We start from the raw sequence: 230,686 nt of genomic DNA on the forward strand, positions 1-230,686 counted from the left end.
CAGATGACATCAACATCCAACAATTAGACGACAGAGACGCCAGTATTATGGCATTTGCCTCTTATAAATATGGCCCGGTAACAACAAAATTGGCGCAAGACATCAGCGGCGAACACGACGGTTACTACGCCCAAATATCGGCAGGCTACCCTATTCCCATGGGTCATTGGAAAATCATACCCACCATTTCTTATCGCTACATGAACAGTAAGATGAGCAATCATCTTTTTGGCATTTCACCGGCAGAGTCAAACCGAACCGGTGGCAGCATTACAGCCCATGACGCTGACGCTATCTCTTTTGTGCGCTATGGCGTAAGAGGCATGTATTCGCTCTCACAAAATATTAGCCTAATGCTGGGTGTCGTCCATACAAAATACGACGATGACGTACTCAAAAGCGCTATAGTCGAAGACAATGCAAGCACTTCTGTTTTAGCGGGTGTATTCGTTTCCTTTTAGCGGATTCAAAGTAGAGCAAAGCCCCCAATAAAAACATCGTATTAGAACTTGCGGAACCCACATCATGAGCAAATTTTCCAACAATACCCAAGCCATGCTATTTGGACTTGGGGCCGTGTTACTTTGGTCAACGGTTGCCACCGCGTTTTCACTGTCTTTGAAGCATTTTTCGCCTACGCAATTATTGCTTGTGGCCAACATAGTGTCGTTACTGTTTTTAATCACCTTGATTGCCGTTAAGGGTGAAACAAAGCCATTAATAAGTCTGGCAAAACAAACCTGGAAATCGTCTTTGTTTTTTGGCGCCATCAACCCTTTTCTGTATTACCTGATCTTACTGCAAGCCTATAACACGCTCCCAGCCCAAGAAGCACAAGCCATTAACTACACATGGGCCATCATGCTGAGCTTTATGGCCGTGCCCATTTTGAAACAACGCTTAACCCCCGCCGACTACCTTGCGGCGGCGGCCTGCTATTTTGGCGTCTTGTACATTTCCACTCGCGGGCAAATTGGCTCATTAGAGTTTTCCAATGTGTCTGGTGTCGCGTTCGCCCTACTCAGCACCATTATCTGGGCGCTTTATTGGCTACTGAACACCAAAGACAAACGCCCCAGCCTAATTGGCCTAACGCTAAACTTTGCCTTTGCCTTGCCTCTTATTGTTATTTTCGCGGGCGTAACAGGAGAGTTAAATCACTTTAACTACGAGGGGTTATGGGGAGCGGTTTACATTGGCTTGTTTGAAATGGGGTTGAGCTTCGTGCTATGGAATAAAGCCATGAAACTGACGACTAACGCCAGCCAAGTCGCCAACCTCATCTTTTTATCGCCATTGCTGTCTATCATTTGGCTGTCTCAGTTTGCCGGAGAAACCATTCTGGATTCCACCCTGATAGGCTTAGCTTGCATTCTTACCGGACTGTTTGTACAAAACGTGTCGAAGAAAACCAAATCATCAAAATAGGACTTGTCATGCCAGCGTTTGTTTATTTACTCTTGCCGATTCTTTTCTGGTCAGGCAATTATATTTTAGGCCGCATAACCGTTTCAAGCGGCATAGACCCTTTCTCTATCTCGTTTTTACGCTGGAGTCTTGCCTGCCTGATCATTCTGCCTTTTGCCTACAAAAAACTCTGGTTAGAGCGAAAAATCATCGCTAAAAACTGGCCCTTACTGACGCTTTTTGGTTGGCTTGGTATCTGTAACTACAACTTATTCTTATACATAGGCCTCACGTCAACCACAGTAACCAATGCCGTACTACTCAACTCCATCATGCCGGTGATGATTCTGATTACTGCTCGCTTGTTATTGGGCAGTAAAACCTCTTGGTTGCAAAACACCGGCATCTTAATTTCCACGCTGGGCGCGATCACCATTGTCAGTCGTGGTAGCTTAGACACTTTTTTACACCTCAGCTTTTCCCAAGGCGACTTATGGATTATCACCGCCGCCATTAGCTGGGCAATTTATTCGGTGCTCATTATTAAACGCCCAAAAGGCATGTCCTTGATTGGCTTCTTCGCTTGCACCGCACTGATCGGCACCCTCTTTCAAGCGCCGCTTTTTTTCCTCTTTGGACACAGCTCACTCGCTGATTTCAGCGCAAGTAATTGGGGAGCCATTCTTTATATGGGAGTATTTGCTTCTATTGGGGCTTTTTTGTGTTGGAATACTGGCGTACAAAAACTCGGTGCCGCCACCGCAGGGCACTTCATCCACCTCTTACCAGTGTTCAGCATCGGCTTATCGGTTCTCTTCTTAGGCGAGCAATTACTGAACTTCCACTATGTCGGTATTGCCTTAATTTTTTCAGGCATTTTTGTGGCAACGGTTTTAAATAAAAAAACGGCCAAATAAAAAACGGCCAGACAAAAAACGACAATCTGCCACCTAACCTCTATTTCGCGCCATACGGGTACTCATCAAGATGCTCAAGAAAATAAACAGCATCCCCAAAATGGCGTAAATACCCGGCACATGCCCCCAAATAACCCAACCCCAAAAACCACTAAACACCACCCCGACGTAACTCACAGGGGAAACGATACTGGCTGGCGCATAGGTGTAAGCCAAATTATAAAGCGTCATACCAACATACAAGGTGATGGTGACCGCCGCCACGAAGGGCCAAACACCCAAAGGCAAAGTAAAGGACTCTCCCTGCACAAAAACCAATGGGAGAGACAATAAAGTCGACACGAGAAAATACACAAATAAGGTTTCTTCACCCGAAACCTGTTGTGACAACATCCGCGTTGTCACCATAGATAAAGCCAACCCCACCGCCGATACAAGACCAACAAGATGCCATGGGTTCAAATGACTTGGCATGGGTTGAATAATGAAGGCGACACCAACAAAACCGATAATAAGCGGCAACCAGCGCGCCTTTGGAATACGAATTCGATGCAGTACCAGCACCACAAATGGCACGCACAGCGGTGCACAGGTTCTTAGTAAAGACGCCTCAACCAAGGGAATATGATTCAACGACCAATAATAAAAAAGAAAACCAATAAAACCGCCAAAGCTGCGTAAAAAATGAATTTTCCACACAGATAAAGGTCGCTTTTGCCAGCGCCCGCGCATTTGTGGCAATAATATCAAAGCACAAAATAAGCTCTGCCAAAATACCAAAGTAGACACCGCAATCATGGTTTGAGCTTGCTTAGCAGCCAGTGCCGTCAGCGACATCACAAACGCATACGCGATGGTCATGACAACGCCTTTCTTTAACAATTCATTACTGTCCAAGGTGCATCACTCTTTGAATGGGTAAAAACAACGGTAACTGATATCTAAATATAGGCTGACTGTTTAACCTAATTAACTTAGATTGTCGAGTGACGAGAAGCACCAAGATACTGAGAAAAAAGCGGATGGGGTTCTGGTTGCGACAACACAGACACAGGTTCATGAGCGACTACCCGCCCCTGCTCAATCAATATTACCTGCCCACCCACCAAGCTAGCCTCTTGCGGCAAATGCGACACCAATAAGGTTGTTAACCCCAACTCAAGCGTCACTTCATTAACCAGATGCAGCATTTCTTCACGTAAAGCAGGATCCAAGGCGCTAAAAGGCTCATCGAGTAATAATATGGGCTTTTTCCGCACCAGCGCCCGCGCAATAGCCACTCGTTGAGCCTGACCACCCGATAACGCCTGTGGAAAACGCTGCGCCTTGTCAGCAAGCTGTGTTTTTTCAAGCGCCCAATGAATTTTCGCCTTTTGCTCATTATCCAAAGACAACGAAGGCGATAAGCCAATGGCCACATTTTGCCAAACCGTTAATTGCGGAAACAAATTATCACTTTGAAATAAGGTCGACATGGGCCTTTCGTAAGCGGGCAAAAACAGCAGTGACTCATCATTGAAAAAAAGCGTGCCACGAGCCGCTAAAAAGCCACCGAGCAAGTGCAAAAGTGTGCTTTTCCCTTCACCGCTACCACCGAGCAAGGTGGTAACACCGGGGGGAATATCCACACAATAATTCGCATGAAAGTTTTCCCAGTCGTATTGAAGATTAATGCTTAACAAGCGATCTTCCTCCGATAAAACGCGTTGAACCGTAAAACAGTAGCAAGCAAAGTAATATTAATACCACCGCCACACAGGCCCCTTCTTCTAATCGATAAGCACCAATCAACTGAAACAGGTACAAAGGCAAAGACACTAAGCCTTGACTGCCAAATAGCGCAATCACGCCCATATCGCCCAAAGAAAGCAACAGGGCATAACCCAACGCTTGCGCCACACTGAGGCGAATCAACGGCCATTCCAGACACCATCGTGACCAAGACCGAACCCCTAAGCTCAAGTAGACCGCCCTAAAACGCCGTTCTTGCTGATACATCACCGGCATCAGAGCACGTAACACAAAAGGCAAAGCCATTACCGCATTCACCCACACCACAATCCAATAACTCGATTGAAATCCCCAACCAAGATCACGCAAAAACAAAAACAGCCCCGTAGCAATGACCAAGCCCGGCACCATTAAAATCAAATTACCCAGATGCTCAATCTTATTGGGTAACAAGGCTAAATACCGGCGAGCCATACAAAAACGCGCCAACACACAAAAAGACACGCCAAGTAAAAGGCTCACCAGTGCCGCAGGAAACGCGATTTGCAATGACACTAACACCGCTTTCCACAGCGCAGCAGACTGCAATGTTAGCAAAAAAATAGGTGAAAAAACCGGATCAAAAATAGCCAAAAAAGGCGGAATCACCAAAATGAACGCCACCAATAACGCCAAAGCATCCGCCGATTTTGCCCAAAAAGAATCTTTGAGCGAGTAACGTTTAACCGCTAACAAACTCACGTCCTGACGATTAACCGGGGCGATACGATAAACAACGACGGCAAACAAGGTGCATATCGACACCTGCAACAAAGCCAAAAAACTCGCCTTGTTAAGGTCAAAGTCGAACCTAAGCGCCTGATAAATCGCCACTTCCAAGGTGCTAAACTTTGGCCCACCGCCTAAGCTTAACACCACAGCAAAGCTAGAAAAGCACAACATAAAAATCAGCACAAAAGCACCAGGCAGCACTTTTTTTAGGTAATGCCATTCAATCCAACGAAACGCCGTCCATCGGGAAAAGCCCAGCTGCGAAGCCTGACGCCACTGCCCTGAAGGAATCAAATCATAGCCTTGCAACAAAAGACGCACCGCCAAGGGCATATTGAAAAAAACATGCGCCAATAAAATTCCCACGAGACCATACAAAGGAATGTGGATATCAAACAGCTGGTAAAGCCAACCGCTACGACCATACACCACAACCAACCCTAAAATCGCCACAATGGTCGGCACCACCATGGACACCGAAAACAATTGCAGCAACGCAGCTCGCCCATAAAATGACCGATGAATAAGACAAGAGGCGACCGGAATAGCAATCAACAAACTAATCCCGCTGCTAAGCAGCGCTTGCCATAAGGAAAAACGCACTACTCGCCAAAGATAAGGCTGCTGCATGTAGCCAAGCCAAGAGTGCCAGTCACTATAACGCAAAAGCGCCACCAGACTGGCAGCGCCCATTAACAGAAAAAAGCCAACACCCAATAATGCTGGCAATAAGCCTTTAACCGTTCGCAAAGAAAACAACGTAGCGCCTATTATCTATTATCGTGTTGTAGCATTTAGCCACTCATCCACCCAAGCACCGCGGTGCTTAGCCACCTCTGCTGCGGGCAAGACTAAATTCTTACTGGGTTTGAAAGCGTCATCAAAAGCAGCAGGCAATGCCTCATCCAACTCAATCACTGGCAACATCCAATTCCCCGTCGCCACTGTCGATTGAAAACCTGGCTGCAAAATAAACTGCATAAACTGCTTCGCCAACGCCGGATGAGGCGCATCCTTCATCATAGCCGCCACTTCAATTTGCGGATAAAGCCCTTCACTGGCCATGGCGGCTTGGTATTTAGTCTCGTCCTCCGCCACAATATGATAAGCAGGTGATGTGGTATAACTTAAAACCACATCGGCTTCACCTTTCAAAAATAAACCGTAGGCATCGGACCAGCTTTTGGTCACCGTCACCGTATGAGAAGCCAAGCGCGCCCAAGCATTCGCTGCATCATTCCCGTAAACCGACTTCATCCACAACAGCAAACCTAGTCCCGGTGTACTCGTTCTTGGGTCTTGATAAATCACCCGTAAAGCTTGATTATCCACCACTTCTTTTAAGCTGGTTGGGGGCGTTTGAAGCGTCTCAGCGTTGTAAATAAAGGCAAAATGGCCTTGGTCAAAGGGCACAAAAAACCGATCCGACCAACCACCAGAAATCGTAACGTTCGACGTATCAACCGAATGCTCTGCCAATAGTCCGGTTTTTTTGGCGGCTTCCATCAAATTAAGATCCAGCCCCAATAGCACATCCGCCTGCGACGACTTACCTTCTAATTGCGCTCTGGATAAAATGCCCACCGAAGAGTCCAGCGCGACAAAATTTAGTTCACAGCCGCATTCTTGCTCAAAACTGGCTTTAATCTTTGGCCCAGGCCCCCAATCCGACGCAAACGAATCGTAGGTGTACACATTAAGGGTTTCTTTGGCGAACGTCAGTGGCGAGAAAGCAACGCCAATACTAACGACGGCAGTCGAAAAAAGAGTAGTTAACAAAAATGGTTTCAAGGTGTCGCTCCTAAATAAGTGAGCGGCGTACAGGGGAAATGGCAAGGAGGGATGTGAGCGACGCTATGTCGGCAGTTCAACTTGCTATCTCGATTCCTACGCCAGCATGATCTGGATCAGGTTCGGTGGGTTAGCGGTTAATCCGCTTCTCAGCTCTAGTCTTAAAAAACTAAAGCACCCCATGAGATAATGAGCTGTTATTGTAAAGAGTCACTCAGCGGAAGTCTATTTCCGCAAGCACCCGTGTCACCGCACCTTGGTTTTTTTCAGCAAAACGCAAGGCCGTTTGACCCAATCTATAACGCTGAGACGCTTGTCCAGCAAGATCCAGCACAACACTTTCCAGTTGTGTTTCATCTTGGCAACGCACTGCACCATTCACTTGCAAAAGCTGATCGGTAATCTCGGCAAAATTAAAAGTATAGGGTCCAACCAAAATGGTTTTCCCCAGCAGAGCAGGCTCAATAGGATTATGGCCTCCTCGCTTAATCAAACTACCGCCGACAAACACCATGTCCGATGCCTGATAATAATGCATCAGCTCTCCCATCGAATCGCCGATCACCACATCAAAATCCGACCATTGCTCCAGCGGCGTTTGGCTACGAAGCGCCACTCGATCAAATGACTGTTTAGCCAACGCATAAACAGCCTCAAAACGCTCTGGATGGCGAGGTACCAAGAGTAATAAAGCATTAGGTTGCTTCTGCAAAAGCGCTTGATGGGTGCGTAACAAGATTTCGTCTTCGCCTTGATGCGTGCTGCCGCCCACCCAAACAAAACGCGAGCCAAGCTGGCGTCGCCAATTAGCTTGAAAAACCTCTGGTGGTACAACAAGGTCAAATTTAATACTGCCAGTCACCAACACCTTTTTTGCCCCTAGCGCTTCAAAACGCACGGCATCTGCCTGTGCATGCGCTAAAAAACAATCTGGCAAAGCAAACAAAGTACGAGAAATAAGAGAGAATTTTTGATAACGCTGAAAAGATCGTTCGCTCAAGCGGGCATTCACCACGTCAATGCGCATGCCCTGACGTTTCGCTTGGTGTAACAAATTAGGCCAAAGTTCGGTTTCAACAATCAACAAGCGCTTACAGGTTATTTTCTTTAGCGCCCTCTTCACACTGCAACGCCAATCCATCGGCAAATAACGATGCTCGGCAAAAGGGAAGGCCTTCTCCACCTGTTCCGCCCCAGTGGGCGTCATGGTGGTCATCAGCAAACGGTGCGTTGGAAACCTTTCTCGCCATTGCAGGACCAAAGGACGCACAGCAAGCACTTCTCCCACAGACGCACAATGAATCCATAGATCCACTTCAACAGAAGGCCAAAAACCAAACGCTTCTTTCGCGCGATAGTGCTGGTAGGTTTTCTTAAAACGTCGAATTTTTAATAAAATGACCGGTGTTAATAACGCCAATAACGAATGGTACAGCCACATAATTAATCTGCTGCGTCACTGAATTGCTGGTTATGAAGTTGCGCATAAGCGCCGTTCATCGCTAGCAACTCACTGTGAGAGCCTTGCTCAATAATTTCACCATGATCCACCACAGCAATAATGTCGGCGTTTTCAATAGTGGATAAGCGATGGGCAATAGCAATGGTGGTGCGATTTTCCATGAGCCCATCCAGAGCGGTTTGAATCGCTCGCTCAGACTCGGTATCCAGTGCTGAGGTGGCTTCATCTAAAATCAAAATAGGCGCATTTTTCAAAATCGCCCGAGCAATGGCAATACGCTGGCGCTGGCCACCGGACAAAAGCACACCGTTTTCACCGACCATGGTGTCTACCCCCTGATCAAGCTCTTGAATAAAGTCCCAAGCATTGGCGGCTTTGGCCGCCTCGATCACGTCTTCTAGGCTAGTATCTTGCAAGCAACCGTAGGCGATATTTTCTCGAATCGTGCCATTAAAAAGCACCACTTGCTGATTGACCAAGGCGATATTAGAACGCAATTCCGTCAGCTTATAATCATTGATAGCCACGCCATCAATGCTTATTTGACCTTCATCAATATCGTAAAAACGCGGAATCAAATTCGCCATAGTCGATTTACCACTGCCAGAACGCCCCACTAACGCCAAGGTTTTTCCTGCCGGCAAAGACAAATTGATATTTTTTAACGTCTGTTTTTCGGCCCCTGAGTATTTAAATGACATGGTTTCCCATTCAATATTCCCCTTAAAACGGGTCGCCGTGGTTTGCCCTTTGTCGACCTCTTCTGGCAAATCCAAAAAGTCAAAAATACTGTAAGACGCGGCAATGCCCTTTTGCAAAATACTGTTTACATCGGTTAATTGGCGAATCGGTTTACCTAGCATACCCGCCGCCGTCAAGAAGGCGATAAAATCTCCCGGAGACATATGCGAACTGATCGATGGACTCAAAGCGAACCAAATCAAAATGGCCATCATGACCGCCAAAATAAACTGCACCAGCGGAATATTGAGAGATTTGGTCATTTCCATTTTTAACTGGGAACGGCGGTTTTCATGGGCAGCTTTGTGAAAACGTTTAATTTCGTATTCACTGCCACCAAAGATCTTCACCACCTCGTGTCCTTTAATCGCTTCTGACGCCACATCCGTCACACCGCCCATGGCATTTTGAATGCGTGTACTCAGCTTACGAAAACGCTTAGAAGCATAAGAAACGACAAGGCCAATCAAAGGCACGACCAATAAAAATAGTAAGGAAAGGCGCCAGTTCATGTAGATCATATAGCCAAGCAAACCCACGACAGTTAAACCTTCACGCAACACCACCCTAATGGCTTGAGTAATCGAACCAATTACCTGCTCTGTATCGTAGGTTAATTTTGCCAGCAAACGTCCAGTGGGTATTGAGTGGAAATAGCTTGAAGGCAAGCGCACGAGCTTATTAAACATATGAGTACGCAAATCGAAAACCACATTGTTGGCGACTTTCGCCATAAAATAGTTGCCCAAAAAGGTACCAATACCACGGGCAATAAACACCCCTAGAATAGCCATAGGAATGACAAGGCGACTCTCGGAAATATTCCCCTCAGAGACGACATCGACTATGTGCTTTAACAAGGCCGCTAGCGCGGGCTCCATCGCCGCATAAATGACATAGCCAATCACACTAAGTAGTAAATACAACCAGGACGAACGCACATAACCTAATAGGCGAAAATAGATTTGTGTACCAGAAACAGGCACTTTTTGAACAGGCACTTCCGTCTCAATATTCTCTTTATCTTGCATTTACAGGTTCGCTTTTTCAATAATAGCCGTGGTTGAATAGCCATCGACAAAGGTCAATACTTTTACCTCGCCGCCATGGGCCAAGACATGATGAGCACCAACAATCGTCTCTATGGTGTAATCACCACCTTTTACCAAGACATCGGGCGTTAAAAATTCAATAATTTCCTTCGGTGTATCCTCGTCAAACCAAGTAACCCAATCAATCGCCCCCACTCCTTCCAACACTGACATACGGTGAATCAGGTTATTAATCGGACGTTTTTCGCCTTTGAGTCGTTTAACCGATGCGTCGGTATTGACCGCTACAATCAGACGATCTCCGAGAGCCTTAGCCTGCTTCATATAAGCAATGTGCCCTGGATGAAGAATATCAAAGCAACCATTGGTAAAGACAATTTTTTCACCGTTCATTTGCGCCAATTTTATTTGCGCAAGTAAATCTTGTGGAGAAAGCACGCCAAAATTTGTACTGTGTGAACGCTGAAACATAATCGCATCTAAACGTTCAGCACTAATGGAAGCGGTCCCTAGCTTGCCAACAACGTAACCCGCTGCTTGGTTAGCGTATTCGACCGCATCAATAAAACGTTTACTGGTCACATAAACCGCAGTCAAAACCGCAATCACCGTATCACCGGCGCCGGTCACATCAAACACCTCTTTAGCGGCTGTAGCCAATGAAAACGGCGGCTTACCTTCACTGAATAAAATCAACCCTTCTTCACCACGGGTAACCAACAAGGCCTTCCAACCAAACTGTTCACGTAATGCTTTGGCTTTTTCTTCTAGTTCTTTGCTTGAATGGCATTTACCAACAATCATTTCAAATTCAAGCAGGTTTGGTTTCACCAAGGTGGCGCCTTGATAAATCGAGAAATCATTGCCTTTCGGGTCAACAAAACTCGGGACGTCCGCTGCATTGGAAAGTGTTATCAATGACTGAACATCCGCCAAGCAGCCTTTGGCGTAATCCGAAAAAATAACCGCGTCCGAGTCAGGCAAGCATTCTTCGACTACTTTGGCTAAGGCGTCATTCTGAGAAAGACTGTCTTCGCGCTCTTCAAAGTCCAGTCGAATAAGCTGTTGATGGCGACTCATCACCCGTAACTTGGTGATAGTGGGGAGGGTTTCTGAACGAACAAATCGACACGTAACGCCAACGTCCTCTAGACAACGGGTCAAAACATCAGCATTTTCATCGTTTCCGACCACACCGACCAGTGTTACTGACACACCCAATTTGGCTAAGCCAAGCGCCACGTTGGCAGCGCCACCTGGACGATCTTCAATATTGGAAACCTTAACGACTTGTACCGGCGCTTCTGGTGAAATACGCGACGTACCGCCATGCCAATAGCGATCCAACATGACATCCCCAACAACGAGAATGTGTTTATCTTTAAAATTTAGATACGAAGAGTTCATAGCCACATAATAATCGATTTTTAGAGGCAGTCATCTTATCATACTCCCACACCAAGTTGGACACACCTAAAACACACGGCTTAAAATAAACATAACGGGGCTTTTATTCCATGCTGAATTCCACTCTATTATCCAGCCAATCCTTTTTATTTGATGGGCTACTGAAAAATTGGTCTCTTCATGGTATTGATACAGAACAAGGTTTTAGCTATGAAAGCATGACGCACGATTGGAAAAACAACGCCGTTGGCCGCGTGCGTTTATTAACGCAATGCCGTCAGTTATATACCTTTAGCCACGCTTGCCAAATAAAGAATGCACCTGAGTGGCAAGCCATGCTCACCCCGCTTTTCAACTTTATCACCTCGCGCTACTTCATCAATGAACGCTGGATTTTTTCGTTAAACGACGATCTTTCGATAAAAGATCAGCAGTCTGACGCCTACGCCCTTGCCTTTGTGCTGCTGTCTTTTAGTCATTATTACCAGTTAACAAAAGATGATCGCGCCCTTGTTTTTATGAAAAAGACACACCTTTTTCTGTTGGATAACATGCAAGCGCAATCGGGTGGCTTTTATGAGTCCTACCCTGTCGATGAAAACCAAATCCGCCGTCAAAACCCACATATGCACTTACTAGAAGGCTATGTGGCGGCCTTTGAAGCAACACAAGATGATGACTATAAAGAAGCTATTCAATCCCTACTGTCACTAGCACTCGAACACTTTTATCATCAAGAAACTAAAACCTTACGTGAATTTTTCAGCGCCGACTGGCAGCTTGATCCTAAAATAGGCCATCAAGTAGAACCCGGGCACCACTTCGAATGGGTATGGTTGCTTTACCGCGCCAATAAAATAGTGCCCAACGCCGACCATACTGACTTAGCCCAACAACTTTGGCTAACGGCAACACGGCATGGACTGGCAGAGAATGGTGGTATCTACAACCAAATTGATGGCAATAGTTATCAAGCCATTGATAAAGAAAAGCGTATCTGGCCCATTACCGAATATTTAAAAGCCATCACTGTCATGCAGATAGGCAAAGAGGAAAAAATCGACCGTATCGAGAAAGCGCTCGACTTTATTCAGCAGCACTATTTGCTGCCAAATGGTCGTTGGAATGAATATCTTAACGAAGACAACACAGCAAAAGACTTCCCGCTTCCCGGCACCAGCAGCTATCATATTTTTCTCGGCCTAACAGAAGTGATAGCATGGGCGAAAGTAAACACCGATTTTTAGGTTTGAACCGTTTTTTAGATTTGAACAGTTAGCAGAGACGAAACCTCAGTCTGAGTAAAAACGCTACATTAGGATAAATGTATTATGTATATAGTTACTGGCGGTGCCGGATTTATTGGCAGCAATATCATCAAAGCCTTAAACAACAAAGGCATTAAAAACATTCTTCTAGTGGATGATTTGACGGACGGCAAAAAATGCCTCAATTTATCCGATCTTGATATTGCCGATTACATGGATATGTACGATTTCTTAGACGCTATCAAGCAGGATACATTGGGCATTAATCCCATTGCGGTGTTCCATGAAGGCGCGTGCTCAGCGACCACAGAATGGAACGGCAAATATGTCATGGATGTGAATTATCAATATTCAAAAGCGGTATTGGATTTCTGCCTAAAGCATGGCGCCCCCTTCTCTTATGCATCTTCCGCCTCTGTGTATGGTTCTGGCCCTGTTTTCCAAGAGTCCCGTGAAAACGAAAAGCCACTTAACATGTACGCCTATTCCAAGTTTCAGTTCGACCAATACATTCGCGCGATCTTACCAAACGCAAAAAGCCAAATTGTGGGGTTTCGCTACTTCAACGTCTATGGACCTCGTGAACAACACAAAGGCAGCATGGCCAGTGTCGCCTTTCATCTTCGTAATCAAGTGCTTGCAGATGAGAACCCCAAATTATTTGGTGCCTATGATGGCTATGAAGCAGGCGGACAAAGCCGAGATTTCATTTACGTTGAAGATTTGGTGAATACCAAACTTTGGTTCCTCGAGAACCCTGAACAATCTGGCATTTTCAATCTAGGCACAGGCAAAGCCGAGCCTTTTCGCACCATAGCCGAAACCGTCATTGCGCATTACGAAAAAGGCGAGATCGAATACATTCCCTTCCCAGAACAGCTAAAAGGAGCGTATCAAAGCTTCACGCAAGCGGACATCAGCAAACTACGCAATGCGGGTTATAACGGCAGCTTCCGTGGCTTGGCGCAAGGCGTTCAAGATTACTTAGGTTGGCTCGATACACATGGCTAAATATTTAATAGTTGGCCCATCTTGGGTGGGCGACATGGTCATGGCGCAGAGCCTCTTTATTACGCTAAAACAGCAAGATAAAGAGGCGATTATTGATGTTATCGGCCCCAAATGGTCGTCGCCTATTTTGGCTCGCATGCCTGAAGTGAGAAATGCTATCACCTTGCCAACAGGCCATGGTGAATGGGGAATCAGCACGCGACGTAAACTAGGATATTCGCTTCGTTCAGAACAATATGATCAGGCTATCATTATGCCTCGTTCATGGAAGTCGGCCTTAGTGCCCTTCTTTGCCAAGATCCCGCATCGAGTCGGCTTTACGGGTGAACAACGTTATATTTTGCTCAATGAACGTCGCAAACTAGATAAAAGCGTTTTAAATCAAACCGTAAAACGCTTTACCTCGTTGGGATTGCCTAATGAACTGGCTTATCCACCTATCGATATTCCGTCTCCAGCGCTACAGGTCGACCCAGATAATCAGCAAAGCCTTTATCAAAAACATACTTTATCGGATAGACCAGCCATCGCCCTCATGGCTGGCGCAGAATTTGGTCCTTCTAAACAATGGCCAATTGCGTATTTTCATCAACTCGCGAAAAGTGCCGTTGCCGCGGGTTACCAAATCTGGGTATTGGGTGGCCCAAAAGATCAAGACGATGGCGATAAAATCGTTGCAGACTTGGGTGAATTTGCGATAAACCTATGCGGTAAAACACAACTTGTTGATGCGATAGACCTACTCGCTGCCGCCGAAAAAGCCATCAGCAATGATTCAGGGTTAATGCACATTGCCGCAGCCGTTGGTACCGAAGTTCATGGCATATATGGTTCAACCAGTGAAGAATTCACCCCGCCGCTTACCGACAATAAGACCATTCACAATCTTCACCTTGAATGCTCCCCTTGTTTTAAACGCAGCTGTCCGTTAGGGCACACAAATTGCCAAAATCAACTTACTCCAGACATGATTATAAGGATAGCCGTTTCCCCATGAATCTTGTATTGCTTAGAAACAGACCTCATTTTGGCGCTCAAATAACCAGTATCCCTGTATTGTATTTTTTCTTCCAAAACTATAGCAATCAAACCCCTATTACCCTTTTATCAAAAAGTAATGTGGCATGGATTTACAACCAGCTCCCTTGGGTAAAAGAATGCATTCATTCAGAAAATAAGTTCGACGACTTCAAAAAAATTAAGCATTGCGATAACTTGCTCAACCTAAGGCCAAGTAACCGCTTTCCAATTATTTTATACAAACTCATCAAAGGGGGAAAAGTTTTTGATTTTGTCAAAAACGATTTTCTAATTAACTTAACCTCTGAAAAACATAATGTTTTATGCGACACAGAATACAGAGCATTAGCTTATTTAAAAATATTCATAAAAGATGAAGAAGTCTTATTACCAGCTCTTGCCGCTCCTTTTCTTGCACTAATGCACGATTCTGAACTGACCCTAAGTAAAGCAGAACTGAACATACTAATGATGCCTGGTGGAGGAGCCGGTGAAATAAAGAAATGGGGGATTAATAACTTCCTCATAGTAGGAAAACTCATCGCTGATGAGCTAGGAAAAACATGTCACATCCATGTTTTGTTGGGCCCAGACGAAGAAAAAGAAATACAATACACACAAGAGCTAAACAGCGAAAATGTGTCTCTTCACGTGAACACCCCTCTTCACGATATAGCAAAACTGGTGGATCACTGCGACTTAACCATTGCCAATGATTGTGGGCCATCCCATATCGCACAATGTATGCAAAAACCTTATATCGGTCTTTTTAGAGAGCCAAATACCGAATGGTTCCACAGTCATGCAAAGTCAGTTAAAGTGCTACCAGCAAAAGGGCAAGATATTAAAACCATTACCACCAGAAGCGTAACCGAATTCGCTGTCAATTTATTGAAGAGCCAAGCATGAAAATCTCAGGCAATATCATCACACTCAACGAAGAAAAAAACATCGCGGCCTGCATACAATCTATGCAAACAGTGTGTGATGAAATTATCGTAGTTGACTCAGGAAGCACTGACAACACGATCGAAATTGCTCGAAGTTTAGGTGCAACCATTGTCAATCAACCTTACCTAGGTGATGGCATCCAGAAAAATGTTGCGCTAAAGCATACTAAAAATACCTGGGTATTAAGTTTGGATGCTGATGAGCGCTTGACGCCTGAAATGACTCAAGCTATCCAACAGCTAAACCTAGAATCAACCACTATTGAAGGCTATTCTTTCCGTCGACAAAATATGATTGGCAATCGTTGGATCAAGCATTGCGGCTGGTATCCAGACCGCTGTATCCGCTTATACAATACCGACAAAACTCGCTTTGCGGATGTTAAACAACACGCCAGTGTGCAAACCAAAAACGTAAAAGATATTAACGCAGATATTATCCACTACTCTTTTAAAAATATCGGTGAGTTATTCGCCAAGCCAGGTCGTAATTTTAGCGGAAGAGCGGCTAAAATCATGTACGCAAAAGGTAAACGTGCTAATGCATTCTCACCCTTTACCCACGGTCTAAACGCGTTTATCCGCAAATATATTTTTCAGAGAGGCTTCATGGGCGGAGTCGATGGCATGACAGTCGCATTAAGTGCAGCCGTCAATAGCTACCTAAAATATGCCAAACTACTTGAATATCAACGCGACCCTAGCGTTACACAACAAGATGATTTCAAAAATATTTGGTAATAAAACAGGCGATATACCTTGAGCAAAACACCGACCGTACTTCATGTTAACCTCGCCAAAGGCTTTCGTGGCGGAGAAAGGCAAACTGAACTGCTTATTAGAGCATTGTCGAAGCATTTTAACATTAAACAGCTACTTGCCTGTCGAGAAGACTCACCCCTTCTCGCCAGACTGGCTGACGTTGATAATCTGTCATTCGTGATCGCAAACCATCAACTATCCGGCCACTATGCAGCACCACTGGTCGATATTGTCCATGCGCATGAAGCTAAAGCAGTTCATTGGGCTTACGTGCACAAGCTCTTAAAAAATACACCTTATATCGTTACTCGACGAGTCGATACTGTCGTGAAAGATAAATGGCTAAACCAAAAAACATACCGTAGTGCATCAGCATTGGTCGGCATATCAACACTTATCGCCAACCAAATTCGCAGTAAACATTGGGGAGAGGTCTATCAGATTCCGAGCACACTTGCCCACTTGGAAAGCGACCCCAAAGAAGGAGAAGCCTTTCGGAACACTTTTCCAGGTAAAACCATCATTGGCCATGTAGGTGCACTGGTTGACAAACATAAGGGGCAAAAAATTCTTATTGAGGCTGCCGCTTTATTAGAAAAAAGCCATCCAGATCTACAGATTGTCTTTTTTGGCGACGGTGCAGACAAAGAGGAACTTGAGACTTTATCCAAAGGGATGAAAAACATTACATGGATGGGATTTAAGGCAAGAATTGGTGACTATTTACCTTACTTCGATCTCTTCGTTTTTCCTTCGCGAAATGAGGGTTTAGGATCAACTTTATTAGACGTAATGGATGCTGGTGTGCCAATCATTGCTTCTAATGTCGGCGGTATTCCAGATATTGTGATTGATAATGAAACAGGAGTACTTGTTACTCCAAACGATAGTTTGGCACTAAAAGAAGCCATTATTAAACTTTCTAATGACAAGGCTCTTCAAACAAAATTGGTTGCAGGTGCCAAAAAACAACTCGAAAACTATACCCCACAAAAAATGGCAGAAAGCTATACTGCTCTCTATAAAAAAATAACGGCTCAAGGTTAATCCTTTAGCCGTTATTCATACTGAACTTAACTACTTTTTAAATCGACTAACACTCTCTAACATCTCTTTTAAATAGACGTAATTTGGCTCAGCGTCTTTTTTCACTCTATTAGTGAGGTCATATATTTTATATTGGCCACCTGCACCCACCTCTAAAATATCATCATTGGTAATCATTGCATAACCAGAGTAGCTAGCAGATAACACCCAATCTCTTGCATTTTTATCACTTAAAAGATCAATACCTTCTGAGTAATGATTAATAGGATTTTTTACACCTAGATAGTTTTTCATTAACGTTGGAACAACATCTTCATGACTTGTTAAGCTCTGATTAACGTTAGAAGCATCATCCGAAGAAAAACCAGGCCCAACCACAACAAATGGAACGTGAATTTGAGCCGCTGTAAAATTACTATTATGCCCCCAATAATTCAATTTATTATCATTTAACTCTTGTGCATGATCACCAGTAATAACAACTATGGTATTTTCTGCGTCACCACTTGCTTCCAATTCATCCAATACTTTTTTAGCCAAATGATCCACATATCGAACACTGGTTTTATAACGATTCATAAACAGTGTTGGGTCTGTATCATTATTCAGCGCCAAATAATTAACTATTTTTAACATAGGCTCATATTTTTTATCATAGCTTTCAGGAAAATCATAACCATGTGGAGCATCATAAAAAAGGAACGAAAAAGCAGGTTTGGATTTATCTCTAAGCTGGTACCATTGCAACCAATCTTCTGTTAATTTTGCGTCTCTTTCAGAGGGTGAATCCCCTTCTGACCGTAGTCGTAAATTATTTACCTTGGAAAAAACTGTTCTATTAAATTCTGGGTCAGTCAAAGATGCCGAAGAAAAAATTCCTAGTTCATAGTTTAAATCCTGTAGCCTATCCATAAAAACAGGAGACTTCTGATTAGCCAACGCGCTCTGCCAATATGTTCCCGGCAAACCATAAAATAATCCAAAAATACCGGTACTAGTTGCATTCCCTGTTGACATATGGCGAGAGAAAGAAAGCCCGTTCTGGGAATAAGACCACATATTAGGCGTATTATCGGCATTAAAAGTATCAAAACGCCAAGAGTCCACCACCAAAAATAGAATATTAAAAGGCTTATTAACAGCGCCTGTTTCTAATTCTTCTGTTGGGTAGTTAAGACTACTACTCACTTTTAAAGACAGTGCCCTTTGTTGCGCTAAAGCTTCCTCGTCAATCCATCCATGCTTTCGCATCAAACCATTTGCTGTCGCAGGCTGAAATAAAGGCAAATAACTTTTACTAATAGTAACTGGCTGATAAGCATTTGCTGCCGCCCAGATATGAATAAAATTACTAGCAAAAAAACATACAACAAAAAGGGATACGAAATATCGTTTTTTAACGTTGGTAATTGAGCGAATCGTTAAAAAATGCAACAAGGCGTATTCGATTAAAAATATAATAAAAAAACTAAAAATGGCAATAAACCAAGTGACGATAGAAAAATCAACCACATCACCTGATAGCACCAGTTTAAGAACAACCTCATTGATATGAAAACGATACTGAGCAAAAACAAACGTATCAATTAACAACACAAACAACGCTATGGATGCCAAAAAACTAACGACTAGATAAAAAACACTTCTAGGCAAAAAAATAAAGAAAAAAGCAAAAAAACCTAATATTCCACCTAATAAAGCCATCTGCCCTATTAAACTTGTGACAATAAAAGATATTCCCAGAGCATCCGTCGGAAATTCAGGCAAAAACGAAAAATACCTTATCGCCAAAATAATAGAAAAAAATATGTTTATTATTAAAAATAAACCAAAAACGGAGCGTTTATTACCTAGAACCATAATAAAAACCTAAAAATTTGACTTGCGATTAAAATGAGATAATGAATAACCCCGCCCCAAGGGGCGAGGTATCAGCGTGTCATTCGAACAATGCTAAACGTTGTTCATACATCATTTTCGAACTCCCCCGTCATTCCCGCGAAGGCGGGAATCAAGCCCTTACGATCATCGAAAATAACCTTATTTAGACACTTAACTGGGTTCCCGCCTTCGCGGGAATGACAAAGCTGGATTTTAGCTATTTACGCAGCAAGCTGCGGGGAATTAAACCCGAAGAGATTAAATCAAGAATCCACACCAAACAAATCACGTGTATAAACTTTATCTTTCACATCCAGCATATCGTCTGTCATTCTATTTGCGACAATCACATCTGACATAGCTTTAAATTCTTCTAAACTCTTAACCACTTTTGAATTAAAAAAGCAGTCCTCCAAAAGGGCAGGTTCATACACAACAACGTCGACACCTTTGGCTTTAATTCGTTTCATTACGCCCTGAATCGCAGACGCCCTGAAATTATCAGAACCGACTTTCATTACTAGGCGGTAAATTCCGACCACTTTTGGGTTACTTTTTAATATAGACTCAGCAACAAAATCCTTGCGCGTTGCATTCGCATCGACAATGGCTCGTACTAAGTTATTTGGCACCTTGTCATAGTTAGCCAAAAGTTGCTTCGTGTCTTTCGGTAGGCAGTAACCGCCATAGCCAAATGAAGGATTGTTATAATGACGACCAATACGCGGATCAAGCCCAACACCTTGGATAATTTGACGGCTGTCTAGAGAGTGAGATTCCGCGTAGCTGTCCAATTCATTAAAGAACGCCACTCGCATGGCCAAATAAGTATTAGCAAATAGCTTAATCGCTTCGGCCTCGGTTGAGCCTGTGAGCAATACATCAATGTTTTCTTTTTCTGCGCCCTGAACCAAAAGATCAGCAAACACTTGAGCTCGATCAGAGACTTCACCGACAACAATCCGAGAAGGGTATAAATTGTCATGCAAGGCTTTGCCTTCGCGCAAAAACTCAGGCGAAAATAAAAGGTTATGCGTCGCAAAGCGGTCACTTGCTGATTTTGTGAAACCCACTGGCACCGTCGACTTCACCACCATGATCGCATTCGGGTTAATACGGATAACATCTTCAATAACGGACTCAACGTGGCGCGTGTTGAAGTAGTTTGTCTCTGGATCATAATCGGTAGGCGTTGCAATGATCACGTAGTCTGCGCCAAGGTAGGCTTCTTCTTTGTCTAGTGTTGCGACAAAATTAAGATCCTCTTCGACTAGGTAGCGCTCAATATCACGATCTTCAATAGGAGACTGTTTCTTATTGAGCATGTCCACTTTCGCGGCGACAATGTCCAAAGCAACAACCTGATTATGCTTCGCCAATAACAGAGCATTAGAAATGCCAACGTACCCTGTTCCTGCCACTGCTATTTTCATTCGGCTTACCCTTTGCTTTAAAGATAGAATTTGTCATCAAAAGACGCTATTTTACAGTTTGTATCATAATTAAAAACGTCTATTCATGCTTTTTTCAGTAATTGTACAGAGAAAGGCAGAAAATCGAGAACACCAAAGTAAATTTTAATAAAAAACAAGGAGTTCCACATGAAGTTTGAACTAGTCGATCGTCAAGGCTACATTCCTGACCTTAACTATGGTGCCGCAGGGCAAGAGCTCTCCTGCTTTATTCCCAACGACTACCCTTTCCAGCAAGTTAGTTACCACAATGGTGAAGGTGAAGTGATTATAGACAAGCACACATGGCACTTTTTCTTCACTCAAGAAGGCATCGGCATCCAATTAATAGATGGCGTTGTCACGCTAAAAGAAGCCGAACACTTGCTACTTGCCGTTAAAGCACATATCTGGGGGGAGACTCACCAACAAGTACAAATTTTCATGGCTGGTGTTACGCCGAAATAATACACCTTTTCGTTTTTTACTTAGCCCCCACGGGGGCTATTTACTGTTCAGGATTTACGCCAAAGTCGCCGCTCGGCGCATTCTCTTTGACCATTGACTCCACGACCCCACATACACTTGCTTTGCTTCTATGCCAGCGTGGTTTAACGCTAAAACATTATGGCAAGCTGTCACGCCAGAGCCGCAATAATACACATAGCCATCACCGCTATTCGACAACCAATCTTGCCATTCAACATGCAACTGCTCAGCAGGCTTGAAATAACCCTCTGGGTCTAGGTTATCGGCAAAAGGACGATTAATCGCGCCAGGAATATGCCCAGCAACAGGATCCATGGTTTCATTTTCCCCATTAAATCGATCCGCCGCTCGCGCATCCACCAGCTGAAATTGATTGGTTTCAAAATTTTCAACGATCGCTTGCTCGCTGATCGCCCAAGGAAATGACACCTCGATTTGGTTCACTGTCGCCGTCGCCGTCACTGGCATCTGTGAAATGTCTTTACCTTGCTTACGCCATGCAGGAAAACCACCATTCAACACGCGAGCCTCTATATTCTGCTGGCTAAGCATCCACCAAGCACGGGCCGCAACCGCACCGCCCATATCATCGTATACCACAACGCGCGAATTCTGATCGATACCCCACGCTTGCAGCTGTTTAGAGAAAACCCTTTCGTCAGGCAAAGGATGCCGTCCGCTAAACTCTGTTTCGGGCGCCGCCAGTTCGTGGTGGACATCCACAAAAACAGCGCCAGGAATATGCCCCTGATTGTATTCGGACAGACCTTTAGCGTGGTCGGTCAAATAAAATCGACAATCTAAAACAACCACATTTGGCTGTCCAAGTAATGCGGCCAGTTCATCGGTATTGATTAATGTTTTTAATAGCACAGGCTTTCCTCAGGCAATCATCAGTGGTCATAAAACAGAGCTATTCTGTTTCCTTTAAATCTACTTTGATTAGGCATTTTTTGCTAATATTCGCGATTATTATCTTACCATCGAGTTTTTTATGTTACGTATCGACCTCCTTCTCACTGAGCAAGGCCTTGCTAAATCCCGATCCCAAGCACAAGTGTTTATTAGCGAAGGACGAGTTTCATACAAACAAAACGAGAAGTGGATAAACATCACCAAACCTAGCGTAAAACTACCACTCGATACTGAGTTAAACATCGCCACAAACGCAGCCGATAGATACGTATCCCGTGGCGCGCTAAAACTCGAAGGCGCATTACGCCATACCAAGCTCAACATCGAAAATTTTCATGTATTAGATATCGGCCAATCTACCGGCGGCTTTAGTGACTGTGCAATCCAACATGGCGCCGCGAAGGTTGTCGGAGTAGAAGTTGGCCACGGCCAGTTAGACCCACGCCTGCGTGATCATCAAAATATCGTCTGTTTAGAGGGCATCAATGCGCGTAATCTGTGTGTTGATGATTTAAAGCAACATTTTCCAGAAAATGGCTTTGATCTGGTGGTCATGGATGTGTCTTTTATTTCACAGACTAAAATTTTGCCACAGCTAGCGAATTTACTGAGCAAAAGCGGTCAGCTAATTACCCTAGTCAAACCCCAATTTGAAGTGGGTAAAGAGTTTATTGGCAAAGGCGGTATCGTCAAAAACAAACAACGCGTTGAGCAACTTGAAGAAGACATAAAAGCCTTTATCAAAGGACTAGGATTTGAAGTGAAATGCTATATTGAAAGCCCAATCAAAGGCGGTGATGGCAATCAGGAGTTTTTACTCTGGGCAACTAAAGAAGAAGTCTAAGACTAGGGCCTTTAAATGATTTCATCGTAATTGTGGTTATTAGTTGGCAAGATCTCACGGGCTTCTTTCTTTTCCAGCTCGGTAATATAGTTTCTGGCCATGTAAAACCCTAAACAACCAAAGATCACCGACCCAACCGCTTGCCCAAAAAGTATTCCCTCCGCCCCCATAAAAACAGAAAACACCGTAATTAACGGCCACGTTCCCAAGGTTGCACGACCAAAATTTAACAAGGTGCTGTTCAAAGGTTTACCCAGGTTGTTAAACACCGCGATGGCGATAAACAACAGGCTTTGGAAGAAGAAGCTAAAAGACACGAAGGTCGCAAAAAAGCGAATAATATCAGCACTGCCTTGGGTGGCATTAAAGGTCGACACCAACCAATCCTGCATCAGATACAAGGCAACACACAATACCAAGCAATAGCCAAAAGCATAAATCACCGCACTACTGATCGCGCTGCGCATGCGATCAAAGCGACCGGCACCATAGTTTTGCCCTAATATCGGCCCAACCGCACCCGATAAGGCAAAAACACCGCCAAAAACCACGGGAATAATGCGCCCAATCACGGCCACCGCCGCCACCGCATCATCACCAAATGACGAGGTATGTTCCATCACGATGGCGTTAGCCAATGGAGAAGACATATTGGTTAACATTGCAGGCACAGCAATCACCGAAATAGATCTCACGTCCTTAAAAAAATCCAACAGATCAAATTCGCCTAGCATTTTGTGAATATGCACCACACCATAATACGACACCGCCACCATGGAGAAGCGTGCAATCAAAGACGCAATCGCAGCCCCTTGCACCCCTAAACCAAAGGCAAAAATAAAAATAGGATCCAGCACCGCGTTAACCAAACCGCCCACCAGAGTGGCGTACATAGCACGACGCGCATCGCCTAAGGCGCGCATAATGCCAGACCCTATCATGCCAATCATCACCGCAGGCATGCCAAAAACTAAAATCTGCAAATATTCAGTGGCCAAGTCTAATGTTCGCCCCGTGGCGCCAATATACAATAAAATATGGGGAATATTTGACCACAACAACCAGACAACCGCGGAAGAAAACAGAATACCAAACGCCAGCACATTGACAGCGCGACGCTTAGCCAATTCAATCTGCCCTTCTCCAATCGCCTTTGACACCAGCGCAGTGGCTGATATTGACACCGCAATACTCAGGGAAATGGTAAAAAAGACAATAGTACTGGCAAAGCCAACCGCTGCGACGGCCTCTTTTTCACCCAGCATAGAAAGAAACAACATGTCGACAAGGTCAACCAAAAACATACACATCAAACCTAACGCGCCAGTGGCAGACATGCTAACCACATGTTTAAAGGTTGAACCTTGTGTGAGTTTTGCCGAACTAGGCATTCGTTTCCCCTAAAAATAACGCATACATTGTGCGAAAAAAAACCGGTCAAGCAAACACCTGACCGGTTGGATATTTTCTCATGTATGACGATAAGAGAAAATGCTTACTTTGCTCTCACTTTATCGACGGACTAATGAAGGTGATTATTTGCACGATTGAAGACGATTTTTTCCACATCAGCAAAGCGTTCAGCAAAATGCACCGTCATGCCCTCTTTGACGGAGTCAGGCAATTCTTCAAAATCACGACGATTGGGTTCAGGTAAAATCACTTCGCCAATTTTACTGCGCTTCGCGGCGATGATTTTTTCTCGAATCCCCCCCACCGCCAATACTTGTCCCGTCAGCGTCAGCTCTCCCGTCATCGCCAATCCGCGGCGCACAGGCTCACCTTTTGCCAATGACAGCAAGGCCGTCGCCATGGAAATACCCGCACTGGGGCCATCTTTTGGCGTTGCGCCTTCAGGCACATGCAAATGCACCAGGCTCTTATCAAAAAACTCAGGGGCTTTTTGATAACTCTTAGTATGGGAAAACACATAAGAGTAAGCGATTTCAGCAGACTCTTTCATTACGTCGCCAAGCTTACCGGTGAGTTTTAAACCACGCGTCAGCTCATGCACTTTATTGGCTTCAATTGGCAAGGTTGCGCCACCCATGGAAGTCCACGCCAACCCCGTCACCACACCAACACCTTGCAGTGTTTTCTCGGGCCTGAAATAGGGCATTCCCAGCAGCAGTTCAACGTCTTTAACACCAATACTGATGCGCTCTTTTTCGCCCGTCATTAGCTCAACCACGCATTTTCGCAACACTTTTTGCAGTAGCTTATCCAAGCCTCGAACACCCGCTTCACGGGCATAATGCTCGATAATATGGCGCAAAGCCGCATCGGTAATGTTTAGCTGTTTCTTAAGTAACTTGTTTTTCTTTAGCAGCTTCGGCCACAAATGCTGCTTGGCAATCGCCAGTTTTTCATCGCCAATGTAACCAGACAAGCGGATAACATCCATTCTATCTAACAAAGGCGCTGGGATCGTATCCAGCTGGTTGGCTGTACAAATAAACAAAGCCTTAGACAAATCGATGCGCATGTCTAAATAGTGATCAAGAAACTCAACATTTTGCTCAGGGTCTAATGCTTCCAATAACGAAGACGCCGGATCGCCTTGGAAAGACGAACCAATTTTGTCGATTTCATCTAGCATGATGACAGGGTTTTCGACTTCCACATCCTTCAGCGCTTGCACAAATTTGCCCGGCAAGGCGCCAATATAAGTGCGTCGATGGCCTTTTATTTCGGCTTCATCACGCATACCACCAAGGCTGAAACGATAAAACTTACGATTCAACGACTCAGCAATCGATTTCCCAATGGAGGTTTTCCCCACGCCCGGCGGACCAACAAGCAATAAAATACTGCCACCCATTTCCCCACGGTGTGCGCCTAGGGCCAAGAACTCCACAATGCGATCCTTGATATCACCCAAACCTGCATGATGAGATTCAAGTATTTCTCGGGCCAATTTGATATCCAGATTGTCTTTCGAATGCACACCCCAAGGCAAGGACGTTGCCCAGTCCAAATAATTGCGTGTCACGCCATATTCAGGAGAACCCGTTTCAAGAATGCTGAGTTTATGAAGCTCTTCTTGAATTTTGTCATTGACGGCTTTGGGCGGTTTTTTTCCTTCCAAGCGCGCTTGAAATGTTTCCACATCGGAGGTGCGATCATCTTTCGAGATTCCCAACTCTTTTTGAATCACTTTTAGCTGTTCTTTCAGAAAGAAGTCTCTTTGGTGCTTGCTAATTTTGTCATTAACTTCGGCACTGATTTCGTTTTGAAGACGCGCTATTTCTAACTCTTTTCTCAGCAACGTCAGCGCCAAATGCATACGCGCCGGAATCGGAATGGTGGCCAAAACATCGTACAAATCATCTGCTTCTGCAGAGGTAATAGACGCAGCAAAATCAGCCAATAAACCGGACTCATTAAATGAAAATCGTCCCAAATACTGTCTTAAATCTTCACTAAACAAAGGGTTCAAACGAATCAGCTGCTTAATCGCATCGAGTATCGCAATAGAATAAGCCTTTGACTCATCGTCATTGGATTTCACGTCGTTAATATAACGCACGCGAGCGAGGTAAGGCGCTTCTTCACTCAACCATTCAATCACTTCAAAGCGTTTTACACCTTGCGCTAAAAACGTCAGCTTATCATTTTGTTTTTCCGCTCGGTGCACTCTAGCAACACAACCGATAGTGCGAAACTCGTCAACAGAAGGGGCTTTTTTGGCTTTTTTATCCGCATAAACCAGACCCACCACCGCTTGAGGATGTTCAGCAATTCGCTCTAACGTATCTTCCCACTGTTCGGCATCTACCATCACTGGCTGCACTTGCGCCGGAAAAAATGGTCGGCTTGATATGGGCAAGATAAACAGCGTCTCAGGCAATACATCATCCGGAAGCGCAAGACCTCTTGGATCACTGATTACCACACTTTCCTCTTCTGCCATTACATCATTTCCTTCTTGTGCGTCTGAAAATTGCTTGTCATCATTCATAATAAATATCTCAATCAATCCGCAGGTTCAAACTTCAAAAATAGGCGTTTGCTATTTTTTATTGAGTTACCTTCTATGTAATGACAATATTTTTTAAAACAACGTCGCCCTTCACTTTCCCAAATCCTTGCTTACTTCGCTCACAGCTAACGATAAGAACTAACCACATAGACAGGATTAGTTATTTGGTCAATATCAACTTAGTGCTATTATAAGACTCATGACTTACACATAACTCGATCAATCTCACACTTCCAAAGTGATCAAAAAAGGAAAGGCCAATGACCCGCGATGAGCTCCTTAAGGCTTACAACGATATTTTTGTAATCAAACACCCTTTTGTGAAACACAAACTCACCAGTCTTCGCGACAAAAATACCAGTACACGTGAATTTCGTATGTTAGTAGAAGAGCTCGGCACTCTGATTGGGTATGAAGCGACACGAGATTTAGAAACCATCGATGTGGAAGTAGAAACGCCTCTTGAAAAGGCCATGTGTCCGGTCTTAAAAGGCAAAAAACTGTGCATCGTCACCATCATGAGAGCAGGCAACGGATTGGCTGAAGGGGTGTTGAAATTATCGCCTTCTGCACGCGTCGGACACGTTGGTTTGTACCGAGATCCAGACACCAAACAACCGGTTGAATACTATTTAAAAATGCCTCACTCCGTCAACGAGCGCACCATCATTGTGGTTGATCCTATGCTGGCAACGGGCAACTCAGCCATCATGGCCATTGATAAAATGAAGCAAATGGGCGCGACTGATATCCGTTTTATCTGTTTATTTGCCGCCCCAGAAGGCATTCAAGCCTTTAAAGCCGCACACCCAGACGTCGCCATGTACATAGGGGCAATCGACCGCTGCCTTGACGAACATGCCTACATTCGCCCAGGTGTTGGCGACGCAGGCGACCGTATTTACGGAACGCGTTAATCGATTATGCCAACAAAAAGGCCTTTCTCTAGTCAATAAAGAAAGGCCTTTTATTATGCTAAGACGGATCGTTAAGCGCTAATTTTTCAGCGCCAAGAAAGCCCCCGCACTGGCCATGATGCCACCCGCCGTTCTATTCAATGACTTCATCGAACGCTCAGACCTCATAAAACGTCTCGCCTGAGAGGCGCCCATTGCAATAATCGTTAAGCCCAGCAACAAGGCGACAGAAGCAAGAAATGACGCCAAGACAATATCAACGCCACTTAAGACAGTTAAATCCATAAACGTCGGCAAAAAAGCCACATAAAACAGAATCACTTTCGGATTAGACGCCGAAATCATAAAGCCTTGAATAAAGCTCGCCAATTCATTGCTTGCTTGCCGTTGGTCTTCTTCTGAGGAAGAGGTAACAATCGGTGACGTCCACATTTTCCAGCCTAAATAAATCAAATACGCGGCACCAGCATAACGTATTAACAAAAATGCACTTTCCCAACTAGAGGCAATGGCCGCTAACCCATAACACGCCATGACCAAATACACGATATCGCTTAGCACCATGCCAAGACTAAGAGACAAGCTCGCGCGTGCGCCTTTGGCCATGCTTCTTGCCAAAATAGCAAACACCCCAGGACCTGGCGTAATGCTAAAAATAAAAATAGCGAGAAAAAACGTCATTCCACTTTCTAATGTCATTGCTAACCCTCCAGCAATTTACAACGAATCGTCAACCACACCACAACCAGCCAGCACCATGCGAGTGATAAACTGCTTTGCATCATCATAGTCGTTGTCTTCTAACGTCTCTTTTTGCAGTATGATTTTCACCTGCGCATCAAAGTCCGCATACGTCTGCGTCATCGCCCAAAGGCTGATAAAAAGATGCTCCGTTGACACCGGCGCCATAAGCCCTTTATCCACCCACACTTGAATGGTGGCTTTTTCTCTTTCTAATTCGGTCACAAACAAGTTTCGAAGATAATCCAAAACAAAATGCTCTTCACCCATTAATGCCATGGCAAACACTTTGGACGCATTTTTATTGGCCCGTGACTGGTCTATTTTCTCGCTAATATACCGAGTAAGGTTCTCTTTAGGCCCACCTTCAACGTCAAATTCACTAACAGAATCCAGCCAAAGACGCAGGATGCGCTCTAAAACCGCTTCCAGCAAATCCTTTTTAGATCGATAATAATAATGCACATTGGCCTTAGGCAGACCCGCTTCATCGGCGATCATTTGCGTGGTGGTTTTCGCCAACCCTTGGCGGGCAAAAACACGCTCTGAGGTTTCTAAAATAAGAGTTTGGTTTTGAGCGCGAATATGCGCTTTCAGCTGATCTTTTGGCCGTTTCTCTTCACTCAAGGGTTCGCCTCACTGGTCAAATACATACTAAAGGGGGGATATTGGTATTGTTTTATCATCCTGACAATACCCGCGGAGGATAACATTCTTTAGAATCGACACGAAGTAATAAGAAAAATCACCGCCTCTATCAAGCGCCCAACAGCAAGCTTCCGACTTAAAAAAGCAAAAAAAAGGGAGCCGAAGCTCCCCATTTCCCCTCGTAGCAGAGACCTTCGTGACTATAGGCATTCGTCACTGGGCTAACTGCTACACCACGTTGGCACTGTAATCGAGTCGCAATCAACTTGCGTTTCTCAATGTTCTTGAATAGAGATAAACACCATCCCAAGTTGCGTTAATGCAACCCTGAACAACTGAACCTAAGTTTAAAAACCCAAAGCCATTCAGCCGCTCACAAAATAAGTGACTTAATTATAAACAGGTGATTTTTCAGTGCAATAGGCTAACCTAAAATAATTGACCGATTGATCAGTTATTTTAGGTTACTGGGCTTTTTTAGGGAGCGGGGATTTAGAAACTCGGTTTCTGCCTTTCTTTTTCGATTGATACAATGCGTCATCTGCTCTTTTTAACACTGAGTCTGGGGATTCTCCCTGTGCCGCAAAAGCCACCCCAAGGCTAGCCGTGACGTTGATTTCAATGTCTTGTTTCTTTTTAGGGTCCAACACCTCAACTAACCTTGCCTCAATACCAGCACGAACCGACTCTAGAATCTCTTCAACATCCCCAAGGTAGCGGCTTCGAAAGACAATCGTAAACTCTTCGCCACCATAGCGAAACGCACGTCCAGGACTGGCAAACTGCTTCAGCACAGCGGCCACGCTTTTTAGTACCTTGTCTCCCATATCATGCCCGTAGGTGTCATTAAATTTTTTAAAATGATCCACATCAACCATGGCAATCGCATACTGTTTAGGCAAACCAACCAGCTGCTCATTTAAGGCTCGCCGCCCGGGCAATTTAGTCATATCGTCTAAATACGCCATGCGATGACTTTCCATCAACAAAAACCAAATCCATAATAAAAGCTGCGCCGACAGCAAAACATCAAACTGCGCGTCTGAAGACATGAAATAACTGATGATCAACAAACTCACGATGCCAATTAGCCCACTGGCACGAAAAGCCTCACTACTGAACCACCAAGCAAGACCCGTTGATGCCATGCTGACAACCAACACACACCAAAGCAAAACCGTAGACCAGCTCATATTAGTGTGCAAAAAAGTGTGCTCTAAGAAATCAAAAGACACCCAGTTTCGCTCAATCGCATAGCACCAGCTCACCAGCATCAATACAAAAAGCATGCGATTCAGCGCAAAACGATTAAAAAAACCGCGCTCAGGCACAAAGGTCAATAAAGCGATACAAAAGCAAGAAACCACCAAATAGGCGGTCAAAGAAGCAGGTTCCGAATCCCCGTAGAGTTTAGGAATTAATAGCAATAAAACAACGATTAACACGCGGCCTTTATTGAAATGCCAAGCCAGAAAAATCGCCATACAAGCCAAGATAAGCGGCAGCAAAGGCAATAAATTAAACCACAGAGGTGGTAGCAAGCCGACATACAAACTAGCATAAACGCTAACCAGTAAAATGAAGCAAGGTACGAGCAATGAACTTAAACGTTCGGACATAGAAAAATTAAACCCATCGAATCATTCGATTAAATACGACCAATATATTGCCCCGAAACCGATTCATTTTCATCAATAATAATGTGAACTCTCGATAAAAGGAAAAAACAATGGGATTACTTGTAGACGGAAAGTGGCTCGACCAATGGTATGACACCAAAGCCAATCAAGGTAAATTTGTGCGTAGCCAGTCCGAATTTAGAAACTGGGTCTATCCTGAAAGCCAATTCGACGAAAACAACCCACAGCACTTTCCCGCTGAAGCGGGGCGTTATCACCTTTATGTTTCTCTGGCTTGCCCTTGGGCGCATCGAACACTTATTTTTAGTAAGCTGAAACAACTGGAAGACATCATCAGCGTCAGTTGCGTTCACCCCGACATGTTGGAAAATGGCTGGGAGTTTAAACACGATAGCGACTTTACCGATCCGCAGTTCAGTATTGACGACCCATTACATCATTTCGACTTTGCTCATCAGCTCTATACCCAAGCCAAAAGCGACTATAGCGGAAGAGTCACCGTGCCTATTTTGTGGGATAAGCAACGCAACACCATTGTCTCAAACGAATCGGCGGATATTATTCGTATTTTTAATCGTGCCTTCAATGAAATAACAGGCAACCACCTTGATTTTTACCCAGCCGAAAAAGCCAAAGACATCGATCAGATCAATGACCGCATCTACAACACCGTCAACAATGGTGTCTATAAATGTGGTTTTGCGACCACCCAAAGTGCGTACGAAGAGGCATTAACACCGCTGTTTGATACGCTAGATTTTATTGAACACCGACTCGAAACTAACCCCTATTTATTGGGCGAAGAGCAAACAGAAGCGGATTGGCGTCTATTCACGACATTAATTCGCTTCGATGCCGTGTATTTTGGGCACTTTAAATGCAATTTAAAGCGTATTCTTGATTACCCAAACCTCAACGCTTACTTAAAGCGTCTGCATGATGTGCCACACATTGACGAGACAATTAACCTGCAACACATAAAACGGCATTATTATTACAGCCACAAAACCATTAATCCCACACAAGTGGTTCCTATCGGCCCTTCAACCTTGTTTAGATAAACCAAAGGCTGCGCAAAAGCAGAATTAAGGTAAATTCAAAAAGGCGAAGCGAAAGTCTGTTAAAGTAAGTTCTTTTTAAGGATAATGGACTTACTTTACGATCAATTTACGCTATCAATAAATTTACGCTGCTAAATAGACAACATCCTACTGTCTGTTTGAAACATACCTACTTGAGACTTGTGGTTATTTATGGAAAAGAAAATACTTTGGATTATTTCTTTCGCACTAATATTCATTCTGTGGATGAAAGTGGGGCCATTTCAAAACGGACAAGATGACACCAGTTCGTCATATCAAGAGTCGGAAGGCGCCACTTCAGATGAAAAAAATTACTTTAAATCTCATCCGATTAAAACAAAGACCCCCGATTTTGCCGCTATTACAGACATCCAAGCGCGCAAGAATGCGTTTTTTAACTACCTGACGCCTTTCGTAAACGAAAAAAATGACCTCATATTGAAAGATAGAGCCCGCTTGAATAAGTTTCTCGATAAGGGCTTAAAGCTGTCTTCGAAAGACAAAAAATGGCTCTCAACACTTCGCAAAGACAACAAGCTTCAAGTACTAGAAAGCTATGAAGAACAAGACATAAAAGCGCTACTGAATCGCTTGGACATTATTCCGGTCTCATTAGTATTGGCTCAATCCGCCAACGAATCCGCTTGGGGCACATCTCGCTTTGCCACGGAAGGAAACAACTTTTTTGGTCAATGGTGTTTTCGTAAAGGCTGCGGCTTAGTCCCAGAATCTAGAGACAGCGATGCCGATCACGAAGTACGCAAATTTCATGATGCTCGTGAATCCGTCTTTGCTTACATCGACAATATAAACACCAATGCCGCCTACAAAGAGCTACGAGCGGCGCGCTTAGAATTGCGCCAAAGTAACGAAGAAATCACCGGTCTTGCTCTCGTGCATGGCTTGCAACGCTACTCTGAACGCGGTCAAGCCTACGTAGAAGAAATTGAAGGTTTAATTAATTACAATAAGCTTTGGCGCTATAACCAACCCCAAGCCGCTAAAGAGCCAGAGTAATCGCTAAGATTGTTACGAAATTACTTTCGACGGGGTGGCTAAGCGCCATCCCCTTCATTACAATACCCTAATCTTTTACCCACTCATAAAACGAGGAAATTCAATTGGCCCGTTTACCTGTTATTGTTGGCTTTGGCGGAATCAATTCGGCTGGTCGTACTTCTTCACATCAAGCATACCGTCGCATTGTCTTTGATCTCTTGCCAAGCTCAATCCAGCAGGATGTGTTACTTGATCTTGCCACCATTACCAATATGGCTGAGCACAAAAACGGCCTTTGGTACACAGACGGCGGAGAAGCACTAGACGCCACCGCATTAGTGGACAGCATAGGAGAATCCCTTCTTGCTCGAACACTGATACGACGCATACACCCAAGCTTATTTGATGTAGACCATGTTGTGCTGCACAAGTCCACGACACTGCAAGCAGCACACCAAGACGAAAAACTCAGCTTTACCGTTAAATCACGCTCTTTACCTAATGAACGCCCAACCAATTGGCAGGTAACCGAGCTTGACAATGGACTAAGCGAAGTCGTAGTAGATGGCAACTTAGAAACCTTTATTAAAGACACCCGCCCACTTTCTGTTAAAGCGGCCGGACAATTGCCAACAGGGTTCGACCCTTCCAAGCTCTATCAAAGCCGAAACCATCCTCGCGGCCTGCAAATGACCGTGTATGGCGCGTCTGATGCGATCAAAAGCAGTGGTATTGATTGGGAGCTCATTCGCAGCAAAGTCGCTCCCGATAAAATGGCGGTTTATGCCGCTAACTCGATTGGTCAAATGGATGACCTAGGTTTTGGCGGCATGCTGAAGTCCGCCCTAATGGGCAAACGCACCACCTCAAAACACCTACCACTTGGCTATGCTCAAATGCCCGCCGACTTTGTCAATGCCTATATTTTAGGCAGTGTGGGCAATGTAGGTACCGCGATTGGCGCCTGCGCAACGTATTTTTTCAATTTGGAAAAAGCCATCGACGGCATCAAAAGCGGGAAGTTTCGAGTCGCCATGGTAGGCGGTAGCGATGCGCCCATCACGCCTGAAATTATCGAAGGATTCCGCACCATGGGCGCCCTAGCAGAAGACACCGCTCTGCTAGCACTTGACCAAATCACCAATCAAGAGGAACCAGACCACACCCGCAGCTGTCGACCATTTGCGCAAAACTGTGGCTTTACTATTGGTGAATCCAGTCAGTGGACCCTGCTCATGGACGATGAGCTTGCCATCGAACTGGGAGCACAAATATTTGGCGCCATCCCCGCGGTGTTTTCGCACGCTGATGGCCATAAGAAATCCATTTCAGCACCCGGTATTGGCAATTATTTAACCATGAGCAAAGCCATGGCTTACCTGCAAAATATCATCGGTAATGACGGCTTAACACAACGTACTTTTATTCAAGCCCATGGCACCAGTACACCACAAAATAGAATCACTGAATCTCACGTGCTGAGTAAAGCCGCCACCAGCTTTGGAGCAACCGCCATGCCGGTTGTTGCGATGAAGGCGTTTCTTGGACACTCTCAAGGCACCGCCGGTGGCGATCAGCTGCATTTATCATTGGGCGTATGGAAAGACGGCATTTTACCTGGCATCACCACATCGCACGCCATTGCGGACGATGTTTATCAAGACGGTTTAAAATTTCAGCTTAAACATGAAGTTTACGGAAAAGACTATTTTGATGCGGCATTACTAAACTCGAAAGGCTTCGGCGGCAACAATGCAACAGCGGTGCTATTATCCCCAGCTCAAACCATGAAAATGCTGAAAAAACGCTATGACGCTGAAGCGCTTGACGTATACCAAGCCAAAAACACCGAAGTAATAGCCACTGCAGAAGAATACAACCAAGCCACAATTCGCGGCGAAACCTTACCTATTTATAAGTTTGGCTTTAACGTGCTAGGCGGCGAAGAATTGGCGATCACCGATCAGGCCATCCATTTACCGGGTTACGAAATGCCTGTTACATTAAACTTGGACAATGACTTTAGCGACCTGAAATAAGCCTAACTTAGCCAACACAGAAGACTCACTGTCGCTGTGTTGGCTAGCCTTCAAGCAAATACCTTCCTACGTCATCGAGCCAAGTTCATCTTGCAAAAACGCCAATAACAATCGTGTTTTTATCGACATCAATTTACGTTGTGGATAAATAGCGTAAAAGGAAAATTCATAACCTTTGTAATGTGGCAATATATTCACCAACTTGCCAGATTCAATGTGTTTTGCGACCAAAAAATCAGGCTGATAGATGATGCCTAACCCCGCCAATGCAAATCGTGTTAAGGCGCTGCCATTATTTGTTCTCAATACACCCGAGACCCTCACGGTACGAAGCGCCCCCTCTTCATCCGTTAATGACCAGCGATCCGGCGCTTGGGCGTTGCCGTATAGCAGGCATGAATGATCTTTCAACTCGTCTAAGTGTGTCGGCATCCCATGCGCCAAAACATAGTCAGGCGAAGCGCAAACGAAGCCAATTAGCTTACACAAACGTCTCGCTACAAATTGATCGCCGCCCAAATCCCCGCCACGAATCGCAATATCAACCCCAGACTCCATCATATCGACGCGTTTGTCGCTAAAATCAATGTCCAATTCAATTTGAGGATACAAACGGCTAAACTTTTCTAATAGAGGAACAAGATGAGATAAGCCAAAATCCATTGGCACACTGACCTTTAGCAGTCCTTTGGGCTTTTGTGTTAACTCGCCAATTTCACTCTCTGCTTCGTCCACCGCCTCTAATATTGCCACGCAATGTTGATAATACTTTCGCCCCGCATGGGTCACGCTAATGTTTCGCGTGTTTCGCTGCAGCAGCTTCGTTCCCAGCTCTTCTTCAATCGAGTTGATATAACGCGTTACCATGGGTCGAGAAATATTTAACGAGTCACTGGCCAACTTAAAGCTCTCGGCCTCATACACTCGGCAAAACACCTTCATTGCTAAAAGTTTATCCATTCGTTCACCCAGAAAATTAAAAGTTTCCGTATTATCATTTCTTTTTAGTTAACATTGAATTGTTTTTTAGATGGATTATTTATTAATAAAAACAATCTACACTAAGCACACGTTAAAGCTCAGCGCTTTACACTCAGGCTTTTACATTCAACAAAGGAAAATCATCATGAAATATACGGTTATCAGCACACTCGCCCTAGCGTCAAGCATCGCCATGGCAGCCGATTATAAAATCGACCCAGCTCACTCTGCAGTGACGTTTGAAGTGGGGCACCTTGGCGTCAGCACAACACCAGGTCGTTTTAATGAATTCGAAGGTGATTTCTCTTATTCTGACGATGAAAAATCCGGTCAAGCAAACTTCGTGATCAAAACGGACAGCATTGACACCAACCACGAAGCTCGCGATAAACACCTTCGTAGCCCAGACTTTTTAAATGTAAAACAATTTCCGACGTTGACATTCAAAAGCACAGCCTTTGATGGCGAAACGTTAACGGGCGATCTCACCCTACACGGCATCACTAAAACAGTGAGTTTCGATGTCGACAAAATCGGCGAAGGCAAAGACCCATGGGGCGGATACCGTGCAGGTTTTGAAGCCAGCACTGAAATCAATCGCAGTGACTTTGGCGTAACTTACTTCATCCCAGGCGTGACGGATAAAACCGCCATTAATGTCTACGTAGAAGGCATCCGCCAATAATTCACTAAGGAAGACCTGCATGTACGAAGAAGCCAGCAACACCAATCTCTTGATGCTATTACATACGGCAGTTTACCCCTTCCTCGCCGCACTAATAGTCAGCTTCATCGCTGGCAAATGGTTACGTGCATGGTCTTATATTGGTTATCTTGGCGGCTTTATGGTGGGGCTCAAACTGATCCATTCAGGATTGAGTTTTCCACCACATCAGGCCATTGATTACTACAGCGCAAGCGTTTTAATCGGTATCGTCTCAGTACTCAGCCTAACCAATGTAAAGGGATCGATGGCTCGCAATAGCCTTGCCTTTCTGTTGTTTGGTGTCTCGTTTTATCTACTGCTAAACCCTGTACTAAAACACTCAGGTCTGATCATCAGCCTAAGTTGGGCGGCAGCTTGCGCATTGATAAGCCTACTTTATTGTGGCATTAGCCACAAAGAGACAAGCCTAGCAACGCGCCAAACTGGCCAGACGTCAGATCTATCTGCGTACCTCTTGCCTATTGGGCTTATGATAGTAGCAGGCAGCGCCGCGCCTGTTGTTTCGATTGGAGGGAGTTTACTAATCGGGCAATTATTGGGCGCCTTTGCAGCCGCCTTGTTTGGCTATATTATGATCGGTTTTATTCTCAAAGCAACGCCAAGCCGTAACAGCAAGATACCAGCGTTATTACTGTTAGGCGGATTGATTTCGCAAAGCCACGTACTCGCCGACCTACCTTTAAGCGTTATCTTGATGCTGGTCGTTAGCGCTTTTGTGACCCCTATCGCGATTCAGCTAAACCGTAAAACAAGCCACGTACTGATGAGTCAACTACTCATCAGTGTCGTGGTTTGTGGATTGGGTTTGTGGTTGATTTGGCCAGAAGGTAGCCTTTACTAACCTCGACTGAAACGATCGTACTAACTCTTGAAGATAGAACGAGAAGAGCGCCATAGTGGTAGAATAATCGCCGCTATGACGCTATTCAGTGCACCATATGACACTAGGTACAACATATCGCTTCCACTTAGAGACAAATGCAAACCCGCAAAAATATAATTCGGTAAAACGACACACAACCACATCGCCAGTACCAATAAAATATACCCAAAACCGGACATACCTTTCACTTTCACTAATAACCAAGCCGTAAAAAGCAAATACACGTACACCGCAAGCGCAAGCAATAGAACAGGGACAATAGAAAGCTTACGGACCCCTTCAAGCACAGAGCCCTCCAAAAACAAAGTCGGAGTGGCAGCATACCAAATCACACCCAGCACAATTTGGAAAAGAAAAACCAACATAACGGCCTTATGATTTATTTTGTACACTTCACTCCCCTATATTCTTTGCTTGACTCAATAAATGAATAACGTTTAATTAGCTTGATACAACTCTTTAACCAAACTGCGTAATTTTGACCGCCACGGCCGCTGCTTTATACCAAAATGATTGAATATTTTTCGGCAAGATAATGATTGTCGCTTCATCACCACAACGTCTTGGACTTCTGGAAACGAATCACTAATGGCTTCGACTTCAACCTGCGCTTTTGGATCAAATTGACTAGAGGTCGCTACAATCGCTTCAACCAAACCAATCCAACTTATTTCCTCAGCACAGCAATAATGATACACACCGGTATTGGCCGCGCCATAATGCCCCTGATTAATCATCGACAAAATAACCCGAACCAAATCCGATACCGGCGTCGGGCTACCGATTAAATCGTCCTTATAAGCAAGATTAACACCGTCTTTGATTAACCCTAGCGTACGGCAAACAAAATCATCGCCTTGACCACTAAACAGCCAGCCAGTTCGCAACACAATACTATCTGGATTATTTAATACAATGTTTTCTGATTTAATTAACGCCAACGCATAAGCGTCTGAACTGTCCGGCGTATCTGTTTCGGCATAAGGCACGTCTTTGTTACCAGAAAAAACTTGGGCACTGCTGATCATAATCAACGGAGCTTGAGCTTTTTCACTGAAGTACTGCAACGTCGACTGAAAAGCGCTGTAGTCATTTTGCAGTGCGTAACGCAAACTCAACGCATCAATAATCACATTGAACGACATCGCTTCTAGTTCCGCTCTGCGATTGGCGTCCAGTAGTAATGACTCTTCAGGGCACAGCCACTCAAACTCCTGTTTGTCTTTAGAAAGCTGCAGTAATGACGAACCAATCTCGGTATTACTGCCCAGCAAAAGGATTCGAATCGGCGCATTAATATTTTGTATAGTACTCAAAGTAACCCCTCGTGCCACTTGGGAAAAGTGCTCAGTAAATTATCATATGTCTGTGCTGCCACTTGCTCGACTGTCATCCCTTTTATTCTCGCCACATGGTGAGCAATACTGGGAATAGAAAGCGGCGTATTATGTTTGCCTTGAAAGCCATGCAACGGCATATCAGGTGAATCGGTTTCAAGAATGAAAGCGTTAGTGTCCAAGGACGCCAGAACTCGCTGGGCTTTTTGGGCTCTAGGGTAAGTGATCGTACCACCAATCCCCATGACAAACCCCAACCCCCTAAACCGTTTGGCCTGCTCCAGACTACCATTAAAAGCATGCACAACCCCACCTTCTTTAAAGTCCGCCTCGCGCAAGCACTTAAACACCAAATCATAGCTTTTTCTAGCGTGTAAAATAACGGGTAATTTCAATGCACTGGCGACCTTTAATTGCCGCGAAAAAAACGCCATTTGAACCGCCATATCAACCGCGCCCGGCCAATTGTCTAAGCCTATTTCCCCAACCGCAACCACTTGCTCCCTTTCGCACTGCTCGCCTAATCGCTCAACCTGGCGGTATAAAGCCTCCTTTAAAAAATAAGGGTGCAATCCATACGCCACACGCCATGACGGATACTGTTGCGCCAGCACGGCTAATGTTGACCAAGCCTCATAAGTGGTTGCCGGCACCAAAAAACCCATAACGTCTAACGCCAAACAACGTAACATCAAAGCGTCACGCTGCCCATCAAAGGCCTCAAAATCAAGGTGACAATGGCTATCAATAAACATATACAAAAGATTACATTATTTAGAGAAAGAAGTACTAGATTATAAAGCAATCAGCAACAAAAAAGCCGTGCAAACTGCACGGCTTTTGATAAACACAACGAGAACGAACTAAAGCGCAGGACCCGCCTTAACAATCTCTTCAGACACCGAATCAAACTTCTTAAAGTTTTCGACGAATTGAGAAATCAGATTTTTCGCTTGCGCCTCATAAGCCGATTGATCAGACCATGTTTTACGAGGATTCAATAACACACTATCCACACCCGGCACCTGCGTCGGCACATCTAGATTCACATCGGCCAAATGCTCTGTTTCAGCATTCACCAGAACCCCAGATTGAATCGCCGCAATCACCGCACGGGTTGTCGGAATACTAAAGCGCTTACCGCCTTTGCCATGCGCTCCACCAGTCCAACCAGTATTAACCAAGTAGACCTTACTGCCAAACTCTTCAATACGCTTGATCAACAAATCCGCGTACACATCAGCCGAGCGAGGGAAGAAAGGCGCACCGAAGCAGGTCGAAAAAGTCGACTTAATACCAGTACCAGCGCCCATTTCCGTTGAACCAACCAATGCCGTATAACCGCTCAAAAAGTGATAAGCCGCGGCTTCTTTCGTCAGAATAGAAACCGGCGGAAGCACTCCCGTCAAATCACAGGTTAAAAAGATAATGGCATTTGGTTCGCCAGCACGATTACCCGCCGCACGTTTTTCAATGTGCTCACGAGGATAACCAGCGCGGCCGTTTTGAGTCAAAGACGTATCAGCGTAATCAGCAACACGTGTTTCAGGGTGTAGAACCACGTTTTCAACGATGGTGCCAAATTTAATCGCATCCCAAATGATCGGCTCATTTTTCTGCGATAGGTCGATGGTTTTTGCGTAGCAGCCACCTTCAATGTTGAAAACGGTGTCTTTACCCCAGCCGTGTTCATCATCACCAATCAAAAAGCGTTCAGGATCGGCAGACAAAGTCGTTTTACCGGTTCCAGACAAGCCGAAGAATAAGGTCACATCGTCTTCTGTACCGACGTTGGCCGCACAATGCATTGGCAATACATCATAAGCAGGTAACAAATAGTTTTGCACAGAGAACATGGCTTTTTTCATTTCGCCAGCATAACGCATGCCAGCAATCAGCACCTTGCGCTCAGCGAAGTTCAAAATCACACAGCCATCAGAATTGGTACCGTCACGTTCAGGCTGACAAACAAAATTAGGCGCATTTAAAACCTGCCACTCACCCTGATTCGTAGGGTTATAAATCTCTGGACGAATAAATAAGTTACGACCAAATAAATGATGCCAAGCGGTTTCTGTACGCATGATAACAGGCAAATAATACTCGTCTCCGGCACCAACATGGATAGTGGACACATACGACTCTTTACCATCAAGATAAGCGGCGACACGATCCCACAATGGGGCAAACTTCTCCTCTGGGAACGGACGATTTACAGGCCCCCAATGAATGTTATCTTTGCTGGATGCTTCTTCTACGATGAAACGATCCATAGGAGAACGACCGGTACGAGCACCTGTTTCAACCACAAGTGCACCGTTATCGGCAAGAACCCCCTCGCCATTTTGCAGGGCTTTTTCTACTAACTGCGGCGTCGTTAAATTTTTGTGAACAGTCGTTACGTCTGATGCGGAGTTCATCTTGCTAATCCTCTGAACTATAAAGATTGTCTGGTCATTTTTCTTATAAAGTGAAAATGTTTATCGGTGAAAAGGATAGTAACAAAACAATCTAAAAAAAAATATTGTTATAACGATATGTTATTTTATTACCATTATGAAAGTTTTTGAAAACACTCAAGCAATTGTTTTATATGTATTTTTACGTAAAATTATCTATATTCTCACGCCACACCGAAACAAAAGTGCTAAGCCAACCGATATTTAGGTAGTTTTCTTTCTTTTTTGTTCGCTTTTCACAAAAAAGAAAGCTTATTACAATCACCAACATGACTCAAAATTGATGACAATCTTGCGATTCTCAACCGCAGTAAAACCCTTAAAGCTGTAGGGTTTCTATTAAAAAACAGCAAAAAAGCACAGTTTTTTGAACTTTTCTCACGGTAAGTATGTCCTGAATCCTCCCGCTTCATGGTAAGATTCTTTCTTAAATTTCCCCCAATTATTCAAAAGGTTGATCGATATTTATGTTAGAAGCACATCAGAACTGCAATATTGGCTTTGTCGGCCTGGGCGTCATGGGTAAAAACTTGGCCTTAAATTTAGCTGACCATGGCTACCGAGTTGCAGGCTTTGATCTTGACTCACATAAAGTACAAGACGTCCTCGACACAGAAGCGGCAGAACGCCCAGCAACCTCCGCACAGGCTAGAATCATTGGCTGCTCAAGCATAGAAGACATGCTGAAGCAGTTGGTAAAACCTCGTGTGATTGTGGTTCTTGTCCCTGCGGGCAAGCCTGTTGATGCGGTTTGCCAAAGCTTAATTGAGGCAGGGTTAGAAGCAGACGACATCGTTGTAGACTGCGGTAACAGCCAATGGACAGACACCATACGCCGTGAAGCGGAATACAAAGAAAAATTTAAGTTCTTTGGCACAGCCGTTTCTGGCGGTGAAGTGGGCGCTCGTTTTGGGCCATCCCTCATGCCTGGCGGCGATGCAGACTCTTGGAAATACCTACAACCTATGTGGGAAGCCGTTGCCGCGAAAGTAGACGAAAACGGTAAGCCAATCGAAAGCAATACCCCTGGCAAACCCGTCACCGAAGGTGAGCCTTGCACAGCTTATCTTGGGCCAAATGGCGCTGGCCACTACGTGAAAATGGTGCATAACGGCATTGAATACGCCGACATGCAGCTTATTTGCGAAGCCTATCACCTACTGCGCTCTTTGCTGGGTTACGAACCTGAAGAAATTGGTAAATTATTTGAAAAATGGAATCAAGGTATTCTAAATAGCTACCTTGTTGAAATCTCCGCTGACATTCTTCAACAGTACGACCACAAAACAGGTGCGCCACTTGTCGACATGATCCTAGACAGTGCCGGACAAAAAGGCACAGGTCGTTGGACCTCGATCAGCGCGACACAAATGGGCGTTCCAGCTGGCATTATTAGTGAATCCGTTTACGCTCGCGCTCTAAGCACATTAACGGGCGAACGTGAACTCGCTGCGGGCAAACTCACCGCCGACATTGAAAGTGGTGAGATTGAAGCGGAAGCCGTAGAAAAAGCCATTGAAGAAGCGCTCTACTGCGCGAAAATCTGTGCTTACGCACAAGGTTTCCAGATCATGCGCGCGGCACAAAAAGAATATGACTGGACGTTAAACTTCAGTGATATTGCGAAAATCTGGCGTGGTGGCTGCATCATTCGCGCGTCTTTCTTACAAAAAATTGCCGACGCCTTTGACACCAACCACGAGCTTGAAAACCTATTGCTAAGCGATTACTTCGCCGACGCCATGGCAACCAAACAAGCCGGTCTGCGCAAAGCCGTTGTTCTTGCGGCACAATCTGGTATTCCGACACCGTCGTTCTTCTCGGCACTGGCCTACTTCGACGGTTACCGTTCAGAAGTATTGCCAGCCAACTTGCTACAAGCGCAACGCGATTACTTCGGTGCGCACACGTATGAGCGAGTGGATGCAGAGCCGGGGGAGAAATTCCACACTTTCTGGCAGGAAAAAGGCCGTCCTGAGCGCAAAGCTTAAGCTTAGAGCGCGATTTCTAGCTCAAAAAAAACGCTGACTTGCGCTAAGTCAGCGTTTTTTATGTCATTCCCTCAAAAGAGGGTATCGCCAAACAACTCCCGTTGATCTTAGTCGCGATTTATCCTTAAAAAAAGTATGCCGACAAAAACTCACCACGACAAATTACGTTTTGTCGGGCTAAAGCCGCGACCTACAAAAACCATATAAATCAAGCAATTGTAGGCTGAATAAATCGAGGGCAAAGAAGTAATCCGTCACCATAGCATAGTCGTTACTGCATTTTCTTTTCCATCGACGTCAACATACCTCTAAGCATACCTAATTCCTGTTGATCCAAACGCGAACGCTGAAACAAACGACGAAAACGCGTCATCACTTGCATTGGCATGTCTGGATCAAGAAACTCCGTCTGCACCAACACCTTTTCCAGATGTTCAAGCAAATAATCAATTTGCTCAATATTGGCCGCAGGCACATCCCATTTGCTCGCCACCACAGGCGAATCTTTCATTAATAGAGATTTCATCCGCAACTCATAAGCAATCACCTGTACCGCCGCCCCCAAGTTCAATGAACTAAAGGTCTCAACAGAAGGAATATGCACATGATAATTACAACGTTGCAGCTCTTCATTGGTGAGCCCTCGGTCTTCTCGACCAAACACAAACGCGGTCACCAGACCTTCATCAAACACCAAATCAGCCGCTTGTCTTGGGTCAACCAAAGGCCAAGGTATATTGCGTTCACGAGCACTGGTGCCAATCGCTAGCTGACAGTCTGCTAATGCTTCTTCTAGCGTTTCTACTACCACAGCATTCTCTAAAATATCCGTCGCACCCGCCGCACGACTGACCGCTTCATCACTGGGGTAGTCTTTTGGTGCAACCAGATAAAGGTCAGCCAGCCCCATGTTTTTCATGGCACGGGCAGCGGCACCGATGTTGCCAGGATGCGAGGTATTAACCAGGACAATTCTTACTTTATTTTGCATTTTATGAGTTACCAATAATAGCCGTCGAACAGTGCCGCGTATCTTAACAGATATTTAAAGTAAAACCGTAAAGCGATCAGTTTTTAACCAAAACACCGCTAGCAAAAATCTTGCTGTTACGCTAGAATTCGCGCTCTTATTTAGGCACTTGGTTTTATCTTATTCTTTGCTTAGGGAATTCGCTTATTGCTTAGGCGATTCGGTTAGAAAACTCAGCGTTGTGAAGTAAACCGATAAACCAAGATCGCCCGCTCTTTAACACTTTATTTGGCAACCTATCGTCTATCGACGATATGTGCATTTTAATGACGGAATAATTGACGGTAAATTATGCAACCTAGAATCAATGTCGCACTGAAAGCAGCTCGTGCCGCTGCAGAATATATAGTTCACTCGCAAGAAAAACTGCTTTTTGACAAAGAGCAAGGCCAATCGGCTGAGCAAGTTTATCAAACGGTTTGCTCTGGCGCAGAACGCAGCATTGTTTACCACCTAGAAAAAGCCTACCCAGCTGACACCATTACCACTCGCCTGCAAGGCACGGTACAAAATGGTAACGAAGGCGAATGGGTCATTGATGCCATCCAAGGGCAGCATTTATTTTCACGCGGCCTAACTGGCAACGTCATTACAATGAGCTACCTAGTTGCCGGTAAAGTGGAGCACGCTCTTGTGCTAAACCCTCACACCAAAGACGAGTTTTACGCCAGTAAAGGTCGTGGTGCTTACCTGAACAATTCACGTATTCGCAGCAGTTCTGCCCGTACTTTAGATCAGACAACGGTGGCAGCGCAATTCCCTGCTACTGACCGTCTTATGCCGTACCTATCCGGCCAGTTTGCGGTATTAACTGAGATGGCCGAACAAGGTGCTCGCGCTGTGCTGCAAGACTGTCCAGCCTTGATGCTGGCTAACGTCGCCGCTGGCCGTCTTGATGCCGCTTGGGGTATTAAGCTACAAGAATGGGAAATGCAAGCGCCGCTGTTTATCGCCAAAGAAGCAGGCTGTTTGTTTGCTGGCTTTGATGGTTCACCAAGCCCAGAAAAAGGCGATATTCTTTGTGCGGCACCGCGCTTATTTAAAGTATTACTGCCGGTACTAAACAAACACCTTAACTAAGACGCCAGCTTGTTCAAACGCTAAAAGCCAAAACAAAGAACAACCCCCGTCTTCCCCTTGAAGAAAGGGGAAGAAACTTAGACACAAAAAAGGGCGCTTTCTAAGGCGCCCTTTTTTTATCACACACTTTTGCTTACCTCAGTGTTTGTGATGACTGTGCTCATGATGATGTTCATGTAAATCTTCTTCATCATGGTGATGATCATCACCTGGATCGGTTTCGCCAGGGTAATACAAACCTATGTCCTGACGGATCTCATCCAGTGTGGCGATCAGCTCTAAGCTGTCTTGCCAGCTATGATTTGGACTTTGAATCAAGCCCTCTTCGAGACAACGGTTTACTTCATCCACTTCAAATTGATAACCATCACCAGGAAAATCAAACGTCACGGCACGTTCTTTATTGTCTGCGCTGACAATGCGACAAGACTTCGCTTTAAACCACTCAGAATCAATTTCAATATAGCCTTTGGAGCCGGATAATATGGCCCGATTAGGGTTATGTGAAATCAATGAAGCGTCTAAAGAAGCAAGTTGGCCACTTTCCCAGCCCAGTAAAATCTGCTCAAATAAATCGACGTTTGTATCACCAATAAGCGCTTGATTCTGTACAAAATCAGGCTTACCGAAAAACAACTGCGCCAAAAACACAGGGTAAATACCAATGTCCAACAACGCGCCGCCGCCCATTTCTATATTAAGCAGACGATGATTAGGGTCCGTCGGAGCAAGGAAGTTAAAGCTGGCTTGAATGCTGTTTAAATCCCCAATCTCCCCTTCTTCAACCCACTCGACAACCTGCTCGATTACGGGGTTAAAACGTGTCCACATAGCTTCCATGACAAAAACGTTATGCTTACGCGCCAGATCATAAAGCTCTTTTGACTGTACTTCATTGATGGTAAAAGGTTTTTCACACAACACCGCTTTACCAGCCAAAATACAGGCCTTCACCAAATCGTAATGATAAACATGGGGGACCGCGATATAAATCACCTCAACTTCATGACTGTTAATCAGCGAAAAATAGTCCACAAACGCTAATTCGATATCAAACTCAGCAGCAAATTGATCCGCTGACTCTTTGTTGCGAGAAGCCACCGCACGAAGTTCACCCGCCTTAACATGACAAAAATCACTCGCGAACACATGCGCAATGTGACCTGTACCGATAATACCCCAGCGTACCTTCTTCATAGGATTCTCCCCATAGACATAATCCAAAACGTATTAACCTTCTGCTAAGTTTGACCTCAAAGCACATTATAGTCCATCGGCATTTTCAAGCTCTTGAATACGCTCATTTAATCTTTCAACGTCACTTTCCAATTGCGCGATTTGAGCTTTAAGCTGCTGAATATATTCATCACGTTTATCGACCACTAATGCAGCCGCAGAATCGCCCTTTAATGGTCGTTCAGATTCGGAACAAAAACACTCTTGATAGCGCTGCTCACGCTTACCCGGTTCCCTTGACAACTGACAAACATAAGGACCACCGGTTTTGGTTTGCAACGATTGCAAAGCCGCCGTCACCTCATCGAGGGATTGAAAGCTGTGTAAGCGCCCACTACGAGAACGCAACTCGCCCGGCGTTTGAGCACCGCGCAAAAAAAGCAGCGTTACGATGGCCGTTTCAGCGGGCGATAATTGTAAATCGGAAAACTCGGTATTGCAGAATCTATGCTGATATTTGCTAACCCGACTGTGGGACGCGGTGATTTCCGTCACCAAACCTCGCGTCAGCAAAGCCTCTGTCGCGTCTTGGATCTCTATTTCAGACAATTGAGTCACAGGTTCTCGATTAGACTTTTGGTTACAGGCATTCACCAAAGCATTCAAACTAAGCGGGTATTGATCTGGCGTGGTGACCTCTTTTTCCATGAGACAACCAATAATACGCATTTCGATAAAATTCACTTCGTGGTAACTCATAAGACTTCCCCAACAGCTTTAGTCTATTTGCTTTTCTCTCTCTCGGATTTTCTCTATCTCGGCCTGTCTTTATCCAGTGCTTAACGATGTTTTCTAAACGTTTTAAACGGCATCGCCAAAACCGCCTTTAACGAGGCAGGTTGATACGTTTTCGTATCCGGCAAGCCTATTTTTAAGTGTTCATCCCCTGCTAATGCTTGCGCTCTTTTAGTACTGAACAAGGTATCCCAAATACTTAGGAAGAAACCAAAATTACTGTTTGCTTCAAGATTCACTCTAGAATGATGGATACGATGCATATCAGGCGTGACCAGTAATCGCTGCACCCAAGCTTCAATATTAACAGGCAATCTTGCATTGGTGTGATTAAACATCGCAGAGGCATTCAATAAAATATCAAATACCAATACCGCTTCTAATGGAATACCCAATAACCAAACCGCCAGCGCCTTAATGCAAAGTGACAATAAAATTTCAATCGGATGAAAACGCACAGCAGAACTAACGTCTAACTCAGGGTCGGAGTGATGCACCCGATGAATGCGCCACAAAATATCAATGCGATGAAACAACCTATGCTGCCAATAAATAAGGCCATCGAGCCATAAAATACCCAATATAAAACTAAGCCAAAAAGGCAGATTCAATAATGAAAGCAAGCCAAAATCTTGGCTAAATACCGCCACGACAGACAACATAAAAGGCTGTACGAGACGAACACACAAGGCACCAAGCAATAACAAAGTAATATTATGTTTCCAGCGTTGTCGCCATTGCAAAAGTGCGCCTCTTGGGCGACGCCATTGCCACACTAACAAGGCGCTAAACACCACTAAAAACACACCAAAACGAAGGGTAAAGTCGATCATTTAGCCAATAACCTAATTTAGAGACGCCTTATCTTTTGGATGGTTTAATTCAGAGTGGACTTTTATTTGCCCGAAAAGCTCAGCCAACACATTCAAGTTAATGTCATCCAAATTGTGAATAATCAAACAATCATCCCCAAATTGTGCTCGCGGCAATCGATCAGAAAATGAATACAGCACACTAAGGTCGGAAAAATACACACAGAAATGACCCTCGTGCACCGCGACACCATACAGCCAATGCCCATTCTGTTGGAAATAAGGGATGCCTAGATTACTCACCAGCTCAGCCTCTGGTGCAACGGCTTCCATCATGCAAATTACTTCCAATAAATCCGCCTGCATTGCAGGAGGGACTTGCTTAACATAACCTCTAACGAAATGACTCGATGTTAATGTCGACATAAGAACCTCTCCTATTAAGCAGACCTGCGAGACGATTTTAGAACAGGGTGAATCAGATAAAACCGCGCTGCCTCAACGCTTTTTCAATACGCGTCATCGCTTGGTCGAGGGTGGATTGAGGACAACCAAAGTTTAGGCGAATATAGTTAGGATTGCCAAAATCTTTACCATCAGAAACCCCGACTCCCGCCGCCAAAAAAAACGCATGAGGATCCTCTAAAGACAAGGCAGAAACATCGATCCACGCCAGATACGTGGCTTCTAAATGCGCCATCTTCATCGGAGTCTTGGCGATTCTTGACGCTAAAAAATCGCGGTTATTTTTCAAATAGCGTATTAATGACTGATGCCAAGCTTGTCCGTTTTCATAGGCTGCGATAGCGGCCGTCATTCCTAGCATGTTAGGCGATGGGATCAAACCGGCTTTTTCTTGATTAAACCTTTGGCGCAGCAAAGGGTTTTCAATCACCGCAAAAGCATAACCCAAGCCGGCCGTATTAAAGGTTTTACTGGGCGCCATTAAAGTAATGGTGCGATTCGCCGCGTCTTGGTTCAAACTCGCAAAAGGCACATGAGGCACCTCATCCAAAATCAAATCACAGTGAATTTCATCACTGACAACGACTAAATCATACTGTTGCGCTAACGCATGAATACGCAATAACTCCGCCTTGGTATAAACACTGCCGCCTGGGTTATGAGGGTTGCACAAAAGAATCATTTTACTTTTTGGATTGGCGCAAGCCGCTTCAAATTGCGCCATATCTGGCACCCATCGACCGCTTTGAATTTGCATGTCGATACTGATCAATTGGCGTTTTGCCGTCAGTGGCGCCTTGGTTAAATGGTAATAAACTGGCCCAGGAACAATAACGCCATCGCCTTCGTTAGAAAAGATTCGAACGCTCAAATGTAAGGCGCAAACCAGTCCCGGCAAATGCACTAAGTGCGCAGCAGAAACACCCCAATCATAACGGCTTGATAAATGGGATTGGATGGCTTTCACCAAGGTGTTTGGCGTCTGGGTATAACCATAGACACCCTCATCAACTCGTTGATTTAACGCTTTTTTAATACAATCTGGAGAATCGAAGTCCATGTCTGCAACCCACATAGGAATCACTTCTTCAGGGTATTTAGACCACTTATCACTGTTCATGAAAGATCGATCAATAACACGCTCAAATACAGAAAAAACACCGTCCATTACATTGTTCTCCACTCGCTTATTAAGCCTTATCATTAGCACAGTTTTGCTACCGAATTCTAGCCGTAATGCCAGCAAGGAAAACGAAACAAAGCAAAAATACGATCCGCTCGATGACAAAAATAAGACTAAAATCCTTATTTCTTATCTCAAACCGACACAATCATTCTCAAAAAAGACTAAAAAAAATTTAAAAAGGCACTTTATCTATAAAAATCATACAGTTAAATTGATTAGAGTACTAAGTTTTTGAATTGTCAAGGGTTGACCTAAATTACACAATCAGCCTAGTATAGTTTTCATTAAACGGCTGTTTAATAAAAAAGGACCCAGAATGCCAAAAGTCGGAATGCCTGAAATACGCAAACCTCAGCTCATAGAGGCAGCCATAAAAGCCATAGACAAATACGGTTTTGCGGGAGCAACCGTCAGTCTTATTGCGAAAAAAGCCGGGGTTTCCCCTGCCATCATCAACCACTATTTTGGTGGCAAAGATGGACTATACGAAGCCACCATGCGCAGCCTGATTCGTGAATTTTTTGAAGTATTAAGCAAAGAAGTCACAAAAACGAAAAACAAATCCGCTAAAAGTAAAGTCATGGCGATTGTTACCGCCAGTTTTAGTCAGTCTCAAACACACCCCCAAGTGGTTAAAACCTGGATGGGATTTTGGGCATCAGCCATGCACACACCGTCCTTGTATCGATTACAAAATGTCTACTCGAAGCGCCTACAGTCCGCGCTAGTGTGTGTATTGAAAGAAGAATTTGAGAGAGAAAAAGCTCGCCGTATAGCCCTCACCGTCGCCGCGCTTATTGACGGTATGTGGCTAAGAGGCTCGTTAGCAGGCGGCATCGACAAACAAGAGTCAGCCGAACAAATACAGGCTTACTTAGAGCTGGTGTTTCAGGACTTAGTCTTTTCAGGGCTTAGCGTTTCAAAGCTTAATGCTTCAGAGTCGGACCTAAACACATAGCGACAAGATAGAGATCACACATTTTACTTCAGGCAGCCTACGAAAACACGCTGCTCACCGTTTTAGGAGTTCACGCTCAGTGCCAACACTAGGCACTGTATTCGCTCATTGATTTTGAGTTCAATAAAAGAGGATAAGGGTATGTTAAATAAGGCAAAGAAGACCGCGATCGCTGTCAGTATCGCCAGCGTTTCTGGATTAACCATGGCGGCAGAATGTTCCACGGTGCGTTTTTCGGATGTGGGTTGGACTGACATCACAGCGACCACAGCGGTCGTCAGTGAAATCAGCGAAGGCCTAGGTTATGCAACCAAAACGCAATTACTATCTGTTCCCGTTACCTACACGTCATTGGCAAATAACGACATCGATATTTTTCTCGGTAATTGGATGCCGACAATGCAAGCCGATATCGAACCTTACCTAAAAGCAGGCACAGTAGAAGACCTAGGCCCTAACCTAGTCGGCGCAAAATACACCTTGGCGGTGAGCAAATCCGCCTATGACCAAGGCGTTAAAACCTTTACCGACATTGCCAAGCACCGTCGCGAGTTTTCTGGCCGTATCTACGGTATTGAGCCGGGCAATGATGGCAATCGCATTATCCAAGACATGATTGATTCAAACGCCTTCGATCTAGGCGATTTCCAGTTGGTTGAATCCAGTGAAGCGGGCATGCTTTCCCAAGTTAGCCGTAATGCGCGTCGCGATAAGTGGATTGCCTTCCTTGGTTGGGCACCCCACCCAATGAACGCCAACTTTGAGATGGAATACTTATCAGGCGGCGACGACTACTTTGGACCCAATTACGGTGGCGCCAATGTGCATACCAACGTGCGTCAAGGCTATCTACAAGAATGCCCTAATGTCGGCAAGCTCCTGACCAACCTTACCTTCTCTTTGCCAATGGAAAACGAAATCATGGGCGCCATTTTAGACGATGGCAAAAAGCCCAATATCGCCGCGAAAGAATGGCTTAAAGCGAACCCAGGTGTTCTCGATGCTTGGTTAGAAGGCGTCACCACAACCTCCGGTGATAATGGCCTTAACGCAGTGAAGTCCCATCTAGGCCTGTAAAGGCTTTTTTATCAGCAACACTCGTTTTACCAGCACACACTAGCGCTCTACGCACACGGCGTAGAGCGCTTCATCAAACTATCGGGAGAACACCTATATGAATTGGCTGACGGATAATAAAATTCCTCTTGGCGCTTGGATGGAAAGCTTTGTCGATTGGCTAGTTTCTGCCGCTTCCGTATTCTTTGACTTTATCTCTATCACGCTCGAGACCATCATTTATACCCTAGTAGACTCCATTTTATGGGCTCACCCACTGGCGGTTATTGGCGTCATTTTAATCGGCGTATGGTTTCTGCATCGTAATATTGGTTTGCTAATATTCATTGCCGCGTCTTTTTTACTCATCATTAATATGGGCTATTGGGTAGAAACCATCCAAACCCTTGTACTGGTGGTAACAGCAACGACGATCAGTGTCTTAATAGGCGTACCGATTGGTATCGCCGCAGCACACCGTCCTTGGTTATACACAATACTGCGCCCGATTCTCGATTTAATGCAGACGATCCCCACCTTCGTTTACCTTATTCCAACGCTTATTCTGTTCGGCCTAGGGTATGTTCCTGGCTTGATTTCAACCATTATCTTCGCCATCGCCGCCCCGATCCGCTTAACTTACTTAGGCGTCAGCAAAGTCCCTAGCGAGCTGATCGAAGCCGGTTTAGCGTTTGGCTGCACAAAATCCAAACTACTTTACAAAGTCGAGTTGCCAGCGGCCATGCCGAACATCATGGCAGGCATCACGCAATGTATCATGCTGTCGCTTTCTATGGTGGTGGTGGCCGCACTCGTTGGTGCAGACGGCCTTGGAAAACCCGTTATCAGAGCATTGAACACAGTGAATATTTCCCAAGGTTTTGAAGCCGGTGTCGCCATTGTATTGGTTGCCATCATGCTAGACCGTATTTGTAAATCACCAGCAATGAAAAACGAGGGGTAATTTATGACTGTTGTAAAAATTGAAAACGTCGATATCGTCTTTGGTGACAATAAAGCCGAAACCCTTCCACTTATGGACAAAGGTCATACGAGAGATCAAATTATCGGTATGACAGGCGATGTGGTGGGCGTGCAAAATGCCAATATAGAAGTTAACGAAGGGGAAATTTGTGTCCTCATGGGCTTGTCTGGATCAGGCAAATCGACGTTATTACGTGCGGTTAACGGCTTAAATAAAATCGCTCGTGGCCGCTGCCTAGTACGAGACGGCGACGCCATGGTCGACATGGCAAAATGCGATGACACCAAGCTCCGCCATATGCGCACACGCCGCGTTTCCATGGTATTTCAAAGCTTTGCCTTAATGCCTTGGCTCACCGTACTGGAAAACGTCGCCTTCGGCTTAGAAATGCAAGGCATGCCCAAAATCGAACGTCTTAAAAAAGCCCGCGAGCAACTTAAAATGGTCAGCCTAGACAAATGGGCCGACAAAAAACCAGACGAACTGTCAGGTGGTATGCGTCAGCGCGTAGGCTTAGCAAGAGCCTTTGCCATGGACACCGACGTATTGTTAATGGATGAGCCCTTTTCAGCGCTGGATCCGTTAATTCGCTCCCAGCTGCAAGACGAATTGATCGAGCTGCAAAAACGCCTCAACAAAACCATCATTTTTGTAAGCCATGACCTAGACGAGGCGCTCAAGATTGGCAGCAAAATCGCCATCATGGAATCCGCTAGAATCATTCAGGAAGACACACCAGAGCAAATCGTGCTCAACCCAGCCACTGAGTATGTAGAACGCTTTGTGGCGCACACCAACCCGCTAAACGTGCTGTGTGGCGATTCCTTAATGACGCCGCTGGCTCAACTGGCCATCAAAGACCACCGCATTGCCGTCAGTGACGATATTTCGATGAGCCTTAAAAATGGCAAGCTGGCTTCCGTTCAAGGGCCAAAAGGCGATATCCCAACCGCTCGCTGGACGCCGGAAACGCTACTCGCCACCGTGCCTGAAAACACCGTTTTCATCGTCCCAGCCAACATCGGTATGCGCGATGCCGTAGAGCTGCGTTATCACTCGAATATGTTCCTAGTATTAGAAGACAAAGACCAATGCATCGGCATATTGAACGACCATAATTTTTACCACGCCCTGCTGGGTAAACACTTTGGACGCGAAGACACCGCGGCATGATGTAATCTACTCAGGGAAGACTAAAAAACTGACGTGCCTGACAGAGGGAATCCAACTTTTGTCAGGCTCGCTTTTTTGAATGGGGCTTTATCGCGCAACGGTATAAAAGCCTCAACTTTCAAGCATCAAGCATCAACTATTAAGCATCAGTAAAATTGCTGCCCTTCCGCTTTGAGATAATCAATCAGCGCCCTCAGCTTTTTAGGTAAATGCCCAAAAGGGTACTGCAAATACACCGCCAAAGGCTCCGCTTGCCACTCGTCTAAGCATTTCACCAAACAACCTGGATGGTGTTCTAGTCGCTTATCCACTAAAAAGTTAGACAATATACCAATGCCTTTATCTCTTACCACCGCGTCTGACTGCAAGGTATGTTGGTCAACCACCAACCTAGATTGCGGCAAACGAAACGACATACTGCCTTCATGTGGATGGTGCAAATGCACCTCTTCTTTTTCGTTTTTGAGCAAATCAACCCAGGCACAGCGATTTAATTCACTAGGATGATGTAGCGGGCCAACTTTCTCTAAATAGCCGGGACTGGCGTACACGCTATTCGACAAACTGCCAATTTTTTCGGTTCGCAAAGCACTCTCTTTCGGCTCTCCAACCCAAATACTGACATCATTCTCAACCAGTGCTTGGGGAAAGCCATTGCCCGTTTTTACCTCCATATTAATACTGGGATATAAATCTAAAAACGAAAACATCAACCCTGAAAACCAGCCTCTCACCAAGGTGTCATGAACATACAGGGTCAACTCTCCAGAGACTTCCTCTTTGAGCTCTTCAACTGCCTTTTGCCCTTCTGTTGCCGTTTTTAACATGCGTTCGGCGAAGGGTAAAAACTTAATACCAGCCTCATTGGCGATCAGTCGATTTGCCTGACGACGCAGCAAAGGCTGATTTAACGCACTCTCCAAATGACTAATACGACGACTTAAGGTGGACTTAGAAACCCCTAATTTTTGCGCGCTGATCTTTAAACTGCCCGTTTCCATAACGGACACAAAGGTCTTCACTTCATTCAGATCGTACATTTACTCTCCTGATCACTTTTCACACCCAAAAGATGCCATCCAAACCCAATCTTGCTGCTCACTTAATTCTTTTTCCACTGTTGCAAAAAGAGGAACAGACCGTGCCACCACAAAAAATCCATATTAATAGATAATACAAATGATAAGCATTCCTAATATCTTTTAGAAACTAGATTATACGGGATAATTTCCATTCAAACTACGGAGAAAATGTTCATAATGACCCCTTCAGCTCGCCATTATAAACTTACCGCGTTAGCCGCTATCATTAGCGCCGCAACACATTCTGCAACGCTACTGGCAGAAGAAAACACCGTCGACTTAGACCAGCTTGTTGTTTCTGCTTCTGGCCATGAACAGCAAATCACTGATGCTCCCGCTTCTATAACCGTGATTACTCAACAAAACCTTGAAAAGAAAGCCTACCGAGACGTTACCGACGCATTGAAAGATGTTCCTGGCGTTATGGTAACTGGCGGTGGTTCAACAGAAGAAATCACTATGCGTGGTATGAGTGGCAAATATACACTGATACTGGTTGATGGAAAACGTCAAGGCTCTCGTGAAACACGTCCTAACAGCGATGGCCCTGGTATTGAACAAGGCTGGACGCCTCCCCTTTCTGCTATAGAACGCATCGAAGTGATTCGTGGTCCAATGTCTTCACTGTATGGCTCTGATGCGCTTGGTGGTGTCATCAACATCATCACTAAAAAAGTACAGGACGAATGGGGTGGAGAATTATCGTTGGGCACAACACTCCAAGAAAATACCGACTCCGGCAACAGCCAACAAGCCGATCTAATGGTGAGCGGGCCTTTGGTAAAAGACAAACTTGGCCTACAACTTTATGGACAAATTTCACAGCGTGATGAAGACAAAATTGTTGATGGATACGCTGACCAAGAAATCAAAAACGCCACCGCAAAATTATCTTGGGCGCTTTCAGAAGGTCAAAGTTTAGTATTCGAAGCCGGTAAAGAAGCACAAAATAGAACAAGGCATATAGGGAAATCCGTTGCAACTGGCCCAAAAGCATCCGATAGCGATACTGACTATGACCGTGAGCATTATGCCATTACCCATACCGCCGAGGCTAACGGCAACCACATTGAAACCTATGTTACACACGAAGAAATAGACAACCCTGATCGTGATATGAATTATCAAAACACCGTCCTCAATAACAGAACGGCACTATTATTTGATGATCATGTATTAACCGTAGGTGGGCAATATGATTATCAAAAATTAAAAGACGAAGGTAACAAAGTTTCAGATGGAATTAATGAATTAACCCGCTGGAACGCCGCCTTATTTGTAGAAGATGAATATTTTGTCACCGACAACCTTTCAGTAACAGGCGGCTTGCGTTACAACGAAGATGAAAACTATGGCTCCAATGTATCTCCACGCCTCTACAGTAATTGGTCTTTTACGCCAGACTGGACGTTAAAAGGCGGTATCAGTACAGGCTATCGTTCACCTGATCTTCGTCAAGGTACGGATGGCTGGGGACAAGCAACGGGGGGAGGAGATGCGGTAATTTTAGGTAACTCTGATTTAAAGCCCGAAGAAAGTACCAGTCACGAAATTGGCCTTTACTGGGATAATCAACAAAGTACACAAATCAGCGCAACTATCTTCCATACAAACTATAAAGATAAAATCACTGAAACAAGACTTTGCGATGCTTCTTGCACTTATCAGGGTGAAACTTACCGTTTCATTAGCGAACGCACCAACGTAGATCGTGTGGAAATGCAAGGGGTTGAACTGACCTTATCTCATGAGCTCACCGCAGCCCTCTCAGTGGCAGCAAACTACACTTACACTGAATCAGAGCAAAAAACAGGTGATTTTGCTGGTGAGCCGTTAAATCGTCTACCAAAGCATATGGCTAATGCAACACTAAACTGGGATGTGACGCCTAAGTTTACGTCTTGGACTCGTATTAACTACCGTGGAGAATCCAGTGAGGGGTTGAGCCGAACCTCTATGGTAGAAGCCCTGCCATCTTATACCTTTGTTGATACAGGCATAAGCTATAACATAAATAGTGCTCTTTCTGTTTATGCCGGTGTGTATAACTTGCTAGATAAAAAAGTAGATACAGAAACCTACGAAAAAGTATTAGATGGTCGCCGCTACAACGCTAAAGTAAAAATGACCTTCTAATTCATACCTCTTTAACTTTCCCTTAGTGCTATTTGCACGCCAAGACCGCAACCTGTTTGCGGTCTTTTTTTCGTTTTTATGTCGTCAAAAAACCAAACCACAGGCATAAAAAAACCACGCTTTTCAAACAAGAGGCGTGGTTTTTAGTCATCAATAAAACTTAGTTTTGATTGATAAAGTAATTAATCACGTACGCGGGTAAGTCCGCTGCGTTGACCACGATTTGCTCCATGGTATCGCGATCACGAACCGTCACAGGTGCGCCTTCTTTTTCGATCGAGTCAAAGTCAACCGTCACACAGATTGGCGTACCGACTTCGTCATGACGACGGTAGCCTTTACCGACGTTACCCGTGTTTTCATACAGAATACGACCAAGACCCAGTTTCTGCAGCTTGTTCTTCAATTCTTTAGCAAGAGCGACGATTTCCGGCTTGTTCTTTTTAAGCGGCATAATAGCGACTTTAATCGGCGCTAGATGCGGTTTAAATTTCAGTACGGTACGAGACGTGCCGTTTGGTAGCTCTTCTTCCGTATAAGCTTCAGTCATCACCGCCAATAAACCGCGATCTAGGCCGGCAGATGGTTCGATACAGAAAGGCACTTCCCATTTGTTTTCTTCAAGATCACGAATCGCTAACTTAGCCGTAGAATGTTCATTCTTTTTCACTTTAGCAGAAAGGCCGAATTCGTCTTGTGCTTTGGTGTGAGACCCTAGATCGTAGTCAGTACGGTTGGCAACCCCTTCTAACTCTTCAAAACCATGTGGAAACTTGTACAAAATATCCACAGTCGATTTAGAATAATGCGCAAGATCATCGCCAGTCACGTATTCAAACTGAATATTTTCTTCCGCTAGGCCTTGATCCAACCACCACTGTTTACGAGCGTTAACCCAGAAGTCATGCCATTTTTCATCTTCACCCGGCTTACAGAAAAATTCCAATTCCATTTGTTCGAATTCACGAACCCGGAAGATGAAGTTACGCGGGGTGATTTCATTACGGAAAGATTTACCAATCTGCGCAATACCAAATGGCAAGGTACGAGAAGTTGAATCTACTACGTTTTTGAAGTTAGTAAAGATACCTTGTGCGGTTTCGGGACGAAGGTAAGTGTAAGACTCTTCGTTCACCATTGGGCCAACATTGGTTTTGAACATCAAGTTAAAATCACGTGGTGCAGTCACATTGGTCGAACCACAGTTGTCACAGACTTTAATGTCTTTCATGTGGTCAGCACGCATACGAGATTTACATTCGTGACAATCAACCATGGGATCGGTGAAGGTATCTTCGTGACCCGAGTATTTGTAGACATGTTTATTTTGAATAATCGCGGCGTCTAGGCCTTCAACGTCATCACGCTCATACACCATTGAACGCCACCAAGCGGCTTTTAGGTTGTTTTTTAATTCAATACCTAGCGGACCGTAATCGTAAGCACCTTGCATACCACCGTAGATTTCACTGCCTTGGAAAATAAATCCGCGACGTTTACATAGGGAGACGAGTTCATCCATTGTTTTAGCTGGCATTTCTAAACACACCTTAAGCAGAATTCGTTAATAGGGAAATACCCGCAACACAAGGTTGGCGCATGCCCAAGAAAGTTATAGCCGCACATTGTACTCTTTGACCGTAGTCTGCTCAATGGCGATTGACGAATAGAAGGCGACAAAAAACTTTACGCTTTAATCACTTAAAATAGGACAAAACAAGGACGTCAAGTGCTGTTTTAACATCGGTTTTGTTAGATAATTCATATTACTTACATATTATTATTTCATCGAATTAGGTATCAACATGCGTTCATTTAAGCCCGTAGTTACAATTTTAGCTACGTTGAGCATACTTCCTTTTGTTTTGGCAACGTATTTAAGCTTGTCTCAAAGCACACTTTACGGCACCGCAGGCATCACGCTTTTTGCCACTTATGCGGCCATTACCCTTAGTTTCATTAGTGGCATTATCTGGGGGAAAGTCTTAGAGCAAGAACAATGCAACAACGGCAAAAAGCTGCTATTGGCCTGTAATATGGTATTGCTCGTGGCGTGGATTACGCTTCTGATTAATGCTCCAGAATTATCTATCGCACTGTTATTGCTTGGTTTTATCAGTATTTTTTGGGTTGAAGCGCGCTGGCTAAAACCCTCAAATAACAATAAACCCTCAAACGACAATAAATCCTACTATTTGTCCATGCATTTCGGCTTAACATCACTTGTTTGCAGCATGCATCTTTTGGTTTTGTACCCACACTACTAACAAAAATGACAAACGCTACCATGGACAATAAAGCGGCGTATCTTGACTGGAATAACCAAACCATTGACTGGTGATTGGACAAAGCACTCAAATCCTATCCAAGCTTAAAAACACGCGTTTATCTTCAGTGCTTGCTGAAGGTGAACGATGCACCACACCACGCCCCAAAGATGTTGGCCATTCATCACCGCCACATCCCCTGTGTTTAATTGATTGATACGACCTTGTTCATGCAAACCACTGTTATGGTCTTTTACCTGACCACCACGACCTAATTTGTCTCTAACCACATGGGCATCATGCAGCCACTCGCTGCCCGCGCCAACATAAGTGGATACGAGACGACAGGGAATTTTATCCACATGAAAACGGGGGCACATGGCATTGGATAACACACTCAAACGCAGTCCAACTTCATCAAGATCCAGCAAACAGGCAAACATCTCGACCAATAATGACACGTCTTCGATAAATTCCTCTTTACCTTGTGCATCCGGCAGAAGTCGTGCCAGCAAGCCTGTCATCTGCTGCGAATCCCCTTGCACCTTGACAGTAAGGTTGGGGGCTAGTGTTAATAACGACTGCGCATAGTGCGACAACACACCAAGCTGCCGCTGCCATACCACCATGCTAATGTTGTTCTGATAAATATCCGCCAGCACGTCGTGATGGGGCGACTTGGCCACACCAAATAAGGGTGTTTTCTCTACACTATTCTCCGTTACTTGCTCCGCATCAACAAATGTTAACGCCGCGCTTTTTAGATCAACCGGTTGCGACTTTTTTTGTACACTCAGATTCACCGCCATACTCTCCACGTTATAAACACTCAATTAACATGTTATGTTATAACATAAATAAAATAAAGCGCCGTCAGATAAAAGACCTATTTGAGTAAAGGGTCATCTTTCGGTAACAGCTTCTGAATCCACAACGCCAACTTGTGCTTCATGCTAGGCAAATCTTCTTTGTCTGCGGGCAAGGCCACTACCAGCTTATCAAGCACTAATAAACGATAAATCGCCTCAGTTTTCTCATTGGCCGACATGGTCGAAGAAAAGCCCGCGTAGCCACGTTTCAGAGCATAATTCTCGCCAACCTGAATGGCTTTTTTACTTAACGCCGCTTCATTTTTAATTTTTTTCATGGTTTTCCCTTATTGATGCTTTGCCGCAAATCGACATTTATGTCGACAATTAGACTCTTTATGCGACTAAAGAGACTAGCAGTTTTTTCTATTCAACCCAGCATTTCATTGGATAAAAACCAAAAACCACTTAATTAACAAAAGTTTAGCGGCTTATTTTAGCAAAAAAGCCCTCATATACGACTAAAGGATAAGAAAGAAATCAATATATTGTCGACAATCCAGCTTGATAAACCCTAAAAACACCGCTATAACTAGATACATTGTCAACAATTAAGTAATTTGTCTTTTATGAATAACCTTATTTCGATCAAGTCAGCCACCCTGTCGCAAGACATCGCTCAGCAACTCAGCAATGCCATTGTGCAGGGTCATATCCCCCAAGGCAGTAAGATTTCTGAGCCAGAACTCGCCAAGCAATATGGCGTGTCTCGTGGGCCACTAAGGGAAGCCATTGTTAAGTTAGAAGGGCTTGGTCTGGTCACGCGCACCGCCAATGTAGGCGCGCGCGTTATTCAACTCAACACGCAAGACATGCTCGACACCTTCTCCATGCGCGAGGCCTTAGAAGGCATGGCGGCACGACTCGCTGCGACGACTATGCCAGCAGATGAAATTCAAAGTCTGTACGTATTACTCGACAAGCATCAAGCGCATTTAGACGCCAATCAAGACGAACATTACGTGCAACAAGGCGGCAATGACGATTTTCACTTGCGCATCATTCATGCCAGCGGCAACGCCAAGTTAATTCGTTTATTAACCGAAGAATTATACGCGGTGATTCGCATGTATCGACGCCACACCGCCGATCAACGCAGCGATCCACGCCAAGCATTACGCGAGCACAAGGCCATTTTGGATGCGATTGCCAATCACGAAGGCGATCTCGCCGAGTTGCTGATGCGCCGTCATATTAGCCGCGCCAGTAAGTTACTGGAGCAAGCCATGCACCAAACAGCCTCCGCCGCCTCACGTTAGCCATACATTAAGCAAGCCATACATTTAACAAGCCATACATTGAACAAGAATAAGAGGGAAATACCATGACAATACTTTCAGCAGGCGCCCGTTTTAGACACGCCGTCGCCACCCAATCGCCATTACAAGTGGTCGGCGCCGTAAACGCCTATTGCGCCATGATGGCAGAACAAACAGGGCATCATGCCATTTACCTATCTGGCGGCGGTGTCGCTAACGCCTCCTATGGTTTGCCAGACCTTGGCATGACGGATTTGCACGATGTCTTAGAAGACGTGCGACGCATCACTTCTGCGTCGAATTTGCCATTACTGGTCGATATCGACACTGGCTTTGGTGGTGCTTTTAATATCGCCAGAACTATCCAACAGATGGAAAAAGCCGGTGCCGCGGCGGTGCATATTGAAGACCAAGTCCAGCAAAAGCGCTGTGGTCATCGCCCCAATAAAGCCATTGTTAGCCAAAACGAAATGGTCGATCGTGTCAAAGCCTGCGTAGACGCTCGTGTCGATGACAACTTTGTCATCATGGCGCGCACCGATGCCTTAGCGGTAGAAGGTATGGAATCCGCCATCGAACGCGCCATTGCTTGTGTTGAAGCCGGCGCCGATATGATCTTCCCCGAAGCCATGATCACCTTGGAGCAATACCAAGAATTTGTCGCCGCAGTAAAGATTCCCGTATTGGCAAACATCACTGAATTTGGTGCCACGCCATTATTTAGTAAAGAAGAGTTGGCCAGCGCTGGCGTGGACTTAGTGCTCTATCCATTAAGTGCGTTTCGCGCCATGAACAAAGCGGCACTAAACGTCTATCAGCATTTATTAAACGACGGCCACCAGCGCAATGTGGTCGACAGTATGCAAACCCGTAATGAGCTTTACGAATTTCTCAACTACCATGAATACGAAGACAAATTAGATGCGCTCTTCTCTAAAAAATAAGAGTTTAAGAAATAAGAGCCTAAGAAATAAGAGTCTAAAAAATAACAAGAACTTATCCAAAAAAATAAGAACAGGAGCAGAAAAATGGCTAAAGTACTTTCTGGCGCCGGCCTACGCGGCCAAAGCGCAGGCGAAACCGCACTCTGTACCGTTGGCAAGGCCGCCTCTGGATTAACCTATCGAGGCTACGATATTGACCTTTTAGCCGACAAGGCAAGCTTTGAAGAAGTCGCTTATCTTTTATTGTACGGCGCGTTACCCAATCGCGCACAACTGACCGCTTACCAAGATAAGCTAATCGGTTTGCGCTCTTTACCTGAGACCCTGAAAAAAGCCTTAGAGTTGATTCCGGCCGACGCCCACCCGATGGATGTCATGCGCACCGGCTGCTCTTTTTTAGGCAACTTGGAACCAGAATTAGATGCTGAGGAAGAACATCGCACCGCCAACCGTTTGATCGCTACCTTGCCCGCCATCGTCTTGTATTGGTATCGCTTTAGCCATGACGGCGTGCGAGTCGACACACTCAATGCGCAGGTACCCTCGTTGGCGGGGCATTTTCTCACCATGCTGCACGATAAAGAACCAAGCGCCCTGCATACGCAAGTGATGAATGCGTCTTTGATTTTATACGCTGAGCACGAATTCAACGCCTCGACCTTTACGGCTCGTGTGTGTGCATCTACCTTGTCAGACATGTATTCCTGCGTCACCGGCGGTATTGGCAGCTTGCGTGGCCCACTTCATGGTGGCGCCAATGAAGCCGCCATGGAGATGATCGAACCGTGGCAATCCCCAGACGAAGCCGAAGCGGCACTGCTGCAAAAACTCGCCAATAAAGAAAAGGTCATGGGCTTTGGTCACGCTATTTACAGTGAGCGAGACCCGCGCAATGACATCATTAAAAAGTGGGCCAAAAAACTCAGTGAAGACGTGGGCGACGATCATTTGTACGCCGTCTCAGAACGTTGTGAAGCCGTCATGTGGCGCGAGAAAAAACTCTTCTGTAACGCCGACTTTTTCCACGCCAGCGCCTATCGCTTTATGGGCATTCCAACCAAGCTATTTACGCCAATTTTCGTTTGCTCCCGCGTCACAGGCTGGGCCGCTCACGTCATGGAACAAAGAGCCAATAACCGCATTATTCGTCCCAGCGCCGATTACATTGGACCCGATCATTCTGAGTGGGTGGATATCGACGACCGCCATTAACCCTAAAAATGAATAACTCCACCCCAAGGGGCGAGGTACCAGTGTGCCATTCCCGTGAAGGAAATTGTCGTTAAAGGTAGTCAGCGAAGGTCGAATAAGTTTTGTAGGCCTGATGAGGGAGGTACGACCGTAATCAGGCGTGTAACGTTATTTAGCCTGCAATTAGTTGATTTATATTGGTTTTTGTAGGTCGGCCTTTAGGCCGTCAAAAGCCCGATAACACCAAACCAAAACCCTTGACGCGCTAAAGCACGACAAGATCGATGGAATTCGTTTAACGACAGTCTCGAAGGCGGGAATGACAAAGCTAGATTTTAGTTATTTACGCAGCAAGCTGCGGTAAATTCACTCTAAGAGATTAACATTAACAAAACGTTTTTAGATTAAGGAAAAGAGATGAGCAACAACGTAGATATAAACAACCGCCCAGATTACGACCAAGTGATTCAAGACATCGCAGATTATGTACTGAATTTTAAAGTAGAAAGCCAAGAAGCGCTCGACACCGCCCGTAACTGTTTAATGGATACGCTCGGCTGTGGCTTACTTGCCTTGCGCTTTCCAGAATGTACCAAGCACCTCGGCCCCATCGTACAAGGTACGGTGGTACCCAACGGCGCGCGCGTACCGGGCACGTCTTTGTCTCTCGACCCAGTAAAAGCCGCCTGGGACATTGGTTGCATCATTCGCTGGCTGGATTATAACGACACTTGGCTGGCCGCAGAATGGGGCCATCCTTCCGACAACTTAGGCGGCATTTTGGCGGTCGCCGATCACCTTTCACAAGTTCGACTATCAAAGGGCGAAAGCCCAATGACCGTGCGTGACGTATTGGACGCCATGGTGATGGCCCATGAAATTCAAGGTGTGATCGCGTTGGAAAACTCGTTTAATCGAGTGGGTTTGTGCCACGTTTTATTGGTACGTGTGGCGTCTGTGGCGGTAGTCACCAAGATGATGGGCGGCGACCGAGAACAAATCATGGCGGCGATTTCCCAAGCTTGGGTCGATGGCTCGGCTTTGCGGACTTATCGTCATGCACCCAACGCGGGGTCTCGTAAATCTTGGGCGGCGGGCGACGCCACTTCCCGTGCGGTTCGCTTGGCGGATATGTCGATGCGAGGCGAAATGGGCATTCCCAGTGTGTTAACCGCGCCACAATGGGGCTTTTATGATGTGTCTTTCTCGAAAACCAACAAAGACCAAGCCATCAAGCCAGATGACAAACGTCAGTTTTCTTTCTCGCAAGACTTTCCACAATGTTATGGCACCTACGTGATGGAAAACATCTTATTCAAGATCTCTTTCCCAGCGGAATTCCATGCACAAACCGCAGCAGAAGCGGCCGTTACCTTGCACCCTCAAGTGAAAGATCGTTTAGCAGAGATCGACAAGATCGTCATTCGCACGCATGAATCGGCGATCCGTATCATTTCCAAATCAGGCCCATTAGCCAACGCCGCTGACCGCGATCATTGCTTGCAATACATGACCGCTGTGCCATTGGCGTTTGGTAATTTAATCGCCGAGCATTATGAAGATGACTTCCATGCCGCTAACCCAATCATCGATACGCTGCGTGACAAGATGGAAATCGTCGAAGACAAGCGCTTTACCGCTGAATATTTAGAAGCCGATAAACGCTCTATTGCCAATGCGATTCAGGTCTTCTTTAACGATGGCACCAGTACCGAAGAAGTGGTGGTGGAATACCCAGTCGGACACCGTCGCCGCCGTGAAGAAGGCATTCCCTTGTTAGAGCAGAAGTTTAAAAACAATTTGGCAACACGCTTTCCAAGCCGCCAATGCCAAACCATCTTCACGCTTTGTAAGGACCAAAGTGCTCTTGAAAGCACACCGGTAAACCGCTTTATGGATTTATTTGTTATCGCCTAAACGGACTTTCTCACGTCAGTATCATTGGCGCTTCCTTGTGGTCACAGTATGATAGAGCCCTTTGCACGAGCACAGCACTCGTACCAAGGTCTCTGATAGGACGACCACAAGGAAATTTTACCCATATGTCTAGCAACCATCGCCATTGTTTCTTATTAAAAGGCTCGCCTAGCGAGGTTCTGTCGGACTTTCTTTGTCTTAGTAAAAACCTTTCTACTCGGCTGGTTGCCGCTCATAATGTGAGCGAATACGACGCGTTATTGGCTCCACCCTTTGAAACAAGCGCGTATAAAACCTGCGCTTTTAAACAAACCCGCCAAACACTCGGCAGCAGCTATGATGCCATTTTGGTGGATTTGACTCATGGCGTTTCCGCCAGTGCGCTGGCGATTTTATCAGGTACCGTGCGGGGCAACGGACTTTTTGCCATTGCCTTACCACAAGAAAATTGGCTGCCTATAATCGATCAAGATTTACCGCGTTACCTGCCTTGGCCTTATAAACCGGAACAGGTGGAATCGCATTTTAAGCGTTATTTGCTCGATCATTTACAAAGCACAAGGTCGCCTTTTCAAACCTTAGTTCCTAATAATTTAGTTCCTAGTAAAGAGCAGACTGATAACAATAACGCCAACCACATCAAGGCGCTACCGGCCTTAAAAGCATTAGAGCACAACGCGCCGCTGACGCAAGAACAAGCCGATGCCCAAGCCTGTTTACTGGCAGAACAAGCTAAATCTTATGTCTTAATCGCGCCACGAGGCCGAGGAAAATCCACCCTACTGGGCGACAGTCTGGCAACGCTATTAAAAGCGGGCAAACGCGTGGCGATTACCGCACCACATCAAGGGGCGATTGTGAGCCTTAAAGCCCGTTTTGAAAGCCGATTAAGTCAATTCGATATTGATGCAGACTTACCTTTTTTTGCCCCAGATGCTCTGGTCGCTGACGCCACCTATTGGGACTTTCTCTTTATTGATGAAGCGTCCATGATTCCACTGCCTTTGCTCATGGCGTTAAATCAAAAAGCCAAACACTGTCTTTTTAGCACCACAGATTATGGTTATGAAGGCGCAGGGAAAGGCTTTGGCATTCGTTTTTGTCGTGATTTAGCGGCGCAGAAAACCACGAAACGTGCGCCTCTGCAGTCACTTATATTAAGCCAACCGATTCGATGGGGGGGAAATGACCCACTGGAGAAATGGATCAATGACGGCTTCTTTTTGGCGCCCGCTTTTCCGCAAACAAACGACCAGCGAACCAGTATTCAAAAAACAATAACTCAGCAAACCACCACGCTACTGGACACAGATCAAGCGGCCGAAAACACTGATATCAAGTACAAACCTGACATCGAGTACAAAACCCTTATCGGCAAAGCGTGGTTAGAGAACACCACGCTGCTTGCCAGCACGTTTAATCTATTAGTAAGTGCTCACTATCAAACTTCACCAGATAACCTACGTTGGGTATTAGATGATCCATCCATGTCGGCTTATCTTTCCATGCAAGGTTCAGCACTTAATAGTGTTGCCATCGTCACCACAGAAGGCGACTTACCAGAAGCGCTCAGTTTAGCGGTCTTACAAGGCATTCGCCGTCCCAGAGGGCATCTGGTGCCACAGTCTTTACTGGCCCATGAAGGGTTTGAAGACGCTGGGCAATTCCGCTATTGGCGTATCAGCCGTATTGCGACGGAACCCAGGCAACAACAGCAAGGGTTTGCCAGCCAATTGCTGACACATATCGAAACCGCCGCCCTCGGGCACTGTGACTTTTTATCAACCAGCTTTGCGGCAACGCCCGATGTGACGGCCTTTTGGCTAAAGAATGGCTACAGGCCGGTACGACTTGGTACCGCTAAAGACCAAGCCAGCGGCTGTTACTCTTTAATGATGATCAAGCCGATGACAGAGCAAGCCGAGCAGTCCGCTCGCCATTGGCAACAGTGCTTTATTGAGCGTTTTTCAATCAACATTCTCGTACAATACGCGGATATCTCGACGGCATTACTCATGCTAATGTTGAAAAGTCAGCACCTTCACATAAAACAACACCCCGCCTTGGCGCAACTGTCGCAACACGACCTTCGTGATATCGCGCTCTTTACCGCGCATCACCGACCCTTTGATAGTATTCGTCCGGCTTTTCTCAAAGCCGCCTTGTCTCTTACTATGCAAGGCAAATTAACCCCCAACAACCCAAGTCATCGTCTTTTAATGGAAGCGGCATTAGGAAAAAGCACCGAGCAAACACGCCAGCAAAGCCATTTGTCAGGTAAAAAAGCCATGTTGCAAAGTTTCAAAACGCTTTTCGCAACGCATTTTCCAGAAAAATAGGCGGATAACCACCCATTTTCAATCCTTCATGTGTGTAATTCCGCCCTATCTGCTTGTTTTAACACAGCAAAAATACCACTCTACATTATTTTTCCTATTTAAATCAGTTGCTTATAAAAACCATAAAGACTTGGCACAAATTGTGTAAACAGTATGGTTAGCCACCTCTGTTTTGTTCTATGGTGTTTGCATCGAGCGATGCGAATAAAGATCAGGCAAAACTAGGCTAATAATCAGACCAACAATAATAATTGAGCTTTTGGAGTCTTATAAAAATGAAAAAATTCAGCCTTGCTTTAACATCTTTAGCGCTTGCCCTTTCTGCTAGCACTGCCATTGCGAATTGTGATTCAGGCGAACGTGTTGTTAAATTTAGCCATGTTACAGGCGGTACATCTCACCCTAAAGTCGTTGCCGCAAATAACTTTGCAGACCGCGTAAACAAAGAAATGGACGGAAAATTATGTGTTGAAGTTTTCCCTAACTCCACGTTATTTGGTGACTCTAAAGAGCTTGAAGCGCTTCTATTAGGTGACGTTCAACTATTGGCTCCTTCACTTTCTAAATTCGGTTCTTACACCGACAAATATGGCGTGTTTGACCTCCCTTTCATTTTCAAAGACATGGATCACGCCATCCGTTTTACTAAGACGTCAGAAGGCAAAAAACTGTTAACTGAAATGGACGAATACGCCGGATTCGTTGGTTTGGGTTACTGGATGTCTGGGATGAAATACTTCTCTGCCAAGAAGCCACTTTTGGTTCCTAGTGACGCGAAAGGCATGAAATTCCGTGTACAAACCTCTGACGTTGCGAAACAAATGATCGCCGCAATGGGGTCATCTCCGCAGGCGATGGCATTTGCTGAGGTGTACAGTGCGTTACAAACAGGCGTTGTAGATGGACAAGAGAACACTTGGTCAAACATCTACACACAAAAATTCTACGAAGTTCAAGACAGCACAACCGATACGAACCACCAGTTGTTGGCTTACTTGTTCATGACCTCGTCTGAGTTTTTGAAGAGCCTTTCTCCTGCAGACCGTGCCCAATTCACACAAATTGCCGATGAAGTTACCCAAGAAGCTAACTTGAGTGTGAAAGCCGCAGAAGAAGAAAACCGTCAAAACATCCTCAAAGCGGGTGGCAAAATCAATACCTTGACCCCAGAACAGCGTCAAGAATGGGTGGACACCATGAAGCCGGTTTGGAAGCAATTTGAGAAGTACATTGGTAAAGACTTGATTGACGCTGCTGCTAGCGCGTAATCCCTATTTACCCAGTAATCAGCTGACCCCTCACGGGTCAGCTTTTGTGGTCGTGCGGTGCGTTTAAAGAGCAACCGTTAGCCAACGCTAACACCAAAACGCGCCGACACACTGCTTATTATTTAGTATAGGTCCACTTACTATTAGGAGACCCCCATGGCACTTTGGCCGCACCTTTATTTACTTATTTTTATTATTATTCTTTGGGCATTGGAAAAGCGCTGCCCCAAGGTCATGGAACGAGCAGAAGAAAACCTATTAATCATCATTATTTCGTCCATCATGGCGGTATCCTTCGGTCAGGTCATCGCGCGTTATGGCTTTAATACCGGCTGGGATGCGGCGCTCGAGTTCAATATGTTGGCTTTTTCTTGGCTAATTTTGTTGGGCATGAGTTACGGTATCAAAACCAATCTTCACCTAGGCGTCGACATTGTGTTAAATGCCGTCCCCAAACGCACCGCGAAAATACTGTCGTTAATTGGCGCCGCTGCCGCGATGCTGTATGGCTTACTCCTGCTTGATTCAACTTGGCTGGCCATGTTGGGTGTCAACGTTAGTGGTGGTGCTATTGAGTACTGGTTGAAGATGTTCAAAATTGGCATAGGCTCAGATGAATTGCGCTACCCAGGGTTTGTGCAAGAGTTGTTTGGCTTGCAACCTCGCGTACATCGCTGGCTCGTACTGGTTATTCTGCCAATCAGCTTAGCTCTACTTTCTTACCGTTCTTTACAAGCCTTCATTGATATTGCCCGCGACAAACGCAGCATGTTGATCAGTAGCCATGAGGCACAAGATCTTGTCAAAGAAAACCAAAACGTCTTGAAAGACTAGCGCAGGAGCGTCATCGTGGAATCACTTATTCTATTCTTATTGGTACTTACCCTGCTGTTTATTGGCTTGCCGGTGGGTATTTCGTTGGGCTTATCGTCCATCTTGTTCATTACTTTTTTCTCTCACGATTCATTGTCGTCAGTGGCGATTTCTCTGTTTGGGGTGGGTCAACATTATACGTTGTTGGCTATCCCGTTTTTCATCATTGCCTCGTCTTATATGTCGACAGGCGGCGTTGCTAAGCGTTTGATTAACTTTGCTATTGCCAGTGTGGGCCACTTCCGCGGAGGTTTAGCCATGGCGTCGGTATTGGCTTGTATGATGTTCGCGGCCTTGTCTGGCTCTTCGCCTGCAACGGTGGTCGCCATTGGTACTATCGCCATCGCGGGCATGGTGCAGGTGGGTTACTCAAAAGACTTTGCCGCCGGTATCATTGCTAACGCCGGCACCTTGGGGATTTTGATTCCGCCGTCTATCGTGATGGTGGTCTATGCCGCCTCGGTAAACGTCTCTGTTGGACGCATGTTCTTGGCCGGTGTTATTCCCGGATTAATCGCGGGGGGGATGTTGATGTTGGCCATTTATGTGGTCGCTCGCATCAAAAAGCTGCCAGCAGAAGAATGGAAAGGCTTCGGACATATCGTTAAAGGTGGTAAAGAGGCTGGCTGGGGCTTGTTCCTAGTCGTCATCATCATGGGCGGTATTTATGGCGGGGTGTTTACCCCAACCGAAGCGGCTGTCGTTGCCGCGGTCTATTCCATGTTTATTGCGCTGTTTGTGTATCGTGATATGGGGCCATTAAAAGGCCAAACTTGGACCAATGACGACGATGCACCGCATGCTCGTGTCGGCTTTAATGGCATGGTTTATGGCGTATCTTTCTTCCTTGTGTGGGAAATCATGTCTTTCTTCGCTTTCGCAGACAGCGATACCGTGACGGGGGGTGATCGTGCACTGTGGGGGGCGATCATGTCGATTGTCATCACCATTTTTTATGTCTACAAACGTTCAAGCAAATTGGAACAATCTGTCGGTACTTGTTTAGCCGCTGGCACCCCTATTTGGGGACGCAACTTGTCGATGATGATACGCGGCTTCTTCCCGTCTTTATTCGGTGAAGAGTCTCGTAAGGTCATGCTAGAAGGCACAAAAACAACGGTTATGCTGATGTTCATCATCGCTAACGCCTTGTTGTTTGCTCATACGCTTTCTGCAGAACGCATTCCTCAAGCCATTACAGAATGGATGCTCGACGTTGGCTTTAACTGGTTTACCTTCCTAATCGCCGTGAACATCTTATTGTTGATTGGTGGTCAGTTTATGGAGCCTTCTGGTCTATTGGTTATCGTTGCGCCTATCGTATTCCCGATTGCCATGGAACTGGGTGTTGACCCAATTCACCTAGGTATCATCATGGTGGTTAACATGGAGATCGGTATGATCACGCCACCGATTGGTTTGAACCTATTTGTGACTTCAAGTATCACCGGGATGAGCTTAGCCCGCGTGATAAAAGCCGCCATGCCGTTTATGTTGGTATTGATGGTGTTCTTGGTGATGGTGACTTACATCCCAGCTCTGTCTACAGCTCTACCGTACAGCATAATGGGACCCGAGATGGTTCAGTAACCCGTTTTGTAACAAAAACCGGATACAGTTTAGCGCCCCTCACGGGGCGTTTTTTTTGCTTTAAATACGTTTTTTCTTTAAATAAACAGAACCCTACACTTTTTCTACCGCGCCCTATTTCTCGCCCCTCTACAACGACTTTTGATTCTGATAGGGTAGGTCTTTCTATTTTATTCACCGATAAGGACTTTAATAATGCAATACAAACGCTGGTTAAAAGCCCTAGGGATCATTCCTTTTATCGTCTCCAGTCATCTTGTTATGGCGGAGCAAGCCGCAGACAGCGTCGCTCCAGAGGGCGCCAGTCGTATTGAAGAAAAGCGTTTAGCCAAAGCAGAACAGTTTATGGTTGCAACGGCGAACCCCGAAGCAAGCCAAGTTGGCTACGACATACTAAAAGCGGGTGGCTCTGCGATTGACGCCTTGGTTGCGGTGCAAATGACGCTAGGGCTGGTTGAGCCCCAGTCTTCTGGGTTAGGTGGCGGTGCTTTTGCCGTCTATTATGATGCAACAACACAAAAGTTAACCACTTTCGATGGGCGTGAAACCGCCCCGAGAGAAGCCACGCCAGAGCTTTTCCAAGATGAAAAGGGCCAACCCTTGTCTTTTTACGATGCGGTGGTGGGCGGGCGTTCTGTTGGTACACCTGGCACAGTCAAACTCATGGGCGAACTTCATACGCGCTATGGAAAAATGCTCTGGGCGGATTTACTCGCCCCAGCGGAAACACTCGCCCAAGCAGGCTTTATTGTCTCACCGCGCTTAGCCGATGCCATCAAAGGCAGTGCAGAGCGCTTATCACGCTATCCTGCAACCAAAGCCTATTTTTTCAATCTTGATGGCACACCACGTGAAGCCGGCAGCCGCCTACAAAACACACAGTACTATGCCACCTTACGCACATTAGCAACCTATGGGGCGGACGAATTTTACAACGGACAAATCGCTCAAAACATCATCTCTCAGGTACAGGGTGCACTAGACAACCCCGGTGTACTTTCGGCACAAGACTTGACCAGCTACCGAGTGAAAGAGCGTGCACCTGTGTGTTTACCTTACAAAGAGTACGATATTTGCGGCATGGGACCACCGAGTTCAGGCGCTTTAACCATCGGACAAATCTTGGGGATTACCGAGCACTTTGACCTTGCTAAGATGGGACCAAACTCCCCTGAGGCTTGGCAAATTATTGGCGACGCATCTCGCCTTGCCTTTGCTGACCGTGGTCGCTATATAGCAGACACCGATTTTGTGCCGATGCCACAAGGCTTATTAGATAAAAGCTACCTCGCCGAACGGGCAAAATTAATTACCCCTGGAAAAGCCTTGAGCGCTGTTTCAGCTGGTGAACCAGAATGGCGCCACCCCATTAAGCAAGCTGACGATGTGTCTATTGAGCTGCCGTCGACCAGTCATATTTCCATCGTCGACAAAGAAGGCAACGCGGTTTCCGTCACCACCACCATTGAAAACGGCTTCGGTTCTCACCTGATGTCCAACGGTTTTTTATTGAACAACGAGCTAACCGATTTTTCTTTTAAAACCTATCAAGACGGCTACCCCATTGCCAACCGTTTAGAACCTGGCAAACGTCCTCGCTCATCGATGTCGCCTACCATTGTAATGAAAAACGACAAGCCTTATTTGGTGGTTGGCTCGCCGGGCGGCTCGCGCATTATTGGTTATGTGGCCAAAACACTGATCGCTCACCTTGAATGGGACATGGACATTCAGGAAGCCATCACGCTGCCTAATAGGCTTAACCAATTTGGTACTTTCAATCTTGAAAAAGGCACTCAAGCCGTATCCTTAGAAAAGTCGCTAACGGAAATGGGCTTTAAGGTTTCAGTACAAGATTTAAATTCCGGCGTACAAGGCATTGTTATCGAGGATAAAGAGTTACTCGGTGGCGCCGACCCTAGACGAGAAGGCTTGGTATTAGGCGACTAACTCATCGCCATTCACTTTCCAGCACTGATCTTATCATTAGGCAAAGGACTGCCTCTTTCATCCGCTATGCAATGCTATTGTTTATAAATTTCTTTATCCAAACCGTACTTACGCATTTTGTCGTATAGGGTTTTACGTGGCAGCCCCAGCGCATCCATAGTGTCTTTGATGGAGCCTTTTTGACGCAGCAGTTCTTGCTCTAATAAGGTTTTTTCAAAACGCTCTATCTGTTCCGGTAGCGTCATCACGCCGGGGTTGTTTTCATTAATGATGATTTGATCAAATTCGAACGAGCCCGCCTCGCCCATTAATACATAACGCTCAGCAAGGTTACGCAACTCACGCACATTTCCCGGCCAATCATAACTTAATAAACTGTGCATACGCGCGGCGGAAAGTGGCTCTGACTCGCGCTTATATTGTGCAATCGCCACCAAACAAAAATGCTGCCACAGCAGAGAAATATCGTCTTTGCGCTCTCGTAGTGGCGGAATATCCACCCGCACCACGTTAAGCCTGTAATACAAATCTTCGCGAAATGTACCGCCTTCGCTCAATTGTTTCAGATCGACCTTGGTGGCCGCCAGAATGCGTAAATCCAGATCTATCGCTGTATTAGATCCCAAACGTTCTAAACGACGCTCTTCCAGCACTCGCAACAAGCGAATTTGCATCGACATGGGCATGCTTTCAATTTCATCCAAGAACAGCGTACCGCCATTGGCGTGTTCAAGCTTGCCGATACGTTGAGCTTTGGCATCGGTAAAGGCGCCTTTTTCATGACCAAATAATTCAGATTCCATTATAGAGTCCGGCACGGCTCCACAGTTAATCGCCACAAAAGTATGACCACGGCGCGAACTGTGCTCATGGATATAACGCGCCACCAGCTCTTTACCGGTGCCGGTTTCCCCTTGAATCAGAATGTCAGCCCCGGTATCGGCCACATGCAACAGAGCCTGACGCAAACGATGGATACCCGGCGTGTTGCCAATAATACGCGGCCCCGGTGCATTTTGTGCGGCCAATTCCAAACGCAGATTACGGTTTTCTAAGGTTAAACGACGCTTTTCTGAGGCGCGGCGCACCACATCTAAAAAATCTTCATTGGAAAAAGGCTTTTCAATAAAATCATAAGCACCATCACGAATCGCGCTCACCGCCATGCTAATGTCACCATGGCCCGTAATGAGAATAAACGGGATTTCGGCGTCGATTTTTTTAACCTCTTCGAATAGTTCTAAGCCACTTTTACCGGGTAAATTGATGTCACTGACAATCACCCCAGACCAGTCCAGTGACAATTTTTCAACCACACCTTGTGCGGATGCAAATTCGGCAACAGTAAAGTCTTCAAGCTGCAGAGTCTGAGAAATAGCCATACGAACCGCTTGCTCGTCATCAATTAATATTACTTGTTTACTGTCTGGCATTAGATTTCCTTGTTAGACTTTTTAGCCGGAGATTGAGAGGTCGGATGATTAAAACGAGGCAGCCTAACACAAAACTCTGCCCCACCTTCAGGCCGATTTTGCGCACTAATTTGCCCCCCCATGGCCTCTACAATTCGCAGACTGATGGATAACCCTAAGCCTAACCCCAAGCCTGATGACTTAGAGGTAAAAAAAGGCTCAAACAGGTGTCGAATGGCATCATCGCTCAAACCATTACCTGAATCTTTTATACTTATATTGACCTGATCCTCAGTGGCAATTTGCTCAATGAGAACCCGTCGTTGGCGATCTGGAGCGTCCTGTATAGCATCGGCTGCATTCGCCAGTAAATTCACCAGCACTTGCTCTAGAAAAACCATATCACCATTCACAATGAAGCCTTGATCCTCTGTCACAACAAGCTCAATAGCGACTTCTTTATAACGCGGGCTCATGATCTTCAACGCGCCCATAATGGCCGTTTGTACCGCTATCGGCCCTTGCTGCACATCGCCTTTACGAGCAAACACTTTAAAGCGCGCAATGATATCGCCCATGTGCTGCCCCAGCTGGCTAATATGCTGCAAGTTGGTGTGAGCTTGTTCATATTGGCCGCGATCAAGAAACGTTAAGCCGTTGCCTGCAAAGGCTCGAATCGCCGTTAAGGGCTGATTCAATTCATGGTTAAGCCCTGCGCTCAGCTGACCTAATACCGCTAATTTAGCCGTCTGTATGAGCTCTCTTTGCGTGCCTTTATGCTCTTCTATTTCATCACGTAAGCGTACATTGGCGCCTTCTAATTCAAACGTACGTTCTCGTACCCGCTGCTCCAGCTCGATTCGGGCTTGCGTGATCTCTTGCTCATAACGCTTACGTTCTGTCATATCATGAAAGGTCACCAAATAACTTAAACGATTTGGCAACTGCATTTCGCACAAGGTCATTTCAACCGCGACCAGTGCTTGCTCGGAATAACATAAATGCCCTTCTCTGGTTAATACCTTGATGCCCAAATCATTCGCGGCTTCAAGAAAATCCATGTGCGAGTCCAAGGCAGAGGCGTCTTGTTTATCGAGCTGAAATAACCGACTCAGCGGTTGCCCAACCAAAGGTGCCAAAGGCTGTCCCACCAGCTTTTCAACCGCGGGGTTAAAAGACTCTATCTTGTAGCTCTCATCTAGGGTGACCAAACCGGCCTGAGTATTTTGAATCACTTCACGAATGTACGCTTGGTTATGGCGAGTCATTTCATTCGCGTCGGATCGCTCCCTTAACATACGCGTTCTTAGCATAGCCAAACCAAACAACAAGGCCGTGATGGTCACACCACCGGCAAAGATGGCTCGCCAGAGAGAAATTTCTTCATTAATGGTGTTGAGCGGAGCCAAAATAGAGATTTGAAAATCCAGCAAGCGAATGGGACGACTCATTCTTAAAAAAGACAACCGCTCTAATACTTCAGTGCCATTTGTCATGGTGTTTTCTAGGACATCGACAATCTGAGATTTTTCATCAAATGGCTTTTGATACACTATCGCCAATTTTTCAATCGATTGACCGTAATAGCGCTGCGAGTCAGCAATGCGCTGCAATTCGACGTGAGACAACTCGCCCAGTACTCGATACAACCAGCTTGGGCGAGAACTGCTAAACACAATGTTATCTGGGTCCAACAACAAAAATTCATAATTCTGGTTGGCAAAGCGCTTCTCAAATTGCGTCAGATCCACTTTCACCACGGTAATACCAATAATGGAATTGCCATCATAAACCGGATAAGAAAAGTAGTAACCCCGCCGATTAGAGGTGGTGCCAAGCGCATAATAGCGCCCCGGCTTGCCTTGAATCGCGTCTTTAAAATAAGGCCGAAAAGCAAAGTTACCGCCAACAAAGCTGGCTTCTTCACGATAATTAGACGCCGCAATCGTTAAACCATCGGTGTTTATAATATAACTATCTGACGCTTCCGTGATGCGGTTAATTTGCTCAAGCTCACGATTTAATTGGTTAATATCTGACGCTAAACCATCGCGTAAGGCTTTTTTAACCCTGTCATTCGACGCCAATAAAGTCGGCATATGCTGGTATTTGGCGATCGCACTTTCTAGAATACTGGCAAGCTGATTAAGCTGCTCGAAGGAGTCGATTCGCAGGGTCTCAATTTGTTGATTTCTTAGCGCCTCACCGCCCTTCCATATCGATAAAGACGCAACAATAAAGACGCCAAGATACAGCACAGCAAAATATTTTTTCATGTGGTTTAGGTAGAAAGAGCGAGCACTAAGACGATGATTTTTATTCAAAAGTCATTCCTAAATAACGTATCTGAAAGACAACAAACACAGGTGATTTATGCCATCTAAAAAACATATTAGACATCCATTATCGACATAGGCATCCTATATAAGACAAAAAGGCAATTTAAAAGACAATAAAGAAAACTAAAAAACGCTAACCCACCTTAGATTTATCACTATAGATTGTAATCAAACTTTCTTTAGGGCATCTTTGAACAGTACGCAAACACTGCATTTTTTATGATAAATAATGAATTTTTAAGCATAGGATAAAAATGAATTCCATTAGCATTCATTGTCTAACAATAGAGGATCTTATTCAAAAGCTGGAAGGAATACAGCCGCCGAATCTTATCCAGCTTTATGGAACCTCCTGAATTCAAGTCCGAAGTGCGACACTTTCACTTCAAGCAACTAAGCACATTTCTTTAAACACTACGGCTGGTTGCTTGAACCCTAAACACTTCCTTGGACGATTATTTATTCGTCTCATTGCGAAGTGTATTCTCTCTTCTGTAACACGTCTTAAATCGGTACCTTTGGGCACATATTGCCTTAGGAGTCCGTTGCTATTTTCGTTTGCTCCACGTTCCCAAGAACTGTATGGATGAGCAAAATACACTGTCGTTTCTAATGCTTCGGCTATCTCAGCGTGATACGCGAACTCTCGACCATTATCTGCTGTGATCGTGTGAACATGATCTTTAAAAGGCAGCAATAGCTCTATGGTTGCTTGAGTCACATCTTTGGCTGATTTCGAATCCACTTTCTTTATAAGGTAAAAACGTGTCTTTCTTTCTAGCAAGGTGACAATTGAGCCTGAGCCGTGCTTACCTAAAACAGTGTCTATCTCCCAGTCTCCAAAGCGCTTTTTGGTATCAACAATCACAGGCCGATCATCAATGGATACCTTATTCTTGATCACTTCAGCTTTTGTTCTCTGGCCTTTCCGGTAGCGTTTTCTTCCTTGCCTCAAATGGCGGTAAAGTGTCCCTTTGTTTCTTTTGTCATCATGGATATATTGGTAAATCCATTGATGACTGACGGGAACACCGCAGTTTTTGAGTACGTTAGAGACTTGCTCAGGACTCCAGTCGATTTCAATTAAAATACGAATAAAATCAATTGTCTTTGATGATATGCGATATTTTGCCGCTGTCTTCCGCCTTATCAAACAGGCTCTTTGGGCTTTGTCAGGGCAATATTCTGTTACTTTTTTATTCCGCTTTAACTCACGGTAAATCGTAGCTCTATGACAATTCAGGATGAGTGCAATATTTGCCACTGATATTTCTTGCCCTAAAAGAGCGGAAATCTGGTATCTTTTGCCTTCGGTCAACTGCTGATAATTCATGTTGGTACTGCTTTATCTGTGGTAAGAAGAAGTGTATCAACTTCAGCAGTTGGCTTCTTCTACACCTGATTTGCAGTGTCGCACTTATTATCTGAATTTAGGCTTAACAATAAAAGACGTTAAACCCTGGTCTATTTACCTTACTCAACGTTTTCCCAATGCATGCCGTATCGGCATGGCAAGTCAAAGGCATCTGTCCAATGGCTGCGTCAAAAGCAGCGGTGTCACGCTTATCCTATCGTATTTCGAACGCAGTCACTTACTCCACCACACAGCACCCTACGACGCCAATCAAGCGGAGCAATCAGGTGAGCAGCTATTCGCCCCTTTTTTAGCTCAGAATGAACCGGATCAGCCTAACGCCTACATTGTGCTGGTCGATTCAAAAGAGGCATTACAAGACGAATTTTTCCATATTTCCAAAGAAAATGACTTGACCATTAGCGGTGGTCGCGCCGGCATTTTCGATCAGGACAATAGCTGGGTTTTATACCAAGACACACTTTACCAAAATCAAGCTGTCGCCGTCGGCATAGTGGGGCAATATTTATCCCAGCAGCGTGACGCCTTTGTCGATAATATTGCCATTGGGCGGCGCATGTTGGTCACCGCCAGCGAAGGCAATATCATCCGCCAGCTAGATCACCTGCCAGCGCAACAAATCTACCAGCGGTATTTATCCAATGGGGAACGAATCAGCCTGTCTCTGGCCAACCGCTTTGCCCTCACCACCGTCCACAATAACGTCGAAATTAATGCGGTGCCATTAAGTTGGGAAAAAGACGGTGCCATTATGATGAGCGAAGCCTTGCCAGAAGGCGCCTATGTAAAGTTCCTCTACTTTCATCCCGCTCAGTCACTGCACTCTATTGTACCAAAGGTACAACACCTTAACGAACAACGTCCAGACAGCATCTTCGTCTTCAACTGTATCAGCCGCACCGACTTTATTGGAGAACGACCTTCCAGCAAATTAAGCCTGCTAAACCAAGTATCGCCACTGCATGGCACCTATTGTTTTGGTGAGTTTTTCTCGACTCAATTTGGCACACGAGTCATGCAGCATGCTTTAACCTATCTGGCGCTTAGTGAATCAAGCAACCACCCAAAGGGTGAAATAGAACCCATCCAGCTACCGGATGAAAGCGATTCTTTAGCGCCCATGTTTAATCTAATTAGCAATGCGTTTCAGGATCTAGAACAGGAACACGCGTCTCTCGCCTCACCCACCAGTAACGCATCCAATAACGATTGGCTACGAGACTTACAAACGGGTTTGCTTAATCGTTTTTCTTTATTAGGACGCCTCAATAACAGACAAGATACGGCCCATCTTGCCGTTATTCGAATACGAAATTTTCGTCTTATTAATCAACAATATAGCTACAATACCGCCGACAATCTACTGGCCCAACTAGCACATTATTTGAAACGACGCTTGAGCACAAACGCAGTCGGCATTGAGTTTACCTGTTATCGTTTATCAGCCAACGAGATCGCCGTTTCCATACACAGTCAAATCGCACCAAGTAAAGTTTTTCGGCTGTTTCGTCATCTGGCAGAAGACATTGAAAGTCAAGAATTCTCCACCATCAAGAAAGCCGAACATTTGTTGACCTTAAGTTTATCAGTCGGTCTGGCGTCAGCGTTTGATTTAAAAGGCAATCCACTCTGTGAACAAACCCATTTATTAATCAAAGCCAGCGAAGCAAGACGCTTTGCCCAAATACATAATCAACCCATTTATTGGAATGGCAATTTACCAGAACGCACCACCACAGAAGAGAATTTAGATTGGATTCTAAAAATACGCAAAGCCCTTGAAAATAATGACATTGTTGCCTACTTCCAACCCTACTACGACAGCCAAACGGGTGAAGAAATCGGCGCGGAGGCCTTATTAAGAGCGCGTATAGATGGAGAAATCGTCAGTCCTGCCCTCTTTTTAGATCTCATTAAACAAACTCAGCTGTATGCAAAAATCACGCTCGCCATGCTAGCGAAATGCGAACGCATTCTTAGTACTTACCCCAAAGTGCATGTCGCGCTTAACTTATCTGTTTTGGACTTTAAACACTACGCAACATTGAAAGCCTTGCGCCAATTCTTTAAACGCAATCAAGTTAATGGGCGCCTAACTCTCGAAATCACCGAATCAGAATCCATCCAAGACTACGAATGGATTAGCCCCATTATTGACGAATTTAGAGCCGCAGGCGCGTTATTGGCCGTGGACGATTTTGGCGCAGGGTATTCAAACTTAGAAAAGCTCATCGCCTTGAATCCAGACATACTCAAATTAGATGGCTGCATTATCAAAACAATAGACAAAGACGAAAAATTACAAAAATTGGTCGAACATATTAATAATTTGGCGCATTCGCTCGGGATCAAAACCCAAGCGGAATTCGTGCATAATGAAACCGTCATGCAAAAACTGGTCGCCCTGAAAATAGACTACTTACAAGGGTTCCATTTGTCGGAACCTCTTAGTGAAGCCGACTGGCTCGCCCAGCATGACAACATTCAAGACCACTAGCGCCATGCTCAGGCACGGGCATGAGCAAAAGGCAGCACCTCAGCAATATCCGATTTGCCACACATTAGCATCAGTAAACGATCCACGCCTAACGCAACGCCCGCACAGTCGGGCAAACCATGTTCTAACGCGCTAATTAAGCGTTCATCAAATTGTCGAGTCGCCAAACCCATTTGCCCTCGGGTTTCTTTATCTTCGCCAAAGCGCTTTGCCTGTTCCTTGGCATCAGTCAGTTCATGGTAGCCATTCGCCAACTCCATGCCTTGCCAATAGAGCTCAAAACGTGCCGCAACCCATAGTCCGGTTTCATCCCGATGTGTCTTGGCGAGCGCCGCCTGCGAAGCAGGATAACTATGAACAAAACAAGGCCTATCTTGACCAATCGCCGGTTCGACGACACTCGAAAAAAGCAACTCAAGTAATGTGTCACGGTCATTTTCCTGCAAACCATATTCCGTGTGCTCATGAGCACTTTCTTGTAACTGGCACAGGGTCGCGGTGAAGGGGTCAAATCCGAGGTGACGTAAAAACGCCATTTGATAACTGAGGCGCTCGCACGTCAACGTGTCGTCACCCAAAAGGACAGACAATAAACCTTGGATCTCATCCATCAACTGCCAATGATCAAAACTGACTCGATACCATTCCAACAGAGTAAATTCAATGCTGTGACGGCGGCCCATTTCTTCCGCTCGAAACACCTTACCCAATTGATAAATCGAACCCGAACCCGCGCAAAGCAAACGCTTCATAGCAAATTCTGGGGAGGTTTGAAGATAGTAAGTCAGGTCTTGACCTTGAGAGCGAGTGTGGCTGGTTAATACCTCAATATGTGGGTCAGTAATACTGCCCAAAGACAAACACTGCGTATCGACCTCCATCACGTCTCGTGCCTCAAAAAAAGCGCGAATGGCTTTTAATAACTGCGCACGCCTTTGCAAAATCGACCTATCCGCACTGGGTTGCCATAAAGAAGCATCGTACATAGAAAACACTCAAAAAATAAAAGGCATCATAACAAATAACCCCTAACCACTGCGTGGCAGGAACAGAGAATATTATATTAAAAAACCAATGTCTTAATAAACACCGTCAGTTCCTTCTGGGAGTTGTCTTCACTTTCTGATTTAAACCGCCAGTCTAAGAGAAGAAGCACTAAATGCACAAACTCTCTCAGTGACATACTTTGTCTAACAACAAGGATGAAGAAATTAGTAAACTGAATCGATGAACCGTTTTTAGACAAAACAGTTCATTTTTTTGAAAGACGACATTTAGACGCATGCAAGAGCCCTCATAAAAAGTTTTTTAGGAGGTGGCCTAATTTTGTCCCATGAAGAAAAAATGTGTTGTATAGACCTAAAGAAATATGAAGTTTATTTTCTTATAAATCCAGTAAATACAAGGGTTACAGAGTTAGTGACCATTGTTAAAATGGTACGCCCGAGAGGATTTGAACCTCCGACCTTCGCCTCCGGAGGGAACTGCACAAGTATTCTTAATGCACCATTAATCCACATAAAACCTTATAAATCAATAAAATAATAGAATTTTAGGTGTTTGATAAATGTGGATTAAAGTTCTTTTATGTGTCTATCTTGGTCACAATATGAAAACAGCTTGAATACAAAAATGCTCCTTTAAATTAAAGTTTTAGTAGGCCTATTTTCAGCAAAATCTGCGTACAGTGCATAATTCGATAAAAAGCACACAATACCGTAAAGCCTAAAACGCCTCGCAGCATTGTAAGCAAGGGTGATGTTCATAAAGAACACCACGCGTCAAGGTCAGGCGTAACTGATGAACTAATCTCGGCCACAAAATACACCAAACCGTTTGTCAAAGTCATAACTCTCACTTTTCCTTTAAATTGAACCTACATTTTAGTAGCAAAATTCTCTCAAAATCATCCCTCCCCCAAGCACCGCTTTAAGATAGACAAAGGCTACACCCATTTTTTGTCGAACTGCATGTGTTTTAAATAGATATCAATGAACTTTTGTACGGCTGGTAGTTTTTCACGGTTTTTACAACTGTATAAATAAAAATTCCGGTAAATAATGGGGTCACAAATAGGAACCATCACCAACCCGCTCTGCTTAACCGATTCAAAGGCATAAGGCAAACACAAAGTCACACCTAGGCCGTTTTTCACCATACTCAGCGCTGTGGACATAAAATTCACCTGATGCTTTGGACTGATAATATAGTCGGCCGAGTCGCGCACTAAATTTTCTACTAATAGATCAGTAAACGATCCACGCAGTGTAATAAGCTCTAAAGGGGCGATGTCTTTCCATCGGATGCTACCGCCTGTGGCGATGGGGTGAGTTGGCATGGTGGCCAAATGAAATGGTTGAGAAAAAATTAAGCGTTTACTCAGCGCCACTTGCAACTTACGCTCTGGTCCAATACCAATATCGGCCTCCCCACTGCTGACAATATCTTGTACTTTTTCCACACCGCAGTCGATCATGCTGACTTCCACTTGTGGATACATGGTGTTGTATAGTGCAATGATTCTAGGCAGCTCAACCGACGCCAATTGCTGAGCAACTGCTATTCTGACCTTGCCATAATCGAGCTCTTTTAAGCCTTTAACCTCGTTAGTTAGTGTTTCCATCTCATCAAGCATTCGAATAACAGCTGGAAGAATATTTCGGCCTGCTTCAGAGGTTTCAAGCTTTCTAGTCGAACGGTCAAACAACCCAAGTTCTAAGTTTGACTCTAATTCCTTGATAATACTACTCAAGGCCGATTGGGTAATATGTAAAGTGTCTGCTGCTTTGGTAAAACTCCCCTCTTGATGTACCGCCAGAAAAGCTCGTAATTGCCTTAATGTTACATTCATTAGATTTACCCATATATATATCAATAAAATCTGTTTGTCTTATAAGTATATACCTTTTACTATTTTTTCATCAAAACAAATACACAAAAGAATAACTTTAAAAGGGTTTAAGGACTTATGGACACGAAGAAAACATTTGTACCTGTCGAGAGAAATAGTGATTTTTCCATCCACAATTTGCCCTATGGGATTTTCAGTAGCGATTCATTGAGTCCACGCGTTGGGGTAGCTATTGGCAATCAAATATTGGACTTAAGCCAGCTCGAATCTGCTGGTCTTTTACCAACCTCAGACATGCCTGTCTTTCACAACAACACGCTGAACCCTTTTATCTCGCTTGGCAAAGCCATTTGGCAACAAACCAGAGCTCGCCTACAATCGCTATTAGATGCAGACAACCCTGAACTGCGCGACAACCAAGCCTTACGCGCTAGCGCCTTGATTGAGCAAGCAATAGTTCAAATGCATTTACCCATTCATGTGCCTTCTTATACAGATTTCTACTCGTCTCGTGAGCACGCCTTTAACGTTGGATGCATGTTCCGAGGTCCAGAAAACGCTCTGATGCCTAACTGGACTGAATTGCCTGTAGGCTACAATGGCCGTGCTAGTTCTGTAGTGGTCAGTGGCACAGATATTGTGCGTCCGAGTGGCCAAATTAAAGCGCCGGATGCAGAACGCCCTGTTTTCTCACCCTGCCGAAAGCTGGATTTTGAACTGGAAACTGGCTTCATTGTGGGCCGTTCTAACGCACTAGGTAAGCCGATTCCTGTCGAAGAGGCACACGAGCATATCTTTGGTATGGTATTGCTCAATGATTGGTCAGCGCGTGACATACAACAATGGGAATACATACCGCTAGGGCCTTTTAACTCCAAAACTTTTGGCTCTTCTATATCTCCATGGGTAGTAACACTCGACGCATTAGAACTGTTTCGATGCCCTGCGCCTAAACAAGAACCTCTTCCTCTGCCTTACCTACGCGAAACACGCGATAACAACTATGACATCAATCTTGAAGTATCGTTTGATGTGGCGGGTGAAGAAACGGTGATCAGTAAAACCAACTTCAAATACATGTACTGGACCATGGCTCAGCAACTGACTCACCACGCAATCAGTGGCTGCAACATGCAAGTAGGCGACTTGTTAGGCTCTGGCACCATTTCAGGTAAAGAAAAAAACAGCCGCGGTAGCTTACTCGAACTGACTTGGAATATGTCTGAAGCGTTAACGCTTCAGAATGGCGAATCACGCCACTTTATTGAAGATGGTGACAGTATCGTTATGCGAGGTTACGCGCAAAAAGATAACGTACGAGTAGGTTTTGGTGAAGTACGAGGAAAAGTCCTTCCTGCTCACAATTTTAACTTTTAAGGCAAGATCATGATTCAGCTTTACAGTTATTTTAGAAGCTCAGCCGCATATAGAGTGCGCATTGCTTTGAACCTCAAAGAAATGCCGTATGAGTATATTCCTGTTCATTTGCTTAACAATGGAGGAGAACAACACAGTAGCCACTATGCATCTTTGAATCCTATGAAACTCTTGCCAACGCTGGTGGATAAACAGACTGTACTATCTCAATCATTGGCAATTATTGAGTATCTTGAAGAAGCGTACCCCGATACGATATCACTTCTGCCAGATAATCCTGAGGAGCGTGCTCAAGTGCGCGCTATTAGCCAGATGATTGCGTGTGATGTACACCCTCTTAATAATTTACGAGTACTGCAATACTTAAACCAATCATTTAATGTTGATGATACGCAACGCCAGCAATGGTACATACATTGGATCACTGTGGGCTTTGATGCACTGGAAAAAGTCTTAGTAAAACAACCGGGTAAGTTTTGCTTTGGTGACACGCCAAGCTTGGCCGATTGTTGCCTTGTACCGCAAGTTTACAATGCCAAACGCTTCAATATGAGCCTTGATTCCTATCCACATATTGAGTCCGTCTATAAGCATTGCAAGGATCATCCAGCGTTTATACAAGCTGCACCTGAACAGCAACCTGACATGGCTTAACCAATTAAAGGAAACTCTCATGACATTTAAAATAGAACAAATACATCATGTTGCATATCGCTGCCACGATGCCAAAGAGACAGTGGACTGGTACAAGAAAAACCTTCATATGGATTTCACCCTCGCCTTTGCTGAAAACCATGTACCTTCGACCAAAGAGCCAGACCCTTACATGCACGTTTTTTTAGATGCCGGTAATGGCAACGTATTGGCTTTTTTTGAGCTGCCTACGCAACCTAAAATGGGTAGTGACAAAAACACCCCAGCGTGGGTGCAACACATCGCCCTTCGCGTTAAAGATCGCGACACATTGGAAATTGCAAAAGCACACCTTGAAGAAAATAGCGTCGACGTACTTGGCATCGTAAACCATGGGCTCTTTCATTCAATTTACTTTTTTGATCCCAATGGCCATCGCATTGAATTGGCTTACGATGATCCAGCTGCAGAAGCAAAGATCGCCCAGATAACTGAAGAAATGAAACAAGATATGCTCAACGAGTGGACAAAAACTAAGCGTGCTCCTGAACATACCAAGTTTTTACATGCCGAAGAATTTGAAGGCTAAAGCAACTAAGCCAAAAAGCACAAAATAATAAAAATGACAGGAGCACGATATTATGAACACTTCTTCAGCATCAAAATGCCCATTTCATGCTTCAGCTGAGCTTAACGAAAAGGCGCAAAAATTTGATATGTTTGGGCCAGAATTTCAGCACTGCCCTGCTACCGCTTTACAGTCATTTCGTGAAGAAAAACCTATCTTTTTCTCTGAAGAAATGAATTATTGGGTGGTGACACGCTATGAAGACATTCGTGAAATATTCCGTGATCCGGTCATTTTTTCAGCTCGTAATGTGTTGGAAAAATTCACCCCAGACACCCAAGAAACAGCTGAGATTTTACAATCTTACGATTATGGTATGAACCGTACATTAGTCAATGAAGACGAGCCAATTCACATGGAACGCCGCCGTGAGCTACTGGAAGCATTTGATTCCTCCAAACTTGAAGGGCTACGCGAACTTACCAAAACTTTAGTCACCAACAAAGTCGATGAATTTATCGGCCTTGGCAAAGTAGACCTAATGGCCACACTTTTGTGGGACATTCCGGTGATTGTTGCCCTAAAGTTTTTAGGTGTCCCCGACGATGATATTTCGGTATTGCAGCAATTCGGTGTGGCACACAAGGTTAACACCTGGGGACGCCCTTCACTCGAAGAACAAAAACACGTGGCCACCAATGTGGGCAAATTTTGGCACTACTCTGGTGAAGTACTAGAACGCATGAAACAAAATACAGAAGGTCAAAGCGGCTGGATGTATGACATGATTCGCAAAAATCAAAGCAACCCTCGCGTTGTGACAGACAACTACCTGCACTCTATGATGATGGCCATTTTGGTAGCCGCTCATGAAACCACTGCCACCGCGACTGCTAACGCTATAAAACACCTTTTATCCACACCAAAGCTTTGGCAAAAACTGCACCACCAGCCGCAGCTTATCCCATCGGCTGTTGAAGAGTGTTTGCGCTATGCAGGTCCTATTGTGTCATGGCGTCGTGAAGCGACCGAAAACATACAAATAAACGGCGTCGACATTGCCAAAGGGGATAAGCTATTCCTTGTAATGGCCGCTGCCAACCGTGATCCTGAACAATTTGAAAACCCTGAAGAGCTTGACATATTACGCGACAACGCCAGCGAACACTTATCTTTTGGCTATGGTGCACATCAGTGCTTAGGGCGCAATATCGGTCGTTTGGAAATGTGTGCGTTTATTGAAGAGCTGACACGTCGCATACCTGATATGGCACTATCCGAGCAAACCTTTACCGTCACCCCCAACACCTCGTTTCATGGGCCTGAAGCACTGTGGGTAGAGTGGACCCCAAAGGCGGTCCAAGGTACGGAAAAAACATCACGTACTTTTCCGATTGGCAACCCAGACAAACGCACCATTGTGCGACCTGCTAAAGTCGTGGCTATTAATACCATCGCCACAGACATCAAGGAAATCATTCTGGCTTCAGAGGATGACACCTTAGCATTTCCTCGTTGGACACCGGGAGCACACATTGAGCTTCACCTGCCAAACGGTTTAAAAAGAAAATACTCACTTTGTCCAAGCCTAAACGCTAACCATTATACAATATTGGTTAAACAGGAAACACACGGTAATGGCGGCTCAGCTTGGATCCACCATCATTTGATGGTCGGCGATCGACTATCAATTCAAGGCCCTAAGAATTTTTTCCCATTAAAACCACATACACAACCCGTTCTACTTATTGCTGGCGGTATCGGGATTACTCCTATGCTATCTATGGCCGAACAGCTTAAGCACGAAAATAAGGAGTTCAGACTGCTGTACTGTGGTCAGACGCGACAAAGCATGGTCCATATCAATCAATTAGAAAAATTTGCACAAGCGCCCGAACTTTATATTTCAAGTGAAGGAAATCGCATCGATCTAGAGACTTTATTAAAAGTGCAGCCGCCAAAGACACACATTTATTCCTGCGGCCCAAAATCAATGATCAACGAGATTCAAATGTTAGCAGAACGCTATCATCTTGCATTTAGTTCTGAGCTTTTCACCTCAGAAAGCCAAACCTTGGACCCCGAAAAAGAAAACGCTTTTGAGGTTGAGTTGATGGATACCGGCAAAACCTATTCCGTCCCCAGAGATAAAACGCTCTTGGAGGTGTTATTAAATAATGACATTGATGTACCGAACGATTGTGCAGAAGGACTTTGCGGAAGCTGTGAGGTACTTGTCGTAGAAGGAGGTGAGATAGACCATCGTGACCATGTTCTTAGCGCAAAAGAAAAACAAAGCAACCAAAAAATGATGACCTGCTGCTCCCGAGCATCAGGAAAAATAACCATAAAACTATAAGTACATGCCAACAATCAAAACAACAATAAAATAGGAAGAAAGCCATTATGTTTAATACCATGCGTTCTATCGTATTAGCCAGTGCCGTTTTAGCGGGATTCAGTACACTAGCCTCTGCCCAAACAGTGCTTAACGTCAGCACATGGCTGCCGCCCACTCACGCACAAAACGCTGTTGTGTGGCCAACATGGGCTAAGTGGGTTGAAGAAGCGACTGAAGGTCGTGTTACCGTTAACATTGAATACAGCTCTAATAACCCAGGTCAACTTTTTGATATCGTTGAAGATGGCGTATCGGATGCTGCCTTTAGTTTTCATGGCTTTATTCCTGGCCGTTTTAAACTGCAGGAAATAGTAGAGCTACCTGGACTAGGCGTTAATGCTGAAGCGGCTTCCGCTGCTCACTGGCGTACCTATGAAAAATACCTCAAAAAAGCGAACGAACATGATGGATTAGAGCTTCTTGCCTTGTTCACTCATGGAGCAGGCGTTATGCAAACAAGCTTTCCAGTTAATAGCCTTGATGATTTAAAGGGCAAAAAAATCCGCATTGGTGGTGGCATACAAGCCGAAATTGGCAAGCGTTTAGAAGTTATTCCTGTTGCCGCACCTGGCAACAAAGTATATGAACTGATGCAAACCGGTGTGGTAGATGGTGTGTTTATGCCAATGACCGAACAACAAGCTCAGCGCTTATATGAAGTAGCGCCTTACGTTACGGCCCTGCCAACGGGTATGTACATGGGTAGTTTTGTGATGTTCATTAACCCTGATTTTATGGATTCTTTGAGCGAAAAAGACGCCAATGCTATTCGCAGTGTATCAGGTGAACGCTTATCTACCATGGCAGGCGCAGCTTGGGATAAAGCTGACATTGCAGCCCAAAAATTTGCTGAAGAAAATGGTGGAAAAGTCGTAGTACTAGATAAAGATCACCCAATCACCTTGTCTTACACTGAAAAAACAGCTGGTTTAGACAAACAGTGGCTTGAGTCGGTCGAAGACAAAAAAGTTGACGCAAAAGCGGCATTAGACATGCTAAGAGCTGAAGCTCACTCTTATGCCAAAGAGCAACAAAAAGACGCTGGAGCGCTCTAATATGTCGTTTATCTCATGGTTAAACGCAAACTATGAGGATAGAGGGCCAATGAAATGGTTGGCCTTCTTCTTTGAACTGATAGCCGCGAGTACGCTATTTGCTCTTATGGTCCTCACCTGCATCGATGTCGTTGGTCGCTACTTTTTTGACTCTCCCGTACTTGGAGCTACCGAATTAACTGAGATTGGCCTAGCTATCATCATTTTCTCTGTTATGCCTGTTGTCACCTGGCGTGGTGCACACATTGTAGTCGATTTAATTGACATCTTTATTAAAGATTCTGTATTACGCATATTATCTATAGTGTCCGCTCTTATTATTTTTTCATCACTGTATTTTGTGTCTTTTAGAATATGGGCGTTAGGAGCTCGAATGATAAGGAGAAATATTACAACGGACTTTTTACATATTGAAGTTGGCTTTTTAATTCAATACATCGCTATTTTAAGCTGGCTTACAGGTATCAGCGCTCTTCTTTATTTTGTGATGTCAGTCTTTAAATCGGCCATCTCAGGAGAAGAAAAATGACGTTGATATTAACCGGTTTTGCCGTTCTTTTGATCATGATCATGATATTTAGAATTCCAATTGCTTTCTCGATGGGAGTAGTAGGATTCTTTGGCTTTGCTGTTTTAAATGGACTCACTTGGGACAACATAGATAGCTTTCGTTGGAAAATCCCTCTTTCTATGGCGTCTAACCGCATTATTGATACAGTCCAAGATTATGGCCTCTCCATCATTCCCTTATTTATTTTGATGGGTAATTTAATCACTCGGTCTGGACTCTCAAAAGAGCTATACAACGCATCCTATGCTTTTTTGTGCCATAGAAAAGGGGGCCTTGCTATGGCTACCATCGTTGCCTGTGGTGGCTTTTCCGCTGTAAGCGGCTCTAGCCTCGCCACCGCAGCTACCATGGCAAAAGTGTCCATGCCTCCCATGAGAAAATATGGCTATAGCGACGCCCTAGCAACGGCTTCAATTGCAGCAGGCGGTACACTAGGTATTTTAATTCCTCCCAGTGTCATGTTAATTGTTTATGGCTTATTAACAGAAACCAGTATCCGTGAACTATTTGCTGCTGGGCTTATTCCTGGAATTTTGGGAATTATTTTGTACCTTGGTGCGGTTAAATACACCGTTTGGCGCGATCCAAAAGCCGGACCGAGTGCAGAGCGTATGAGCTGGCGCGACCGCTTACAAGCTCTAAAAGGCGTACGAGACATACTAGGCCTATTCGCTCTGGTTATGGGTGGTATTTATCTAGGTATTTTCACACCAACAGAAGCCGCTGGAATTGGCGCAGGTGGTGCGTTTATTATCGCTCTTTTACGCCGCAGCCTTAGCTTATCGGCCCTTTTTAAGACATTAGCAGACAGTGCACGCACTTCCGCCACTTTATTTGTTATTGTCATTGGTGCGTTGATTTTTTCTGACTTTATTAATCGCGCCGGACTACCCAGTATGATGGTCGACTTTGTTTTATCGATGGACGTCGCACCAATCATGGTTATTTTCGTCATTTTAATGATTTACATCATTCTTGGCATGGTACTAGAAAGCTTTTCAATGCTTTTACTGACCATTCCAGTGTTTTTTCCAATCGTTGCGGAACTAGGATACAGCTTAGTCTGGTTTGGTGTAGTAGCGGTGATTGTGGTTGAAATCAGCTTGATCACTCCACCCGTTGGAATGAATGTCTTTGTACTAAGCAGTATTATCAAAGATGTTCGTACCGGCACCATTTTTAAAGGAGTACTGCCTTTTTGGATAGCCGACCTCCTACGCCTACTCATTGTGGTCGTCCTTGTACCGCTCTCACTGTGGCTACCCAGCCTAATTTACGATTAATACATACGTGTCACCCCCACAGCAATGTGGGGGGTGACACAACCTGTTGTTGAAAAAACTAAGAAAAACCTCTAATTTTAATTGATTATAATTTAAACACACCTACAAAATCATAGGTGATTTCTATCAATCAGACTTGCCTCATTAGATAATACATATAAATGTATTACACTATACAACCCTGACATTAAATAGCGTCTAGCGAAGTATGGGAAGTCCACAGAGATTCGCTTACTTTCCACGATAATTGAATAGCACTAGATCCAAGCATATGACTCCCACGCATAGGCGTTATTTTAATATTAGGGACAAGTGCAATCGATTTACCCCAGTTAAAACGCTCATCAGTATCAAATGGCGCCCACTGAATGCTATCAACATCTTGATCACTATATAGTTTAGGAGATAAGTGCTTAACTGCACTTTTTAACTGAATTTTAGATATTTCAGCTGTCGCTTCAGTACAGTATACCTTTCCCTTAAACCCTTCTTTGTAAAGTTTAGGAATTAACCCACAATGATCAATGTGAGCATGGGTTAGAATTACACCTGTAATCTCTGTTGGTTCAAAAACAAATGGACGCTCATTTTTTAAGCCTGCTTGTGCCCCTTGATTCATACCGCAATCTACTAACCATTGAGTTCCAGACCCAATGTGCTTCAACCAAGAACAAGACCCAGTGATGCCATCGATAGCACCTACGAATTTAATTTTCATAATTATTCGTAAGCGTCCGGCCATCACCACTTAGACATGCTTTATTATCTTAAAACTCTGTTTAATGATGCATGCTGTTCTGATTTTTTTCTTGCATACGCCGTTTATCTTCGCTAACTTATTTACCAGACAGAGGGCAAATGGATTTGCCTACGCCTCCAGGATGGAGGCTCTGTCGTTTTCAGGATGACTCAGTCGCTGCAAGGACGCAGCAGGAAGACTTTTCTCTTTATTCTCAAACTTAGATTAGCTTGATATTCCACGGCAATAAATCGTCTATGCCATCGTTTTCCTTTCTTTTTGGCAGTTCTTCAAACAATCTGACTAAGTAATCATACGGGATCAGCCCGTTGGCTTTGGCTGTTTCTATGATGCTGTAAAGCGTCGCGCTGGACCGTGCTCCATTGCCCGTATTTGAGAGTCGAGTCAGCAAGGGGGAGTTTCGCTCCCAAGCTGCTCACAGAACCGTACGTGACAGTCTCCCGTCATACGGCTCTTGGTCGCACATTTGATGCACGAAGTAATTCCCAATGAGCAAAGAGCGTTGGCATGCGTTTTCGTACTTGCTCAAGCTTTCGCTCCGCCTCTCGTGTTCCTATCTTCAACTTGCATCTTGCCCATTTAATCAACCTTGATTGAAAAACAGACCAGATACGATAACTGAAGTGTCGGTACCAAAACTTGCCATAGTAGTGTATCCACCCTCTTAACGAGGCATTGTACCTCTGCGCAAGCTCTTTCAATGTCGCTCCAGATGATCGATGTATTCGCCACGAAGTAATCGTTTTCGTGATTCGCTTCATGGCGGTCATTGAGGCACCCGCTGCACATTTTCTAAACAAACAACCGTCTTTTCTCCTAAGCGTTCTAACCTTAAAGTCATAGCCTAGGAACGTGAAGACTTTCTTTACGTTATGGCGTGGAAATGTATCTATATAGACCACATTCGATTTGGCCTCATTGATACTCAATCCCACTTCTTCCATTCGTCGTTGGATCGCTTCCTTTAGATTCACCGCCTCTGACATTCGACTACAGTGACATACAATGTCGTCTGCGTACCGTTCAAACGGCACATAACGCCAATGTTTGTCCATCCATCGATCAAAAGCATAGTGAAGAAATAAATTCGCCAAAATGGGCGAGATAACGCCGCCTTGCGGCGTACCACGCGCTCTCTTTGTTAGGGTATCAGCCTTGCTTGAGTCCGTCATGGGGGCTTCCATCCACCTACGACAGTACAATATTACCCAACGAGGCATATCATGGTGTTCTAACGCTTTCACCACCAAATCATGGTCAACATGATCAAAGAAGGCCTTGATATCTATCTCTAATACCCAACTTTTAAAACGACAGTTACGCTCACATTGCGTTAAAGCCATATGCGCTGATCTATTGGGACGATAACCAAATGAACTATTATGAAATAGCTTATCTAGTCGCGTTTCCAGATAGATCTTGACTGCCCCTTGCGCGATACGATCACTAATTGTTGGAATACCCAGTATTCTGTCTGAACCATCCGCTTTAGGAATTCGCTTTTCACGAACCGGTGGCGGCAGGTAACTGCCAGAACACAAACGGTTCCATATCTTGTAAAGATTACGGTCTCTGTTGTTATCAAATTGCTTCATTGTTTGGCCATCGCAGCCCGGCGCACCTTTATTGCGTTTGACCGATTTATACGATTGCCACACGAGAGACTTAGGAATCTCAAATGCTTTGCCTTGCATTAAAACGTCATCCTCTTAAAAAAAGTTGTGTTCTAACCAATTCGGCGACCCAGACCCCTTCGCTCCAGCACCATTACAGCGCATTCGACACTACTACGAGCCTGTCCGTCCCTACTGCACGATACGTGCTAGCAGTAGGTTCTCACGTTCCCTAAGCTGGCCTGTCTGGAAGTCCCGCTGCCTTAACACCGGATGCCATGTAGTCAGTAATCAGGTATCCTCTACACTTATCAGGGGGTGGCTGTACAACCCCTTTTTGACATCACCTAAGATTTCGATGCTTCTTCGAACAGTTCACTTTCGTTCGACTCTTCCAGACTTACTTGACGGTAGTATTTCCGCCTTTTCCTGAATCGCTCACTACCGAAGACCTTAGCCAACAGCAGCATCAGGTAGTTTGATCAGTGCGCCTGAACGCCCTGACCGGAGGGCCTTCCTCCATCCAACTTAGAGCATGGATTCATTATGCTGCAATCAGTTCTACTTCATAATGTCTCCTTCGTGACACACACAACCAATTTTTACGACCAAGTTGTACGGCGACATTATAGTTTGATACGAAAATAACACTTTAAAGGGCCTGAGAGAGGTAAAGTTTGATATTTTTAAAAAGTCGCCCCTGAATAATGGCGTTTTTAGTCTAAAGCGCCATTTCATTTTCTAGCCTTCTCGGCAATAAGGCTTGTATCAATCTCATCCCGCTATAAATGCCACACCGGATCAAGGCAAAATGAAGCCACTTCAGCAGCTTACGAAGGTTTTGGCCACAGGCGCTTAGGATCACGTTAATCGCATCGCCCAGTATTCCCTTGAGGAAGCATCGTCTGAGTTTTCCGTCTGATTTGAGGTGCCCGATGATAGGCTCTACGCTATTTCTTCTCCCCATCCAGTTCTTCTCTTTCTTGGGGACTCCGCGTTTTTGACCTGCAATCAAGACTTTAATATCTTCCACACCTGACCCTTTATATCCTCGGTCAACAAAACAGGTTTCAGGCTTTCGCCCCATCAAGGTTTCTACTTGTTGCAGTTGATCTTTCAGGGTGTGCCCATCATACGGATTACCGGGATAGCTTCTTGCGCCCACAATGAAGGATTCTTTAGCGGTCACGGCTATGCTGGCTTTCACGCCAAATTCGTAGCGTTTATGCGCTTTGCCTTTGGATATGCAATCCACATTGGGTTCATGCAGGCTGTAGAGTTTGTTTTTGCTCTGGCGAGTTTGTTTTAGTAATCGATAGGCTTGGTTAAGTGTGTCTTCCTGTTTTTGGGTGAGCGTTAAGGAAACTGCGATTAAGTCCCCAATATGAGACAATGCCGATCTGACCATTACCTCAAGACCGAATGACATGAATCAGCTTTCCTTCGCCGATACCGAATTTACCAGCAAACGCCGCAAGACTCGCAAAGAGCTCTTCCTTGGTCGGATGAATGAGCTGATTCCATGGCTACAGCTCGAAGCTCAGATTGAGCCGTTTTACCCAAAAGCTGGCAATGGTCGGCGTCCATACCCTCTCGCTACCATGCTGCGCATTCACTTTATGCAGAACTGGTACAACATGAGTGATCCAGCGATGGAAGATGCCCTTTACGAGATCACCTCTATGCGGCTGTTTGCTGGCCTATCATTAGAAGGTGCGATCCCAGACCACACGACCATCATGAATTTCCGTCACCTGCTTGAGAAGCATAAGCTGGGTCGTAAACTCTTCAAAGAAGTAAACAAATGGCTGTCTGATTCTGGCACCTACTTTAAAGAAGGGACAATCGTTGATGCGACGATTATTGAGGCAGCAAGTTCCACCAAAAATAAATCTAATGCACGCGATCCCGAAATGCACCAAACGCAAAAGGGAAAACAATGGTTCTTTGGCATGAAAGCTCACATCGGTGTTGATGCAAAGCGTGGGTTAGTTCACAGCTTCACCACGACGCCTGCCAATGATCACGATTTAAACCAGTTGACGGAACTTCTTCATGGCAATGAGTCATTTGTATCGGCGGACTCTGGCTACCGTGGCGTAGAAAAGCGCACAGAAACAAAAGATAAGAATGTCGATTGGTTAGTAGCTGAGATGCCCAGCAAGATACGTGCTTGGAAAAAGCACCCCCGCCTCAACAAGCAGCTGATCCGAACGGAATACTTAAAGGCGAGTATCCGAGCGAAAGTCGAGCACCCGTTTAGAATACTGAAATGCCAGTTTGGGTTCCGCAAAGTCGTCTACAAAGGCCTGTCTAAAAATGACAACAAACTCGCCGTGCTGTTTGCACTTGGAAATTTGTTACGAGTAGATCAGATGATACGTTCTGCACGGGGTTAATCCGTCCAAATAACGGTTGTAAGGTGCTTGAAGTACCTTACAAGTGGGTTAAGTGGTGATTAAATGTCGCTTCTGAGGAAATACTGTCACAAGCTGAAAGTCAGCTAAAAATTGTCTTACTTGTTCGTATGTTCCCTATGTAGACAGCTTAATTAGGACTAAGAAAGCAGTAAATAAAGATAACGATTTAACTGATGAGACAGAAAAACAGGCTGTTTTTGTCATTTTATCCCCTGATGGAAAAGTTGATAACGTACACCTTCACCCTCGCTGGTGTGGAATCAGTTTCCAACAATTGGTTAATGAAATAAAGAAGCGGCTACAGCAGCATTTTTTCGACGCACCGTTTAATAAATGGTATTTGGTATTAAAGGATTTTTTACTGCATTTGGAGAACCTTGTGAACGACGAAGAACAAAATAGCGCTCAAGAAGAATTCGTTTTGACGCACCTTGGTGAAATATCTCAGGCCTGGAATTTGCTCAAAAACACCTTGCAGAGCGTCCAACAAAAAGCCCATACGAAACTAGAGCAGCATCCGGAGCTAAACGGTATATTACGCAGCCAAAAGTCTTCTTGGTTCGGTTTGCCTACCACTATTCTCTATAGCAAAGATGAAATGACAGAGGCGGTACTTTTCGCCACTGGCGTACCATCTGTGGACATAGCTGATGACGATCCACGCAATGCAGGAAAGCACATTTTCATCCAAATTCATATTCAAACAGATGATGAAGAACTAGAACTTGAAAGCATTCATGAATCCTTAGCAAATAAAGCGGTTAATCATTGGTATTCTGGCGGAAGCAAATGCTTTAGATGGCCTGTCAATGAGCTGTCGATCGAGGGAATAACAAAAGAGTTTGTTTCAACTTTTGAAGCAATTAATAACTTATCACCTCTGTCCTTAAACAAATAAGAAAGGCTTAAAAAATGCTCCGATATACTTTTCAGATTGACGAGGTCGTCATTTTTAACCATACTTATTGCAACATAACCGTCACGCTTAGTGCTCTTTTTTCTTCGATTAAAGATGTAACGCGCAACCTTGGCGGTTTTTTTACACCTAAAAAAAACCAGTCAAAAAAGCAAAAGGCTAGTACATGCCTTTAATGCCATACACAAAGCCTTCTCTTACCTTTTCAGACCAAGTGAATCACCTGAAAAATAAAGGTATGTTGCTCAAAGATAAAACCTTTGCTGAAAGTACATTAGCCAATATTAGCTACTATCGCTTAAGTGCATATTGGTACCCTTTTAGACTGCGTGATACGGCCTCCCCACAGCAAGTGTTAGATCAATTTGAGAAAGAGACTTTTTTTGAAGATGCTCTTTTTCTATATGAAACAGATCGAAAGTTACGCTCTTTAGTCACAGACGCCATTGAAAGAGTCGAAGTTTCTGTTCGTACTCAATTCACTTACCATATCGGGCATAGATACTGTGCCTTTGGGTACGCAGACAAGAACAATTTCCACAATAAGTTTGATCATCACAAGTGGCTTACTCAATTACAAAGTGAAGTACACCGTTCAAAAGACGAGTTTATCGATCACTACAAAAACACTTTCCAAAACTTCCCTTCAATTCCCATTTGGATGCTGACAGAAGTAATGTCATTGGGTACTTTATCATTTGGTTATGGTGGTTTAATAAATGATCAAAAAAAAGGAATTGAAGATAAAAAAGCTATCGTTCAGCACTTTAATCTCCACCATAAAAAGCTTGGCGACTGGCTACACACGCTAACGTACGTTAGAAACGTACGCGCACATCATAGTAGGTTATGGAATCGTACGTTATCCATCAAACCAGATAAAACAAAAGAAGCAAACTGGCTGTCTCCTCTAACACCGAGAAATGATAGAATTTTTTATATTCTACTCATGCTAAGACATTTACTAAGAGCTACGGGGAATGGTGAAGATTGGGCACAGCAAGTAAACCAAGCCCTCGACCTACTTGCTCATAATAAACGCTGGCGATCAGCAATGGGAATGCTTGACAATTGGAGCGAACACCCAATATGGAAATAACTACACAACAAACAATCTACTTCACAGAAGAAGCGAGCTCTAAGATCCCAGCGTTAACTCTTCTGACTAATCTTGGCTATAAGTTTATTCCACCAACTGAATGTGAAGCCTTACGTAGCAATAGTCTAACCAGTGAGAAAAAGAGCTCTTATCAAGTTATTCTACTCCCTGTAATGCGTGCTTTTTTAGCCAAACAAACATTTCCGTTTGCAGGTAAACAACATAACTTGTCTGAAGCCGCTATTGATAAGGTGATGCATGAGCTTAACCCTGCTATGAATTTAGGCTTAAAAGCGGCCAATGAAAAAATTTACAATGCACTGATGTATGGCATAAGTGTTACTGAATTTATAGATGGTAAAAAAGCATCTCCCACCATTAAGCTAATTGATTGGCACGATATAAGTAACAACCAGTTTCACTTCACAGAAGAATTGATGGTACGAAATACAGAAGGCACTAGCAATCGAGTTCCTGATATTGTGTGTTTTGTAAATGGCTTACCATTGGTTGTGATTGAGGCGAAGCGTCCGGATTCCAATAAAGAAGGTAAATCGACCAATAGCGAGGCAATTTCACAGCATATTCGTAATCAAGGGCAGACAGAAATCCCTCATTTATATGCCTATAGCCAATTGCTGTTAGCGATAAATGGACATGAAGGTTTATACGCGACCTGCGGCACACCTGAAAAATTTTGGGCAAAATGGAAAGAAGAACATATTCCAGAAGCGGAATTTGTAAGACTTAAAAACAATAAACTAAACAATGAGCAGCTAAATGCCTTGTTTAATCATCGCTCTACCAGAGTAAAAGATAATTACCTTTCGCTTGTCGCTGCCGGGGAACTAACCGTTACCGACCAAGACAGATTAATTGTTAGCCTGTTACGTCCTGATCGCCTCCTCGAAATGACCCGCTTGTTTACCTTGTTTGATCAAAAAGCAGGAAAAATTGTGGCTCGTTATCAACAGGTATTTGGCATAAAGGCACTGGTAGAGCGCATCAACACTTTTGATGATTCTGGGGCTCGTGAAGGTGGTGTTATCTGGCACACCACGGGCAGCGGTAAGTCATTTACCATGGTATTTCTATCAAAAGCCCTTATTTGGCTAGAAGAACTCGCTCAATGCCGATTAATCATTGTAACCGACCGTGTGGATTTAGAAGATCAACTCAGCAGTACTTTTGCCTCTGGTGGTGTACTAACCTACCGAGATAGAAAAGATGCCATGGCCACCACTGGTAAACGTTTAGCGGAACAAATTGGTCAAGGAAACGAGCGAGTTATTTTCTCAATAATTAATAAGTTTGGCTCTGCTATTAAGCAAAAAGATTGTTATAACGACAGCCCAAATATTATTGTATTAGTGGATGAAGGCCACCGAAGTCAAAACGGTGAAAACAACATTCGCATGCAGCAGACGCTGCCTAAAGCGGCATTTATTGCTTTTACTGGTACACCACTTTTAAAAGACGATAAAACAGAAAATAAATTCGGAAAGATCATTCACTCTTACACTATGCAGCAAGCGGTTGAAGATCAAACCGTTACACCACTTTTGTATGAAGAACGCATTCCTGAATTGAATGTTAACGATAAAGCCATTGATGCTTGGTTTGAACGTAGTACCAGCCAACTCAGTGACGAACAAAAAACCGACTTGAAGAAAAAGTTTTCACAAAGAGGTCAGATCTACCAAGCCGAAGGCCGAATTGAATTAGTCGCTTACGATATTTCCGATCATTTCCAAAACTTTAAGCAGCAAGGGTTAAAAGGACAATTAGCCTGTGACTCTAAGGCATCTGCTATTCGCTACAAAACGGCATTAGATAAAATTGGTGCAGTTACTTCGGTTGTCGCCATATCCTCCCCTGACACCCGTGAGGGGCACGATACTGTTGATCAAGAAAGCAAAGACCTTGTACAAAATTGGTGGAAGTCTAACGTTAATAAAATGGACGAGAAAGCCTACACCAAAGCTATTATTGAAGAATTTAGCAGAGACGATGGTCCTGACATCATGATCGTGGTGGATAAGCTTTTAACAGGCTTTGATGAACCAAAGAACACCGTACTGTATATAGACAAGTCACTAAAAGAGCACAACCTTATTCAAGCCATTGCTCGTGTAAACCGCTTACACAGCAAAAAGCAGTTTGGTTACTTGATTGACTACAGAGGTATTTTAAGAGAGCTTGATACCACTATTGAGAAGTACCAAGACCTTGCAGAACGCACTCAAGGCGGTTTTGATATTGATGATCTGAAAGGTTTGTTGTGGTTGAATTAGCCGGACACTTCAATAAAGGATAATATCCAATTATTGAGGTGTAAAATGACTAAACGTACTAACAAACAATATCCAAACGATTTTAAGCAAGAAGCGGTGGCGCTGGTGATTGAGCAAGGTTACTCCGTTGTTGAGGCTGCCGCTTCACTGAATATCACTGACAAGCTACTTTATAACTGGGTAGCGAAGTTTAAACAACAAGATGAAGATTCAGAGTTGTCGAAGGATGAGCGGGCTGAACTCGTTCAGCTCAGAAAAGACAATAAGCGCTTGCTGATGGAGCGCGAAATATTAAAAAAGGCTTCAGCGTTTTTCGCAAAAGAAATGAAATAAAATATTCATTTCTCAAAAGTTTAGGTAAGCAGTACCCAGTTGCCATATCGTGTAAAGTGATGCGCGTTAGCAAATCTGCATACTATGCTTGGCGAAAACGTCCCGCGATAATTATCAGTGCACAAACACTGAATTTACATCGTAGGGCGAAGGCGCTTTTTGAAGATAGTCGAGGCAGTCTGGGTAGCCGAGAGCTTGCGAAAAAGCTTCGCAAAGAAGACTTTGATGTTAGCCGGCATCGTGTCATTGGCTTGATGAAACGATTGGGGTTAGTCGTTAAGCAGCGTATCGCTTACAAAGTCACCACAAAGCGCAAAGACAGTGATGCTGTAGCGGATAATTTATTGAACATGAATTTTAACCCGTTAGGCCCAAACCAGGTGTGGGCTGGGGATGTGTCATATTTAAAAACAGGCGAAGGCTGGCTATACCTTGCTATTGTAATGGATTTATTTGGTCGTCGCATAGTGGGTTGGCACACGTCAAAACGTATGACGACAGACTTAATTGAGCATGCATTTTTAAAAGCACATCGCTTACGACAGCCGCCAAAGGGCTTAGTGTTTCATAGCGACAGAGGCTCGCAATACACGAGTAAACACTTTAGAAGCCTATTAAAACGGCTTGATTGCCGCTCTAGCATGGGTGACGTCGGTGCGTGTTGGGATAATGCCGTGGTTGAAAGGTTCTTCGGCAGTTTAAAACATGATTGGTTGTTCAAGGTAGCACAACCAACAAGAGAGCATATGAAGCAAGATGTTGCGGCGTATGTGAAATATTACAATCTGGAGCGATTACATTCGTCGAATGGCGACCAATCACCCATTGAGTATGAAAACTCCTTTAGGAAAGTGTCCGGTTGGACTTGACCAGAACAGTTTGTATAACCGCATGGATACCGAATACAAAAAACTTCCAGGCCTACACAGTGAGTTGTGGTTATTATTTGAAGGGGTTAAGAATAAACAAGATGGCCCCGCTTTGCGTCAAGCACTTGCACCTAAAATACAGGAAATAGGTACAAATCTGACGGATACAAATCTTAAGAAACGTGATGACTTTTACTCTACACTCACTGCGTTTTCAAACTGCATGAAAGTAGCACTGCAATCAGCCACCTACTTTGAAGATAAGTCCTTCGATAATAGACGTGACCTATACAAGCGTGACTTAAAAGTTTTTGTCCATCTGCGTAAACAAGTACGCGAAGATGCAGGTGAGACCGTGAATTACGATGCATACTCAGAAGACATCAGAAGCCTTCTCGACAAGCACATTGCAGGTATAGAAATAAAAGAGCCTGACGGTGCTTACTTAGTTGCTAACTTAGGAAAAGACTTAAAGCCGCAGGATATAAGCGATGACGAGGCTCGTAACCAAACGGATAAGATTACTGGCCGAATTACAAAAATGATTAAGCAAGACTTAGAAGATGATCCCTATGCTCAAGAGTATTTTTCTAAGATGCTTAAAAAGGCGATTGAAGATGCTAGAGCCATGTTTGATGCACCAGTTAAACAATACATTCTCTTTGCTGACTTTGAACAGGAAGTGAAAAATCGCAAAGTGGCTGATATTCCCAAGGATTTTGTAGATGATGCAGGCAAGCTAAACAAACATGCGCAAGCTTACTTTGGTTTGTACAAACATCTATTTGATGCTGAATTCTTAACTGAGAAGGCACTAGATAATAAAAAGCTAGTATCGATTGCTTTTGATATTGATGCAGTTGTAAATGATGCGGTCGCAGAGTATTCCATTAACCCTGCGGAAATTGAAAACGCTATACACATGAAGTTATTACCAATGTTATTTAGTGATCTTGGCCTTGATAATGCTCAAAAGCTGATTGAAGAAGTGCTGAAGATAACCCGATTAGGTATAGCTAGAGGCTAATAAAGTGAGTCAAAAAACAGTAGCCGCTTCTATTCATTCAAAAGAAAGCAGAACATCAAATAAAAAAGGTGTTTTTACCTATGGTAACGACACCATTCACTATGATGTTATTCGTAAAACAAAGCCTGCTGATAACACTAAAAAAGTAGCACGCAAGGTAATTATTAAGGTTCATCCAGATCAACGTGTTGTGGCTACTGTGCCTCATGATGCAAGAGATGATGCTATTCAAGGTGCCATGCATAAGCGTGCCAGATGGATTTGGCAAAGTATTAATGAATTTGCAAAGCAAAAAGACGCGGTTTTAGCTAAGCGTTACGTGAGTGGCGAAACCCAATTTTATTTAGGTAAGCGCTATGTGCTAAAGGTCATCGTTGATGCCGAGCAAGCCCCAAACATAAAGCTAAGCCGTGGCAAATTGAACCTTACAATCAAGCACGAAGTGAATAAAGACATTGATGATCGGTTGATGAACATTAAACCGTTAATCGACAAGTGGTATCAACAGAAAGCAAAAACGGTTTTCAATGATCGACTACTAGCGCTCTTACCAAAAACAACGTGGGTGATAGGAATCCCTTCTTTTCGCGTAATGGCTATGAAAAAACAATGGGGAAGCTGCTCTACCAAAGGCAACCTGATGCTCAACCCTCACCTTATTAAAGCACCTAAAGAATGCATTGATTACGTGATTTTGCACGAACTTTGCCATATCGCAGAACACAACCACAGTGAGCGTTTCTGGCGTTTATTAACCCAAGTAATGCCTAACTGGAAAGACGTAAAAGCAAAATTGGATGATATGGCTGAAATGTTTTTAAACGACTAACTTTTAAAAGTTAGTATGACATGGGCTGAATGAACTAGAGGATCCAATTCGTTCACATCCTACTTAAAAAGAAATCTCTAACCTCATAAAAATCATTAATCGAACTATTTTTTAACAAATATTCTTTAACCGAAAGCCCCTCAAAAAGAGGATGATTAATAGGTCTTTTAAAAGAGCTGTAATGTAAGCCAATTGGTACACTTTGGTGTATCGCCTTATAAATACCAGCCAATAAAGATAATCGTTCTATTATTTGGAGCTCTAAATCTAGCATTCCAATCTCTTCACTGATTTCCTGCCAATACTTCCATTTCTCTGTTTGAATCCCCCCAAGTAATGTCGCCATTTCATCATCAGACAAGTCCCAGCATTGCTGGGAACTTTGCTGCTTCAACCAAAGAATGACATTGGCACAATTTTTACTAAGGTCCAATTTATCTAATGTTGATATATCCATTTTCACTCCATAATTGAAAGTACAACGTAAGCGCCCTTAAATCTGCATTCTTGCTGACCTTCTCGTAATATCAGAACCTAACACCTGTTTACTTTAACCATGAACAGGTGTCTTTATGAATACTTTTTCGGATCCTCAATCCCGTGCTGACTTTTGGCGGGCGCAAGTCACAGCTGCTGAGGCAGCGGCCATGTCCAGTGCTCGGTTCTGCAAAGAAAACGATCTCAATTATTCTCAATTCATGTATTGGCGGCAGAAATGTCAGACACCATCAGCCCCAATATCGGAGGACAAGTCGTCCAGTTTTATCAAAGTGGAACCTTCATTGGGCCAGTTAGGGTCAGGCTTGTCGGTGTCTTTGCCAAATGGCATGCAAATCCACGGTATTGATTCGACCAATGTGACCTTGGTTCGTCAGTTGTTGGAGTGGGCGTTATGACACGTTATTTTCGCCCGTCGGTCGACATGCCTAAGATCTATCTTTATCGTCAGCCAGTGGATTTTCGTAAAGCCGCTGTGGGGCTGGCAGCGATTGTGGAGCAGGAGTTGGCGCAGAATCCTTTTGATGGTGCTTTGTATGCGTTTACCAATCGGCACCGGAACAAAATTAAATGTTTATTTTGGGAGGACAATGGTTTTGTGCTGTATTACAAAACCCTTGCCGAGGACAAGTTTCGTTGGCCCAAAAAGGGTGACGAGGTGATCTCTCTTACTGGACAACAGATTAATTGGCTGCTGGATGGCTATGATATAACGGCGATGAAAGGCCATAAAAAATTGCATTATGAGTCTGTTTTTTAACGCGTTTTAGGGGCTGTTATGATAAAATAACGTACATGAAAACAGCCCCTAATACGCACAACATCTCGGTCAATTATGCGACTCTGTCACAGGCGGAGTTGTTGTCGTTGCTGGTCAAAAAAGACCAAGATCTCGTGCAAAAAGATCAGGTGTTAGCGCAAAGAGATCAGGTACTAGAGCTGAAAAATCAGCTCCTTGATGATCACCATCAGGTTATTCAGCATCAAAAAGCCTTGCTGGATGAAAGAGACCGTAAAATTGCACAGTTAGAGGAGCTCCTGCGCTTAGCCAAGGCTCAGAAGTTTGCGGCAAGCAGTGAAAAGTCCGTCTATCAAATCGATCTGTTTGATGAGGTGGAATTGGAAGCGGCCATTGCGGCTCTGATCGAACAACTGCCCGAAGACGTGCTTCCAGAAGCGGTTCGATCTCGTAAACGCCAACGTGGCTTCTCTGACAAACTGACTCGCGTACGGGTGGAACTGCGTTTGTCAGAAGAAGAAAAAGCCGGTGCCACGTCTACCTTTTTCAGCAAGGTCAAAGAAGAACTGGACATCATACCCGCCCAGGTTCGAGTGTTAGAGTACTGGCAGGAAAAAGCCGTCTTTAAAACACAAGAGGACCAAGCAGACCACATCGTTGTCGCCAAACGTCCTCTTCACCCACTCGGTAAATGTGCCATTAGCATCAGCGCGCTGGCTTACATCATCGCTGGAAAATATGCGGATGGCCTGCCCTTGTATCGCTTGGAAAAACAGATCGAACGTTACGGAGGGCATTATGACCGCACCAGCATGGCCCACCACGTCATCCTGCTGACTGACAGAGTCCAGTCCCTACTGAATCTTGCTTGGGAAACCCAATTGGAAGCGGGGTACCTACAGGGTGACGAAACCCGTATCCAAGTGCTCAAAGAAGACGGCAAAACCGCCCAATCGGATAAATGGATGTGGGTGATACGCGGCGGACCGCCAGACAAACCTATCGTGCGTTTTGAATACAACCCTTCCCGAAATGGGGAGGTACCCGTGCAGCTGCTCGATGGGTTTAAAGGTGTCCTGCAAGCCGATGGCTATGGCGGCTACAATGCCGTGTGCCAGAAATACAACCTAACTCGCATTGGTTGCTGGGATCACGTGCGCCGTAAATTTATTGAGGCCAGCAAAGGCGCTGACACCAAAAAGAAAAACAAAAACTCACCCCCTACCAAAGCCGAGGTGGCATTAAGCCATATCCGTAAACTCTACAGGATTGAAACACAGATAAAAGACCTGAGCGACGCTGAGAAACATCGCGTGCGCCAAGAGCAAAGCCTTCCGGCCCTCAACACCTTTAAAGAATGGCTCGGCAATAATGTCGATAAAACCCCAAAAGACCAGCTGACCTACAAGGCCATCCGCTACGCCCTCAACCAATGGGAGACACTCACGGGATACTGCGAGGATGGGCAATTGCACATCAGCAATGTCTTGGCTGAGAACGCCATCCGCCCCTTCGCAATTGGACGTAAGAATTGGTTATTCGCCGACACCTCACAAGGGGCCAAAGCCAGCGCGGCTTGGTACAGTCTTGTCGAAACCGCCAAAGCCAACGGCCTAGAGCCTCATGCGTATATTTTGCATATCCTGCAGCACATCGCTAGCGCCGACACCGTTGAAAAATTAGAAGCCTTATTGCCTTGGCGTGTTAAAGCGGCGCTGTAAAGGCACACGCCCATCAAGCAAACGGACACAACAGCAAAAAGCACGGGATAAAAAAGAAACGGGTAGGCGTAAAATAAAAAAGTAAAATAAAAAAATAGAAATCGTAAAAGCAAAGAAGAGAAATCAAAGAAAGGCTTTACCGCCGCATCCCTGCAGCCACTGAATCTTCCTGAAAAGAGACAGAGCCTCCCTCCTGGAGGCGTAGGCAAATCCGTTCGCCCTCTGTCTATATTTACCCTAGCCTTTTTTGACACCTGATGCAACCTCACGTATCAATTTACATTATCGATGGATGATCACTACAAGGTCATTTACAACAACACAAAACAAATTAAACGACAAGAATGCTGATTTAAGGGCGCTTACAGTACAACACACAAAGGTAGGGAGTAGCACTCCCTACCTTACCATTACAGATTACCAACATTCTCCTTGCAAAAAAGCCGGAACACTCCCAACTAAAGAACACCTCAAAAGCCCATAATCAGAATAGCGCTCATATTCATTGGTTAGCTTTTCTTGCACCCAGAGTGCCACAGCTTCACTATTTGTATAAACTGGAGCCAAATTAAGTATAGAGGCTAAACCTACGCCATCAATAATATGAAGGTCATCAATTAGCATCTTTGAAAACTTTTCAGCCTTAGGCGTCACCCAAACATTCGATTTAGCCATACTTTATTCTCCAGTCTCAGATTTTTGCTCGGTTAACTTTATGTGTTCTTGCAACAATAGACGATCAAAGGCTGAACCATCTTGTCGGGTTAAATTCGGAACATACCGTGAGTACACACGAAATAGCATTTCCGTCGTTGTATGACCCATCTGACGAGCAATCCATTCTGGGTTTTCACCCGACGCTAACCAAAGCGTAGCTGCGGTATGGCGCGTCTGATAAGGACGACGCTTCTTGAGGTCTAATAGCCTTAACAATGGATACCAAATACGTTTCGTCACTGTGTCACTCTTAAGAGGGCTACCATCAATATTGCAAAACACTAGACTCTGATCATGTGTCATTTTGTATTGCGCTTTTAATGCGTCATAAACTGGCTGAGACATATAAATCTCTCGCTGCGAGCCGTCTGTTTTAGTGTAAGTGAACTCCCCTTTTACCCAAGTTTCACGAATCAAAATCTGCCGCCTTTCAAAATCGACATACTTCCACTTAAGACCATCAACTTCGCCTGTACGCATTCCCGTAAAGAAACGCACTGTGAAATAGTTTTTAAAGTCCCTTCTCACCGACTGAATAATCAAATTCACTTGATCCAAAGAAAATGGATCTATGTCTGTTTTCATGATCTTTAACGATTTAATTCCCTTCCAAGGAGAGGTAAACTCGTATCGGTCGGCGGCTTCATTAATAATCATTCTAAGAGGCGTCATTATCTTGTTGATTGATGCAGGCTTAAGAGCACTATTTTTCCGTTTGGGTTCTTTGGCGAGAGTTGAACGAAAATTTAGTATGTCTGTTCTGGTCAAGTCCAACCGGACACTTTCCTAAAGGAGTTTTCATACTCAATGGGTGATTGGTCGCCATTCGACGAATGTAATCGCTCCAGATTGTAATATTTCACATACGCCGCAACATCTTGCTTCATATGCTCTCTTGTTGGTTGTGCTACCTTGAACAACCAATCATGTTTTAAACTGCCGAAGAACCTTTCAACCACGGCATTATCCCAACACGCACCGACGTCACCCATGCTAGAGCGGCAATCAAGCCGTTTTAATAGGCTTCTAAAGTGTTTACTCGTGTATTGCGAGCCTCTGTCGCTATGAAACACTAAGCCCTTTGGCGGCTGTCGTAAGCGATGTGCTTTTAAAAATGCATGCTCAATTAAGTCTGTCGTCATACGTTTTGACGTGTGCCAACCCACTATGCGACGACCAAATAAATCCATTACAATAGCAAGGTATAGCCAGCCTTCGCCTGTTTTTAAATATGACACATCCCCAGCCCACACCTGGTTTGGGCCTAACGGGTTAAAATTCATGTTCAATAAATTATCCGCTACAGCATCACTGTCTTTGCGCTTTGTGGTGACTTTGTAAGCGATACGCTGCTTAACGACTAACCCCAATCGTTTCATCAAGCCAATGACACGATGCCGGCTAACATCAAAGTCTTCTTTGCGAAGCTTTTTCGCCAGCTCTCGGCTACCCAGACTGCCTCGACTATCTTCAAAAAGCGCCTTCGCCCTACGATGTAAATTCAGTGTTTGTGCACTGATAATTATCGCGGGACGTTTTCGCCAAGCATAGTATGCAGATTTGCTAACGCGCATCACTTTACACGATATGGCAACTGGGTACTGCTTACCTAAACTTTTGAGAAATGAATATTTTATTTCATTTCTTTTGCGAAAAACGCTGAAGCCTTTTTTAATATTTCGCGCTCCATCAGCAAGCGCTTATTGTCTTTTCTGAGCTGAACGAGTTCAGCCCGCTCATCCTTCGACAACTCTGAATCTTCATCTTGTTGTTTAAACTTCGCTACCCAGTTATAAAGTAGCTTGTCAGTGATATTCAGTGAAGCGGCAGCCTCAACAACGGAGTAACCTTGCTCAATCACCAGCGCCACCGCTTCTTGCTTAAAATCGTTTGGATATTGTTTGTTAGTACGTTTAGTCATTTTACACCTCAATAATTGGATATTATCCTTTATTGAAGTGTCCGGCTAATTCAACCACAACAGTCTGCTTTTGTGATGCTGCCGACTTCTTTATCACCGAAATAAGGTATTGAATACACATCAATGCTACTTCTCACTGAAAGTGCATGCGAGTTTCTCCACTCGATCTTTTTCTCATCAAACCAAAGCTCTGCAAACTCTTTGAATAAAAGCGTTTTTCTTGCCTTTTTTGCAGTATGTTCAGTCAACATATCCTTCTGTTCTCGAAACAAATCCGCTTTTTTGCTGTTTGGAAAATAATCCCAATACTTAAATGTACCCAATGTGATTTCAGCCTCTATACGATCAAGAATTTGCTTAGCTCGCTTCTTGTTCGCAGGAGAGTCCGTCAGTTTAGTCTGCTCACGACAGCGCTCACCCTTAAAACGGAAATCCAATAATAACTTGCCGCTTCTAACGTTAATGCTTCCCATATACCCTCCTAGTGGACACCAGCCATCAATGTGTTAATGGCAGGCGCTTTAAACATGTCTTCCTCTATCTGCTCCCAGATGTACTGGTATGGACCCAGTTTCCTAGACAGTTTCTAGCTCCGTAAAATATCGCCTCTCATATTGCAATGGCGATAATCCATCATTTGATCCATGGTGTCGCTTTGGATTATAAAAGCATTCGATATAATCAAAAATCTCTGAGCGAGCATCACTTCTTGTTTGATAGGTCCGATTGCGAACTCTTTCTTTTTTTAATAACGAGAAAAAACTTTCCGCAACAGCATTATCGTGACAGTTACCACGTCGACTCATACTGGCTTCCAGATTATTATCTTTTAAGAAGGTTTGCCAATCTTTCGAGGTATATTGAGCGCCTTGATCTGAGTGTACCAGTACTCTTTTTGTGGGGCGTCGTCGCCAAATCGCCATGAGTAAAGCATCAATAACTGACTCCGCTGTCGCCCTTGATCTCATTGACCATCCTACGACCAATCTAGAAAATAGATCAACAACGACGGTCACATAAAGCCAGCCTTCTTTTGTCCGGATGTACGTAAAATCGGTTACCCATACTTGATCTGGTTCTGGGACAATAAACTCTCTATTTAGTGTATTGGGGGCTGTATTACGTTCAGATCCACGATAAAAAACAGGGTGGCGTTTGTAGCCTATTAGCGCTTTTAGGCCCTCTCGGCGCATCACCCTTAGCACTCGATTCTTCCCACAAGACTTACCTTCTCCTTTTAGGTCTGTGGTGATATTGCGGTAGCCGTAAACACAACCACTCTCAAGCCAATGCGTTTTAATGGTGATGGCAAGTTCATCATCTTCTTGCTCTCGTCGACTTTTTGGACAGTCCAGCCAAGCGTAAAAACCGCTCCTATGGACTTGCAGTGTTCGACACAAGGCAACAATAGAATAGTCGTGGAGCCGTGATTTTATGAACGTGTACTTTTCTTTGACTCCCCGGCAAAGTACACGGCGGCCTCCTTTAGAATGTCCCTCTCTTCGGTCACACGTTTAAGTTCAGCTTTGAGCCGCTGGATCTCTGACAGAGCTGAATCTTCCGTTTTTCTGCTCGCTTCAGGCTTGCTGTATCGGGCTATCCAATCATGCATACTTTTGTAACTAACGCCAAGTCGCTCAGCCACTTCTGCAATCTTATAGCCCCGCTCAGTGACTTGTTTAACGGCTTCAATTTTGAACTCATCAGTATAACGTTTTCCACTCATAATTCACCTCATTTTTACCTATTATTATATAGCTATGAGATGTCTATTAAAGTGGGTCCATACCAGTACAAAATTTTACGACCACCGAATGGTCGGAAATAATGGATACCTTCAATAAGAACCGTGTCCTTTAATTTTCGACGAATAGTCTTGCTGTCGTACTTGATGCGTCCAGAAAGTTCTTCGGTTGTTAGATATGTTTGTGACATAATATTAAACTCCTACAAGTTATTAGGATCTTCAAAAGACCTTAATGATCTTTTATAGATCATAATAGTCTTTTTTAGATCTATTGCAAGTCTTTTTGATCTTCTGCAGATCATTTTTTGAGGTTTAAGATGATAAAGTGTCACTTATCTAAAATTATGGGTGAAAAGAAACTCAAAATTTCAGACGTTTCTAATGAGACAGGAATTAATAGAGGAACTATTACACGCCTATACCATGAGACAGCCGTGCGCGTAGAGTTCGAAGTACTGGAGCAGCTATGTAATTACTTAGGATGTGGAATCGAAGACTTACTAGAAATACAAAAAACCGAAGAGTAACTAGCGAAAATTTCGATGCTTCAAATGACCTAAAAATCATTTTGGTCACCATATGGCCACATTTTGGTCACAAGTCAAAAAAGAGGCGGTTTTGGTCACAAAAAGCGAAGGACATTTGAGACAGCTTGAAGAGTGTTATTTGAAATGCAGCATTAGTACTGAAAAAAAGGAAATGGGGTATTCTTGGAAGAGTTAAACGCTAAAACCCGTGTAAATCACTGAATTAATTGAAGAAATGGTGCACCCGAGAGGATTTGAACCTCCGACCTCACCCTCCGGAGGGGCGCGCTCTATCCAGCTGAGCTACGGGTGCATATCATTTCACTTACTTTTCTGTCCTGTGCCCTACGGTGACCATTTCGGCCGATCCTTCGCCTCCGGAGGGCGACGCTCTATCCAGCTGAGCTACGGGCGCATTATGATTGTCTGGCGCGGATGTTATTGCATGGTGCAAAGTAAGCCAGAACAAATTGGAGTGCGTATTCTAAAGGAAATTCTTCAGGATTCCAGTGCTTAATACAATAATGTTAGCCCAAAGCCTTGATATTCTGGTTTTGCCTGCACATTTTCGGACGACGACCAAGTCAATGACCGTTGTCCGAGGATGTTTTTTGGGCAATTAGCCAATGGCGTGCATTTCTTTGACGACAAATTCGTTTACTAAGTCGTCTGATAAGGCGATGTAAGCTTTGATATGCGTGCTTTCCATATGGTCATGCCAAACGTCGTAACCACTCCAACGCTCTAAAAACACAAAGGCCTGTGGGTCTTGATTATCCTGATGCAAGTCGTATTGCAAACAACCCACTTCGGCTCGAGTTGGCGCCACCAGGTCTACTAAAGCGTCTTTTAAGTTTTCCGCTTTGCCTGCTTTCGCCGTGATAGTTGCCACTAGGGTGAGTTCATTTTCCATTTTTCATTCTCCTATTACAGTACAAGACCGTTTTATAACATGTGGTTTTTCATTACCTAACAAGGACTTAATAGTCATCTATAAGCATACTTTTATCGTATAATGAATCGCCTGTTATGTCCTTAACCAAAAGAAGGAAGTACCGTGTTTTTTATCCGTCATTTGCGTTTTTATCGTCAGTTTACTGTGTCATTAGGCGTTTTATTACTCGCCCTATTGCCAATGCACAGTCAAGCCGCTAACGCAGACGCACCCCATAACAACCAGTCTACCAAGCCATACAAGGGCCGCGCCGTAGAGCAGATTTACAATACTTACTGTATTGCTTGCCACATGAGTGGCGTTGCAGGAGCGCCGCGTTTCGGCCATGCTGAAGACTGGCAGCCTCATGTTGATAAAGGCATAGAAGTTTTATTAGAACACGTCATCACAGGCTTTAAAGCCATGCCGCCAAGAGGGATTTGTTCTGATTGTAGCGACGAAGAGCTCTTACACACCATTCACTATATGATTGATCAAAGCCAATAACACTTTGCTGGTTATATTATTCTGGACTAAGAATTCAGCATGGCTTTTAACGCGGACAAAGACGCCTGACCACGCTCTTTTTTGGCGCTTTCCCCTTCGTCTCCACGCCCTTCCCAGACCAAATCTTCTTCTGGCAGTTCGTCCAAGAATCGGCTCGGCATACAGTCGATTTCTTCACCGTATTGGCGACGCTTGGCGGCGAGGGTGATACATAAGGTTTTTTTCGCGCGAGTGATGCCCACGTAGGCCAAACGACGTTCTTCTTCAATGTCGTCGTTTTCAATGCTATTTCTGTGGGGCAACAGCTCTTCTTCGCAGCCAATTAAAAAGACATGAGGGTACTCCAAGCCTTTAGAAGCATGAAGTGTCAGCAGCTGAACCTTATCTTCATCTTCCTCTTCTTCTTGGCGCTCTAGCATGTCGATCAGTAGCAGTTTACTTATCGCCTGATCCAAGCCAGCGTTTTCGTCTTCTTCCCACGCAGATTCCATCATGCGTTGGATAGAATCGAGCAAGAAGCGCACGTTTTCAATACGGCGATCACCGGCTTTATTGGACGACGTCTGTTCTTGAATCCAACCGTAATAATCCATATCGTGGATCATTTGCTCAATCACTGGCACGGGCGATGCCCCACTTTCTAAACGTTGACGCAGCGTTAACATCCAACGTTCAAAATCCTGTAGGCTTTTTAGCGAACGCCCTGTAATGCTTTCTTCTAACGCTTTATAACCGGCGGCTTCGAGCCGACTCACGCCACGTTCAGAGGCAAGGTTACCGACTTTTTCTAAGGTCGCTGGGCCGATTTCTCGACGTGGCACATTAACGATGCGCAAGAAAGCATTGTCATCTGACGGGTTCACCAAAAGGCGTAAATACCCCATTAAAACTTTGATTTCAGCGCGGGAGAAAAAAGACGTGCCGCCGTTCATTTTGTAGGGAATACGGTAAGCTTGCAGCTTGATTTCCAATAATCGTGCTTGGTGATTACCACGATATAAAATAGCAAAATCTCGATACGGGATCTCATGGCGTAAATGCCGAGACTGAATTTCCGCCGCGACGCGTTCGGATTCGGCGTCTTCGTTGCGCGTCACCATGATGCGAATCGGCTCTCCTTCTTCGTGATCACTCCACAAAGCTTTATCGTAAATATGCGGGTTATTAGCGATCAAGGTATTGGCGGCTTTTAGAATGATCTTGGTGGAGCGATAGTTTTGCTCCAGTTTGACCAGCTTTAAGTTGGGATAATCCACCGATAAGCGTTCTAGATTTTCTGGGCGCGCGCCACGCCATGCATAAATGGATTGGTCGTCGTCTCCTACCAAGGTAAAACAGCGACGAAAGCCCGCTAACAAACGAATCAATTCATACTGGCTGGCATTGGTGTCTTGGCACTCATCCACCAGCAAGTAGCGCACTTTTTTCTGCCAACGGTCGCGTAACTCTTCATCGGCCATTAATAAGCTAACTGGCAAAAGAATTAAATCGTCAAAATCCACCGCGTTATAAGCGCGTAAATATCGCTGATATTGCACATACACTTGCGCGGCTAGAAGGAATTCTTCTGTATCGGCATTGGTCATGGCTTCCTGTGGCGTGGTTAAGTCATTTTTCCAATTGGAAATGGTGTTCTGACAATAAGCCGCGGCGTCCATTTGACCGTTAAATTCTTTATCGAGAATTTCTTTCACTAAACTCAGTGAGTCTTGAGCATCAAATAAGGTGAAACCTTCTTTTAAACCCGCGCGACGGAATTCTTTGCGCAAAATACGCAAGCCTAAATTGTGAAAGGTTGAAATACTCAAGCCTCGGCTTTCTTGCTTTGACAGCATGCCCACAACACGCTCTTTCATTTCTCGCGCGGCCTTGTTGGTAAAGGTTACCGCAATAATGCTATTGGCTTTAAAACCACAAGTTTGAATCAAATAAGCAATTTTCGTCGTGATTACACTGGTTTTTCCGGAACCAGCCCCTGCCAACACCAGCAAAGGACCATCGATTTTTTTCACCGCATCTAACTGTCGCTCGTTCAGATTACGTAAACGTTGGGCTATGGAGGGTAACGGTTCGCTCATGGAAAACTCTGGCTCAGGCTATTAAAAATCAGCCACAAGTGTACCCGACAATAGACTTTCTCGCACTGAGAGAAAAAACCAACAGGCGAAAAAAAGGGATGCTCATAAGGCATCCCTTTGATTGACGCTAGCTAAGCATTTTATTTAGGCGTTTTTTCGCTGTCATTGTCCAAGACAGATCGACGACTCCAGTAACTCGCCAACAAGGAGCCTGAAATATTGTGCCAAACACTGAAAATCGTGCCAGGCAGAGCCGCCATTGGCGTAAAGAATTTCACCGCCAGCGCCGCCGCTAAACCTGAGTTCTGCAAACCGACTTCAAAAGCAATGGTACGACAGACCCGAGCATCAAACCCCAGCAAATAGGTTACCCAGTAACCTAAGGTCAAGCCAATCGCATTATGAAGAATCACCGCGGCCGCCACGATCAGACCCACTTGAACGATCTTAGACGCACTCAACGCCACCACAATGGCAATAATCAGCACAATGGCAAACATCGAAATATAGGGGAAAATCGGCTCAGCTTTGCGGACAAACTTTGAGAAGAAAGTGTTGATTAAAACACCCGCCGCCACAGGAAGAAGGACAATTTTAAACAAACTTATTAACATACCAGCGACGGGTACATCAACGCTTTGTCCTATCATTAACGATACTAAAAACGGCGTTAACACCACGCCAAGCAGAGTCGAAATCGCCGTCATAGAAATCGACAAGGCGGTATCGCCTTTGGCTAAATAACACATCACGTTTGATGATGTACCGCCCGCCACACTGCCAACCAGCAACATACCAACGGTTAATTCGGTATCAAAACCGAAGGCGAAAGCGACGCAAAACGCCGCAATCGGCATCACCAAAAATTGCAATAACACACCCACGCCCACCGCTTTGCGGTTCTTCAATACTTGCTTGAAGTCCGCAGGGCTTAAGGTTAACCCCATCGCCAACATAATGATGGTTAACAAGGGAACGATCTGAGCACTCAAGCCAGTGAATAAGCTCGGTTGAAAAAAGGCGACGCCCGAAAGCAATAAGGCCCAAAGGGGGAACAGCTGGATAACCATACGACAAGACTCCATTTATGTTGTCCGCTTGCGCCGCTAGTCACTCGACAAAAGCGGATCAACGACCACAATTCATTATTATTTACCCCAAAAATGGGAGCTGAATTGTAACCAAATGAAACCGGTTAAAATAGCGTTTATCTTTGCTTTTAACGTTATCGTTTAAGCTTCGCTGGCAAAGCCTTTCCTGCCGTTGTCATTTAAATCCGACCATTGAAAGCGTCCTTCCCACTCGGTTTCATAATGTTCTTCAGGAAAGTCATCCGGTGAGCGCCCTTGTTTAAAGTCTTGTGCGCATTGCTGTGCATAACGGCGGTTTTTTTCACAGCCCGGCGCCGCTGGAATGTACATGACATTGCCCCAGCCTTGTTGATGCTCAACGGGTTCGACGCCATGAATCAAGTCACAATGCCACCAAACGGAATCGCCTGCGTTCAGATCTGGGATTAAGGCTTTGGCACGCAATAACAAACTATGCCATTTTTCATCGACTGGCAGCACTCTTCTGGGCGACACACCACAAAGCTCGTCTTCTGGGACATCATCCAGTAATGGGCGAATCAATAAATAGGCCATCGCTGCAGGCAACGGAATGGTAAACAAGACACCTTGATCACGTTTGATGTCACACAAAGCGGTCCAGCCTTGAAAGGTACGAAAGGCCGAGCACTTAGTGGTCCCACCGACGTACTCATCAACCTCTGGGCGATAGGCCGCGTCCCAAGGATCGTATTGTTCATAATGCCCCGTTAAAAGGTGTCGAAATACCTTGTTATAAGCAGGCAGCAACCAACGTTCGAGCGCGCCAGAGTCCGTATGAGGCCCCAAACCGCCTGAGGTGGTACCTGGCGGGCGACGGCGAACTCGATCAGGATAAATGTAGCTCACGTTAGGATCAAACCATTGCTTACCCTCAGATTGCACTTTCCAGAAACCATTAAGGAAGGTTTGGACGGTATGCATACGCTCACTCTGACGCGCTTCCATCTGTGCTTTTGACCAATAAATGGGAAAAATTTCCGGCCTGGAAGCGCTCAAGGTGCCAAAGAAATCGTCTCCAGCGCCTCGGTATTGGTTGTCGAAATCGTTTTGCTCTACATACGTGACCAGTTCTTTATCCCAGGTTTTCGCCTGCGTGGCGGAAAAATGCTCGCGAACCACGACGCAACCGCGTTTTTTGATCTGTTCTCGCATGGCCTCGGTGAGCGTATTATGATGAATGTCATCAAAGGTCACCTCTGGCCATGCACTTCCACCCTCTGCTTGGGCACGTTCAATGTCTTCAATATCGGCTTCTAAATCCGCCATGATGCGCGCTATTAATGCGGGTACGTCACCAATTGAGGCGCGCCATGCCGATTTCATTTGGCGTATCGCCTGTGGGACATCATTTGGCAATTCAAAAGACGCCTGAATACGCTCGTTGGTTTTAGTTGTCATGAGACCTCCAATTAAATAAGTAAAGTTTCCTAACTTTATAAATCAGATTAATCTTCACTGACTTTTATGTAAAGTAAAATCTTTACCACGACCACAAGGATCGACCCAGTGCCAACGCCAATTGCTCATAAACCCAGCAGCCTCGCCATCAATACCGATCGAGCCTTTATTGGCTGCCTACTTGAGCACAAGGCACTTTCTAGGGCGGCCATCGCCAGCCTAACGGGCATCTCCAAACCCACAGTATCAGAATCGGCACAACGACTGCTTGCCCGCCAAGTGATCGTCGAATGCACCAGCAAAGACACTCAATCCTCAAAACGTCCATCCGTACTATACGAGCTAAATCGACAGCGTGGTGCCTCGCTGGCCATTGGGTTAGACGATGTTTCCACACAGCTGTGCTTATGGGATTTGCAAGGTAATGAACGCCTATCGCGCCACCTCCTTTACCCCGAGAAGCGATCGGCCGCAACCTATATTAAAGACTTACTAAACGCCATCCGCGAGCTAATTGAAACGGCCAAATTACCCTTGTTATCGATTGGCTTGTCGATTGCCGACCCGATCCACCCTAAAGACGGTACGGTCGTGAAAATGCCCAATTCTCCTTTTCCCGTGGCCCAAGAGATCGATTTCATCAAGCAACTGGAAACCGTTTTTCAATGCTCGGTGGTGATCGACAATGACGTAAACTGGGCAACCTTATCGGAACAAAAAACCAGCGAATTGAACAATTTTATCTATGTATTCCTTGGCCGTGGGATTGGTTGTGGTTTGTTTTTCGAACACACCTTGATACGCGGCCACAACGGCATGGCAGGGGAAATTGGCTATGTAACGTTACACACGGGTAAAACCCTACTGGAAGGCATTTATGACGACTCATTTTATGAAAATACGCTGAAACAACCGGCTCAAATTCCTTCATCACATATGTCACTGATTGCTCAAGCTATCCAGTCCACCGCGCAAATTACCCATCCAGAAGCCATTGTGCTGGGTGGCCCTTTGGCGAACAATCCGCTACTTCAGTCTTATATGGTCAAAGCCCTTGCACAGACATTGCCAAGCAGCGTCGTGTGTATGAGTCAGGCCCCAGACAATGCCCCCTTGTATGGCGCAGCCCAAGCGGCCCATGTGTTGATGCTCGTCTCGCTTGGAATCGTTAATGCAGAGGAAGGCTGCGCCCAATTTGGCTTTCATAAAATACACTTCGATCTACTGGATGATTAGCCCCTCTCCCCCTCAATAGAGGATGTCGCAAAACGACTTCCGTCGATCTTGTAGTCGTGCATTTATGCCGACAAAAAACTCGCCACGACAAATTTCGTCTTGTCGGGCTAAAGCCACGACCTACAAAACCCTATGTAAATGGCTAAATAACGTCACACGCCTGATCACGGCCGTACCTCCCTCATCCGGCCTACAAAACGTATCCAACCTTCGCTGACTACCTTCTGCGACACCCTCTCAATAACTAAGAGATAACCTCATCCAACAACAATAACTAATATAAGAACAATACCTAATATAAGAACAATACCTAACACAAGGGCATACCATGGCTCGATACTGAAAACGTCAGGACTGAAAATATTAAGACACTATGGATTTGAGTGTTTTTTCCATTTTCCGGTAGCTTAACGATTCCATTAAATGCGCTCGGGTGACGAGTGAGTCGTTGAGATCCGCCAAGGTGAGTGCCACTTTTAACACTCGATGATAGGCACGAGCGGAGAGTTTTAGTTTCTCCAAGGCTTGCTGCATAAATTGCTTGTCGTCGTCGCTTAACGCACATATACCTTCTAATTGACGACCACTTAACAAGGCGTTTTGCACACCTTGTCTTGCTCTTTGTCGTGCCACGGCTCTTTCCACGCGCTCCCGAACGCTGGCGCTGCACTCCCCTTCTTCCTGCGCATTGACTAACACATCAGACGGCAAAGGTGGCACTTCCACATGCAAGTCGATACGATCCAAAAACGGTGCTGAGAGTTTTTTGAGGTATTTTTGGCTGGCGCTGGATTGATAATAATCTTGTCCGCCATTATAGGCTTCGTTGCTGGCGTTCATTGCGGCAACCAGCTGAAAGCGCGCTGGAAAAGTGACTTGCCCGCGCGCACGGGAAATATGCACTTCGCCGTTTTCTAAGGGTTCACGCAGTACTTCTAATACCTTGCGGTCAAATTCAGGCAATTCATCCAGAAATAACACACCACAATGGGCCAACGAGGCTTCACCCGGCTTAGGAATGGAACCGCCACCAACTAACGCCGCCGCCGAACAAGAGTGGTGCGGCGACCGAAAAGGACGTTCAGACCAATACCAGTCGAGGCCCATTTTTCGCCCCGCTACCGATTGCACCGACGCCACCGCCAGCGCTTCGGCTTCTGTCATGGCGGGCATAATGCTAGGCAAACGGGATGCTAACATGGTTTTACCTGTGCCAGCCGGGCCAATAAATAGCAGGTTATGACCACCCGCAGCGGCGACTTCCAAGGCGCGCCTCGCTTGATATTGGCCTTTAACATCGCGCATGTCTTTATGGTCTAACGGCAAGGGCTCAGCGGGTTTTGACACACACGCTGGCAACTTACTTAAGTTTAGTAGATGAGCCGTGACTTGAGTAAGATGCTTGGCAAACACCGCGTCGCCTTCCACCAACGCCGCTTCTTGTTGGTTATCTTCGGGAAGAATCAATTGTCGGCTGGCATGATGACACGCAATCGCCGATGGCAATAAACCCGGCACCCCTCGAATATCGCCCGATAAGGCCAGCTCACCAATAAATTCCATATCGCGTAGATTCAATTCGCCCAGCTGTCCCGATGCGGCCAATACACTAATAGCAATGGCTAGGTCATAACGCCCACCTTCTTTGGGCAAATCCGCGGGCGCGAGGTTGATGGTGACTCTGCGGGTGGGAAATTCAAAATGACTGTTGATGATCGCGCTGCGTACGCGGTCTTTGGCTTCACGCACGGCGGCTTCAGGTAAACCGACGATATTTAAAGAAGGTAATCCGTTGGAGATGTGGGTTTCTACTGTCACTAAAGGGGAAGATACGCCAACACGGGCACGGCTGTAGATTGTGGCTAAACTCATAATCACTCCTTGATATGATCATTATTTCCGGTGAAAAGCGATCCAGCTCATCACAGGTTTCGTATATAAGACTCAATGTTTAATGAGATAACAAGATGGCTAGGCACCAAATCAACCCCAATAAGCTGCTTTTGTCCAAGTGGACATCCACCTCACCGCAACAAAAAGAAAAACATTTCATCGTCACTAAACTGATTAAAGACGAAGCTGGCATCGTCATAGAATGTCTTCTTGAAGCGGTGATCAACAAAAATCAGTATCAACTACCTTGGCAAACGCTGTCCTCGACTGAAAAATGGCAACAGGGCTGGAAATAAGCCCTTTATAAAAACCACTTAGTCGTTTTTCTCTAACGCATTCAGGCGCGCTTCTAATATCGCGAGTTTTTCACGGTATTTGGCCAACATAGCGGCTTGCACCTCAAACTCTTCACGGGTCACTAAATCCATTTTACTGAGTGTATTACGAGCGACATCGTGCAACTGCGCTTGAATTTCTTCCTTTGGCAGCTTGCCCAATGTTTCTGCCGCTTGCCCTAGGCCAGTACCAAGCTGTTTGATAAATTGATCTATCATGTGATTCCCATTTTTTGCATTCATAATGCTCAATAGTATAGAGGCCTATGTCAGGTGCAAACAAGTTCTGTACGCAGATCTTTGGCGAATGGCTTTGTATAGACGCAGTTTACAAACACAGCATGTCGTCTGACTGCCTATTTTTTGTGCATGAAATTGAAAACTGATCCATTTAATCATTACAAAACCGCTCGGCTGGGCATAAATCGCCCTCACCCCAGCGCAATTATTTTCTGATTTAAAGCAATGAGATAAAGGCCTTTAGATGAAATAGGCTGGGCTTTAAAGCGGAATACGCACCAATTAAATGCAACGTTTCGTCGTCACACCCCAATATGCCGCACGATATGAATTTATCGAGGGCTCTTTTTAATTTCAAAAAATCGACAAAATCCTTACAAAGCCCTTGTTCTATGGGCTAACCCATATGTGGCACGCATATTGAATAAGGCTAAGTACCTGCGATACGACAATAAAACTGACTTTTTAAGGAGACAGTGGGTATGAAGCTTATAACTGCCATCATCAAGCCATTTAAACTCGATGATGTTCGAGAAGCGCTTTCTGAAATCGGTGTTCAAGGTATCACCGTCACAGAAGTAAAAGGTTTCGGACGTCAAAAAGGCCACACAGAACTATACCGCGGCGCTGAATATGTCGTCGATTTTCTACCAAAAGTAAAAATCGAACTGGCCATTGCAGACGACATGACAGACCAAGTGGTTGAAGCCATTACAGGGGCGGCAAACACGGGCAAAATCGGCGACGGTAAGATCTTTATCGTCAACCTTGAACAAGCGGTTCGTATTCGTACCGGCGAGACAGGCGTCGAAGCGGTTTAATCACGGCTCGAATCATACAAGCCTTTAGGGGGGCGAAACATGCAAGATCAAATTTTTCACTTACAATATGCCATGGACACCTTTTACTTCTTGGTGTGTGGTGCACTGGTTATGTGGATGGCGGCGGGATTTGCCATGTTGGAAGCGGGTCTAGTACGCGCCAAAAACACCACGGAAATTCTTACTAAAAACGTGGCACTATTTGCTATTTCTTGCATCATGTATTTGGTGTGTGGTTACTCCATCATGTATGGCGGCACTTGGTTTCTCAGCGGTATTCAAGAGGTCGATGTGGCTTCTACTTTGACGGATTTTGCAGGTCGTGAAGGGGGCTTCGAAGGCGGTTCTATTTACGCTGGGGCGGCTGACTTCTTCTTCCAAGTGGTGTTCGTCGCGACGGCCATGTCTATCGTATCAGGCGCGGTTGCGGAACGCATGAAGCTATGGGCATTCCTAGTGTTTGCAGTGGTCATGACAGGTTTCATCTACCCAATGGAAGGCAACTGGACGTGGGGCGGCGGTTCTGTATTCGGTATATTTAGCCTTGGTGACTTAGGTTTCACTGACTTCGCTGGTTCCGGTATCGTCCATATGGCAGGTGCCTCTGCTGCATTAGCGGGTGTGTTGGTACTGGGCGCTCGTAAAGGCAAATACGGCCCTAACGGCGAAGTACGTGCCATTCCTGGCGCTAACTTACCACTGGCGACGCTGGGTACCTTTATCCTTTGGATGGGTTGGTTCGGTTTCAACGGTGGCTCGGTGCTAAAACTGGGCGACATCGGCAACGCAAACTCGGTGGCTATGGTGTTTTTGAATACTAACGCAGCCGCAGCGGGTGGTGCCATTGGTGCCTTGATTCTAGCTCGTATTCTGTTTGGCAAAGCGGATCTTACCATGCTTCTAAACGGCGCATTGGCTGGCTTGGTTGCCATCACCGCAGGCCCTGATACACCGTCTGCATTAGGTGCAACGCTTATCGGTCTAGTGGGTGGTTTGATTGTTGTGGTGTCTATTCTGACCCTAGACAAGCTTAAAATCGACGATCCAGTGGGCGCGATCTCTGTTCACGGTGTGGTCGGTCTTTGGGGCTTGTTAGCGGTACCATTAACAAACGACGGCACGACATTCGGCGGACAAATCGCGGGTGCGTTGACCATCTTCGTTTGGGTGTTCTTCACAAGCTTGGTGGTTTGGCTAGTGATTAAAGCCATCATGGGGGTTCGAGTAACGGAAGAAGAAGAATACGAAGGCGTTGATTTATCTGAATGCGGTATGGAAGCATACCCTGAATTCAGCAAAAATTAGTCGCACGTCGTAAACTCTCACTCGCTTTAATACAAGACCCTCGCCTCGGCGGGGGTTTTCTATTTCTATCGCCTATCTGCAAATGAGTTTTACGCCTTTCACCTACTTCCCTGCTCCGATACGCGTTATCATGGCTGATACATAAGACCGATTTATAGGGGCCAATATGCACGACGATTTACATTTAACCATTCGTAACCTTACCAATGATGATTACGATGAAATAAAAGTACTCATGGATAAGGTCTATCATGACATTGGTGGTTCATGGCCGAAACATACCATCCATCAATTGATCAAAGACTTCCCAGAAGGGCAAATTTGCTTAGAAGACCATGGCAAAATTGTTGGCCTCGCCCTCTCGGTTCAAGTCAGTTACCAGCGTTTTAGTAACCCACACACTTATGATGACTTGGTTGATCAGAAAGAAAATATTTTAAATGACGCCACCGGTGATGCCATGTATGGCTTAGACGCCCTAATCGCGCCTGAATACCGCGGCTATCGTCTTGGTCGTCGTCTTTACGAAGCCCGAAAAGAGCTGTGTCGTCAGCACAATTTGCGCGCCATTTTAGCCGGTGGCCGTATTCCTAATTACCACGAACATGCCCACGAAATGAGCGCGGCGGAATACTTAGAAGCGGTTCGTGAACGTAAAATTTATGACCCTATTTTAACCTTCCAATTGTCTAACGACTTCCAAGTCACGCGCTTGTTAAAACGCTACATGCCAGAAGATGAAAAATCGCAAGGTTACGCCACCTTATTGGAATGGAAAAACATCTTCTTCGAACCAGACACCAACGTCATTCGTTCGCGTAAAACCCAAGTGCGCATTGGTGCCATTCAGTGGCAAATGCGTGAAGTGGAAAGCGTTGACGAGCTATTAAAGCAAGTCGAATACTTTATCGACGCCGTGTCCGATTACAAAAGTGACTTTGTTTTATTCCCTGAATTTTTCAACGCCCCCCTAATTGGTTTAAGCCCAGACCAAAGCAATCAAACTGAGGCGATTCGCTTTTTGGCAAGCTTTACGGAACGCTTTATCAATGAAATGACACAATTCGCGGTCAGCTACAATATCAACGTGATTACGGGTTCTATGCCGGTGATTGAAGACGAGATTGTTTATAATGTCAGTTATTTGTGTCGTCGTGACGGCACGGTAGAAGAACAAAAGAAAATCCACATTACGCCCCACGAACGCCGTGACTGGGTTATCGAGGGTGGCAATGAACTGCGCGTGTTTAACACCGATGCCGGTCGAGTCGGCATCTTGATTTGTTATGACGTGGAATTCCCTGAATTAGGTCGATTACTGGCCGAGCAAGACATGGACATCTTGTTTGTGCCTTTCTGGACCGACACCAAAAATGGCTATTTACGCGTACGTCGTTGTGCTCAAGCCCGCGCCATTGAGAACGAATGTTATGTGGTGATTTGTGGTAGCTGTGGCAACTTGCCACAAGTGGAAAACCTAGACATTCAGTATGCGCAAAGCTCTGTTTTCTCGCCTTCAGACTTTTCTTATCCACACGATGCCGTGATGGCGGAAACCACGCCCAACACAGAAATGATCATGTTCTCAGATTTGGATCTGGATAAACTGAAACTGACTCGCAGCGAAGGGTCAGTCAACAATCTTAAAGATCGTCGCACCGACCTTTACTCAGTAAATTGGAAAAAACAAAAGTAAGGTCTAGCACGTGATAACATGGACGTTATTACACACTCCTATTTTAGGATCATAATGCAGACTTTAAAGGCGCTTTCTAGCGTCTTTTTAATGACACTAAAGCATGACTAAAGAGACTCTCATGGCCAAAGCAAAAACCGCTTTTGTATGCAATGAATGTGGCGCAGACTACGCCAAATGGCAAGGGCAATGCCAAGCCTGCAGCGCATGGAACTCCTTATCTGAAATCCGCCTGACAGCAGGAAAAACCTCTGCACGCGTCGCTGCGAACCAAGACCCTCGCTACCAAGGCTATGCTGGAGCCATCACTGGCATTCAGAATTTATCCGATATTGATTTAGGTGACGTACCTCGCTTTAGTTCTGGCGCAAATGAATTCGACCGCGTATTAGGCGGCGGGTTGGTGCCCGGTGGCGTGGTGTTAATAGGCGGCTCACCTGGCGCAGGGAAAAGCACCCTGTTACTGCAAACCATGTGCTGGCTCGCGCAACAACAAAGTGCGCTTTATGTCACCGGCGAAGAATCGCTTCAACAAGTGGCCATGCGCGCACTGCGCCTTGGCCTGCCGACGCAAAACCTAAAAATGCTGTCGGAAACCAATGTGGAAGCGATTTTAAACATCGCCCAGCAAGTCAAACCCAAGGTCATGGTGATCGACTCGATCCAAGTGATGCATTTGGACGGCGTAGAATCCGCACCCGGTAGCGTGTCACAAGTGCGAGAAAGCGCCGCCGTCTTAACCCGCTTTGCCAAGCAAACCCAAACTGCCGTCTTGCTGGTGGGTCATGTCACTAAAGACGGCACACTCGCTGGACCCAAAGTCCTTGAGCACATGGTGGATTGCTCTGTGCTACTCGAAGGCTCTGAAGACTCGCGTTTTCGTACTCTTCGCGGCATGAAAAACCGCTTTGGCGCCGTTAATGAGTTGGGCGTTTTTGCCATGCTCGAAAACGGCTTAAAAGAAGTGAAAAACCCTAGCTCTATTTTCTTAAACCGCAGTAAACATCCCGCGGCAGGCAGCCTAGTGATGGTGGTTTGGGAAGGCACACGACCATTATTGGTGGAGCTGCAGGCACTGGTTGATGATTCCGCCCTAGGCAACCCAAGGCGAGTGACCGTGGGCTTTGACCATAATCGCCTCGCCATGCTGTTGGCGGTTTTACACAAGCACGGCGGTCTACTGACATCCGACCAAGATGTGTATCTAAACGTAGTGGGCGGCGTGAAAGTATTGGAAACCAGCGCCGATCTCGCCGCCATCGCCGCGGTGGTGTCTAGCTTCCGTGATCGAGTCTTGCCCCATGATTTGGTGGTGCTGGGGGAAGTCGGTTTGTCTGGTGAAATTCGCCCGGTGCCGTCAGGACAAGAACGCATCAGCGAAGCCGCTAAACATGGCTTTACCAGAGCCGTAGTGCCCAAAGCCAACTGCCCGAAAAAACCCATTGAAGGCATGAAGGTGATTGGGGTTGAACGTTTATCAGAAGCGCTTGATGCGATTTTTGAGCATTGATAGTTAAAAATCAAAAAGATCGGCGATTGGTTCGTCTTCCATGCCGTATGGCAGCGCCTTAGCGGAGTCGGCTGCCAATCGATCTTGTCGGGCTTTTAATAGCCGAGCCCGACGCAGTTTGCATAAATCAAGCACATGATGACGCGCTTCATCCGATAAAGAAAACCAGTGAAAGCGCTCTTCTCGACTGCGCAGGCATCCCTTGCAAAAGCCTTTTTTACTGTTTTCACACACGCCTCGACAGGGGCTTTCTATGGTAAACAGTTCTATTTGTTCCATACCCCCTCCCGCTTTACAGCTTATTCTGTGGCAAGTTGAAAGTCATAGACCTCTTCTGGTGACAGAAAATACACTCGGTCCGCTGGCGCCGCGTCTAAAGAAAACCAATAAAAGCTTTCAGGAACGCCCATTTCCAGATAAAAATTCACATAGACTGCGTGCACTGGATCTGTCTTATTGAGATTGATGGCTTTCAGTCTAGTCCCGTCTGACCAAGTATGTACGCCCACACCAGCACCTGCACCAATGCTGCGTTCAACGCCACCTAAAAATAGATCGACACCACCAGAAAGCACATAACCGGTCGATGCAATGTGAGTATTCAAACCAAGCCGACGAATCAGACGTGCGCCTTCCATTGTGGCTTGCTGGTCAACGGACCCTGGCACATCCACCAATATCAAATCGGTTACATTCGGGTATTTACGCACCAAACCACTCAATTGCTCAACAAGATCGCGGCCCAACACACCGGATAAATAAGCAGAATTGCCATCCATTTCGATAGTCAGTTGTCCTTCAACCTGAGTACGTTTAGCCGCGTCAAACGGCGCAGCGCAACCCGCCAACGCTGTCACCGACAACATCACCAATAACGACGGAAACCATTTCACCGCCGTTAAAGGGAAAAACTTGATCGCCATAGAAGATCCAACTTAAATTAAAAACACGCTTAGATTACGCAATAATAGACCATAAAAAAATAGCCACCCATAGAAAAATGGGCAGCTATTAAAAAGCACGTCTAATGAAATAGAAATGCCCGGGACAAAAACCCTGGTTTAGGAGGGAAAAGAGAAGCTCTTGCCCTCTCGCACCCCAGCCGAAGGCCAGCGCTGAGTAATGGTTTTGCGCTTGGTGTAAAAGCGTACTGCGTCAGGGCCGTAGGCGTGTAAATCCCCAAACAAAGAACGCTTCCAACCACCAAAGCTATGATAAGCAACAGGCACAGGTAAAGGCACATTAATCCCTACCATGCCCACTTCAATATGATCAGAGAAGTAACGTGCGGCCTCGCCATCACGGGTGAAGATGCAAGTACCGTTGCCGTATTCATGCTCGTTAATCAGGGTCATGGCTTCTTCCATGGTTTCGACTCGAACCACTTGCAACACAGGACCAAAGATTTCTTGTTGATAACTGTCCATGTCTTTAGTGACGCCATCAATCAAGGTCGCGCCAACAAAAAAACCATTTTCATAGCCCGACACTTTAGGAGATCGGCCATCGACCACCACCGTGGCGCCTTGAGATTCGGCACTGTTAATAAACCCCACCACCTTGTCTTTGTGCTCTTTGGTGATGACAGGGCCAAAATCATTGCTTTTGTCTGAGCATTCGCCCACTTTCAGCGGCTTCATCGCGGCGGCCATTTTGCTAACCAGAGCGTCGCCTGCCGCTTTACCGACGGCAACCGCCACAGACAAGGCCATACAACGCTCGCCAGACGAGCCAAACGCCGCGCCCAATAATTGACTAACCACGTTATCCATGTCCGCATCGGGCATCACAATGGCGTGGTTTTTCGCGCCGCCCAGCGCTTGGCAACGTTTACCATTCGCACTGGCTTTGCTGTAAATGTATTCCGCAATCGGCGTGGAACCGACAAAACTCACCGCTTTCACACGTTTGTCTTCTAATAAAGTATCTACCGCGACCTTGTCGCCATTAACCACGTTGAACACGCCAGCAGGCAACCCCGCTTCATGCAGTAACTCAGCGATAAACAACGCGGTACTTGGATCACGCTCGGAGGGTTTTAAGATAAAGGTATTGCCGCACACAATCGCCATCGGAAACATCCACAAAGGCACCATGGCAGGGAAATTAAAGGGGGTAATACCAGCGACCACACCGAGCGGTTGAAATTCACTCCACGAGTCGATGTTTGGCCCGACGTTTTTGCTGTACTCGCCTTTTAGCAATTCTGGCGCGCCACATGCGTACTCGACGTTTTCTATGCCACGCTGTAACTCTCCCGCCGCGTCATGGCAAATTTTGCCATGCTCCGCGCCGATCAACGCACAAATCTTATCGGCATGCTTTTCCAATAATGCTTTGTAGTTAAACATAATACGAGCACGTTTTAACGGCGGTGTATTTCGCCAGTCTGGGTACGCCGCTTGAGCCGCTGTAATCGCTTCTTCAACCGTTTCACGAGAGGCAATAGCCACTTTTTTTGCAACCGTGCCAGTGGCTGGATTAAACACATCCTGAGTGCGTTCGGCTTGCTCTGAATAATGACCGTTAATCAAATGTCTGATGATTTCCATAGGGCTTCCTATCTATTAAAAGAGACTGTGTATTGACTCTACTATGCCTGAGACATAAATTATAAAAATCTGAATCTATTAACGCTTAGTTAATCATTTAATTAACTTTAAACGCCATCAAAATAACCTGATGAGAACAAGATGAAACAATTTCACAGCCAAATAAGTGACGCCGATTTACGCATATTACGCATTTACCGCACCGTAGTAGAATGTGGCGGATTTTCCGCCGCGGAAGTTGAGCTTAATATCAGCCGGGCCGCGATTAGCATTGCCATATCAGACTTAGAAACCCGCTTAGGCTTTCGGCTTTGCCAGCGTGGACGGTCTGGTTTTTCGCTCACCAACGAAGGCAGTCAAGTCTATGACTACACTTTGCAGCTTTTATCGTCGATAGATGACTTTAGAACCAACATCAACGCCCTCCACCAGCATTTAAAAGGCGCGCTCAATATCGGTATTACCGACAACCTAGTCACGCTTCCTCATACTCGTATTACGCGAGCATTGGCCGGACTGAAAGACAAAGGTCCGCAGGTCAATATCAACATTCGCATGATTCCCCCTACCGATGTAGAAAGAGGCGTGCTCGATGGTCGGCTGCATATTGGCATTGTGCCGGACCTGAAAATTCTCAGCGGTTTGGATTACCATCACCTTTACGAAGAAGAATCCAAGCTCTATTGCAGCGATACACACCCTCTGTTTGAGTTAGCAGACAGCAAAATATCAAAAACTCAGTTAAAAGACTTTGACGCGGTACTTCCGGCTTATGCCCAAACCCCTGACATAAAAGCGCAACACCAACCTCTTAGCGCAAGCGCCACTGCCACCGACCGAGAAGGCATTGCTTTTTTGATTTTAACAGGCCGTTACATTGGCTTCTTACCCGATCACGTGGCAGAACGCTGGGTGCGAGACGGTAGAATGAAGACCATTTTGCCAACAGAATGTCATTACATTACACAATTTTCCGCGATCACTCGAAAAGGCGCACGAACCAACCTCATCTTGGCAACCTTTTTAAAGGAATTAGAAAAAACACAGTAAGATATTCATCAATAGCATATCTTTCATATATATTTAAAAATTCATATCCTTAGGTAAGAGATATAAAATGGATTCATTCTAGTCTAAAAACCTTCCTACTATACGGAGCCATAAATGAAGCGCGCAAAGCGAAACAACATAATAATGAGTGCCACATTAGCCGCATCATTATTCTTAACAGCCTGCTCATCCGATCAAAATGAAGACACGGTTGTGGAAAAGGACATTGTCCGCCCGGTCAAACTGATTACCATCGAATCCACCGATGCGATTAATATCCGCCGCTTCCCAGCAGAGTTAAAAGCCAGCGAAGAAGCCGACTTGGCGTTTCGTGTTGGCGGCCAATTGATGCAACTAAACGTTGTTTCAGGACAACGCGTTAAAAAAGGCGAACGATTGGCGTCACTTGATACAACCGATTTCAAACTGCAGGTTGAGCTGGCACAAGCGAACCAGTATTTAGCCGAAGCACAATTCAAACGTATTCAGACCATTTTCAAACAGAACGCCACCACAAAGTCGGAATATGATTCAGCCAAAGCGTCATTGGATCAGGCCAATAACGCCTTACAGTCGTCCAAAAATCAGCTTAATTACACTCAGGTTTTCGCGCCGTTTGATGGCGTTATTGCGTCAGTAAGCACCGAAAATTTTCAGTATGTCAGCGCCACTCAAACCCTCATGCACATTCAAAACATTGACCAGCTTGATGTTGAGTTCCAAGTGCCTGAAAGTCTTGTCGTCAGTATCAAAAGTACCCATGCAGATTACATGGCAAATGTCGTGGTCGATGTTGCGCCCAAGGAAAAGCTTTACGGCACCTATAAGGAACACAACACCACGCCAGATGACACCACAATGGCTTACAACGTCACCTTAAATTTGATTAAAAAGCCCTCTGTCGAACAGACTTTATTACCCGGCATGACCGCCAATGTCGACATTGACCTTAGTACGATTTTGGGCAAAGAAAAGCACATTACCGTTCCTGTCGAGGCCGTTCTTCGCCATGAAGATACCAGCACAGGGCAATCCAATAGTAGTGTTTGGGTATTCAACAAGGACACACAAAAAGTAGAGAGCCGCACCGTTACACTAGGGGCATTGCTGGACGACCAAGTCGAAATCACTTCTGGGCTGAGCGCTGGTGAGCAAATTGTGGCGGCGGGAGTTTACAGCCTCACCGATTCTATGCACGTACGCCCTTGGACACGTGAGCGAGGTCTATAATGGATATTGCAGCCTATTTTATAAAGCGTAAAGTCACCAGCTGGATGGTTACCCTGATTTTATTAATCGGTGGCATCATCGCGTTTACCAACTTAGGGCAACTTGAAGACCCTGAGTTTACCATCAAGGATTCTTTGGTTATCACTTACTACCCTGGTGCGTCACCAGAACAAGTAGAAGAAGAAGTCACTTATCCTATTGAACGCGAGCTGCAAAATCTGCCTTACGTAGATAAAATCACCTCGACCTCAAAAGCGGGCTACTCTAAAGTTCAGCTCACCATTAAAGACACTTATCGCGCCCAAGAACTAAAGCAAATTTGGGACGAAGTACGCAAAAAAATCCGTGATATTTCCGGCAATTTCCCCGCTGGCGTTGCAACGCCTGTCGTTGTGGATGATTTCGGTGATGTATACGGTGTCATGTTGGCCATCTATGGTGAAGGCTACCCCTACAAAGATCTAGAAAACTACGTTGACTATGTTAAACGCGAATTAGTACTCGTTGACGGCGTGGCCAAAGTAACAGTGGCGGGTGAGCAAGACGAGCAAGTAACGATTGAAATATCTCGCTCTAAACTGACCAATATGGGGATTTCACCTAGCCAACTAGAAAGTCTTCTGAAAAATCAAAACAGCGTCTCCAATGCCGGCAAGGTAAAAGTGGGCAGCGAATACATTCGCATTAGCCCAACAGGAGAGTTCCAAGATATTTCTGAGTTAGAAAACCTGATTGTTGGCACGCCCATTGATGGCAACCTTATCCGTTTAAAAGACATCGCTACGATTAAACGCGAATACGTTGAACCCAGAACACATATTGTTGGATTTAATGGTTCTAAGTCATTGTTATTAGGCGTTTCTTTTTCTTCCAATGTGAACGTTGTTAAAATTGGGGCAGCGTTAGAAGAAAAAATTGCCGAGTTAGAATACCAACAACCGGTTGGTTTAAGCATGGATCCCATCTACTTTCAGTCAAAAGAAGTAGACCGCTCTGTGTCTAACTTTTTGCTAAACCTAGCAGAAGCCGTTGGTATCGTTATTCTGGTACTTTTGGTGTTTATGGGCATTCGCTCAGGTATCTTGATTGGCATCATTTTGTTGTTGACCATTCTTGGCACTTTCATCGTGATGGATTACTTCAAAATCAACCTGCAGCGCATCTCTTTAGGGGGCTTGATTATCGCCTTAGGGATGCTGGTCGATAATGCCATTGTGGTGACCGAAGGTGTCCTTATTGGCATGCAAAGAGGCATGACAAAACTGCAAGCCGCCAGCGCTGTGGTCAAACAAACCAAGTGGCCGCTACTCGGTGCGACAGTGATTGCTATCACGGCGTTTGCCCCGATTGGATTGTCGCCAGATGCCGTAGGCGAATTTGTTGGCTCGCTTTTTTATGTGTTGTTAATTTCACTGTTCCTTAGCTGGATTACAGCCATCACCTTAACGCCGTTTTTCTGTGATCTATTTTTCAAAGAAAGCATCGCAGCGGCAAACCAAGACTCAAGCGATACAGACGTATCAATTGACCCTTACCAAGGCTTTATCTTCACCGCCTATAAGTGGTTATTAGACAAGGCAATGCACTATCGCTGGACGACCGTTGTGTTGTTAATAGCCTCACTCTTGGTATCAGGTTGGGCGTTTCAATTTGTTAAACAAGCTTTCTTCCCGCCGTCAACGACACCGATGTTCTACATGGACATCCAAATGCCAGAAGGCACGCACATTGAAGACACCTATCAAAAAGTGCAGAGTATTGAGCAAGACCTACTAAAAGATGACCGTATTGAAAGCGTGACATCAACAACAGGACAAGGCGCATTGCGCTTTATGCTGACCTACGAAGCGAAGCAAGCCAACAACAGCTACGCGCAGTTTATTGTGCGTACCACTGACAAAGACGTCATTCCCGCGCTGCTCGAAGAGCTTTATTACAAGATGCAAGAAGAGCACCCTGAACTGGAAGTCAAACTGCAGCGTTTGCAGTTGGGCCCCTCAACTGGTGCCAAACTTGAAACGCGAATCAGCGGCCCTGACCCAAAAGTATTACGCCAAGTCAGTACGCAGATCCAGCAAATTTATCGCGACGATGGCGGGCTTGAAAACATCAAAGATGACTGGCGTCAGCCCGTTAAAGTGCTGCGCCCTATCTTTAATGATGCTCAGGCTCGACGTTTAGGGATCAGCAAAACGGAACTAGACGACGTGCTGTTAACCAACTTTACCGGCTCCCAAATTGGCCTGTATCGTGAAGGCACGGACCTTTTGCCAATCGTGCGCAAAGCACCCGCGAACGAGCGCGTGTCGATTGATCAAATCCGTGACTTACAAATTTACAGTCCAGCATCGGGCTCATATGTCACCTTATCCACCCTAGTGTCAGGCTTTGAAACCGTATGGGAAGATCCGATTATCGAGCGTCGTGACCGTAAGCGCACGATTACAGTCATGGCAGACCCTAAAATCTTAGGCGATGAAACCGCGATGTCGATTTTCGGCCGCACCCGTGGCGCCATAGAGGAAATTTCATTACCGCCGGGTTACACATTAGAATGGGGTGGCGAGTACGAAAGCAGCACCGATGCGCAGGCCAATATTTTCAGCGCCTTACCCATGGGTTACCTGTTTATGTTCATCATCACCATCTTATTGTTTAACTCAATTCGAGTACCACTGACGATCTGGTTCTGTGTGCCATTAGCATTAATCGGTGTCTCTACCGGACTGCTGGTGATGAACTCAGCGTTTAGTTTTATGGCGCTACTTGGCTTTTTGAGTCTTTCCGGTATGACGGTCAAAAATGGCATCGTACTGGCCGACCAAATCAATTACGAGCTTGAGCAAGGCACAGAGAAGTATGAAGCCATCTTCAACTCCGCTGTGAGCCGTGTTCGACCCGTTTGTATGGCGGCGGTAACAACGATTCTTGGTATGGTACCATTACTTTTTGATGGCTTCTTTGAAGGCATGGCCGTGGTTATTTCGTTTGGCTTAGCCTTTGCGACCATTTTGACCCTAATCGCTGTACCGGTTTTCTACACGTTGCTGTTCCGCGTCAAATATCGCCACCACAGCGAATTCGATTGATCCTTAGCTCCTCTGGTAGCCCCTTAGTGCCTTTAACAGCGCTAAAGGGCTTGATTTACAATTCCGCTATTTTATCGAGAAAATTATGCACCTAGACGATATTTTAAAGCTGGACATAAAATTACTCGTTGCTTTCGTCACCATCATGGAAGAAAGCAGTGTGTCACGGGCCGCAGAACGACTGAATGTAACGCAGCCGGCCCTCAGTAAAAGCCTGCAAAGACTGCGAGAACTTTTTAAAGACTCGCTGTTTACTCGTCAAGCCTATGGATTAACACCGACCGCTAGAGCATCGGAGTTGCACGATCTGATTCAGCCTATTCTCAGCTCCTTGTCTGAGTTAATGAGCCCAAACTCACTGGACTTAAAAACCCTAGACCGACGTTTTAAATTACGCGCTGACGAAGGTGATTTAGAAAATTTCATCGAGCCCCTACTGGCGTCTTTGCAATATCAAGCGCCAAAACTACGCTTGTCTATCAGCTCATGGGGGGACTCCCAAGTTGATGAGCTGGTGTCTGGCAATGTCGACCTTGGCATCATGCGCATTAGCGATACGCCAGGAAACATACGCAATAAGCTTATCGGCTATATGGAAGCCTGTATTGTTCTCAGTGAAGCGCATCCCTTGTTCCACAAAGACGAAGTGACATTAGACGAATTGTTGTCTCACAAAGTCGTGACGCATCATTTGCGCAGTCACCGTAGCAGTTCGTTTTCAAAAACGGAGCAGAAGCTCAAACAAATGGGACACATAATACAACCCAGCCTAGAAACGGATAGCTTAATGGTCGCCATGCAGGCCGTAAAACGCGGTATGGCCTTGGTTACCTCACGTTCAATTGGCGATTTGTTTTTGCAGGTTATGTGCGAAAAAGCCCACTTTTATCCAGTAAAGCTGTTACCCATCCCCGAGGAAGTGTTGGGGCTGGATGAATATAATGGGCGTCACCCGATTCATATCTTCTGGCATGAGCGCTTTAATAACGACCTTGCACACCGCTGGCTAAGGGAGCAAATTATTTACTTCATGCGTGAATCTCCTTGGATGCACCCACCAACATAATAACCACTTTTTCAGTTTATCCCCCGTCACGTTCGGCTCTTAACCAATCGAAGCGGGGGATATGCTCGCCATTGATAGTCACGGTCTCTTGAAACATGGTTAACGGTCTGGCCCACCAACCAAATTCGCCATACAGCGCTTGGTAAATCACCAATTCTTCGTTTGTTTCACTGTGTTTGGCCACTCGTTCTACCCAATACAGCGCGCCCTTATAATGCTGATAAACACCTGTTTTCATCACTCTCATCTCCGTATATTTTAAAAAAATCGACAAAACAACCTAAAACCCAGAAAAACCTGTCGCAAATACGAAAGTCTCTCTCTTACGCCACCCTATCCAACTCGGTAATAATAGCCAGTAAATGACGAATAACGAACCATAGGCTTTTTATATGTATCTCGTACGACCAGCGGATTTTGCAGACCTTCCGGCATTAGAGCGTCTTGCGCAACAAGCCGGAATAGGGATAACCAACTTTCCAGCCAACCGTGAGCGGCTGAACGATAAAATAGCCTCATCACGACGCTCATTGCAAACCGATGTTATCCAGCCCAGCGACGAATCCTACTTGTTCGTTTTAATCGACACCAGCAAAGACGAGATAGTTGGCTGTTGTGGTATTGATGCCATGGTGGGAGTCGACACACCATTTTACAGCTATCGCATCGATGAGGTCGTACACGCCTCGCCACAATTACAAATCCACAACCGTATTCCGGCGCTTTTTTTATGCCACGACTACAGCGGAACCAGCCGGATGATAGCCCTAGTGATAGATAAGGCCCATCAAAATCACACTGCCATGTCACTGCTATCAAAGGCTCGTTTACTTTTTATTGCGCGCTACCCAGAGCGTTTTACAACACGTTTATTTGTTGAATTACGAGGCGAAAGCGACAAACACGGCTATTCCGCTTTTTGGGACGCATTGGGAAAGCACTTTTTTTCCATGGACTTTAAAAAAGCCGACTATCTTTCAGGTGTGAGCAATAAACATTTTATCGCGGAACTCATGCCGCGTTATCCGATTTATGTGCCGACACTACCAGAAGCAGCCCAAGATGCCATTGGCGTCGTACATGAAGATTCCAGTCAAAGTACCGACATTTTATTGGCTGAGGGCTTTGAGTTTCGCGGTTACGTAGACATTTTTGATGCTGGCCCTACCTTGGAAGCCAGAACCGAAAGCCTCCACACAATCGCACAGCAAACCATGGGAAAAGCCTTAACATTAACGGAAAACAGCCAAGGCCCGATGCACCTCATCTCAACGGGGCACTTAGAAACATTTCGCGTCACCGCCGCGCCCGCCGAACCTCAAGTTGCCGGGCTGGCATTAGAAAAAACCACCTTAGAGAGACTGGCGGTTTCGTCTGGAAGCCGTATCCAATGGGTCGCACTGTAAATAATCATTCGCTCTACAGAAGAGCACATAAAAGTAGAAGAGGAAAACCATCATGATGGTCATACGCCCTATTTGTCAAAATGACCTAAAGTCACTTTATCGACTCGCAGAAAAAACAGGCATCGGTTTTACCTCTCTGGTTGCCGATGAAGCGGTACTGCAGAAAAAAATCGCTGGCGCAGTACGCTCTTTCGCCAAAGAAACGATCACCACCCCCAACAATGAAGACTACCTAATGGTGCTTGAAGACACGACCACGGGCGATGTGGTCGGCACTTGCGGCATATTGTCCACGGTGGGGCTCGATGAACCCTTTTACAGCTACCATCTGGGCACCATCACGCACGCATCAAGGGAGCTTGGCGTTCACAATGCGGTTCCGACTCTGATACTGAACAATGATTTCACCGGTTGCAGCGAAATCTGTACGCTGTTTTTAGAAGAAGACTACCGTCATTCAAAAAATGGCCAATTTCTTTCCAAAGCACGCTTTATGTTTATGGCGCAATTCCCTGAGCGTTTTACCGAGAAAGTCTTTGCTGAAATGCGCGGTGTCAGCGACGAAAATGGCGTATCGCCGCTTTGGGAAAGCTTAGGACGTCATTTTTTCTCCATTGACTTCAAAGAAGCGGATGAATTGACTTCGCAAGGTAACAAACAATTTATTGCCGAACTGATGCCAAACAACCCAGTTTACGTGAACTTATTACCCAAAGACGCCCGCGATGTGCTCGGTCAAGTTCACCAAAACACCATTCCAGCCAGACGCTTATTAGAGCAAGAAGGCTTCCGCTATGAAAACTACGTCGACATTTTTGATGGCGGCCCAAGTTTAGAAGCCCGAGTACAAGATATAAGAGCCGTGCGGGACAGCCGTTTGTGCTTAGCGAATATTCGCGCCACAAACGATGCTGAACAACCAAAAGGTATCGGTGAAGGAAATTACTATCTGGTGTCAAACGCTAAGGTCGAAGCATTTCGCTGCATTCTCGTGCAACGCTCAACACCGCCTGGCAGCGCCATGACCTTAACGCAAGACGAAGCAGACAATCTCTGCATCACCAACAAAGAACCCGTGCGCATCGTAGAGCTGTCTCCCTACTCACGATAAGCGATTCAATACTGTTGCACGAATTAGAAGGAGTTCTCATGAAACAAGCACACTATATCAACGGACAATGGCTATCAGGTGACGGACACTCTCTACGCTCTATTGATCCTGCCGATGCCAGTGTCGTATGGCAAGCCAACAGCGCGTCAGCTGATCAAGTTGACCTAGCAATCAATGCAGCTAGAAATGCCTTTCCGGCATGGGCCAACCGCCCGCTAGCGGAGCGTTTAAGCATCATTGATGCCTTCGCTGAGCTCGTCAAAACACACAGTGAAGAAATCGCCACCATCATCAGCCGAGAAACGGGTAAACCCATTTGGGAAACACGCACCGAAGCCGCCGCCATGATAGGCAAAGTTGCTATTTCAACACAGGCTTATCATGAAAGAACGGGGGATAAAACCACGCCCATGCCCGGTGCTACGGCTCGTTTACGCCATCGTCCTCACGGCGTTGTGGCGGTATTTGGCCCTTACAATTTCCCGGGGCACTTGCCTAACGGCCACATAGTTCCCGCTCTTATCGCCGGTAATAGCGTGGTGTTTAAGCCCAGTGAGCAAGCCCCAGCGACATCGGACCTGATTATCCAACTATGGGAAAAAGCAGGCTTGCCTGCGGGTGTGCTTAACCTGATTCAAGGCGAAAGAGACACGGGCGTTGCGTTGGCGAATCACTCAGGAATTGACGGGCTTTTCTTTACCGGCAGCCCACAAGTCGGCCACATTTTGCATAAAGACTTTGCGGGACAGCCAGGTAAAATTTTAGCGCTCGAAATGGGCGGCAACAACCCTCTTTTGGTATCAAAAAACATTGCCGACCAACGTGCTGCAGTGCATGAGATCATCCAATCAGCGTTTATCTCTGCCGGTCAACGCTGCACCTGTGCTCGGCGTTTATTGCTCCCTACTGGCGAACTTGGCGATGCGATTTTACAAGCACTGGTCAACGCCACTAAAGCATTAAAAATTGATCGCTTTGATGCGGATGAACAACCTTTCATGGGGCCTGTCGTGTCGGCACAAGCCGCAGATGGTCTGCTGCAAGCTTACCAAAAGCTTATTAAACTAGGCGCCACACCCATCTTAGAAATGACACGTGGCGATAGCCAAACCGGCTTTGTCACACCCGGTATTATCGACGCCACCGACATGCTGGATGAACTGCCAGACCAAGAATACTTTGGACCATTGCTTACTGTCATTCGCTACGACTCGTTAGAGCACGCCATGACCATCGCCAATAACACAAGGTTTGGTTTATCCGCTGGGTTGCTGTCTGACGATAGCGCCGAATATGAATGGTTTTTGCAACACAGTCGTGCTGGCATCATTAACTGGAATCGTCAAACCACTGGCGCATCAAGCAACGCACCATTTGGTGGCACCGGCGCAAGCGGTAATCACAGAGCAAGTGCTTACTACGCTGCTGACTACTGCGCTTACCCCGTTGCCAGTATTGAAGCCGATAGTCTAACCATGCCAGAAAAACTCGTACCTGGGCTGACGCTGTAATGCGTCAACCCCAACACCTAACAACTGCCATATCGAGGTAATTATGCACACAGCGACAGAAGCCAATTTCGATGGCTTAGTGGGCCCAACCCACAACTACAGCGGCCTTTCTTTTGGTAATGTCGCGTCACTCAACAACTCCGCACAGTCGTCCAATCCCAAAGCGGCCGCCAAACAGGGCTTAACCAAAATGAAGGCCCTCGCGGACATGGGCTTTGTGCAAGGCGTTCTAGCGCCTCATGAGCGTCCACATATTCCCACGTTGCGTCGTTTGGGGTTCAGCGGCAGCGATGCCAACATACTGCAACAAGCAGCCAAGCACGCGCCTAAACTGCTCGCAGCTGTCAGTTCCGCCTCTTGTATGTGGACGGCCAATGCCGCGACAGTTTCGCCAAGTGGCGACACCAGCGATAATCGAGTGCATTTTACTCCGGCAAATTTGGTGAATAAATTCCATCGCTCCATCGAGCACCAAACCACTGGGGCCATTTTGCAAGCGACGTTTAAAGACGATAAACACTTTGCTCATCATCCAGCCCTTCCCAGTGTCGAACATTTTGGCGACGAGGGCGCAGCCAACCACACGCGCTTTTGCCATGACTATGGCGAACAAGGAATCGAGTTTTTTGTTTATGGGATGGAAGCCTTTAATAGCAAGGCTCCACGTCCAGCAAAATTTCCTGCTCGTCATACGCTAGAAGCCTCACAAGCCGTGGCTCGTCATCACGGTTTGTTAGCGGATCAAGTCGTCTACGCACAGCAAAATCCCGCGGTAATTGACGCTGGTGTGTTCCATAACGACGTGATCGCCGTGGGGAATCGTAATGCGCACTTCTATCATCAAGATGCGTTTCTAGACACCGCTAAAATGAAACAGGATTTGCTCACCGCGTGGGGAGACAGAGCATCAGACTTTCATTTAATTGAAGTCCCTCGCAGTGCTGTCCCTGTTGCGGACTGCATCCAGTCTTATCTATTTAATAGCCAGCTATTAAGCCGTAGTGACAAGGATATGGTATTGATCGTTCCTGGGGAATGTGAAAATAACCCTGCCGTATGGGCCTATTTACAAAGTTTAATTAAAGGAAATTCACCGATTAACGAGGTACAAGTCTTTGACCTAAAACAAAGTATGAGCAACGGCGGCGGCCCCGCTTGCCTGCGTCTACGAGTCGCATTAACACCAGCAGAACAACGGGCAATCAATCCAGCAACCTTGATGAACGATGCGCTATTTGAACGCTTAAATTGCTGGGTAGACAAGTATTATCGAGATGAACTGCATGAAAAAGACCTTGCCGACCCTCAACTTTTGCATGAAAGTCGCAGCGCTTTAGACGAATTAACGCAAATACTCGCGCTTGGCAGTGTGTACGAATTTCAACAGTAACCTGTTATGTCATCTCTATAATAAAGCAACGTTATACACTCGAACATCTCAGCGCCGACACCGTCAGCAATTTGTAAAGAGCCGCCATTAAACCAAGCGGCTTTAGCAAACACCGTCATGCTTATGTAAAACCGATTGTTTTGCCAAACAGGCGCAGATTACTCTCGACCTACACTTTGTGCTTTGTGGAACCAATTAATCTTTTGGAACTCAAACTAAAGTGTGCAGGTGAAGGGGTCACTTTGGTAAACTGGCTACATAAGATTGGCATAAACGGCCTAGCTTATGTTAGAACAGTATCAACGGATCTGATTCTTCAAAGCACAAGGTGTATATTATTGCCCTGCTTTATGTTCGTCCTGTTACGTTTTTACAATCATTACGAATCAAACTCCGTCTGAATGCTTTACCTCACTCGGTGATAAATTAATAAATAATGGAACGCTTTCTTATGAAAAAAACGCTTATTGCTGCGCTGGTTATGTCTTCTGCTTCTTTTGCATACGCAGACGACCACGCGGTTAAACTAGACTCAAAAGAACAACGCCTTGGTTACAGTATTGGCACCATGTTTGGCTCACGTATGTCACAAGATTTTTCAGACCTAGACATGAAAACCTTCATGGCTGGCTTCCAAGACGCCTTTGCTAGCAAAGAAGGCAAAATGAGTATGGAGGAAGTCAATAAAACCATCCAAGATTACCAGCAAGAACAAATGGCAAAAGCAGAACGTGAACAAGCAAAAATGGTCGAAGAATCAAAAGCGGCATCAGCAACATGGCTGAAAGAAAAAGAAGCTGAAGACGGCGTGAAAAAGACCGAATCTGGCTTATTGTATAAAGTCATTAATTCAGGCGAAGGCGATAAACCTCAAGCAAATGACACCGTAGAAGTAGACTACGAAGGTAGCCTGATAGATGGCACAGTGTTCGACAGCTCCTACGAGCGCGGCGAATCTATCTCTTTCCCACTTAATGGCGTTATTCCAGGCTGGACCGAAGGGCTACAACTCATGCCTGCAGGCTCTAAGTACGAATTGTATATCCCTGCCGAGCTAGCCTATGGCCCTGGTGGAACAGGTCCAATTCCACCCAACGCAGCGCTTAAATTTGTTGTAGAACTGCACAAGGTCGTTAACGAAGAAAAAGCCGCAGAATAACGCTTATTAATCTTCCATAAAAATGGCCATTAGCAGTGGCCATTCAAGTTGCTAATAAACCCCAGCATTTAAACTGGGGTTTATTGTTTTAAGCTGATGGAATTTATGGTGTTGTTGCTTGCTGCAAGTAAGCTCTGCCGAGTACAATCTTGGAAAATTTTATTTGGCCTTATTTAATAGAAGGAAAACTTCTTGACCATTTTATCCGATGCCTTGCACGCTTTGTCAGTTCATTGCCAGCAAACCGCGACAACATCTGCATTGACCTTTCACCGTGGTGTAGAGCGAGAAGCGCTGCGAGTCGAACGTTCTAAGGGTCGTATTTCTCACAAACCTCATCCAAAAACACTCGGATCGGCGATGACTCATAGCGCTATCACCACGGATTACTCTGAATCCTTGATGGAGTTTATCACTGGCGTTCACCCAAGCGTGGAAGGCGTGATTAAAGAGCTAGAAGACATCCATAATCTAGTCAATCACGAACTATACAAACAAGATGAGTGTTTATGGCCCGCTAGCATGCCTTGCTACCTAGCGAATAATGAAGATGTGCCCATTGCCTATTATGGCGAATCCAACACCGGCAAGCTTAAACGCGTTTACCGCGAAGGCTTATCAAATCGTTATGGTCGCATCATGCAATGTATCGCTGGCATGCATTACAATTTTTCATTTGATGCAGACTTCTGGTCTTTCTTAGAGAACCATAAGGGAAAAAACAGCCTCTCTGCCGCTGAAAAACAAACCTTTCAATCAGACAGCTATTTCGCCTTGATTCGCAACTTTCGCCGCAGCTCTTGGATGCTCTCCCTGTTATTTGGCGCTTCCCCAGCCATTGACGAAAGCTTTTTACCGAAAAAGCCAGACAGCCTAACCGAACTTGAAAAACGCACTTGGTTTGGCCCAAAAGCCACCTCACTTCGCATGAGTGATCTTGGTTATCAAAACAAAGCCCAAGCGGATTTATATGTGTGTTACAACGAGGTTGAAACTTACATAAGTACCATTAAAAAAGCATTGCGAACGCCTTATCAACGCTACCAAGACATAGGCGTCAAAGTGGATGGCCAATATCGCCAGCTAAACAACAATTTATTGCAGATTGAAAACGAATATTACAGCGACATTCGTCCTAAACGTGTCACCCAGTCTGGGGAACACCCAAGTGCAGCTCTGCAAGCCAGAGGCGTCGAATATATTGAAGTTCGTATTATGGACTTAGACCCAAGCTCTTCCATTGGCATGCAGTCTTCCACCTTATATTTTATCGATGTGTTCTTGCTTTACTGCATGTTACGTGGCGATGAACATTTAGGCAGCGCGGAATGCAGCCAACTGCGCAAGATGCAACAAGAAATCGCATCCCATGGTCGTGATTTAGACATGGATTTCGATTTTGGCCAAGGCCCAACCAAACTTCGCAGTAAAGCGGAAAGCATGCTTAATGAATTGACTCAAGTCGCTGATTTTTTATCGGACAAAACCGGAAATCCTGCTTATCAGCACGCGGTAGCAACCCAGAAAGAAAAACTCAACGATGAGACTCTATTACCTTCTGCACAGCTATTAGAGCGCTGTAAAGCACAACAAGGTTTCCAAAATGCCATGCTGGCTTTATCGAAAGAACAGCAAGCCCAATGGATGGCCTGCCCGCTAACGGAAGAACTCACTGGTACATTTATGGAAAAAGCAGAGCGTTCATTACGCGATCAAGAAGCCATTGAAGCCGCCGATGAAGTAGACTTCGATACCTTTTTAGCCGCCTATTTGACACCACAATAAGCGCTATCCGGTCATTCGAAAATGACCTAAGAGGAAACAGAATAAAACCTCACCCCCCACGACATCACTCCTCAAGCAAGGCTGAATTACAATTAATACTTGTATCAAGAGCAAAACAAGAATAGGGTAATAAACAGACAGAGGGCAACGGATTTGCCTACGCCTCCAGGACGGAGGCTCTGTCACTTTTTAGGACGATTCCGTGGCTGCAGGGATGCAGCGAAAACTTTTCAAAGTTCCCCTTCTTACTTTCACATCTATTACAACGGCAAGCTTTTACACTCCAAAACAAAGATTTTTATCTTGCCCATTCTTCGTATAGCATGACCTGCTATCAAGCAGTTAAAACCATCACATTTGGCTTGGCAGAATAACAACTAATACTTGTATAAAAGTTAATACCATCCCATTTGATCCAATTCGGCTCAATCAAAAAACCTACCATCATTGGTCTAGTAAAATAAAATGACAATGAATACTTGTATCAAAAGCAAAACAGGAATAGGGTAATAAACAGACAGAGGGCAAACGGATTTGCCTACGCCTCCAGGACGGAGGCTCTGTCACTTTTTAGGATGATTCCGTGGCTGCAGGGATGCAGCGAAAAACCTTTCAAAGTTCCCCTTCTTACTTTCACATCTATTACAACGGCAAGCTTTGTTCAATCGATTATTCTCCCCTGCATGATGGGGACGTTTTAAGCTTTATCACTTTCGTGGATACGGTTTTATGATTTCTTTTCAATGCAAATACTTGTAACGTATCTGCTTTTCTTGCCTGTTAGGAAGACCATGACAAATGTCACCATTTTAGTCGATGTGCAAAACGTCTATTACACCACCAAGCACACGTTTGGACGCTCTTTTGATTACAACCTATTTTGGCAGCAGGCCACAGAAGGTCGTCATCTGGTCAAAGCCATTGCTTACGCCATAGACAGAGGCGACGAAAAACAACGCCAATTTCAAAACATTCTACGAGCCATAGGCTTCGAAGTGAAACTAAAACCCTTTATTCAACGCGCTGATGGCTCCGCCAAGGGCGATTGGGACGTGGGTATTGCCATTGACGGCATAGAATATGGCAAAGACAGTGATGTACTGGTTTTGGTGTCTGGCGATGGCGACTTTGATATTCTCGCGAAAACCCTAAGCGGCAAATACCAAACCCAGGTTGAAGTTTATGGTGTCGAAGCACTCACTGCACAATCGCTAATCCAAGCGTCCGACGTATTTATTCCGATCGATAACAAATTGTTACTAAAATAAATCTATCTTGTCTATATTTTTAAGAGAGAATATGGCGGTTTAAAAATACCGCTCATTAACTTATAGACATTTTTATAGGTATTAAGAAGTAGCTTGATGACAATACACACAAACTCACTATTAGAAGCAAGAGACACACTACACAAGTGGCTAAGTCTCGTGACAGGGGTCATTATGATCTTTTTCTGCTTCTTTAATATCGTCTTGCTAAAGCAACTATCAATTGGAATCCTAGAGGCTGTTTTTGGGCTGTTAAACTTGGGTATTTTTTACTTAGCCTATCAGGGTAAAACAAAGCCGTGGCACAAATGCCTGTTGCTTGGGTCCATTACCATCACGGTGCTTTACCCTTTTTACCTCGCTGATTTAAGAGCCGGTTCCATCTACTGGCTACTGTTGCTGCCGCCCTTATATTGCCTACTCGTTGGAGCAAAACGAGGACTATTTTGCACTATCCTCCTGTCATTTCCGGTGCTTATCTTGTTATTTATAAAATCCGACAGCGAGAGTTATTTTTCTTATCGATCCGTGATCAACTTCGTCCTAGCCTATTTTTTGTCCTACGCTATTTGTTACCTATACGAGACACAATACGACAAAAACAGCCAGCGTCTTCAAGAGATGGCATTTCGAGACCCGCTTACTGGCGCTAAAAACCGTCACTCTCTCAAACTGTTTTTTGACGGCTTTAATAAAAAACCATTAGACCCATTCCAACAAGAGGAAGAAGAGACCCGCCTGCTTATTATCGATATTGATTACTTCAAGAGTGTCAATGATGAGTTTGGTCATGACGCTGGCGACGCCATATTGATTGAAATGACAGAATTGCTGCAATACCACACAGATAACCAACATGTTTATCGCATTGGTGGTGAAGAATTCCTAATTGTTCTGGAGCAGTATTGTCAAAAGCAAGCGTATAACTTTGCCGAATCCATCCGTCAAAACATTGAAAACACTATTTTTAGAACACACCAACAAAACATCAAAATCACCGTCAGTATTGGTATCGCCCAGCTGATCAAAGGACAATCTTTTAGAGAGTTTTTACGCGTCGCCGATAAAAACCTTTACTCAGCAAAGAATCAAGGGCGTAATTTAGTTCACTATGGTGCTATGAGTGTGACCGAGGTAATCTAGGCACACGGAAAAACACCTTAATATTGCACCCATTGCTTTATAAGCGAGTCTGCCAATGAACGCTCAGCGCTACCCGCAAACCTCCGTTTCCCCAGAGACGTTACACAAATGGCTGAGCGCCCTACTCTGCGTTTTAAACAGCGTTTATTTTTTGCTCAACATGCTGCTAGTGCAGAAGTTAGGACTAGGCGGCATTCAGCTGATTTCGGCATTTTTTGGTGGCTATTGTTTTTTTGCGTCATTAAAAGGGCAATACCAACCTTGGCACAGCTATACCCTAATGACGATTTTAAGCGTCAATATTTTAGCCTCTGCGTCTATTATGGAGCTTGTCGCCGGGGCGATTTTTTGGAGCCTTGCCCTGCCGATTTGGTATTACAGTCTGTTCGGCTTAAAAAAAGGCATTTGCTTCAGTGCCGTGGTGATGGTGTCAACTGCAACCATACTATTCTTGCGCACCGACACCAGCCTTTTTATGCCCTATCGAACAGTGTTTAACTTCACCCTAGCTTACCTTTCGATTTGGTTGGTATGCCATCTTTATGAAGTACAGCGCCAAAAAACCAGTGCTTTCCTACATTCCCTTGCTTTAGAAGACGCCTTAACGGGGATACATAATCGCCATGCGTTAAAAACAGACTTTAGTGCGATTCGCAAAAAATTCACCCGTATTCACATGCTGATTATAGATATTGATCACTTCAAACGAATCAATGATACTTTTGGCCACGACATTGGCGACGCCGTACTCATTAACCTAGCCAATGTACTCAAACAATCGCTCAACACCAGCGACATTTACCGCCTAGGTGGTGAAGAATTTGTGGTTTTATTCAAGGAAATGGAAGACATACAAGCCAAGGAATGGGCGGAAAAAATCAGGCAAGCCATCGAGCAAGAAATTTTCCACAGCCACAAAGAAGAAATCAAACTTACGGTTAGTATCGGCATCAGCGCACTACAACCTCAGCAAGAGTTCACTGACTTTCTTCGCGCTGCAGACGAAAAACTTTACCAAGCCAAACACGAAGGCCGAAACAAAGTTTGTTTTTAATGAAGTACAGGTTATTAATGAAATGTTTCTAAAAACAGCGACTCGACTTTTTCCCTCGCCCAAGGGGTTTTACGCAGAAACTTCAAGCTAGATTTCACCGTCGGATCGCTTTTAAAACAATTAATATTGATGCGAATCGCCAACTCCTCCCAACCATAATGCGTGACCAAATCGGTCACTATCTTCTCAAGTTTCACACCATGCAACGGGTTATTCACCTGTGTTTCGCTCATCTCCAACCCTTCCTCTGACTCAATTAACGATTTAGTCGAGAGTATACAGCAAGCCGAAAAAGGCCGCATACAAAGCTAGCCATCCACAGTCACCCAAAGACTATTATTTTGGCTCGAATACACGCTGGCAGTAATAAACCGCATTCCATGTAACCCAGTGCTAAGTGTCGGCAAATCAGAGTGATGAGTTGAGAGAAGTAACTGCGCGGCGAACTCACGATATAAGTTTGCAAACGCCTCTAAATACCCTTCAGGATGACCCGCAGGAATACGCGAAACCGACATTGCCGCCTCGCTCAAGTAGCCATTACCCCGCCTAAGGCGTTGGCTTGGCTCGCCTAACACAGAATAAATCAGCTCATTCGGTGCTTCCTGATGCCACTCCAAACCCGCTTTATCGCCATAGATTCGTAGCGATAAAGCATTCTCGTTACCCGGTGCAACTTGGCTGGCCCACAAATGTCCTTTTGCACCATTTTCAAAACGCAGCAGAATATTGGCCTCGTCATCCAGCGCACGCCCTTCAACCCAGCTGGACAAATCCGCCAACACCTCTTTCGCCTGAGTATTGCCCACAAAACACGCCAGCTGGTAAGCATGGCTGCCGATATCACCTACACAACCGGCCAACCCAGCTTGGGCAGGATCGGCACGCCAAGACGCTTGTTTGTTGCCCGTTTGCTCTAACGAATGCGTTAACCAATCTTGGGCATACTCCACTTGAATAGAACGAATTCGCCCCAGCTGGCCGCCTTTAACCATGGCTCGCGCCTCGCGCACCATGGGATAAGCGGAGTAATTATGCGTTAATAAAAATTGCGCTTGGCTTGCCTCTGCCACCTGATACAGCGCCTTTGCCTCGGCAAGAGTCGCTGTCAGTGGCTTATCGCAAATAACGTGAATGCCTCGTTTGAGAAACGCCATCGCCACGGGGGCATGAAGATGATTGGGCGTCACGATAGACACCACCTCAATGCCATCTTCTCGTTTGCTTTCTGCTTCTGCCATCGCCTCAAAATCTGAGTAATGACGAGCAATGCCCAATGCGTCAGCAGAGCGTTTCGCTTTCTCAGGCTGACTCGATAACGCCCCAGCCACCAGCTCATAACAATCATCTAGACGCGCCGCAAAACGATGCACTTCACCAATAAAAGCCCCTTCACCGCCGCCTACCATGCCAAGACGCAGCCGACGTTTTGTTGTTACCGTCATCTCATTACTCCAATCCCAACATTTTACGATTCGCTTTCGCATCGACACCGCTGTCAGCAAAATCATCGAAGGCTTTATCCGTCACACGGATGATAAAATCTTGAATATGTTGCGCGCCTTCCCGAGCGCCCTCTTCTGGGTGTTTCAAACAGCACTCCCATTCCAATACCGCCCAGCCAGCAAAATCATAGGCGGTAAGCTTGGAGAAAATACCTTTAAAATCCACCTGACCATCGCCAATGGAGCGAAAACGCCCAGGACGATCAAGCCAGTTTTGGAAACCACCATACACACCACATTTGCCATTTAACGTCAGCTCCGCATCCTTTACATGGAACATTTTGATGCGATCGTGGTAATGATCAATGAAGGCCAAATAATCCAAATGCTGCAACACAAAATGGCTAGGGTCATAGAGAATATTAGCCCGTGGATGATGATCTACCTCATCGAGAAAACGCTCAAAGGTCACGCCATCGTGGAGGTCTTCACCGGGATGAATCTCGTAACAAAGATCCACGCCAGCCTCATCAAAGGCATCCAGAATGGGCTTCCAGCGCCGACCCAACTCTGCGAAGGCTTCTTCGACTAGCCCGGCGGGGCGCTGTGGCCAAGGGTAAAAATACGGCCACGCCAAGGCACCAGAAAAGGTCGCATGAGCAGTGAGCCCAAGACGCTTCGACGCCTTAGCGGCCATTTTAAGCTGTTCCACCGCCCACGCTTGGCGAGCATCAGGATTGCCCCGCACGCTCGGATCAGCAAAGCCATCAAACGCCGCGTCATAGGCCGGATGCACCGCCACCAGCTGCCCCTGTAAATGGGTGGATAATTCCGAGATCACCACGCCATGATTTGCCGCCGTGGCGATCAGCTCGTCGCAATAGTCTTGGCTATTTGCCGCACGCTCAAGATCGATCAGACGTTTGTCCCAAGTGGGCACTTGCACGCCTTTGTAACCCAATGACGCCACCCAACCACAAATCGCGTCGAAGCTATTGAAAGGGGTTTCATCGCCCACAAATTGCGCCAAAAAAATGGCCGGTCCTTGTATTGTTTTCATGACTTCCTCCTAAAAGCACACGGCAAGTAAGGCGTTAGCGGCCTCAGGATCAAGCGCCCGTGGACGCTCACAATGGGTGGTCATCTTGATGGATTGTGCACTGTCGCCAGACGCCAAAATCGCCGTCATGACTTCCACCCCGTGCAACGCCCTGTCAAGCGAACACATGTGATCCCGTCCCATATGAATGGCCATCACCATTTCCGCCAAGCCCGCGGTACGGTAATTTGCCTTGGCAAGCTCTCCATGAATTTGGTTCGGCACCCCAAACGGGTGGTCCCACGCTTTCAAGGGTGTTTCACGCCCCTCTTGAATAAGAGAAACGGTGCCGCCAAAAAAATTAGGATCCGGTAAATACAGTGATCCTTTACTGCCGTATAACTCCATATGAGAATGTTGGTGAGCTTGCACATCCCAACTGGCCCCCAAGGTAATAACCGCGCCGCTTTTAAAGGTCAAAATGCCATGAATGGTCGTTGGGGTTTCTACCGCTATCATCTCGCCAGACCTTGGTTGACTGGTGATTTTGCGCTGCTTGCGCGGGATCGAGGTTTTAGCAATCACCGATTCCACCGGCCCTAACAGTTGAATCAAATTGGCAATGTAATAAGGCCCCAGATCAAGGATAGGCCCGCCACCCGCTTTAAAGAAAAAGTCAGGGTTCGGGTGCCAGCTTTCCATTCCAGCACTCATCACATGACAGGTGCCAGAATACACCTCGCCAATCTCACCCTTATCCAATAAATGCCGAGCAAACTGATGAGAACCGCCCATAAAGGTATCGGGTGCACTGCCTACTTTGAGTCCTGTTTTTAATGAGAGCGCTTTCATTTTTTGGCCTTCTTCAAGGCTTAACACCAAAGGCTTTTCTGAATAAACATGCTTACCGGCTTCTAGCGCTTGCATACTCACCGCATAGTGCGCCGCAGGAATGGTTAAATTGACAATAATATCAATATCTTGCGAAGCCAATAAAGTATCAACACTGCGTGACTCAATGCCATATTTTTGTGCTTTCTCCGCCGCCAGCTCAGTATTCAAATCAGCACAGGCAAGAATTTTAAAACCACAAAATTGCGGTGCCAAAGACAAATAGCTATCAGAAATATTGCCGCAGCCAATCAGGCCAACATTCAAAATGGTTTTCATGCTGCTGCTCCTTTTACTAAGGCTTTTGCCCCCGTTAATGCACGATTAGCAAAGCGCGATAGATCATTTGGGTTGTCATGCTCCATCACAAACGCATTGGCTGGCGTTGAACGCACCACCGGCCACCAGTCTTTCCAAGGCAAGGTGCCATGGGTAAAATCCGCCCAACCATCTTCATCTTGGCATTCCCCTTCTGGCGCAATGTCTTTTAAATGCACGGCGCAAATACGATCCCGATAGCGAGTCATCCACTTGGCTGGATCTTCTCCGCCTTTAACCACCCAAGACACGTCCATTTCCCATTTAACATTCGGGCCGCCTTCTAAAATCCACGTCATGGGTAAAGAGCCATCGGCTAACGGCTCAAACTCAAAGTTATGATTGTGCCAACCAAATTCAAAACCAGCATTGATGGTTTTCTCTCGAATCGCTTCCAAACGCTGGCCCAACTCAAACCAGCCTTTTGCACTGTCGGGGCGTTGCTCTGGTAAAATATACGGGCAAATAATGGTGTGCATATTTAAGGTCTTAGCAATATACAAGGCCTGCGCGATGTGATTTTCCAACATCGCCAGATCAAAATGCCCGGTCGGCATGGTCAGATCATGTTTGGCTAACAAGCTTTTCAGCTCATCTAATTCATCATACAAACCACCATAGCCTTCTACTTGCTGATAACCCGCTTGGTGTAAAAGTCCAAAAACCTCATCGAGAGACGGTGTGTTACGTGCACTGTAAAGTTGAAATGAAAATTCGTTCATGTGGTTTCCTTTTTGTTTTTATTTGCTCTGAATGTTTTTTTGCTCTGTATGTTTTTTACTCTAAGCCATTAAAGCCGTGCTTCACTTTGCTGAGAAAATAAATGGGCTTTTTTAGGGTCCAGATAAATATCCACTTCCGCCCCCCATGTAAGTTGATGATCGCCATGGACTTTTACCGACCACTTACGCTCCATAAAATCAAACCAGACAATGGTTTCGTCACCCATTGGCTCTAAAATATCAATCGGTGCTGAGGTCAATTGCACGTAACCATCACGGGGTTCAAGCGCCAAATGCTCGGGGCGAATGCCCAAATACGCAGACTCATCGTGATTACCTTGATCAATAAACTCATAACCCAGCAAACTAACGCGATAATCTTGATAGACAAAATTCTCGCCAACGATGCGACCCTCCAACAAATTCATGCTCGGCGAACCAATAAATTGCGCCACAAATAGGTTACAAGGTTTATGGTAAATATCGGCAGGCGTGCTGAGCTGCTGAATCTCACCATTCTTCATAATCGCAATGCGATCCGCCAAAGTAAGCGCTTCCACCTGATCGTGGGTGATATACACCATGGTATTTTTCAATTTCTGATGCAGACGTTTAATCTCTACTCGCAAATCCGCACGCAGCTTGGCGTCTAGGTTGGATAACGGCTCGTCAAATAAAAACACCTCCACATCTCGCACCAAGGCTCGGCCTATCGCCACCCGTTGACGCTGTCCGCCAGACAATTCGGAGGGCTTACGCTGCAACAATGGCTCTATTTGCAAGATTTTAGCGGCACGGTCGACACGCTCACGAATCTCATCTTTCCCCATGCCTTTAACTTTTAAGCCAAAAGACAAATTCTTTTCCACCGTCATTTGCGGATACAAGGCATAAGACTGAAAGACCATACCAATGCCACGATCTTTGGGTTCTTCCCAGGTCACATTGCGATCATTGATCCAGATTTGCCCGGCGCTGATATCCAACAAACCGGCAATGCAATTAAGCAAGGTAGACTTACCGCAGCCTGATGACCCTAAAAGCACCAAAAACTCGCCTTTTTTAATATCCAAATTAAGCTGTTTTAAAACATGAGCATCCTGATATTTAAGGTCCAATTCTTTAATCGATATACTGTTGTTCATCGTCTTTACCCCTTCACTGCGCCCGCGGCAATGCCACGCACAAAATATTTTCCAGACAACAAGTAAATAGCCAAGGGCACCAGCGCCGTGAGAATCGTTGCCGCCATATTGACGTTGTACTCACGCACCCCAAAGGTGGTGGCCACAATATTATTTAGTTGCACCGTCATTGGTAGATTGTCTCGACCCGCAAAAATCAGCCCCAATAGATAATCATTCCAAATCCCTGTGGTTTGTAAAATCACCGCCACAACGGTGACCGGAATCGATAACGGCATCATAATTTGAAAAAAGATCTGCCAAAAATTCGCCCCGTCGACTCGTGCCGCTTTAAAGAGTTCGTCTGGTAAAGACGCAAAGTAATTACGGAACAACAAGGTCATGATCGGCATACCAAAGATGGTGTGAATCAAGATAATCCCGGTTAAAGATCCATATAAACCGACTTCACGAAGAAAGATAATCAGTGGAAAGATCACCACCTGGAATGGCACAAACGCCCCAAACAGCAGCAAACCAAACAGCATGTTAGAGCCTTTAAAGCGCCAAAATGACAAGGCATAACCATTGATAGAGCCGATGATGATAGAAATAGCAACGCTCGGAATAGTGATCTTCACCGAGTTCCAAAAACCCGTTTGAATACCGTTACATTCCACCCCAGAACACGCCTCACCCCACGCCTTTACCCAAGCAGCAAAGCTTGGATCTCCAGGTAACGCAAAAAGCTCACCAAGACGAATTTCCGGCATGCCTTTTAACGAGGTAACCAACATCACATACAAGGGGATGCAAAAGAAAATCGCCGCGCTAAACAAGAACACGTAAACACCAAGCCGCGAGACCGTGGTTTTTTTCGGCTTCGGCCCCTGTGGGCCAGCTAATTGAATCTGTTCCATAGTCGACTCCTAATGTTTCGTTGGACGAACATATTCGCGATAAATCCAAGGCCCAATGACCAACAGAACCGGGAGCAACATCATGGTCGCCGCCGCCATCCCTAACCCCACATTGCCGCGGGCGGTAATATGATCAATAACAAACTTCGCCGGCATCTCCGTCGACATCCCAGGACCGCCACCGGTTTGCGCAACAATCAGGTCATAAACCCGCACCACGCCCACCGCAAGTAACACCACAGACGTAATCATCACGGGCCGCATCATCGGCAAAACAATGAACAAATAGGTTTTCCATGTAGGAATACCGTCTACACGAGAAGCCTTCCAAATCTCGCCATCAATACCACGCAAACCCGCAAGCATTAGCGCCATGACCAGGCCAGAGGATTGCCACACTGCAGCGATCAGCACCCCATAAATGGCGTATTCTGAACTCACCAAAGGCGCAAACTCGAACGACTCCCAGCCCATACGCTGAACCACGTTCTGAATCCCCAGAGAAGGTTCCATCATCCATTGCCACACCAACCCCGTCACCACCAAAGACATGGCATAAGGGTAAAGAAATAAGGTACGAAAGCCGCTTTCAAAGCGTACTTTCTGATCCAGAAAAACCGCCATGAAAAAGCCAGAAATCAAACATAAGGCAATAAATAACACACCGTAAACCAACAGATTTTCAACCGAAACTACCCATCTCGATGTTCCCCACAGGCGTTCATATTGGTCTAACCCGACCCAATTGAAATTAGGAAACAAACGCGATTTTGTGAACGACAGCACCACTGAATAACCGACACAAACAACGAACACACCAATCGCCACAATCGCCATCGGCGCACTGGCTAATAACGAAGAGATTTGCACGTGTTTAGCGCGTCTTGGGGTCGACATTTTTGCTGAAGTAGCCATAGTCTCTTCCATCTTGAACTCCTTTTGAAACGCTAGAATTGACCACCAGCACAGCATTCTAAGCCATTCATACCCAGGAAAACCGGTGGTCATTCATTGACGAAGGTGATTACTCAGCGTCTTCGATAATGCCTTTGAAAACGCTTAACGCGCTGTCTACAGACATACTGGGTTCATTCCAAAAAGTGGAGACTAAATCTTGTATCTGGCCATTGGTATCTTCCGTAATATAAGCATTCGCTGGTGTAATGGACGCCTTGGGGTCATCCAATAAAGCGAGACCTTTTTTCATGCAGGCATCCGCCACAGTGAGGTCGACATCGGCACGTACCGGCAAAGAGCCTTTGGTATTGTTGAATTTCGCTTGAATGACAGGGCTCAACATCATCGACGCCAATTTCATTTGCGCCGCCTCAAGCGATTTATCTGAGGATTTTGGGAAGATAAAGGCATCGCCCCCTAAAGTAAGATAAGGCCGTTGAGAGGGGCCAGGGATACAGCCATAATCAACTTCCGCGACTTTACCGGCGGCGGCAAATTCACCACGCGCCCAGTCGCCCATTACTTGAGCGGCCGCTTTGCCTGTGATTACCATGTTAGTGGCATCATTCCAATTTCGACCGGGCGCACCGGTATCGGTAAATTGTCGTAACGCACCAAAGGTTTCAAACACTTTGCGCATTTGCTCACTGCCCGCTGCGTCGACACTTTTTTCTTTCCACAGACGATTCCAAAATGCTTCATCGGTGACGCCAATAAGCACCACATCAAAAACATGGCGCTCTTGCCAACCCTGACCACCAAAGGCTAAAGGAATGTAACCTGCGGCTTGGATTTTGGGCGCGGCCGCCAAAAACTCTTCCCAAGTATGAGGCTCTTTTACCCCCGAATCGGCAAAGACTTGCTTATTCGTCCACAGCCATTGCGCAGAATGAATATTCACTGGCACACAATAAATGCCGCCATCTTTCATACAGGGGTTTAAAATACTGGAAGGCCGAATAAAGTCTGTCCAACCTTCTTTTTCCGCAACGGGAGACAAATCAAGGAGAAGACCTTCTTCAATCAATTCTTCAAACTGACGAGAGGTATTGAATTGTGCCGCGCCGGGGGCATCGCCACCCAGAATACGCTGCATGGTCAGTGAACGGGCATTTTCGCCTAGGGCGACAGCGGTATCTATCCACTTATCCTTTCCCAGTTTATTAAACTCTTCAGCAAGCACAGTCACGGCTTTTTGCTCACCGCCCGATGTCCACCAATGAATCACTTCTAAATCAGCCGCTTGGACCGAAAAACTCATGACACCTGCCCCTAGCGTGGCAGTAAACAATTTTTTACCCATCATATTATTTTTATCCTCTATTGGGTTTTTGTCCTCAAAACTCTCTTGCGAAAAGCTTGAGTGAAAGCGGTAAAACTTAAAATGAAACCGCTTTCATGAGCAAATATTAACCAAGAACTCCTCCCCGTCAACATTTTTTACAAAATTGTTTTCGCAGACTAATCGATAACGTTACGCGGATTGACGAGGAATTAACTCAGGAGAAAAGTTATTTTTAACTGGGAAACGAGTACGGTAAATACTGTTTAAAAGCAGGTATGCCGTGGCTTCTGCCATCTCATACAAGGGCAGTTTTATGGTGGTAATACTAGGCGAATAATACTGTGACATATCCAGGTCATCAAAGCCTATAATCGCCACGTCTTCAGGCGCTTTAATGCCTTGCTGAGCACAAACATGAAGCGCGCCCATCGCCATCAGATCATTGGCAAAAAATATTGCCGAGGGGCGATTTTCAAGCGCCAAAATAGACCGCATATGGCTCATTCCAGACTCAACACTAAAGTTTCCTTCAGCCTGAAAATGCAAATCAAGTCCGGCTTTTTCAAGGGCTTTTTGACAACCCAAATAACGCTGATAAGCATCGTACTTCCACAACGGCCCCGTTACGGTTGCAATCTTGCGATGGCCCTTATCGATAAGATACTGGGTCGCCATTTCACCCCCGGCAAAATTATCGAAAGAGATATGATGATCATCGCCACCCGGGAACGTTTGGTTTAAAACGAAAACAGGACAACGAAGGTTAATTTGGGCGATTTCTTCTTCTAACAAGAAATTGGTAATTAACACCAAGGCATCCACTTGACGTTTAATGAGGAAATCGACCGCCTCACGCTCGCCTTCCAAAGAGCCATTACCACAAGCAATAATGACGTGACGATCACCGCCGCGTAAGGCTCGTTCAACGCCACTCGCCGCCGGTCCGTAATACGCCGTATCAATATTCGACGTCACCAAACCAATGGTATAGCTCTTATTGCTCGCCAGTGAACGGGCCGCCTGATTTGGGCTATAAGACAAAGACTTTACCGCATTCAACACTCTGCCTCGAGTTTCTTCTTTAACAGGTGTCGTACCGCTTAACACACGAGAGACAGTGGCTTTGGACACACCTGCCAGTTTTGCAACCTGATTAATGGTGCTCATTGTTTTCCCCGAACCAAATGCATTTTAGAATGTGATAGAAACCTTAAAAAGATCAAGCTCCTAGTATAGACTGGCTTTTGTTTAGACAGAACCGCTAAGCTGTGGTAATTCTATCGCTAGTCAATACAAACGCGACCATGATTTGACGAATACAGCCAATCCCAAAAAATACAGCACAGTATAGGAGAACAGAGTTATGGGTATTTTATCCGGCCTCAAAGGGCTATTTGCAGGCGGCGAAAGCGCCCCAGAAAAAGCCGAAGACGTGGTGGAGCATAAAGGTTTTTCAATCGTACCTGCGCCAATGAAAGACGGCGGTCAGTATAGAGTCGCCGCCACGATTACCAAAGGTGAAGGTGAAGAGCAAAAAACACATCATTTCATTCGTTCTGACCTCATGCCAAATCGTGACGAATGCATTGAGATTACCCTACGCAAAGCCAAATTAACGATTGACCAACTTGGCGAGAGCATCTTTAAATAAGCCTAAAACACAAACCAACACGCTAACGAGAAGACTATTATGAGCGCCCCAATTGGACAACACTGGCAACAAGTGAACGACGGTGAAGACCTATTGGGCGCGGGCTTTCGTGCTCGTACCTTCGTCTTTGCTGGCCCTAAAACCAAGGTTCATACCACGCTGGTTAACCACATTGGTCATCCAAACACGAAAAAAGCCATTTTGTATGTACACGGTTATACGGATTATTTTTTCCAGACAGGGCTCGCTGAGCATTTTATCGATTTGGGCTATCGTTTTTATGCCGTCGACTTACAAGGCTATGGCCGCTCTATTCGTCCATCAACACCGCCCAATTGGTGTGATTCACTTGAACAATATGGGCAAGACTTAGACATAGCCTTGGCCACCATAAAACAAGACGGAGTAGACCATGTTGTTCTACTCGCCCACTCTACTGGCGGCTTAATTGCCTCGACCTATTTGGCGCAACCTTACGCCTTGGCAGAGCGCGAAAGCTACTATAAAAAAGCCTTTCCTGACGTCATCGGCTTAATGCTTAATAGCCCATTTCTGGCTTTACCGTTTCCTCCCAAGGTACTCAATCGCATTAGTTGGCCGATTCGCATCTTGGTCTCTTTGCTGCCGTTTTCTTATTTAAGAGCAAAAAAAATCACCCTATACGCCAAAACTATACATTGCGTGTTTGGCGGCGAATGGGATTATCGTTTAGATTGGAAACCCGCCCACGGTTTCGATTTGTCTTTTCATTGGTTAAGAGAAGTGATTCATGCGCAGCGCAATCTTGCCAATCAACGCCTCGATATTCCTACACTTATATGCCGTTCTGACATCAGCACCATAGGAAAACGGACGACAGAAGAAGTCCAGCAAGGCGATGGCGTTCTCGATGTCGACAGCATGCAACAAAGCGCCGAAAAAACCTTCCGCAATCTCACCCAAGTGAGCATTCCACAAGGTTTTCATGACTTATACCTATCCCATGAGCCAGCTCGCACTGCTTATTTATCGGCGATGACAGCGTGGCTTCACACGCTCACTGAAAAACACTAAACCGATCACGCGCCTTGACGGCGCATCACCCAATCTAACCAGCAAGTAGGCAATAGGCGTTTCATCAAAACTGCACCATAGGTTGGCCAGGTCACATAATATCGCGCTCTGGGACGAGTCGACTCTAGCGCATGGATCAGCTTTTTCACCACCGCACTGGCAGGCAAGGTTTGCGATGACGTTACGCCTTCTTTGCTCAGCCGTTCTATCGCTTCGGCGTAGCCTTGTTGATGGCGGCTATTTTCCATGTCGATATTGTTTTGCAGAGCCAGCAAGGCATTGGCACGAAACCGACTTTCAATCGGACCGGGTTCAATCAGGCTTATTTTTATTGGCGTGTCCGCTAGTTCCAAACGCAAGGTGTCTGTCAAACCCTCAAGAGCAAATTTACTGGCGTTGTAAGCGCCACGAAACGGCGCAGCCACCAAGCCCAGTACCGAACTGTTATTCACAATGCGCCCGTAACCTTGGGCCAGCATCACTTTCAGCACCTTGGTTGTTAGCTCGTGTGTGCCAAAAAAGTTACTCTCAAACTGAGCTTTTAAGACATCGACCGGCAAATCTTCCACCGCCCCCGGCTGACCATAAGCACCATTATTGAACAACGCAAAAAGTTGCCCATGGGTAATCGCCAGAGTCTCTTCTAGACCCTTTGCAATGGAAGCCGAATCCGCTAAATCCAACTGAACAACATGCTTCATACCTTGTGCTTTTAACGCCGCTACGTCTTCTTGCTTGCGGCAACTCGCCACCACTAAAAAGTCGCGTTCTTGAAGCATTCTCGCCGCTTCCAGCCCAATCCCCGTCGAACAACCTGTGATAAGAATAGAATATTGCATCGTGGCTCCTTGTGGAAAACATCATCGTGCTTGGGATGTTAGCAAAATGTCGTGAAAAGTGCCTTTTCTACCGTATTAAATCGGCAACAAACGCTTTATGGCTCTTGCCAGTTAAGGTCGCAACAGAAGACATAGAGCGTGCCACCGACCACGACAGTCTGCGACACCGTGATGCACATGCGCGAATCGGCAACCGACAGATAGGGCCGACTGATCTGAATAATTCCCGGCTGTTTTAACGCTCGATAATGATAATGCTTGTGCGACCAGTTGGCATGGTCGCCACACAGCAGCGGCGCAAAGCGCGCATTCATCTGTTGCTGATAATGAGGAGCATACACATTGCGCGACACCTGATACCCCTCGGCATTGAGTAGATAACAGCGCACCATGCGCGGGTCGCTGAAGAGTACCGCGCTGCTTTGCTCAAAATGCTGATGGGTGACAAAGTGTGTTACGGCCCGATGAAACAGACCTTCTATTCCACTCACATAGTGCTGCAAGTCGGCGTTGCGCTTAACACTTTGCCACTGCTGACCGCGCAGCAGATTGTCGAAGGTAGTAGCAAAACTCTGTTCGGCGTCAATGCGCGCCTGTGGTTTGGCAAAATAGAAACCTTGAATCATGTCGGCATTGGCGGCAATGGCCACTAGAGCCTCGTGTTCGGTTTCCACGCCTTCCACCACCACTAGACTGCCCGCTTCATGCAGCAAGCTGACGATACCAGTGAGAATCCGTTCCACCCGACGCGATTGGCCTGCATCCTGGATCAAACGGCGGTCGATCTTGACAATGTCGGGCTCTAAATCCCAGATACGGTCGAAGTTGGAATGCCCAGCGCCAAAATCATCAATGGCAATCAGACAGCCCAACTGGCGAAAATGACTAACGAAATGCTTCAACTGAGCATGATCACTGACTTCACTTTCAATGATCTCAATCACCAGCCGGTGCGCCGCAATGCCACTTGTCTGTAGAAGATCTCGGGTAAAGCCTATGTCCGGTTGCTCGCTCACCAAGTACTGAGAATTCAAATTAAGAAACAACCAAGCCTCCCCCGTCGCTTGGCGCGCAAAATTATGCACATGCAAGGTTCGACAAGTACGGTCAAGATCCAGACACTCCCTACCGTTACATGGTATAGACAACAAACCCGCCGGCGGCTCTGCCGTTCCATCTGGACGATGCGCGCGAATCAGCCCTTCATACCCCACCGCTCTGCCGTGAGCGATACTGAATATCGGCTGAAAATGGCTGCTTAGTGACAGACCTCGATAGTGGGTGTCGACCTTGTCATCACTTAACCGGGCGATATTTAACATCGAAAATCTTCCTTAGCGTGACGATAGCTGAGCCAACGCGGCATCCACCAAGGCCAGCAGTTCATCGATGGCCTTGGTGGCGTGTTGAAAATAGGTTTTGGCGGCAATTACTGGAGGTTCCGATCCGAGCAACTCCTGCTTTATGCAACCTAGAAAATCAGCCACCACTTGCTCACAATGTTGCAAGCGAAACCCATTTGTCTGTGGGTGTTCGGTAACATGCGGTTGCAGCGTGGCAAAAGCCTTGCCCGCCAGCAATTCAATTTTCTGATAGAGAAAATGCATTCTTACCCGTTGTTCAACACTACTCTGACCAGCCGCCGCGATGCCAGTGCCCAAAGCGCGCGCCTGTCCGGCCCATTCTGCCGCCTGAATGACCTCGCGCCAGATACAGGGTAAATAGCTCAGTTCCGCTCGACCTTCTGTTAGGTCGATCTCGCTGGCCACGTCTTCCATCAGAAAAATGCTATTACGAATAATCAAATGATGCTGTATTAGGTTGTTCGCTCGGTCACTACTGCGTCCTTCACGCATGCGCGACCAATGGTCGATCAGACTGTTCCAAGCGTCTCGATGTGTACTGTCGAATGCCTGGGCGGTGCGAATATGCTGATCCAGCCCTTGACGGATAGTCGCAAGGTCATGGCTCATGCTGGTATCGCCGCAGAGCACGCCATTGCTCAGGCCGCGATGGCGCTGAAACCCGCCAATCAGCCCTCGCAGCAACGCCAATTGACCGATGTTCGACTGGATATGTGAGCGTTTTTTCTGTTGCAGACGCCAGTGCAAGCCATAAAATAACAGAGCCAATAGCATCAAAGTGACGAGCAAGAGCGGTAGCGCGTAGTCGATATTATTCATACGGATTGTCCTGTCAAATGAGCCAGATGGTGGGCAATGGTACGCGCCTGAGCGGCGGCCTGCAGGTTATCAGCATTGCCTTGACGAACGCGATCGGCCAGCTCGGCAATTTCCGCCACGGCCAGACCTTGCTGTTCGGTACTGACCGCCACTTGATCGACTTGTCCCGTTAATTGTTGCGTGTACTGCTGTACTTGGTTGAGCAGCGCGCGCACCGTTTCTGAACTGTCGGCGCTGCGGTGCGCCAAACCGGTCAGATCGGACACCTGAACCGTGGCCTCCCTAATGTGCTGTTGCACCGATTCGATGTTACGACTGATTTCTGCGGCGGACTCTTGGCTGTGCATGGCCAAACGGCGTACTTCATCGGCCACCACAGCGAAACCACGGCCACTCTCGCCCGCCCGCGCCGCTTCGATGGCGGCATTCAAGGCGAGCAGATTGGTCTGATCAGCAATACTACGGATGGTACCGGACATTTCATTGATAGTGTGCGAGTTGCTGTTCAGTTGGCGGATAAGCTCGTCAGTGGTGATCGCCTGCTGCGCCATCTCAGACACCTGTCGCACCAAATTGGTGAGTTGCTCAATGCCGTCGGCCAACTGTTCACTGGCGACAACACTGGTCTGGCGCGAGTCCGCCGCCAGTGCGGCCACCTGCATAATGCTCACATTCAGCTCTTCTACCGCCGCCGCGGCAACAGTGGCCGAATCGCTTTGCCCCTCAGCATTGCGGGTCACTAGAGCGGCACTTTGTTCGAGTTCATGTGACGAATGGGATATTTCATCCAGGCGCTGCTGCAACAACTGTTGTTGACGTTGTTCTCGGTTCAGCCACTGCTGAAACCCACGGCTAACAGGCTGCAACAACCGCCACTGACCAGCGCTGATAGCATCTTGAGCACCATGCTGAGCCGCCTCTTCACAATAGCGTTGCAACTGCCCTATCTCTTGCAATAGCAGCCATAGGCTAGCAACCGCCAAATAGGCCAACACCAGCCACAGCAGTTCCGCTGGCCGCGACGGTGCCACTAGGGTGATGGTGCCACCGACGAGAGTAATACCCAATAAAGTACGAAGCATGCCGATGATGCCCAGTGTGTGCAGCAACAAAAATGCCGGATAAGTAAGCCACTTCATGTTCCAGTCTCTCCAATGAGGTACAAAAAAAGGCGCCTGAATCCACTGCAGATTTGCTGCTGTGGATTCAGGCGCCTTTGCCTAGCAGGAACGTGTCCTGATTTGATCTGTCTTGGGTAAACTCAAGCAATAATGATGCCATAGGAATCAGTATGGATTAAATATAAAGCGCCGACAGCGCCATTCACTTTGCTGATAAAACACGGCAGCGTCGATGATTCGTCTTTGCGGTGTTTATTTTTGTCTGCTTAACCTTTATATTAGATATATCTAATAATTAGTATTAATTGACCAACTGAACACAACGAGGGAAACATGACCACTGACGCCACCCGCCAACCTAATGTCACGGCTTTTTTTGATAAAGACTCTAGTACCTTCTCTTATGTGGTGAAAGACCCAGCGTCTGACAGCTGCGCCATCGTCGACAGCGTATTGGATTTCGACTATGCCTCTGGCGGCACATCCCACAAAGGCGCCGATGACATTATTGCTTACGTCACGACTCATAAGCTCAAAGTTGAATGGCTCATTGAAACTCATGTCCATGCAGACCACCTGTCTGCGGCACCTTATATTCAAAGCAAAGTGGGTGGCAAAATTGGCATTGGCGAACAAATCACGACCGTTCAAGACACCTTTGGCAAGATCTTCAACGAAGGTGCTGACTTCCTACATGACGGCTCTCAGTTTGATTATTTATTTAAAGACGGCGAACCATTTTACATTGGCAAAATGCAATGCACCGCGCTTCACACACCCGGTCATACTCCCGCTTGCTTTACCCATGTTTTAGGCGATGCGGTCTTTGTTGGCGATACCTTGTTCATGCCAGATGCGGGGACAGCACGAGCGGACTTCCCCGGTGGAGACGCCGGGATATTGTTCGATTCCGTGCAAAAAATCTTAGCCTTGCCAGAAGATCATCGCATTTTCATGTGCCATGACTACTGCCCAAATGGTCGTGAGTTGGAATATGAAACCACCGTAAAGGCTCAGCGCGAATTAAACATCCACGTTAAACAAGGCATCAATAAAAAAGCCTTTGTTGAATTACGTGAAACTCGCGACAAAACATTGGCCATGCCGCGTCTGATTTTGCCATCACTGCAAATCAATATGCGAGCAGGACACATGCCAGAGCCAGAAGGCAATGGCTTGTGTTACTTAAAAATCCCACTCAATGCGTTTAAGTAACAATAGAGGTTAACGTTATCGTGTTTCGATGATGTTAACCCCCTAAATCCTAAAATACCTTTAAGACATTACTCATTCAGTTCGTTATGAAACGCCGCGCCAGACTCATTCTTTTTAGCAACATACATCGCCTGATCCGCCAAATGCAGCAAGCTTTTTACCGTCGTGGCGTCATCAGGATAGCGCGCGACACCAATGCTCATCCCGAAACTGACCTGATCACCGCTTTCTAGCAAAATAGGTTCTAAGCACGATTTAAGTAAACGATCACAAATTTGTGAAATGTCACCCTGAGAGATGTCGTCAATTACGATGGCAAATTCATCGCCACCCAGTCTTGCGGTAATGTCTTCTTGCTTGGTGACATTAATTAATCGAGAAGCAATTTCAGCCAGTGCTTCATCACCCGCTTGGTGCCCAAAAGTATCATTAATCCTTTTGAAGCCATTGAGATCTATGATAAAAAGCGCCAGATGTGTATTAATAGAAGTGGGCGTCATGAGTTGCCTTAAGCGCTCTTCTAAGTACCTTCGATTCGCTAAGCCCGTTAAGTCATCAACATAAGCTAGCTTTTTCAACTCAAGATAACGGTTCATCTTTGCCGTCACATCGCGCTGTATGGCGATATAGCCATAAATATCGCCAGAGTTACCTCTCAATGGGACGCCATCTAAATGCACCCAATACTTTTTGCCACTTTTATTATAATTAAGAATATCCGCCTCAAAAGGCCAACCTTTGTCTATCTGTCGCCTTAACTTCTGAATGGTTGTTTCTGAGGTCTCGGGCCCTTGCAAGACATCACTGGGCTTTTTGCCTTTTAACTCATCAAGCCCATAACCGGATAATCGACTAAACCCATCGTTACACCACACCACACGTTTATTGATATCTGTGTATAAAACACCACTGGATATTTGCCCACTTATCCAAGATAAACGCTGATTTTCTTGTTGTAAGATGTTCATATAATGAAGGTGTAATTCGTTTTGAGCACCTTGGTATGGACCCAGTTTTCTAGACAGTTTCTAGCTCCGTAAAATATCGCTTCTCATATTGCAGTGGCGATAATCCATTATTTGATCCATGGTGTCGCTTTGGATTATAAAAGCATTCGATATAATCAAAAATCTCTGAACGAGCATCACTTCTTGTTTTGTAGGTTCGATTGCGGACTCTTTCTTTTTTTAACAATGAGAAAAAGCTTTCCGCAACAGCATTATCATGGCAGTTACCACGACGACTCATACTGGCTTCTAGATTATTATCTTTTAAGAAGGTTTGCCAATCTTTCGAGGTATATTGAGCGCCTTGATCTGAGTGTACCAGTACTCTTTTTGTGGGGCGTCGTCGCCAAATCGCCATGAGTAAAGCATCAATAACTGACTCCGCTGTCGCCTTTGATCTCATTGACCATCCTACGACCAATCTAGAAAATAGATCAACAACGACGGTCACGTAAAGCCAGCCTTCTTTTGTCCGGATGTACGTAAAATCGGTTACCCATACTTGATCTGGTTCTGGGACAATAAACTCTCTATTTAGTGTGTTGGGGGCTGTATTACGTTCAGACCCACGATAAAAAACAGGGTGGCGTTTGTAGCCTATTAGCGCTTTTAAACCCTCGCGGCGCATCACCCTTAGCACTCGATTTTTCCCACAAGACTTACCTTCTCCTTTTAGGTCTTTGGTGATATTGCGGTATCCGTAAACACAACCACTCTCAAGCCAATGCGTTTTAATGGTGATGGCAAGTTCATCATCTTCTTGCTCTCGTCGACTTTTTGGACAGTCCAGCCAAGCGTAAAAACCGCTCCTATGGACTTGCAGTGTTCGACACAAGACAACAATAGAATAGTCGTGGAGCCGTGATTTTATGAACGTGTACTTTTCTTTGACTCCCCGGCAAAGTACACGGCGGCCTCCTTTAAAATGTCCCTCTCTTCGGTCACCCGTTTAAGTTCAGCTTTGAGTCGCTGGACCTCTGACAGAGCTGAATCTTCCGCTTTTCTGGTCACTTCTGGTTTGCTGTATCGGGCAATCCAATCATGCATACTTTTGTAACTAACGCCGAGTCGCTCAGCCACTTCTGCAATCTTATAGCCGCGCTCAGTGACTTGTTTAACGGCTTCAATTTTGAACTCATCGGTATAGCGTTTTCCACTCATAATTCACCTCATTTTTACCTATTATTATATAGCTATGAGATGTCTATTAAAGTGGGTCCATACCACCTTGAGCCAAATCCAAAAGTAATGTTTGCTCTTGGGCCGTCAAGGTGCGCGGCTTGGTATCAATAATGCACAGGGTGCCTATCGCGTACTGATCATAGGACCTCAACACAGCGCCCGCATAAAAACGTATGTGTGGTTCGCCTGTTACCAAGGGATTGGTTTTAAAGCGATTGTCCAAAAGAGCATCCTCAATAATCATTAATTGATCGTGTTCAATGGCGTACTGGCAGAATGAAATACTTCGTGGTGTACTGGTGATATCAATGCCCATACTGGACCTGAAAAACTGCTGCTCTTCATCAACAAAACTAATAAAGACAATAGGCGTATCAAAGATAACCTTTGCGAGGCGAGTAATGCGGTCAAAGCGCTTATCATCAGGCATTTCAAGAAGTCCCAGTTCTTGAAGCGCTCTGAGCCGTGCAACTTCGTTTTCTGTACCTGTTGATTGGTGCATGTGAAGCCCTTCCTATGATAGAGGCCAAAGATCCGCGGATTATAGATTAAGCATTTCCATAAAACTATCGGACTTTCCACTCTGCTATCAAGGACTAATTTTTGTCACACGAGGCAAAAAAGTCAAACTCCTTTAAAATAAAGAAATGTACAGCGACATTATAGTTTGATATGAAAATGACGCTTTAGATGGCCTGAGTAAAGTAAAGTTTGATATTTTTTAACTCTACCTTACCCACTCCCTTGACATTAAAGTTTGATATTTTTACACCCTCATCTCATCTTCGAGTAAACAGGAGTTTGAACTAAGGATCAATAGCACTCTTTCAGATTATTACTGCTTTGAGCTCTGCTCTTTTATAAAAGATGCAAAGCACCAATCCCATAGCAGGTGCCACAGCACCAGTTAATACTACCGCAGATGGCCAAAGCTCTAAATAGATAACAAATCCACCTAACGCCTTACCAATAGAATTACCGAGTTTAAAAGCTGCAATGTTCATCGATGAGGCTAAGGAACATGCGATTAAGTGGATAACATGAGATAATCTAGCCGACTTCAATCTACTATGACTCTTACTCATCATAAACCAGCTCCCTTCACCGATACCGAATTTACCAGCAAACGCAGCCCCCCCCGTAAAGAACTTCCCCTTGGTTGGCCGGATGGATGAACTGAGCCCATGGCAGCTGCTTGAAGGTCAAGTTGAACCTTTCTCCCCATAAGCTGGCAATGGTCGCACCCATACCCTCTCGCTACCATGCTACGCATTCACTTTAGGGCACCTCGAAAAACCTCGCTCACAGCACCGGTAACCCTGTGATAGTATCGAGCAACCACTAACACCCGATAGTTCAGTACCATGAAGAAGCGTAGCGCGATCAAAGACGACCTCTTTGCCAGCGAACATCACCGTGAAAAGATCGACCGGACCGGCGATCCTTTGGCCGAGATTGAGCAGCACATCAATTTTTCTGCACTGGCCGCTGAAGTTGACTCTATCGCGCCTCGCGTTGACAGCACTCAGGGCGGGCGACCGCCGTACCCCACTGAAACCATGGTCCGCATCCTGGTACTTAAGCGCCTCTACAACCTGTCGGATGAACAGATGGAGTACCAGCTACTGGACCGTATGAGCTATCAACGCTTCTGCGGGCTGACCCAAGCGATCAACATTCCGGATCGCACCACGATTTGGCACTTTGAAAATCGCATCGGCGAAGCCGGTGCTCAGGCCTTGTTCGACGGTGTGTCGGCACAACTGTTCAAGCAGGGCTTCATCGCCCGTGGTGGCCAGATCATTGATGCCACCCTGGTGCCAGCCCCCAAGCAGCATAACCGACGCAGTGACAAAGAGATGCTGGATCAAAAAGCCATGCCTATCGACTGGAAGCCCGTCAAACGACGGCAAAAGGATACCGATGCCAGCTGGACGAAGAAGTACGGGAAAAGCCATTTTGGCTACAAACTCTCAATCAATGTCGATGCCAAGTACAAGGTGATCCGGCGTTTTCAATGTGACACCGCCAAAGAGCATGACAGCCAGCACTTCGAGGCTGTTCTTGATCGGTACAACACCAGTCAGGACATCTATGCCGATCGCGGTTACCCATCGACCGAGCGGGAAGGCTGGCTGAAAGAGCACGGCTACCGCAACCATATTCAGCGCAAAGGCCACCGCCAGAAACCGTTATCGGAGTGCCAGCAACGTCGCAATAAGCGGATCGCCAAAACCCGTGCCCGCGTCGAGCATGTGTTCGCCAGCATCGATCAGATGGGGGGCAAGTTGATCCGCACAGTGGGTCAGGCGAGGGCCAACTTTGCGATGACAATGATGGCCGCCTGCTACAACCTGAAGCGGTTGGTGTCCTTTCAGCGGGCCGGGATTAAGGCATTTTGAGTCGTTGGTGGCGGCTCAATGTGCCTGATGGGCACACTGAGAGACGACCGCAGCCGGTGCCACTGCCCCCCGAGACCGGCATGATATCAAGTCGAAAACAGCTGTTCCGGGCAGTTTAGCTGTTCAGACGACGAGCAGCAGGTTTTTTCGAGGCGCCCAATAGTCGCGTCAACGATGGTGCCTTCTTTAAAGTAAATCCCCGAATCTGATAGCCATTTGTGGACTTCTTTAAAGAGCTTACGTCCAAGCTTATGCTTTTCCAGTAAATGCCTAAAATTCATAATGGTGGTGTGATCAGATATTGCTCCTTCTAAAGATAACCCAGCAAACAGCCGCATAGAGGTAATCTCGTAAAGCGCGTCCTCCATGGCTGGGTCCCTGGAATGCCTGCCCAGCCATGTTGTACCAGTTCAGCATAAAATGAATACGCAACATGGTAGACAAAGGATAGGGGCGACGACCATTGCCTGCTTTTTTCAATTTGGTCTTCAAGCAGCTGCCAAGGAATCAACTCATCCATTCTACCAAGGAAGAGTTCTTTGCGAGTTTTGCGGCGTTTGCTGGTAAATTCTGTGTCGGCGAAGGAAAGCTGGTTCATGATCGGCTGGAGTCGTAGTCAGATTAAGTCGGCAAGATTGTCTCATGTTACCGACTTAATCGCATGTTCCCTAATCAACACAAATAATTCGATGGCGAATTATTTGTGTTGACCTGAATCAAATTTATATCTACCCTTATAAAAATTAGCCACCTAACTTTAAGTTAATGAAGTCTGACTTAATAGTTGCGTCAGTTAGGTGGTTAGTCTGTAAGTGCATCACATGTGAGCTAGAGAATGTGTGTAATGCATAGATAATAACGTAGGAGGTCTAGAGGAAGGGTGAGATATTTATTGGCTGTCGTGTAATCCGGCAGCTGAAGACAATACACATAACGCTTTACATAGTTGGTTGACTACCAATATAAAAAAATAAGAGGAATTTAACTATGTTATCAAGTTTGAAAAAGTGTCTTGCAGTTTCGTTAACGGCAGCTGCATTGCTTCAAATGCCAACTGTACAGGCTGAGTCATATGAAATGACTATTGCAGGTGCGTCTCCGGGAGGGCTGTGGAGCTTATTAGGCGCTGGTTTAGATTCAAGCGTCAGAGCTGCATATCCTGATTCAAAAATAACTTATCAAACCTCTGGTGGTGGTATTGCCAACATTGGTCAGCTAGACCGGAATCAAGCGGATCTGGCCATTGTTCACGATGCAGAATTGCTATTGGCTAAAAAAGGGGGATTACCGTTTCGCGAACCGATAGATTCCATTCGTGTTCTTTCCTATTTGTATACCTGGGCTCCGATGCAGACGCTTGTACGTAACAGCTTTGCAGAAGAGTATGGCATTCATACCTTTGAAGATATCGCTAAAGTTAAACCACCGATCACAATTGCTATCAACAAGCGTGGTAACATCGCATCAAATGTAGCCGTTGAAATGCTGAATGCAATCGGTGTTACTGAAAAGGATATCGAAAGCTGGGGTGGTAAAGTTATCTATGCGGCTTCAAGTGAACAGGTGTCTTTGATTACGGATCGCCGAGCAGATCTAATGATCAACTCGCTCTTCGTGCGCCACAGTTCTATTCAACAGGCAGCTAACAGTGTCGAATTAACCTTGCTAGGCATGGATCCAGCAACCGTTGAAGCGGTAAACAAGGCAAGTGGAACAATTCCTTTTGTTATTCCTGAAGGGACCTATGAATGGTCACCAGGAAAGGTCGATACCCCGTCCTTGGGTGCAACCCTCGCTGTAAGAGTTGATATGGATGATCAGAAAGCTTACAACCTAACAAAGGCCATCTATGAAAATTACCAGCAAATCGCTGGTGTACATGCAGCTATGAAAGCGTTAACTCCTGAGGCTATGGCCTCTGTCACTGTGGTTCCATACCACCCAGGTGCGTTGAAGTATCTGGTAGAAGCAGGCTTACGTTAAGCTGATAAGTTTATAAAAATTATAAGAGCTAATAAAATGTCGAATATACTTTCATCAATATTAGAGACTGGTACTAAACGTCAGTTGAGTCCCAAGCTTGCCCGAATACTCCAATCAATCGCAGCAATAATAGCGTTAGGAGTAATTTACACAACTACTATCGTCTACGTCGATCTCTTTGCGATGACGATCGTATTTTTGTCATCAATGCTAGCTCTTCTATTTTTAATGTATACGTCTGGATCTAGGGGGCGTACTGATTCTCCAAGTTTAATCGACTGGGTGCTTTCGCTTACCAGCGTAGCGGCCGGTGTTTACTTTATAGTAGAAAGTTCTCGAATCGTAGAACGGATTACGTTGTTATTTCCTCTGGAAATGCCCGACCTTATTGCGGGCTCGGCACTATTTTTCCTGACAATCGAAGCCACGCGAAGAACAGTCGGATTTGGCTTAACCAGCGTAGTAACGATTTTTTTGCTCTACAATCTCTTTGGGCATGGTTTGCCCGCGGGACTTGGTTTTCGTGAAGTGGGATATAATCACTTTCTTGATATCATGATGTTCACCAGTGATGGGCTATTTGGAGTACCACTTCGAGTGGCAGCAACTTATGCTTTTCTATTTGTTCTCTTTGGTACCTTTTTATCCCGAGCTGGTGGAGCAGATTTCTTCTTTGATCTTGCATCAGCTGTAGCGGGAAGACGTGTAGGCGGTCCAGCAAAGATCGCTGTTATCTCTTCAGGTCTTTATGGAACGATGTCAGGTAGTCCGACATCGGACGTTGTTACGACGGGGTCTATCACGATTCCTATGATGCAGCGTTTGGGATACGGGAAGTCATTGTCTGGAAGTGTTGAGGTTGCTGCCTCGGCTGGTGGTAGTTTGCTGCCCCCCGTTATGGGGTCAGCAGCATTTATCATGGCGGAGTATACGGGTATCGAGTACCGTGATATTGCTATCGCGGGCATTGTGCCAGCATTACTTTACTACGTATGCGTTTATACACAGGTTCATTTGCGATCTGAAAAAATGGGCCTTAAAGGTTTAGAGGAGAACGAAGTTTCAACGGTAAAAGTAGCAATGTCGAACGGCGGATTGTTCATTATTCCTCTACTAGTCCTTTCAGTAGCTCTTGTTATGGGGTATTCGCCTACATATGTTGCAGCATTTGCTTCTTTAAGTGTCATTGCTGTTGCTGCGATAAAGCCTTCGACTCGCATGGGTCTAAAATCCATTTGGGAAGCACTCGGTGAAACGACCCTTAGAATGGTTTCGGTAACAGCTGCTTGTGCAGCTGCTGGTCTCGTTATTGGTGGTATTTCAATGACTGGACTTGGTGGTAAATTTGCAGACCTAGTGTTCATGCTTGCGGGTAGTAGCAGTATATTGGTTCTGATTATCTCAGCATTGTTGGCGATTATACTGGGTATGGGGATGCCAACACCCTCAGCATTTATACTCGCGGCAGTATTGGTAGGGCCGACCTTAAGTTCGCTTGATTTCTCTGCGATGCAGTCAAACATGTTCATTCTTTACTTTGCGGTGCTTTCCGCTATGACCCCGCCGGTGGCTGTCGCTGCATTTGCTGCTTCTGCTATTGCTGATGCGAAACCACTAGGAATAGCTGTTGGAGCGGTAAGGCTAGCGATTACAGCATTCGTGGTTCCATTCGCCTTTATGTATGGAGAAGGGTTACTACTTGAAGGTCCGATAACTGGGATAATCCTGAACTGCCTGACTGCTTCCCTAGGTGTTATCGTGCTAAGTGCAGGAATAGAAGGATACTGGAGAGCTCCTCTATCAGGCATAGCGCAGGCTATGTTGTTGGTGGCTGGTCTAATGTTCTTAGCACCGAGTATCATCGCATTGGGCATTGCTACCGCTTTGGTGATGGCTGTTGTCCTGATCACACCTCATCTGAGGTCTCCAGCCAAATTAGCTTAATTTTCAGAAGGATTGGTCTCTAGCCGGATATACTTTAAAGCGAGGTAACACAGTGGAAATGATTTATGCATTATTGTCTTCTGTTATGTTTGCGGCTACATTTTTACTTGTAAAAATAGGTCGTGAAAGTGCCTCGCACCTTTCTGTTTTGTGGATTACACTCACCATCAATGTCGTTGTACTAGCTTTATCTACCTTATTTATAGATATTCCTAAATCTCTTAATCTTCTCGATCTTAAGTTTTTTATTATTTCGGGTATATTTGCACCGTTACTTGGTCGGCTATTCCAGTTCGTTGGAATGTCTAAGTTAGGGGCGAATACAACGACGGCCTTAACCCTAACCCATCCTTTGATAACGGTATTTATAGGGTTGTTGTTTCTAGATGAGTCCGGAAATGTTGTGCAAATACTTGGCGGATTTTTGATCATCACTGGTTCGGTGTTGATTGCTATATTTTCCGGATCAAATGCTAATCTAGGAATTTCCAATGGTCATCAGATATATTTACTATATCCTCTTCTGGCATCATTAACCTATGGGATATCTATTGCCCTTAGAAAGGTGGGGATCGACCAGCTTAATTCACCTGTACTCGCTAGTGCAGTGACAGTTTCTTCCTCGTGGACTATCTTGAGCCTATATGTTTTGGTTACTAGGTGTAAAGTTTCATGTAGTGGCCGAGAATTTACTTATTTTTTTTTCGCAGGAATAGTTTCAAGTATAGGACCTATTTTTCTTTATCTATCGTTGGCAATTGGAAACCTACTTCTAATTGCTCCCTTAGCTGCTACCACTCCGTTATTTGTACTAGTGGGAACTTGGCTTTATTCAAAGAAAAATGAGAAATTTGGATACCAGATAATCGTCGGAACATTCGGTATATTTATTGGAGTGACACTGCTAACGCTATTTAAAAATTAGCAGTGTGCTTGGTTTGAAGTTGATTACTCTCAAACTTCTGGCAGCCAAGACTTCTGAGCTTTTATCGCTCGTGTTTTCCATAGATTCCATGGGCGGTCTACTTGCCCTTCGTTGGTTATTTGAGTGGCGTGTGCTTCTCCTTCTGATAGAAATTCAACCGGTCCTAGTCTGGAAGCTTCGATCTGTAATTGTGCATTAACTTCTACATAAATCGCTCTATAAACTGCTTGTTTTAGGCTGGGAGCAACGACTGTAGAGCCATGTCCTCTCATCAGCACTAAGGTATTTTCTCCAAGAGATTGCGTTAATGAAGAACCAAGTTCTTGGCTGGTAATCAACATGTTGGTTTCATCACCCGCAACATCTCGTATCTCAAATATGGGGACGCTTGTACCCATGAATCCACTCATGTGGCACATAGGTTTTAAAGAGGCGGACTTTACAACACTGAAGGGGACAACAGAATGAGAATGGCTATGGACGATTGCTTCTACATCATCTCGCTTCCGGTAGATTTCACTGTGAATATAACGTTCTAGATAGACCTTCCTGGGATCGTTGTTTACAGTTTCACCCTCAAGGTTAAACTCTAGTATATCCTCTTTGGTAACAAGCCCTGGGGCCATATTTCGAGCTAAGAAAAAATGATCTCTGTTATGAGGATTTCTTACGCTTACATGACCGAAAGCATCCAGTACACCTTCATTAAATAAAATTAAATTTGCAGTCACTAGATCATTTATTACGCTTTCTAATATTGTATCATTCATGGATATTCCTTTTCTTTTTTATAGATTAAAGATTCAAAAATGCTAGTTAACGAAACATAATTAGCAATCTAATAATTTTATCTTATACCGTATAGAAAGGAAAATAAATGATGAATTATTATTTTCCTTATCAGGCACTAAAAGAATCAGGAATTCGAGATTTGATTAGAGGTTTTTACAGAATCATTGATAGCTCAGCTAATTAGTCGTCCCTGAATAATGGCGTTTTTAGTCTAAAGCGCCATTTCATTTTCTAGCCTTCTCGGCAATAAGGCTTGTATCAATCTCATCCCGCTATAAATGCCACACCGGATCAAGGCAAAATGAAGCCACTTCAGCAGCTTACGAAGGTTTTGGCCACAGGCGCTTAGGATCACGTTAATCGCATCGCCCAGTATTCCCTTGAGGAAGCATCGTCTGAGTTTTCCGTCTGATTTGAGGTGCCCGATGATAGGCTCTACGCTATTTCTTCTCCCCATCCAGTTCTTCTCTTTCTTGGGGACTCCGCGTTTTTGACCTGCAATCAAGACTTTAATATCTTCCACACCTGACCCTTTATATCCTCGGTCAACAAAACAGGTTTCAGGCTTTCGCCCCATCAAGGTTTCTACTTGTTGCAGTTGATCTTTCAGGGTGTGCCCATCATACGGATTACCGGGATAGCTTCTTGCGCCCACAATGAAGGATTCTTTAGCGGTCACGGCTATGCTGGCTTTCACGCCAAATTCGTAGCGTTTATGCGCTTTGCCTTTGGATATGCAATCCACATTGGGTTCATGCAGGCTGTAGAGTTTGTTTTTGCTCTGGCGAGTTTGTTTTAGTAATCGATAGGCTTGGTTAAGTGTGTCTTCCTGTTTTTGGGTGAGCGTTAACCCTTGTCGTTTTACTTGCCGGTCAATGTCCCGCAGCACTCTCCCTAAAAAGCCTTTGACTTGCTTAATGGCTTTTCTCATGCGCTTGTATTGCTTGGCATGACCATAGCGGCCAATTTTTGGCATTAGTTCATGACAAGCTTTGTCGTAGGTTTGTCTTAACGTGATGCCTTGTTCTTTGGCGACCTGAGTAAGCTGTTGTCTAGCCTTGTTGTAGAGCTTGGCATCCGTTGGGAAGGTGATATTTTTTTCTTGTACCGTGGTGTCGACCACTACTCGCTTTAGACTTGCTGGTTTGATGACTTTAAGTTTTAAACCTGCTTGTATCGTCTGGGTTAACAGCCATTCACAGCCTTCTTCTCCTAACCGTTTTCGCCATTTTACAAGACTGGTTGGATGACACGGAAAGTCGTGTTGGAAAAAGGTTTCGCCGCAAAAGTATTGGTAGTAAGGCGATTCAAGCCATTGCTCTAATACCATGTCGTCAGACAAATTATGCAAGTGTTGCAAATACAGCAATCCCGCCATAAGGCGAGTGGGTAACGCGGATGCACCCACCGTTGAGAAGTGTCTCCCCAATTCATTGTCCAACTGGTTCCAATCAATAACCTTAGGGAACATGCGATTAAGTCGGTAACATGAGATAATCTTGCCGACTTAATCTGACTACGAATCCAGCCGATCATAAACCAGCTTTCCTTCGCCGACACCGAATTTACCAGCAAACGCAGCAAAACTCGCAAAGAACTATCAACTGCCGTTAAACATCTCAAATGCGCGACAAATGGACCTTCAGTATTGGATGATCGACTTCAAACTATACCGGATGCCTCAATCGATAACTTTCAGCAGTTTGCTGATTGAGGCCTCCTCGTTAAAAATATTACATACCTAATAATTATCAATAAAATCCACTTCATGTGGTAGAATCGATACTCAAAAATAGTAATTTTAACAGCAAGTAACGCCATCAAAATTCTGCTAGCGCGCTCCTTCGGACCCGCTAATAAATATGCACATTGGCAAAATCAGAGAGATAGGAAGTTATAATGTACAAATTAGATAATACAACGTTACAGATTGCGATTGCTGCAAATGTGAGTGCAGCTCTTACTGAAGATATCGCGAGTGGAGACATCAACGCGTTATTGATCCCAGAGTCTCAAACGGCTATTGCAAAAATTATTACACGGCAGGATGCCGTGCTATGCGGAACAGCTTGGGTGAGCGAGACCTTCCGCCAAGTTGATCCTTCGGTCAAACTGCTCTGGCATTTTAACGATGGTGATAACCTCAAAGCTGATGATCTGATTGTTGAGGTTACTGGACCCGCCCGCTCACTCCTCACAGGTGAAAGAACAGCGCTTAATTTTCTTCAGTTAATGTCAGCTGTTGCAACGCGAACTCGATACTTTGTTAGTAAAATCGGTAGAAACCCTGTAGAGCTCATCGACACTCGAAAAACAATACCTGGGCTAAGACTGGCTCAAAAATATGCTGTCACTTGTGGTGGCGGGCAGAACCATAGAATGGGTTTGTATGATGCATTTTTGATAAAAGAGAATCATATCGCAGCTTGCGGTGGTATCGATAAGGCTGTTCAGGTCGCACGAACTCTGGTGCCAAATAAGCTCATCGAAGTTGAAACAGAATCACTCGAGGAACTAGAGCAAGCTCTTCAATCCGGTGTGGATATAATTATGTTGGATAATTTTTCATTAGAAGATACTAAGAAAGCGGTAGAATTAAGCCGCGGTAAGGCGAAAATCGAAGCCTCTGGTGGTATAAATGACGATACGCTGATAGACATCATACAAGCTGGCGTTGACTATGTATCAATGGGTACACTCACCAAAGATATTAAAGCTGTCGATTTATCGATGCGACTATACATGGAAGCATAGTAAGGGCCTAAGATGACAGATCGTGTTAATTAACTAACATGATCTGATTACCCCTGATGCTTAAAACACCAGTAAACCCAGGTTTTTTAAAGCCTAGTTTACAAGTTCGATAATATTAGAAATCCAGGATACAAGAACATGTCTGCAGAGAAATTAAATACTGCTCCAGAGCTAAAATACGAGAGGATGGCACACATTATTCGAGAGCTCTCGAAGCAGTACTTCAATTCATTAGAACGAAGATTACAGCCCTACGGCGTAAACCATGGATTTTGGGGATACTTACGTGAGCTCTGGAACGAGGAAGGAATCTCCCAGAAAACCTTAAGTGAACGAGTGGGACTTACTGGACCCACAACGAACTCCGTTATTAAACGCATGTTGGCAGCTGGCCTCGTCGAGCTTCGCCCTATAACTGAAGGAAAACCAAGACAGGTCGTTTATTTAACTGAATATGGAAAGAGCCTTAAGGACACCCTTGAACCTCTAGCAAAAGAAGTCAATGACGTGGCTCAAAGCGGTATGAGCCCTGAGGAAATTGAAATCGTTCGCGAATATTTATTGAACATGCATTCTAATCTTATGGAGGACAATACCTAATTTTTGATGACTGCCAAGGCAGCGAATAGCTGGCAACTGAAGCAGAAAGCAAAACCCCAGCACAAGACTTTGCTCATACTGAGGCATATAGCACTTATAAGAAACCTTAAAGAAGCCAACCTATTTAGTCGTCCCTGAATAACTCTCAACCCATTGAATGCAAAGTGTTTTTATAAGATAGTTAATGCCTAAATCTTGCTATAAATGCGCCATAAGGCCCAAAAAGTTGTAGAATGGGTGATTTTTATGAAGCCTCGTCAGACAAAGACCATACCGCAAAAGGATTTATTCCAACCACAGCTCGTTGACATCATTAACCCCAACCATCCTTTGGTTCGACTGGCTAAGGTTATTGATTGGAACCAGTTGGACAACGAATTGGGGGGACACTTCTCAACGGTAATCCCCCCGAAAAATAACAGCAACAAGTAGAAACCTTGATTGGGCGAAAACCTGAAATCTGTTTTGTCGACCGAGGATATAAAGGATCAGGTGTGGAAGACATTAAAGTCTTGATTGCAGGGCAAAAAGGCGGAGTCCCAAAGAAAGAGAAGAACTGGATGGGGAGAAGAAATAGCGTAGAGCCCATCATCGGGCATCTCAAATCAGACGGAAAACTCAGACGATGCTTCCTTAAAGGAATACTGGGCGATGCGATTAACGTGATCCTAAGCGCCTGTGGCCAAAACCTTCGTAAGCTGCTGAAGTGGCTTAACTTTGCCTTGATCCGGTGTGGCATTTATAGCGGGATGAGATGAATACAATCCTTATTGCCGAGAAGGCTAGAAAATGAAATGGCGCTTTAGACTAAAAACGCCATTATTCAGAGTCGACTATTTAGTATTTATCCAGCCACTACGTTTTCTTTCCAAAGTTCGCGCCAATCCGATTCTTTTGGTACAACTCCTTGGAAAGAAGCGATTGACGATTGAAGAATTGATGGTGCACTACCGATAGCAGGTTCACCATCAGCAACTTTCTGAGCAGCTTCTACCATAGTGCGACGGAATTCCACAATCGCTAAATCAGAAGAACCAAGAATATCATCGGTACGGTTAACAATTTTACCCATCGATACCCACATCGCGGTATCTTGGTTTGGTATGCCCGCAATACCAGTAAAATCACCCTCTTTCATTTTTATACGATCCTGACGGAAGCGGTTTTCCATAGTACCTACAGTAGCCCAAGTGATTGGATCGACATCTTCACCCGGTACTGCACGAGCGAATTTACGCCAAGCAGTCGTATCTGGTGTAGTTTCAGGATTACCCCATGCGATAAAGTGGAAGTTACAGTTTTCATTGTCGATCGGAACGATGACCGCTGCAACATTGTATGAAGTGTTAGGCGGAATCAACGCGTAGTAAGGCGCGACATACTGAGTGATACGAATGTAGTCATGGGTTGCAGCGTTAGCGATAGGACGACGAATAGCAGCGTAATGGAATCCATAATCAGTTTTCGCAGACTGCATACGCGGGGACTTATCAGTTGATGGACGGTACCAGCTTTGATCGTCCGCAGCCGCACTTTCAACTTTTGCAGGCACCATGTCCGAAGAGTGCAATGATGAAGAATGAGCTGAGTCAATCTGACCTTCTAGAACTTGAGCCCAGTTACATGGCAAGCGGATTTTGAGGATCGAAACTTGCACATCTTCATTAGGTGCAAACGCTGGCTTTTTAAATTCAGGAGAATCACCTTCACCCAACCATGCCCAAAGGAATCCGCCCCACTCAACTGTTTTATAAGCTTTGTGCTTCACTTTAGAGCACATAGACTTTTCTGCTTCTGGTGGCTCAGAAGCCATTGCTACAACGTTACCTTCCACATCAAACTTCCAGCCGTGATACAAGCAGCGGATACCACAATCTTCATTACGACCGAGCACCAAAGACGCCGAGCGGTGAGGACAAAGTTCATCCAATAAGCCCACTCGACCTTCGGTATCGCGAAATGCTACATAACGAGAACCCAAAGCTTCAACCAACACTGGAGTTCCATCGCACTCTTTAACCTCTTCGAGCAAACAAACCGGCGTCCAATGCTGACGCATAAGCTTACCCATCGGGTCGGTCGGCATAACATGAGTTAATAATTCATTTTCTTGTGGTGTAAGCATCGTGCCTTTCTCCGTTTTATTTTATTTCGCATAGCTACAAGCACCCTACGTCACTGCTTGTCAGCCAAATTTGTAACCACGCTTCTATTCGACGAGTCGATAAGACATGTCGAAGAAGCATTAGAGGCATTAGAGGTATTAACAAAAAATTAATCCCATGCTCGATTACCTCAGCGAAACAAATAATAGATATCTAATTTTGAATAGTCAACATTATTAGCAATCTAATTATTGTTGACTAAAAATTATTAGATTGCTAATATTGTCCTAGATCATATATCCCGATTTAAGGATTGATGACACCATATCCATATATTGCGACACCTAGAGAGAAGAAAAATGAAACTGCAAGTGAGTGCTCGGCGTACTCTTACGCCAGAAATTGAAGAATTCACCCTAACTCCTGTTGATAGTCAACCTTTACCGCCAGCAGAACCTGGTTCACATATTTCTATAACCACGCCCTCTGGAGCTCATCGTTATTATTCATTGGTTTATTCTGGTGACAACCCAAACGCTTACACTGTTGCAATTAAAAAAGAGCCTAATTCTCGTGGTGGTTCAAAGTCGATGCATGAGCAGGCAACGGTATCGACGATTCTGGATGTAGAAACGTCTGACAATGAATTTCCTCTCGGTCCGAAGCACGATGCTTTATTAATAGGTGGTGGAATAGGTATCACACCTATCTACTCTATGGCACAACAATTAAAAGCAGAAGGTAGAAAATTCCGAGTTATTTATTTAGCTCGCAGCTATGAAAAAGCAGCGTATGCTGATGAGCTCCAGGAGCTTTGCGGAGATGACATCATCATTCACTATAGCGAAGGCGATAGTTCAAATGCTTTCGATTTTTGGGATTTACTGATGACTCCAACTCAGGAACATATCTATTGTTGTGGGCCAACATCTCTAATGGAAGAGGTGAAAGGTGGTACGGGGCATTGGCCTGATGGCCGAGTTCACTTTGAGGAATTCATGCCCATAGAAATCATTCGAGATAACGATACCGAATTCACCATCGAACTCGCCAAATCAGGTGAAACGATAACTGTACCCGCAGATCGCACTATACTGGAAGCCTTACGCGCTAACGGACATGATTTTTCCAGCTCTTGTGAAACCGGAACTTGTGGCACCTGCAAATGTACATATATGGAAGGCGAAGTGGATCACCGTGACTTAGCTTTAATGGATGATGAGAAGTCCGACACAATAATGTTGTGTGTATCCCGAGCGAAAGGTGACCACCTTGTCCTCGATATCTAATCCAATACGCATAGGTGTTGCGGGTTTAGGGAGAGCCTTTGCGCTATCGGCCACCGCTATCCATGCTCACCCAGGAGTTATCTTAGTTGCTGGCGCGGAGCCAAATTCCGAGCACAGAAGATCATTTGAAAAGACTTTTGACGCAAAGACCTATACAGATGTTAGCAACCTAGTAACAGACCCTGACGTGGAAGTGGTCTATGTATCCACACCTCATGGACTACATAAAGAGCATGCTTTAGCTGCTATAAATGCCGGTAAATCCGTCCTTATCGAAAAACCGATGACTGTCTCATTAGAAGATGCATCATCGCTAATTGAAGCGGCAAAAAAGGCGGGAGTACAGATCATTGTTGGCCCTAGCCACAGCTTTGATGGTCCAGTTAAGCTCGCGGAAGTTTTAATCGCGAAAGGTAAGATTGGGCGCGTAAGGATGATACATGCGCTCTATGCAACCGATTTTTTATATCGCCCAAGAACAGCGTCGGAGCTTTCCACAGACTTAGGTGGAGGAGTAGTGTTTAGCCAAGCCGTCCATCAAGTCGATCTCGTCCGCCGACTCGCTGGTGTTCCCGCTCAGCGTGTTACCGCAAGAACAGGGGGCGTCTGGGATGCTGACCGACCGACCGAGGGTGCCTACAGCATGCTGATTGATTTCAACGAAGGTATCTTTGCCAGCCTGACGTACTCAGGCTACGCTCATTTTGATGGTGACCGACTGATGGAAAATACTACTGAATTAGGCATATCCAAGTCAGATGAATTCAAGAGCGCCCGCAAAATACTGGAATCCGTTCAGAACGAATCAGAATTTAAGTCATCACGCGGATTTTCATCACTCGAAACCTGCCCTCAGGCTCAAACTCACGAGCACTTTGGTCAGGTTTTCGTATTCGGCGACCGCGGAGACCTTCGCCTGACACCGAACGGAGTGGAAATTACCGATGCGAATGGCCCCGAATTCTACCCTGCACCTTTTAGAACCTCCCGCGCAGAAGTATTTGACACACTTTATGCGGCACTGCGTGAACAAACACCCCCTTTGCAGAATGGCAAATGGGGCCGAGCTTCACTCGAAATCTGTCATGCACTACTTACCAGTAGCGAAACAGGTGACACAGTCACACTTAATTACCAAGAAGGATAAAAAATGTCTAAGCTCCAACTTTCCCTAGCAATGGGTGATTATGATCGAACCCGCCCTATTCATGATGGACGGGTACAAATCGACGGTGTCGACCCGATCACTTTTCTTCAATCACCAGAAGAGATGTTCTTCAACGCATTTCGCCACAAAACGTGTGATATTTCAGAAATATCATTGAGTTCATATTGTGTTTCGTTGACTCGAGAAAATCCTCAATACATCGCAATTCCTGTTTTCCTTAGCCGTGCATTCCGCCACTCCTCCGTTTATATTCGTGCAGATAGAGGAATTGAAACACCTCAAGATCTCAAAGGTCGCCGCATCGGCATCGCGGAATATCAACTGACAGCAAACGTATGGGTTAGAGCAATCCTTGCAGATGCAGGTGTAACCCCTGATCAGATTACGTGGATACGTGGGGGAATGGACAAACCTGGTCGCCCTGAGAAAATCAAACTTGATCTACCAGACAACGTAACTATCGAGAACGCTCCAGAAGGTGCGACCCTAAACCAGATGTTAATCGATGGAGAAATTGATGGTTTCATCGGCCCTAGATGGCCACGTTGTTACTACGAAGGCCACCCTCAAATTCGTCGACTTTGGCAAGATGGTTTTTCTGCAGCACGCCAATGGCATCAGGACACCGGGTTATTCCCAATCATGCACGTTCTAGGTGTGCGTCGTGGTTTAGCTGAGCAGCACCCCTGGTTACCAGGCGCTCTGCTCAAGGCCTTCACTGAAGCTAAAACAATGGCGACGGATGCCCTATCAGATACTTCAGCAACCAAAGTAACAATGCCATTTGTCGAAGATGTATTAGGTGTAACGCAACAAATGTCCAAGGATCTTTGGTCATACGGAGTCGCACCGAACATAAAAACGCTAGAATATTTCCTGCGCAACCACTACGAACAGGGGCTGAGTTCAAGACATCTTTCTGTAGATGAACTGTTCCACCCAGCAACTACCGAGGTCTATTCTCTGTAAATATATTTAGTGATAAACGGTGTAGAAACAAACCAGCTAGGGAATGTGCGATTAAGTCAGCTAGTTAGTACGAAGTCACACCTGACTTGATTTGCTTTTAAATTTGCTCAAAATCTTAGTTTTTAGTGTGTCTTATTCCCTAGTTGGAGCCTTTAAAGCTCCAACTACCATCACCCAGACGGATTAACCCCGTGTTCTGGTCAAGTCCAACCGGACACTTTCCTAAAGGAGTTTTCATACTCAATGGGTGATTGGTCGCCATTCGACGAATGTAATCGCTCCAGATTGTAATATTTCACATACGCCGCAACATCTTGCTTCATATGCTCTCTTGTTGGTTGTGCTACCTTGAACAACCAATCATGTTTTAAACTGCCGAAGAACCTTTCAACCACGGCATTATCCCAACACGCACCGACGTCACCCATGCTAGAGCGGCAATCAAGCCGTTTTAATAGGCTTCTAAAGTGTTTACTCGTGTATTGCGAGCCTCTGTCGCTATGAAACACTAAGCCCTTTGGCGGCTGTCGTAAGCGATGTGCTTTTAAAAATGCATGCTCAATTAAGTCTGTCGTCATACGTTTTGACGTGTGCCAACCCACTATGCGACGACCAAATAAATCCATTACAATAGCAAGGTATAGCCAGCCTTCGCCTGTTTTTAAATATGACACATCCCCAGCCCACACCTGGTTTGGGCCTAACGGGTTAAAATTCATGTTCAATAAATTATCCGCTACAGCATCACTGTCTTTGCGCTTTGTGGTGACTTTGTAAGCGATACGCTGCTTAACGACTAACCCCAATCGTTTCATCAAGCCAATGACACGATGCCGGCTAACATCAAAGTCTTCTTTGCGAAGCTTTTTCGCAAGCTCTCGGCTACCCAGACTGCCTCGACTATCTTCAAAAAGCGCCTTCGCCCTACGATGTAAATTCAGTGTTTGTGCACTGATAATTATCGCGGGACGTTTTCGCCAAGCATAGTATGCAGATTTGCTAACGCGCATCACTTTACACGATATGGCAACTGGGTACTGCTTACCTAAACTTTTGAGAAATGAATATTTTATTTCATTTCTTTTGCGAAAAACGCTGAAGCCTTTTTTAATATTTCGCGCTCCATCAGCAAGCGCTTATTGTCTTTTCTGAGCTGAACGAGTTCAGCCCGCTCATCCTTCGACAACTCTGAATCTTCATCTTGTTGTTTAAACTTCGCTACCCAGTTATAAAGTAGCTTGTCAGTGATATTCAGTGAAGCGGCAGCCTCAACAACGGAGTAACCTTGCTCAATCACCAGCGCCACCGCTTCTTGCTTAAAATCGTTTGGATATTGTTTGTTAGTACGTTTAGTCATTTTACACCTCAATAATTGGATATTATCCTTTATTGAAGTGTCCGGCTAATTCAACCACAACAGATCGATGCGGTTGCCCAAGAAGGATTTTCTAACCCAACATACAAGCCAACAGTCATACGACTAAACACATCTTTGACTTTATATACGATTGGGCGGCCTACGATTCGGTCTGGGTCATGGCCTGAAACAAGGTGCAAGTCAGCTATGGTCGCATCGATCTCATAACGAGCCCCTGGTCCAAAGTTATTTGTGGTGGAAGTGCTGTGGCTAGGTGTAACATCTTTTGCATATTCAATAGATGGTGTACGAGCTTGAACAACAAGAGGCTTTGCATAGTGTTTGTTGTAGTAGTATCGGAACTGCCTATAAGTGGGTAAATCTTCTTTTTTTATTTTAGGGTACTTTGACCTAATAAAGCCATTCGCCTTTGTCCTAGCCCCTTTTAGGTCAACATCATTATTAACTAAATAGAAGCCTTCAATAGCCAACTTGAAAAGACTTGCTATCTCATCAGTAATAGCAAGTCCCTCTCCATGGGATACTGTGCGTTTACTCCCTGTTTTTTGAATTGCTAGTCGGTTTTGTCCAGGAGCACCGCATTTTGTGTAGTCTGGAGCAAGGGCGTCAGGAGAAAGCCCTCTCTGCCAATATCGACGCAATTGTCGAGTCACATACAGCCTAGACTCATCCGTTGCTTCTAAAACTGACTTAATCTTCTGATTCCTCAGCTTTTTATCAAATAAGGCAAAATAGTCCGTTAACAATAAAGCTACGGATCGATAAGCCCGATCTCTTATCTCTTCAGCTTTAGAGCCTGCTTCGGGGGTGGCCAACAAAATTGGATCTGGCACGGCTTCAAGTGACAAACTTTCGAACTCATCTAGATTTACGCGATATGGCCACGCTTTTTCATCGTGTATATCGATAAGCATTAAGAAATCGACATGTTCATAAACAATTCGGACATGGGTTGGATGGTCCAAGTGAGGGTCAAGAAATACTTTATTAAGATACATCAGACAATCCAGCTTTAAATGAATCTAGGTCTAGAACGATAGACACGTCCGTTGCACGCCAATTCCTAAATACAATATCTAAAGGAACATCAATCAAATTTGCAGCAGCAGCATTACGAATCACACCAATATGAAAGCCGGCACTGCATTCGTATAGGTCATCCATAGCAGCACAAACTGTAGCAAGCTTCTTCTCTGAGCCTGATAACCGGTTAATGACTGTCGAAATATCTTCTAAAGACAACTCACCGTATAGGTCATGTGAATTCTGGCTGGCTGCATGAAGCCATTCAAGATTCTCTTTTACGATCGCTGGAATCTCTTGATCGGTGAAAAGTTTCCATTCATAACCAAGTTCTTCCCAATACAGCTTTTCGATTTGAAGTTTGTCTACCGTACGCGCATTGTCTAAATCGCTGGCGTATTTAACGGCAATAGCAATAGATGGTTTGCCTTTCAGCTCCACAACTAAGTCTGTGGTAACGACTTTTAATTTGTTGCGCATTTGGGGGTGCTTAATTCCCAAACGAGAACAAATACTCAAGGTATCAGCTACAGGTAGAGGAAATTGCTCTTTGATGTCATAGGTAAGATGGAAGCGATCAAAGACAAGGAAAGCAGAAAATTCAAGACGAGATAAAAGATGATGAGCCCTAGATGTGTTTCGACCTCGGATGCGATAGCTCTCACCAGTACTACTTATTTCGTGAACTTTTATAAAGGGTTCATAGCTTTCACCTGAGCCAACACCTCTGGTTTTTAATTTCTTTTCATCTTTAGGATCAAGCGGTTTATCTGCATCCAACATATTTAGCCTCCTGCTTACTTTTTGCAGCATAGCAGGAGGCTAAAAAATATCAAACATTATTGTAAAATATCAAACTATAATGTCTTTTATCAAACTATAATGTCGCCGTACAAGAAATCTGACCTTTTTACGCTTACTTATTCCACCGTGACGGATTTTGCTAGGTTACGCGGTTGGTCTACATCTGTGCCTTTGACGACGGCAACATGGTAGGACAATAACTGTAGCGGAATGGTATGAACGATAGGTTCAAGAATGCTGTCGACCTTTGGCACTTCGGTGAAGATGATGTTGTCTTCGTTGTGCAGGTCTGTGTCCTTGTCAGCAAAGACATACAATTCACCACCACGCGCAGCAACTTCTTGCAGGTTAGACTTAAGCTTGTCGAGCATATCGTTGTGAGGCACCAAGGCGATGATCGGCATGTCTTCGTCAACCAGAGCCAATGGGCCGTGTTTTAGCTCTCCGGCTGGGTAGGCTTCCGCATGAATATAGGAGATTTCTTTCAGTTTCAATGAGCCTTCTAGGGCGATGGGAAACATGGTGCCACGACCTAAAAACAAGGCATTGTGTTTATTAGCAAAGCGATCGGCGACTTCTTTAATATGAGCATCTTGTAAGAGCGCATCGTTCACGTGAGCCGGCAGTGAACGCAGCGCTTGAACCAGTGCTTTCTCTCTCTCGGCGGATAGACCATTTTCAACGGCGATGGCGACACTGGTAATCAACAAGGCGGTCAACTGAGTGGTAAAAGCCTTGGTCGACGCCACGCCAATTTCTGGACCCGCATTGGTTAACAAAGTAAGCGCTGACTCACGTACCAGCGTACTGGATGGCACGTTACAGATGGCCAATGTGGTTAAATAGCCCAATTCTTTTGCCATGCGCAGCGCCGCCAACGTATCGGCCGTTTCGCCAGACTGTGACAAAGTCAAAAATAGCGTGTTCTTTGGTACCGCCACTTTGCGATAGCGATATTCACTGGCGACTTCGACACTGCAAGGCAAGCCTGCTAGGTCTTCGATCCAGTATTTTGCCACCATACCGGCGTGATAACTGGTGCCACAGGCGACAATGTGAACATTTTCAATTTCTTTTAAGAAAGCGGAATCCGCACCAAAACAGCTAGTCAGTACTTTGCTTTCACTGATACGACCTTCTAGACACGCTGCAATTACTTTCGGTTGTTCGTAAATTTCTTTCATCATGTAATGACGAAATTCACCTTTGTCGGTGGCGTCGATATTGTGGTTAAACACACTGATTGGGCGTTCTTGCAACTCACCTTTCGCATCGTAAATAGACACACTATCACGGCTGACGTCTACCACATCGCCTTCTTCTAGGAAGATAAATTGGTCAGTAACATGCAATAAAGCCAGCTGATCAGACGCAACAAAGTTTTCTTCAATGCCAACGCCAACCACTAACGGGCTGCCTTTACGGGCGGCGATAAAACGTTCGTTGTCGTCTTTTTGCACCACACCAATGGCAAAGGCACCGTGTAATTTTGTCAGGCTGAGTTGTACCGCTTTGAGCAAATCTGGCTGTGTTTTTAGGGCATCATGAATCAGATGAACGATCACTTCGGTGTCGGTCTCGGATTTAAACTCATAGCCTTTGGCTTTCAACTCACGGCGTAATGGCTCGTGATTTTCAATGATGCCGTTATGAACCAACGCTAAGTCGTCACCGGAAAAATGCGGATGCGCATTGGCTTCGGTTGGTTTGCCATGAGTCGCCCAACGGGTATGAGCGATGCCCATCTTGCCATCAAGAGGCTGGTCTTCAAATTTGTCTTTTAGAGCTTGTACTTTGCCCACGGCACGGTGTGAATACACACCTTCTTCGTTGTTGATCGCCACACCGGATGAATCGTAACCACGGTATTCGAGACGGCTAAGCCCTTCGATCAGAATTTTTGATACATTACGGCGCGCGATGGCACCCACTATTCCGCACATGTAAGAGTCCTTTTTTGAGTCTGCTAAAAGGGTCAGATCCCTTAAAAATAAAGTTTTATGTCATTCGAAAAAAATCGTTACTTTTTAACGGGACGAGGCCAGTTGTCTTTGTTGGTTTGTCGTGCTCTGGCAAATGCCAATTGCTTCTCGCCCACTTGTTTGGTAATGGTCGAGCCCGCCGCGATAGTCGCCCCTTCGGCAACTTGCACTGGCGCAACGAGCGAGGTGTTGGAACCGATAAATACGTTATCGGCGACTTGTGTTAGATGTTTATTTACACCGTCGTAGTTACAGGTAATAGTGCCCGCGCCTACGTTCACATTTGCGCCCATGTCGGTATCGCCAATGTAACTTAAATGGTTCACCTTACTGCCTTCGCCAATGCGAGCTTTTTTGGTTTCGACAAAATTGCCAATTTTGGCTTTGTTCGACAACTGCGTTCCTGGTCGCAAGCGCGCAAACGGCCCGATGTCGCAGCTCTCGCCCACTTGGCTATCATCAATCAATGTGTTGCTTTTTATGATGGTGTTATCACCAATATGGCAGTCTTTTAAGTAGCAATTAGGGCCAACTTCCACACCATTACCTAATACAACCTTACCTTCAAATATACAGTTCACATCAATAATAACGTCATGGCCTGTAATCAATTCACCACGCACGTCAATGCGAGAGGGGTCTAATAAGGTCGCGCCGTTTTGCATCAACTGGATGGCTTGTTGATGTTGCAGTTCTCTTTCCAGCGCTGCCAATTGCACTCGGTCATTAACACCCGCCACTTCGGCTTCATTTTCTGGGTTCACAGTGACGATATCCACGCCATCATGAGCGGCCATGGCGATCACATCGGTCAGGTAATATTCGCCTTGAGCGTTGTTATTGGTTAACGCTGCGAGCCAAGTTTGTAGATGATTATTGGGAGCCAATAAAATGCCAGTGTTTACTTCTTTGATGGCCAGCTGACTGGATGAGGCGTCTTTTTGCTCGACAATGGCGGTCACTTTGCCCTGATCATCTCGCACAATGCGTCCGTAACCGGTTGGGTTATCAAGAGAAATAGTCAGCAAAACCAAGGTGTTTGGCGTAGACAGAGCCGTCATTTTTGACAAGGTGCTGGCACGAATTAAAGGCACATCACCGTATAAGGTTAATGTCGCGCCATCGGCTTGCAGAAAAGGCGCCACACGACGCAAGGCGTCGCCGGTACCTTGGGGGTCGTCTTGCCAAACAATATTGGCCGAAAAATCCTGACAACTGGCTTCGACTTGCTCGCCTTGATGGCCCACCACAAGATGCAATTTGGATTCTGGAAGGGAACTGGCGGTGGTCAGTACTCGTCTCACCATGGCGGTGCCACCGACCTTATGCAATACCTTAGAAAAAGCGGATTTCATTCGGCTGCCCTTTCCGGCGGCCAGAATTACGATGTCCTGAGTCATGAAGCGTCCTTGTGTTGGCGTCTTGAAATAATGAATGAATTAAGGATGGCGCCTATTAGACCCTGTTGCCAAAAACGCCACAACCCAAATTGTCACAAAAAAAATGACAATTTTTTATAAAACCCTATAAGTGGATGATTTCGCGGCTTTTCAAATGGATAAAAAGCAAAGATTGTCAGGAAGAAATCAGCCAAAAAACAAATAAAAACCCAATCATCAAGGTCGGCCTTTAGCCATCAAAAGCCCGATAACACCAAACCAAAAACCTTGACGCGCTAAAGCACGACAAGATCGACGACGACCTCCTTCGCGGGAATGACAACGCTGGATTTTCGTTATTTACGCAGCAAGCTGCGGGGAATTTACCCTAAGAGAGGTTACACAAAAAGGCCCCTACAAAACTATCCGGTTCTGTTGGGGCCTTTTTTATTGTCTGTATGCTAAGCAGCCATCCCGAAAGAATGGCGCTGCTTACGCTTACTTTTTATAAGTGGATAGATATTTTTCCAAGGCGGTCTGGCTAGCGGCTTTCACTGTCATGCCGTTTGGGCCCGTGCCAATGCTGGTGAACTGTTTGGCTGGCTCTCCGTGTTTTTCGAAGAAAGCTAAGTCTTCAGAGCCCTCTTCAAATACCCAAAGACGACCGTCTTCTACTTTGGTTTTAAAGCCTTTGATGTCAAATTCTGAACCACCAGAGATGGCCGCTAGGTATTTGTCTAAAGACTCTTGGCTGGCGGCTTTCACTGTCATGCCTTCTGGACCCGCGCCAATGTTGGTAAATTGTTTGGCTGGCTCACCGTGCTCTTTAAAGAAAGCCAATTCTTTAGAGCCTTCTTCAAATACCCAAAGACGCCCATCTTCAATTTCTGTTTTAAAACCGTCAATATCGTATTGAGAGGCCATTGATGTTTCAGAAGAAATAGACGCACAAGCGCTCAAAGAAGCGCTCAACAACATGGCTACAACAAGTTTGCTTTTGTTCATAATAGTACCCTCACGAGATGGATTGAAATGGAATAAACCCATCATGGAAGATTTATATTGCAAAAAGATGACAGGCATTACTTATCTTATCTTTTTTTTCATATATATTATTTTTCATATATTAAATTTTCCATATGTATTAACATTTCCATCATAACAAGGTCTCAGACACGCCAACGACAAGAGACCCTTACTATTATTAGGAGCCTTTTTTGAATCCGATACAGTTTTACAAATGCCTAGCTGACGAAACACGTCTGCGTTGCATGTTACTCATCCATTTAGAGCAAGAGTTGTGTGTCTGTGAGCTGATGCAAGCACTGGATGAAAGCCAACCTAAAGTTTCCCGCCATCTGGCTCAGCTGCGCAATTGCGGTTTACTGACCGATCGCCGCCAAGGTCAATGGGTGTTTTACAGTATCAACAAGACACTGCCGGAGTGGGCGCTGGCAGTATTGTCAGAAACCGCCACGCAGAATGTGGATTTCCTTGCGATTAACCAGCAACAACTGCAACAGATGGGCGATAGACCAGACCGATCCGTCGCTTGCTGCGCCTAACATTGCACACAAAACCAAAAAGATAAGGAGTTTAAAAAGTGGGTGTATTTGAGCGTTATTTGTCTGTTTGGGTCGGACTCGCCATTGTGGTCGGCATTGTGACGGGGAGCATTGCCCCAAGCTATTTTGCTTTGATTGCCCAGTTCGAGTACGCACAGGTCAATCTGGTGATTGCGGTGCTGATCTGGCTGATGATTTACCCAATGATGGTGCAAATCGATTTTTCGGCCATCAAGGACGTCGGTAAAAAACCCAAAGGCCTAGTGTTAACCTTAGTAGTGAATTGGTTGATCAAGCCCTTTACCATGGCGTTTTTAGGCTGGTTGTTTTTTAAAGTTCTGTTCGCTGACTGGGTCGACCCACAAACCGCTTCTGAATACATTGCCGGCATGATTCTACTGGGTGTTGCGCCTTGTACCGCCATGGTGTTCGTGTGGAGCCAAATGACCAAAGGCGATGCGGCTTATACCTTGGTACAGGTTTCTGTTAATGATGTGGTGATGATCTTTGCGTTTGCGCCTATCGCTGGATTTTTGCTGGGCATGACGGACATTACAGTGCCTTGGAATACCCTGCTGTTGTCGGTTGTTCTTTACGTGTTGATCCCGCTTACGGCGGGCGTTATCACGCGTCGAAGACTCGAAAAAAATGCCGACTCGTCTAAGCTGAATCACTTTCTTGCCACCATGAAGCCTTGGTCTGTTATCGGCCTGCTGGCGACCGTTGTGCTGTTGTTTGGCCTGCAATCTAGCACCATTTTGTCGAATCCTCAGGCGATTGTGCTCATTGCTATTCCATTGTTAATTCAAACCTATGGCATTTTTGCCATCGCGTATTTTTTAGCCAAGCAAATGAAACTGCCCCATAACATTGCCGCACCGGCTTGCATGATTGGCACATCGAACTTTTTCGAATTGGCCGTCGCCGTGGCGATTTCTCTGTTTGGACTGCATTCTGGCGCCGCCCTCGCCACCGTTGTCGGTGTGTTAGTGGAAGTCCCCGTTATGCTTAGCTTGGTGTGGTTTGCGAACCGCACTCGGCACTGGTTTTCTTAAGCGTTAACCATTTAAGCCCGATGCTTCGGACTACTATTTTAATTAATTATTTTTGAGGTTGTGATGACAATTAAAGTTGGTATTAACGGTTTTGGCCGTATGGGCCGTTTGTCCTTTCGAGCGGCATTTGATTGGGACGAAGTCGAGTTTGTACAAATCAATGACCCCGCTGGCGATGCTGCAACATTGGCGCATTTAATCACCTTCGACTCGGTACATGGCCGCTGGCATCATCAGGCCGAGGCGGAAGGCGAAGTGATGATAGTCAATGGTCAACGCATTGCCTGCACACAGAATAAAAGCATTCCCGACACTGACTGGTCTGCTTGTGATGTGGTTATTGAAGCCAGCGGTAAAATGAAAAGCAAAGCCCTGCTGCAGGCTTACCTTGATCAGGGTGTCAAACGTGTGGTGGTTACCGCGCCAGTGAAAGAAGACGGTGTGTTGAACGTGGTGATGGGTGTTAACCAGCATCTGTACGATAAAACACAACACACGATTGTGACGGCAGCGTCTTGTACTACTAACTGTTTAGCCCCTGTGGTGAAAGTCATCCATGAAAACTTGGGCATCAAACATGGCTCCATGACCACGATTCATGACATTACCAACACGCAAACTATCCTTGATGCGCCCCATAAAGATTTACGCCGTGCCCGCGCTTGTGGCCTGAGTTTGATCCCAACCACAACCGGATCAGCAACGGCCATTACGCATATTTTTCCCGAGCTAAAAGGCAAATTAAACGGCCATGCGGTGCGTATTCCCCTAGCCAATGCGTCATTAACCGATTGTGTGTTTGAAGTAGAACGCGATACCACGATAGAAGAGGTCAACCAGCTGCTCAAAACGGCCGCCGAGACCGAACTGAAAGACATCTTAGGATACGAAGAACGCCCTCTGGTGTCTGTTGATTATAAAACCGATCCACGCTCTAGCATTATCGACGCCTTGTCCACCATGGTGATCAATGGCACGCAGGTAAAGCTTTATGCTTGGTACGACAATGAATGGGGCTACGCCAATCGCACCGCAGAATTGATGCGCATGGTTGGTCTTGCAGACAAGGAATAATCGACTATGTCATGGCTAGCGCAGCTTTCTCCGCCAATCCGTCAATACATGGTAGTCACCGGCAACTATTGGGCTTTTACTTTAACCGATGGCGCCTTGCGCATGTTGGTAGTGTTGTATTTCTATGGGCTAGGTTATAGCCCATTTGAAATCGCCATGCTGTTTATCTTTTATGAAATCTTTGGCGTGATTACCAATTTGGTGGGCGGCTGGCTCGGCGCTCGACTGGGTTTAAACCGCACCATGAACGTAGGGCTGTTTATGCAAATTCTCGCCCTCGCCATGCTGTTGGTTCCTGCCAGTTTGTTGACTGTGCCTTGGGTCATGGGCGCGCAAGCCATGTCTGGTATCGCCAAAGACCTTAACAAGATGAGCGCAAAAAGCTCAATCAAACTGCTCGTGCCAAACGATGCCCAAGGGCAGTTGTACAAATGGATTGCCATCCTCACTGGCTCTAAAAATGCCCTAAAAGGTGTTGGCTTCTTTTTGGGCGGTGCCTTGTTAAGTCTCTTAGGGTTCCAAGGCGCTATTTTGCTCATGGCGATCGCCTTAACCTTGGTGTGGATCGCCAGCTTAATTAGCCTCAAAAAAGACCTTGGCAAAGCCAAGAACAAGCCCAAGTTCACCGATATTTTCTCCAAAAGCAAAGCGGTCAATTATCTATCAGCAGCTCGGCTGTTTTTGTTTGGCGCACGAGATGTGTGGTTTGTGGTGGCGCTGCCGGTGTTTTTGGCCAGTACCTTTGGCTGGGATCATTGGTATGTGGGGGGATTTTTAGCCATCTGGGTCATCGCTTATGGCATAGTGCAAAGCCTCGCCCCGACGCTTACTGGCAAAGCGCAAGGCAAACTGCCCGACGGACGACACGCCTTAGGTTGGGCGTTAGCGCTGGGTGTCACGCCTATTTTTATCGCCTTGGCGTTGGATTATAACTGGCATGTGGAGTTCGCCGTCATCGCCGGATTACTCGCCTTTGGCGCCATCTTTGCGGTGAACTCATCGCTGCACAGTTACTTGATCGTCAGTTACGCAGGCGAAGACGGCGTCTCACTCGATGTGGGTTTCTACTACATGGCAAACGCCATGGGACGACTCATTGGCACGGTACTGTCTGGCTGGCTTTACCAAGATTATGGCCTGGCCACTTGTCTGTGGTTTTCAGCTGGTTTTATCGGTCTAACTGCACTCATATCATTGGGATTGCCAAAGCATGCCGACTCAAGTAAAAAAGCACTTTCGTCAAAAGGTAACACGCTATGAATGCGCTATGGTTTATGGTCGCCGCCGTCTTTGAAATCGCGGGCTGCTATTGTTTTTGGATGTGGTACAAGCTGGACAAAAGCCCGTACTGGCTCCTACCTGGGATGGTTTCTTTAGCGCTTTTTGCATGGGTGCTCACGCTAGTAGAAGCCTCTTTCGCAGGTCGCGTCTACGCAGCCTATGGCGGTATTTACATCGCCATGTCACTGCTCTGGGCCGCCATCATTGAAAAGCACCTTCCGTCAATTTGGGACGGGCTTGGCGCTACGCTATGCATTACTGGCGCGCTAATTATCTTCTTCAACGCTCAGCAAGCGGCCTAAAGAAAACAAAAAAGGCCGCCTTCGCTTCGTTGCAAAGACGGCCTTCTTTTAGCTATCAAAAACCGTTAGGCTTTTTTCACAAACTGTGATTTCAGCATCATGTCGCCCGCACCATCAACTTTGCAATCTAAGTCATGATCGCCTTCAACTAAACGTTTTATTGTCGCTTTGCTGCCAATTTTTAACACCTGAGATGAGCCTTTCACCTTCAAATCTTTAATCAACGTCACTTTATCACCCTCTTGAAGCAAGCTGCCATTGGCATCTTTGATAATCAAACCTTCTTCAACATCAGCCACTTCATTTGGATTCCATTCATAAGCGCACTCTGGGCAAATCAACATAACTTGATCTTCATATACATAAACCGAATTACACTTAGGACACGCTGGAAGACTCATATTTGGCATTACCCTCTATTAAAACCAGAAAAAAAGTACGGGTATTATAGTCCATTTTGATACCAACGTGTTTAAAGACTCATTTAGAACAATACAAATCTGTCTAATATCGCTCAAGCAAATTAGTTGTTACTTGAATTACCATCGCCATTTCAAGCAGTCACCGTGAACACAAGAAGAGATAATATCAGACAAGACTTTTCATCGGCCTAGAAAAATGACAATGAATACTTGTATCAAGAGCAAAACAAGAATAGGGTAATAAACAGACAGAGGACAAACGGATTTGCCTACGCCTCCAGGACGGAGGCTCTGTCACTTTTTAGGACGATTCCGTGGCTGCAGGGATGCAGCGAAAAACCTTTCAAGCACGTTCACTTTGTATATCTCTCACTGTTGCCTTAATCAGGCAAGCTTTTACCGCCTAAAATAAAGCCCTTCAAAGGCAACACATATTTTTGGCCTACCCATTCCTCGCATAATAAAACTTGTCATCAAGTAAAATCATCACATTTGGCTTGGCAGCAGAATAACAACTAATACTTGTATGATCATTAACAAGTATCTTATTTGATCCAATTCGGCTCAATCAAAAAACCTACCATCATTGATCTAGTAAAATGACAATGAATACTTGTATCAAAAGCAAAACAGGAATAGGGTAATAAACAGACAGAGGGCAAACGGATTTGCCTACGCCTCCAGGACGGAGGCTCTGTCACTTTTTAGGATGATTCCGTGGCTGCAGGGATGCAGCGAAAAACCTTTCAAGCACCCCCTTCTTACTTTCACATCTATTACAACGGCAAGCTTTTACACTCCAAAACAAAGATTTTTATCTGTCCATTCTTCGTATAGCATGACCTGCTATCAAGCAGTTAACGGCCATCCTATTTAGTTTAGTGAAGCTACAACTAATACTTGTATAAAACCTATTGGATCTAATTCGATTCATACAAGCTCAATCAAAAAACCTACCATCATTGGTCTAGTAAAATAAAATGACAATTAATACTTGTATCAAAAGCAAAACAAGAATAGGGTAATAAACAGACAGAGGGCAAACGGATTTGCCTACGCCTCCAGGACGGAGGCTCTGTCACTTTTTAGGACGATTCCGTGGCTGCAGGGATGCAGTGAAAAACCTTTCAAGCACGTTCACTTTAGCGACGACCACCTTCGAGGGTGTCGCTAAACGACTGCCGCCGATCTTGTAGGTCGCGATTTACCCTGAAAAAATAACATGCCGACAAATTACGCCTTGTCGGGCTAAAGCCACGACCTACAAAAAACCAATATAATCAACCTACTATAGGCTAACGCCTGATAACGGTCGTGCCTCCCTCATCAGGCCTACAAAAGCGCAAAAGCTCGTCTTGGTGTTGGATTCGCGCTGACGCGTTGAGCCCGCGAAACAGGCGCAAGCAAATCAAATACCAAGACAAGTGTGTTTCTGATTTTTCTACAGACGAAAAAAAGCCCTGACAGCTGAGCTATCAGGGCTTTCTTAATGTAAAGCTTGACGACGACCTACTCTCACATGGGATCTCCCACACTACCATCGGCGATGGCGCTTTTCACTTCTGAGTTCGGGATGGGATCAGGTGGTTCAACGCCTCTATGATCGTCAAGCAATTCTGTTGCGTTCGTTCTGGCTGGACTTTTCGTCTCACCAAAACACGCGAAGACGTGCTTGGATCTTTAACAATTCTGTTTTGAAATAACAATAATCAAGTATTAAACCGATGCTCATCATGACTGATGCGTTATCGTAATCTGTGTCTCTATGTGTTTACTGTTCGACTTTCGTCTAGTCAGCAAAACCACTTTGGTGTTATATGGTCAAGCCTCACGAGCAATTAGTATTGGTTAGCTCAATGCCTCACAGCACTTACACACCCAACCTATCAACGTCCTAGTCTCGAACGGCTCTTTAGGGGACTTAGGTCCCAGTGAGATCTTATCTTAAGGGAGGCTTCCCGCTTAGATGCTTTCAGCGGTTATCCCGTCCGAACATAGCTACCCGGCAATGCCACTGGCGTGACAACCGGAACACCAGAGGTTCGTCCACTCCGGTCCTCTCGTACTAGGAGCAGCTCCTCTCAAATCTCAAACGTCCACGGCAGATAGGGACCGAACTGTCTCACGACGTTCTAAACCCAGCTCGCGTACCACTTTAAATGGCGAACAGCCATACCCTTGGGACCGGCTTCAGCCCCAGGATGTGATGAGCCGACATCGAGGTGCCAAACACCGCCGTCGATGTGAACTCTTGGGCGGTATCAGCCTGTTATCCCCGGAGTACCTTTTATCCGTTGAGCGATGGCCCTTCCATACAGAACCACCGGATCACTAAGACCTACTTTCGTACCTGCTCGACGTGTCTGTCTCGCAGTTAAGCGTGCTTTTGCCTTTACACTCTATGCATGATTTCCGACCATGCTGAGCACACCTTCGTGCTCCTCCGTTACTCTTTGGGAGGAGACCGCCCCAGTCAAACTACCCACCACACAGTGTCCTCGATCCGGATAACGGACCTGAGTTAGAACCTCAAACATACCAGGGTGGTATTTCAAGAGTGGCTCCACGGTAACTGGCGTCACCGCTTCAAAGCCTCCCACCTATCCTACACAAGTAGGTTCAAAGTTCACTGTGAAGCTATAGTAAAGGTTCACGGGGTCTTTCCGTCTAGCCGCGGATACACAGCATCTTCACTGCGATTTCAATTTCACTGAGTCTCGGGTGGAGACAGTGTGGCCATCGTTACGCCATTCGTGCAGGTCGGAACTTACCCGACAAGGAATTTCGCTACCTTAGGACCGTTATAGTTACGGCCGCCGTTTACTTGGGCTTCGATCAAGAGCTTCGCTTGCGCTAACCCCATCAATTAACCTTCAAGCACCGGGCAGGCGTCACACCCTATACGTCCACTTTCGTGTTTGCAGAGTGCTGTGTTTTTAATAAACAGTCGCAGCCACCTGGTATCTTCGACCGACTGGTGCTTACGGGGCAAGCCCTTCACACTGGCCGGCGTACCTTCTCCCGAAGTTACGGTACCATTTTGCCTAGTTCCTTCACCCGAGTTCTCTCAAGCGCCTTGGTATTCTCTACCTGACCACCTGTGTCGGTTTGGGGTACGGTCAATGTATATCTGACGCTTAGAAGTTTTTCCTGGAAGCATGGCATCAACCACTTCGCCCAAAAGAGGGCTCGTCATCAGTTCTCGACATCCTCTCTTAAAGAGTGACCCGGATTTGCCTAAGTCACTTGCCTACCGCCTTAAACACAGACAACCATCGCTGTGCTGGCCTAGCCTTCTCCGTCTCTCCATCGCAATATACATCGGTACAGGAATATTAACCTGTTTTCCATCGACTACGCATTTCTGCCTCGCCTTAGGGGCCGACTCACCCTGCCCTGATTAACATGGGACAGGAAACCTTGGTCTTCCGGCGGGGGAGTTTTTCACTCCCCTTATCGTTACTCATGTCAACATTCGCACTTCTGATACCTCCAGCCTGCCTTACAGCTTGACCTTCAACGGCTTACAGAACGCTCCTCTACCATGCCTAGTAAACTAAGCATCCGTAGCTTCGGTGGCCAGTTTGAGCCCCGTTATATCTTCCGCGCAGGCCGACTCGACTAGTGAGCTATTACGCTTTCTTTAAAGGATGGCTGCTTCTAAGCCAACCTCCTAGCTGTCTAAGCCTTCCCACATCGTTTCCCACTTAACTGGCACTTGGGGACCTTAGCTGACGGTCTGGGTTGTTTCCCTTTCCACGACGGACGTTAGCACCCGCCGTGTGTCTCCCGTAATTGCACTCATTGGTATTCGGAGTTTGCATGGGGTTGGTAAGTCGGGATGACCCCCTAGCCCAAACAGTGCTCTACCCCCAATGGTGAGATACGAGGCGCTACCTAAATAGCTTTCGAGGAGAACCAGCTATCTCCGAGCTTGATTAGCCTTTCACTCCTATCCACAAGTCATCCCCAGCCTTTTCAACGGATGTGGGTTCGGTCCTCCAGTTGATGTTACTCAACCTTCAACCTGCTCATGGATAGATCGCCCGGTTTCGGGTCTATTCCCAGCAACTAAACGCCCTATTAAGACTCGGTTTCCCTACGGCTCCACTAATCGCTTAACCTTGCTACTGAAAATAAGTCGTTGACCCATTATACAAAAGGTACGCAGTCACGGAACAAGTCCGCTCCCACTGCTTGTACGTACACGGTTTCAGGATCTATTTCACTCCCCTCACAGGGGTTCTTTTCGCCTTTCCCTCACGGTACTGGTTCACTATCGGTCAGTCAGGAGTATTTAGCCTTGGAGGATGGTCCCCCCATATTCAGACAGGATAACACGTGTCCCGTCCTACTCGTTTTCATCATTAAGGTGTTTTCGTATACGGGGCTATCACCCTCTATCGCGGCACTTTCCAGAGCCTTCTACTAACACCAAAATCACTTAAGGGCTAATCCCCTTTCGCTCGCCGCTACTTAGGGAATCTCGGTTGATTTCTTTTCCTCCGGGTACTTAGATGTTTCAGTTCCCCGGGTTCGCCTCCTCACAGCTATGTATTCACTGTGGGATACTCTACAAGTAGAGTGGGTTTCCCCATTCGGACATGTTCGGATCACAGCCTGTTTATCGACTCCCCGAACCTTTTCGCAGATTACCACGTCCTTCATCGCCTCTGACTGCCAAGGCATCCACCGTGCACGCTTGGTCACTTGACCATATAACCCAAAGTAGTTTTTACGATTCAATAAAAAGCCATAAATGACTCAGTATAAAAAGTAGAAACAACCATCAGATCACATACCAAAGAGCTTTTGTGTCTCTCTGGATTTACGATAATAGAAGTCACTAAGCTGTTATCCTTAAAGAATAAGAGCAAGTGAACTTCCACCGGTTTAACACTTGATTTATCGTTATTTCAAAATTCGAATTGTTAAAGAGCAAGTTTAGTGCAAAGCACTAAGTCAGAGACTAAAAATCATCCAACACAATTAAATGTAAGATGTTTAGCGTCTTGCTTAGGACTCTCTTCTAATCTTTTACACAGAATGATTGATCATTTATAAATGGTGGAGCTATGCGGGATCGAACCGCAGACCTCCTGCGTGCAAAGCAGGCGCTCTCCCAGCTGAGCTATAGCCCCATTATTTATTTGATCGTATTTGGTTAATCGAAGAAGATATCTCCAACCAATTACCAGGATGTCAAGAACAAGGCTTTTAAGGTCGACGTTTAGCCTGCTAAACGAGATCTTAAATAACGCTGTTATTTATATACTGGTGGGTCTGGGCCGATTTGAACGGCCGACCTCACCCTTATCAGGGGTGCGCTCTAACCAACTGAGCTACAGACCCAAATACTTTCTGTGCTTCTCATAAATTAGACATCAGATAATTTGTGTGAACGCTCACCAGAGCCTTCTATCGTTTAAGGAGGTGATCCAGCCCCAGGTTCCCCTAGGGCTACCTTGTTACGACTTCACCCCAGTCATTGACCACTCCGTGGTAAGCGTCCCCCTTGCGGTTAGACTACCTACTTCTGGAGCAATCAACTCCCATGGTGTGACGGGCGGTGTGTACAAGGCCCGGGAACGTATTCACCGTGACATTCTGATTCACGATTACTAGCGATTCCGACTTCATGGAGTCGAGTTGCAGACTCCAATCCGGACTACGACGTACTTTCTGGGATTCGCTCACTATCGCTAGCTCGCTGCCCTCTGTATACGCCATTGTAGCACGTGTGTAGCCCTACTCGTAAGGGCCATGATGACTTGACGTCGTCCCCACCTTCCTCCGGTTTGTCACCGGCAGTCTCCTTAAAGTTCCCACCCGAAGTGCTGGCAAATAAGGATAAGGGTTGCGCTCGTTACGGGACTTAACCCAACATTTCACAACACGAGCTGACGACAGCCATGCAGCACCTGTCTCACAGTTCCCGAAGGCACCATCTGATCTCTCAAATGTTCTGTGGATGTCAAGAGTAGGTAAGGTTCTTCGCGTTGCGTCGAATTAAACCACATGCTCCACCGCTTGTGCGGGCCCCCGTCAATTCATTTGAGTTTTAACCTTGCGGCCGTACTCCCCAGGCGGTCTACTTATTGCGTTAGCTGCGCCACTAAGTCATTACAACCCAACGGCTAGTAGACATCGTTTACGGCGTGGACTACCAGGGTATCTAATCCTGTTTGCTCCCCACGCTTTCGCACCTCAGTGTCAGTATTAGTCCAGGGTGTCGCCTTCGCCACTGATGTTCCTTCCTATATCTACGCATTTCACCGCTACACAGGAAATTCCACACCCCTCTACCATACTCTAGCTAGCCAGTATCGGGTGCCATTCCAAGGTTGAGCCCTGGGATTTCACATCCGACTTAACAAACCACCTACGCGCGCTTTACGCCCAGTAATTCCGATTAACGCTTGCACCCTCTGTATTACCGCGGCTGCTGGCACAGAGTTAGCCGGTGCTTCTTCTGGGGCTAACGTCAAAACATTTGGATATTAGCCAAACGCCCTTCCTCACCCCTGAAAGTGCTTTACAACCCTAAGGCCTTCTTCACACACGCGGCATGGCTGGATCAGGCTTGCGCCCATTGTCCAATATTCCCCACTGCTGCCTCCCGTAGGAGTCTGGGCCGTGTCTCAGTCCCAGTGTGACTGGCCATCCTCTCAGACCAGTTAAAGATCGTCGCCTTGGTAGGCCTTTACCCTACCAACTAGCTAATCTTACGCAGGCTCATCTAATAGCGGAAGGTCACAAGTGATCCCCTCCTTTCCCCCTCAGGGTGTATGCGGTATTAGCATGCGTTTCCACATGTTGTCCCCCTCTACTAGGTAGATTCCTACGCGTTACTCACCCGTCCGCCGCTCGTCAGCAGGAGCAAGCTCCCCTGTTACCGCTCGACTTGCATGTGTTAAGCCTGCCGCCAGCGTTCAATCTGAGCCATGATCAAACTCTTCAGTTAAAAAGCTTGCTTACTCAAAATCTATTACACTAACAATAACTTAATCGACTCATCATCCCGAAGAACAACAAGCCAACATAAAGCGAATTGACGTGTTAGACGTTTCGCAAGACTTCAATTTTTTTGATCAACTACATCTCGGTAAAACCGGTCTGCGATGATCTTCTGAAGCCTCCAGCGAGCGCCCACACAAATTATCTGATTATCTATTTTAAAGAGCGGTCTGACTTGAATACTCAACCAGATCTTAATCTAGTAAAGTTGAACTTGGTCTTCGTTGCTCTGAAGCCTTGTCCGTGTCAGCGAGGGCGTATATTAAGGATCTACAGATTTTGTGCAACCCTTTTTTGAAGAAATTTTAAATTAATTTAAATACCGCCAAATAAACAAAAAGACACCGAAGTGTCTTTTTCAAACGATAGCATTAACAACTAACCACCTACGTAACTAAGCATCACACCAGCCGCAACCGCTGAACCAATAACACCCGCGACATTAGGCCCCATCGCATGCATCAACAGGAAGTTTTGCTTGTTCGCTTCAAGGCCCACTTTGTTAGCTACTCGTGCCGCCATCGGCACCGCAGAAACACCCGCTGCCCCAATTAACGGATTAATCGCTTCTTTTGATAATCGATTCATTAACTTCGCCATCAGGACACCAGACGCTGTACCGATAGAAAAGGCAATTAGACCTAAACTTAAAATGCCTAACGTTTCTAGATTCAAAAAATCCTCTGAGCTGAGCTTAGAGCCAACACCCAATCCCAAGAAAATAGTAACAATATTAATCAGGGCATTTTGCGCCGTATCACTCAATCGATCGACAACGCCACACTCACGCATTAAGTTACCGAAGCAAAACATACCAAGTAAAGGTGCAGCTGATGGTAAAAACATCGCCACTAAAATAGTGACCACAATAGGAAAAATGATTTTTTCCTTTTTCGTGACAGGCCTAAGTTGCTCCATCTTAATCGAGCGCTCTTCTTTCGTCGTTAACGCGCGCATGATTGGCGGCTGAATAAGTGGAACCAACGCCATATAAGAATAAGCCGCGACAGCAATCGCCCCCAATAGATCTGGAGCCAGTCGACTAGCAACAAAAATAGCCGTTGGGCCATCTGCACCACCAATAATACCAATTGCCGCCGCATCAGATAATGTAAAATCCATAATGCCAAACGATCCCAACAGCACAGCGCCAATGACTGTCGCAAAGATACCAAACTGAGCCGCTGCACCTAGAAGCAGTGTTTTTGGATTGGCAAGCATAGGACCAAAGTCGGTCATTGCCCCAACACCCATAAAAATAATCAGCGGAAACAAGCCCGTTTCAATCCCGCCATGATAAATATAGTATTGCAGCCCGCCAGGTGACGTCATGTGTCCCGCGGCATCATAAACAGGTGCCGCCATCATCCCAGCACCCGGAATATTCACCAAAACAGCACCAATACCTATTGGTAGTAGTAAAAGCGGCTCAAAACCTTTTTTGATCGCCAAATACACCAACAACAAACCGATACAAATCATCACCAACTGACCAAGCTCCAGCTGATAAATCCCCGTATCGTGATAAAGATTTAATAGTTTGCTTTCCATTTTTTACGAATTCCTTCAACTACAAAGTAAGAAGTGACCGACCAACTTGCACGGAGTCACCTTCTTTTACATTAATGGAACCAATGACACCGGACTTAGGCGCAGATATCTCTGTCTCCATCTTCATTGCCTCTAAAATCATCACCGTATCACCCTCTTCAACCTGCTGGCCTGGAGACACGAGGATTTTGAAGATATTACCCGCTAACGGAGAAGGTAAATCCTCACCAGATGAGTCAGACGCTTGAGCTGGAGCACTTTGAGTATTCGCAACAGGTTGAATATTACTGACATCGCCTCCTTCTGACACCTGCACAACAAAACTCTGCCCAGAAACAGACACCGTATAGACGCTCGCCTCACCAGCAGAGGCACTTGCGGCGACAGACTTATCAGCAGATACATCAACAACATCGCCAATCGTCGGCGCAGGCTCAAAAGCACTTGCATCACCGCGATTCTGTAGAAATTTCAGACCAATTTGCGGAAACAAGGCATAAGTTAAAACATCGTCGATTTGCTCATCAGCCAACTGGATATTTTTATCCTTAGACAAAGCAAGCAATTCTTGCGTCAACTTATCCATTTCTGGCGACAACAAATCTGCCGGGCGACACGTAATCGCCTCAGCACCTGCTAAAACTCTTGCCTGCAGTTCTTTATTAAACTCGGCAGGCGCGGCGCCATATTCACCCTTCAAAATACCCGCCGTTTCTTTTGAGATAGACTTATATCGTTCACCAGTGAGAACATTCAATACCGCTTGCGTTCCAACAATCTGAGACGTTGGCGTTACCAATGGAATCAAACCTAAGTCTTCACGCACTTTAGGAATTTCTTGCAATACCTCATCAAATTTATCGGCCGCACCCTGTTCTTTTAACTGGCTTTCCATATTAGTCAACATGCCGCCTGGCACCTGAGCAATCAGTATCCGAGAATCGGTACCACGAAGAGAGCCTTCAAATTTCGCATATTTCTTTCTTACTTCTCGAAAATACGCAGCAATCTCCTCCAACAAAGCCAAATCCAACCCGGTATCTCGCTCTGTTCCTTGCAAGGCCGCCACCACGGATTCTGTCGCACTATGCCCATAAGTCATCGACATAGAAGAAATCGCCGTATCCACCCTATCAATTCCCGCTTCCACCGCTTTTAGAATCGTCATATCTGACAAACCCGAAGTCGCATGAGCATGCAGCTGCACTTCTAACTGAGTTTGAGCTTTCAATAGACTCACCAACTCAAAGGCATCATACGGTGTAAGAATGCCAGACATATCTTTAATGGCGATGGAGTCCGCCCCCATATCCTCAAGCGTCTTCGCATAATCCACCCAGTTCTTAGTGGTATGAACTCGGCTCTTAGTATAAGAAATCGTCCCTTGAGCATGCTTGCCCTGCTGCTTAACCGCTTTAATGGCCGTTTCTAAATTGCGAGGGTCATTCATGGCATCAAAAATTCGAAAAACATCTACGCCATTTAAAGCGGCACGTTCAACAAACTTACTCACCACATCATCAGCATAATGGCGATAGCCTAATAGATTCTGACCTCGTAGTAGCATTTGCTGAGGTGTCTTTGGCATCGCTTTTTTCAACTCGCGGATACGCTCCCAAGGGTCTTCACCGATAAAGCGAATGCAAGAATCAAACGTCGCCCCGCCCCAAGATTCAAGCGACCAAAAACCCACTTGGTCAAGTTTTTCAGCAATAGGCAGCATATCGTCAATGCGCATGCGCGTTGCGAACAAAGATTGGTGAGCATCACGCAAAACGACATCAGTAATGCCTAGAGGTTGCTTAGTTTTCGTCATTTTTCAGCCTCAAAGAAATCAGGAAAGTTAGTATTAAAAGTTAAGATTTTTTATTGTTTCTATGTTGATGAACCGCCGCCGTAATAACGGCAGTCAATTGAGCATCCACAGCAGATTTATTAGGCGCTTTAGACAATGAACTCGGCACAGCAACAGGAGGTAACTCAGGAAACAGGTGATTAAGCAATCGAGACATGTAACTTGTCGCAAAAATCAAAATCACCAAAAACAGGAACACAAACCCCATCCCCAACACCATCAACCCAAAACCATCTTCAAGTAACCCATTCATAGCATTAACACCTTTATTCTTACCTTGTCCGTGCCAATTTAATGTGATCATATGCACATTCAATAGCACTGTTTAATTTTGATCGTTATTTTTTACCACAAACCAGAACAGTTTCATATTTTTTTTGCATAACAGTTAGACTTATTTCGTGAACATTTATCAAAATACCAACACAATTCTTACAAATATCCCCAAAAACACAGCCATCACACTCGCGGTAGCGCCAATGGAAGGCGTCATGGACCACACCATGAGAGCATTACTGTCGCAAATTGGCGGCATGAACTATTTGGTTTCAGAATTCATTCGAGTCACCCAATACCCAATCCCCACAACAACATTTCAACGCTTAATCCCCGAAAACCAAAACAACGCACAAACCACACACAAACACCCAGTCCACACACAACTTCTAGGCAGCAACGCCGAACTAATGGCAGAAAGCGCTTCTAATGCCGTCAAAGCGGGCGCCACTCATATCGACGTCAACTTTGGCTGCCCTGCCAAACGCGTCAATGGGCATGGCGGCGGATCAGTTTTACTGCAAACCCCAGATGCACTTTATGAGATTATGAATGCCATTCGAAAAACGCTACCCAGTAACGTTCCTGTATCGGCCAAAATACGCTTAGGTTTTGAAGATGAAACACTACTACTTGATAACGTGGCAGCTCTTGAAGCCGCCGGCGTTGGCACGCTAACCATTCACGGACGCACCAAAAAAGATGGCTATAAACCACCGGCAAGATGGGAAAAGATTGGCGAAATTCAAGACCAGACAAAAATGACAGTGGTAGCAAACGGAGACATCACAGATACAGAGTCACTCTTACGCTGCCAAGCCATTACCGGTTGCCAACATTTTATGATTGGCCGAGGCTCACTCAACAACCCATTCGTTTTCCAACAAATAAGAGCCGAATTAAACGGACAGACGAATGCAATAGAAAGCAGAACACTGACAACGCTGTTTACAGAGTACGCCATAGAACTGCAAACACATTATGACGACATCACGACGCTCGGCAGATTAAAGCAATGGTGTGGACACCTAAGATTTGGCTTTGTAGAAATAAAAGAAAACCTTCAGATATTACGACGCTGCAGAAGTGTGAATGAACTAACGCAAACATTCGATAACACAATGAGAAAAACGTAACAGAGAAATGATAAGAAAAGAGCTTAAAGAAATAATGGCAATGATGTGAAAAAAAAAACTTAAGAGGAGGGAAATCTAAAATGGTGCACCCGAGAGGATTCGAACCTCTGACCGCTCGGTTCGTAGCCGAGTACTCTATCCAGCTGAGCTACGGGTGCGTAGCAATATCTTTAACAACGAACATCTCAAATCTGGATAGTTTTGAAATGTTTTTCTTGAAATGGTGCACCCGAGAGGATTCGAACCTCTGACCGCTCGGTTCGTAGCCGAGTACTCTATCCAGCTGAGCTACGGGTGCATAGCAATATCTTTAACAACGAACATCTCAAATCTGGATAGTTTTGAAATGTTTTTCTTGAAATGGTGCACCCGAGAGGATTCGAACCTCTGACCGCTCGGTTCGTAGCCGAGTACTCTATCCAGCTGAGCTACGGGTGCCCAATAACACTTCCAATTCGTTACCTTCTAAAAAAGAATTTCTATAAGGCAAACTTGAAATGGCGGAGAGTGAGGGATTCGAACCCTCGATGAGTGTTAACCCATACACCCTTAGCAGGGGCGCGCCTTCGGCCACTCGGCCAACTCTCCGTAACAAGTGGGGCGCATTATATACGACACATTTGTCTTGTAAAGGTTTTTTTAAAAATTAATCTTCAGAAATTTGATCGTCTTGTTCTTTCTGAATGCGAAGATAAATCTCTTCACGGTGAACAGATACATCTTTAGGCGCATTGATACCAATACGCACTTGATTCCCTTTTACACCTAACACAGTGACAGAAACTTCATCACCAACCATTAAAGTTTCACCGACACGACGAGTAAGAATAAGCATAAGAATATCTCCCTGTAACAGCTTTCAATGTTTTATTTGGAAGAATTGCCTGACAAAGCTTGTAGGGCAATTCCTACAAGCAATTGTAGCCTCTCGACAAAAATTAAACCATCCATCAATTAAGGCTTTTATGTATCCAAGTGTTACACTTCTCTCACTTCTGGTGTTGCATCTCCCAATTTAAACGCGGAATGCAAGGCACGAACCGCCAATTCCATGTATTTTTCATCGATGATCACCGACACTTTAATTTCTGAAGTAGAAATCAACTGAATATTAATGGACTCCGCCGCCAACGCCTTAAACATAGTACTGGCAACACCGGCGTGGGAACGCATCCCCACCCCAACAATAGACACTTTAGCGATTTTTGCATCAGACAATACCGCGCTCGCACCCAACTCCTTGGCAATAAGATTCAGCGTCGCCAGAGCCTTATCATACTCATTACGATGTACGGTAAAGGTAAAGTCCGTTGTGCCATCCACAGACACGTTTTGCACTATCATGTCCACTTCGATATTGGCATCGCTGATAGGACCGAGAATACGCGAAGCAATACCTGGAATATCAGGAACCCTTTTCAAGGTTAATTTTGCTTCATCTCTATTGAATGCAATTCCAGAAACCGCTGGCTGCTCCATACCCTTAATCCCCTCAGTTGTTATCAATGTACCTTCACCTTCCACAAAACTAGACAGCACCCTAAGCGGCACTTGATATTTACCAGCAAACTCAACCGAACGAATCTGCAACACCTTAGAGCCAAGACTGGCCATTTCCAGCATTTCCTCAAAGGTAATCTTTTCCAAGCGTCGCGCACTGTCGACAACGCGAGGATCAGTGGTATAAACACCATCCACATCGGTATAAATTTGACACTCATCCGCCTTCAACGCCGCTGCCAGAGCAACCCCAGTGGTGTCGGAGCCACCTCGACCTAATGTGGTGATGTTGCCAAACTCGTCTGCCCCTTGGAAGCCTGCCGCCACAATCACTCGTCCGGCGTCTAAATCCGCGCGCATAGCTTCGGTATCAATTTTTTGGATTCGAGCCTTACCGTGAGCGTTATCAGTCGTAATACGAATCTGCGAACCAGTATAAGAGCGAGCATCAAGGCCACGCTTCATCAACGCCATCGAAAGCAAGGCAATAGTGACCTGCTCCCCCGTTGATAACAGCACATCCATTTCACGCGCACTGGGTGCAGCATCAATGCTTTTTGCAAGCTCAATCAGCCGATTGGTTTCACCACTCATAGCCGAAACCACCACCACGATGTCATCACCTTGTCGCTTATGCTTCAACACTCGGTCAGCAACCGCTTCGATACGCTCTATCGTACCAACGGAAGTGCCGCCGTATTTTTGAACTAACAACGCCATAATCTTTTCCATTATTTAAATCAAAAAAGCCGAAATCAAAGCTCAAACAGGGCGAATCAACCTATACCCTTTCAGCAACCCAATCAGGCACTAATGCAAGAGCGGCAGACAAGCCATCTGGATTATTACCACCAGCCTGAGCCATATCAGGGCGACCACCGCCCTTACCGTCCACCAAAGGCGCAATCATTTTAATCAAATCGCCGGCTTTCACATTTTTAGTCAGTTCCTTGGTCACACCAGCAATCAAACTCACCTTGCCATCATTAACGGCGGCCAACAGGATGACAGCGGACTCAAGCTTACTCTTCAACTCATCCAGCAGATCACGCAAAGCCTTTGGATCATCCACTTCAATTTGAGCCACCAACAGCTTACCGCCATTAATATCAACCGCTTGAGAAGCCAAATCAGCGCCCGCTAGAGCGGCCATCTTGCCCTTCAGCACATCCAATTCTTTTTGCAAGCTACGCGCCTGATCACTCAAGGCAATCACTTTATCTGACACACTATCTTTATTGCCCTTAACCAGACTCGCAATCCCATCAAGCACCGCTTCTGTGTGACGAGTCGTATCAATGGCCACTTTACCCGTAACGGCTTCAATACGGCGAACGCCTGCCGCAATGCCACTTTCGGTAATGATTTTGAAGAAGCCAATATCGCCGGTACGACCCACATGCGTACCGCCACACAACTCAATTGAATAATCCGCACCCATCGTCAAAACACGCACTTCACTGTCGTATTTTTCACCAAACAGTGCCATCGCGCCTTTGGCTTTGGCCGATTCAACATCCATGATGTCGGTTTCTACAGGACGGTTTAAACGAATCTGTTCGTTCACCATGTCTTCGATTTGCTCGATTTCCGTTGCCGTCACGCCTTCAAAATGCGAGAAGTCAAAACGCAAACGCTCAGCGTTCACCAAGGAACCTTTTTGCGACACATGATCACCCAACACACGACGCAGCGCTTCATGCATTAAGTGCGTAGCAGAATGGTTCAATGTGGTTGCCATGCGCAACGTGCGATCGACTTCGCCAGTCAACTGATCGCCAACCGCCAAACGGCCTTCCTTTAGCTCACCATAATGTAAATGCGCTTTCGCTTGCTTAGTCGTATTAGAGACTTTAAAAGCGCCAGCACCACGCAACCAACCTTGATCGCCAACTTGACCACCCGATTCCGCGTAAAAAGGCGTAGATTTCAAAATCACCGCCGCCGCTTGACCCGCTTCGAGAGACTCAACAGACTCACCATCCACTAGGATCATTTCCACTTCACAAGCACCGTTTAGATTCTCATAACCGGTAAATTCAGTCACAGAATCCAGTTTCACGCCGCTCGACATGTCCATAGAAAAGTTACTGGCTGAACGTGCACGCGCTCGCTGCGCATCCATCGCCACCTCAAATCCTGCTTCGTCTATTTCTAAATCATTTTCACGGGCCACGTCGTTGGTTAAATCCGCAGGAAAGCCATAAGTGTCGTAAAGCTTAAACACAGTCTCGCCAGGAATCACTTTTTGATCGCCTAATCCAGCAATCGCCTCTTCAAGGATCTTCATTCCCTGATCAAGCGTCTTAGCAAATTGCTCCTCTTCTTTTAACAAAATAGACGCCACTCGCGCTTTTAACTTCGTTAATTCTGGATAAGCTTCCCCCATTTCGACATCAAGCGCTTCGACCAGCTTATGGAAGAACACGCCTTTCTGGCCTAACTTATTGCCATGGCGAATCGCGCGACGAATAATGCGACGCAACACATAACCACGGCCTTCATTCGACGGAATCACCCCATCAACAATCATAAAGGAACAAGAACGAATATGATCAGCAATAACACGCAATGACTGGGCACTCAGATCTTGAGTTCCGACTAGTTGCGCAGCGGCTTTAATAAGATGCTGAAACAAATCAATTTCGTAGTTACTGTGAACGCCTTGCAAAATCGCCGCGATGCGCTCCAAACCCATTCCCGTATCAACAGAAGGCTTAGGCAAAGGCGCCATATGACCATCGGCAGAACGATTAAACTGCATGAAAACCACGTTCCAAATTTCAATGAAACGATCGCCATCTTCTTCAGCAGAACCTGGAGGCCCACCCCAAATATGCTCACCGTGATCATAAAACACTTCAGAACAAGGACCACAAGGACCGGTATCGCCCATCGCCCAGAAATTATCAGACTGGTATCGGCCGCCTTTGTTGTCCCCAATGCGGATAATTTTTTCCGCCGGCAAACCAATGTCTTTATTCCAAATATCAAACGCTTCATCGTCGTCAGCGTAAACCGTTACCAAGAGTTTATCGGTTGGCAACTTCAACACTACCGTTAAAAACTCCCACGCATAATGAATCGCGTCCTTTTTGAAATAATCGCCAAAGCTAAAGTTACCCAACATTTCAAAAAAAGTATGGTGACGTGCGGTATAACCGACGTTTTCTAAGTCATTGTGCTTACCACCGGCTCGAACACAACGCTGAGACGTCGTCGCTCGTGAATAGGGGCGAAGATCTTCCCCCAAAAACACATCTTTAAACTGGACCATACCAGCATTGGTGAACAACAATGTCGGATCATTTGCTGGAACCAAAGAGCTGGACTCCACAATCTGATGCTGCTTACTTTCGAAGTACGATAAAAATGACTGGCGTAACTCAGAACTCTTCATAATGGGATGAGTCTCTATCTCTATTTTTCTGGACGGATTGGATTGCGTGAACGGCAGATTAACCAGTGCCGATTCGATGCAACGAAAAGCACAAAATAGTACACGTAAAGGATAGGTGTTTTCAAAAGAAACCGTCGTAATTTGACGGTTATTTTGTGCATAACTTAAGCAAAAGTACGATTTACGGAAGTAAACCGACTTTTGCTGACAAGATAAGGAAAGGTATTACTGTGAATCGTCACCGCGCACATAGCGATAATGCGGTCGCGCTGTCATCCTAGTCACCAATTCATAGCCGATGGTTCCAGCATAATCGGCCACTTCTTCAACCGGCACATCGCCCCCCCAGAGCACCACTTCCTGCCCCATCGCAAGCTCAACAGCAAAATCCTGCATGCGCACCGTAATCATATCCATAGACACTCGGCCTGCAAGATGGGCCGGTTTTCCATCAACCTGCAACGGCGTACCGTTTTCTGCATGACGAGGATAACCATCGCCATAGCCCACCGCCACCGTTGCCAATACGTGATCTTCTGCCGCGATATAACCAAGGCCATAACCGACTTTGTCGCCTTTCTTGAGTTGGCGTGTCGAGATCACCTTTGACGACAAGGTCATCGCCGGACGCAACCCCATTGCTCGACCACTCACCTCAGCAAAAGGCGAAATGCCGTACAACATGATACCGGGACGAATCCAGCCGCCTTCTGGCACACTCCACTTCATAATGGCCGCGGAGTTCGCCACACTGGCAGCAATGTCGCCAATCGATTGACGCGCTTGCTCAAAATACGCCAATTGCTGCAGGGTCGTTAGATCAGACAAATCATCCGCACAAGCAAAGTGAGTCATTAAAATCACGTCCTCTACTTGCCCACTGTCTTTTAATGCCGACACAAACGCCGGTGCGGCGTCTTTATCCACACCAAGGCGATGCATGCCCGAATCCAATTTCAAGAAGATCTTCTCTATCTTGGCGCCGCTAGCCTGTAATTCATCAAGCTGTTGAGCATTTTCCAACGCGGACCAAAAGCCATATTTTTCGCACAGCGCCCACTCTTCGCCTTCGAATACGCCTTCTAACAACAAGATAGGCGAAACAATGCCCGCCTCACGCAAAGCCATGGCCTCTTCGATGGCAGCCACTGCGAAAGCATCCACTTCTTTATCCAAATAACGCGAAACTTCAACCGCACCATGCCCGTACGCATTGCTTTTAACAACCGCAAACGCCTTACAAGTTGGCTGTAATTTTTTTGCATAACGATAGTTTTGTAGAATCGCCGCCAAATCTACCGTCGCCGTGAGTGGCCTTGCCATTTTTACCCCTTAAACTTTGATCGCGTTTACGACTTAATTAACGCTTACTACTTATAACGTTGTACGGAAAGATTCTGTGCATCTATCTCAGTCTTATCACCCGACATAATATCGGCAATCACCGCCGCAGAACCGCAGCTCATCGTCCAGCCCAATGTTCCGTGCCCGGTGTTCAAATACAAACCATCAATATTTGTACGACCGACAACCGGCGTCCCATCTGGCGTCATTGGACGTAACCCAGTCCAGTAGTCCGCTTGCGACAAATCACAGCCTTGATTGAATAAATCATGCACTACATGGGTGATGGTTTCCGTGCGCACTTTTGGCAAATCGAGATTATAGCCATTCAACTCCGCGGTTCCGGCCGCACGAATTCGACCGCCTAATCGAGTCACCGCCACCTTGTAGGTTTCATCCATCACGGTAGAAACCGGCGCAAACTGTGAATCGGTAATCGGAACGGTTAAGGAATAGCCCTTCACCGGATAAACAGGAATAGAAATATCAATCACCTTGAGCAACTCTTTTGAGTAACTACCCATCGACACCAAGACATTATCAAACTCGAAATCGCCCTGATCGGTTTTAACGGCGCGTACTTTACCACCTTCTACCACCAAGCGCTCAATCGCTGCACCAAACTTAAACGTCACACCCAACTCATCACAGTGCTTTTTAAGTTCTTGGCAAAAAATCAAACAATCGCCCGTTTCATCGCCCGTTAAACGCAGTCCGCCTTTAAATTTATCAATCACCGGAGCCAAGCCAGGTTCAACCTCTAAGATTTGTGCTGGCGTTAATACCTGATGAGGGACATTCAAGGCTTTTAATACCTTAATATCTTTTTCAGACGCTTCGACCTGTTCATCTTTACGGAAAAGTTGTGTCAAACCGCCTTGGCCATCATCGTACTGAATACCAATGTCTTTACGCAGAGCAATAAACTGATCACGGCTGTATTCCGCCAACGCCACCATCCGAGACTTATTCACGTCATAGGCTTTTTCAGTACAATTGGCCAACATCTTGCCCATCCAAGCCAGTTTTTTAAGCTCAGGATCCGCACTGATTTTTAATGGCGCGTGTTTTTGCATTAGCCACTTAATCGCCTTAAGAGGAACCCCAGGCGCGGCCCAAGGTGCAGAGTAGCCAGGAGAAATCTGTCCAGCATTGGCAAAACTGGTCTCAAGCGCCACACCTTCCTGACGGTCAATCACCGTTACTTCAAAGCCTTTTTTCGCCAAATAATAGGCTGACGTTAAACCAACAACACCTGCACCCAACACGCAAACACGCATAGAAAAACTCCAAATAAAGATAAAGTCATATCACCTATATTCACATAAGATATGCAGTTTTATCATCTTATTTATTATCAATATAAAGAATAAAAAACCTAAAATTTAAAATTTTAAGGTTTAATACAAAAAAATGAAATAATTCCATTGCACTGATAAAATGACAACTCAACTTAGGCAAGCAGAGACACAGACATGAATCAGCAACCGCTATCCACTTTTGACCAAGCTCTGTCACTACTGAGCCACAGAGAACACGCTACGAAAGAGCTAATCACTAAATTAAAAACCAGAGGGCATGAGGAAGAAGAAATCAACGCGACAATTGAACGCCTTCAAGAAATGAACTACCTCAATGATCAACGCTTTGCAGAAATATTTGTCAGAAGCCGAATAAGCAAGCCACTTGGTGCCAACCGAATACGACAAGAACTCATCCAAAAAGGCATAAACAGTGAACTAGCAAAAACAACCATTGCAGAAGCGGATGCGGATTGGTTCGAATTAGCAAAACAGCTAAAAGAAAGAAGATTTGGAGAGGAAATAAGCACAGACTTCAAAGAAAAAGCCAAACAATCACGCTACCTACAATATCGCGGCTTTGATTTCGAACAAATAAAATACGCCCTCTCAGCAGAGGACAGCTTCTGAAAATGCAAAAAACAAAGAGTCACTGGTGTTTTCCCCCTTGGGCCATCAAAGCCGCCACATAACGCTCCTCCATTTCGATATAGTTCTTTTGCGCCAAGTCAATTTTTCCACTCAGCTCATCAACTTTTTGCTGCAATTTGAGAAACTCTTCTGTTTGCACCCTGCCATCCGCTAACGCCGCTTCGAGGCGCTTTCGCTCCTCATCCAGTTCTGCGTTAATTTCCCGAAGATTATCAAGCTCTGTCTGATCTTGAACGACTAACGTGTCTATCGTTGTTTCACCATCGCCCGTTTCTTGCGTGGTCTCAGGATGCCGTAATTTGCCTTCTAAATCTTCTCGCAAGGCTTTTGCCTTATCCAAATCCCTTTCCAGCACTTCCACATACAACTCAGACTCACTCAGCAGAACGCGCAACGCCGCTATTTTGGATGCCTGATCAGTAGCAAAAACATCCGACGCCTTTGTAAAAGAACCTTGCTGCAACAGGTCTTCCATATTATCCATTGTGTCTCTTTCTTTATCAAAAACAGCATAAATATCAAAGGCTTTAATATTATTTTCGGTTTGGTTTTCTTTTTCAGCTTGTTGCTCTATTTCGGTTTGTTTCTCTAGTAGCGCCCTTTTCTTCTCCAACGCCTCATCACGCTTTCTCAGATCAATATTTAAATTGTACTTAATCGTTTGTAAGCTATTTAACTTACCCTCTAAACGCTTCACCACTCGACTACTTTCTAATAGCGCCTTCTCCAATCTGACGATATAAATATCATACACGCCAATATGCTTCTCATCGTCATCATGCTCATATCTCACTCGACTCACTTGCTCTTTTAAGTCGGCTATAATGCTTTTTTGATACTCTGCTAGCTGTTTAAGATCCGCCACTTTATCATCGAGTTCAGAGCCCACAGAAAGCAAAAACACCGACTGTTCAGCGTCTTTTAAAAAATCCCCTAAAGCATCAGCATAATGCTCCGAACCAGCCCTTCCCCGAACCTCAGCCAAATGCAGCTTGAGGCGATCCGCCAATTCACACAAGCTTGCGATTTCAGCGCGTGACAAGGCCAACGCAGCGTCCAGCTCAGCTTCGCCTAACAACTCATTTTGCAGCTTTTTTAGGTGAAAATTCAATTCAGAAGTAATACGTACTTGCGTAAAAACTTTCTCCCCCGCTTTTTGGATGACTTTATTTAATTCTCTCAACAAAGACTGATTCACTTTAAGAAATTTCAATAAGCCATCAATCTCTTGCGCGTGCTCCACTTTGTCTAAAATAGGCTTAAAAGCATCTAACAAGGGCAGCACTTCAGCACCAGCCGCTGATTGTTCAATAATGTGAATTTCTACATCAAGAAAAATAGCCCAACAGGTCAAAGCCGCCTTGCCTTGCAAATCTGAGCTTGGTACTTCCGCCATGAGTTGCGAGCAAATATTTCTTTGTTGCTCCAACAACGCCAGCCATTGCGCTTTCTCAGCCTCTGTAGGAACATTTTGATGGCTATCACGCTCGTCGACGCCCTTTACACCCCATTCAGCCGCGTCTTTTTTGAGGGTAAAGTAACGCCGTGAAATAAAAATTAAGCTAATAAAAAATAGCGAACTGGATAAAACCAACCCCCATTGCCAAACCAACATTACGCGCCTCCTTTCTCAATAAAACGTTAAAAACACCCAATGAGAATTCACCCACAAGTCCGCTTCTCATTTACATAACGGCTCAAGATACTATGGCTAAAGGTACCATGATGAAAGAACACATTAAGAAAGCCGCTTAATATTTAGCACACTTAGCAATAAAAACAAAAAAGCAGGCACTCAATCAAGGCCTGCTTTTTTTATTTTGCACTATCGTGCTTCTTAAACGTACGTGCTTCTTAAACGTACCTGTTTCTTAAAAGTCGAGTTGCTCTGCTTCTTCTTCGACTTCTGCCGCTTTCGCGCTGTTTTTATCATCCGCCTTAACGGTTTTAGGCAATAAGTCTTCACGAATTTTAGCTTCAATTTCTTTCGCCATTTCAGGGTTATCCGCTAAAAACTGCGCCGCATTAGCTTTACCCTGACCAATCTTGTTACCCGCATAAGCGTACCAAGCACCGGCTTTATCAACAAAACCTTGCTTAACACCCAAGTCGATCACTTCGCCCATGCGATAAATACCCGCACCGTACATAATCTGGAATTCAGCTTGTTTAAAAGGTGGCGCAATTTTGTTTTTTACCACTTTAACACGGGTTTCATTACCAATGACTTCATCACCCTGCTTTACTGAGCCAATACGACGAATATCCAAACGCACAGAAGAGTAGAATTTAAGCGCATTACCACCCGTTGTTGTTTCTGGGCTACCAAACATCACACCAATTTTCATCCGAATTTGGTTGATAAAGATCACAAGACAGTTGGCGTTTTTGATAGAACCGGTCAACTTACGCATGGCTTGAGACAGCAAGCGTGCTTGAACACCCACCGAAGAACTGCCCATTTCACCTTCAATTTCAGACTTCGGCACCAAAGCGGCAACCGAGTCAATGATGATAACATCAACACTGTTTGAGCGAACCAACATGTCGACAATTTCAAGTGCCTGTTCACCGGTATCAGGCTGAGAGATCAAAAGGTCAGCGATATTAACACCCAGCTTTTCGGCATAAGATGGGTCTAGAGCGTGCTCAGCATCAATAAAAGCACAGGTTTTACCTTGCTTCTGAGCTTCGGCAATCACACTCAATGTTAATGTCGTTTTACCGGAAGACTCTGGCCCGTAGATTTCACAAATACGGCCATAAGGAAGACCACCCGCACCTAGCGCAATATCCAAGCCCAATGACCCAGTCGAAACCGTATCAATATCGAGTTTGGCACCTTCGCCCATCTTCATGATGGCGCCTTTACCAAATTGACGCTCGATTTGAGACAGCGCTGCGTCCAGCGCCTTTTTCTTGTTGTCTGCAATAGATGACATAGTGAAATCCTTGTGGCTACTTTTCATTGTGATTAATTGTCGTTGTGGCTATTTTTTACTGTGGACAACTCTAGCGCTTTTTTTTGATAATCTCAACAAATACTGTATATAAAAACAGTATTATTTTTGACCGCTTTCTAGCGTTTCTTTTATGCCATTCAATGCCGCCAAGACAGTCGCTTCTCTTATCGCTTGACGATCCCCTGAAAACTGAAAACGCATCACCTCAGCTTCCTTGCCAACCAACTGCCAGCCAATATACACACAACCCACTGGCTTTTCTGCTGAACCGCCAGCAGGGCCGGCCACACCACTAACCGCCACGGCAATATCTCCCCCTAACTGTAAAGCCCCAGCACACATTTCTCTCACGGTTTGTTCAGATACCGCACCAAAAGATAAAAGCGTCTGCTCTTTGACAGACAAACCGCGCACCTTAGCCTCATTCGCATAACTAATCACACCGCCAAAAAACCACGCCGAACTACCGGATATTTCCGTGCACACCGCGCCAATTAGCCCACCGGTACAAGATTCCGCCGTGACGAGCAACTGCCCTTTTGCCTTTAAGAGCTCGCCTACTTGCTGTGCGGCTTGTGTCATTTTTTGCATCTGATTCATTCGTTTTATCCCTTAAATCCTAGGAAAATATCCCGTAGAATACCCCTCTATTTTTTGGATCACAATCGAGCTAGCCCAAATGAGTAATACACCAGCAGATAATCACACGCCGATGATGCGCCAATACTTTGGCCTTAAGTCACAGCACCCAAATCAACTGCTATTTTACCGCATGGGCGATTTTTACGAGCTCTTCTATGATGACGCTAGACGGGCGTCTCAGCTGCTTGATATCACCCTCACCGCCCGCGGCCATTCCGGTGGCATGCCGATTCCGATGGCTGGCATTCCCTATCATGCAGCAGAAAACTACATTGCACGCTTGGTTCGTATGGGCGAATCCGTTGTCGTCGCGGAGCAAACCGGTGATCCCGCCACCAGCAAGGGCCCGGTTGAACGCCAAATCGCTCGTATCGTCACCCCTGGCACCATTAGTGATGAAGCGTTCCTTGAGGAAAAACGCGAAAACCTCCTACTCTCTCTGGCTCACCAATCCCGCAAAGGGCTCGATGTGTTTGGCTTTTCTTATTTAGACATGGCCAGTGGTCGTTTTTGTCTGTTTGAAGTGGATGGTCACGAAGCGCTTGCCAGTGAATTGCAGCGTTTATCGCCCAGAGAGATTCTCATTTCTGAAGATTTTCCCGCACGAAAAACACTAAAACTGGAAAAAGGCATTGCTGAACTTGGGCCTTGGCATTTTGATTATGAATCCAGCTATCGCCAACTGATCCAACAATTTAACACCAAAGATTTATCAGGCTTTGGCTGTGAAGCGCTAACAGCCGCCATTGCTTCTGCCGGTGCCTTACTGCAATACGCCAAAGACACCCAACGCTCGGCTTTACCACACATTCAATCCATCATGGTTGAGCACAAAGATGATTCCGTTCTGATTGATGGCGCGACTCGACGTAACTTAGAAATCGACGTTAACCTCACTGGCGGCACCAGCAACACGCTAGTGGAAGTACTAGACAAGTGCGCGACACCAATGGGCAGCCGTTTGTTAAAACGTTGGTTGCACACTCCCATTCGTGACTTAAATGAAATTCAGGCTCGCCAACAAGTCGTCGCGCAATTGCAGCAAGATCAAACCTACCAAAGCTTTGAATCCCCCCTGAAAAAAGTCGGCGATTTAGAGCGCATATTGTCACGCGTGGCGCTCCGTTCCGCTCGCCCACGAGATTTATTACGCCTACGCTTTGCACTGGAAGCGGCACCAGAAATCAACCAATTATTAGCCAATACAACAGCCGAGCGATTACAAGAACTCAACCAGCGAATTCTCGCGCAACCCACTATTACCGACACCTTGACAAAAGCCTTGGTCGAAAACCCACCCTCAGTAGTGCGTGATGGTGGCATTTTTGCCAAAGGCTACGATGAAGCGTTAGACGAGCTTTTAGCCTTATCGACCAACGCCACTGACTTTTTGGCAGAAATGGAGCGCAGCGAAAAAGCCCGCACTGGCATTAGCTCATTAAAAGTCGGCTTTAACCGAGTGCATGGCTATTACATTGAAATTAGCCGTCTGCATTCCGACCAAGCACCAGTGGAATACATTCGTCGCCAAACACTGAAAAACGCCGAACGTTTCATTACGCCAGAACTAAAAGCCTTTGAAGACAAAGCACTGAGTGCAAAATCCAAATCCCTTGCCAGAGAAAAAGAGCTCTATGAAGCGCTTCTTGATACGCTAAATGGCATTCTAGGGGAATTACAAACCACCAGCCAAGCCTTGGCACAACTCGACGTGCTAAACAACTTTGCAGAACGCGCCAACGCGCTGAGTTTTACCTGCCCTGAATTGCATCATCGTGGTGGTATTCAAATCATCGGCGGTCGACACCCGGTGGTGGAATCCGTCATATCCGACCCCTTTGTACCGAACGATCTTGAGCTGAATAGCAAACGTTCCTTATTGATGATTACCGGCCCAAACATGGGCGGTAAATCGACCTACATGCGTCAAATTGCCTTGATCACTTTATTGGCGCATACGGGGTGTTTTGTCCCAGCCGAATCGGCGTCTATTTCTGTCGTTGATCGAATTTTCACCCGCATGGGATCATCTGACGACCTCGCTGGCGGGCGCTCCACCTTCATGGTGGAAATGACAGAAACCGCGAACATTTTAAACAACGCCAGTAAAGACAGCCTAGTACTAATGGACGAAGTGGGCCGCGGCACCAGCACCTTTGATGGTCTGTCACTCGCTTGGGCTGCCGTCGACTATTTAGCCAATAAGCTAAAATGCTATGTTTTGTTCGCCACCCATTATTTTGAGCTCACCACACTCGCAGAACAATTAGACAACGCAGCCAATGTTCACCTAACCGCGACAGAATACGATGACGAAATCGTTTTTCTACACAAGGTACATGAAGGCCCCGCCAGCCAATCATACGGCCTACAAGTGGCGCAATTAGCCGGTGTGCCGCGTGATGTTATTGGCCACGCCAAGCAAAAACTAAAGCAACTGGAAGTCGTAACGGGCATTGATCTAGATACCAGCCAACCAGCAAGTCCAGCCCTGCCAAACTCAGTACAGCCAAACCCAGCCAATCGTAAGAAAAAAGTTCAGGAAGACAACGCTGGCTACCAACCTCAGCAAGCAGACATGTTTGCCCAAGCGGAACAAAACATCTTGAAAAACGCCATTGAGGAACTCGATTTAGATAACATGACGCCATTAGAAGCCATTAGCGCCCTTTATAAGCTGAAGTCTCAGCTATCATTGGTATAAAACGTTGACATAAACTTGGTATAAACGGCTGTTGATATAAGCTAATAGCAGATAAATGTAGACTATTTACGATTGTTGCTTGCCGCGAAATAGTCTATACCTCTAAAATAGCGCGCAATCATTTTTATAGCTTGTAAGGAGAAGTCGAATGGCTTTCATCGTTACCGATAACTGCATTCGCTGCAAATACACCGACTGTGTTGAAGTTTGTCCTGTAGATTGTTTCTACGAAGGCCCTAACTTTTTAGCCATCAATCCTGACGAGTGTATCGACTGCGCATTGTGTGAACCAGAGTGCCCAGCCAATGCCATCTTCTCTGAAGACGAATTGCCTGAAGACCAAGAAGTGTTCGTCGAATTGAACAGAGATTTGTCTTTGATTTGGCCAAATATTGCAGAGAAAAAAGACGCCCTTCCCGATGCGGCGCAATGGGATGGGGTTGAAGATAAATTAGAGCATTTAGAGCGCTAATTTAACGCTGTACAAGCCCAGAATGTAAAAAAGCGACTCTCAGGTCGCTTTTTTTATGTTTAACGTTATTCCGTTAATAATCAACAAGTGACAAATTTTAGACAAAAAAAGGGCGCCGTTTGGCAACCCTACTTTTTGCTCACATCCTGTTAAACAACTCTTCCGATAAGTAAAACATCCCTGCTCGCTTCATCATAAAGCTTCCAAACCGTCCTTATTACATGGTGTCCATCAAACCATGATCTCCATAGGAACAATCCATCGTTCTTGAACATCCTAGCTCAATCCTCAACGCCTTCTATGGCCTATCATTAAGCACATCATGCGCTCTTTCATCCTTGACGCCGTTTGAATAAAGCGCAATTTAGCAGATTCCAGTCAACAGTCAAATTTCTCAGAATAACTCAAACAATAAAAATTCGTTATTTTTCAAAGACATAAATAAATCGCCGCGAAAAATGACATTTGAGCACATGACAAGCAGAAAATCCTTACAGCTATGTAGGAAAAGGATGACAAATCAGAGCGCGCTGAGAAACTCATCAGTCCACTTGATCGCCTCTAAATAGGTCTTTTTCAGATCACTCACGTCTTGCGGCGTCGTCATCACCTGCCCGTTACTATAATGTTCAACCAAGCTCAATGTACTGCCGACTCGCCCAGAGCGATGCACAATGGCATTAATAAACTCGCTCGGTAACGGCAACTCTCCCAGCACTTCATCTAGCGGCATCCCAGTGCAGATATCCATCATCGACAACATCCCCGCCAAGAAGTACTTATCCTGATTATCGTAACCACGACATTGCGCGAGCAGCTCGGCATGTTTAGCGCGCACCATGATGTGCTCAAGCAGCACATCTCGATCGCCAACCATTTCAGACATCAACAACAAATTGGTCAGTGCTTTAAGTTTGTCAGCGCCAATCAACATAATCGCTAAGCGAACCGAATCAACAGAAGCAACCAAACCCGTCACCGGAGAATTTAAATAGCGTAATAGTTTATGCACCAAGCCGGCATCTTGGCTGACGATTCGTTCTAACTCATCCACGCTCAAGGTCGACACACTCAAAAGCGACGACATCAGCTGCAACAAGGTCATATTGTTCACCTTTGCCGCCTTACTCGTCACTATTTCAGGTTTTTCAAAAAAATACCCTTGAAAATACCCCACACCCAATAAGCGGCAAAACTGATAGTCTTCCCATGTTTCCACTTTTTCGGCAATGATCTTCGCATCAAAGCCCCTTAAAGCCTCAACTTGTTTAAGAAAACCATCGTGCCCTAAGTCTCGAATATCCAGCTTGATATAGTCTGCCAGCTCAACAAAAGGTGTCATTTTGCTGTGAAAGGTAAAATCATCTAGAGCGATTGAGTAACCCGCCTTTGTCCAGCGTCGCAAAGACGCCAATAAAGCGGCATCAAAGCCCGCGCCTTCTAACACCTCTATCACCACATTTTCGCTATGAATCGGGACACCACTTGGGCTTAACAAATAAGCACGGGGGAAATTAATAAACGCTTTATTTGTGCCGACTACATTTTCCATACCAATATCAAAAAGACTGGCAGAGATAACCTGAGCGGTTGCACTCACGTCATCCACCATGTCAGCTTGAACTGCCATGGCGTTTTTACGGTACAAAAGTTCATAACCCTTCACCGCAAGACGGTGGTCTACAATGGGCTGCCTTGCCAAAGCGACACTAGAATGAACGGCTACCATGTTATCGACCATATTGTTTTCGCTTCTATTAAAGATCCCTGCATTTTTACAGTGTCTCAATATTGTCTAAAAATTGCCATTGGGCAGAGACAATAAACTTGGTAACATAGCTACTTAGATGTGGGCAACTATATAAAGCAAAACAAGACAACGCAAAAACAGCTAAAAATCTGTGGGGAAAACAATGCCAATATACCGTTCCAAGACTACCACCTCAGGCCGTAATATGGCGGGTGCTCGTGCGCTATGGCGTGCCACCGGAATGACAGACGATGATTTTCAAAAGCCAATCATAGCAGTGGTCAACTCTTTCACTCAATTTGTACCCGGTCATGTACATCTCAAAGACATGGGCCAACTGGTTGCTCGTGAAATTGAAGCCGCAGGTGGTGTAGCGAAAGAATTTAACACGATTGCGGTAGACGACGGCATCGCCATGGGCCATGACGGCATGCTGTACAGCCTGCCTTCTCGTGATCTGATCGCAGATTCTGTTGAATACATGGTAAATGCCCATTGCGCCGATGCTATGGTTTGTATTTCAAACTGTGACAAAATCACACCGGGGATGCTCATGGCCGCTATGCGCCTGAACATTCCGGTTATTTTTGTCTCTGGTGGTCCAATGGAAGCCGGCAAAACCAAACTGTCCGAGAACAAGCTTGACCTAGTCGATGCCATGGTTATTGCCGCAGATCCAACGGCGACAGATGAAAAAGTCGCAGAATACGAACGCTCAGCATGCCCAACCTGTGGCTCTTGTTCCGGCATGTTCACCGCGAACTCAATGAACTGCCTAACCGAAGCGCTTGGTCTAAGTTTACCGGGCAACGGCACGACATTAGCGACACATTCAGACCGTCGTCGTTTATTTCTAGAAGCGGGTCGTCGCATCGTCGACATCACTAAGCGTTTTTACGAAAACGATGAAGCAAACTGGGCACCTCGCTCTATTGCCAGCTTCGAAGCGTTTGAAAATGCCATGACGCTCGACATTGCTATGGGTGGCTCAACCAACACCATTCTTCATTTGTTGGCGATTGCCCATGAAGCAGGCGTAGACTTTACCATGGAAGACATCGACAGATTGTCTCGTAAAGTACCTCAGCTTTGTAAAGTAGCGCCGAACTCACCAAAATACCACGTTGAAGATGTACACCGTGCCGGCGGTATCTTTGCTTTGCTAGGTGAGCTGGATCGCGCAGGCATTTTACATAACCAATGCCACACAGTGCATTCGAAAACCATGCTCGAAGCATTAGAGACATGGGACATTATGCGTTCGCCGACGCCTGAGATCATCGAGTTTTACAAAGCAGGACCTGCTGGTATTCCAACGCAAACCGCGTTCAGCCAATCGACTCGCTGGCCTTCTCTAGATGGCGATCGTGCAGAAGGCTGCATTCGCTCTCTCGAAAACGCCTTTTCCCTCGAAGGTGGCTTAGCCGTCCTTTATGGCAACATCGCCGTTGATGGTTGTGTGGTAAAAAGTGCCGGTGTAGACGAATCGATTCTGGTGTTTGAAGGCCGTGCTCACGTAACGGAATCTCAAGACGAAGCGGTTAAGAACATTCTTGATGATAAAGTGGAAGCGGGTGACATTGTCATCGTTCGCTACGAAGGCCCTAAAGGCGGCCCAGGTATGCAGGAAATGCTTTACCCAACGTCTTACATTAAGTCTAAAGGCTTAGGCAAAGCTTGTGCTTTATTGACTGATGGTCGCTTCTCTGGCGGCACATCGGGTCTGTCTATTGGTCACGTTTCTCCAGAAGCGGCGGCCGGCGGCGCAATCGGTCTGGTTGAAAATGGCGACCGTATTTTGATCGACATTCCAAACCGTACCATCAACGTATTGCTATCTGACGAAGAACTCGCTGAACGTCGTGCGGCGATGGAAGCAAAAGGTGCTGCAGCATGGAAGCCTGTTGAAGTGCGTCCACGTAAAGTTTCTCCAGCATTGAAAGTCTACGCACACTTTGCGACCAGTGCAGACAAAGGGGCAGTACGTGATATTAGTCAAATCGAATAATATTTAAACGGCAATACGCAAAAGACCGCTCTGCCTAACCTAGGTGTTGCGGTCTTTTTTCATTATCACAGAACAATTTATACAGGAAAGACCATGCTCAGCTATCGCCATATTTATCATGCAGGCAACCACGCTGATATTTTAAAACATTTGACAGTCAGTCAAATATGTCGCCATTTTATAAAAAAAGACGCGCCTTTTTTCTATTTGGATACCCACGCTGGCATTGGTCAATACTCGTTAAACTCTGAACAGGCGCAAAAGAACAAAGAGTTTCAGTCCGGTATTGCACGGCTATTTACCGCAGACAACCTTCCTGAACCATTGGAAGAGCTGCTCGACATCGTCCGAGAAATGAACCCAGCGGAAGCATTAGACTTCTATCCTGGCAGCCCAAAAATTGTCGATTACTACCTTCGTCAAAAAGACAAACTACACTTATGCGAGCTGCACCCAAACGATTACCCAACACTGGCGGCACTGTTCCCCAATAAACGCAAAGCCAACGTCGTCAAAGAAAATGGTTTTGCCGCGGTGAAAGCCATGCTACCACCGCCACAAAAGCGCGGTTTTGTCCTAATGGATCCGCCTTACGAAGTAAAAAAAGATTACCAATACGTGGTTCAAGCATTGGAAGATGGCTACAAACGCTTCCCTCAAGGCACTTATGCCATTTGGTATCCCGTATTAAATCGCCAGCAAGCCAACGAGTTATTAAGATCCGTTAAGGCAACCCATATTCGTAATGTACTGTTAGTTGAACTTTGCATTAGAAACACAGAACAAGAGCGCGGCATGGCAGGAAGCGGTATGATAATCGTCAATCCACCTTGGACGTTGGAAAAAGAAGCCAAGGAATGTTTACCCGTGCTAAGCAAATTACTAGCAGAAGATAATGAGGCGGGCTACCAAGTCACTTGGATCACCCCAGAATGATCACCTTATAGAGGAGCGCGTCATGGACACCCCTTTTGAACTCGCGTTTAAATACATGCCAACGCCTGCTTTCATCATAGAAAGCAGTACTGGCAAGCTGTTGTCGTACAATCGTAATTTTGACATCTTATTTGAAAACTTTAATGCGACGCCTTCCGATACATGGGAATCCCTTTGTGAAGACGCCACATCGCCGGAAAACTGGCAACAACTCAACCAAAAAATCCAAAATGGCAGCATTGAACGCTGTGAAAGTTTGATTCGTATCGGCGACAAGCTCATCAACATGCAACTTGAAATGCGACACCTTGGGGAGTCCGTACTCGCTTGCGTTTATAACACCGACCACATGGATCTTTCCGCGGCGGAAAACACCCTACTCAAATTTGCCCTTACGGAATCTTCTGCCGGTTTATGGATATGGGAAACAGAGTCCGATTTAGTCTCTTGCTCAAAATCCATTGCCACACTCTTAAACTACCCGCTTGATAAAACCCCCCGTTCCACCGCCGAATGGCATACCCTTGTGCACCCTGATGATGTCAGAAAACTTGCCAGAGTGGTCAACGAACATGTGGCATTGAACCAAGATTATTACGAAGTAGAGTACCGTATTCTGACGGGCGATCAGCGTTATTTATGGGTAAAAGAACGTGGCCGCTCTTACACTAAAGGCCCAGATGGTAGCATCAAAAAAGTGATCGGCTTTGTGGTGGATATTAGCCATCAAAAAGCCCTCGAAGAACATCTGCGCAACCAAGCCACCTTTGACGAGCTAACCGGCCTACTGACACGAGGCGCGGCACTGACGCATTTCAAAAAGCAACTCGGCTTAGCAAAACGCCAATACACGCCATTGACCATGGCAAAAATCAACCTAGATGCGAATGACCGCTTAAGTAAACTGTCACTAGAGACGCGCAACATCGCCATTCAAACCTCGGCGCGTTATATCTATAAAAAAATCAGAGAAGCCGACGTACTGGCCCGCGTTGAGCCAGACAAGTTATTACTCTTATTGCCGAACACCAGTGTGCGTGACGCCAAAACGTTACTGAGCCACATCATCAACCCAAAAGAAGATGAAAAAGCGATTCTTTTTGAGGGCAACTCAGACCCTATGGATTTCTGTATTGGGATCGCCGCCTTCCCGGAAGATGGTGAAACCATCGAAGAGCTCGCCTTAAGCGCCAACCAAGCCGCCGAGAACGGCCAAGCGAAGTGCAAACAAATCGTCGTTAACTGAACATAATCAACCCACAAAAAACGCCACACAAGGTGGCGTTTTTGCTCAAAGCCTCAAAAATCCAAAGCCTCAGCAAGATAATTTATTCCGCGCTGCTTCGTTGGTACACAGAAAAACGGTAGTCGTAAGGGTTTGGCCCTTCGGCCGCAAAGGACTCTTCACCCAGTAACGTAAAAGACGGCCAATCGACTTCAGGAAAAAACGCATCGCCTGTCACGTCCGCATCCACATGAGTAACGTACAAACGATCCGCCCGCTCAAGCGCCAACTGATAAATTTGCGCGCCGCCAATCACCATGACTTCTTCTTGACCATTGACCAAGCAAATGTCTTCACCAAGGGAAATCGCCTCTTCTAACGTCGTCACCACATCAATCCCTTCCGCCTGATACGCAGAATCACGACTGATAACAATATTGCGACGACCGGGTAATGGTTTACCAATCGATTCAAACGTTTTACGCCCCATCACAATCGGCTTGCCCATGGTCGCTTGTTTAAAATATTTAAGATCATTCGGCAAATGCCAAGGTAACGAATTATTAATACCGATGGTTCGGTTCGTAGACATAGCAACAATAAGTGACAACATAAAACAACCTGCTTAAAAATCTTGGCTCTTCTTTACTCCGGCAATCCAAGAGCAAAGGCTTCTGATATAATCAATCGCATTTATTATACCCATGACGATCCAGATTGCATTTCTTAACCTGCATGATAGGTTAACCTGCCTGACTGGCGTTCGTCGAGGTGAAAACAAACAAGGCATTTATATGAAACAATACTTAGACCTTTGCCACCGCATCATCAACCAAGGCGAATGGGTCAACAACGAGCGCACTGGCAAACGTTGCCTTACCGTCATTAATGCGGACCTAACTTACGACGTCAGCAAAGGCGAGTTTCCGCTTGTTACCACCCGAAAAAGCTACTGGAAATCGGCCATTGCCGAAATCATCGGCTATTTAAGAGGTTACGATAACGCCGCGGATTTCCGAGCGCTTGGCACCAAAACATGGGACGCCAACGCCAACCAAAACGACGTCTGGCTCAACAACCCTTATCGTAAAGGCGAAGATGACATGGGGCTTTGTTACGGCGCGATTGGCCGTCACTTCCCCAAACCAGACGGCGGTCATATCGATCTATTAAAGCAAATTATTGATAATCTAAGCCGTGGTGTGGATAACCGTGGGGAAATCCTCACTTTTTATCACCCAGGCGCCTTTCACATGGCGTGTCTTCGCCCTTGCATGTACAGCCATCATTTCTCGTTGCTTGGCGATACACTGTATTTAAACAGCACCCAACGTAGCTGCGATGTGCCGCTTGGGCTTAACTTCAACATGGTGCAAGTCTATGTGTTGCTTGCCATCGTCGCGCAAATTACCGGCAAGAAACCCGGCCAAGCCTTCCATAAAATAGTCAACGCTCACATCTATGAAGACCAGCTAGAACTGATGCGTGACGTGCAACTAAAGCGCGAGCCTTACCCACTGCCAACCCTCAAAATCAACCCAGAGATCAAATCATTAAAAGACATCGAAACCTGGGTCACCATGGACGACTTTGAGATCGAAGGCTACCAATTCCACGAGCCCATCGCCTATCCTTTCTCCGTTTAAGCGACTCTCGGTGTCAGCGACTTAAAAGCAAAACGGCGAACCATGATGGATTCGCCGTTTTAACAAACACGACACCAATCTACTTTTCGCCAAACGCCTGAGACAATGTCTTGCGTAAAGGTTTTAACAAATAATCCATAACGGTT

General features: G+C 45.6%; 191 protein-coding genes, 7 tRNA genes, 3 rRNA genes, 7 pseudogenes and 1 riboswitch (2 of these 209 cut by a window edge). Of the genes and pseudogenes, 100 read left to right on the forward strand and 108 right to left on the reverse strand.

Going from position 1 to position 230,686, the window contains the following annotated elements; all coding sequences use genetic code 11:
* The 3 genes from J8N69_RS03760 to J8N69_RS03770 form a co-directional block, all read left to right on the forward strand.
* Positions 1 to 461: the 3' portion of a MipA/OmpV family protein gene (locus J8N69_RS03760; protein ID WP_168822539.1), read on the forward strand. 274 nt of this gene lie to the left of the window's left edge; only the last 461 of its 735 coding nucleotides appear in the window; its start codon lies beyond the left edge, outside the window; the stop codon is at positions 459 to 461.
* A 64-nt stretch (positions 462 to 525) separates the two neighbouring features.
* A complete protein-coding gene (locus J8N69_RS03765; protein WP_168822537.1) occupies positions 526 to 1,428 on the forward strand; it encodes a DMT family transporter in 903 nt (300 codons plus the stop codon).
* Between the two features lie 8 nt (positions 1,429 to 1,436).
* Positions 1,437 to 2,324 carry a DMT family transporter gene (locus tag J8N69_RS03770; protein ID WP_168822535.1) on the forward strand — a complete coding sequence of 296 codons (888 nt, stop codon included), beginning with the start codon at positions 1,437 to 1,439 and terminating at the stop codon, positions 2,322 to 2,324.
* 33 nt (positions 2,325 to 2,357) lie between these two features.
* Here the strand turns inward: J8N69_RS03770 and J8N69_RS03775 are convergent, their stop codons facing one another.
* From J8N69_RS03775 to hldE, 7 genes are all read right to left on the reverse strand, one after another.
* Positions 2,358 to 3,185, reverse strand: a complete 828-nt coding sequence (locus J8N69_RS03775; protein ID WP_168822534.1) for a DMT family transporter — start codon at positions 3,183 to 3,185, stop codon at positions 2,358 to 2,360.
* 113 nt (positions 3,186 to 3,298) lie between these two features.
* The gene (locus J8N69_RS03780) at positions 3,299 to 4,006 is read right to left on the reverse strand and encodes a thiamine ABC transporter ATP-binding protein (protein WP_168822532.1); all 708 of its coding nucleotides are present in this window, start codon (positions 4,004 to 4,006) and stop codon (positions 3,299 to 3,301) included.
* Positions 3,993 to 5,585 (reverse strand): thiamine/thiamine pyrophosphate ABC transporter permease, encoded by a 1,593-nt coding sequence (thiP, locus tag J8N69_RS03785; protein ID WP_227803967.1) that lies wholly within the window; start codon positions 5,583 to 5,585, stop codon positions 3,993 to 3,995. The genes J8N69_RS03780 and thiP overlap by 14 nt, the downstream gene beginning before the upstream one ends.
* Positions 5,586 to 5,603: 18 nt before the next feature.
* Entirely contained in the window at positions 5,604 to 6,617 is a 1,014-nt protein-coding gene (gene thiB, locus J8N69_RS03790; RefSeq protein ID WP_168822530.1) for a thiamine ABC transporter substrate binding subunit, read from the reverse strand.
* Between the two features lie 75 nt (positions 6,618 to 6,692).
* A riboswitch (TPP riboswitch) is annotated at positions 6,693 to 6,809 on the reverse strand.
* A gap of 22 nt (positions 6,810 to 6,831) precedes the next feature.
* Positions 6,832 to 8,058 carry a 3-deoxy-D-manno-octulosonic acid transferase gene (locus tag J8N69_RS03795; protein ID WP_168822528.1) on the reverse strand — a complete coding sequence of 409 codons (1,227 nt, stop codon included), beginning with the start codon at positions 8,056 to 8,058 and terminating at the stop codon, positions 6,832 to 6,834.
* 2 nt (positions 8,059 to 8,060) lie between these two features.
* Positions 8,061 to 9,851, reverse strand: coding sequence for a lipid A export permease/ATP-binding protein MsbA (gene msbA, locus J8N69_RS03800; protein WP_168822526.1), 1,791 nt, complete (start codon positions 9,849 to 9,851; stop codon positions 8,061 to 8,063).
* On the reverse strand, positions 9,852 to 11,279 hold the full coding sequence (gene hldE / locus J8N69_RS03805; RefSeq protein WP_168822524.1) for a bifunctional D-glycero-beta-D-manno-heptose-7-phosphate kinase/D-glycero-beta-D-manno-heptose 1-phosphate adenylyltransferase HldE: 1,428 nt from the start codon (positions 11,277 to 11,279) through the stop codon (positions 9,852 to 9,854).
* A gap of 110 nt (positions 11,280 to 11,389) precedes the next feature.
* Here hldE and J8N69_RS03810 point away from each other — a divergent pair, with 110 nt between their 5' ends.
* The 6 genes from J8N69_RS03810 (at position 11,390) to J8N69_RS03835 (ending at position 17,337) form a co-directional block, all read left to right on the forward strand.
* Positions 11,390 to 12,526, forward strand: a complete 1,137-nt coding sequence (locus tag J8N69_RS03810) for an AGE family epimerase/isomerase (RefSeq protein WP_168822522.1) — start codon at positions 11,390 to 11,392, stop codon at positions 12,524 to 12,526.
* An 84-nt stretch (positions 12,527 to 12,610) separates the two neighbouring features.
* Positions 12,611 to 13,558 (forward strand): ADP-glyceromanno-heptose 6-epimerase, encoded by a 948-nt coding sequence (gene rfaD, locus J8N69_RS03815; protein WP_168822520.1) that lies wholly within the window; start codon positions 12,611 to 12,613, stop codon positions 13,556 to 13,558.
* Positions 13,551 to 14,555, forward strand: a complete 1,005-nt coding sequence (gene waaF / locus J8N69_RS03820; RefSeq protein ID WP_168822518.1) for a lipopolysaccharide heptosyltransferase II — start codon at positions 13,551 to 13,553, stop codon at positions 14,553 to 14,555. The genes rfaD and waaF overlap by 8 nt, the downstream gene beginning before the upstream one ends.
* Positions 14,552 to 15,487, forward strand: a complete 936-nt coding sequence (locus J8N69_RS03825; RefSeq protein WP_168822516.1) for a glycosyltransferase family 9 protein — start codon at positions 14,552 to 14,554, stop codon at positions 15,485 to 15,487. The genes waaF and J8N69_RS03825 overlap by 4 nt, the downstream gene beginning before the upstream one ends.
* Positions 15,484 to 16,269 (forward strand): glycosyltransferase family 2 protein, encoded by a 786-nt coding sequence (locus J8N69_RS03830; protein WP_168822514.1) that lies wholly within the window; start codon positions 15,484 to 15,486, stop codon positions 16,267 to 16,269. The genes J8N69_RS03825 and J8N69_RS03830 overlap by 4 nt, the downstream gene beginning before the upstream one ends.
* An 18-nt stretch (positions 16,270 to 16,287) precedes the next feature.
* Positions 16,288 to 17,337: a glycosyltransferase family 4 protein gene (locus J8N69_RS03835; protein WP_168822512.1), complete on the forward strand. Its 1,050-nt coding sequence runs from the start codon at positions 16,288 to 16,290 to the stop codon at positions 17,335 to 17,337.
* A gap of 30 nt (positions 17,338 to 17,367) precedes the next feature.
* Here the strand turns inward: J8N69_RS03835 and J8N69_RS03840 are convergent, their stop codons facing one another.
* On the reverse strand, positions 17,368 to 19,197 hold the full coding sequence (locus tag J8N69_RS03840; protein WP_168822510.1) for a DUF3413 domain-containing protein: 1,830 nt from the start codon (positions 19,195 to 19,197) through the stop codon (positions 17,368 to 17,370).
* Between the two features lie 284 nt (positions 19,198 to 19,481).
* Entirely contained in the window at positions 19,482 to 20,651 is a 1,170-nt protein-coding gene (locus tag J8N69_RS03845; RefSeq protein WP_168822508.1) for a nucleotide sugar dehydrogenase, read from the reverse strand.
* 168 nt (positions 20,652 to 20,819) lie between these two features.
* Here J8N69_RS03845 and J8N69_RS03850 point away from each other — a divergent pair, with 168 nt between their 5' ends.
* A complete protein-coding gene (locus J8N69_RS03850; RefSeq protein WP_168822506.1) occupies positions 20,820 to 21,137 on the forward strand; it encodes a hypothetical protein in 318 nt (105 codons plus the stop codon).
* A gap of 54 nt (positions 21,138 to 21,191) precedes the next feature.
* Here J8N69_RS03850 and J8N69_RS03855 read toward each other — a convergent pair whose 3' ends face one another.
* The gene (locus tag J8N69_RS03855) at positions 21,192 to 22,031 is read right to left on the reverse strand and encodes a sulfurtransferase (RefSeq protein WP_168822504.1); all 840 of its coding nucleotides are present in this window, start codon (positions 22,029 to 22,031) and stop codon (positions 21,192 to 21,194) included.
* A gap of 121 nt (positions 22,032 to 22,152) precedes the next feature.
* On the opposite strand from J8N69_RS03855, the gene J8N69_RS03860 reads away from it, so the two are divergent.
* Positions 22,153 to 22,917: a TlyA family RNA methyltransferase gene (locus tag J8N69_RS03860; RefSeq protein WP_168822502.1), complete on the forward strand. Its 765-nt coding sequence runs from the start codon at positions 22,153 to 22,155 to the stop codon at positions 22,915 to 22,917.
* Between the two features lie 11 nt (positions 22,918 to 22,928).
* Here the strand turns inward: J8N69_RS03860 and J8N69_RS03865 are convergent, their stop codons facing one another.
* Positions 22,929 to 24,308, reverse strand: coding sequence for an MATE family efflux transporter (locus tag J8N69_RS03865; protein ID WP_168822500.1), 1,380 nt, complete (start codon positions 24,306 to 24,308; stop codon positions 22,929 to 22,931).
* 131 nt (positions 24,309 to 24,439) lie between these two features.
* Positions 24,440 to 26,878: an endopeptidase La gene (gene lon / locus J8N69_RS03870; protein WP_168822498.1), complete on the reverse strand. Its 2,439-nt coding sequence runs from the start codon at positions 26,876 to 26,878 to the stop codon at positions 24,440 to 24,442.
* Positions 26,879 to 27,159: 281 nt separating this feature from the next.
* Here lon and upp point away from each other — a divergent pair, with 281 nt between their 5' ends.
* Positions 27,160 to 27,816: a uracil phosphoribosyltransferase gene (upp, locus tag J8N69_RS03875; RefSeq protein WP_168822496.1), complete on the forward strand. Its 657-nt coding sequence runs from the start codon at positions 27,160 to 27,162 to the stop codon at positions 27,814 to 27,816.
* A gap of 78 nt (positions 27,817 to 27,894) precedes the next feature.
* On the opposite strand, the gene J8N69_RS03880 is transcribed toward upp, so the two are convergent.
* From J8N69_RS03880 to J8N69_RS03890, 3 genes are all read right to left on the reverse strand, one after another.
* Positions 27,895 to 28,515 carry a LysE family translocator gene (locus tag J8N69_RS03880; protein ID WP_168822494.1) on the reverse strand — a complete coding sequence of 207 codons (621 nt, stop codon included), beginning with the start codon at positions 28,513 to 28,515 and terminating at the stop codon, positions 27,895 to 27,897.
* Positions 28,516 to 28,533: 18 nt separating this feature from the next.
* Positions 28,534 to 29,184, reverse strand: a complete 651-nt coding sequence (locus tag J8N69_RS03885; RefSeq protein ID WP_168822492.1) for a TetR/AcrR family transcriptional regulator — start codon at positions 29,182 to 29,184, stop codon at positions 28,534 to 28,536.
* A gap of 485 nt (positions 29,185 to 29,669) precedes the next feature.
* Entirely contained in the window at positions 29,670 to 30,824 is a 1,155-nt protein-coding gene (locus J8N69_RS03890) for a GGDEF domain-containing protein (protein WP_168822491.1), read from the reverse strand.
* 110 nt (positions 30,825 to 30,934) lie between these two features.
* On the opposite strand from J8N69_RS03890, the gene J8N69_RS03895 reads away from it, so the two are divergent.
* The 3 genes from J8N69_RS03895 (at position 30,935) to J8N69_RS03905 (ending at position 34,965) form a co-directional block, all read left to right on the forward strand.
* Entirely contained in the window at positions 30,935 to 31,906 is a 972-nt protein-coding gene (locus J8N69_RS03895) for a glutathione S-transferase family protein (protein ID WP_168822489.1), read from the forward strand.
* 192 nt (positions 31,907 to 32,098) lie between these two features.
* The gene (locus J8N69_RS03900) at positions 32,099 to 32,944 is read left to right on the forward strand and encodes a glucosaminidase domain-containing protein (protein WP_168822487.1); all 846 of its coding nucleotides are present in this window, start codon (positions 32,099 to 32,101) and stop codon (positions 32,942 to 32,944) included.
* Positions 32,945 to 33,048: 104 nt separating this feature from the next.
* Positions 33,049 to 34,965: a beta-ketoacyl synthase gene (locus tag J8N69_RS03905; protein ID WP_168822485.1), complete on the forward strand. Its 1,917-nt coding sequence runs from the start codon at positions 33,049 to 33,051 to the stop codon at positions 34,963 to 34,965.
* A 66-nt stretch (positions 34,966 to 35,031) separates the two neighbouring features.
* Here the strand turns inward: J8N69_RS03905 and J8N69_RS03910 are convergent, their stop codons facing one another.
* Positions 35,032 to 35,925 carry a LysR family transcriptional regulator gene (locus J8N69_RS03910; RefSeq protein ID WP_168822483.1) on the reverse strand — a complete coding sequence of 298 codons (894 nt, stop codon included), beginning with the start codon at positions 35,923 to 35,925 and terminating at the stop codon, positions 35,032 to 35,034.
* A gap of 166 nt (positions 35,926 to 36,091) precedes the next feature.
* Between J8N69_RS03910 and J8N69_RS03915 the strand changes: the two genes are divergently transcribed.
* Both J8N69_RS03915 and J8N69_RS03920 read left to right on the forward strand, forming a co-directional pair.
* A complete protein-coding gene (locus tag J8N69_RS03915) occupies positions 36,092 to 36,631 on the forward strand; it encodes a YceI family protein (RefSeq protein WP_168822481.1) in 540 nt (179 codons plus the stop codon).
* A gap of 19 nt (positions 36,632 to 36,650) precedes the next feature.
* The gene (locus J8N69_RS03920; RefSeq protein WP_168822479.1) at positions 36,651 to 37,514 is read left to right on the forward strand and encodes a hypothetical protein; all 864 of its coding nucleotides are present in this window, start codon (positions 36,651 to 36,653) and stop codon (positions 37,512 to 37,514) included.
* Positions 37,515 to 37,534: 20 nt separating this feature from the next.
* Here J8N69_RS03920 and J8N69_RS03925 read toward each other — a convergent pair whose 3' ends face one another.
* The 4 genes from J8N69_RS03925 to J8N69_RS03940 form a co-directional block, all read right to left on the reverse strand.
* The gene (locus tag J8N69_RS03925; protein WP_168822477.1) at positions 37,535 to 37,948 is read right to left on the reverse strand and encodes a hypothetical protein; all 414 of its coding nucleotides are present in this window, start codon (positions 37,946 to 37,948) and stop codon (positions 37,535 to 37,537) included.
* A 45-nt stretch (positions 37,949 to 37,993) separates the two neighbouring features.
* Positions 37,994 to 38,872 carry an SDR family oxidoreductase gene (locus J8N69_RS03930; RefSeq protein ID WP_168822475.1) on the reverse strand — a complete coding sequence of 293 codons (879 nt, stop codon included), beginning with the start codon at positions 38,870 to 38,872 and terminating at the stop codon, positions 37,994 to 37,996.
* On the reverse strand, positions 38,869 to 39,648 hold the full coding sequence (locus J8N69_RS03935; protein WP_168822473.1) for a TatD family hydrolase: 780 nt from the start codon (positions 39,646 to 39,648) through the stop codon (positions 38,869 to 38,871). Before J8N69_RS03935 ends, J8N69_RS03930 begins: the two co-directional genes overlap by 4 nt.
* Before the next feature lie 108 nt (positions 39,649 to 39,756).
* Entirely contained in the window at positions 39,757 to 41,313 is a 1,557-nt protein-coding gene (locus J8N69_RS03940) for a phosphoenolpyruvate carboxykinase (RefSeq protein WP_168822471.1), read from the reverse strand.
* A gap of 506 nt (positions 41,314 to 41,819) precedes the next feature.
* Between J8N69_RS03940 and gndA the strand changes: the two genes are divergently transcribed.
* Positions 41,820 to 43,343, forward strand: coding sequence for an NADP-dependent phosphogluconate dehydrogenase (gene gndA, locus J8N69_RS03945; protein WP_168822469.1), 1,524 nt, complete (start codon positions 41,820 to 41,822; stop codon positions 43,341 to 43,343).
* Between the two features lie 271 nt (positions 43,344 to 43,614).
* On the opposite strand, the gene J8N69_RS03950 is transcribed toward gndA, so the two are convergent.
* A complete protein-coding gene (locus J8N69_RS03950) occupies positions 43,615 to 44,334 on the reverse strand; it encodes an RNA methyltransferase (RefSeq protein ID WP_168822467.1) in 720 nt (239 codons plus the stop codon).
* A 330-nt stretch (positions 44,335 to 44,664) separates the two neighbouring features.
* Between J8N69_RS03950 and J8N69_RS03955 the strand changes: the two genes are divergently transcribed.
* Entirely contained in the window at positions 44,665 to 45,453 is a 789-nt protein-coding gene (locus J8N69_RS03955; protein ID WP_168822465.1) for an inositol monophosphatase family protein, read from the forward strand.
* Between the two features lie 138 nt (positions 45,454 to 45,591).
* Here the strand turns inward: J8N69_RS03955 and J8N69_RS03960 are convergent, their stop codons facing one another.
* The 5 genes from J8N69_RS03960 to J8N69_RS03980 all read right to left on the reverse strand — a co-directional run bounded on the left by J8N69_RS03960 (position 45,592) and on the right by J8N69_RS03980 (position 49,869).
* A complete protein-coding gene (locus J8N69_RS03960; RefSeq protein ID WP_168822463.1) occupies positions 45,592 to 46,650 on the reverse strand; it encodes a Gfo/Idh/MocA family protein in 1,059 nt (352 codons plus the stop codon).
* A 66-nt stretch (positions 46,651 to 46,716) separates the two neighbouring features.
* Positions 46,717 to 47,388 (reverse strand): YceH family protein, encoded by a 672-nt coding sequence (locus J8N69_RS03965; protein WP_168822462.1) that lies wholly within the window; start codon positions 47,386 to 47,388, stop codon positions 46,717 to 46,719.
* Positions 47,389 to 47,468: 80 nt separating this feature from the next.
* Complete coding sequence (locus J8N69_RS03970; protein WP_168822461.1) at positions 47,469 to 48,257, reverse strand: sterol desaturase family protein; 789 nt, start codon at positions 48,255 to 48,257, stop codon at positions 47,469 to 47,471.
* Positions 48,258 to 48,269: 12 nt separating this feature from the next.
* Entirely contained in the window at positions 48,270 to 48,662 is a 393-nt protein-coding gene (locus J8N69_RS03975) for a DUF1801 domain-containing protein (RefSeq protein ID WP_168822460.1), read from the reverse strand.
* 52 nt (positions 48,663 to 48,714) lie between these two features.
* The gene (locus J8N69_RS03980; RefSeq protein ID WP_168822459.1) at positions 48,715 to 49,869 is read right to left on the reverse strand and encodes a MalY/PatB family protein; all 1,155 of its coding nucleotides are present in this window, start codon (positions 49,867 to 49,869) and stop codon (positions 48,715 to 48,717) included.
* Between the two features lie 334 nt (positions 49,870 to 50,203).
* Here J8N69_RS03980 and betI point away from each other — a divergent pair, with 334 nt between their 5' ends.
* The 4 genes from betI to choV all read left to right on the forward strand — a co-directional run bounded on the left by betI (position 50,204) and on the right by choV (position 54,059).
* On the forward strand, positions 50,204 to 50,845 hold the full coding sequence (betI, locus tag J8N69_RS03985; protein ID WP_168822458.1) for a transcriptional regulator BetI: 642 nt from the start codon (positions 50,204 to 50,206) through the stop codon (positions 50,843 to 50,845).
* 141 nt (positions 50,846 to 50,986) lie between these two features.
* Positions 50,987 to 51,922 carry a choline ABC transporter substrate-binding protein gene (locus J8N69_RS03990; RefSeq protein WP_168822457.1) on the forward strand — a complete coding sequence of 312 codons (936 nt, stop codon included), beginning with the start codon at positions 50,987 to 50,989 and terminating at the stop codon, positions 51,920 to 51,922.
* 97 nt (positions 51,923 to 52,019) lie between these two features.
* On the forward strand, positions 52,020 to 52,865 hold the full coding sequence (gene choW / locus J8N69_RS03995; RefSeq protein ID WP_168822456.1) for a choline ABC transporter permease subunit: 846 nt from the start codon (positions 52,020 to 52,022) through the stop codon (positions 52,863 to 52,865).
* A 3-nt stretch (positions 52,866 to 52,868) separates the two neighbouring features.
* Positions 52,869 to 54,059 carry a choline ABC transporter ATP-binding protein gene (gene choV, locus J8N69_RS04000; protein WP_168822455.1) on the forward strand — a complete coding sequence of 397 codons (1,191 nt, stop codon included), beginning with the start codon at positions 52,869 to 52,871 and terminating at the stop codon, positions 54,057 to 54,059.
* 146 nt (positions 54,060 to 54,205) lie between these two features.
* On the opposite strand, the gene J8N69_RS04005 is transcribed toward choV, so the two are convergent.
* Positions 54,206 to 55,099, reverse strand: a complete 894-nt coding sequence (locus J8N69_RS04005) for a LysR family transcriptional regulator (RefSeq protein WP_168822454.1) — start codon at positions 55,097 to 55,099, stop codon at positions 54,206 to 54,208.
* Between the two features lie 219 nt (positions 55,100 to 55,318).
* Here J8N69_RS04005 and J8N69_RS04010 point away from each other — a divergent pair, with 219 nt between their 5' ends.
* A complete protein-coding gene (locus J8N69_RS04010) occupies positions 55,319 to 57,277 on the forward strand; it encodes a ligand-gated channel protein (protein ID WP_168822453.1) in 1,959 nt (652 codons plus the stop codon).
* Between the two features lie 160 nt (positions 57,278 to 57,437).
* Here J8N69_RS04010 and J8N69_RS04015 read toward each other — a convergent pair whose 3' ends face one another.
* Positions 57,438 to 58,814, reverse strand: a complete 1,377-nt coding sequence (locus tag J8N69_RS04015) for a glycine--tRNA ligase (RefSeq protein WP_168822452.1) — start codon at positions 58,812 to 58,814, stop codon at positions 57,438 to 57,440.
* A 346-nt stretch (positions 58,815 to 59,160) separates the two neighbouring features.
* Here J8N69_RS04015 and J8N69_RS04020 point away from each other — a divergent pair, with 346 nt between their 5' ends.
* Positions 59,161 to 59,544: a DUF3429 domain-containing protein gene (locus tag J8N69_RS04020; protein WP_328796801.1), complete on the forward strand. Its 384-nt coding sequence runs from the start codon at positions 59,161 to 59,163 to the stop codon at positions 59,542 to 59,544.
* A gap of 87 nt (positions 59,545 to 59,631) precedes the next feature.
* On the opposite strand, the pseudogene J8N69_RS17050 reads toward J8N69_RS04020, so the two are convergent.
* A pseudogene (locus J8N69_RS17050) lies at positions 59,632 to 60,353 on the reverse strand (DUF1826 domain-containing protein).
* A gap of 77 nt (positions 60,354 to 60,430) precedes the next feature.
* Positions 60,431 to 60,691: a DUF5062 family protein gene (locus tag J8N69_RS04030; RefSeq protein WP_168822450.1), complete on the reverse strand. Its 261-nt coding sequence runs from the start codon at positions 60,689 to 60,691 to the stop codon at positions 60,431 to 60,433.
* A 291-nt stretch (positions 60,692 to 60,982) separates the two neighbouring features.
* Between J8N69_RS04030 and J8N69_RS04035 the strand changes: the two genes are divergently transcribed.
* The 9 genes from J8N69_RS04035 (at position 60,983) to ggt (ending at position 73,744) form a co-directional block, all read left to right on the forward strand.
* Entirely contained in the window at positions 60,983 to 61,672 is a 690-nt protein-coding gene (locus J8N69_RS04035; RefSeq protein WP_168822449.1) for a GntR family transcriptional regulator, read from the forward strand.
* A 65-nt stretch (positions 61,673 to 61,737) separates the two neighbouring features.
* Positions 61,738 to 62,616, forward strand: a complete 879-nt coding sequence (gene prpB / locus J8N69_RS04040) for a methylisocitrate lyase (protein ID WP_168822448.1) — start codon at positions 61,738 to 61,740, stop codon at positions 62,614 to 62,616.
* Between the two features lie 84 nt (positions 62,617 to 62,700).
* The gene (gene prpC, locus J8N69_RS04045) at positions 62,701 to 63,828 is read left to right on the forward strand and encodes a bifunctional 2-methylcitrate synthase/citrate synthase (protein ID WP_168822447.1); all 1,128 of its coding nucleotides are present in this window, start codon (positions 62,701 to 62,703) and stop codon (positions 63,826 to 63,828) included.
* Positions 63,829 to 64,224: 396 nt separating this feature from the next.
* Entirely contained in the window at positions 64,225 to 65,724 is a 1,500-nt protein-coding gene (gene prpD / locus J8N69_RS04050) for a 2-methylcitrate dehydratase (RefSeq protein WP_168822446.1), read from the forward strand.
* 125 nt (positions 65,725 to 65,849) lie between these two features.
* Complete coding sequence (locus tag J8N69_RS04055) at positions 65,850 to 68,063, forward strand: tRNA(Met) cytidine acetyltransferase TmcA (RefSeq protein ID WP_168822445.1); 2,214 nt, start codon at positions 65,850 to 65,852, stop codon at positions 68,061 to 68,063.
* A 275-nt stretch (positions 68,064 to 68,338) separates the two neighbouring features.
* Positions 68,339 to 69,331 (forward strand): TRAP transporter substrate-binding protein, encoded by a 993-nt coding sequence (locus J8N69_RS04060; protein WP_168822444.1) that lies wholly within the window; start codon positions 68,339 to 68,341, stop codon positions 69,329 to 69,331.
* 156 nt (positions 69,332 to 69,487) lie between these two features.
* Positions 69,488 to 70,165 (forward strand): TRAP transporter small permease, encoded by a 678-nt coding sequence (locus tag J8N69_RS04065; protein WP_168822443.1) that lies wholly within the window; start codon positions 69,488 to 69,490, stop codon positions 70,163 to 70,165.
* Positions 70,166 to 70,180: 15 nt separating this feature from the next.
* Positions 70,181 to 71,794 (forward strand): TRAP transporter large permease, encoded by a 1,614-nt coding sequence (locus tag J8N69_RS04070; RefSeq protein WP_168822442.1) that lies wholly within the window; start codon positions 70,181 to 70,183, stop codon positions 71,792 to 71,794.
* 195 nt (positions 71,795 to 71,989) lie between these two features.
* On the forward strand, positions 71,990 to 73,744 hold the full coding sequence (ggt, locus tag J8N69_RS04075; protein WP_168822441.1) for a gamma-glutamyltransferase: 1,755 nt from the start codon (positions 71,990 to 71,992) through the stop codon (positions 73,742 to 73,744).
* A 74-nt stretch (positions 73,745 to 73,818) separates the two neighbouring features.
* On the opposite strand, the gene J8N69_RS04080 is transcribed toward ggt, so the two are convergent.
* The 3 genes from J8N69_RS04080 to J8N69_RS04090 all read right to left on the reverse strand — a co-directional run bounded on the left by J8N69_RS04080 (position 73,819) and on the right by J8N69_RS04090 (position 78,828).
* Positions 73,819 to 75,177, reverse strand: a complete 1,359-nt coding sequence (locus tag J8N69_RS04080; protein ID WP_168822440.1) for a sigma-54-dependent transcriptional regulator — start codon at positions 75,175 to 75,177, stop codon at positions 73,819 to 73,821.
* Positions 75,177 to 77,480: an ATP-binding protein gene (locus J8N69_RS04085; RefSeq protein ID WP_227803968.1), complete on the reverse strand. Its 2,304-nt coding sequence runs from the start codon at positions 77,478 to 77,480 to the stop codon at positions 75,177 to 75,179. The genes J8N69_RS04080 and J8N69_RS04085 overlap by 1 nt, the downstream gene beginning before the upstream one ends.
* A gap of 400 nt (positions 77,481 to 77,880) precedes the next feature.
* Positions 77,881 to 78,828 (reverse strand): IS30 family transposase, encoded by a 948-nt coding sequence (locus J8N69_RS04090; RefSeq protein ID WP_114413812.1) that lies wholly within the window; start codon positions 78,826 to 78,828, stop codon positions 77,881 to 77,883.
* A 31-nt stretch (positions 78,829 to 78,859) separates the two neighbouring features.
* Here J8N69_RS04090 and J8N69_RS04095 point away from each other — a divergent pair, with 31 nt between their 5' ends.
* Positions 78,860 to 81,367 (forward strand): bifunctional diguanylate cyclase/phosphodiesterase, encoded by a 2,508-nt coding sequence (locus tag J8N69_RS04095; protein WP_168822439.1) that lies wholly within the window; start codon positions 78,860 to 78,862, stop codon positions 81,365 to 81,367.
* A gap of 8 nt (positions 81,368 to 81,375) precedes the next feature.
* On the opposite strand, the gene epmA is transcribed toward J8N69_RS04095, so the two are convergent.
* Together epmA and J8N69_RS04105 are read right to left on the reverse strand one after the other, a co-directional pair.
* Complete coding sequence (gene epmA / locus J8N69_RS04100) at positions 81,376 to 82,353, reverse strand: EF-P lysine aminoacylase EpmA (protein ID WP_168822438.1); 978 nt, start codon at positions 82,351 to 82,353, stop codon at positions 81,376 to 81,378.
* Positions 82,354 to 83,312: 959 nt separating this feature from the next.
* Positions 83,313 to 84,218 carry a LysR family transcriptional regulator gene (locus J8N69_RS04105; protein WP_168822437.1) on the reverse strand — a complete coding sequence of 302 codons (906 nt, stop codon included), beginning with the start codon at positions 84,216 to 84,218 and terminating at the stop codon, positions 83,313 to 83,315.
* A gap of 117 nt (positions 84,219 to 84,335) precedes the next feature.
* On the opposite strand from J8N69_RS04105, the gene fahA reads away from it, so the two are divergent.
* From fahA to J8N69_RS04140, 7 genes are read left to right on the forward strand one after another with little or no spacing between them, the layout of a single operon-like run.
* Entirely contained in the window at positions 84,336 to 85,595 is a 1,260-nt protein-coding gene (gene fahA / locus J8N69_RS04110) for a fumarylacetoacetase (RefSeq protein WP_168822436.1), read from the forward strand.
* A 9-nt stretch (positions 85,596 to 85,604) separates the two neighbouring features.
* A complete protein-coding gene (gene maiA, locus J8N69_RS04115) occupies positions 85,605 to 86,249 on the forward strand; it encodes a maleylacetoacetate isomerase (protein ID WP_211084846.1) in 645 nt (214 codons plus the stop codon).
* 19 nt (positions 86,250 to 86,268) lie between these two features.
* Positions 86,269 to 86,817 carry a VOC family protein gene (locus tag J8N69_RS04120; protein WP_168822435.1) on the forward strand — a complete coding sequence of 183 codons (549 nt, stop codon included), beginning with the start codon at positions 86,269 to 86,271 and terminating at the stop codon, positions 86,815 to 86,817.
* Positions 86,818 to 86,869: 52 nt separating this feature from the next.
* A complete protein-coding gene (locus J8N69_RS04125; RefSeq protein WP_168822434.1) occupies positions 86,870 to 89,155 on the forward strand; it encodes a cytochrome P450/oxidoreductase in 2,286 nt (761 codons plus the stop codon).
* A gap of 47 nt (positions 89,156 to 89,202) precedes the next feature.
* Positions 89,203 to 90,252 (forward strand): TRAP transporter substrate-binding protein, encoded by a 1,050-nt coding sequence (locus tag J8N69_RS04130; protein ID WP_168822433.1) that lies wholly within the window; start codon positions 89,203 to 89,205, stop codon positions 90,250 to 90,252.
* A 49-nt stretch (positions 90,253 to 90,301) separates the two neighbouring features.
* The gene (locus tag J8N69_RS04135; RefSeq protein ID WP_227803969.1) at positions 90,302 to 90,781 is read left to right on the forward strand and encodes a TRAP transporter small permease; all 480 of its coding nucleotides are present in this window, start codon (positions 90,302 to 90,304) and stop codon (positions 90,779 to 90,781) included.
* Positions 90,778 to 92,106 (forward strand): TRAP transporter large permease, encoded by a 1,329-nt coding sequence (locus J8N69_RS04140; protein WP_168822431.1) that lies wholly within the window; start codon positions 90,778 to 90,780, stop codon positions 92,104 to 92,106. Before J8N69_RS04135 ends, J8N69_RS04140 begins: the two co-directional genes overlap by 4 nt.
* Before the next feature lie 187 nt (positions 92,107 to 92,293).
* Here J8N69_RS04140 and J8N69_RS04145 read toward each other — a convergent pair whose 3' ends face one another.
* The 4 genes and pseudogenes from J8N69_RS04145 to J8N69_RS04160 form a co-directional block, all read right to left on the reverse strand.
* Positions 92,294 to 92,824, reverse strand: a complete 531-nt coding sequence (locus J8N69_RS04145) for an MBL fold metallo-hydrolase (RefSeq protein ID WP_168822430.1) — start codon at positions 92,822 to 92,824, stop codon at positions 92,294 to 92,296.
* Between the two features lie 241 nt (positions 92,825 to 93,065).
* Positions 93,066 to 93,242, reverse strand: a pseudogene (locus tag J8N69_RS04150) (transposase domain-containing protein); the annotation flags it as partial.
* A gap of 67 nt (positions 93,243 to 93,309) precedes the next feature.
* Entirely contained in the window at positions 93,310 to 94,560 is a 1,251-nt protein-coding gene (gene ltrA, locus J8N69_RS04155) for a group II intron reverse transcriptase/maturase (RefSeq protein ID WP_168827679.1), read from the reverse strand.
* 724 nt (positions 94,561 to 95,284) lie between these two features.
* A pseudogene (locus J8N69_RS04160) lies at positions 95,285 to 95,839 on the reverse strand (transposase); the annotation flags it as partial.
* A gap of 67 nt (positions 95,840 to 95,906) precedes the next feature.
* On the opposite strand from J8N69_RS04160, the gene J8N69_RS04165 reads away from it, so the two are divergent.
* From J8N69_RS04165 to J8N69_RS04195, 7 genes are all read left to right on the forward strand, one after another.
* Complete coding sequence (locus J8N69_RS04165) at positions 95,907 to 96,878, forward strand: IS5 family transposase (protein ID WP_067038543.1); 972 nt, start codon at positions 95,907 to 95,909, stop codon at positions 96,876 to 96,878.
* A gap of 400 nt (positions 96,879 to 97,278) precedes the next feature.
* Positions 97,279 to 97,797 (forward strand): hypothetical protein, encoded by a 519-nt coding sequence (locus J8N69_RS04170; protein WP_168827659.1) that lies wholly within the window; start codon positions 97,279 to 97,281, stop codon positions 97,795 to 97,797.
* 184 nt (positions 97,798 to 97,981) lie between these two features.
* Positions 97,982 to 98,914 carry an Abi family protein gene (locus tag J8N69_RS04175; RefSeq protein ID WP_211085242.1) on the forward strand — a complete coding sequence of 311 codons (933 nt, stop codon included), beginning with the start codon at positions 97,982 to 97,984 and terminating at the stop codon, positions 98,912 to 98,914.
* Positions 98,887 to 101,208, forward strand: a complete 2,322-nt coding sequence (locus J8N69_RS04180) for a type I restriction endonuclease subunit R (protein WP_227803970.1) — start codon at positions 98,887 to 98,889, stop codon at positions 101,206 to 101,208. The genes J8N69_RS04175 and J8N69_RS04180 overlap by 28 nt, the downstream gene beginning before the upstream one ends.
* A gap of 45 nt (positions 101,209 to 101,253) precedes the next feature.
* Positions 101,254 to 102,410, forward strand: a protein-coding gene (locus J8N69_RS04185; RefSeq protein ID WP_168827682.1) for an IS3 family transposase whose coding sequence is annotated in 2 segments (ribosomal slippage) — positions 101,254 to 101,524 and positions 101,524 to 102,410 — 1,158 coding nt in all. Because the reading frame shifts where the segments join, the coding sequence is not laid out codon by codon here.
* Positions 102,411 to 102,432: 22 nt separating this feature from the next.
* On the forward strand, positions 102,433 to 103,437 hold the full coding sequence (locus J8N69_RS04190) for a hypothetical protein (RefSeq protein WP_227803971.1): 1,005 nt from the start codon (positions 102,433 to 102,435) through the stop codon (positions 103,435 to 103,437).
* 4 nt (positions 103,438 to 103,441) lie between these two features.
* A complete protein-coding gene (locus J8N69_RS04195; RefSeq protein WP_114413744.1) occupies positions 103,442 to 104,266 on the forward strand; it encodes a M48 family metallopeptidase in 825 nt (274 codons plus the stop codon).
* Between the two features lie 52 nt (positions 104,267 to 104,318).
* On the opposite strand, the gene J8N69_RS04200 is transcribed toward J8N69_RS04195, so the two are convergent.
* Entirely contained in the window at positions 104,319 to 104,723 is a 405-nt protein-coding gene (locus J8N69_RS04200) for a hypothetical protein (protein WP_114413745.1), read from the reverse strand.
* Between the two features lie 115 nt (positions 104,724 to 104,838).
* Between J8N69_RS04200 and tnpA the strand changes: the two genes are divergently transcribed.
* From tnpA to tnpC, 3 genes and pseudogenes are all read left to right on the forward strand, one after another.
* Complete coding sequence (gene tnpA / locus J8N69_RS04205) at positions 104,839 to 105,162, forward strand: IS66 family insertion sequence element accessory protein TnpA (RefSeq protein WP_168827677.1); 324 nt, start codon at positions 104,839 to 104,841, stop codon at positions 105,160 to 105,162.
* Positions 105,159 to 105,524 (forward strand): IS66 family insertion sequence element accessory protein TnpB, encoded by a 366-nt coding sequence (gene tnpB, locus J8N69_RS04210; protein WP_168827675.1) that lies wholly within the window; start codon positions 105,159 to 105,161, stop codon positions 105,522 to 105,524. The genes tnpA and tnpB overlap by 4 nt, the downstream gene beginning before the upstream one ends.
* A 218-nt stretch (positions 105,525 to 105,742) precedes the next feature.
* Positions 105,743 to 107,224, forward strand: a pseudogene (tnpC, locus tag J8N69_RS04215) (IS66 family transposase); the annotation flags it as partial.
* Positions 107,225 to 107,641: 417 nt separating this feature from the next.
* Here the strand turns inward: tnpC and J8N69_RS04220 are convergent.
* From J8N69_RS04220 to J8N69_RS04240, 5 genes are all read right to left on the reverse strand, one after another.
* On the reverse strand, positions 107,642 to 107,899 hold the full coding sequence (locus J8N69_RS04220; protein WP_114413746.1) for a hypothetical protein: 258 nt from the start codon (positions 107,897 to 107,899) through the stop codon (positions 107,642 to 107,644).
* Between the two features lie 3 nt (positions 107,900 to 107,902).
* Entirely contained in the window at positions 107,903 to 108,598 is a 696-nt protein-coding gene (locus tag J8N69_RS04225; RefSeq protein ID WP_227803972.1) for a site-specific integrase, read from the reverse strand.
* A gap of 107 nt (positions 108,599 to 108,705) precedes the next feature.
* Positions 108,706 to 109,862, reverse strand: a protein-coding gene (locus J8N69_RS04230; RefSeq protein WP_168827682.1) for an IS3 family transposase whose coding sequence is annotated in 2 segments (ribosomal slippage) — positions 108,706 to 109,592 and positions 109,592 to 109,862 — 1,158 coding nt in all. Because the reading frame shifts where the segments join, the coding sequence is not laid out codon by codon here.
* Between the two features lie 50 nt (positions 109,863 to 109,912).
* Positions 109,913 to 110,335 (reverse strand): Arm DNA-binding domain-containing protein, encoded by a 423-nt coding sequence (locus J8N69_RS04235; protein ID WP_168827686.1) that lies wholly within the window; start codon positions 110,333 to 110,335, stop codon positions 109,913 to 109,915.
* A gap of 102 nt (positions 110,336 to 110,437) precedes the next feature.
* Positions 110,438 to 111,588 (reverse strand): IS3 family transposase gene (locus J8N69_RS04240; RefSeq protein WP_227803973.1). Its coding sequence is split into 2 segments (ribosomal slippage): positions 110,438 to 111,351 and positions 111,351 to 111,588, totalling 1,152 coding nucleotides; the frame shifts between segments, so codons are not numbered across the junction.
* Between the two features lie 338 nt (positions 111,589 to 111,926).
* On the opposite strand from J8N69_RS04240, the gene J8N69_RS04245 reads away from it, so the two are divergent.
* Positions 111,927 to 112,136: a helix-turn-helix domain-containing protein gene (locus tag J8N69_RS04245; protein WP_114412609.1), complete on the forward strand. Its 210-nt coding sequence runs from the start codon at positions 111,927 to 111,929 to the stop codon at positions 112,134 to 112,136.
* A gap of 236 nt (positions 112,137 to 112,372) precedes the next feature.
* Here J8N69_RS04245 and J8N69_RS04250 read toward each other — a convergent pair.
* A tRNA-Arg gene (locus tag J8N69_RS04250) sits at positions 112,373 to 112,449 on the reverse strand.
* Positions 112,450 to 112,755: 306 nt separating this feature from the next.
* Positions 112,756 to 113,049: a putative quinol monooxygenase gene (locus J8N69_RS04255; RefSeq protein WP_168826811.1), complete on the reverse strand. Its 294-nt coding sequence runs from the start codon at positions 113,047 to 113,049 to the stop codon at positions 112,756 to 112,758.
* Between the two features lie 144 nt (positions 113,050 to 113,193).
* On the opposite strand from J8N69_RS04255, the gene J8N69_RS04260 reads away from it, so the two are divergent.
* Positions 113,194 to 113,577, forward strand: a complete 384-nt coding sequence (locus J8N69_RS04260; RefSeq protein ID WP_227803974.1) for a c-type cytochrome — start codon at positions 113,194 to 113,196, stop codon at positions 113,575 to 113,577.
* Positions 113,578 to 113,603: 26 nt separating this feature from the next.
* Here the strand turns inward: J8N69_RS04260 and rep are convergent, their stop codons facing one another.
* The 3 genes from rep to J8N69_RS04275 form a co-directional block, all read right to left on the reverse strand.
* Positions 113,604 to 115,655 carry a DNA helicase Rep gene (gene rep / locus J8N69_RS04265; RefSeq protein ID WP_168826809.1) on the reverse strand — a complete coding sequence of 684 codons (2,052 nt, stop codon included), beginning with the start codon at positions 115,653 to 115,655 and terminating at the stop codon, positions 113,604 to 113,606.
* A 140-nt stretch (positions 115,656 to 115,795) separates the two neighbouring features.
* Positions 115,796 to 116,725, reverse strand: coding sequence for a bile acid:sodium symporter family protein (locus tag J8N69_RS04270; protein ID WP_211085157.1), 930 nt, complete (start codon positions 116,723 to 116,725; stop codon positions 115,796 to 115,798).
* Positions 116,726 to 116,887: 162 nt separating this feature from the next.
* The gene (locus tag J8N69_RS04275) at positions 116,888 to 118,165 is read right to left on the reverse strand and encodes a YbiU family protein (protein ID WP_168826805.1); all 1,278 of its coding nucleotides are present in this window, start codon (positions 118,163 to 118,165) and stop codon (positions 116,888 to 116,890) included.
* A 108-nt stretch (positions 118,166 to 118,273) separates the two neighbouring features.
* Between J8N69_RS04275 and J8N69_RS04280 the strand changes: the two genes are divergently transcribed.
* Positions 118,274 to 119,401: an ROK family transcriptional regulator gene (locus J8N69_RS04280; protein ID WP_168826803.1), complete on the forward strand. Its 1,128-nt coding sequence runs from the start codon at positions 118,274 to 118,276 to the stop codon at positions 119,399 to 119,401.
* 363 nt (positions 119,402 to 119,764) lie between these two features.
* On the opposite strand, the gene J8N69_RS04285 is transcribed toward J8N69_RS04280, so the two are convergent.
* Entirely contained in the window at positions 119,765 to 121,273 is a 1,509-nt protein-coding gene (locus J8N69_RS04285; RefSeq protein WP_168826801.1) for a YifB family Mg chelatase-like AAA ATPase, read from the reverse strand.
* A gap of 95 nt (positions 121,274 to 121,368) precedes the next feature.
* On the opposite strand from J8N69_RS04285, the gene J8N69_RS04290 reads away from it, so the two are divergent.
* A complete protein-coding gene (locus J8N69_RS04290; protein WP_168826799.1) occupies positions 121,369 to 121,590 on the forward strand; it encodes a TIGR02450 family Trp-rich protein in 222 nt (73 codons plus the stop codon).
* 18 nt (positions 121,591 to 121,608) lie between these two features.
* On the opposite strand, the gene J8N69_RS04295 is transcribed toward J8N69_RS04290, so the two are convergent.
* Positions 121,609 to 121,848, reverse strand: coding sequence for an accessory factor UbiK family protein (locus tag J8N69_RS04295; RefSeq protein WP_168826797.1), 240 nt, complete (start codon positions 121,846 to 121,848; stop codon positions 121,609 to 121,611).
* A 503-nt stretch (positions 121,849 to 122,351) separates the two neighbouring features.
* On the opposite strand from J8N69_RS04295, the gene glnK reads away from it, so the two are divergent.
* The 4 genes from glnK to radA all read left to right on the forward strand — a co-directional run bounded on the left by glnK (position 122,352) and on the right by radA (position 127,201).
* On the forward strand, positions 122,352 to 122,690 hold the full coding sequence (glnK, locus tag J8N69_RS04300; protein WP_024023270.1) for a P-II family nitrogen regulator: 339 nt from the start codon (positions 122,352 to 122,354) through the stop codon (positions 122,688 to 122,690).
* 39 nt (positions 122,691 to 122,729) lie between these two features.
* On the forward strand, positions 122,730 to 123,995 hold the full coding sequence (locus tag J8N69_RS04305) for an ammonium transporter (RefSeq protein ID WP_168826795.1): 1,266 nt from the start codon (positions 122,730 to 122,732) through the stop codon (positions 123,993 to 123,995).
* A 166-nt stretch (positions 123,996 to 124,161) separates the two neighbouring features.
* Entirely contained in the window at positions 124,162 to 125,691 is a 1,530-nt protein-coding gene (locus J8N69_RS04310) for a carbon-nitrogen hydrolase family protein (protein ID WP_168826793.1), read from the forward strand.
* 121 nt (positions 125,692 to 125,812) lie between these two features.
* Positions 125,813 to 127,201, forward strand: a complete 1,389-nt coding sequence (gene radA, locus J8N69_RS04315; RefSeq protein WP_168826791.1) for a DNA repair protein RadA — start codon at positions 125,813 to 125,815, stop codon at positions 127,199 to 127,201.
* 3 nt (positions 127,202 to 127,204) lie between these two features.
* Here radA and J8N69_RS04320 read toward each other — a convergent pair whose 3' ends face one another.
* The 3 genes from J8N69_RS04320 to J8N69_RS04330 all read right to left on the reverse strand — a co-directional run bounded on the left by J8N69_RS04320 (position 127,205) and on the right by J8N69_RS04330 (position 129,753).
* Complete coding sequence (locus J8N69_RS04320) at positions 127,205 to 127,480, reverse strand: DUF1289 domain-containing protein (RefSeq protein ID WP_168826789.1); 276 nt, start codon at positions 127,478 to 127,480, stop codon at positions 127,205 to 127,207.
* Positions 127,481 to 127,500: 20 nt separating this feature from the next.
* Positions 127,501 to 128,124: a COG3904 family protein gene (locus J8N69_RS04325; RefSeq protein ID WP_168826788.1), complete on the reverse strand. Its 624-nt coding sequence runs from the start codon at positions 128,122 to 128,124 to the stop codon at positions 127,501 to 127,503.
* Positions 128,125 to 128,262: 138 nt separating this feature from the next.
* Complete coding sequence (locus J8N69_RS04330; RefSeq protein ID WP_168826786.1) at positions 128,263 to 129,753, reverse strand: CoA-acylating methylmalonate-semialdehyde dehydrogenase; 1,491 nt, start codon at positions 129,751 to 129,753, stop codon at positions 128,263 to 128,265.
* Between the two features lie 141 nt (positions 129,754 to 129,894).
* Here J8N69_RS04330 and J8N69_RS04335 point away from each other — a divergent pair, with 141 nt between their 5' ends.
* From J8N69_RS04335 to J8N69_RS04350, 4 genes are all read left to right on the forward strand, one after another.
* Complete coding sequence (locus tag J8N69_RS04335) at positions 129,895 to 130,803, forward strand: LysR family transcriptional regulator (RefSeq protein ID WP_168826785.1); 909 nt, start codon at positions 129,895 to 129,897, stop codon at positions 130,801 to 130,803.
* A 114-nt stretch (positions 130,804 to 130,917) separates the two neighbouring features.
* A complete protein-coding gene (locus J8N69_RS04340; protein WP_168826783.1) occupies positions 130,918 to 132,033 on the forward strand; it encodes an efflux RND transporter periplasmic adaptor subunit in 1,116 nt (371 codons plus the stop codon).
* Complete coding sequence (locus J8N69_RS04345) at positions 132,033 to 135,122, forward strand: efflux RND transporter permease subunit (protein WP_168826781.1); 3,090 nt, start codon at positions 132,033 to 132,035, stop codon at positions 135,120 to 135,122. The genes J8N69_RS04340 and J8N69_RS04345 overlap by 1 nt, the downstream gene beginning before the upstream one ends.
* Before the next feature lie 85 nt (positions 135,123 to 135,207).
* A complete protein-coding gene (locus tag J8N69_RS04350; protein WP_168826778.1) occupies positions 135,208 to 136,188 on the forward strand; it encodes a LysR family transcriptional regulator in 981 nt (326 codons plus the stop codon).
* 16 nt (positions 136,189 to 136,204) lie between these two features.
* On the opposite strand, the gene J8N69_RS04355 is transcribed toward J8N69_RS04350, so the two are convergent.
* Entirely contained in the window at positions 136,205 to 136,426 is a 222-nt protein-coding gene (locus J8N69_RS04355) for a DUF1653 domain-containing protein (protein ID WP_168826776.1), read from the reverse strand.
* 154 nt (positions 136,427 to 136,580) lie between these two features.
* On the opposite strand from J8N69_RS04355, the gene J8N69_RS04360 reads away from it, so the two are divergent.
* From J8N69_RS04360 to J8N69_RS04400, 9 genes are all read left to right on the forward strand, one after another.
* A complete protein-coding gene (locus tag J8N69_RS04360) occupies positions 136,581 to 137,594 on the forward strand; it encodes an arginine N-succinyltransferase (RefSeq protein WP_168826774.1) in 1,014 nt (337 codons plus the stop codon).
* 52 nt (positions 137,595 to 137,646) lie between these two features.
* A complete protein-coding gene (astA, locus tag J8N69_RS04365) occupies positions 137,647 to 138,705 on the forward strand; it encodes an arginine N-succinyltransferase (RefSeq protein WP_168826772.1) in 1,059 nt (352 codons plus the stop codon).
* Positions 138,706 to 138,743: 38 nt separating this feature from the next.
* Positions 138,744 to 140,216: a succinylglutamate-semialdehyde dehydrogenase gene (gene astD, locus J8N69_RS04370; RefSeq protein ID WP_168826770.1), complete on the forward strand. Its 1,473-nt coding sequence runs from the start codon at positions 138,744 to 138,746 to the stop codon at positions 140,214 to 140,216.
* 43 nt (positions 140,217 to 140,259) lie between these two features.
* Positions 140,260 to 141,606 (forward strand): N-succinylarginine dihydrolase, encoded by a 1,347-nt coding sequence (gene astB, locus J8N69_RS04375; protein ID WP_168826768.1) that lies wholly within the window; start codon positions 140,260 to 140,262, stop codon positions 141,604 to 141,606.
* A 451-nt stretch (positions 141,607 to 142,057) separates the two neighbouring features.
* On the forward strand, positions 142,058 to 142,765 hold the full coding sequence (locus tag J8N69_RS04380) for an FKBP-type peptidyl-prolyl cis-trans isomerase (protein ID WP_168826766.1): 708 nt from the start codon (positions 142,058 to 142,060) through the stop codon (positions 142,763 to 142,765).
* A 192-nt stretch (positions 142,766 to 142,957) separates the two neighbouring features.
* A complete protein-coding gene (gene gshA, locus J8N69_RS04385) occupies positions 142,958 to 144,550 on the forward strand; it encodes a glutamate--cysteine ligase (RefSeq protein ID WP_168826764.1) in 1,593 nt (530 codons plus the stop codon).
* Positions 144,551 to 145,341: 791 nt separating this feature from the next.
* Positions 145,342 to 145,818 carry an NYN domain-containing protein gene (locus J8N69_RS04390; protein ID WP_168826762.1) on the forward strand — a complete coding sequence of 159 codons (477 nt, stop codon included), beginning with the start codon at positions 145,342 to 145,344 and terminating at the stop codon, positions 145,816 to 145,818.
* Positions 145,819 to 145,914: 96 nt separating this feature from the next.
* The gene (locus J8N69_RS17150; protein WP_328796839.1) at positions 145,915 to 146,961 is read left to right on the forward strand and encodes a GGDEF domain-containing protein; all 1,047 of its coding nucleotides are present in this window, start codon (positions 145,915 to 145,917) and stop codon (positions 146,959 to 146,961) included.
* A gap of 55 nt (positions 146,962 to 147,016) precedes the next feature.
* The gene (locus tag J8N69_RS04400; RefSeq protein WP_168826758.1) at positions 147,017 to 148,015 is read left to right on the forward strand and encodes a GGDEF domain-containing protein; all 999 of its coding nucleotides are present in this window, start codon (positions 147,017 to 147,019) and stop codon (positions 148,013 to 148,015) included.
* Positions 148,016 to 148,029: 14 nt separating this feature from the next.
* On the opposite strand, the gene J8N69_RS04405 is transcribed toward J8N69_RS04400, so the two are convergent.
* From J8N69_RS04405 to J8N69_RS04450, 10 genes are all read right to left on the reverse strand, one after another.
* Entirely contained in the window at positions 148,030 to 148,248 is a 219-nt protein-coding gene (locus J8N69_RS04405; RefSeq protein WP_168826757.1) for a VF530 family protein, read from the reverse strand.
* A 75-nt stretch (positions 148,249 to 148,323) separates the two neighbouring features.
* Positions 148,324 to 149,460 carry a Gfo/Idh/MocA family protein gene (locus J8N69_RS04410; RefSeq protein WP_211085155.1) on the reverse strand — a complete coding sequence of 379 codons (1,137 nt, stop codon included), beginning with the start codon at positions 149,458 to 149,460 and terminating at the stop codon, positions 148,324 to 148,326.
* 4 nt (positions 149,461 to 149,464) lie between these two features.
* On the reverse strand, positions 149,465 to 150,520 hold the full coding sequence (locus J8N69_RS04415) for a sugar phosphate isomerase/epimerase family protein (protein ID WP_168826755.1): 1,056 nt from the start codon (positions 150,518 to 150,520) through the stop codon (positions 149,465 to 149,467).
* 9 nt (positions 150,521 to 150,529) lie between these two features.
* A complete protein-coding gene (locus tag J8N69_RS04420) occupies positions 150,530 to 151,669 on the reverse strand; it encodes a Gfo/Idh/MocA family protein (protein ID WP_168826753.1) in 1,140 nt (379 codons plus the stop codon).
* Positions 151,666 to 152,430: a sugar phosphate isomerase/epimerase family protein gene (locus J8N69_RS04425; RefSeq protein WP_168826751.1), complete on the reverse strand. Its 765-nt coding sequence runs from the start codon at positions 152,428 to 152,430 to the stop codon at positions 151,666 to 151,668. The genes J8N69_RS04420 and J8N69_RS04425 overlap by 4 nt, the downstream gene beginning before the upstream one ends.
* A 68-nt stretch (positions 152,431 to 152,498) precedes the next feature.
* Positions 152,499 to 153,575, reverse strand: coding sequence for an ABC transporter ATP-binding protein (locus J8N69_RS04430; protein WP_168826749.1), 1,077 nt, complete (start codon positions 153,573 to 153,575; stop codon positions 152,499 to 152,501).
* Between the two features lie 5 nt (positions 153,576 to 153,580).
* A complete protein-coding gene (locus J8N69_RS04435; RefSeq protein WP_168826747.1) occupies positions 153,581 to 154,474 on the reverse strand; it encodes a carbohydrate ABC transporter permease in 894 nt (297 codons plus the stop codon).
* 9 nt (positions 154,475 to 154,483) lie between these two features.
* Positions 154,484 to 155,389, reverse strand: a complete 906-nt coding sequence (locus tag J8N69_RS04440) for a carbohydrate ABC transporter permease (RefSeq protein ID WP_227803977.1) — start codon at positions 155,387 to 155,389, stop codon at positions 154,484 to 154,486.
* A gap of 109 nt (positions 155,390 to 155,498) precedes the next feature.
* A complete protein-coding gene (locus J8N69_RS04445; protein WP_211085151.1) occupies positions 155,499 to 156,737 on the reverse strand; it encodes an ABC transporter substrate-binding protein in 1,239 nt (412 codons plus the stop codon).
* A gap of 168 nt (positions 156,738 to 156,905) precedes the next feature.
* A complete protein-coding gene (locus J8N69_RS04450; RefSeq protein WP_168826745.1) occupies positions 156,906 to 157,883 on the reverse strand; it encodes a LacI family DNA-binding transcriptional regulator in 978 nt (325 codons plus the stop codon).
* Positions 157,884 to 158,079: 196 nt separating this feature from the next.
* Between J8N69_RS04450 and J8N69_RS04455 the strand changes: the two genes are divergently transcribed.
* Together J8N69_RS04455 and J8N69_RS04460 are read left to right on the forward strand one after the other, a co-directional pair.
* Positions 158,080 to 158,367 carry an HlyU family transcriptional regulator gene (locus tag J8N69_RS04455; RefSeq protein ID WP_168826743.1) on the forward strand — a complete coding sequence of 96 codons (288 nt, stop codon included), beginning with the start codon at positions 158,080 to 158,082 and terminating at the stop codon, positions 158,365 to 158,367.
* A 39-nt stretch (positions 158,368 to 158,406) separates the two neighbouring features.
* Positions 158,407 to 159,420: an alpha/beta hydrolase gene (locus J8N69_RS04460; protein ID WP_168826741.1), complete on the forward strand. Its 1,014-nt coding sequence runs from the start codon at positions 158,407 to 158,409 to the stop codon at positions 159,418 to 159,420.
* Between the two features lie 5 nt (positions 159,421 to 159,425).
* Here the strand turns inward: J8N69_RS04460 and J8N69_RS04465 are convergent, their stop codons facing one another.
* From J8N69_RS04465 to J8N69_RS04480, 4 genes are all read right to left on the reverse strand, one after another.
* Positions 159,426 to 160,259, reverse strand: a complete 834-nt coding sequence (locus J8N69_RS04465) for an SDR family NAD(P)-dependent oxidoreductase (RefSeq protein WP_168826739.1) — start codon at positions 160,257 to 160,259, stop codon at positions 159,426 to 159,428.
* Positions 160,260 to 160,354: 95 nt separating this feature from the next.
* Positions 160,355 to 161,581, reverse strand: coding sequence for an EAL domain-containing protein (locus J8N69_RS04470; RefSeq protein ID WP_168826736.1), 1,227 nt, complete (start codon positions 161,579 to 161,581; stop codon positions 160,355 to 160,357).
* Positions 161,582 to 161,593: 12 nt separating this feature from the next.
* On the reverse strand, positions 161,594 to 162,442 hold the full coding sequence (locus J8N69_RS04475) for a nitrate- and nitrite sensing domain-containing protein (RefSeq protein WP_168826734.1): 849 nt from the start codon (positions 162,440 to 162,442) through the stop codon (positions 161,594 to 161,596).
* Positions 162,439 to 163,581: a methyl-accepting chemotaxis protein gene (locus J8N69_RS04480; protein ID WP_168826732.1), complete on the reverse strand. Its 1,143-nt coding sequence runs from the start codon at positions 163,579 to 163,581 to the stop codon at positions 162,439 to 162,441. The genes J8N69_RS04475 and J8N69_RS04480 overlap by 4 nt, the downstream gene beginning before the upstream one ends.
* Before the next feature lie 315 nt (positions 163,582 to 163,896).
* Here J8N69_RS04480 and J8N69_RS04485 point away from each other — a divergent pair, with 315 nt between their 5' ends.
* On the forward strand, positions 163,897 to 164,778 hold the full coding sequence (locus J8N69_RS04485) for an MBL fold metallo-hydrolase (RefSeq protein ID WP_168826730.1): 882 nt from the start codon (positions 163,897 to 163,899) through the stop codon (positions 164,776 to 164,778).
* Positions 164,779 to 164,846: 68 nt separating this feature from the next.
* Here the strand turns inward: J8N69_RS04485 and J8N69_RS04490 are convergent, their stop codons facing one another.
* From J8N69_RS04490 to J8N69_RS04505, 4 genes are all read right to left on the reverse strand, one after another.
* Entirely contained in the window at positions 164,847 to 165,746 is a 900-nt protein-coding gene (locus J8N69_RS04490) for a sensor domain-containing diguanylate cyclase (RefSeq protein WP_168826728.1), read from the reverse strand.
* A 49-nt stretch (positions 165,747 to 165,795) separates the two neighbouring features.
* Positions 165,796 to 166,946 (reverse strand): IS3 family transposase gene (locus J8N69_RS04495; RefSeq protein ID WP_148832237.1). Its coding sequence is split into 2 segments (ribosomal slippage): positions 165,796 to 166,709 and positions 166,709 to 166,946, totalling 1,152 coding nucleotides; the frame shifts between segments, so codons are not numbered across the junction.
* Between the two features lie 46 nt (positions 166,947 to 166,992).
* Positions 166,993 to 167,469: a GAF domain-containing protein gene (locus J8N69_RS04500; RefSeq protein ID WP_168826726.1), complete on the reverse strand. Its 477-nt coding sequence runs from the start codon at positions 167,467 to 167,469 to the stop codon at positions 166,993 to 166,995.
* Between the two features lie 325 nt (positions 167,470 to 167,794).
* Positions 167,795 to 168,055: a hypothetical protein gene (locus J8N69_RS04505; protein ID WP_168826724.1), complete on the reverse strand. Its 261-nt coding sequence runs from the start codon at positions 168,053 to 168,055 to the stop codon at positions 167,795 to 167,797.
* A gap of 276 nt (positions 168,056 to 168,331) precedes the next feature.
* Here J8N69_RS04505 and J8N69_RS04510 point away from each other — a divergent pair, with 276 nt between their 5' ends.
* Positions 168,332 to 169,369 (forward strand): IS5 family transposase, encoded by a 1,038-nt coding sequence (locus tag J8N69_RS04510; RefSeq protein WP_114413680.1) that lies wholly within the window; start codon positions 168,332 to 168,334, stop codon positions 169,367 to 169,369.
* A gap of 158 nt (positions 169,370 to 169,527) precedes the next feature.
* Here J8N69_RS04510 and J8N69_RS04515 read toward each other — a convergent pair.
* Positions 169,528 to 169,970: pseudogene (locus J8N69_RS04515) on the reverse strand (transposase); the annotation flags it as partial.
* Between the two features lie 386 nt (positions 169,971 to 170,356).
* Between J8N69_RS04515 and J8N69_RS04520 the strand changes: the two are divergent.
* Genes J8N69_RS04520 through J8N69_RS04530 form a run of 3 tightly spaced genes read left to right on the forward strand, consistent with a single transcriptional unit; the run spans position 170,357 to position 174,221 of the window.
* Positions 170,357 to 171,352, forward strand: coding sequence for a TAXI family TRAP transporter solute-binding subunit (locus J8N69_RS04520; protein ID WP_168826722.1), 996 nt, complete (start codon positions 170,357 to 170,359; stop codon positions 171,350 to 171,352).
* 36 nt (positions 171,353 to 171,388) lie between these two features.
* Positions 171,389 to 173,296: a TRAP transporter permease gene (locus J8N69_RS04525; RefSeq protein WP_114413678.1), complete on the forward strand. Its 1,908-nt coding sequence runs from the start codon at positions 171,389 to 171,391 to the stop codon at positions 173,294 to 173,296.
* A gap of 58 nt (positions 173,297 to 173,354) precedes the next feature.
* A complete protein-coding gene (locus tag J8N69_RS04530; RefSeq protein ID WP_227804022.1) occupies positions 173,355 to 174,221 on the forward strand; it encodes a DMT family transporter in 867 nt (288 codons plus the stop codon).
* A 29-nt stretch (positions 174,222 to 174,250) separates the two neighbouring features.
* Here J8N69_RS04530 and J8N69_RS04535 read toward each other — a convergent pair whose 3' ends face one another.
* Both J8N69_RS04535 and J8N69_RS04540 read right to left on the reverse strand, forming a co-directional pair.
* Positions 174,251 to 174,991 (reverse strand): class II aldolase/adducin family protein, encoded by a 741-nt coding sequence (locus J8N69_RS04535; protein WP_114413676.1) that lies wholly within the window; start codon positions 174,989 to 174,991, stop codon positions 174,251 to 174,253.
* A gap of 317 nt (positions 174,992 to 175,308) precedes the next feature.
* Positions 175,309 to 176,475, reverse strand: a pseudogene (locus J8N69_RS04540) (IS5 family transposase); the annotation flags it as partial.
* A gap of 437 nt (positions 176,476 to 176,912) precedes the next feature.
* On the opposite strand from J8N69_RS04540, the gene nadC reads away from it, so the two are divergent.
* From nadC to J8N69_RS04560, 4 genes and pseudogenes are all read left to right on the forward strand, one after another.
* Positions 176,913 to 177,767 carry a carboxylating nicotinate-nucleotide diphosphorylase gene (nadC, locus tag J8N69_RS04545; protein ID WP_114413726.1) on the forward strand — a complete coding sequence of 285 codons (855 nt, stop codon included), beginning with the start codon at positions 176,913 to 176,915 and terminating at the stop codon, positions 177,765 to 177,767.
* 138 nt (positions 177,768 to 177,905) lie between these two features.
* Positions 177,906 to 178,367 carry a MarR family winged helix-turn-helix transcriptional regulator gene (locus tag J8N69_RS04550; RefSeq protein WP_114413727.1) on the forward strand — a complete coding sequence of 154 codons (462 nt, stop codon included), beginning with the start codon at positions 177,906 to 177,908 and terminating at the stop codon, positions 178,365 to 178,367.
* 246 nt (positions 178,368 to 178,613) lie between these two features.
* Positions 178,614 to 178,799, forward strand: coding sequence for a hypothetical protein (locus J8N69_RS04555; protein ID WP_168827642.1), 186 nt, complete (start codon positions 178,614 to 178,616; stop codon positions 178,797 to 178,799).
* Positions 178,790 to 179,089: pseudogene (locus J8N69_RS04560) on the forward strand (transposase); the annotation flags it as partial. The gene J8N69_RS04555 and the pseudogene J8N69_RS04560, both read left to right, overlap by 10 nt.
* A 122-nt stretch (positions 179,090 to 179,211) precedes the next feature.
* Here the strand turns inward: J8N69_RS04560 and J8N69_RS04565 are convergent.
* The gene (locus J8N69_RS04565) at positions 179,212 to 180,492 is read right to left on the reverse strand and encodes a Rieske 2Fe-2S domain-containing protein (RefSeq protein ID WP_114413729.1); all 1,281 of its coding nucleotides are present in this window, start codon (positions 180,490 to 180,492) and stop codon (positions 179,212 to 179,214) included.
* A gap of 339 nt (positions 180,493 to 180,831) precedes the next feature.
* Here J8N69_RS04565 and J8N69_RS04570 point away from each other — a divergent pair, with 339 nt between their 5' ends.
* From J8N69_RS04570 to J8N69_RS04580, 3 genes are read left to right on the forward strand one after another with little or no spacing between them, the layout of a single operon-like run.
* The gene (locus tag J8N69_RS04570; RefSeq protein ID WP_114413730.1) at positions 180,832 to 181,761 is read left to right on the forward strand and encodes a PDR/VanB family oxidoreductase; all 930 of its coding nucleotides are present in this window, start codon (positions 180,832 to 180,834) and stop codon (positions 181,759 to 181,761) included.
* Positions 181,745 to 182,908, forward strand: coding sequence for a Gfo/Idh/MocA family protein (locus J8N69_RS04575; protein ID WP_211085235.1), 1,164 nt, complete (start codon positions 181,745 to 181,747; stop codon positions 182,906 to 182,908). The genes J8N69_RS04570 and J8N69_RS04575 overlap by 17 nt, the downstream gene beginning before the upstream one ends.
* A 3-nt stretch (positions 182,909 to 182,911) precedes the next feature.
* Positions 182,912 to 183,898, forward strand: coding sequence for an ABC transporter substrate-binding protein (locus J8N69_RS04580; protein ID WP_114413731.1), 987 nt, complete (start codon positions 182,912 to 182,914; stop codon positions 183,896 to 183,898).
* Positions 183,899 to 184,098: 200 nt separating this feature from the next.
* Here J8N69_RS04580 and J8N69_RS04585 read toward each other — a convergent pair.
* The 6 genes from J8N69_RS04585 to J8N69_RS04610 all read right to left on the reverse strand — a co-directional run bounded on the left by J8N69_RS04585 (position 184,099) and on the right by J8N69_RS04610 (position 191,469).
* Positions 184,099 to 185,255 (reverse strand): IS3 family transposase gene (locus J8N69_RS04585; protein ID WP_168827682.1). Its coding sequence is split into 2 segments (ribosomal slippage): positions 184,099 to 184,985 and positions 184,985 to 185,255, totalling 1,158 coding nucleotides; the frame shifts between segments, so codons are not numbered across the junction.
* A 50-nt stretch (positions 185,256 to 185,305) separates the two neighbouring features.
* On the reverse strand, positions 185,306 to 186,274 hold the full coding sequence (locus J8N69_RS04590) for a hypothetical protein (protein ID WP_168827601.1): 969 nt from the start codon (positions 186,272 to 186,274) through the stop codon (positions 185,306 to 185,308).
* On the reverse strand, positions 186,264 to 187,082 hold the full coding sequence (locus tag J8N69_RS04595; protein WP_168827600.1) for a TnsA endonuclease N-terminal domain-containing protein: 819 nt from the start codon (positions 187,080 to 187,082) through the stop codon (positions 186,264 to 186,266). Before J8N69_RS04595 ends, J8N69_RS04590 begins: the two co-directional genes overlap by 11 nt.
* Positions 187,083 to 187,219: 137 nt before the next feature.
* Positions 187,220 to 189,046: a glutamine--fructose-6-phosphate transaminase (isomerizing) gene (gene glmS, locus J8N69_RS04600; RefSeq protein ID WP_168827599.1), complete on the reverse strand. Its 1,827-nt coding sequence runs from the start codon at positions 189,044 to 189,046 to the stop codon at positions 187,220 to 187,222.
* 77 nt (positions 189,047 to 189,123) lie between these two features.
* Positions 189,124 to 190,485 carry a bifunctional UDP-N-acetylglucosamine diphosphorylase/glucosamine-1-phosphate N-acetyltransferase GlmU gene (gene glmU, locus J8N69_RS04605; RefSeq protein ID WP_168827598.1) on the reverse strand — a complete coding sequence of 454 codons (1,362 nt, stop codon included), beginning with the start codon at positions 190,483 to 190,485 and terminating at the stop codon, positions 189,124 to 189,126.
* Positions 190,486 to 190,962: 477 nt separating this feature from the next.
* Entirely contained in the window at positions 190,963 to 191,469 is a 507-nt protein-coding gene (locus J8N69_RS04610) for a hypothetical protein (protein WP_211085229.1), read from the reverse strand.
* Between the two features lie 212 nt (positions 191,470 to 191,681).
* On the opposite strand from J8N69_RS04610, the gene J8N69_RS04615 reads away from it, so the two are divergent.
* The 5 genes from J8N69_RS04615 (at position 191,682) to J8N69_RS04635 (ending at position 195,741) form a co-directional block, all read left to right on the forward strand.
* Positions 191,682 to 192,029 carry a metalloregulator ArsR/SmtB family transcription factor gene (locus J8N69_RS04615; RefSeq protein WP_168827596.1) on the forward strand — a complete coding sequence of 116 codons (348 nt, stop codon included), beginning with the start codon at positions 191,682 to 191,684 and terminating at the stop codon, positions 192,027 to 192,029.
* Between the two features lie 38 nt (positions 192,030 to 192,067).
* The gene (gene arsB, locus J8N69_RS04620) at positions 192,068 to 193,084 is read left to right on the forward strand and encodes an ACR3 family arsenite efflux transporter (protein WP_168827594.1); all 1,017 of its coding nucleotides are present in this window, start codon (positions 192,068 to 192,070) and stop codon (positions 193,082 to 193,084) included.
* Between the two features lie 63 nt (positions 193,085 to 193,147).
* Positions 193,148 to 194,158: an ArsJ-associated glyceraldehyde-3-phosphate dehydrogenase gene (locus J8N69_RS04625; protein WP_168827592.1), complete on the forward strand. Its 1,011-nt coding sequence runs from the start codon at positions 193,148 to 193,150 to the stop codon at positions 194,156 to 194,158.
* A 6-nt stretch (positions 194,159 to 194,164) separates the two neighbouring features.
* Positions 194,165 to 195,418 carry an organoarsenical effux MFS transporter ArsJ gene (gene arsJ, locus J8N69_RS04630; RefSeq protein ID WP_168827591.1) on the forward strand — a complete coding sequence of 418 codons (1,254 nt, stop codon included), beginning with the start codon at positions 194,165 to 194,167 and terminating at the stop codon, positions 195,416 to 195,418.
* Positions 195,415 to 195,741, forward strand: a complete 327-nt coding sequence (locus J8N69_RS04635; RefSeq protein WP_168827590.1) for a YnfA family protein — start codon at positions 195,415 to 195,417, stop codon at positions 195,739 to 195,741. Before arsJ ends, J8N69_RS04635 begins: the two co-directional genes overlap by 4 nt.
* A 65-nt stretch (positions 195,742 to 195,806) precedes the next feature.
* Here J8N69_RS04635 and J8N69_RS04640 read toward each other — a convergent pair whose 3' ends face one another.
* From J8N69_RS04640 to J8N69_RS04680, 9 genes are all read right to left on the reverse strand, one after another.
* Positions 195,807 to 196,142, reverse strand: a complete 336-nt coding sequence (locus J8N69_RS04640) for a zinc ribbon domain-containing protein YjdM (protein ID WP_168827602.1) — start codon at positions 196,140 to 196,142, stop codon at positions 195,807 to 195,809.
* Between the two features lie 1,517 nt (positions 196,143 to 197,659).
* A 5S ribosomal RNA gene (gene rrf, locus J8N69_RS04645) occupies positions 197,660 to 197,774 on the reverse strand.
* A 206-nt stretch (positions 197,775 to 197,980) separates the two neighbouring features.
* A 23S ribosomal RNA gene (locus J8N69_RS04650) occupies positions 197,981 to 200,879 on the reverse strand.
* Positions 200,880 to 201,228: 349 nt separating this feature from the next.
* Positions 201,229 to 201,304 (reverse strand) — tRNA-Ala (locus J8N69_RS04655).
* A gap of 134 nt (positions 201,305 to 201,438) precedes the next feature.
* Positions 201,439 to 201,515 (reverse strand) — tRNA-Ile (locus J8N69_RS04660).
* 74 nt (positions 201,516 to 201,589) lie between these two features.
* A 16S ribosomal RNA gene (locus J8N69_RS04665) occupies positions 201,590 to 203,127 on the reverse strand.
* The 16S, 23S and 5S rRNA genes sit together here with 2 tRNA genes alongside, the layout of an rRNA operon.
* A 431-nt stretch (positions 203,128 to 203,558) precedes the next feature.
* On the reverse strand, positions 203,559 to 204,731 hold the full coding sequence (locus J8N69_RS04670) for a sodium ion-translocating decarboxylase subunit beta (protein WP_168825634.1): 1,173 nt from the start codon (positions 204,729 to 204,731) through the stop codon (positions 203,559 to 203,561).
* Between the two features lie 19 nt (positions 204,732 to 204,750).
* Positions 204,751 to 206,547, reverse strand: a complete 1,797-nt coding sequence (gene oadA, locus J8N69_RS04675) for a sodium-extruding oxaloacetate decarboxylase subunit alpha (protein ID WP_168825632.1) — start codon at positions 206,545 to 206,547, stop codon at positions 204,751 to 204,753.
* A gap of 40 nt (positions 206,548 to 206,587) precedes the next feature.
* A complete protein-coding gene (locus tag J8N69_RS04680; RefSeq protein ID WP_168825630.1) occupies positions 206,588 to 206,839 on the reverse strand; it encodes an OadG family protein in 252 nt (83 codons plus the stop codon).
* A 148-nt stretch (positions 206,840 to 206,987) separates the two neighbouring features.
* Here J8N69_RS04680 and J8N69_RS04685 point away from each other — a divergent pair, with 148 nt between their 5' ends.
* Positions 206,988 to 207,998 (forward strand): tRNA dihydrouridine synthase, encoded by a 1,011-nt coding sequence (locus tag J8N69_RS04685; RefSeq protein WP_227803978.1) that lies wholly within the window; start codon positions 206,988 to 206,990, stop codon positions 207,996 to 207,998.
* A gap of 81 nt (positions 207,999 to 208,079) precedes the next feature.
* Here the strand turns inward: J8N69_RS04685 and J8N69_RS04690 are convergent.
* The 9 genes from J8N69_RS04690 to J8N69_RS04730 all read right to left on the reverse strand — a co-directional run bounded on the left by J8N69_RS04690 (position 208,080) and on the right by J8N69_RS04730 (position 215,522).
* Positions 208,080 to 208,156: transfer RNA gene (locus J8N69_RS04690), tRNA-Arg, on the reverse strand.
* 63 nt (positions 208,157 to 208,219) lie between these two features.
* Positions 208,220 to 208,296: transfer RNA gene (locus J8N69_RS04695), tRNA-Arg, on the reverse strand.
* A 63-nt stretch (positions 208,297 to 208,359) separates the two neighbouring features.
* Positions 208,360 to 208,436, reverse strand: a tRNA-Arg gene (locus J8N69_RS04700).
* Between the two features lie 60 nt (positions 208,437 to 208,496).
* A tRNA-Ser gene (locus J8N69_RS04705) sits at positions 208,497 to 208,586 on the reverse strand.
* Between the two features lie 58 nt (positions 208,587 to 208,644).
* Entirely contained in the window at positions 208,645 to 208,833 is a 189-nt protein-coding gene (gene csrA, locus J8N69_RS04710) for a carbon storage regulator CsrA (RefSeq protein WP_012071293.1), read from the reverse strand.
* Positions 208,834 to 208,976: 143 nt separating this feature from the next.
* A complete protein-coding gene (locus tag J8N69_RS04715) occupies positions 208,977 to 210,218 on the reverse strand; it encodes an aspartate kinase (protein ID WP_168825628.1) in 1,242 nt (413 codons plus the stop codon).
* 61 nt (positions 210,219 to 210,279) lie between these two features.
* Positions 210,280 to 212,898, reverse strand: coding sequence for an alanine--tRNA ligase (gene alaS, locus J8N69_RS04720; RefSeq protein WP_211085055.1), 2,619 nt, complete (start codon positions 212,896 to 212,898; stop codon positions 210,280 to 210,282).
* Between the two features lie 225 nt (positions 212,899 to 213,123).
* Complete coding sequence (alr, locus tag J8N69_RS04725) at positions 213,124 to 214,221, reverse strand: alanine racemase (protein WP_168825626.1); 1,098 nt, start codon at positions 214,219 to 214,221, stop codon at positions 213,124 to 213,126.
* 47 nt (positions 214,222 to 214,268) lie between these two features.
* The gene (locus J8N69_RS04730; RefSeq protein ID WP_168825624.1) at positions 214,269 to 215,522 is read right to left on the reverse strand and encodes a D-amino acid dehydrogenase; all 1,254 of its coding nucleotides are present in this window, start codon (positions 215,520 to 215,522) and stop codon (positions 214,269 to 214,271) included.
* 195 nt (positions 215,523 to 215,717) lie between these two features.
* On the opposite strand from J8N69_RS04730, the gene recX reads away from it, so the two are divergent.
* On the forward strand, positions 215,718 to 216,173 hold the full coding sequence (gene recX, locus J8N69_RS04735) for a recombination regulator RecX (RefSeq protein ID WP_168825622.1): 456 nt from the start codon (positions 215,718 to 215,720) through the stop codon (positions 216,171 to 216,173).
* Positions 216,174 to 216,192: 19 nt separating this feature from the next.
* On the opposite strand, the gene J8N69_RS04740 is transcribed toward recX, so the two are convergent.
* The 3 genes from J8N69_RS04740 to J8N69_RS04750 form a co-directional block, all read right to left on the reverse strand.
* Complete coding sequence (locus J8N69_RS04740; protein WP_168825620.1) at positions 216,193 to 217,809, reverse strand: coiled-coil domain-containing protein; 1,617 nt, start codon at positions 217,807 to 217,809, stop codon at positions 216,193 to 216,195.
* Positions 217,810 to 218,065: 256 nt separating this feature from the next.
* Positions 218,066 to 219,136: a recombinase RecA gene (gene recA, locus J8N69_RS04745; protein ID WP_211085053.1), complete on the reverse strand. Its 1,071-nt coding sequence runs from the start codon at positions 219,134 to 219,136 to the stop codon at positions 218,066 to 218,068.
* Between the two features lie 120 nt (positions 219,137 to 219,256).
* Positions 219,257 to 219,757 (reverse strand): CinA family protein, encoded by a 501-nt coding sequence (locus J8N69_RS04750; RefSeq protein WP_211085051.1) that lies wholly within the window; start codon positions 219,755 to 219,757, stop codon positions 219,257 to 219,259.
* Between the two features lie 79 nt (positions 219,758 to 219,836).
* Between J8N69_RS04750 and mutS the strand changes: the two genes are divergently transcribed.
* Positions 219,837 to 222,503 carry a DNA mismatch repair protein MutS gene (gene mutS, locus J8N69_RS04755; protein ID WP_168825618.1) on the forward strand — a complete coding sequence of 889 codons (2,667 nt, stop codon included), beginning with the start codon at positions 219,837 to 219,839 and terminating at the stop codon, positions 222,501 to 222,503.
* A 148-nt stretch (positions 222,504 to 222,651) separates the two neighbouring features.
* Positions 222,652 to 222,975 (forward strand): ferredoxin FdxA, encoded by a 324-nt coding sequence (gene fdxA / locus J8N69_RS04760; RefSeq protein WP_012071401.1) that lies wholly within the window; start codon positions 222,652 to 222,654, stop codon positions 222,973 to 222,975.
* A 520-nt stretch (positions 222,976 to 223,495) separates the two neighbouring features.
* Here the strand turns inward: fdxA and J8N69_RS04765 are convergent.
* Positions 223,496 to 224,704 (reverse strand): EAL and HDOD domain-containing protein, encoded by a 1,209-nt coding sequence (locus tag J8N69_RS04765; RefSeq protein ID WP_227803979.1) that lies wholly within the window; start codon positions 224,702 to 224,704, stop codon positions 223,496 to 223,498.
* Between the two features lie 184 nt (positions 224,705 to 224,888).
* Here J8N69_RS04765 and ilvD point away from each other — a divergent pair, with 184 nt between their 5' ends.
* From ilvD to J8N69_RS04780, 3 genes are all read left to right on the forward strand, one after another.
* Entirely contained in the window at positions 224,889 to 226,733 is a 1,845-nt protein-coding gene (gene ilvD, locus J8N69_RS04770; protein ID WP_168825614.1) for a dihydroxy-acid dehydratase, read from the forward strand.
* Between the two features lie 93 nt (positions 226,734 to 226,826).
* Positions 226,827 to 227,669 carry a 23S rRNA (adenine(2030)-N(6))-methyltransferase RlmJ gene (locus tag J8N69_RS04775; RefSeq protein WP_168825612.1) on the forward strand — a complete coding sequence of 281 codons (843 nt, stop codon included), beginning with the start codon at positions 226,827 to 226,829 and terminating at the stop codon, positions 227,667 to 227,669.
* 22 nt (positions 227,670 to 227,691) lie between these two features.
* Positions 227,692 to 228,915 (forward strand): PAS domain-containing protein, encoded by a 1,224-nt coding sequence (locus tag J8N69_RS04780; protein ID WP_168825610.1) that lies wholly within the window; start codon positions 227,692 to 227,694, stop codon positions 228,913 to 228,915.
* Positions 228,916 to 228,997: 82 nt separating this feature from the next.
* Here the strand turns inward: J8N69_RS04780 and J8N69_RS04785 are convergent, their stop codons facing one another.
* Positions 228,998 to 229,507 carry a dihydrofolate reductase gene (locus J8N69_RS04785; protein WP_168825608.1) on the reverse strand — a complete coding sequence of 170 codons (510 nt, stop codon included), beginning with the start codon at positions 229,505 to 229,507 and terminating at the stop codon, positions 228,998 to 229,000.
* Between the two features lie 181 nt (positions 229,508 to 229,688).
* Here J8N69_RS04785 and J8N69_RS04790 point away from each other — a divergent pair, with 181 nt between their 5' ends.
* Positions 229,689 to 230,540 carry a thymidylate synthase gene (locus tag J8N69_RS04790; RefSeq protein WP_168825606.1) on the forward strand — a complete coding sequence of 284 codons (852 nt, stop codon included), beginning with the start codon at positions 229,689 to 229,691 and terminating at the stop codon, positions 230,538 to 230,540.
* Between the two features lie 79 nt (positions 230,541 to 230,619).
* On the opposite strand, the gene J8N69_RS04795 is transcribed toward J8N69_RS04790, so the two are convergent.
* Positions 230,620 to 230,686, reverse strand: the final stretch of a protein-coding gene (locus J8N69_RS04795) for an HlyD family efflux transporter periplasmic adaptor subunit (protein ID WP_227803980.1). 1,208 nt of this gene lie beyond the right edge of the window; 67 of the gene's 1,275 nt are visible here — the last part of the coding sequence; its start codon lies off the right edge, out of view — the gene reads right to left on this strand; its stop codon occupies positions 230,620 to 230,622.

Origin of the sequence: Marinomonas profundi, assembly GCF_020694005.1 — a bacterium.
Classification (GTDB): Bacteria; Pseudomonadota; Gammaproteobacteria; order Pseudomonadales; family Marinomonadaceae; genus Marinomonas; species Marinomonas profundi.

Bases quoted from the DNA above. Each gene is read 5' to 3' on its own strand.
- J8N69_RS03765 (WP_168822537.1), top strand. From the start codon at position 526: ATGAGCAAATTTTCCAACAATACCCAAGCCATGCTATTTGGACTTGGG.
- J8N69_RS03770 (WP_168822535.1), top strand. From the start codon at position 1,437: ATGCCAGCGTTTGTTTATTTACTCTTGCCGATTCTTTTCTGGTCAGGC.
- J8N69_RS03775 (WP_168822534.1), bottom strand. From the start codon at position 3,185: ATGACCATCGCGTATGCGTTTGTGATGTCGCTGACGGCACTGGCTGCT.
- J8N69_RS03795 (WP_168822528.1), bottom strand. From the start codon at position 8,058: ATGTGGCTGTACCATTCGTTATTGGCGTTATTAACACCGGTCATTTTA.
- msbA (WP_168822526.1), bottom strand. From the start codon at position 9,851: ATGCAAGATAAAGAGAATATTGAGACGGAAGTGCCTGTTCAAAAAGTG.
- hldE (WP_168822524.1), bottom strand. From the start codon at position 11,279: ATGAACTCTTCGTATCTAAATTTTAAAGATAAACACATTCTCGTTGTT.
- J8N69_RS03810 (WP_168822522.1), top strand. From the start codon at position 11,390: ATGCTGAATTCCACTCTATTATCCAGCCAATCCTTTTTATTTGATGGG.
- rfaD (WP_168822520.1), top strand. From the start codon at position 12,611: ATGTATATAGTTACTGGCGGTGCCGGATTTATTGGCAGCAATATCATC.
- waaF (WP_168822518.1), top strand. From the start codon at position 13,551: ATGGCTAAATATTTAATAGTTGGCCCATCTTGGGTGGGCGACATGGTC.
- J8N69_RS03825 (WP_168822516.1), top strand. From the start codon at position 14,552: ATGAATCTTGTATTGCTTAGAAACAGACCTCATTTTGGCGCTCAAATA.
- J8N69_RS03830 (WP_168822514.1), top strand. From the start codon at position 15,484: ATGAAAATCTCAGGCAATATCATCACACTCAACGAAGAAAAAAACATC.
- J8N69_RS03840 (WP_168822510.1), bottom strand. From the start codon at position 19,197: ATGGTTCTAGGTAATAAACGCTCCGTTTTTGGTTTATTTTTAATAATA.
- J8N69_RS03845 (WP_168822508.1), bottom strand. From the start codon at position 20,651: ATGAAAATAGCAGTGGCAGGAACAGGGTACGTTGGCATTTCTAATGCT.
- J8N69_RS03850 (WP_168822506.1), top strand. From the start codon at position 20,820: ATGAAGTTTGAACTAGTCGATCGTCAAGGCTACATTCCTGACCTTAAC.
- J8N69_RS03860 (WP_168822502.1), top strand. From the start codon at position 22,153: ATGTTACGTATCGACCTCCTTCTCACTGAGCAAGGCCTTGCTAAATCC.
- J8N69_RS03865 (WP_168822500.1), bottom strand. From the start codon at position 24,308: ATGCCTAGTTCGGCAAAACTCACACAAGGTTCAACCTTTAAACATGTG.
- lon (WP_168822498.1), bottom strand. From the start codon at position 26,878: ATGAATGATGACAAGCAATTTTCAGACGCACAAGAAGGAAATGATGTA.
- upp (WP_168822496.1), top strand. From the start codon at position 27,160: ATGACCCGCGATGAGCTCCTTAAGGCTTACAACGATATTTTTGTAATC.
- J8N69_RS03880 (WP_168822494.1), bottom strand. From the start codon at position 28,515: ATGACATTAGAAAGTGGAATGACGTTTTTTCTCGCTATTTTTATTTTT.
- J8N69_RS03890 (WP_168822491.1), bottom strand. From the start codon at position 30,824: ATGTCCGAACGTTTAAGTTCATTGCTCGTACCTTGCTTCATTTTACTG.
- J8N69_RS03895 (WP_168822489.1), top strand. From the start codon at position 30,935: ATGGGATTACTTGTAGACGGAAAGTGGCTCGACCAATGGTATGACACC.
- J8N69_RS03900 (WP_168822487.1), top strand. From the start codon at position 32,099: ATGGAAAAGAAAATACTTTGGATTATTTCTTTCGCACTAATATTCATT.
- J8N69_RS03910 (WP_168822483.1), bottom strand. From the start codon at position 35,925: ATGGATAAACTTTTAGCAATGAAGGTGTTTTGCCGAGTGTATGAGGCC.
- J8N69_RS03915 (WP_168822481.1), top strand. From the start codon at position 36,092: ATGAAATATACGGTTATCAGCACACTCGCCCTAGCGTCAAGCATCGCC.
- J8N69_RS03920 (WP_168822479.1), top strand. From the start codon at position 36,651: ATGTACGAAGAAGCCAGCAACACCAATCTCTTGATGCTATTACATACG.
- J8N69_RS03935 (WP_168822473.1), bottom strand. From the start codon at position 39,648: ATGTTTATTGATAGCCATTGTCACCTTGATTTTGAGGCCTTTGATGGG.
- J8N69_RS03940 (WP_168822471.1), bottom strand. From the start codon at position 41,313: ATGAACTCCGCATCAGACGTAACGACTGTTCACAAAAATTTAACGACG.
- gndA (WP_168822469.1), top strand. From the start codon at position 41,820: ATGTTAGAAGCACATCAGAACTGCAATATTGGCTTTGTCGGCCTGGGC.
- J8N69_RS03950 (WP_168822467.1), bottom strand. From the start codon at position 44,334: ATGCAAAATAAAGTAAGAATTGTCCTGGTTAATACCTCGCATCCTGGC.
- J8N69_RS03955 (WP_168822465.1), top strand. From the start codon at position 44,665: ATGCAACCTAGAATCAATGTCGCACTGAAAGCAGCTCGTGCCGCTGCA.
- J8N69_RS03960 (WP_168822463.1), bottom strand. From the start codon at position 46,650: ATGAAGAAGGTACGCTGGGGTATTATCGGTACAGGTCACATTGCGCAT.
- J8N69_RS03965 (WP_168822462.1), bottom strand. From the start codon at position 47,388: ATGAGTTACCACGAAGTGAATTTTATCGAAATGCGTATTATTGGTTGT.
- J8N69_RS03970 (WP_168822461.1), bottom strand. From the start codon at position 48,257: ATGATCGACTTTACCCTTCGTTTTGGTGTGTTTTTAGTGGTGTTTAGC.
- J8N69_RS03975 (WP_168822460.1), bottom strand. From the start codon at position 48,662: ATGTCGACATTAACATCGAGTCATTTCGTTAGAGGTTATGTTAAGCAA.
- J8N69_RS03980 (WP_168822459.1), bottom strand. From the start codon at position 49,869: ATGGACGGTGTTTTTTCTGTATTTGAGCGTGTTATTGATCGATCTTTC.
- betI (WP_168822458.1), top strand. From the start codon at position 50,204: ATGCCAAAAGTCGGAATGCCTGAAATACGCAAACCTCAGCTCATAGAG.
- J8N69_RS03990 (WP_168822457.1), top strand. From the start codon at position 50,987: ATGTTAAATAAGGCAAAGAAGACCGCGATCGCTGTCAGTATCGCCAGC.
- choW (WP_168822456.1), top strand. From the start codon at position 52,020: ATGAATTGGCTGACGGATAATAAAATTCCTCTTGGCGCTTGGATGGAA.
- choV (WP_168822455.1), top strand. From the start codon at position 52,869: ATGACTGTTGTAAAAATTGAAAACGTCGATATCGTCTTTGGTGACAAT.
- J8N69_RS04005 (WP_168822454.1), bottom strand. From the start codon at position 55,099: ATGTACGATCTGAATGAAGTGAAGACCTTTGTGTCCGTTATGGAAACG.
- J8N69_RS04010 (WP_168822453.1), top strand. From the start codon at position 55,319: ATGACCCCTTCAGCTCGCCATTATAAACTTACCGCGTTAGCCGCTATC.
- J8N69_RS04015 (WP_168822452.1), bottom strand. From the start codon at position 58,814: ATGCCAGCTAAAACAATGGATGAACTCGTCTCCCTATGTAAACGTCGC.
- J8N69_RS04030 (WP_168822450.1), bottom strand. From the start codon at position 60,691: ATGAAAAAAATTAAAAATGAAGCGGCGTTAAGTAAAAAAGCCATTCAG.
- J8N69_RS04035 (WP_168822449.1), top strand. From the start codon at position 60,983: ATGAATAACCTTATTTCGATCAAGTCAGCCACCCTGTCGCAAGACATC.
- prpB (WP_168822448.1), top strand. From the start codon at position 61,738: ATGACAATACTTTCAGCAGGCGCCCGTTTTAGACACGCCGTCGCCACC.
- prpC (WP_168822447.1), top strand. From the start codon at position 62,701: ATGGCTAAAGTACTTTCTGGCGCCGGCCTACGCGGCCAAAGCGCAGGC.
- prpD (WP_168822446.1), top strand. From the start codon at position 64,225: ATGAGCAACAACGTAGATATAAACAACCGCCCAGATTACGACCAAGTG.
- J8N69_RS04055 (WP_168822445.1), top strand. From the start codon at position 65,850: ATGTCTAGCAACCATCGCCATTGTTTCTTATTAAAAGGCTCGCCTAGC.
- J8N69_RS04060 (WP_168822444.1), top strand. From the start codon at position 68,339: ATGAAAAAATTCAGCCTTGCTTTAACATCTTTAGCGCTTGCCCTTTCT.
- J8N69_RS04065 (WP_168822443.1), top strand. From the start codon at position 69,488: ATGGCACTTTGGCCGCACCTTTATTTACTTATTTTTATTATTATTCTT.
- ggt (WP_168822441.1), top strand. From the start codon at position 71,990: ATGCAATACAAACGCTGGTTAAAAGCCCTAGGGATCATTCCTTTTATC.
- J8N69_RS04080 (WP_168822440.1), bottom strand. From the start codon at position 75,177: ATGCCAGACAGTAAACAAGTAATATTAATTGATGACGAGCAAGCGGTT.
- J8N69_RS04090 (WP_114413812.1), bottom strand. From the start codon at position 78,828: ATGAATTATCAGCAGTTGACCGAAGGCAAAAGATACCAGATTTCCGCT.
- epmA (WP_168822438.1), bottom strand. From the start codon at position 82,353: ATGTACGATGCTTCTTTATGGCAACCCAGTGCGGATAGGTCGATTTTG.
- J8N69_RS04105 (WP_168822437.1), bottom strand. From the start codon at position 84,218: ATGAATGTAACATTAAGGCAATTACGAGCTTTTCTGGCGGTACATCAA.
- fahA (WP_168822436.1), top strand. From the start codon at position 84,336: ATGGACACGAAGAAAACATTTGTACCTGTCGAGAGAAATAGTGATTTT.
- maiA (WP_211084846.1), top strand. From the start codon at position 85,605: ATGATTCAGCTTTACAGTTATTTTAGAAGCTCAGCCGCATATAGAGTG.
- J8N69_RS04120 (WP_168822435.1), top strand. From the start codon at position 86,269: ATGACATTTAAAATAGAACAAATACATCATGTTGCATATCGCTGCCAC.
- J8N69_RS04125 (WP_168822434.1), top strand. From the start codon at position 86,870: ATGAACACTTCTTCAGCATCAAAATGCCCATTTCATGCTTCAGCTGAG.
- J8N69_RS04130 (WP_168822433.1), top strand. From the start codon at position 89,203: ATGTTTAATACCATGCGTTCTATCGTATTAGCCAGTGCCGTTTTAGCG.
- J8N69_RS04135 (WP_227803969.1), top strand. From the start codon at position 90,302: ATGAAATGGTTGGCCTTCTTCTTTGAACTGATAGCCGCGAGTACGCTA.
- J8N69_RS04140 (WP_168822431.1), top strand. From the start codon at position 90,778: ATGACGTTGATATTAACCGGTTTTGCCGTTCTTTTGATCATGATCATG.
- J8N69_RS04145 (WP_168822430.1), bottom strand. From the start codon at position 92,824: ATGAAAATTAAATTCGTAGGTGCTATCGATGGCATCACTGGGTCTTGT.
- ltrA (WP_168827679.1), bottom strand. From the start codon at position 94,560: ATGCAAGGCAAAGCATTTGAGATTCCTAAGTCTCTCGTGTGGCAATCG.
- J8N69_RS04165 (WP_067038543.1), top strand. From the start codon at position 95,907: ATGAATCAGCTTTCCTTCGCCGATACCGAATTTACCAGCAAACGCCGC.
- J8N69_RS04175 (WP_211085242.1), top strand. From the start codon at position 97,982: ATGCCTTTAATGCCATACACAAAGCCTTCTCTTACCTTTTCAGACCAA.
- J8N69_RS04190 (WP_227803971.1), top strand. From the start codon at position 102,433: ATGGATACCGAATACAAAAAACTTCCAGGCCTACACAGTGAGTTGTGG.
- J8N69_RS04200 (WP_114413745.1), bottom strand. From the start codon at position 104,723: ATGGATATATCAACATTAGATAAATTGGACCTTAGTAAAAATTGTGCC.
- tnpA (WP_168827677.1), top strand. From the start codon at position 104,839: ATGAATACTTTTTCGGATCCTCAATCCCGTGCTGACTTTTGGCGGGCG.
- tnpB (WP_168827675.1), top strand. From the start codon at position 105,159: ATGACACGTTATTTTCGCCCGTCGGTCGACATGCCTAAGATCTATCTT.
- J8N69_RS04220 (WP_114413746.1), bottom strand. From the start codon at position 107,899: ATGGCTAAATCGAATGTTTGGGTGACGCCTAAGGCTGAAAAGTTTTCA.
- J8N69_RS04225 (WP_227803972.1), bottom strand. From the start codon at position 108,598: ATGATTATTAATGAAGCCGCCGACCGATACGAGTTTACCTCTCCTTGG.
- J8N69_RS04235 (WP_168827686.1), bottom strand. From the start codon at position 110,335: ATGGGAAGCATTAACGTTAGAAGCGGCAAGTTATTATTGGATTTCCGT.
- J8N69_RS04245 (WP_114412609.1), top strand. From the start codon at position 111,927: ATGATAAAGTGTCACTTATCTAAAATTATGGGTGAAAAGAAACTCAAA.
- J8N69_RS04255 (WP_168826811.1), bottom strand. From the start codon at position 113,049: ATGGAAAATGAACTCACCCTAGTGGCAACTATCACGGCGAAAGCAGGC.
- rep (WP_168826809.1), bottom strand. From the start codon at position 115,655: ATGAGCGAACCGTTACCCTCCATAGCCCAACGTTTACGTAATCTGAAC.
- J8N69_RS04270 (WP_211085157.1), bottom strand. From the start codon at position 116,725: ATGGTTATCCAGCTGTTCCCCCTTTGGGCCTTATTGCTTTCGGGCGTC.
- J8N69_RS04275 (WP_168826805.1), bottom strand. From the start codon at position 118,165: ATGACAACTAAAACCAACGAGCGTATTCAGGCGTCTTTTGAATTGCCA.
- J8N69_RS04285 (WP_168826801.1), bottom strand. From the start codon at position 121,273: ATGAGTTTAGCCACAATCTACAGCCGTGCCCGTGTTGGCGTATCTTCC.
- J8N69_RS04290 (WP_168826799.1), top strand. From the start codon at position 121,369: ATGGCTAGGCACCAAATCAACCCCAATAAGCTGCTTTTGTCCAAGTGG.
- J8N69_RS04295 (WP_168826797.1), bottom strand. From the start codon at position 121,848: ATGATAGATCAATTTATCAAACAGCTTGGTACTGGCCTAGGGCAAGCG.
- glnK (WP_024023270.1), top strand. From the start codon at position 122,352: ATGAAGCTTATAACTGCCATCATCAAGCCATTTAAACTCGATGATGTT.
- J8N69_RS04305 (WP_168826795.1), top strand. From the start codon at position 122,730: ATGCAAGATCAAATTTTTCACTTACAATATGCCATGGACACCTTTTAC.
- J8N69_RS04310 (WP_168826793.1), top strand. From the start codon at position 124,162: ATGCACGACGATTTACATTTAACCATTCGTAACCTTACCAATGATGAT.
- radA (WP_168826791.1), top strand. From the start codon at position 125,813: ATGGCCAAAGCAAAAACCGCTTTTGTATGCAATGAATGTGGCGCAGAC.
- J8N69_RS04320 (WP_168826789.1), bottom strand. From the start codon at position 127,480: ATGGAACAAATAGAACTGTTTACCATAGAAAGCCCCTGTCGAGGCGTG.
- J8N69_RS04325 (WP_168826788.1), bottom strand. From the start codon at position 128,124: ATGGCGATCAAGTTTTTCCCTTTAACGGCGGTGAAATGGTTTCCGTCG.
- J8N69_RS04330 (WP_168826786.1), bottom strand. From the start codon at position 129,753: ATGGAAATCATCAGACATTTGATTAACGGTCATTATTCAGAGCAAGCC.
- J8N69_RS04335 (WP_168826785.1), top strand. From the start codon at position 129,895: ATGAAACAATTTCACAGCCAAATAAGTGACGCCGATTTACGCATATTA.
- J8N69_RS04340 (WP_168826783.1), top strand. From the start codon at position 130,918: ATGAAGCGCGCAAAGCGAAACAACATAATAATGAGTGCCACATTAGCC.
- J8N69_RS04345 (WP_168826781.1), top strand. From the start codon at position 132,033: ATGGATATTGCAGCCTATTTTATAAAGCGTAAAGTCACCAGCTGGATG.
- J8N69_RS04350 (WP_168826778.1), top strand. From the start codon at position 135,208: ATGCACCTAGACGATATTTTAAAGCTGGACATAAAATTACTCGTTGCT.
- J8N69_RS04355 (WP_168826776.1), bottom strand. From the start codon at position 136,426: ATGAAAACAGGTGTTTATCAGCATTATAAGGGCGCGCTGTATTGGGTA.
- J8N69_RS04360 (WP_168826774.1), top strand. From the start codon at position 136,581: ATGTATCTCGTACGACCAGCGGATTTTGCAGACCTTCCGGCATTAGAG.
- astA (WP_168826772.1), top strand. From the start codon at position 137,647: ATGATGGTCATACGCCCTATTTGTCAAAATGACCTAAAGTCACTTTAT.
- astD (WP_168826770.1), top strand. From the start codon at position 138,744: ATGAAACAAGCACACTATATCAACGGACAATGGCTATCAGGTGACGGA.
- astB (WP_168826768.1), top strand. From the start codon at position 140,260: ATGCACACAGCGACAGAAGCCAATTTCGATGGCTTAGTGGGCCCAACC.
- J8N69_RS04380 (WP_168826766.1), top strand. From the start codon at position 142,058: ATGAAAAAAACGCTTATTGCTGCGCTGGTTATGTCTTCTGCTTCTTTT.
- J8N69_RS04390 (WP_168826762.1), top strand. From the start codon at position 145,342: ATGACAAATGTCACCATTTTAGTCGATGTGCAAAACGTCTATTACACC.
- J8N69_RS17150 (WP_328796839.1), top strand. From the start codon at position 145,915: ATGACAATACACACAAACTCACTATTAGAAGCAAGAGACACACTACAC.
- J8N69_RS04400 (WP_168826758.1), top strand. From the start codon at position 147,017: ATGAACGCTCAGCGCTACCCGCAAACCTCCGTTTCCCCAGAGACGTTA.
- J8N69_RS04405 (WP_168826757.1), bottom strand. From the start codon at position 148,248: ATGAGCGAAACACAGGTGAATAACCCGTTGCATGGTGTGAAACTTGAG.
- J8N69_RS04410 (WP_211085155.1), bottom strand. From the start codon at position 149,460: ATGACGGTAACAACAAAACGTCGGCTGCGTCTTGGCATGGTAGGCGGC.
- J8N69_RS04415 (WP_168826755.1), bottom strand. From the start codon at position 150,520: ATGAAAACAATACAAGGACCGGCCATTTTTTTGGCGCAATTTGTGGGC.
- J8N69_RS04420 (WP_168826753.1), bottom strand. From the start codon at position 151,669: ATGAAAACCATTTTGAATGTTGGCCTGATTGGCTGCGGCAATATTTCT.
- J8N69_RS04425 (WP_168826751.1), bottom strand. From the start codon at position 152,430: ATGAACGAATTTTCATTTCAACTTTACAGTGCACGTAACACACCGTCT.
- J8N69_RS04430 (WP_168826749.1), bottom strand. From the start codon at position 153,575: ATGAACAACAGTATATCGATTAAAGAATTGGACCTTAAATATCAGGAT.
- J8N69_RS04435 (WP_168826747.1), bottom strand. From the start codon at position 154,474: ATGGAACAGATTCAATTAGCTGGCCCACAGGGGCCGAAGCCGAAAAAA.
- J8N69_RS04440 (WP_227803977.1), bottom strand. From the start codon at position 155,389: ATGGCTACTTCAGCAAAAATGTCGACCCCAAGACGCGCTAAACACGTG.
- J8N69_RS04445 (WP_211085151.1), bottom strand. From the start codon at position 156,737: ATGATGGGTAAAAAATTGTTTACTGCCACGCTAGGGGCAGGTGTCATG.
- J8N69_RS04450 (WP_168826745.1), bottom strand. From the start codon at position 157,883: ATGAGCACCATTAATCAGGTTGCAAAACTGGCAGGTGTGTCCAAAGCC.
- J8N69_RS04455 (WP_168826743.1), top strand. From the start codon at position 158,080: ATGGGTATTTTATCCGGCCTCAAAGGGCTATTTGCAGGCGGCGAAAGC.
- J8N69_RS04460 (WP_168826741.1), top strand. From the start codon at position 158,407: ATGAGCGCCCCAATTGGACAACACTGGCAACAAGTGAACGACGGTGAA.
- J8N69_RS04465 (WP_168826739.1), bottom strand. From the start codon at position 160,259: ATGCAATATTCTATTCTTATCACAGGTTGTTCGACGGGGATTGGGCTG.
- J8N69_RS04470 (WP_168826736.1), bottom strand. From the start codon at position 161,581: ATGTTAAATATCGCCCGGTTAAGTGATGACAAGGTCGACACCCACTAT.
- J8N69_RS04475 (WP_168826734.1), bottom strand. From the start codon at position 162,442: ATGAATAATATCGACTACGCGCTACCGCTCTTGCTCGTCACTTTGATG.
- J8N69_RS04480 (WP_168826732.1), bottom strand. From the start codon at position 163,581: ATGAAGTGGCTTACTTATCCGGCATTTTTGTTGCTGCACACACTGGGC.
- J8N69_RS04485 (WP_168826730.1), top strand. From the start codon at position 163,897: ATGACCACTGACGCCACCCGCCAACCTAATGTCACGGCTTTTTTTGAT.
- J8N69_RS04490 (WP_168826728.1), bottom strand. From the start codon at position 165,746: ATGAACATCTTACAACAAGAAAATCAGCGTTTATCTTGGATAAGTGGG.
- J8N69_RS04500 (WP_168826726.1), bottom strand. From the start codon at position 167,469: ATGCACCAATCAACAGGTACAGAAAACGAAGTTGCACGGCTCAGAGCG.
- J8N69_RS04505 (WP_168826724.1), bottom strand. From the start codon at position 168,055: ATGATGAGTAAGAGTCATAGTAGATTGAAGTCGGCTAGATTATCTCAT.
- J8N69_RS04510 (WP_114413680.1), top strand. From the start codon at position 168,332: ATGAAGAAGCGTAGCGCGATCAAAGACGACCTCTTTGCCAGCGAACAT.
- J8N69_RS04520 (WP_168826722.1), top strand. From the start codon at position 170,357: ATGTTATCAAGTTTGAAAAAGTGTCTTGCAGTTTCGTTAACGGCAGCT.
- J8N69_RS04525 (WP_114413678.1), top strand. From the start codon at position 171,389: ATGTCGAATATACTTTCATCAATATTAGAGACTGGTACTAAACGTCAG.
- J8N69_RS04530 (WP_227804022.1), top strand. From the start codon at position 173,355: ATGATTTATGCATTATTGTCTTCTGTTATGTTTGCGGCTACATTTTTA.
- J8N69_RS04535 (WP_114413676.1), bottom strand. From the start codon at position 174,991: ATGAATGATACAATATTAGAAAGCGTAATAAATGATCTAGTGACTGCA.
- nadC (WP_114413726.1), top strand. From the start codon at position 176,913: ATGTACAAATTAGATAATACAACGTTACAGATTGCGATTGCTGCAAAT.
- J8N69_RS04550 (WP_114413727.1), top strand. From the start codon at position 177,906: ATGTCTGCAGAGAAATTAAATACTGCTCCAGAGCTAAAATACGAGAGG.
- J8N69_RS04555 (WP_168827642.1), top strand. From the start codon at position 178,614: ATGAAGCCTCGTCAGACAAAGACCATACCGCAAAAGGATTTATTCCAA.
- J8N69_RS04565 (WP_114413729.1), bottom strand. From the start codon at position 180,492: ATGCTTACACCACAAGAAAATGAATTATTAACTCATGTTATGCCGACC.
- J8N69_RS04570 (WP_114413730.1), top strand. From the start codon at position 180,832: ATGAAACTGCAAGTGAGTGCTCGGCGTACTCTTACGCCAGAAATTGAA.
- J8N69_RS04580 (WP_114413731.1), top strand. From the start codon at position 182,912: ATGTCTAAGCTCCAACTTTCCCTAGCAATGGGTGATTATGATCGAACC.
- J8N69_RS04590 (WP_168827601.1), bottom strand. From the start codon at position 186,274: ATGTATCTTAATAAAGTATTTCTTGACCCTCACTTGGACCATCCAACC.
- J8N69_RS04595 (WP_168827600.1), bottom strand. From the start codon at position 187,082: ATGTTGGATGCAGATAAACCGCTTGATCCTAAAGATGAAAAGAAATTA.
- glmS (WP_168827599.1), bottom strand. From the start codon at position 189,046: ATGTGCGGAATAGTGGGTGCCATCGCGCGCCGTAATGTATCAAAAATT.
- glmU (WP_168827598.1), bottom strand. From the start codon at position 190,485: ATGACTCAGGACATCGTAATTCTGGCCGCCGGAAAGGGCAGCCGAATG.
- J8N69_RS04610 (WP_211085229.1), bottom strand. From the start codon at position 191,469: ATGAACAAAAGCAAACTTGTTGTAGCCATGTTGTTGAGCGCTTCTTTG.
- J8N69_RS04625 (WP_168827592.1), top strand. From the start codon at position 193,148: ATGACAATTAAAGTTGGTATTAACGGTTTTGGCCGTATGGGCCGTTTG.
- arsJ (WP_168827591.1), top strand. From the start codon at position 194,165: ATGTCATGGCTAGCGCAGCTTTCTCCGCCAATCCGTCAATACATGGTA.
- J8N69_RS04635 (WP_168827590.1), top strand. From the start codon at position 195,415: ATGAATGCGCTATGGTTTATGGTCGCCGCCGTCTTTGAAATCGCGGGC.
- J8N69_RS04640 (WP_168827602.1), bottom strand. From the start codon at position 196,142: ATGAGTCTTCCAGCGTGTCCTAAGTGTAATTCGGTTTATGTATATGAA.
- J8N69_RS04670 (WP_168825634.1), bottom strand. From the start codon at position 204,731: ATGGAAAGCAAACTATTAAATCTTTATCACGATACGGGGATTTATCAG.
- oadA (WP_168825632.1), bottom strand. From the start codon at position 206,547: ATGACGAAAACTAAGCAACCTCTAGGCATTACTGATGTCGTTTTGCGT.
- J8N69_RS04680 (WP_168825630.1), bottom strand. From the start codon at position 206,839: ATGAATGGGTTACTTGAAGATGGTTTTGGGTTGATGGTGTTGGGGATG.
- csrA (WP_012071293.1), bottom strand. From the start codon at position 208,833: ATGCTTATTCTTACTCGTCGTGTCGGTGAAACTTTAATGGTTGGTGAT.
- J8N69_RS04715 (WP_168825628.1), bottom strand. From the start codon at position 210,218: ATGGCGTTGTTAGTTCAAAAATACGGCGGCACTTCCGTTGGTACGATA.
- alaS (WP_211085055.1), bottom strand. From the start codon at position 212,898: ATGAAGAGTTCTGAGTTACGCCAGTCATTTTTATCGTACTTCGAAAGT.
- alr (WP_168825626.1), bottom strand. From the start codon at position 214,221: ATGGCAAGGCCACTCACGGCGACGGTAGATTTGGCGGCGATTCTACAA.
- J8N69_RS04730 (WP_168825624.1), bottom strand. From the start codon at position 215,522: ATGCGTGTTTGCGTGTTGGGTGCAGGTGTTGTTGGTTTAACGTCAGCC.
- recX (WP_168825622.1), top strand. From the start codon at position 215,718: ATGAATCAGCAACCGCTATCCACTTTTGACCAAGCTCTGTCACTACTG.
- J8N69_RS04740 (WP_168825620.1), bottom strand. From the start codon at position 217,809: ATGTTGGTTTGGCAATGGGGGTTGGTTTTATCCAGTTCGCTATTTTTT.
- recA (WP_211085053.1), bottom strand. From the start codon at position 219,136: ATGTCATCTATTGCAGACAACAAGAAAAAGGCGCTGGACGCAGCGCTG.
- J8N69_RS04750 (WP_211085051.1), bottom strand. From the start codon at position 219,757: ATGAATCAGATGCAAAAAATGACACAAGCCGCACAGCAAGTAGGCGAG.
- mutS (WP_168825618.1), top strand. From the start codon at position 219,837: ATGAGTAATACACCAGCAGATAATCACACGCCGATGATGCGCCAATAC.
- fdxA (WP_012071401.1), top strand. From the start codon at position 222,652: ATGGCTTTCATCGTTACCGATAACTGCATTCGCTGCAAATACACCGAC.
- J8N69_RS04765 (WP_227803979.1), bottom strand. From the start codon at position 224,704: ATGGTAGCCGTTCATTCTAGTGTCGCTTTGGCAAGGCAGCCCATTGTA.
- ilvD (WP_168825614.1), top strand. From the start codon at position 224,889: ATGCCAATATACCGTTCCAAGACTACCACCTCAGGCCGTAATATGGCG.
- J8N69_RS04775 (WP_168825612.1), top strand. From the start codon at position 226,827: ATGCTCAGCTATCGCCATATTTATCATGCAGGCAACCACGCTGATATT.
- J8N69_RS04780 (WP_168825610.1), top strand. From the start codon at position 227,692: ATGGACACCCCTTTTGAACTCGCGTTTAAATACATGCCAACGCCTGCT.
- J8N69_RS04785 (WP_168825608.1), bottom strand. From the start codon at position 229,507: ATGTTGTCACTTATTGTTGCTATGTCTACGAACCGAACCATCGGTATT.
- J8N69_RS04790 (WP_168825606.1), top strand. From the start codon at position 229,689: ATGAAACAATACTTAGACCTTTGCCACCGCATCATCAACCAAGGCGAA.